215 protein-coding genes, 3 tRNA genes and 1 pseudogene (1 of these 219 cut by a window edge) are annotated in these 229,573 nt (G+C 67.7%); 113 read left to right on the top strand and 106 right to left on the bottom strand.

Annotated elements, in window-relative coordinates; translation table 11 throughout:
- A protein-coding gene (locus tag IEX71_RS06060) for a lactonase family protein (protein ID WP_188836095.1) crosses the window boundary here: on the bottom strand, positions 1-454 show its start. It extends 704 nt beyond the left edge of the window; the window shows 454 of its 1,158 coding nt (coding positions 1-454); the start codon lies at positions 452-454; its stop codon lies off the left edge, out of view.
- A gap of 131 nt (positions 455-585) precedes the next feature.
- Entirely contained in the window at positions 586-1,839 is a 1,254-nt protein-coding gene (locus IEX71_RS06055; RefSeq protein WP_229749514.1) for an MFS transporter, read from the bottom strand.
- A gap of 136 nt (positions 1,840-1,975) precedes the next feature.
- Here IEX71_RS06055 and IEX71_RS06050 point away from each other — a divergent pair, with 136 nt between their 5' ends.
- Positions 1,976-2,452 carry a hypothetical protein gene (locus tag IEX71_RS06050; RefSeq protein ID WP_188836094.1) on the top strand — a complete coding sequence of 159 codons (477 nt, stop codon included), beginning with the start codon at positions 1,976-1,978 and terminating at the stop codon, positions 2,450-2,452.
- A 10-nt stretch (positions 2,453-2,462) separates the two neighbouring features.
- Here IEX71_RS06050 and IEX71_RS06045 read toward each other — a convergent pair whose 3' ends face one another.
- Positions 2,463-2,822, bottom strand: a complete 360-nt coding sequence (locus IEX71_RS06045) for an ArsR/SmtB family transcription factor (protein WP_188836093.1) — start codon at positions 2,820-2,822, stop codon at positions 2,463-2,465.
- Between the two features lie 99 nt (positions 2,823-2,921).
- Between IEX71_RS06045 and arsM the strand changes: the two genes are divergently transcribed.
- The 3 genes from arsM (at position 2,922) to IEX71_RS06030 (ending at position 5,256) form a co-directional block, all read left to right on the top strand.
- Positions 2,922-3,734 carry an arsenite methyltransferase gene (gene arsM, locus IEX71_RS06040; protein ID WP_188836092.1) on the top strand — a complete coding sequence of 271 codons (813 nt, stop codon included), beginning with the start codon at positions 2,922-2,924 and terminating at the stop codon, positions 3,732-3,734.
- A gap of 77 nt (positions 3,735-3,811) precedes the next feature.
- Positions 3,812-4,861, top strand: coding sequence for an ACR3 family arsenite efflux transporter (gene arsB / locus IEX71_RS06035; protein ID WP_308420965.1), 1,050 nt, complete (start codon positions 3,812-3,814; stop codon positions 4,859-4,861).
- Positions 4,858-5,256 (top strand): arsenate reductase ArsC, encoded by a 399-nt coding sequence (locus IEX71_RS06030; RefSeq protein WP_188836091.1) that lies wholly within the window; start codon positions 4,858-4,860, stop codon positions 5,254-5,256. The genes arsB and IEX71_RS06030 overlap by 4 nt, the downstream gene beginning before the upstream one ends.
- Positions 5,257-5,786: 530 nt before the next feature.
- On the opposite strand, the gene IEX71_RS06025 is transcribed toward IEX71_RS06030, so the two are convergent.
- A complete protein-coding gene (locus IEX71_RS06025; RefSeq protein ID WP_188836090.1) occupies positions 5,787-6,383 on the bottom strand; it encodes a TetR/AcrR family transcriptional regulator in 597 nt (198 codons plus the stop codon).
- A 58-nt stretch (positions 6,384-6,441) separates the two neighbouring features.
- On the opposite strand from IEX71_RS06025, the gene IEX71_RS06020 reads away from it, so the two are divergent.
- The 5 genes from IEX71_RS06020 to IEX71_RS06000 all read left to right on the top strand — a co-directional run bounded on the left by IEX71_RS06020 (position 6,442) and on the right by IEX71_RS06000 (position 9,368).
- Positions 6,442-7,431 carry an ATP-binding cassette domain-containing protein gene (locus tag IEX71_RS06020; protein WP_188836089.1) on the top strand — a complete coding sequence of 330 codons (990 nt, stop codon included), beginning with the start codon at positions 6,442-6,444 and terminating at the stop codon, positions 7,429-7,431.
- Positions 7,428-8,219 carry an ABC transporter permease gene (locus IEX71_RS06015; protein ID WP_188836088.1) on the top strand — a complete coding sequence of 264 codons (792 nt, stop codon included), beginning with the start codon at positions 7,428-7,430 and terminating at the stop codon, positions 8,217-8,219. Before IEX71_RS06020 ends, IEX71_RS06015 begins: the two co-directional genes overlap by 4 nt.
- Positions 8,220-8,343: 124 nt before the next feature.
- A complete protein-coding gene (locus IEX71_RS06010) occupies positions 8,344-8,736 on the top strand; it encodes a VOC family protein (protein ID WP_188836087.1) in 393 nt (130 codons plus the stop codon).
- Positions 8,729-8,935: a sigma factor gene (locus tag IEX71_RS22805; protein ID WP_188836550.1), complete on the top strand. Its 207-nt coding sequence runs from the start codon at positions 8,729-8,731 to the stop codon at positions 8,933-8,935. The genes IEX71_RS06010 and IEX71_RS22805 overlap by 8 nt, the downstream gene beginning before the upstream one ends.
- A gap of 40 nt (positions 8,936-8,975) precedes the next feature.
- A complete protein-coding gene (locus IEX71_RS06000) occupies positions 8,976-9,368 on the top strand; it encodes a sigma-70 family RNA polymerase sigma factor family protein (RefSeq protein ID WP_188836086.1) in 393 nt (130 codons plus the stop codon).
- Here the strand turns inward: IEX71_RS06000 and IEX71_RS05995 are convergent.
- Entirely contained in the window at positions 9,348-10,127 is a 780-nt protein-coding gene (locus tag IEX71_RS05995; protein WP_229749512.1) for an alpha/beta hydrolase family protein, read from the bottom strand. The genes IEX71_RS06000 and IEX71_RS05995 overlap by 21 nt on opposite strands.
- Positions 10,128-10,319: 192 nt before the next feature.
- On the opposite strand from IEX71_RS05995, the gene IEX71_RS05990 reads away from it, so the two are divergent.
- The 3 genes from IEX71_RS05990 to IEX71_RS05980 all read left to right on the top strand — a co-directional run bounded on the left by IEX71_RS05990 (position 10,320) and on the right by IEX71_RS05980 (position 14,333).
- Positions 10,320-11,723: a glycoside hydrolase family 3 N-terminal domain-containing protein gene (locus IEX71_RS05990; RefSeq protein WP_188836085.1), complete on the top strand. Its 1,404-nt coding sequence runs from the start codon at positions 10,320-10,322 to the stop codon at positions 11,721-11,723.
- Between the two features lie 94 nt (positions 11,724-11,817).
- Positions 11,818-13,488, top strand: a complete 1,671-nt coding sequence (locus IEX71_RS05985; RefSeq protein ID WP_188836084.1) for a long-chain fatty acid--CoA ligase — start codon at positions 11,818-11,820, stop codon at positions 13,486-13,488.
- Between the two features lie 65 nt (positions 13,489-13,553).
- Entirely contained in the window at positions 13,554-14,333 is a 780-nt protein-coding gene (locus tag IEX71_RS05980) for a phosphotransferase family protein (protein WP_188836083.1), read from the top strand.
- A 37-nt stretch (positions 14,334-14,370) separates the two neighbouring features.
- On the opposite strand, the gene IEX71_RS05975 is transcribed toward IEX71_RS05980, so the two are convergent.
- Positions 14,371-15,609 carry a hypothetical protein gene (locus IEX71_RS05975; RefSeq protein ID WP_188836082.1) on the bottom strand — a complete coding sequence of 413 codons (1,239 nt, stop codon included), beginning with the start codon at positions 15,607-15,609 and terminating at the stop codon, positions 14,371-14,373.
- Positions 15,610-16,034: 425 nt separating this feature from the next.
- Here IEX71_RS05975 and IEX71_RS05970 point away from each other — a divergent pair, with 425 nt between their 5' ends.
- Positions 16,035-17,786 carry an HNH endonuclease signature motif containing protein gene (locus tag IEX71_RS05970; protein WP_188836081.1) on the top strand — a complete coding sequence of 584 codons (1,752 nt, stop codon included), beginning with the start codon at positions 16,035-16,037 and terminating at the stop codon, positions 17,784-17,786.
- A 45-nt stretch (positions 17,787-17,831) separates the two neighbouring features.
- On the opposite strand, the gene IEX71_RS05965 is transcribed toward IEX71_RS05970, so the two are convergent.
- Positions 17,832-18,302, bottom strand: a complete 471-nt coding sequence (locus IEX71_RS05965) for a nuclear transport factor 2 family protein (protein WP_188836080.1) — start codon at positions 18,300-18,302, stop codon at positions 17,832-17,834.
- A gap of 103 nt (positions 18,303-18,405) precedes the next feature.
- Between IEX71_RS05965 and IEX71_RS05960 the strand changes: the two genes are divergently transcribed.
- A complete protein-coding gene (locus IEX71_RS05960) occupies positions 18,406-18,987 on the top strand; it encodes a GNAT family N-acetyltransferase (RefSeq protein WP_229749511.1) in 582 nt (193 codons plus the stop codon).
- Between the two features lie 426 nt (positions 18,988-19,413).
- Here the strand turns inward: IEX71_RS05960 and IEX71_RS05955 are convergent, their stop codons facing one another.
- Genes IEX71_RS05955 through IEX71_RS05935 form a run of 5 tightly spaced genes read right to left on the bottom strand, consistent with a single transcriptional unit; the run spans position 19,414 to position 25,019 of the window.
- Positions 19,414-20,802, bottom strand: a complete 1,389-nt coding sequence (locus tag IEX71_RS05955) for an NAD(P)/FAD-dependent oxidoreductase (protein WP_188836078.1) — start codon at positions 20,800-20,802, stop codon at positions 19,414-19,416.
- A 10-nt stretch (positions 20,803-20,812) separates the two neighbouring features.
- Entirely contained in the window at positions 20,813-21,649 is an 837-nt protein-coding gene (locus IEX71_RS05950; protein ID WP_188836077.1) for an ABC transporter permease, read from the bottom strand.
- Entirely contained in the window at positions 21,646-22,548 is a 903-nt protein-coding gene (locus IEX71_RS05945; RefSeq protein WP_229749510.1) for an ABC transporter permease, read from the bottom strand. The genes IEX71_RS05950 and IEX71_RS05945 overlap by 4 nt, the downstream gene beginning before the upstream one ends.
- 37 nt (positions 22,549-22,585) lie before the next feature.
- Positions 22,586-23,848, bottom strand: coding sequence for a polyamine ABC transporter substrate-binding protein (locus tag IEX71_RS05940; RefSeq protein WP_188836076.1), 1,263 nt, complete (start codon positions 23,846-23,848; stop codon positions 22,586-22,588).
- Positions 23,835-25,019, bottom strand: coding sequence for an ABC transporter ATP-binding protein (locus tag IEX71_RS05935; protein ID WP_229749509.1), 1,185 nt, complete (start codon positions 25,017-25,019; stop codon positions 23,835-23,837). The genes IEX71_RS05940 and IEX71_RS05935 overlap by 14 nt, the downstream gene beginning before the upstream one ends.
- A 219-nt stretch (positions 25,020-25,238) precedes the next feature.
- Here IEX71_RS05935 and IEX71_RS05930 point away from each other — a divergent pair, with 219 nt between their 5' ends.
- Both IEX71_RS05930 and IEX71_RS05925 read left to right on the top strand, forming a co-directional pair.
- Positions 25,239-26,594 (top strand): NAD(P)/FAD-dependent oxidoreductase, encoded by a 1,356-nt coding sequence (locus tag IEX71_RS05930; protein WP_188836075.1) that lies wholly within the window; start codon positions 25,239-25,241, stop codon positions 26,592-26,594.
- A 20-nt stretch (positions 26,595-26,614) separates the two neighbouring features.
- A complete protein-coding gene (locus tag IEX71_RS05925; protein ID WP_229749508.1) occupies positions 26,615-28,306 on the top strand; it encodes an amidase in 1,692 nt (563 codons plus the stop codon).
- A 20-nt stretch (positions 28,307-28,326) separates the two neighbouring features.
- Here the strand turns inward: IEX71_RS05925 and IEX71_RS05920 are convergent, their stop codons facing one another.
- From IEX71_RS05920 to ilvA, 5 genes are all read right to left on the bottom strand, one after another.
- On the bottom strand, positions 28,327-28,548 hold the full coding sequence (locus IEX71_RS05920) for a hypothetical protein (RefSeq protein WP_188836073.1): 222 nt from the start codon (positions 28,546-28,548) through the stop codon (positions 28,327-28,329).
- 18 nt (positions 28,549-28,566) lie between these two features.
- Positions 28,567-28,851, bottom strand: a complete 285-nt coding sequence (locus IEX71_RS05915) for a hypothetical protein (protein ID WP_188836072.1) — start codon at positions 28,849-28,851, stop codon at positions 28,567-28,569.
- A gap of 272 nt (positions 28,852-29,123) precedes the next feature.
- Positions 29,124-29,633 carry a hypothetical protein gene (locus IEX71_RS05910; protein ID WP_188836071.1) on the bottom strand — a complete coding sequence of 170 codons (510 nt, stop codon included), beginning with the start codon at positions 29,631-29,633 and terminating at the stop codon, positions 29,124-29,126.
- Complete coding sequence (locus IEX71_RS05905) at positions 29,620-30,396, bottom strand: DUF1206 domain-containing protein (protein WP_188836546.1); 777 nt, start codon at positions 30,394-30,396, stop codon at positions 29,620-29,622. The genes IEX71_RS05910 and IEX71_RS05905 overlap by 14 nt, the downstream gene beginning before the upstream one ends.
- An 85-nt stretch (positions 30,397-30,481) precedes the next feature.
- The gene (gene ilvA, locus IEX71_RS05900) at positions 30,482-31,777 is read right to left on the bottom strand and encodes a threonine ammonia-lyase IlvA (protein WP_188836070.1); all 1,296 of its coding nucleotides are present in this window, start codon (positions 31,775-31,777) and stop codon (positions 30,482-30,484) included.
- 193 nt (positions 31,778-31,970) lie between these two features.
- Between ilvA and IEX71_RS05895 the strand changes: the two genes are divergently transcribed.
- Complete coding sequence (locus IEX71_RS05895; protein ID WP_188836069.1) at positions 31,971-32,789, top strand: SCO6745 family protein; 819 nt, start codon at positions 31,971-31,973, stop codon at positions 32,787-32,789.
- 18 nt (positions 32,790-32,807) lie between these two features.
- Here IEX71_RS05895 and IEX71_RS05890 read toward each other — a convergent pair whose 3' ends face one another.
- On the bottom strand, positions 32,808-33,260 hold the full coding sequence (locus IEX71_RS05890) for a winged helix-turn-helix transcriptional regulator (RefSeq protein WP_188836068.1): 453 nt from the start codon (positions 33,258-33,260) through the stop codon (positions 32,808-32,810).
- Between the two features lie 91 nt (positions 33,261-33,351).
- Between IEX71_RS05890 and IEX71_RS05885 the strand changes: the two genes are divergently transcribed.
- Together IEX71_RS05885 and IEX71_RS05880 are read left to right on the top strand one after the other, a co-directional pair.
- Complete coding sequence (locus tag IEX71_RS05885) at positions 33,352-33,909, top strand: dihydrofolate reductase family protein (RefSeq protein ID WP_188836067.1); 558 nt, start codon at positions 33,352-33,354, stop codon at positions 33,907-33,909.
- Positions 33,910-33,918: 9 nt separating this feature from the next.
- Positions 33,919-34,299 (top strand): pyridoxamine 5'-phosphate oxidase family protein, encoded by a 381-nt coding sequence (locus IEX71_RS05880; RefSeq protein WP_188836066.1) that lies wholly within the window; start codon positions 33,919-33,921, stop codon positions 34,297-34,299.
- A 15-nt stretch (positions 34,300-34,314) separates the two neighbouring features.
- On the opposite strand, the gene IEX71_RS05875 is transcribed toward IEX71_RS05880, so the two are convergent.
- A complete protein-coding gene (locus tag IEX71_RS05875) occupies positions 34,315-34,914 on the bottom strand; it encodes a histidine phosphatase family protein (RefSeq protein ID WP_188836065.1) in 600 nt (199 codons plus the stop codon).
- Between the two features lie 23 nt (positions 34,915-34,937).
- On the opposite strand from IEX71_RS05875, the gene IEX71_RS05870 reads away from it, so the two are divergent.
- Both IEX71_RS05870 and cobU read left to right on the top strand, forming a co-directional pair.
- Positions 34,938-35,489, top strand: a complete 552-nt coding sequence (locus tag IEX71_RS05870) for a 2'-5' RNA ligase family protein (RefSeq protein ID WP_229749507.1) — start codon at positions 34,938-34,940, stop codon at positions 35,487-35,489.
- A 10-nt stretch (positions 35,490-35,499) separates the two neighbouring features.
- A complete protein-coding gene (gene cobU, locus IEX71_RS05865) occupies positions 35,500-36,024 on the top strand; it encodes a bifunctional adenosylcobinamide kinase/adenosylcobinamide-phosphate guanylyltransferase (RefSeq protein ID WP_188836064.1) in 525 nt (174 codons plus the stop codon).
- Between the two features lie 4 nt (positions 36,025-36,028).
- Here cobU and IEX71_RS05860 read toward each other — a convergent pair whose 3' ends face one another.
- Together IEX71_RS05860 and cobT are read right to left on the bottom strand one after the other, a co-directional pair.
- On the bottom strand, positions 36,029-36,796 hold the full coding sequence (locus tag IEX71_RS05860; protein ID WP_188836063.1) for an adenosylcobinamide-GDP ribazoletransferase: 768 nt from the start codon (positions 36,794-36,796) through the stop codon (positions 36,029-36,031).
- Complete coding sequence (gene cobT, locus IEX71_RS05855; RefSeq protein ID WP_188836062.1) at positions 36,796-37,836, bottom strand: nicotinate-nucleotide--dimethylbenzimidazole phosphoribosyltransferase; 1,041 nt, start codon at positions 37,834-37,836, stop codon at positions 36,796-36,798. The genes IEX71_RS05860 and cobT overlap by 1 nt, the downstream gene beginning before the upstream one ends.
- A 123-nt stretch (positions 37,837-37,959) precedes the next feature.
- Here cobT and IEX71_RS05850 point away from each other — a divergent pair, with 123 nt between their 5' ends.
- Positions 37,960-38,667 carry an NAD-dependent epimerase/dehydratase family protein gene (locus IEX71_RS05850; protein ID WP_188836061.1) on the top strand — a complete coding sequence of 236 codons (708 nt, stop codon included), beginning with the start codon at positions 37,960-37,962 and terminating at the stop codon, positions 38,665-38,667.
- A gap of 15 nt (positions 38,668-38,682) precedes the next feature.
- Here the strand turns inward: IEX71_RS05850 and IEX71_RS05845 are convergent, their stop codons facing one another.
- The gene (locus tag IEX71_RS05845) at positions 38,683-39,168 is read right to left on the bottom strand and encodes a pyridoxamine 5'-phosphate oxidase family protein (RefSeq protein WP_188836060.1); all 486 of its coding nucleotides are present in this window, start codon (positions 39,166-39,168) and stop codon (positions 38,683-38,685) included.
- A gap of 145 nt (positions 39,169-39,313) precedes the next feature.
- Here IEX71_RS05845 and IEX71_RS05840 point away from each other — a divergent pair, with 145 nt between their 5' ends.
- From IEX71_RS05840 to IEX71_RS05830, 3 genes are all read left to right on the top strand, one after another.
- The gene (locus tag IEX71_RS05840; protein ID WP_188836059.1) at positions 39,314-39,982 is read left to right on the top strand and encodes an MBL fold metallo-hydrolase; all 669 of its coding nucleotides are present in this window, start codon (positions 39,314-39,316) and stop codon (positions 39,980-39,982) included.
- The gene (locus IEX71_RS05835; RefSeq protein WP_188836058.1) at positions 39,979-40,413 is read left to right on the top strand and encodes a MarR family winged helix-turn-helix transcriptional regulator; all 435 of its coding nucleotides are present in this window, start codon (positions 39,979-39,981) and stop codon (positions 40,411-40,413) included. The genes IEX71_RS05840 and IEX71_RS05835 overlap by 4 nt, the downstream gene beginning before the upstream one ends.
- Positions 40,414-40,552: 139 nt before the next feature.
- Positions 40,553-42,394, top strand: coding sequence for an AMP-dependent synthetase/ligase (locus IEX71_RS05830; protein WP_188836057.1), 1,842 nt, complete (start codon positions 40,553-40,555; stop codon positions 42,392-42,394).
- 20 nt (positions 42,395-42,414) lie between these two features.
- Here the strand turns inward: IEX71_RS05830 and IEX71_RS05825 are convergent, their stop codons facing one another.
- A complete protein-coding gene (locus tag IEX71_RS05825) occupies positions 42,415-43,551 on the bottom strand; it encodes a glycoside hydrolase family 3 N-terminal domain-containing protein (protein WP_188836056.1) in 1,137 nt (378 codons plus the stop codon).
- A gap of 204 nt (positions 43,552-43,755) precedes the next feature.
- Between IEX71_RS05825 and IEX71_RS05820 the strand changes: the two genes are divergently transcribed.
- Positions 43,756-44,934, top strand: coding sequence for a MarP family serine protease (locus tag IEX71_RS05820; protein ID WP_188836055.1), 1,179 nt, complete (start codon positions 43,756-43,758; stop codon positions 44,932-44,934).
- A 36-nt stretch (positions 44,935-44,970) separates the two neighbouring features.
- Here the strand turns inward: IEX71_RS05820 and IEX71_RS05815 are convergent, their stop codons facing one another.
- Genes IEX71_RS05815 through IEX71_RS05805 form a run of 3 tightly spaced genes read right to left on the bottom strand, consistent with a single transcriptional unit; the run spans position 44,971 to position 48,022 of the window.
- On the bottom strand, positions 44,971-45,825 hold the full coding sequence (locus IEX71_RS05815; RefSeq protein WP_188836054.1) for an SDR family oxidoreductase: 855 nt from the start codon (positions 45,823-45,825) through the stop codon (positions 44,971-44,973).
- On the bottom strand, positions 45,822-47,348 hold the full coding sequence (locus tag IEX71_RS05810) for a UbiD family decarboxylase (RefSeq protein WP_229749506.1): 1,527 nt from the start codon (positions 47,346-47,348) through the stop codon (positions 45,822-45,824). The genes IEX71_RS05815 and IEX71_RS05810 overlap by 4 nt, the downstream gene beginning before the upstream one ends.
- On the bottom strand, positions 47,342-48,022 hold the full coding sequence (locus tag IEX71_RS05805; protein WP_188836053.1) for a UbiX family flavin prenyltransferase: 681 nt from the start codon (positions 48,020-48,022) through the stop codon (positions 47,342-47,344). The genes IEX71_RS05810 and IEX71_RS05805 overlap by 7 nt, the downstream gene beginning before the upstream one ends.
- 50 nt (positions 48,023-48,072) lie before the next feature.
- Between IEX71_RS05805 and IEX71_RS05800 the strand changes: the two genes are divergently transcribed.
- The 3 genes from IEX71_RS05800 to IEX71_RS05790 all read left to right on the top strand — a co-directional run bounded on the left by IEX71_RS05800 (position 48,073) and on the right by IEX71_RS05790 (position 49,862).
- On the top strand, positions 48,073-48,681 hold the full coding sequence (locus tag IEX71_RS05800; RefSeq protein WP_188836052.1) for a TetR/AcrR family transcriptional regulator: 609 nt from the start codon (positions 48,073-48,075) through the stop codon (positions 48,679-48,681).
- Between the two features lie 41 nt (positions 48,682-48,722).
- Positions 48,723-49,193 (top strand): SRPBCC family protein, encoded by a 471-nt coding sequence (locus IEX71_RS05795; protein WP_188836051.1) that lies wholly within the window; start codon positions 48,723-48,725, stop codon positions 49,191-49,193.
- Between the two features lie 126 nt (positions 49,194-49,319).
- Positions 49,320-49,862 carry a DUF1203 domain-containing protein gene (locus IEX71_RS05790; protein WP_188836050.1) on the top strand — a complete coding sequence of 181 codons (543 nt, stop codon included), beginning with the start codon at positions 49,320-49,322 and terminating at the stop codon, positions 49,860-49,862.
- A gap of 60 nt (positions 49,863-49,922) precedes the next feature.
- On the opposite strand, the gene IEX71_RS05785 is transcribed toward IEX71_RS05790, so the two are convergent.
- Positions 49,923-51,101 (bottom strand): hypothetical protein, encoded by a 1,179-nt coding sequence (locus IEX71_RS05785; RefSeq protein WP_188836049.1) that lies wholly within the window; start codon positions 51,099-51,101, stop codon positions 49,923-49,925.
- 5 nt (positions 51,102-51,106) lie between these two features.
- On the bottom strand, positions 51,107-52,795 hold the full coding sequence (locus IEX71_RS05780) for a hypothetical protein (protein ID WP_188836048.1): 1,689 nt from the start codon (positions 52,793-52,795) through the stop codon (positions 51,107-51,109).
- 237 nt (positions 52,796-53,032) lie between these two features.
- On the opposite strand from IEX71_RS05780, the pseudogene IEX71_RS22455 reads away from it, so the two are divergent.
- Positions 53,033-53,566: pseudogene (locus tag IEX71_RS22455) on the top strand (ATP-binding protein); the annotation flags it as partial.
- A 1,845-nt stretch (positions 53,567-55,411) separates the two neighbouring features.
- Here IEX71_RS22455 and IEX71_RS05775 read toward each other — a convergent pair.
- On the bottom strand, positions 55,412-56,002 hold the full coding sequence (locus IEX71_RS05775; protein ID WP_229749588.1) for an NADPH-dependent F420 reductase: 591 nt from the start codon (positions 56,000-56,002) through the stop codon (positions 55,412-55,414).
- 117 nt (positions 56,003-56,119) lie between these two features.
- Between IEX71_RS05775 and IEX71_RS05770 the strand changes: the two genes are divergently transcribed.
- A complete protein-coding gene (locus tag IEX71_RS05770; protein ID WP_188836047.1) occupies positions 56,120-56,731 on the top strand; it encodes a TetR/AcrR family transcriptional regulator in 612 nt (203 codons plus the stop codon).
- Between the two features lie 128 nt (positions 56,732-56,859).
- On the opposite strand, the gene IEX71_RS05765 is transcribed toward IEX71_RS05770, so the two are convergent.
- A complete protein-coding gene (locus IEX71_RS05765) occupies positions 56,860-57,516 on the bottom strand; it encodes a flavin reductase family protein (protein WP_188836046.1) in 657 nt (218 codons plus the stop codon).
- A 29-nt stretch (positions 57,517-57,545) separates the two neighbouring features.
- Positions 57,546-58,955 (bottom strand): purine-cytosine permease family protein, encoded by a 1,410-nt coding sequence (locus tag IEX71_RS05760; protein WP_188836045.1) that lies wholly within the window; start codon positions 58,953-58,955, stop codon positions 57,546-57,548.
- A gap of 204 nt (positions 58,956-59,159) precedes the next feature.
- Here IEX71_RS05760 and IEX71_RS05755 point away from each other — a divergent pair, with 204 nt between their 5' ends.
- On the top strand, positions 59,160-59,801 hold the full coding sequence (locus IEX71_RS05755; protein ID WP_229749505.1) for a GntR family transcriptional regulator: 642 nt from the start codon (positions 59,160-59,162) through the stop codon (positions 59,799-59,801).
- A gap of 110 nt (positions 59,802-59,911) precedes the next feature.
- Here IEX71_RS05755 and IEX71_RS05750 read toward each other — a convergent pair whose 3' ends face one another.
- Positions 59,912-61,108 (bottom strand): M20 family metallopeptidase, encoded by a 1,197-nt coding sequence (locus IEX71_RS05750; protein ID WP_188836044.1) that lies wholly within the window; start codon positions 61,106-61,108, stop codon positions 59,912-59,914.
- An 81-nt stretch (positions 61,109-61,189) separates the two neighbouring features.
- Entirely contained in the window at positions 61,190-61,696 is a 507-nt protein-coding gene (locus IEX71_RS05745; protein ID WP_188836043.1) for a hypothetical protein, read from the bottom strand.
- 181 nt (positions 61,697-61,877) lie between these two features.
- On the opposite strand from IEX71_RS05745, the gene IEX71_RS05740 reads away from it, so the two are divergent.
- Positions 61,878-63,206 carry an NAD-binding protein gene (locus tag IEX71_RS05740; protein WP_188836042.1) on the top strand — a complete coding sequence of 443 codons (1,329 nt, stop codon included), beginning with the start codon at positions 61,878-61,880 and terminating at the stop codon, positions 63,204-63,206.
- Between the two features lie 155 nt (positions 63,207-63,361).
- On the top strand, positions 63,362-64,534 hold the full coding sequence (locus IEX71_RS22450; protein ID WP_229749504.1) for a peptidoglycan-binding domain-containing protein: 1,173 nt from the start codon (positions 63,362-63,364) through the stop codon (positions 64,532-64,534).
- Positions 64,535-64,547: 13 nt separating this feature from the next.
- On the opposite strand, the gene IEX71_RS05730 is transcribed toward IEX71_RS22450, so the two are convergent.
- Positions 64,548-65,708 (bottom strand): epoxide hydrolase family protein, encoded by a 1,161-nt coding sequence (locus IEX71_RS05730; protein WP_188836041.1) that lies wholly within the window; start codon positions 65,706-65,708, stop codon positions 64,548-64,550.
- Between the two features lie 116 nt (positions 65,709-65,824).
- On the opposite strand from IEX71_RS05730, the gene IEX71_RS05725 reads away from it, so the two are divergent.
- Positions 65,825-66,424: a TetR/AcrR family transcriptional regulator gene (locus IEX71_RS05725; protein ID WP_188836040.1), complete on the top strand. Its 600-nt coding sequence runs from the start codon at positions 65,825-65,827 to the stop codon at positions 66,422-66,424.
- A 28-nt stretch (positions 66,425-66,452) separates the two neighbouring features.
- Here IEX71_RS05725 and IEX71_RS05720 read toward each other — a convergent pair whose 3' ends face one another.
- Both IEX71_RS05720 and IEX71_RS05715 read right to left on the bottom strand, forming a co-directional pair.
- Positions 66,453-67,007, bottom strand: a complete 555-nt coding sequence (locus IEX71_RS05720) for a type 1 glutamine amidotransferase domain-containing protein (protein WP_188836039.1) — start codon at positions 67,005-67,007, stop codon at positions 66,453-66,455.
- A 143-nt stretch (positions 67,008-67,150) separates the two neighbouring features.
- Positions 67,151-67,567 carry a hypothetical protein gene (locus IEX71_RS05715; protein WP_188836038.1) on the bottom strand — a complete coding sequence of 139 codons (417 nt, stop codon included), beginning with the start codon at positions 67,565-67,567 and terminating at the stop codon, positions 67,151-67,153.
- 123 nt (positions 67,568-67,690) lie between these two features.
- Between IEX71_RS05715 and IEX71_RS05710 the strand changes: the two genes are divergently transcribed.
- From IEX71_RS05710 to IEX71_RS05695, 4 genes are all read left to right on the top strand, one after another.
- Positions 67,691-68,266: a winged helix-turn-helix domain-containing protein gene (locus tag IEX71_RS05710; protein WP_188836037.1), complete on the top strand. Its 576-nt coding sequence runs from the start codon at positions 67,691-67,693 to the stop codon at positions 68,264-68,266.
- Positions 68,263-68,826, top strand: a complete 564-nt coding sequence (locus tag IEX71_RS05705) for an SRPBCC family protein (RefSeq protein WP_188836036.1) — start codon at positions 68,263-68,265, stop codon at positions 68,824-68,826. Before IEX71_RS05710 ends, IEX71_RS05705 begins: the two co-directional genes overlap by 4 nt.
- On the top strand, positions 68,823-69,500 hold the full coding sequence (locus IEX71_RS05700; RefSeq protein ID WP_188836035.1) for an N-acyl homoserine lactonase family protein: 678 nt from the start codon (positions 68,823-68,825) through the stop codon (positions 69,498-69,500). Before IEX71_RS05705 ends, IEX71_RS05700 begins: the two co-directional genes overlap by 4 nt.
- A 341-nt stretch (positions 69,501-69,841) precedes the next feature.
- Positions 69,842-70,246 carry a DUF427 domain-containing protein gene (locus IEX71_RS05695; protein WP_188836034.1) on the top strand — a complete coding sequence of 135 codons (405 nt, stop codon included), beginning with the start codon at positions 69,842-69,844 and terminating at the stop codon, positions 70,244-70,246.
- Between the two features lie 609 nt (positions 70,247-70,855).
- Here the strand turns inward: IEX71_RS05695 and IEX71_RS05690 are convergent.
- Positions 70,856-71,293 (bottom strand): VOC family protein, encoded by a 438-nt coding sequence (locus tag IEX71_RS05690; RefSeq protein WP_188836033.1) that lies wholly within the window; start codon positions 71,291-71,293, stop codon positions 70,856-70,858.
- 539 nt (positions 71,294-71,832) lie between these two features.
- On the opposite strand from IEX71_RS05690, the gene IEX71_RS05685 reads away from it, so the two are divergent.
- On the top strand, positions 71,833-75,255 hold the full coding sequence (locus IEX71_RS05685; protein WP_188836032.1) for a P-loop NTPase: 3,423 nt from the start codon (positions 71,833-71,835) through the stop codon (positions 75,253-75,255).
- 197 nt (positions 75,256-75,452) lie between these two features.
- Here the strand turns inward: IEX71_RS05685 and IEX71_RS05680 are convergent, their stop codons facing one another.
- The 4 genes from IEX71_RS05680 to IEX71_RS05665 all read right to left on the bottom strand — a co-directional run bounded on the left by IEX71_RS05680 (position 75,453) and on the right by IEX71_RS05665 (position 82,082).
- Positions 75,453-76,475: a hypothetical protein gene (locus IEX71_RS05680; protein WP_188836031.1), complete on the bottom strand. Its 1,023-nt coding sequence runs from the start codon at positions 76,473-76,475 to the stop codon at positions 75,453-75,455.
- A gap of 342 nt (positions 76,476-76,817) precedes the next feature.
- On the bottom strand, positions 76,818-77,732 hold the full coding sequence (locus IEX71_RS05675) for a tyrosine-type recombinase/integrase (RefSeq protein ID WP_188836030.1): 915 nt from the start codon (positions 77,730-77,732) through the stop codon (positions 76,818-76,820).
- 329 nt (positions 77,733-78,061) lie between these two features.
- Positions 78,062-79,063 carry a hypothetical protein gene (locus IEX71_RS05670; protein WP_188836029.1) on the bottom strand — a complete coding sequence of 334 codons (1,002 nt, stop codon included), beginning with the start codon at positions 79,061-79,063 and terminating at the stop codon, positions 78,062-78,064.
- A gap of 397 nt (positions 79,064-79,460) precedes the next feature.
- Complete coding sequence (locus tag IEX71_RS05665) at positions 79,461-82,082, bottom strand: AAA family ATPase (protein ID WP_188836028.1); 2,622 nt, start codon at positions 82,080-82,082, stop codon at positions 79,461-79,463.
- Between the two features lie 571 nt (positions 82,083-82,653).
- Here IEX71_RS05665 and IEX71_RS05660 point away from each other — a divergent pair.
- The gene (locus IEX71_RS05660) at positions 82,654-83,049 is read left to right on the top strand and encodes a hypothetical protein (protein ID WP_188836027.1); all 396 of its coding nucleotides are present in this window, start codon (positions 82,654-82,656) and stop codon (positions 83,047-83,049) included.
- Between the two features lie 122 nt (positions 83,050-83,171).
- Here IEX71_RS05660 and dnaB read toward each other — a convergent pair whose 3' ends face one another.
- The 3 genes from dnaB to IEX71_RS05645 form a co-directional block, all read right to left on the bottom strand.
- Positions 83,172-84,545 carry a replicative DNA helicase gene (gene dnaB / locus IEX71_RS05655; protein WP_373284567.1) on the bottom strand — a complete coding sequence of 458 codons (1,374 nt, stop codon included), beginning with the start codon at positions 84,543-84,545 and terminating at the stop codon, positions 83,172-83,174.
- Positions 84,546-85,046: 501 nt separating this feature from the next.
- The gene (locus IEX71_RS05650) at positions 85,047-85,430 is read right to left on the bottom strand and encodes a hypothetical protein (RefSeq protein WP_188836026.1); all 384 of its coding nucleotides are present in this window, start codon (positions 85,428-85,430) and stop codon (positions 85,047-85,049) included.
- Positions 85,431-85,957: 527 nt separating this feature from the next.
- Positions 85,958-86,332, bottom strand: a complete 375-nt coding sequence (locus IEX71_RS05645; RefSeq protein ID WP_188836025.1) for a flagellar hook assembly protein FlgD — start codon at positions 86,330-86,332, stop codon at positions 85,958-85,960.
- Here IEX71_RS05645 and IEX71_RS05640 point away from each other — a divergent pair.
- Positions 86,331-86,624: a hypothetical protein gene (locus tag IEX71_RS05640; RefSeq protein WP_188836024.1), complete on the top strand. Its 294-nt coding sequence runs from the start codon at positions 86,331-86,333 to the stop codon at positions 86,622-86,624. The genes IEX71_RS05645 and IEX71_RS05640 overlap by 2 nt on opposite strands.
- A gap of 390 nt (positions 86,625-87,014) precedes the next feature.
- On the opposite strand, the gene IEX71_RS22720 is transcribed toward IEX71_RS05640, so the two are convergent.
- Both IEX71_RS22720 and IEX71_RS05630 read right to left on the bottom strand, forming a co-directional pair.
- Positions 87,015-88,079 (bottom strand): C40 family peptidase, encoded by a 1,065-nt coding sequence (locus IEX71_RS22720; RefSeq protein ID WP_188836023.1) that lies wholly within the window; start codon positions 88,077-88,079, stop codon positions 87,015-87,017.
- 588 nt (positions 88,080-88,667) lie between these two features.
- On the bottom strand, positions 88,668-89,438 hold the full coding sequence (locus IEX71_RS05630; protein WP_188836022.1) for a C40 family peptidase: 771 nt from the start codon (positions 89,436-89,438) through the stop codon (positions 88,668-88,670).
- A gap of 423 nt (positions 89,439-89,861) precedes the next feature.
- Between IEX71_RS05630 and IEX71_RS05625 the strand changes: the two genes are divergently transcribed.
- The gene (locus IEX71_RS05625) at positions 89,862-91,223 is read left to right on the top strand and encodes an MATE family efflux transporter (RefSeq protein ID WP_229749503.1); all 1,362 of its coding nucleotides are present in this window, start codon (positions 89,862-89,864) and stop codon (positions 91,221-91,223) included.
- Between the two features lie 116 nt (positions 91,224-91,339).
- On the opposite strand, the gene IEX71_RS05620 is transcribed toward IEX71_RS05625, so the two are convergent.
- The 8 genes from IEX71_RS05620 to IEX71_RS05580 all read right to left on the bottom strand — a co-directional run bounded on the left by IEX71_RS05620 (position 91,340) and on the right by IEX71_RS05580 (position 99,116).
- Positions 91,340-92,542 carry an RNA polymerase sigma factor gene (locus tag IEX71_RS05620; RefSeq protein ID WP_188836020.1) on the bottom strand — a complete coding sequence of 401 codons (1,203 nt, stop codon included), beginning with the start codon at positions 92,540-92,542 and terminating at the stop codon, positions 91,340-91,342.
- Positions 92,543-92,552: 10 nt separating this feature from the next.
- Positions 92,553-93,290: a YciI family protein gene (locus IEX71_RS22435; protein WP_229749502.1), complete on the bottom strand. Its 738-nt coding sequence runs from the start codon at positions 93,288-93,290 to the stop codon at positions 92,553-92,555.
- 183 nt (positions 93,291-93,473) lie between these two features.
- Complete coding sequence (gene rplI / locus IEX71_RS05605; protein ID WP_188836019.1) at positions 93,474-93,923, bottom strand: 50S ribosomal protein L9; 450 nt, start codon at positions 93,921-93,923, stop codon at positions 93,474-93,476.
- Between the two features lie 13 nt (positions 93,924-93,936).
- Positions 93,937-94,173, bottom strand: a complete 237-nt coding sequence (gene rpsR, locus IEX71_RS05600) for a 30S ribosomal protein S18 (protein WP_188836018.1) — start codon at positions 94,171-94,173, stop codon at positions 93,937-93,939.
- Between the two features lie 165 nt (positions 94,174-94,338).
- Complete coding sequence (locus tag IEX71_RS05595; RefSeq protein WP_188836017.1) at positions 94,339-94,917, bottom strand: single-stranded DNA-binding protein; 579 nt, start codon at positions 94,915-94,917, stop codon at positions 94,339-94,341.
- Between the two features lie 29 nt (positions 94,918-94,946).
- Positions 94,947-95,234 (bottom strand): 30S ribosomal protein S6, encoded by a 288-nt coding sequence (gene rpsF, locus IEX71_RS05590; protein ID WP_188836016.1) that lies wholly within the window; start codon positions 95,232-95,234, stop codon positions 94,947-94,949.
- Positions 95,235-95,399: 165 nt separating this feature from the next.
- A complete protein-coding gene (locus IEX71_RS05585; protein WP_188836015.1) occupies positions 95,400-96,758 on the bottom strand; it encodes a glycosyltransferase family protein in 1,359 nt (452 codons plus the stop codon).
- Between the two features lie 48 nt (positions 96,759-96,806).
- Positions 96,807-99,116, bottom strand: coding sequence for a transglycosylase domain-containing protein (locus IEX71_RS05580; protein ID WP_188836014.1), 2,310 nt, complete (start codon positions 99,114-99,116; stop codon positions 96,807-96,809).
- Between the two features lie 144 nt (positions 99,117-99,260).
- On the opposite strand from IEX71_RS05580, the gene IEX71_RS05575 reads away from it, so the two are divergent.
- The gene (locus IEX71_RS05575) at positions 99,261-99,920 is read left to right on the top strand and encodes a PadR family transcriptional regulator (protein WP_188836013.1); all 660 of its coding nucleotides are present in this window, start codon (positions 99,261-99,263) and stop codon (positions 99,918-99,920) included.
- A 3-nt stretch (positions 99,921-99,923) separates the two neighbouring features.
- Positions 99,924-101,015, top strand: a complete 1,092-nt coding sequence (locus tag IEX71_RS05570) for an inositol-3-phosphate synthase (RefSeq protein WP_188836012.1) — start codon at positions 99,924-99,926, stop codon at positions 101,013-101,015.
- 176 nt (positions 101,016-101,191) lie between these two features.
- Here the strand turns inward: IEX71_RS05570 and IEX71_RS05565 are convergent, their stop codons facing one another.
- Positions 101,192-102,127 carry an SDR family NAD(P)-dependent oxidoreductase gene (locus IEX71_RS05565; protein ID WP_188836011.1) on the bottom strand — a complete coding sequence of 312 codons (936 nt, stop codon included), beginning with the start codon at positions 102,125-102,127 and terminating at the stop codon, positions 101,192-101,194.
- Between the two features lie 188 nt (positions 102,128-102,315).
- Here IEX71_RS05565 and IEX71_RS05560 point away from each other — a divergent pair, with 188 nt between their 5' ends.
- Complete coding sequence (locus IEX71_RS05560) at positions 102,316-103,824, top strand: lipase family protein (protein WP_229749501.1); 1,509 nt, start codon at positions 102,316-102,318, stop codon at positions 103,822-103,824.
- Positions 103,825-103,838: 14 nt separating this feature from the next.
- On the opposite strand, the gene IEX71_RS05555 is transcribed toward IEX71_RS05560, so the two are convergent.
- From IEX71_RS05555 to IEX71_RS05540, 4 genes are all read right to left on the bottom strand, one after another.
- On the bottom strand, positions 103,839-104,324 hold the full coding sequence (locus IEX71_RS05555) for a hypothetical protein (RefSeq protein WP_188836009.1): 486 nt from the start codon (positions 104,322-104,324) through the stop codon (positions 103,839-103,841).
- A gap of 65 nt (positions 104,325-104,389) precedes the next feature.
- Positions 104,390-105,313: a helix-turn-helix domain-containing protein gene (locus tag IEX71_RS05550; protein WP_188836008.1), complete on the bottom strand. Its 924-nt coding sequence runs from the start codon at positions 105,311-105,313 to the stop codon at positions 104,390-104,392.
- 68 nt (positions 105,314-105,381) lie between these two features.
- Positions 105,382-106,179 (bottom strand): SGNH/GDSL hydrolase family protein, encoded by a 798-nt coding sequence (locus tag IEX71_RS05545; protein ID WP_188836007.1) that lies wholly within the window; start codon positions 106,177-106,179, stop codon positions 105,382-105,384.
- Positions 106,180-106,370: 191 nt separating this feature from the next.
- Entirely contained in the window at positions 106,371-107,072 is a 702-nt protein-coding gene (locus IEX71_RS05540) for a serine hydrolase domain-containing protein (RefSeq protein ID WP_188836006.1), read from the bottom strand.
- 330 nt (positions 107,073-107,402) lie between these two features.
- On the opposite strand from IEX71_RS05540, the gene IEX71_RS05535 reads away from it, so the two are divergent.
- Together IEX71_RS05535 and IEX71_RS05530 are read left to right on the top strand one after the other, a co-directional pair.
- Positions 107,403-107,804, top strand: a complete 402-nt coding sequence (locus IEX71_RS05535) for a RidA family protein (RefSeq protein WP_188836005.1) — start codon at positions 107,403-107,405, stop codon at positions 107,802-107,804.
- Positions 107,805-107,849: 45 nt separating this feature from the next.
- Complete coding sequence (locus IEX71_RS05530) at positions 107,850-108,752, top strand: NYN domain-containing protein (RefSeq protein ID WP_188836004.1); 903 nt, start codon at positions 107,850-107,852, stop codon at positions 108,750-108,752.
- Between the two features lie 174 nt (positions 108,753-108,926).
- Here the strand turns inward: IEX71_RS05530 and IEX71_RS05525 are convergent, their stop codons facing one another.
- From IEX71_RS05525 to IEX71_RS05510, 4 genes are all read right to left on the bottom strand, one after another.
- Positions 108,927-109,607: a hypothetical protein gene (locus tag IEX71_RS05525; protein WP_188836003.1), complete on the bottom strand. Its 681-nt coding sequence runs from the start codon at positions 109,605-109,607 to the stop codon at positions 108,927-108,929.
- A gap of 224 nt (positions 109,608-109,831) precedes the next feature.
- Positions 109,832-110,635 carry an ATP-binding cassette domain-containing protein gene (locus IEX71_RS05520; protein WP_229749500.1) on the bottom strand — a complete coding sequence of 268 codons (804 nt, stop codon included), beginning with the start codon at positions 110,633-110,635 and terminating at the stop codon, positions 109,832-109,834.
- Between the two features lie 62 nt (positions 110,636-110,697).
- Positions 110,698-111,774: an ABC transporter permease gene (locus IEX71_RS05515; RefSeq protein ID WP_188836001.1), complete on the bottom strand. Its 1,077-nt coding sequence runs from the start codon at positions 111,772-111,774 to the stop codon at positions 110,698-110,700.
- Complete coding sequence (locus IEX71_RS05510) at positions 111,774-112,766, bottom strand: substrate-binding domain-containing protein (RefSeq protein WP_229749499.1); 993 nt, start codon at positions 112,764-112,766, stop codon at positions 111,774-111,776. The genes IEX71_RS05515 and IEX71_RS05510 overlap by 1 nt, the downstream gene beginning before the upstream one ends.
- A 231-nt stretch (positions 112,767-112,997) precedes the next feature.
- Between IEX71_RS05510 and IEX71_RS05505 the strand changes: the two genes are divergently transcribed.
- Together IEX71_RS05505 and IEX71_RS05500 are read left to right on the top strand one after the other, a co-directional pair.
- Entirely contained in the window at positions 112,998-113,801 is an 804-nt protein-coding gene (locus IEX71_RS05505) for an aminotransferase class IV (protein ID WP_188836000.1), read from the top strand.
- Positions 113,786-115,816: a chorismate-binding protein gene (locus IEX71_RS05500; protein ID WP_188835999.1), complete on the top strand. Its 2,031-nt coding sequence runs from the start codon at positions 113,786-113,788 to the stop codon at positions 115,814-115,816. The genes IEX71_RS05505 and IEX71_RS05500 overlap by 16 nt, the downstream gene beginning before the upstream one ends.
- Positions 115,817-115,909: 93 nt before the next feature.
- Here IEX71_RS05500 and IEX71_RS05495 read toward each other — a convergent pair whose 3' ends face one another.
- Positions 115,910-116,608 (bottom strand): TetR/AcrR family transcriptional regulator, encoded by a 699-nt coding sequence (locus IEX71_RS05495; protein ID WP_188835998.1) that lies wholly within the window; start codon positions 116,606-116,608, stop codon positions 115,910-115,912.
- Between the two features lie 152 nt (positions 116,609-116,760).
- On the opposite strand from IEX71_RS05495, the gene IEX71_RS05490 reads away from it, so the two are divergent.
- The 5 genes from IEX71_RS05490 (at position 116,761) to IEX71_RS05470 (ending at position 123,170) form a co-directional block, all read left to right on the top strand.
- Positions 116,761-118,266 carry an MFS transporter gene (locus IEX71_RS05490; RefSeq protein ID WP_188835997.1) on the top strand — a complete coding sequence of 502 codons (1,506 nt, stop codon included), beginning with the start codon at positions 116,761-116,763 and terminating at the stop codon, positions 118,264-118,266.
- A gap of 482 nt (positions 118,267-118,748) precedes the next feature.
- Positions 118,749-119,528, top strand: coding sequence for an SDR family NAD(P)-dependent oxidoreductase (locus tag IEX71_RS05485; RefSeq protein WP_188835996.1), 780 nt, complete (start codon positions 118,749-118,751; stop codon positions 119,526-119,528).
- The gene (locus IEX71_RS05480) at positions 119,529-120,431 is read left to right on the top strand and encodes a DMT family transporter (protein ID WP_188835995.1); all 903 of its coding nucleotides are present in this window, start codon (positions 119,529-119,531) and stop codon (positions 120,429-120,431) included. It begins immediately after the preceding gene.
- A gap of 8 nt (positions 120,432-120,439) precedes the next feature.
- Positions 120,440-121,105 carry a DUF3159 domain-containing protein gene (locus IEX71_RS05475; protein ID WP_188835994.1) on the top strand — a complete coding sequence of 222 codons (666 nt, stop codon included), beginning with the start codon at positions 120,440-120,442 and terminating at the stop codon, positions 121,103-121,105.
- A 40-nt stretch (positions 121,106-121,145) separates the two neighbouring features.
- Positions 121,146-123,170 (top strand): bifunctional phosphatase PAP2/O-acyltransferase family protein, encoded by a 2,025-nt coding sequence (locus IEX71_RS05470; RefSeq protein ID WP_188835993.1) that lies wholly within the window; start codon positions 121,146-121,148, stop codon positions 123,168-123,170.
- Here the strand turns inward: IEX71_RS05470 and IEX71_RS05465 are convergent.
- Entirely contained in the window at positions 123,128-124,345 is a 1,218-nt protein-coding gene (locus IEX71_RS05465) for a PucR family transcriptional regulator (protein ID WP_188835992.1), read from the bottom strand. The two genes, IEX71_RS05470 and IEX71_RS05465, sit on opposite strands and share 43 nt — an antisense overlap.
- Positions 124,346-124,436: 91 nt before the next feature.
- Here IEX71_RS05465 and IEX71_RS05460 point away from each other — a divergent pair, with 91 nt between their 5' ends.
- Genes IEX71_RS05460 through IEX71_RS05430 form a run of 7 tightly spaced genes read left to right on the top strand, consistent with a single transcriptional unit; the run spans position 124,437 to position 134,981 of the window.
- Positions 124,437-125,297 carry a squalene/phytoene synthase family protein gene (locus IEX71_RS05460; RefSeq protein WP_188835991.1) on the top strand — a complete coding sequence of 287 codons (861 nt, stop codon included), beginning with the start codon at positions 124,437-124,439 and terminating at the stop codon, positions 125,295-125,297.
- Between the two features lie 7 nt (positions 125,298-125,304).
- On the top strand, positions 125,305-126,168 hold the full coding sequence (gene hpnD / locus IEX71_RS05455) for a presqualene diphosphate synthase HpnD (RefSeq protein ID WP_188836537.1): 864 nt from the start codon (positions 125,305-125,307) through the stop codon (positions 126,166-126,168).
- The gene (hpnE, locus tag IEX71_RS05450; RefSeq protein ID WP_188835990.1) at positions 126,165-128,624 is read left to right on the top strand and encodes a hydroxysqualene dehydroxylase HpnE; all 2,460 of its coding nucleotides are present in this window, start codon (positions 126,165-126,167) and stop codon (positions 128,622-128,624) included. The genes hpnD and hpnE overlap by 4 nt, the downstream gene beginning before the upstream one ends.
- A gap of 60 nt (positions 128,625-128,684) precedes the next feature.
- Positions 128,685-130,700, top strand: coding sequence for a squalene--hopene cyclase (gene shc / locus IEX71_RS05445; protein ID WP_188835989.1), 2,016 nt, complete (start codon positions 128,685-128,687; stop codon positions 130,698-130,700).
- A complete protein-coding gene (ispH, locus tag IEX71_RS05440; protein WP_188835988.1) occupies positions 130,697-132,163 on the top strand; it encodes a 4-hydroxy-3-methylbut-2-enyl diphosphate reductase in 1,467 nt (488 codons plus the stop codon). Before shc ends, ispH begins: the two co-directional genes overlap by 4 nt.
- 11 nt (positions 132,164-132,174) lie before the next feature.
- Positions 132,175-133,170, top strand: a complete 996-nt coding sequence (gene hpnH / locus IEX71_RS05435) for an adenosyl-hopene transferase HpnH (protein ID WP_188835987.1) — start codon at positions 132,175-132,177, stop codon at positions 133,168-133,170.
- Positions 133,074-134,981: a 1-deoxy-D-xylulose-5-phosphate synthase gene (locus IEX71_RS05430; RefSeq protein WP_229749498.1), complete on the top strand. Its 1,908-nt coding sequence runs from the start codon at positions 133,074-133,076 to the stop codon at positions 134,979-134,981. The genes hpnH and IEX71_RS05430 overlap by 97 nt, the downstream gene beginning before the upstream one ends.
- 153 nt (positions 134,982-135,134) lie before the next feature.
- Here the strand turns inward: IEX71_RS05430 and IEX71_RS05425 are convergent, their stop codons facing one another.
- Positions 135,135-136,667, bottom strand: a complete 1,533-nt coding sequence (locus IEX71_RS05425; RefSeq protein ID WP_268235924.1) for a CCA tRNA nucleotidyltransferase — start codon at positions 136,665-136,667, stop codon at positions 135,135-135,137.
- 71 nt (positions 136,668-136,738) lie between these two features.
- Between IEX71_RS05425 and IEX71_RS05420 the strand changes: the two genes are divergently transcribed.
- The 8 genes from IEX71_RS05420 to trxA all read left to right on the top strand — a co-directional run bounded on the left by IEX71_RS05420 (position 136,739) and on the right by trxA (position 146,449).
- Positions 136,739-137,221, top strand: coding sequence for an NUDIX hydrolase (locus IEX71_RS05420; protein WP_188835986.1), 483 nt, complete (start codon positions 136,739-136,741; stop codon positions 137,219-137,221).
- On the top strand, positions 137,172-139,685 hold the full coding sequence (locus IEX71_RS05415) for a DUF6049 family protein (protein WP_188835985.1): 2,514 nt from the start codon (positions 137,172-137,174) through the stop codon (positions 139,683-139,685). Before IEX71_RS05420 ends, IEX71_RS05415 begins: the two co-directional genes overlap by 50 nt.
- The gene (gene murJ, locus IEX71_RS05410; protein WP_188835984.1) at positions 139,678-141,525 is read left to right on the top strand and encodes a murein biosynthesis integral membrane protein MurJ; all 1,848 of its coding nucleotides are present in this window, start codon (positions 139,678-139,680) and stop codon (positions 141,523-141,525) included. Before IEX71_RS05415 ends, murJ begins: the two co-directional genes overlap by 8 nt.
- 204 nt (positions 141,526-141,729) lie before the next feature.
- Positions 141,730-143,514: a protein kinase family protein gene (locus tag IEX71_RS05405; RefSeq protein WP_188835983.1), complete on the top strand. Its 1,785-nt coding sequence runs from the start codon at positions 141,730-141,732 to the stop codon at positions 143,512-143,514.
- Entirely contained in the window at positions 143,511-144,068 is a 558-nt protein-coding gene (sigM, locus tag IEX71_RS05400) for an RNA polymerase sigma factor SigM (protein ID WP_188835982.1), read from the top strand. The genes IEX71_RS05405 and sigM overlap by 4 nt, the downstream gene beginning before the upstream one ends.
- Before the next feature lie 141 nt (positions 144,069-144,209).
- Complete coding sequence (locus IEX71_RS05395) at positions 144,210-144,917, top strand: RsmA family anti-sigma factor (protein WP_188835981.1); 708 nt, start codon at positions 144,210-144,212, stop codon at positions 144,915-144,917.
- A 166-nt stretch (positions 144,918-145,083) separates the two neighbouring features.
- Positions 145,084-146,061: a thioredoxin-disulfide reductase gene (trxB, locus tag IEX71_RS05390; protein WP_188835980.1), complete on the top strand. Its 978-nt coding sequence runs from the start codon at positions 145,084-145,086 to the stop codon at positions 146,059-146,061.
- Positions 146,062-146,119: 58 nt separating this feature from the next.
- The gene (trxA, locus tag IEX71_RS05385; protein ID WP_188835979.1) at positions 146,120-146,449 is read left to right on the top strand and encodes a thioredoxin; all 330 of its coding nucleotides are present in this window, start codon (positions 146,120-146,122) and stop codon (positions 146,447-146,449) included.
- A gap of 735 nt (positions 146,450-147,184) precedes the next feature.
- Here trxA and IEX71_RS05380 read toward each other — a convergent pair.
- The 8 genes from IEX71_RS05380 to rpmH all read right to left on the bottom strand — a co-directional run bounded on the left by IEX71_RS05380 (position 147,185) and on the right by rpmH (position 152,854).
- On the bottom strand, positions 147,185-148,297 hold the full coding sequence (locus IEX71_RS05380) for a ParB/RepB/Spo0J family partition protein (protein WP_188835978.1): 1,113 nt from the start codon (positions 148,295-148,297) through the stop codon (positions 147,185-147,187).
- Positions 148,294-149,373: a ParA family protein gene (locus IEX71_RS05375; protein ID WP_373284589.1), complete on the bottom strand. Its 1,080-nt coding sequence runs from the start codon at positions 149,371-149,373 to the stop codon at positions 148,294-148,296. Before IEX71_RS05375 ends, IEX71_RS05380 begins: the two co-directional genes overlap by 4 nt.
- 159 nt (positions 149,374-149,532) lie before the next feature.
- On the bottom strand, positions 149,533-150,297 hold the full coding sequence (rsmG, locus tag IEX71_RS05370) for a 16S rRNA (guanine(527)-N(7))-methyltransferase RsmG (RefSeq protein WP_229749497.1): 765 nt from the start codon (positions 150,295-150,297) through the stop codon (positions 149,533-149,535).
- A 10-nt stretch (positions 150,298-150,307) separates the two neighbouring features.
- Complete coding sequence (locus tag IEX71_RS05365; RefSeq protein WP_188835976.1) at positions 150,308-150,874, bottom strand: Jag family protein; 567 nt, start codon at positions 150,872-150,874, stop codon at positions 150,308-150,310.
- 117 nt (positions 150,875-150,991) lie between these two features.
- A complete protein-coding gene (yidC, locus tag IEX71_RS05360) occupies positions 150,992-151,987 on the bottom strand; it encodes a membrane protein insertase YidC (protein WP_229749496.1) in 996 nt (331 codons plus the stop codon).
- Between the two features lie 68 nt (positions 151,988-152,055).
- Positions 152,056-152,334, bottom strand: coding sequence for a membrane protein insertion efficiency factor YidD (gene yidD, locus IEX71_RS05355; protein ID WP_229749495.1), 279 nt, complete (start codon positions 152,332-152,334; stop codon positions 152,056-152,058).
- A gap of 4 nt (positions 152,335-152,338) precedes the next feature.
- On the bottom strand, positions 152,339-152,686 hold the full coding sequence (rnpA, locus tag IEX71_RS05350) for a ribonuclease P protein component (RefSeq protein ID WP_188835975.1): 348 nt from the start codon (positions 152,684-152,686) through the stop codon (positions 152,339-152,341).
- Between the two features lie 30 nt (positions 152,687-152,716).
- Positions 152,717-152,854, bottom strand: coding sequence for a 50S ribosomal protein L34 (gene rpmH / locus IEX71_RS05345; RefSeq protein ID WP_188835974.1), 138 nt, complete (start codon positions 152,852-152,854; stop codon positions 152,717-152,719).
- A 480-nt stretch (positions 152,855-153,334) separates the two neighbouring features.
- On the opposite strand from rpmH, the gene dnaA reads away from it, so the two are divergent.
- The 3 genes from dnaA (at position 153,335) to gnd (ending at position 157,663) form a co-directional block, all read left to right on the top strand.
- Positions 153,335-154,765, top strand: a complete 1,431-nt coding sequence (gene dnaA / locus IEX71_RS05340; RefSeq protein WP_373284563.1) for a chromosomal replication initiator protein DnaA — start codon at positions 153,335-153,337, stop codon at positions 154,763-154,765.
- 782 nt (positions 154,766-155,547) lie between these two features.
- Positions 155,548-156,678, top strand: a complete 1,131-nt coding sequence (gene dnaN, locus IEX71_RS05335; RefSeq protein ID WP_188835972.1) for a DNA polymerase III subunit beta — start codon at positions 155,548-155,550, stop codon at positions 156,676-156,678.
- Positions 156,679-156,715: 37 nt separating this feature from the next.
- Positions 156,716-157,663, top strand: a complete 948-nt coding sequence (gnd, locus tag IEX71_RS05330; protein WP_268235941.1) for a phosphogluconate dehydrogenase (NAD(+)-dependent, decarboxylating) — start codon at positions 156,716-156,718, stop codon at positions 157,661-157,663.
- Positions 157,664-157,675: 12 nt separating this feature from the next.
- On the opposite strand, the gene IEX71_RS05325 is transcribed toward gnd, so the two are convergent.
- Positions 157,676-158,485, bottom strand: a complete 810-nt coding sequence (locus IEX71_RS05325; RefSeq protein ID WP_188835970.1) for a DinB family protein — start codon at positions 158,483-158,485, stop codon at positions 157,676-157,678.
- 61 nt (positions 158,486-158,546) lie between these two features.
- Between IEX71_RS05325 and recF the strand changes: the two genes are divergently transcribed.
- The 10 genes from recF to IEX71_RS05280 all read left to right on the top strand — a co-directional run bounded on the left by recF (position 158,547) and on the right by IEX71_RS05280 (position 168,917).
- A complete protein-coding gene (gene recF, locus IEX71_RS05320) occupies positions 158,547-159,689 on the top strand; it encodes a DNA replication/repair protein RecF (protein WP_188835969.1) in 1,143 nt (380 codons plus the stop codon).
- Positions 159,686-160,261, top strand: coding sequence for a DciA family protein (locus IEX71_RS05315; RefSeq protein ID WP_308420955.1), 576 nt, complete (start codon positions 159,686-159,688; stop codon positions 160,259-160,261). Before recF ends, IEX71_RS05315 begins: the two co-directional genes overlap by 4 nt.
- 106 nt (positions 160,262-160,367) lie before the next feature.
- Positions 160,368-161,141, top strand: coding sequence for a hypothetical protein (locus IEX71_RS05310; protein WP_188835968.1), 774 nt, complete (start codon positions 160,368-160,370; stop codon positions 161,139-161,141).
- A 288-nt stretch (positions 161,142-161,429) separates the two neighbouring features.
- A complete protein-coding gene (gyrB, locus tag IEX71_RS05305) occupies positions 161,430-163,520 on the top strand; it encodes a DNA topoisomerase (ATP-hydrolyzing) subunit B (protein ID WP_188835967.1) in 2,091 nt (696 codons plus the stop codon).
- A 160-nt stretch (positions 163,521-163,680) separates the two neighbouring features.
- Complete coding sequence (gene gyrA, locus IEX71_RS05300) at positions 163,681-166,329, top strand: DNA gyrase subunit A (RefSeq protein WP_188835966.1); 2,649 nt, start codon at positions 163,681-163,683, stop codon at positions 166,327-166,329.
- Complete coding sequence (locus tag IEX71_RS05295; protein ID WP_188835965.1) at positions 166,326-166,931, top strand: DUF3566 domain-containing protein; 606 nt, start codon at positions 166,326-166,328, stop codon at positions 166,929-166,931. Before gyrA ends, IEX71_RS05295 begins: the two co-directional genes overlap by 4 nt.
- Before the next feature lie 115 nt (positions 166,932-167,046).
- Positions 167,047-167,123: transfer RNA gene (locus tag IEX71_RS05290), tRNA-Ile, on the top strand.
- Positions 167,124-167,153: 30 nt separating this feature from the next.
- Positions 167,154-167,288 (top strand): DLW-39 family protein, encoded by a 135-nt coding sequence (locus IEX71_RS22430; RefSeq protein WP_229749494.1) that lies wholly within the window; start codon positions 167,154-167,156, stop codon positions 167,286-167,288.
- 9 nt (positions 167,289-167,297) lie between these two features.
- Positions 167,298-167,373 (top strand) — tRNA-Ala (locus IEX71_RS05285).
- 224 nt (positions 167,374-167,597) lie between these two features.
- Positions 167,598-168,917: a lipase family protein gene (locus IEX71_RS05280; protein ID WP_188835964.1), complete on the top strand. Its 1,320-nt coding sequence runs from the start codon at positions 167,598-167,600 to the stop codon at positions 168,915-168,917.
- Between the two features lie 66 nt (positions 168,918-168,983).
- Here IEX71_RS05280 and IEX71_RS05275 read toward each other — a convergent pair whose 3' ends face one another.
- From IEX71_RS05275 to IEX71_RS05255, 5 genes are all read right to left on the bottom strand, one after another.
- Positions 168,984-170,015, bottom strand: coding sequence for a GH25 family lysozyme (locus tag IEX71_RS05275; RefSeq protein ID WP_188835963.1), 1,032 nt, complete (start codon positions 170,013-170,015; stop codon positions 168,984-168,986).
- A gap of 393 nt (positions 170,016-170,408) precedes the next feature.
- On the bottom strand, positions 170,409-170,708 hold the full coding sequence (locus IEX71_RS05270) for a GIY-YIG nuclease family protein (RefSeq protein WP_188835962.1): 300 nt from the start codon (positions 170,706-170,708) through the stop codon (positions 170,409-170,411).
- 648 nt (positions 170,709-171,356) lie between these two features.
- The gene (locus IEX71_RS05265) at positions 171,357-172,502 is read right to left on the bottom strand and encodes an alpha/beta hydrolase-fold protein (protein WP_188835961.1); all 1,146 of its coding nucleotides are present in this window, start codon (positions 172,500-172,502) and stop codon (positions 171,357-171,359) included.
- On the bottom strand, positions 172,495-173,520 hold the full coding sequence (locus IEX71_RS05260) for a Type 1 glutamine amidotransferase-like domain-containing protein (protein ID WP_188835960.1): 1,026 nt from the start codon (positions 173,518-173,520) through the stop codon (positions 172,495-172,497). Before IEX71_RS05260 ends, IEX71_RS05265 begins: the two co-directional genes overlap by 8 nt.
- Positions 173,517-174,731: an ATP-grasp domain-containing protein gene (locus IEX71_RS05255; RefSeq protein ID WP_188835959.1), complete on the bottom strand. Its 1,215-nt coding sequence runs from the start codon at positions 174,729-174,731 to the stop codon at positions 173,517-173,519. The genes IEX71_RS05260 and IEX71_RS05255 overlap by 4 nt, the downstream gene beginning before the upstream one ends.
- A 92-nt stretch (positions 174,732-174,823) precedes the next feature.
- Between IEX71_RS05255 and dinB the strand changes: the two genes are divergently transcribed.
- On the top strand, positions 174,824-176,044 hold the full coding sequence (dinB, locus tag IEX71_RS05250; RefSeq protein WP_188835958.1) for a DNA polymerase IV: 1,221 nt from the start codon (positions 174,824-174,826) through the stop codon (positions 176,042-176,044).
- Here dinB and IEX71_RS05245 read toward each other — a convergent pair.
- Together IEX71_RS05245 and IEX71_RS05240 are read right to left on the bottom strand one after the other, a co-directional pair.
- Positions 176,035-176,340 carry a Rossmann-fold NAD(P)-binding domain-containing protein gene (locus IEX71_RS05245; protein ID WP_188835957.1) on the bottom strand — a complete coding sequence of 102 codons (306 nt, stop codon included), beginning with the start codon at positions 176,338-176,340 and terminating at the stop codon, positions 176,035-176,037. The two genes, dinB and IEX71_RS05245, sit on opposite strands and share 10 nt — an antisense overlap.
- Positions 176,341-176,484: 144 nt before the next feature.
- The gene (locus IEX71_RS05240; protein WP_188835956.1) at positions 176,485-177,423 is read right to left on the bottom strand and encodes a hypothetical protein; all 939 of its coding nucleotides are present in this window, start codon (positions 177,421-177,423) and stop codon (positions 176,485-176,487) included.
- Between the two features lie 142 nt (positions 177,424-177,565).
- On the opposite strand from IEX71_RS05240, the gene IEX71_RS05235 reads away from it, so the two are divergent.
- A complete protein-coding gene (locus tag IEX71_RS05235) occupies positions 177,566-178,084 on the top strand; it encodes a peptidylprolyl isomerase (protein ID WP_188835955.1) in 519 nt (172 codons plus the stop codon).
- 21 nt (positions 178,085-178,105) lie between these two features.
- On the top strand, positions 178,106-178,972 hold the full coding sequence (locus tag IEX71_RS05230) for a rhomboid family intramembrane serine protease (RefSeq protein WP_188835954.1): 867 nt from the start codon (positions 178,106-178,108) through the stop codon (positions 178,970-178,972).
- 43 nt (positions 178,973-179,015) lie between these two features.
- Here IEX71_RS05230 and IEX71_RS05225 read toward each other — a convergent pair whose 3' ends face one another.
- The gene (locus IEX71_RS05225; protein ID WP_188835953.1) at positions 179,016-180,023 is read right to left on the bottom strand and encodes a LacI family DNA-binding transcriptional regulator; all 1,008 of its coding nucleotides are present in this window, start codon (positions 180,021-180,023) and stop codon (positions 179,016-179,018) included.
- Between the two features lie 217 nt (positions 180,024-180,240).
- On the opposite strand from IEX71_RS05225, the gene IEX71_RS05220 reads away from it, so the two are divergent.
- From IEX71_RS05220 to araA, 6 genes are read left to right on the top strand one after another with little or no spacing between them, the layout of a single operon-like run.
- The gene (locus IEX71_RS05220) at positions 180,241-181,368 is read left to right on the top strand and encodes a substrate-binding domain-containing protein (protein WP_188835952.1); all 1,128 of its coding nucleotides are present in this window, start codon (positions 180,241-180,243) and stop codon (positions 181,366-181,368) included.
- A 5-nt stretch (positions 181,369-181,373) separates the two neighbouring features.
- Positions 181,374-182,456, top strand: a complete 1,083-nt coding sequence (locus IEX71_RS05215; RefSeq protein WP_188835951.1) for an ABC transporter permease — start codon at positions 181,374-181,376, stop codon at positions 182,454-182,456.
- Between the two features lie 35 nt (positions 182,457-182,491).
- A complete protein-coding gene (locus IEX71_RS05210) occupies positions 182,492-183,286 on the top strand; it encodes an ATP-binding cassette domain-containing protein (protein WP_188836530.1) in 795 nt (264 codons plus the stop codon).
- 15 nt (positions 183,287-183,301) lie between these two features.
- The gene (locus IEX71_RS05205) at positions 183,302-184,942 is read left to right on the top strand and encodes a xylulokinase (protein ID WP_188835950.1); all 1,641 of its coding nucleotides are present in this window, start codon (positions 183,302-183,304) and stop codon (positions 184,940-184,942) included.
- The gene (locus IEX71_RS05200) at positions 184,942-185,709 is read left to right on the top strand and encodes an L-ribulose-5-phosphate 4-epimerase (protein WP_373284561.1); all 768 of its coding nucleotides are present in this window, start codon (positions 184,942-184,944) and stop codon (positions 185,707-185,709) included. Before IEX71_RS05205 ends, IEX71_RS05200 begins: the two co-directional genes overlap by 1 nt.
- The gene (gene araA / locus IEX71_RS05195) at positions 185,709-187,217 is read left to right on the top strand and encodes an L-arabinose isomerase (RefSeq protein WP_188835949.1); all 1,509 of its coding nucleotides are present in this window, start codon (positions 185,709-185,711) and stop codon (positions 187,215-187,217) included. Before IEX71_RS05200 ends, araA begins: the two co-directional genes overlap by 1 nt.
- A gap of 21 nt (positions 187,218-187,238) precedes the next feature.
- On the opposite strand, the gene IEX71_RS05190 is transcribed toward araA, so the two are convergent.
- Positions 187,239-187,916, bottom strand: coding sequence for a helix-turn-helix transcriptional regulator (locus IEX71_RS05190; protein ID WP_188835948.1), 678 nt, complete (start codon positions 187,914-187,916; stop codon positions 187,239-187,241).
- Between the two features lie 91 nt (positions 187,917-188,007).
- On the opposite strand from IEX71_RS05190, the gene IEX71_RS05185 reads away from it, so the two are divergent.
- The 4 genes from IEX71_RS05185 to IEX71_RS05170 are packed head-to-tail and all read left to right on the top strand — an operon-like array spanning position 188,008 to position 190,781.
- The gene (locus IEX71_RS05185; RefSeq protein ID WP_188835947.1) at positions 188,008-188,460 is read left to right on the top strand and encodes a hypothetical protein; all 453 of its coding nucleotides are present in this window, start codon (positions 188,008-188,010) and stop codon (positions 188,458-188,460) included.
- Positions 188,461-188,468: 8 nt separating this feature from the next.
- Positions 188,469-189,065, top strand: a complete 597-nt coding sequence (gene folE / locus IEX71_RS05180) for a GTP cyclohydrolase I FolE (RefSeq protein ID WP_188835946.1) — start codon at positions 188,469-188,471, stop codon at positions 189,063-189,065.
- 31 nt (positions 189,066-189,096) lie between these two features.
- Entirely contained in the window at positions 189,097-189,849 is a 753-nt protein-coding gene (locus tag IEX71_RS05175) for a dihydrofolate reductase family protein (protein ID WP_188835945.1), read from the top strand.
- Positions 189,846-190,781 carry a dihydropteroate synthase gene (locus IEX71_RS05170; protein ID WP_188835944.1) on the top strand — a complete coding sequence of 312 codons (936 nt, stop codon included), beginning with the start codon at positions 189,846-189,848 and terminating at the stop codon, positions 190,779-190,781. The genes IEX71_RS05175 and IEX71_RS05170 overlap by 4 nt, the downstream gene beginning before the upstream one ends.
- A 212-nt stretch (positions 190,782-190,993) precedes the next feature.
- Here the strand turns inward: IEX71_RS05170 and IEX71_RS05165 are convergent, their stop codons facing one another.
- The gene (locus IEX71_RS05165; RefSeq protein WP_188835943.1) at positions 190,994-191,344 is read right to left on the bottom strand and encodes a cell division protein CrgA; all 351 of its coding nucleotides are present in this window, start codon (positions 191,342-191,344) and stop codon (positions 190,994-190,996) included.
- Positions 191,345-191,436: 92 nt separating this feature from the next.
- On the opposite strand from IEX71_RS05165, the gene IEX71_RS05160 reads away from it, so the two are divergent.
- The gene (locus IEX71_RS05160; protein ID WP_188835942.1) at positions 191,437-192,174 is read left to right on the top strand and encodes a DUF881 domain-containing protein; all 738 of its coding nucleotides are present in this window, start codon (positions 191,437-191,439) and stop codon (positions 192,172-192,174) included.
- A 28-nt stretch (positions 192,175-192,202) separates the two neighbouring features.
- Positions 192,203-192,838, top strand: a complete 636-nt coding sequence (locus IEX71_RS05155; protein WP_188835941.1) for an aminodeoxychorismate/anthranilate synthase component II — start codon at positions 192,203-192,205, stop codon at positions 192,836-192,838.
- A gap of 26 nt (positions 192,839-192,864) precedes the next feature.
- Here the strand turns inward: IEX71_RS05155 and pknB are convergent, their stop codons facing one another.
- The 7 genes from pknB to IEX71_RS05120 all read right to left on the bottom strand — a co-directional run bounded on the left by pknB (position 192,865) and on the right by IEX71_RS05120 (position 201,757).
- Positions 192,865-194,799 (bottom strand): Stk1 family PASTA domain-containing Ser/Thr kinase, encoded by a 1,935-nt coding sequence (gene pknB, locus IEX71_RS05150; RefSeq protein ID WP_229749492.1) that lies wholly within the window; start codon positions 194,797-194,799, stop codon positions 192,865-192,867.
- On the bottom strand, positions 194,796-196,049 hold the full coding sequence (locus tag IEX71_RS05145; protein ID WP_188835940.1) for a serine/threonine-protein kinase: 1,254 nt from the start codon (positions 196,047-196,049) through the stop codon (positions 194,796-194,798). The genes pknB and IEX71_RS05145 overlap by 4 nt, the downstream gene beginning before the upstream one ends.
- A gap of 64 nt (positions 196,050-196,113) precedes the next feature.
- Complete coding sequence (locus IEX71_RS05140; protein ID WP_188835939.1) at positions 196,114-197,568, bottom strand: peptidoglycan D,D-transpeptidase FtsI family protein; 1,455 nt, start codon at positions 197,566-197,568, stop codon at positions 196,114-196,116.
- The gene (locus IEX71_RS05135) at positions 197,565-198,929 is read right to left on the bottom strand and encodes an FtsW/RodA/SpoVE family cell cycle protein (protein ID WP_188835938.1); all 1,365 of its coding nucleotides are present in this window, start codon (positions 198,927-198,929) and stop codon (positions 197,565-197,567) included. The genes IEX71_RS05140 and IEX71_RS05135 overlap by 4 nt, the downstream gene beginning before the upstream one ends.
- A gap of 122 nt (positions 198,930-199,051) precedes the next feature.
- A complete protein-coding gene (locus tag IEX71_RS05130) occupies positions 199,052-200,329 on the bottom strand; it encodes a PP2C family protein-serine/threonine phosphatase (RefSeq protein WP_188835937.1) in 1,278 nt (425 codons plus the stop codon).
- A gap of 7 nt (positions 200,330-200,336) precedes the next feature.
- Positions 200,337-200,807: an FHA domain-containing protein FhaB/FipA gene (locus tag IEX71_RS05125; protein ID WP_188835936.1), complete on the bottom strand. Its 471-nt coding sequence runs from the start codon at positions 200,805-200,807 to the stop codon at positions 200,337-200,339.
- Positions 200,804-201,757: an FHA domain-containing protein gene (locus IEX71_RS05120; RefSeq protein WP_188835935.1), complete on the bottom strand. Its 954-nt coding sequence runs from the start codon at positions 201,755-201,757 to the stop codon at positions 200,804-200,806. Before IEX71_RS05120 ends, IEX71_RS05125 begins: the two co-directional genes overlap by 4 nt.
- Before the next feature lie 223 nt (positions 201,758-201,980).
- On the opposite strand from IEX71_RS05120, the gene IEX71_RS05115 reads away from it, so the two are divergent.
- Positions 201,981-202,063, top strand: a tRNA-Leu gene (locus IEX71_RS05115).
- A gap of 141 nt (positions 202,064-202,204) precedes the next feature.
- Complete coding sequence (locus IEX71_RS05110) at positions 202,205-203,878, top strand: ribonuclease H-like domain-containing protein (RefSeq protein WP_188835934.1); 1,674 nt, start codon at positions 202,205-202,207, stop codon at positions 203,876-203,878.
- Positions 203,879-203,881: 3 nt separating this feature from the next.
- Here IEX71_RS05110 and IEX71_RS05105 read toward each other — a convergent pair whose 3' ends face one another.
- The 4 genes from IEX71_RS05105 to IEX71_RS05090 form a co-directional block, all read right to left on the bottom strand.
- Complete coding sequence (locus IEX71_RS05105) at positions 203,882-204,781, bottom strand: hydroxyquinol 1,2-dioxygenase (RefSeq protein WP_188835933.1); 900 nt, start codon at positions 204,779-204,781, stop codon at positions 203,882-203,884.
- Positions 204,778-205,836 carry a maleylacetate reductase gene (locus tag IEX71_RS05100; RefSeq protein ID WP_229749491.1) on the bottom strand — a complete coding sequence of 353 codons (1,059 nt, stop codon included), beginning with the start codon at positions 205,834-205,836 and terminating at the stop codon, positions 204,778-204,780. Before IEX71_RS05100 ends, IEX71_RS05105 begins: the two co-directional genes overlap by 4 nt.
- Positions 205,833-207,620: an FAD-dependent oxidoreductase gene (locus IEX71_RS05095; RefSeq protein ID WP_188835932.1), complete on the bottom strand. Its 1,788-nt coding sequence runs from the start codon at positions 207,618-207,620 to the stop codon at positions 205,833-205,835. The genes IEX71_RS05100 and IEX71_RS05095 overlap by 4 nt, the downstream gene beginning before the upstream one ends.
- A 115-nt stretch (positions 207,621-207,735) precedes the next feature.
- Entirely contained in the window at positions 207,736-208,668 is a 933-nt protein-coding gene (locus IEX71_RS05090; RefSeq protein ID WP_188835931.1) for a helix-turn-helix domain-containing protein, read from the bottom strand.
- Positions 208,669-208,754: 86 nt separating this feature from the next.
- On the opposite strand from IEX71_RS05090, the gene IEX71_RS05085 reads away from it, so the two are divergent.
- From IEX71_RS05085 to IEX71_RS05075, 3 genes are all read left to right on the top strand, one after another.
- Positions 208,755-209,297, top strand: a complete 543-nt coding sequence (locus IEX71_RS05085; protein ID WP_229749490.1) for a VOC family protein — start codon at positions 208,755-208,757, stop codon at positions 209,295-209,297.
- A 3-nt stretch (positions 209,298-209,300) separates the two neighbouring features.
- The gene (locus tag IEX71_RS05080; RefSeq protein ID WP_188835930.1) at positions 209,301-209,972 is read left to right on the top strand and encodes a PhzF family phenazine biosynthesis protein; all 672 of its coding nucleotides are present in this window, start codon (positions 209,301-209,303) and stop codon (positions 209,970-209,972) included.
- A gap of 67 nt (positions 209,973-210,039) precedes the next feature.
- On the top strand, positions 210,040-210,639 hold the full coding sequence (locus IEX71_RS05075) for a TetR/AcrR family transcriptional regulator (RefSeq protein ID WP_229749489.1): 600 nt from the start codon (positions 210,040-210,042) through the stop codon (positions 210,637-210,639).
- Positions 210,640-210,642: 3 nt separating this feature from the next.
- Here the strand turns inward: IEX71_RS05075 and IEX71_RS05070 are convergent, their stop codons facing one another.
- The 4 genes from IEX71_RS05070 to IEX71_RS05055 all read right to left on the bottom strand — a co-directional run bounded on the left by IEX71_RS05070 (position 210,643) and on the right by IEX71_RS05055 (position 214,464).
- Complete coding sequence (locus IEX71_RS05070; protein ID WP_188835929.1) at positions 210,643-211,563, bottom strand: NAD-dependent epimerase/dehydratase family protein; 921 nt, start codon at positions 211,561-211,563, stop codon at positions 210,643-210,645.
- Between the two features lie 99 nt (positions 211,564-211,662).
- Positions 211,663-212,694, bottom strand: a complete 1,032-nt coding sequence (gene dmpG / locus IEX71_RS05065) for a 4-hydroxy-2-oxovalerate aldolase (RefSeq protein ID WP_188835928.1) — start codon at positions 212,692-212,694, stop codon at positions 211,663-211,665.
- The gene (locus IEX71_RS05060) at positions 212,691-213,647 is read right to left on the bottom strand and encodes an acetaldehyde dehydrogenase (acetylating) (RefSeq protein WP_188835927.1); all 957 of its coding nucleotides are present in this window, start codon (positions 213,645-213,647) and stop codon (positions 212,691-212,693) included. Before IEX71_RS05060 ends, dmpG begins: the two co-directional genes overlap by 4 nt.
- Position 213,648: 1 nt before the next feature.
- Positions 213,649-214,464 carry a 2-keto-4-pentenoate hydratase gene (locus tag IEX71_RS05055; RefSeq protein ID WP_188835926.1) on the bottom strand — a complete coding sequence of 272 codons (816 nt, stop codon included), beginning with the start codon at positions 214,462-214,464 and terminating at the stop codon, positions 213,649-213,651.
- Between the two features lie 152 nt (positions 214,465-214,616).
- Here IEX71_RS05055 and IEX71_RS05050 point away from each other — a divergent pair, with 152 nt between their 5' ends.
- Positions 214,617-215,681: a hypothetical protein gene (locus tag IEX71_RS05050; RefSeq protein WP_188835925.1), complete on the top strand. Its 1,065-nt coding sequence runs from the start codon at positions 214,617-214,619 to the stop codon at positions 215,679-215,681.
- 126 nt (positions 215,682-215,807) lie between these two features.
- Complete coding sequence (locus IEX71_RS05045) at positions 215,808-216,854, top strand: hypothetical protein (protein ID WP_188835924.1); 1,047 nt, start codon at positions 215,808-215,810, stop codon at positions 216,852-216,854.
- Positions 216,855-216,857: 3 nt separating this feature from the next.
- Here the strand turns inward: IEX71_RS05045 and IEX71_RS05040 are convergent, their stop codons facing one another.
- Positions 216,858-217,898 carry a putative sugar O-methyltransferase gene (locus IEX71_RS05040; RefSeq protein WP_188835923.1) on the bottom strand — a complete coding sequence of 347 codons (1,041 nt, stop codon included), beginning with the start codon at positions 217,896-217,898 and terminating at the stop codon, positions 216,858-216,860.
- Between the two features lie 184 nt (positions 217,899-218,082).
- Between IEX71_RS05040 and IEX71_RS05035 the strand changes: the two genes are divergently transcribed.
- Positions 218,083-218,319: a DUF1059 domain-containing protein gene (locus IEX71_RS05035; protein ID WP_188835922.1), complete on the top strand. Its 237-nt coding sequence runs from the start codon at positions 218,083-218,085 to the stop codon at positions 218,317-218,319.
- A gap of 8 nt (positions 218,320-218,327) precedes the next feature.
- Here the strand turns inward: IEX71_RS05035 and IEX71_RS05030 are convergent, their stop codons facing one another.
- Entirely contained in the window at positions 218,328-218,927 is a 600-nt protein-coding gene (locus IEX71_RS05030) for a hypothetical protein (RefSeq protein WP_188835921.1), read from the bottom strand.
- A complete protein-coding gene (locus IEX71_RS05025; RefSeq protein WP_188835920.1) occupies positions 218,914-219,405 on the bottom strand; it encodes an RNA polymerase sigma factor in 492 nt (163 codons plus the stop codon). The genes IEX71_RS05030 and IEX71_RS05025 overlap by 14 nt, the downstream gene beginning before the upstream one ends.
- A 170-nt stretch (positions 219,406-219,575) precedes the next feature.
- On the opposite strand from IEX71_RS05025, the gene IEX71_RS05020 reads away from it, so the two are divergent.
- From IEX71_RS05020 to IEX71_RS04995, 6 genes are all read left to right on the top strand, one after another.
- The gene (locus IEX71_RS05020) at positions 219,576-221,168 is read left to right on the top strand and encodes an amino acid permease (RefSeq protein ID WP_188835919.1); all 1,593 of its coding nucleotides are present in this window, start codon (positions 219,576-219,578) and stop codon (positions 221,166-221,168) included.
- Positions 221,165-221,947 (top strand): FadR/GntR family transcriptional regulator, encoded by a 783-nt coding sequence (locus IEX71_RS05015; RefSeq protein ID WP_229749488.1) that lies wholly within the window; start codon positions 221,165-221,167, stop codon positions 221,945-221,947. Before IEX71_RS05020 ends, IEX71_RS05015 begins: the two co-directional genes overlap by 4 nt.
- A gap of 13 nt (positions 221,948-221,960) precedes the next feature.
- Positions 221,961-223,331, top strand: coding sequence for a glutamine synthetase family protein (locus IEX71_RS05010; RefSeq protein ID WP_188835918.1), 1,371 nt, complete (start codon positions 221,961-221,963; stop codon positions 223,329-223,331).
- A gap of 5 nt (positions 223,332-223,336) precedes the next feature.
- Complete coding sequence (locus IEX71_RS05005) at positions 223,337-224,701, top strand: aldehyde dehydrogenase family protein (protein ID WP_229749487.1); 1,365 nt, start codon at positions 223,337-223,339, stop codon at positions 224,699-224,701.
- Positions 224,702-224,889: 188 nt separating this feature from the next.
- A complete protein-coding gene (locus IEX71_RS05000) occupies positions 224,890-225,669 on the top strand; it encodes a 3-oxoacyl-ACP reductase (protein ID WP_188835917.1) in 780 nt (259 codons plus the stop codon).
- Positions 225,666-226,415, top strand: coding sequence for a gamma-glutamyl-gamma-aminobutyrate hydrolase family protein (locus tag IEX71_RS04995; protein WP_188835916.1), 750 nt, complete (start codon positions 225,666-225,668; stop codon positions 226,413-226,415). Before IEX71_RS05000 ends, IEX71_RS04995 begins: the two co-directional genes overlap by 4 nt.
- A 27-nt stretch (positions 226,416-226,442) precedes the next feature.
- Here the strand turns inward: IEX71_RS04995 and IEX71_RS04990 are convergent, their stop codons facing one another.
- A complete protein-coding gene (locus IEX71_RS04990) occupies positions 226,443-227,438 on the bottom strand; it encodes a sigma-70 family RNA polymerase sigma factor (protein WP_188835915.1) in 996 nt (331 codons plus the stop codon).
- A gap of 142 nt (positions 227,439-227,580) precedes the next feature.
- Between IEX71_RS04990 and IEX71_RS04985 the strand changes: the two genes are divergently transcribed.
- The gene (locus IEX71_RS04985) at positions 227,581-228,165 is read left to right on the top strand and encodes a dihydrofolate reductase family protein (protein WP_188835914.1); all 585 of its coding nucleotides are present in this window, start codon (positions 227,581-227,583) and stop codon (positions 228,163-228,165) included.
- Here the strand turns inward: IEX71_RS04985 and IEX71_RS04980 are convergent.
- Both IEX71_RS04980 and IEX71_RS04975 read right to left on the bottom strand, forming a co-directional pair.
- Entirely contained in the window at positions 228,156-228,728 is a 573-nt protein-coding gene (locus IEX71_RS04980) for a phosphotransferase-like protein (protein ID WP_188835913.1), read from the bottom strand. The genes IEX71_RS04985 and IEX71_RS04980 overlap by 10 nt on opposite strands.
- Before the next feature lie 411 nt (positions 228,729-229,139).
- Positions 229,140-229,573 (bottom strand): HNH endonuclease signature motif containing protein (locus tag IEX71_RS04975; RefSeq protein WP_188835912.1); only part of this gene is annotated, 434 nt, incomplete at its 5' end.

Raw genomic sequence — 229,573 nt, 5'->3', positions numbered from 1 at the left:
GCACGAAGACGAGATTGCCGTGCGCCGCGACACTGACCGGGAACCGCCCGCCCGTGGGGACGACCTGGCGACGTGCGAGGCGGTCACCAGAGACCCGGAACGACGTGAGGGTGTTGCTGCCCGCGTTGACGGCATACAGCGACCCGGACGATCGGTCGTAGGTGAGCGACCCCTGGCTGGCGAGGTGGTCGACGACCGAGCCGGACAGCACGCCGCCGACCCCTCCGGTGCGGTAGGACCCCGCCTGGGCCAGCCCACCGGAGGAGGTGCGGTCGTAGGCGACGATCGTGTTGCCGGCGAGATCGTCGTTCTGCACGAAAACGACTCCGCGGCTTGAGCTTTGGCCGTATGGCGCGCCGGTGTGGCCGGGTGTCGCGGTCGCCGGAGCGGCCGCGAGCACGCCGGTGACGGCGACGGTTCCGAAGGTGACCGCGAGCTTGGTGAGGGAGTTCATGACAGGTCCTTTTGCAGTCGGTGAACGAAGTGGTGACGCTGTCGTCTCGGGCGCGGGGATGATCCGTCGTGAGCGTCGACAACAGCTCCAGGAACAGTCGTACCGCCGGCCGGCTGCACCGCTTGTCGGGCTTACAGAACCGTTCGATTTCCGCGGGCGTCGTCTCCGCCCGCGAGGAATGCGAAGAACGCGAGCAGTGCGACGAGTTGGGCCACCGTCGTGAAGACGACGATCGCGGTGACCGACACGTCATACAGGGCACCGATCGCGGCGGATCCGGCGAGCCAGGCGACGCCGTACACCGCGGCGAAGATGCCGTAGCCGGAACCGCGCCGGCTCGGTGGGACGAGGTCGGCGACGGCGGCTTTCATGGTCGACTCGTGCACCCCCATCGCCGCACCCCAGACGAGGGCGCCGACCCACACCAGCGCTACGTCGGTGGAGAAGGACAACGCAGGCACGATCGCGGCCAGCATCGGCAGCACCACCAGTCCGCGGAGGCCGACGCGGTCGTAGATCCATCCGGATCCCAACGCGGCCACCGCGTCGACGCCCATGGCGGCCGCATAGATGATCGGGATCTCGTAGGTCGGCACGACGTGCCGCACCTGAAGGTGGAACGCCAGCACCGCGAACGTCGCATAGCCGAGCATCGTCAGCGCGGTGAAGGCGCTGTAGCCCCAGAAGCGAGCCGACAGCTGTGGCCGACCTCCTTGCTCCCCAACGTTTTTCGTTTCCTGGCCGTCGGCGGTCACCGTCTCGTACGCCTCCGGGTGCGGAGCACGCAGGCGGAGGACGGCGAGCACCACCAGGCTCGCAGCAGCCGGTATGGCGAGCACGGCGAAGCCGAGGCGGTATCCGGAGATGGCCACCATCGCGGCGACGACCAGTGGGCCGACGACGGCGCCGGCCTGGTCGAGCGCCTCCTGTATGGCGAAGGCCCGCCCACGGCCGATGCTGCTGCTGGCGGCGGCCAACATGGTGCCCTTGGCCGGACTCCTGACGGCCTTGCCGAAGCGTTCGCCGATGACCAGGATCACGACCTGCCAGAGCAGCTGCCCGACCGCGAGGAGCGGGACGGCGACCATCGTGATCGCGTAGCCGGCGATGGTGATCGGCCAGGGTCGTTGCGTCCGGTCGGTCAGGGGTCCGGACACCAGCCGGAAGAGCAGCGCCACGGCTTCCCCTGCTCCGGTGACGAGGCCGACGGCCGCGGCGCTCGCTCCGAAGGTGGCCAGGTAGGGCCCGACGACCGAACGCGCGCCCTCGTAGACGAAATCGCCCAGCCCGGCGACCACACCGAACCCGACGACGAAGCGCATCGGTGTCAGCTGGTTCGGGCCGGGCGTGCCGGCCGAGGCCGAGCCGTTCGCCGCACGTGTCACCCTTTCAGTGTTCACCGCTGCGCTGAGTGACTGGTGAACGTTCGATCCATCGCTTGTTCGCGGGCCCGCCAGTGCGATCAGGCCGTCGGGCCATCCCAGAGCGCTGACTGCGGCCGTCGATATCTACTCTGCAGAGGTGAAGAACTTGGTCAGCCCACCGACCGCCGAGCAGTGGCGTAGGGCCTCGCCGTTCGCCGCCATCGGCGCCGTGTGCATCGTGGGCGGCGGCCTCCTGGCGGCCGCGACCGCGCACGCACCCTCCGAGCACGCGACCTGGGCGGTCGCCTACCTCGTGCTGGTCTGCGGCATTGCGCAGATCGTGGTCGGCGTCGGCCAGGCGGCAGTGGTCCCGGCCGAGCGCGTGACGCGCACTCCATGGGCCGAGTTGTTGGCGTGGAACCTCGGCAACGCGGGCGTCATCGCCGGAACGGTCACCGACCAGCTGTGGCTCATGGTGCTGGGATCGGTGTTGCTCGCGATCTCCCTGGTGTTGTTCCTGTTCGCCGGCCGTGGAGCCGGACGGTCACTGCTGGTGATGGTTTACCGTGCCGTGCTCGCGATCGTGCTGGTCAGCATTCCCGTCGGCATCGCGCTGGCGATCGCGCGCGGTTGAGTGCGCCGCCTCATCGATCGAGGCTGATGGCTCCCCGCAGCGCGTCGAACGTCTCCCGCACCAGCCGGTAGTAGGCCCACTTCCCGCGCTGTTCACGGGTCACCAGGCCGGCGTCGACGAGCAGCTTCATGTGGTGGGACACGGTCGGCTGGCTCAGGCCCACCGGATCGGTCAGATCGCAGATGCACGCCTCGGCGTCGTCGGCCGCTGCGATGAGGGACACCAAACGCACCCGGGTCGGATCGCCCAGCGCCTTGAAGACCCGCGCCAGCTGCTGCGCCGACTCCTCGTCGAGCACGCCGCCCGTGAGTGGCGAACAGCACGAGGCGATCCCCGCGGAGGCGATCGGAAGCTGCGTCCTGGTGGTCATGGCAACTACTCTACGCTGATGCATTGACGAACGTCGATACGTGCGGCACGATGCTCATATCGAAGTTCTTCAATAGGTTCTTTCGCAGGAGGCAATGTCGTGACCGAACAGACCAATGAGCTCCAGGAGCAGGTCCGCTCCCGGTATGCCGCCGCGGCAACGGCCGTGACACGCGGCGACCGCGACGCCCTGGCAGTTGTTGATGCAGACCAATCCTGTTGCGCACCAAGTGAGAACAGCTCGTGCTGCGGTGGCACCGGTGAAGTCGACGACGCGTTCGGCGCGTCCCTCTACTCCTCGGACGAGCAGGGCGAACTGCCCGCCGAGGCCGTCGCCGCGTCCCTCGGCTGTGGCAACCCGATGATGGTTGCCGAGTTGCACGAAGGTGAGAAGGTGCTCGACCTCGGCTCGGGTGGTGGCATCGACGTGCTGCTGTCCGCGCGCCGCGTCGGGCCGACCGGGCACGCCTACGGCGTCGACATGACCGACGAGATGCTCGAGCTGGCCAACGCCAACAAGGCCAGGGCGGGAGTCACGAACGTGGACTTCCTCAAGGGCACCATCGAGGACGTTCCGCTGCCGGACGGCTCCGTCGACGTGGTCATCTCCAACTGCGTCATCAACCTGTCGACCGACAAGCCGGCCGTGCTGGCCGAGATGTTCCGCGTGCTCGCACCGGGAGGCCGCATCGGCGTCTCGGACGTCGTCGCCGAGGACCACCTGACACCGGCCGACCGTGCCGAGCGCGGGTCGTATGTCGGCTGCATCGCCGGCGCACTGTCCCGCTCCGAATACCTCGACGGCCTGGCGGCGGTCGGATTCGCCGACGCCGTAGTCGAATTCACCCACGAGGCCGCTCCGGGAATGCACTCCGCGCTCGTTCGCGCCGTCAAGCCGGTGCAGGGAGCCTGAGCGTGGCGGCCACCGACCTGCGCCATACATCCACATCCGCCGAGGAGGACAGCGCACCCGTGCTGGCGAAGCTGTCGATGCTCGACCGCTTCCTGCCCGTGTGGATCATCGCCGCCATGGTGCTGGGCATCGTGCTCGGCCGGGCGATCCCGTCCCTGGCGGGCCATCTGGATGCGGTGCAGGTCGGGTCGGTCAGCCTGCCGATCGCGATCGGCCTGCTGCTGATGATGTACCCGGTGCTGGCGAAGGTCCGCTACGACCGGCTGGACCGCGTCGCCGGTGACCGCCGCATGCTGGCGACATCGTTGGTCCTCAACTGGCTCATCGGCCCGGCGCTGATGTTCGCGCTGGCGTGGATCTTCCTACCCGACCTGCCCGCCTACCGGACCGGGCTGATCATCGTCGGGCTGGCGCGGTGCATCGCGATGGTGCTCATCTGGAACGACCTCGCCTGCGGTGACCGGCAGGCCGCCGCGGTGCTGGTCGCCATCAATGCGGTCTTCCAGATCCTTGCCTTCGGGGTCCTGGGTTGGTTCTACCTGCAGGTCCTGCCCGGCTGGCTCGGGTTGGACACCGTCGAGGCCGGCTTCTCCATCGGCACGATCGTGGTCTCCGTGCTGGTCTTCCTCGGCATACCGCTCGTCGCCGGTTTCCTCACCCGGACCTTCGGCGAGCGCGCCAAGGGCACCGACTGGTACGAGCAGCGGTTCCTGCCGAAGATCGGACCGGTGGCGCTCTACGGACTGCTCTTCACGATCGTCGTGCTCTTCGCCCTGCAGGGGCACACGATCACCACCCAACCGTGGAGCGTGGTCCGGATCGCCTTGCCGCTGTTGGGCTACTTCGCGCTGATGTTCGGCGTCAGCTTCGCCTGGGGACACCGTATGGGGCTCGGCTACGCCAAGACGGCGACCGTGGCGTTCACCGCCGCAGGCAACAACTTCGAGCTCGCGATCGCTGTGTGCATCGGCGTCTTCGGTGCGACGTCGGGGCAAGCTCTCGCCGGTGTCGTCGGCCCGCTCATCGAGGTTCCCGTCCTCGTCGCCCTGGTGTATGTCGCCCTCGCGATCCGGCGGCGCATCGCGCCGGCGACCAACACATCCGCCACCGCCCAGGAGGTCGCATGAGGCCGGCCGTTCTGTTCGTCTGCGTCCACAACGCCGGACGTTCCCAGATGGCAGCCGGCTGGCTGCGGCACCTCGCCGCGGACCGGATCGCGATCTACTCGGCCGGCACCGAGCCCGCCGATCAGCTCAACCCCGCCGCGATCACGGCGATGAGCGAGGTCGGGATCGACATCGCCACTGCCCGACCCCGGCTGCTCACAACGGATCTCGTCGAAGGTGTCGACGTCGTGGTCACCATGGGCTGCGGCGACACCTGCCCCTACTTCCCCGGCAAGCGCTACGTGGACTGGCCGCTCACCGACCCGGCCGGGCAACCGCTCGACGTCGTGCGGGAGGTACGCGACGAGATCCGCTCGTGTGTCGAGCATTTGATCGCTGAACTGCTCGAGCGCTGAGGCTCCACGCCGACGGCGAGGCGCGATGCCTCAGGCATGGGAGGTTCGGTCGTCATACGGTGCAGAGATGTGTCGGTGTTCCCCGGCTCGGTGATCGGGCAGCGGTGCGAGTTGCGGATCAACAGCGTCGTACACCTGAACTCCGAGCTGGAGCCGGACACGGTTGTCCCGATCGGTTGGATCGCCGCCGGTGGTCCGGCCAGGTGTCACCCGATGGCAGTGGCTCCGGCTGCGGTCCGGGCGGGTCCGGAAACGGTCCGGGCTCAGCCGGTGACGGTGGAGGGTCGGGCGGCTGCGGCTCCTGTGGGGTGGGCGGCTGCGGCGGCGCCGGTGCAGGCGTCGACGCAGCCGGCTCCGTTCGGTTGGTTCCGTAGTGCGTATCCATACCGTCCACCGTGCGCTGTTCGGCGGCGAATGTGAAGGGCAGCGCGTCGCGCCCAGGAGTGGTTCACCGCCCTCGAGACAGCCCGTGGTCGTCTCTGCGATCAGCGCGAGCCGGATCATCCTCACGAAGCGACGGCCGCGCCCGGTCAGCCCTGCGAGGCGGTGAGCACGGTGCGGAGTGCAGTCAGCCCACCGCGTATGTCGAGGCCCGGGTCCAGGAGGGCATGTAGCAACAGTCCGTCACCGACGGCGGCGAGCATGATTGCCACCCCTTCGGCGGAAAATGCCGGGGACAGCACTCCACGCGCTTGATCCGCCTGGACCAACGTCACCACCGCCTGCCGGTAGTCGGCCATCATCGCCTGCAGTCGCTCTCGCAGTCTGTCGTCCCGTTCCGCTTCACGCATCGCCTCGAACATCAACCGCGTGAGCACTGTGTTGTCCGCGAGTCCCTGCTCGAGTTCGACGGCAATGAAGTCGATCAGGTCGTCGATACCGCCGAGCGAGGCGAACTCCTCGAACGGCACCGCATTGCCGAACGCCGCCAGACACGCCTCGGTCAGCAATTCCTGCTTACCGCGGAAGTGGTAGCTGACTGCGCCGTGCGGCACCCCAGCCCGCTCTGCGACGGCGCGCGTCGTCACCCGGCCCCAGCCCAGCTCACCGATCAACTCTGCCGCCGCCGCGTTGAGCTTCTCGCGCGTTGCCTCGGACCCAGGGCCACGTCGGGAAGATTCAGGCATCACAATCCTTGTCCATTTGACTTGTCCATATGGACAAATGCTAGTTACAGTGATCCCCATGACCACTCGCAATGCCGATCTTGCCGTGCGTGCCCGCGGCCTGGCCAAGGCCTTCGGTGAGACGCGCGCCGTCGACGGAATCGATCTCGACATCCCGACAGGGAGCATTTGCGCCGTTCTGGGGCCGAACGGTGCAGGCAAGACGACCACCATCCGGATGCTCGCCACGCTGCTGCGCCCCGACGCGGGCACCGCCCTCGTGTTCGGACACGACGTGGCACACGATGCCCCCGCGGTGCGCCGACGCATCAGCCTGACCGGCCAGTTCGCGTCGGTCGACGAGGATCTGACCGCGCGGGAGAACCTCGTCATGATCGGCCGCCTCCACGGCTACTCCCCCGCGGCGGCGAAGACGCGCGCCGACGACCTGCTCGTGGGGTTCGAGCTCGACGCTGCCGCCGGGCGACTCGCGACTCAGCTCTCGGGCGGGATGCGGCGTCGTCTCGATATCGCCGCGAGCATCATCGTGCGACCTGAGCTTCTCTTCCTCGACGAGCCGACCACGGGACTGGATCCGCGCAGCCGGAGCCAGGTCTGGGACGTCGTGCGCCATATCGTCGCCAACGGGACGACGGTCCTGCTGACGACCCAGTACCTCGACGAAGCCGACCAGTTGGCGGACCGGATCGCGGTGATCAACCACGGCCGGGTCATCGCGTCGGGTACTCGCGAGGAGCTGAAGTCTGCTGTCGGCGCCGGTGGGATCCGACTGCGACTGGCAGATCCGTCTCAGCGCGACCGGGCCGAAGCCACGCTGACCGCCTCCCTGACGCCCCATGTCATGAAGGATGGCGATCCCGCCGCGCTGCGGGCACAGCTTCCGGCCGAGGACCTCGCAGCGTCAACCAATCTCGCCGTTCAGGTGCTCAACCAGCTTGCTCAGGAGGGCATCGCCGTGACCGACTTCACCTACGGTCAGCCCAGCCTCGACGAGGTCTTCTTCGCACTGACCGGCGAATCCACCGACCGATCGGAGGTGTCCGTATGACCGTCCTCGACGCCGAGGCTCCCGCACGACCGGCGGGCCCCGTCTCAGCCTCGCTCACCTACGCCCGGCGCTCCCTGCTGAAGATCAAGCACGTCCCCGAACAACTCGGCGACGTCATCGGCATCCCCATCCTCTTCACACTGCTGTTCACCTACCTGTTCGGCGGGGCGGTCTCCGGCTCCACGCACGACTACTTGCAGTACCTCCTGCCCGGCACGCTCGCCCTGGCGGTCGTGTTCGTGACCATCTACAGCGGCGTCACGCTCAATCGTGATCTCACCACCGGAGCGTTCGACCGCTTCCGATCCATGCCGAACTGGCGCCCGGCGCCGATCGTCGGTGCTCTGATCGGCGACGTCGGTCGCTACCTGCTCGCCGCCGGTCTCGTGCTCGGCCTCGGTTTCCTGATGGGCTATCGCGCGCACGGCGGCGTGCTCGGCGTGCTCTTCGCCGTCGGTCTGGTCGTCCTGTTCGCGTCAGCACTCTCCTGGGCCTGGACCACCCTCGGCCTGCTGCTGCGCACCCCCACAGCGGTGATGAACCTCGGCTTCGTGATCCTCTTTCCCGTGACCTTCGTCAGCAACGTTTTCGTCGCCCCCGACACGATGCCGGGGTGGCTGCGGAACGTCGCGGAGGCCAATCCGATCAGCCATCTGGTGACGGCCGCGCGAGACCTGATGGACGGTACGCCGGCAGGACACCAGGCCATTCTGGTGATCGGCACCGCCGCCGTGCTGATCGCCGTCTTCGCGCCGCTCACCACGCTGCTCTACCAACGCCGCGAATGACGCCCTCCGGCGCCGACGACTACTGCTTCGCTGTCGGCGAACGAACCGAGCCGACACCGATGAGTTTCGTGGGTGACGCGGGTCCTAGTTGGTGCCAGCATGTGATTTCTCCAGGAGGTGCACCATGCCAGTGACCAAGACCGCGCTCCGCGGGATCAGCCTCGTCTGTGTGACGACGCCCGACCAGGACAAGGCCGTGACGTTCTACGAATCGATCGGTTTCGAGAAGCGCACCGACGAGCCCTTCGGCGGTGGCTACCGGTGGATCGAGATGTACCCACCGGAGGGCGAGACAGGCATCGCGCTCGCGCCACCACCCGAGGGGTCGACGTTCGAGCCCGCGCAGACCGGCATCACGCTCACCACCGCCGACGTCGAGGCGGTGCACGCCGAGATGGTGGACAAGGGTGTCGACGTGGATGCGGAGGTCTCCCGGATGGGTGACCCCGTGCCGCCGATGTTCTGGTTCCGTGATCCGAGCGGACACAGCCTGATGGTGGTGGAACAACCTGAGTGAAAACCCTGACCAGGGCGTCGATTTCGCCGTTCTGGTCGAGTGTCACCGAGCTGAGCTCCACGCGCACTGCTACCGGATGCTCGGCTCGGTGTATGACGCCGACGACGCCGTCCAGGACACGCTGATCCGGCCCTGGCGCGGTGCCGCCGGACTGCGGGACGGCACCGCGGTGCACCGATGGCCGAATCCGTATGGATAGAGCCGTATCCGGACAGTTCGCTGCTTGGGAGATGTGTGACGTGGCGGCCTGCACCGCCCTGCTCACCGAGGACGCCAGCTTCGCGATGCCGCCGCTGTCGATCTGGTACGCACCGCGATTGATTGTGGAGACCTGGGCCCGCGAGTCGTCCCTGAGTGGCGAATGGCGTTGGAAGGTAACTCCTTCCAGCGCCAATGCGCAGCCCGCACTCGCGTTCTACGCCTGGGACGAGGCGACCGGGGCTCATCTGCCCTTCGCGCTCAACGTACTGACGCTGCGTGACGACCGGGTGTTCGATGTGACCGCCTTCATCGTCCGGTCGACCGATTCCCCGGATAACGAGTCGTACCAACGCTTTCCGCAGCAGCCGATGGATCAGCGCAGCCTGAGCGCGACCTACGGACGGTTCGGCCTACCCGACCGGCTCGACTGACGCCGCGGGGTGCGCCAGGTGTCGGGCGAAGAAGCGCGTGTCGACGCGCTCCATCGGCACGGTGAAGTGGCTACCCGGGAAGGCGTGCAACGTCTTGTCCTCCGAGGCGAATTCCTCGAAGAGAGCCAACCCCGACTCCCGGGTAATCTCCGGGTCGTCCAGCGGGAGCAGGAACTCCACCGGGATGGTCACGCTCCGCGCGGCGAGCGTGATTTCGTCATACACGAAGACGCCGCCGAAAATAGCTGCGGTGATGCGGGATTCGGCCACGACGAGCGGTATGCCGATGGCACTGGCCAGCGTCATACCGGAGTAGCCGACCGGCGCACTCCGGCCGATCTCCGGCAGTTGTTGGAGCGCGTCGATCGTCGCCCGCCATTCGGGCACCGCGCGCTCGGTGAGCGAGGCGTTGTATGCCGCGATGGTCGCGGCCATCGACCGACCGGCCGCTCGCTCGGCGAGCATCTCGTCGACCCAGCGCTGGTCCTCGGCGGACCGCGGCCGGTCTCCGTGTCCGGGGGCATCGATGGCTGCGACGGCGTGTCCGTCACGCAGCACGGCGTCCCGGGCTCGGGCGACCAGGCCGGTTGACCGCTTGTGCAGCCCGCCACCGTGACCCATCAGCACCAGCGGTGTGCCCGGTGACGCGTCCGCGGGTGACCAGAGCACACCGGGGACCTCGCCGATCGTGAAGTCGCGCTCGATGACCCCGTCAGTGGTGCGCTCTGCGGTGAAGAGTGAAGTGTTCATGGCGCTCATGGGCCGCACCTCCGTCTTGCCAGGTCACGAACCAGCGGAGCCTAGCAGCGCCGGGCTCGAGTTGCTGGTCATGAGTCAGGACGCTCACGCTCGGCGTCGTCCCAGCTCGCTCGCCCACCGACGAACGTCTTGACAACCGACCAGCCCGGATAGGCGTCCTACTGAGTGAGCACTCAGCGGAGGGGGCACATCATGAATATCGCGGGGAAGCGGCAACTGGTCCTGGGGGCGACATTCGCCATTGCCGCAGCAGGTATGGCGCTGGCGCCGGCCACACCGTCGCATGCGGCCACCCGGACCGCGACGACGCTGGCGAGCTGCCCGTCATACGCCGTCACCTACTACGGCAAGACCGGCAGCTGCGTGAAGCTGGCACAGCAATTGCTGATCAAACACGGCTACTCGGTGGGATCGTCGGGCGCCGACGGAGTCTTCGGCGCGGCGACCCTGAGCGCGGTCAAGCGCTTCCAGTCTGCGCGGCATCTCGACGCGACGGGTGTCGTCGACGACCTGACCTGGAAGGCCCTGCTCCGTTTCGGCGGGACCGGGTCCGCGTGCGTCACCAAGACCTACAACGAGATGACGGTGCCGCAGCGGTTGGGGCAACTGATCATGGTCGGTATGACGAGCGGCGGCCAGTCGACCGTCCACGGGCTCGTCTCCAATTACCACGTCGGCAACATCGTCTATCTCGGTGGCTGGAGCGGCGACGGGACAGTCGGCCGGACCTCGGACGGGTTGCAGCGGCTGACGAGCAACTCCGCCACCGACGGCGTGGCACAGCTCATCGGTGCCGACCAGGAGGGCGGCTACGTGCAGCAGCTCACCGGGGCCGGCTTCACCAAGCTTCCGACCGCGCTCACCCAGGGCACCTGGTCGTCGTCGCACCAGCAGAGCGTTGCGGCGACGGTCGGGCAACAACTGCGGGACGTCGGCGTCGGCGTCGACCTCGCGCCGGTCACCGACACGGTGCCGCAGTCCCTGGGCACGGGTAACGGTCCGATCGGCCACTACTACCGCGAATACGGATACACCCCGAGCGTCGTCTCGCGCGCAGTGACCAATGTCGTCCACGGCCTCAACTCGCGCGGCGCGATCGCGACCCTGAAGCACTTCCCCGGCATCGGTCGGATCGCCAACAACACGGACACCTCGAGCACCGGCATCACCGACAACACGATGACATCCACCGACGCCTACCTGACACCGTTCAAGTCGGGCATCAGCGCCGGCGCCGGCATGGTGATGGTCGGGCTGGCGTGGTACCCGAAGATCGACTCGGCCAACCAGGCACCGTTCTCGTCCAAGATCGTCACCACGATCCTGCGCGGCAACCTCGGCTTCCACGGCGTAGTGGTCAGTGATTCAATGAGCGCCGTTGCGGTGCAACACGTTCCGGTGGGCGACCGGGCCGTGCGGTTCATCGCAGCGGGCGGCGACATGGTGCTCACCGGCTCGCCCGGCGAAGTCCCGACGATGCTGTCCGCGATACGCGCACGCGTCCACGCCAGCTCGACCTTCGCGTGGCAGGTCAACCACGCCATACACCGGATCCTCACGCTGAAGGCGCAGCACGGCCTGCTCTTCTGCCGGTGAGCCGGGTCGCGACAGGTTGATCGGACGCATCTCGCCGACCGAAACATTTCGGGAGATCCTCCCGTCGGCGGCTCCCAAGTGACAGGCTGCGGCCATGAAGAGCACCATGCAGGAGACCCCACTTCTCATCTCCACCTTGCTGGAATTCGGCACCACCGCGTATGCCGACAGTGAGGTCATCACCTGGACCGAGGACGGCCCGCGTACGACGACGTATGGCGAGCTCGGCGAGATGTGCGCCCAATTGGCGCACGCGCTCCGTGGGCTGGGGATCGACGGCGACCAGCGGGTCGGGACGTTCATGTGGAACAACGCCGAGCACCTGGCGACATACCTCGCGGTGCCGTCGATGGGTGCGGTGCTGCACGCGCTCAACATCCGGCTCTTCCCCGAGCAACTGCTCTACGTGACCAACCACGGCGGCAGCGAGGTGGTCATCGTCGACGACACGCTCGCCGAGCCGTTCGGCAAGCTGTTGCCGCATCTGCGGAAGGTGCGCCACGTCATCGTCAACGGAGCTATCCCCGAGACGCTGCAGGCCACTCTCGCCGAGCACGCCGAGGTGCACGACTGGGCGACACTGCTGGCGGACCGACCCACGTCATACGAGTGGGTCTCGGACATGGACGAGAACGACGCCTCCTCGCTCTGCTACACCTCCGGCACGACCGGCAACCCCAAGGGGGTGGCCTATTCGCACCGGTCCAACTACCTGCATGCGCTCGCCGGGGCGGGCACCTTCCACTGGTCCGCTGCCGACCGGCTGCTCGTCGTCGTGCCGCTCTTCCACGCGAATGCGTGGGGATTCCCTTACATGGCAATGCTCTCCGGCTCTGGCCTGGTCATGCCGGGTCGCTACCTGCAGGCCGAGCCGTTGGCCACCATGATCAAGCAACTCAAGATCACCGGGGGCGCGGGCGTGCCGACGATCTGGGCCGACCTGTTGCGCTATCTCACCGAGCACGAAGGCGCCGACGCGTCGACGGTCCGCCGGCTCGTCGTCGGCGGGTCCGCGGCGCCGGAGTCGATGATGCGCCGCTACCAGGACGAACTCGGCATCGAGATCATCCATGCGTGGGGTATGACGGAGACGTCGCCGATGGGCTCTGTCGCCATACCTCCGCCCCGGCTGGACGAGGGCTCCGACGAATACTGGAGCGCCCGCGCGACGCAGGGCCGGCTGCTCGCCACCTTCGAGGGGCGCATCGTCGGACCGGACGGCGCGGTGCAGCCGACGGACGGCACCAGCGTCGGCGAGTTGGAGATCCGCGGGCCGTGGATCGCCGGCTCCTACCTCACCAATGAAGGGGACGCCCAGGCGGACATCGATGACCGCGCGTCACGCTTCAGCTCGGACGGCTGGTTCCGCACCGGCGACGTCGGCGCACTGACGGCCGACCGCTTCCTGCGGCTCACCGACCGCTCGAAGGACGTCATCAAATCGGGTGGGGAGTGGATCAGCTCGGTCGATCTGGAGAACAAGATCATGTCCCACCCCGACGTCGTCGAAGCCAGCGTGGTGAACATCCCCGACGAGAAGTGGGGCGAGCGACCCTTGGCCACCGTGGTCATCAAGGAGGGCTCGACCACGACTCCGGCCGATCTGCGAAAACATCTGGCGGACAACGTTGCTCACTGGCAGCTGCCTGAGCGCTGGGCGATCATCGACGAGGTGCCCAAGACCAGCGTCGGCAAGTTCGACAAGAAGCGGCTGCGCGAGCGGTATGCCGCCGGCGACCTGCAGGTGGAGCAGCCGAGCGACTGACGCGGCCCTCCCGTCGGGCGATAAGCCCTGGCAGCCGTGCCGTCGCCCCTGCCAGGGTGTCCTCCATGGACGAGATCGAGGTCGTCGTGGCGCACGCCGAGCGGGCGACCGTCCGGGTCGGCGACATCTTCCTGAAGATGGACGCCGATCAGTCACGCCTCGACAGGGAGATCGAGACGATGCGTATGGCGCCCGTCCCGACACCGCACATCTTGTGGCATCAGCCTCCGGTGCTCGCCCTGGCCGCGCTCGACGGTAGACCGCTCGGCCGGCTAGGCGAGCCGTCGACCGCATCGGCCGCGGCATGGGCGGCGGCGGGTGGCGCCATACGAGAACTGCACGATGCGACGCCACCATCCTGGCAGGGCGCGAGCGTCGACGGACTCGCTGCACGCCTGGACACCGAGTGCGCATGGTTGCTCGAAAATGCCGTCCTGCCAACCGATCTCGTCACCCGCAATCGCCGGATCGCCGAGACCGCGCTGCGGCCGTGGACCCCGGTCTTCATGCACGGCGATCTCCAGGTCGACCACGTCTTCGTCGAACAGATCACCGACGAGGTGACGGGCGTCCTCGACTGGTCCGAAGGCGCGCCCGGCGACGCGATGTACGACCTGGCAACGTTGGCCATCGGCCATCCGGAGCACCTCGACGACATCCTCGCCGGCTACGGCGCTGGTCATGGCGCCGATCATGGCGCCGATCATGGCGCCGACGTCGACCGCGGCGTTATCCGCGCGTGGTGGTCCTACCGCGGCCTCACGTCAGCGCGCTGGTTGCTCGAGCACGGCTTCGATCCCGACTCTCCTGGTTGCGAATTCGCGGTGTTGCGCGCGCAGATGTGAGGGCGGGTCCGCCGGGTGGCCGTTGGCGGGGTGGCGCTCAGCTGTCCTTGTCCCGCGCTCGCCGCCGCAAGCTGGGCTTGCCGATGCCGCCGGAGAGTTTGGTCGTCATCGTCCTGGCGCGATCAAAAGTCTCGTTACCGAGATTGCGGGCGGCGTCCAGTCCGTCCGCGCCAGACTCGAGCGCTTTGTGTCGCGCCTCGGTGGCGGCATCCAGCCAACGCCTGGCCTCCATCGACTCCCGAGCCTGCTCGATCCCGAGCCGACCGTGGAAGTCGACGACAGCGGTTGCCACCTCATTGGTCGACCTGACGACATCCCGCGAGGCGGTCGGGTGCATGAGGACCCTGGCGTTGGCAGCGCCGGCCGCAGCATCCATCCGGATCATTAAGCGCTCGGTGGTGCCGGAGATCCGCTCCACCCGGTTGAGCCGGGCAGCCCGCAGCGCGAGACGATAGCGATCCAGTTCGTCGGGCGAGGAATCGAGGACTCTATCGAGCTCGAGCACCGCGATCGCCTCTTGCAACTGATAGCAACGAGCCAATACCGCGAGCCAGTCCTGCACCGTGGATTGCGCTTCCTTGGTGGCGTCGGCGAGCTCACCGAATCGCTTCTCCCGCTCAAGCTTCTCAGCGACTGCGTCGAGCTGCCGCAAAGCGTATGCCTGGGTCCGTGCGATCGTCAGTGTCGTGGCCTGCGCCTTCGACCAGGTGACTTCTGAGACCCGGCCGACCTGGTCCCGAATGATCATTGCCTCCTCGATGACCAGGTCGACGCCGATCATGTCAGCGAGCACTGCATCCTTCTGCGCACGAAGGACGTCGTCGACCTTCTTGTCGATCGTCGCGAGATAGTCGGTGATTTCGTCCATCGTCTGCTGCATGGCGAGTTGCGCCATGATGCCGGCTGCCCCGGCCAACATGGCAGGATTGGTCAGCAGTGTGCCGGGGGCCTTCACGAACTCGACGAATCCCTTGACCTGACCGTTCTTTCCCTTCAGCACACCCGTGCTGTAGCCGCCCTTGCTCTCCCTCAAACCATGCTTGCGAACAAGCTTCGCGGACTCTTTCGTCAACTTGACCCAACGCCCCGAGTTTGCGGCGGCCTCGGAGCCCACGCTTGACACACCGCCGCCAACGCTGAGGATCCGGCTGAGTCGAGGTAGGCCCAGGTCCTTGGAAGAGAGTCCTTCCGCAGCGAGGAATCGATCGACAACCGCCGAATCGCCGATGACAGCCAAGCCGTCGCCGTCGCTGATCAACTGAATCTCGTCATCCATCGTTCGGTCTCCTGACGACTGGTTCGTGGTGCCTCACCGCTGACGGGGTATCGCAATGGCGCATGGGCGTGGTCTCGAAGTGTCTCAAGGCCGAAGGTGCTCCGCTCCCCGTTCGACGAAGTCTCTCTCGGGGTAGGGAACTACTGCCTAGAGTGCGCTGTTCGGACGCACCAGTCGCGAGGCGTCGATGCACTGAGGGTGCGTTGGTCTCGGTCGGCGCGCTCGGGTGTTTGCGTTGCGGAGAGGTCGGCGCGATGGGCGGCGTGCGACGCCGTTTTTCGCGCGCGGCTACAGCTTGGCGTATCTGATTCACGTCACGTGGCGTGGGATGGGCCGTTCGCTCGCAGGCATCGAAGCTTCGTATTTGCACCGAATTACACCACTCAAAACTCGACATCTTCATCGAACGCCTGTACGATATAGAAATGGAGGGGATCCGAGGTACCGACGCAGAGCCGACGGCCGCCTTCGAGCTGCTCGCTTCGGCGTTCCAGGACTCCCGCATCGATTCGACAACCCTGACCAAACAGGAACTCGTGGAGCAGGCAATCATCGCGCAGCGGACGCTCAATGCGGTGTGGGCGTTGCAGTCCGCTCGGCTCGCGCAAGCCGCGGCGATCGAGAAGGTCGCCTTCCCTGATGCCACCGCGCCTGAGGGTTTCCGGGAACACGAAGTGCGGCACGCCTTCGGCACACATCGAGACGAATTCATCGGTTCCGAGCTCGGACCTCAATTCGGGTGGACCTCCGGGCAAGCACTCAACCGAGTCGCTGAAGCGACTGATGCGATCATCCGCACCCCACGCCTGTTCGGCCATGTCGGCACCGGGGAGTTGGAGCCAGCCAAACTCACCAGCATTCACCGCGCACTCGGCCGGGTCGCCCGCGAGACCACCCAGGACGGCACCCCCGCAACCCTGGACCTGGCCCGGCAGGTCGAAACCGCGTTGCTGGGTGACCCCGACCATGCCAGCAGTGCGGCGGAGGCCGCCGCCGTCGAACAAGCCAACGTCGCCCTACTCGCCCGGCAATCCGCCCCGCGGGTGCAACACCGCACCCAACGGATCCTGCGCGCCCTGGACCCCATCACCGCTACCCAGGCCGCGACCCGGCGGCGCCGAGACCGGGTCGGAGTGTTCACCCACCCCGACGACGAACCCGGCCTCACCCACCTGCACGCGATCCTGCCGTCCGCGGTCGCCGCCAAGATCATGGCCGCCATCGACCAGCACGCCCGGGCGCTGCACTCCGACACCACCACCGACAAAACCCTGGCCGAATGCCGCGCCGACGCCATCGCCGACCTCATCCTCGGCAACACCACCATCACCACCCACCTGGTCATCCACCTCCCCATCCACACCGGCACCGCGGCCACTGCAGCAGCTTCGGGTACCGCTGCCCGGACCGCGGCCGCCGGTGGTGGACCCGGTTGGCCCGACGCGTTCGCGCACCCCGTCACCGGGACCACCGTCTTCCCCCACGGCCGCCCCACCACACCCACACCGGCAACAGGGCGACCGTGCGGTGTCAGAGTCCGCAGTCAGGACGAGATCGACCGGGAGTTCAACGAACTCCTCAAACACCAATACCCACCATGTGACGCGGATTTCGCCGACTGGGAACTCGACGACGAATACGCACCCACCGACCTCGACCCGCACGCCGACCTGCACACCCACCAACTGCGAGGAGCGCCACCATCCGCGACGACCACCCGCGGCGCACCACCACCATCAGAACCCCGCACACCGACTGCCCGGTTGGGTGATGCCACCGTGCCCGGCATCGGCACCATCCCAGCCGACGTCATCGAAACCATGACCCGCTCGTTCGGGATGACCATCACCCGTGCCCTGATCGACGCCGACACCGGCGTCACCCTGGAAACCTGCGAAACCCGCTACCGGCCCAGCACCCGCCTACAGCACTACGTCCAAACCCGCGACCGGCACTGCCGATTCCCCGGCTGCACCACCCCCGCCCACCGCTGCGACCTGGACCACGTCACCCCCTGGCCGCACGGCCCGACCGCCGCAACCAACCTGCAATGCCTGTGCCGCCACCACCACCGCACCAAACAAGCCCACGGCTGGACCGTCACCATGACGCCCGACGGTGCATGCACCTGGACCAGCCCCACCGGCCGCGACTACACCACCACACCCGGCGAATAACACCAGCCCCCAACACAATTCAAGTGCCGTGAGAGCTCGCGGCGGTCAGAGACCCAGATCGCTCAGACCGGGGTGGTCCTGCGGACGAGGGCCCGGCGCATCCCACCGATAGAGGCGGTCCGCCTCCGCGATCTGCAGGTCGTTGATGCTCGCGTGCCGGAACTGGCAACGCCCTTCATCGTCGAACTGCCACTGCTCGTTGCCATAGGAGCGATACCAGAGCCCGTCCTTGCCCATCGACTCCGACGCGAAGCGCACCGCGATCCGGTTGCCGCCGAACGCCCACAGCTGCTTGATCAGCCGGTAGTCGCGTTCGCGGTCCCACTTCTGGGTCAGGAACGCCACGATCTCGTCGTGCCCGTTCACCCAGGTCGTGCGGTTGCGCCAGCGGCTGTCCGGCGAATAGGCGGCCGCGACCTTCTCCGGATCGCGAGTGTTCCAAAGATCCTCTGCCTTGCGCACCTTCGCGATCGCGCCGTCGCGGTCGAACGGTGGGACAAGCCCGCTTGTTGCCATGTCGCATCTCCTTGCCGCCATACCGTCCACGAAACGTGGGCGCCTCCAGTATGACGACCCTGCTTGCGCGAGGATGAGCGGTGACCGCACGAGAGGAACGCGCATGAAAGTCACGACCACCACGCTCGAGATGCGTGACGCGCCATCGGCCCCCGCGCCGACACTTCCCGACGGCGTGCGACTGGACCGCGCGACCGACGTGTCACCCGAATATGCCCGATTCCTCTACGGATTGGTCGGTGGACCGTGGCACTGGACCGACCGGCTGGACTGGTCGCGCGAGCAGTGGCAGGGCGAATTGTCGGTGCCAGGGACCGAGTTCTGGATCCTGTATGGCGGTGGCGTGCCGCTGGGCTACCTGCACCTGCAACCCGTGCCGCAGAGTGATGGCCTACATGTGGAGATCCGCTACTTCGGACTGGCCGAACAGGCGATCGGGCGCGGACTCGGCGGCCGGCTGCTCGCGCACGGCATACAGGCCGCCTGGTCCGTTCCCGGGCGCACCGACGGCCTGCCGGATGTCAGCCGAGTCTGGGTGCACACCTGCTCCCTCGACGGCCCGGCCGCGCTGGCCAACTACCGGGCGCGGGGTTTCGTCGTGTGCGGTGTCGAGGAGACGGACGAGGACAAGCCGGGCGAGCCACTCGGCTCATGGGTGTCGACCGGCGGCCCGGAGACGAGCTGAGTCGAGCTCCGGCGAGGCCGGACGTCACGTCGTCGGGCAGCCGCACCCGACAGCGCGACCGTCCCGATCTGCGCCGCGCCCCTGCCGGACGTTGATGCCCAAATGGCGCCGAGGTAGACCGCGATCACCGATCGTGTTCGGTCAGTTGCCGATCGTGATGCCGGTGGTGCCACAGGTGAGCCGCAAGTGAGATCCGTCCAGCCGCCCGAGGATGCACGTATGTAGTTGTCCCGAAACGACTTCGGCGGCCGACCTTCACTACGTCGCTGTTCGTCGGTGACCTCAGGTACCGCTTGACCCATTGCTCCCCCGCCTCACAGTGCCGGCACCCCCTGCCACTCACACCACCAGGACGTCCACGACGTTGCACCGGTTGTCAGCAGATCCGAACTGCACTCAGATCGCCGAAAGACGGAACGCGAACGGTCAGGAATCGAAACCGAGCCCGACCTTGTCGAGTCCGCGCAGCCACAGGTTGCGCCGGCCGTCGTTCTCGTCGGCGTGGGCCAGTGACCGTCTGGTCGCCTCGATCCCGAGGAATGCCAACGGTTCCGGCGGGAACGGCAGCGGGCGGGACTGCACCAGCGGGGTCCGCGTGCGCTCGGTCTCGGCACCGTCCAGCAGGTCGAGCATCACCTGGGCGCCGAAGCGGCTCGCGCCGACCCCCAGACCGGTGTAGCCCAGCGCGTAAGCCACCCGGTGGTCGTATGCCGCTCCGTAGAAGGCACAGAATCTCGTGCAGGTGTCGATCGCTCCGCCCCAGCGGTGGCTGAAACCGATGCCGGCCAGCTGCGGGAACGTCGTGTCGAAATGCTCCGCGAGCGTGCGGAACGTCGCGGGCCGATCGTCATACTCGGCTTTGACCTGGCGGCCGAAGTGATAGACCGCGTCATACCCACCCCAGAGGATGCGGTTGTCGGCGGTCAGCCGGTAGTAATGGAACTGGTTGCCGCTGTCGCCGAAGCCCTGGCGGTGCTGCCAGCCGATGGCAGCCAGCTGCTCGTCGGTCAGTGGTTCGGTCATCAGCACGTGGTCGTAGACCGGGACGCAGTAGAGCCGCAGTCGGCGCAGCAGCGACGGAAAAACGTTGGTGGCCAAGGCGACCCGTCGGGCACGGACGGTGCCGTGATCGGTCCGCAGCTCGATGTGCTGCCCTTGCTTGTGCAGGTCACGGACCGGTGTCTGCTCCACGATGCGCACACCGAGTCGCTCGGCAACCTCGGCAAGACCCCAGGCGAGCTTCGCCGGGTCGAGCATCGCGACGCCGCGCTTGTCCCAGACACCGCCGAGAAAGGTGGGCGAGTCCAACTCGGCACGAACCTCCTGCTGGTCCAGGTGCACCGCATCGGTCACGTCCGCCGGATCGACCAGTTGGTACGCCTCGGTCGCGACGTCGACCTCGCCGGTGCGCTCGAAGTCGCAGTCGATCCGGTAGCGCGCGACCGTCTCCTCGATCTGGTCGAGGTTCGCCATACCGAGCCGGTCGAGCTCGATCTGGGCCGCCTCGCCGAACCGGCTGATCCCGTTGTCGTAACCGTGGGTGAGGCTGGCCGCGCAGAAGCCGCCGTTGCGACCGGACGCCGCCCAGGCCAGCCGACCACCCTCGAGCAGCAGCACGTCCCGGTCCGGGTCCGCCTCCTTGGCGAGCACCGCGGCCCACAGGCCGCTGAACCCGCCGCCGACCACCGCGAGATCACACGAGGTGTCCGCGTCGAGCGGCGGTCGGGCAGCCGGCCGGACGGCGTTGTCCAGCCAGTACGGCGTGCGTCGCGCCGCCCCGATCCGGGCGTCGATCCGACGGTCGAGCGTTGTCATCGCTGCGGATTCAGTCCTTCTTACGGCGCCCGGCCAGGATGCTGTAGCCGGCCAGGATCAACCCGAAGAGGAAGATCAGTGTGCCCATCACGTTGACCTGTGCGGGGATGCCGAGCCGCGAGGCGCCATACACCCACAGCGGGAAGGTCACCGTCTGGCCGGCGTTGAAGCTGGTGGTCACGAAGTCGTCGATCGACAGTGCGAAGGACAACAGCGCTCCGGCCAGGAGTCCCGGCATGATCATCGGCAAGGTGATCTTGCGGAACGCCACGACCGGTGTGGCACCCAGATCCATCGCCGCTTCCTTCAGCGATCCGTCCAGGCCGGCGACCCGTGCCTGCACGGTGACGGCCACGAAGGGGATGCAGAACATGATGTGCGCCAACAGGATCGTGGTGTAACCGCGCGGGATGTTGAGCGACAGGAACAACGACAACAGCGAGGTGCCCAGCACCAGCTCGGGGGTCGCGATCTGGGCGAAGACCACCAGCGACAGCGGGCCCTTGCCGCGAAAGCGATAGCGCCCCAGCGCCATACCGAGTGCACCGCCGACGGCGACGGACACGACCGTCGCGATCACCGCGATGGTGAGGGAGTTGATCAACGCATTCGTCAGGCCGTCGATCGCGAAGAGTTCCTTGTACCACTTGAGCGTGAAGCCCTGGAAGGTGATGTTGTAGCGGCCCTTGGTGTCGTTGAATCCGAAGAGGATCATCACGAAGATCGGCAGGCACAGGAAGAGCAGGACCGCCCACGTGTAGACGGGCAGGATGTAATAGGTCCACTTGCGCTTCGGCTTGCGTCGCGCGACCGGCGAGGTGGCGCGAGGTGCTTCAGTGGTCGTCATAGCGCCGCCGCCTCCATCACGTCCTTGGTGCCGAGTGCTCGCGCATAGATGAAGATGCCGATCAACAACGCACCCATCAACGTGAACGACAGCGCCGACGCGGCCGCATAGTCGTTGTTCGTCAGATAGAGCGTGTAGATGACATTGCCGATCATCGTCGTCTTCGCACCGCCCAGCAGCTGCGCATTGACGAAGTCAGAAGCGACCGGCACGAACGTCATGATCACGCCGGCGAAGATGCCGGGAATGGTGAGTGGGAAGACGATCCGCAGCAGTGCCTGCAGTTTGCTGGCATACAGATCGTTCGCCGCCTCCATCAACCGTGGATCCAGTCGCTCGATCGACACATAGAGCGGCAGCACCATGAACGGCAAGTAGTTGTAGGTCAATCCGCAGATCACCGCGACCGGAGTGGCCAGCAGGTGGAAGTCCGAGCCGACCAGGTGCAAATCCTTCAACGTGCCGAGGACGAAGCCGTTGTCAGCCAGGATGAACTGCCACTGCAACGTCCGTATGACGAACGACACGAAGAACGGCAACAGGATGATCAGCAGGTATGTCGACTTGTGCTTACCGCCCCGCATGGCGATCCAGTAGGCCATCGGATAGGCGAGCGTGATGGTGAGCGCGGTGACGATCAGCGCGTAGATGATCGACCGGATGAACTGGTCGTGGTAGAGGCTGATCGTGTGCCAGTAGGTCGACACGTGGAACGTCTGGGTGAAGCCGTCGATGAAGTTGCCGGTCATCAACGACAGCGACAACAGATAGATCATCGGTATGACGAAGAAGATCGCCAGCCACAGCCCACCGGGCAGGGCCAGCCAGTATGCCGTCAGCCGGCCCATCCGCCGGCGTGTCGACCCGACCTTGACCTCGTCGGACGTCGCGCTGGTCATCGCAGCATCCCGTCAGTCCGGAGGACACCGAAAACGGTCACGACTCGTAGACCGGCTCGAAGATCTGGTTCCATACCGGCACCTCCTCCGGCGTCAAAGTGGCATAGCGATAGAGCTTGGATTCCATTGCCTTGGTGGGGAACACCAAGGGGCTGTCGGCGATCTGCAGCAATGACTCCCGGTCGGCCTTCTTGGTGGCCGCCTTGGCGTCGTCGAGGATGTATTTGCGCGCCGTCGGCACCGGGGTGAAGTAGTTGACGTATTCGGCGATCATCGCGGCGATCTTGGGGTCGTAGGCGAAGTTGATCAGCTCCATCGCCGAGACCGGATTGCGCGAATAGCGTGGAATGCAGAGGTTGTCGGTCCACACGACCGCACCCTGCTCGGGGACGACGAACTTCAGGTCGAGGCCCGGCGTCGACGCATTCGCCTGGAAGATGTCACCGGACCAGGCCATGGTGATCCACAGGTCGCCCTTGGACAGCGGTGAGATGTAGTCCTGCTGGTAGTAGGCCCGCACGAAGCCTTCATCGCGTTGCTTGATGAGGCGGTCGGCCGCGCGCCGCCAGTCGTCCTCGGTCGACTTGGCCGGGTCGACGCCGATGCCGACGAGCCCGAAGTTCGGCAGGTCCTGGTTGTCGGCGAACATGCCGACCTTGCCCTTGAACGCCGGGTCGAAGAGGTCGTCGAAGCTGGTGATCGGACGCTTGACGTACTTCGGGTTGTAGGCGATCCCGGTGATGCCCGACTGCCAGGGCACGGTGTATTTGTTGCCGCGGTCGAAGGTCGGGTCCTTGGCGGTCTTGTCGGCATACTTGAAGAAGTTGGGCATTCGCGAATGATCAAGCGGGATCAAATAATTCAGCTCCCGCATCTGCGTCAGGTAGATGCCGTTGGTCAAGACCATCAGGTCGTAACCGGTGGCCTGGTGCGAGGCGAGCACCGGCCGGATGGTGCCGACGAAGGAATCCATGTCCTGGATGACTTCCTCGTACTTCACCTGGATGTCGGTGCGCTTGGTGAACTCCACCAGCGACGGGTGCACGGTCTTGCCCTTGACCTTGCCGACGTCGATGTAGAGCGGCCACTGCGCCCAGTCCAGCGACCTGCTCGCCTTCTTGTCCTTCCAGTAGTCGGCCGGTATGGCGCTGGCGCGTGCGCCGGGCACGGAGCACCCGGCCACCACGCCCGCGCCGGCCAGCAGCGCGGCCGCCTGCATCAGGTCACGGCGGCTGAACCGGCGCTGGGTCAGCCCGCGCAGGTTCGCCAGGCCGTCCGGACCGGGATCAACCGGCGTCATCGGCCGCACCTTCCTCGACGCTCGGCGAGTCGACCAGGTGCAGCGAGTGCTGCGGTCGCCAACTCAGCCAGACCTTGTCGCCGCGGACGGCGGTGGCGTCCGCGGTCGAGCCGTTCTGCTCCAGGACCGTCACGGTCTCACCGCCGTTGAGGCGCACCTCGTAGGTGTTGGACGTGCCGAGGTAGACCATCTCTTCGACGGTCCCCTGCACGCTGCACTCGCGGTCACCGGCGGGTGGTTCGTCGTGTGACAGGACGATCTTCTCCGGCCGGACGCTGATGGTGATGCGGTCACCGACGGCCGCGTCGTCGGTCGGCACCAGCACCCGCCCATCGGCGCCGGCGTCGATCAGCGCGACGCCGTCGTCATACCGGGTGACCTTGCCCTCCATGATGTTCGAGGTGCCGAGGAACCCTGCAACGAAGCGCGTCCTGGGCCGCTCGTAGAGCTCCTGCGGGTTGCCGACCTGCTCGATCAGCCCGGCGTTCATCACCACGATCCGGTCGCTCATCGTCAGCGCCTCACCCTGGTCGTGAGTGACGAACACGAACGTGATGCCGACCTCGCGCTGGATGCGCTTGAGCTCCACCTGCATCGCCTGCCGCAGCTTCAGGTCCAGCGCAGCCAGCGGCTCGTCGAGCAACAGTGCGCTCGGCCGGTTGACGAGGGCACGGGCGAGCGCGACGCGCTGCTGCTGACCACCGGACAGTTGCTGCGGCCGCCGCGAACCGCGCTCCCCGAGGCCGACGATCTCGAGCATCTCGCCGACGCGGGTGCGCACCTCCGCCTTGCCGATCCGCTTGCGCTCCAGGCCGAAGGCGACGTTCTGCTCGACGGTCATGTGCGGGAAGAGGGCGTAGCTCTGGAAGACGGTGTTGACGTCGCGTTTGTATGGCGGCACCCCCACCATGTTCTGACCGTGCAGCAGGATCTCGCCCGCCGTGGGCTCCTCGAACCCGGCGATCATCCGCAGCGTCGTGGTCTTGCCGCAGCCGGACGGTCCGAGCAGGCTGAAGAACTCTCCCTCGCCGATGGACAGGTCGAGTCGTTGCACGGCCTGGAACGTCTCGTTCTTGGCGACGAACGTCTTCTCGACGCCCCGCAGATTGATGGCTGCGGTGTCGACCATCGATGCGGTGTCGTGTTGCTGCTGATCGGCCTGACTTGTCATCCGTCGGCTCCCATCATGAAGTTCAATAAGCACGGCGGCTTGAGATGCGTCGGCGTGAAGCCACAGTGCTTCGATGGGGAGCAACCATAGCGGCGACCACGGTTCTCGTGAAGAGATACTGCAAAAATTACTGATCCGTGTCTCGAATGATGGTTTCGCGACGGAATTCGTTGTCAAAACGGTTGCCAACCGATGTCGCCATACGCCACGATCGTGCGTATGACGGCACGGCCCCTCTGGTGGGACGCCAGCACGCCGACGGACCGGCCTTCCCTGACCGACGACGCGACGGTCGACGTGTGCATCGTCGGCGCCGGCTTCACCGGGTTGTGGTCGGCCTACTACCTGTTGCGGAGCGACCCGTCGCTGTCGGTGCTGGTGGTCGAGGCCGAGCACGCCGGGTATGGCGCGAGTGGTCGCAACGGCGGCTGGGTGTCGGCGCTCTACCCGACGCCGCCGGAGGTCCTCGCCAAAGCGCACGGCGACGCTGCGGCGCGTGCGCAGTACGCCGCCCTGCGCGACAGCGTGGCGGAGGTGGGCCGCGTGGTCGACGCCGAAGCGATCAACTGCGGCTTCCGGCACGGCGGTACCGTCGTCGTCGCGCGCAGCCGTGCTCAGCTCACCCGGGCGAAGGAAGAGGTCGCGCACTCGGAGCACTGGAGCCTCGGCACATCCTTGCTCAAGCAGGACGCAGCGGTCGAAAGACTGTGCGCCACAGGCACTTTGGGCGCCACTTACAACCCGCACTGCGCGCGGGTGCAGCCACGCCGACTCGTCGACGGTGTCGCCGACGCGGTCGAGCGGCTGGGCGGGCGCATCGTCGAGCACACGCGCGTGACCTCCATCGAACCCGGTATGGCGCACACCACCGGTGGCCCGATCATCAGAGCGGGCAGCATCATTCGGGCGACGGAGGCCTGGTCCTCCCACCTGCCCGGGTCGACCCGTGCGGTGGCACCGGTCTACTCACTGATCGTCGCCACCGAACCGCTGGCCGCTGACTGGTGGAAGCGGATCGGGCTGGCGCGGGCCGAGACATTCAGCGAGCACCGACACGTCATCGTCTACGGCCAACGAACCTCCGACGACCGGCTGGTGTTCGGTGGTCGCGGGGCGCCATACCACTTCCGGTCGGGGATCCGGCCGGAGTTCGACGAGGATCCGAGGGTCTTCGAGACACTGAAATCGTCACTGCGGCAGATGTTTCCGGTGCTGGACGACGTGCGGTTCACCCATTCCTGGGGCGGCGCCCTCGGCATACCGCGCGACTGGCAGCCGAGCGTCGGCTACGACACGGCGACCGGCCTGGGCTGGTCCGGCGGGTATGTCGGGGACGGTGTCGCCCTGAGCAACCTCGGTGGGCGCACGGTCGCCGAGCTGGTCACCGGGCAGCGCACCGAGCTCTCGAAACTGCCCTGGGTGCAGCACAATTCGCGGCGTTGGGAGCCGGAGCCGCTCCGCTGGCTCGGCATCAACGCCGGACTGCAGGTGGCATCATGGGCCGACCGGGAGGAGCGAGTGACCCGCCGCCCCGCCACACTGGGCAGGGTGTTGTCGTTCCTCACCGGCCACTGAAGACCCACGTAGGAGATCCCGTGATCGATGTCGTCGAACGTTCCATCAGCGACCTACGCGCCGCGCTCGAGACGGGCGAGACGACGGCTGTCGAGCTGGTCGATGCCTACCTCGCACGGATCGCAGCCTACGACGGGCCGGACACGGCGACCGCGCTGAACGCCGTCATCGTGCCCAACCCCGAGGCACGGGCCGAGGCCGCTGAGTCGGACCGGCGGCGGGCGAGCGGCGAGACGCTGGGACCGCTGGACGGCATTCCCTACACGGCGAAGGACAGCTACCTCGTCAAAGGCCTGACGGCGGCGGCCGGCAGTCCGGCGTTCGCCGACCTGGTGGCGCAACGCGACGCGTTCACCATCGAGCGACTGCGCGGCAACGGCGCGATCTGTCTCGGCCTGACCAACATGCCGCCGATGGCGAACGGCGGCATGCAGCGCGGGCTCTACGGTCGCGCCGAGAGTCCCTACAACGCCGAGTTCCTCACTGCGCCCTACGCTTCCGGGTCCTCAAACGGCTCGGGCACCGCGACCTCGGCGAGCTTCGCGGCGTTCGGGCTGGGCGAGGAGACCTGGTCCAGCGGCCGCGGCCCGGCCTCCAACAACGGCCTGTGCGCCTACACCCCGTCACGTGGCGTGATCTCGGTCCGCGGCAACTGGCCGCTGGTCCCCACGATGGACGTCGTCGTGCCGCACACGCGGACCATGGCCGATCTGCTGGAGGTGCTGGACGTCATCGTCGCCGACGACGCGGACACCCGTGGGGATTTCTGGCGGGTGCAGCCGTGGGTGTCGATCCCGGCGTCGTCCGCGGTGCGTCCCCCGTCCTATCCCGCACTGCGAGAAGGGCTTTCGCTGTCCGGCATACGGCTCGGCATACCGCGGATGTACCTGAATGCCGACCCCGACGCCGGCACCGGGACGACGATCGGCGGGCCGACCGGCGAGCGCATCGAGACCCGCGCGTCGGTGATCGCCCTCTGGGAGGCGGCGCGTGCCGACCTGGAAGCGGCCGGCGCGGAAGTGGTCGAGGTGGACTTCCCTGCTGTGTCCAACTACGAGGGCGACCGGGCCGGTGCGCCGACGATCAGCACGAGGGGCTTCGTCAGCCCGGAGTTCCTCAGCGAGGAGATCAACGCCCTGTCGCCCTGGTCGTGGGAGGACTTCCTGGCCGCCAACGGCGACCCGGCGTTGTCCTCGCTCGCACCCGTCGACGGCGCCACGATCTTCCCGCAGCCGCCGGGTGCGCTGGACCGCTACACCGGCTTCCCCGACGACATCGCCACCTACCCGGACTGGGTGCGCACCCACCCAGGTGCCGGGCTGAACGACATGCCGACGCTGCCGGACGGGCTGGCCGGGCTGGAGCGCACCCGTCAAGCCGACCTGGAGGACTGGATGACCACGAACACCCTTGATGCTGTGGTGTTTCCGGCAGTCGCCGACGTCGGACCGGCAGACAGCGACGTCAACACCGCGTCGGCCGATCTCGCCTGGCGCAACGGCACCTGGGTGGCCAACGGCAACCTCGTCATCCGCCACCTCGGTATACCCACCGTCACGGTTCCGTTGGGCGTCATGGCCGACATCGGGATGCCGGTCGGTCTCACCTTCGCCGGTCGCGCGTATGACGACAACGCACTGCTGCGGGTGGCCGCCGGCTTCGAGGCACTCGGCTCACGGCGTATGGCGCCACCGCGTACGCCACCGCTGTGAGCGTCGCCCGGCCGGTTCGATCACGCGATACGGATCACCGTGTACCGGGTCCCGTTGTGGTTGAGGACTCCTGGCATGCTGCGTGTGCGTAGCGACAGCGCCAGCTCCGGTTCGGTCCGTCGGACGATCCGGGCGATCAGGCGCCATGCCTCGGCCGCGGTCGCGATCGGCTCGTCGGGTGCACTTGTTTGCCACCCGTTCGCCGCGGCCGGCCCGGTTATCTCGTAGACGAAGACGGCCATCTCTGTGTCACCCGTTGACTAGGGTCGCGGTTGGTCCTGGGTCGTCGTTATCGCTCGGCGCCACTGGTTCTGCCGGATGCGCAGTTGACGGACAAGGTCCTGCTCCTGCCGACGCAGCTGGGCGCGGCGGTAGTTCTGATTCGGCACGGTCTGATAGCCACCGGCCCGCAACTCGCCCAAAAGCCGAGCTCGCACGATCGTCAGTTGCGCCAGGAGTTCACGCACGCTCACGTCGCGCAGCGATGGCGCGGTTGCGACGGCCTCGTCGACGATCCGCTCGTCTTCGGCTTCGCCCTTTGCCATCTGGTCCTCCTTCAGGTGTGCGACTCGTCCGTGGTCTGGTTGCAGCAGGGCCGGACTGGCGCGGCAGCGACGAGCTGAACATCCCGACGATCGCACCCTCGGGGCTGGTCCGGCACACCCTTATGGAGGTTCAATGCGGAGGGGCTCAAGGAGCAGCTCGACGCTGCGGTTCGCTACCGCGACATGTAGCTGCCGGCCGATCCTCTGTCGGCGCAGGCGGATTCACCGCGCGGATGTACCCAGCTCGACCGAGGTTCGCCTCGACACCACCGTCACCGCGGTCGATGACTCGTCCGCCGTGCCGCCCGGGCGACGCGCCGGTCGTTGAACTCCTGGGCGTTGACGGCGATCCACAGGCATGCGCCGGCGACCGGGATTTCGACGATCGCGGCCAGCACTACGGCCTCCACCCGATCGGCGACGGTCGACGCGGTGACGACGTCGAACCACGCATCGATGAGCAGCGCCGCCGCTGTGACCGCCGCCAAAGTGGGCAGCCACCGGCCACCTCGTAGCGCCGCCACTGCCGTGCCGGCGAGCGCCAGGATGAGGCCGATGTCGAACCCCGTCCACGCGATGTCGTAGTTCGCAGCCACGGCATGTCCGGGCAGCGTCCACGCCAGATAGACGGTCCACGGGATGAGCAGGACGGCCCCGACGCCGAGGATCAGCGCGCTGACCCACATCACCCGGGGCAGCCCAGTGGTCGGCCGGCGGTCCGGGTCGTATGCCGCGGCGAGTGCGCGCTCCTCCGCCGGCGGCGGCTCCTCAGACCCGGCCAAAACGCACCCGCGCGAGCGAATAGACACCGAAGGCAGCCAGACCGAGGCCCATCAGGGTCAGCAGTAGCTGCCCGCCGGTCGCCCGCTGCAAGGCGGACAGCGCGCCGTCGAGACCCGACGCGTGCGAGGATCGGTGCTTCGCCGCGGCCACGACGAAGAGCACGCCGACGATGCCGAGCGCGATGCCCTTGGCGGCATACCCCACTCGCCCGCTCCAGGTGATCGCCGTGCCGGGATGCTCACGCAGCTCTTCCATGAACCGGGTCCGAATCCCCTTCTGAACGTGGTAGATCCCGACGCCGATGATCACCAGCCCGATGATCGCGACCAGCCAGCGACCGCCAGATTGCTTCATCACCGTCGCGGTGAAGTCGGTCGACGTCGACCTGCTCGAGCGACCCTTGCCCCTGGCGAAGGACAGCGCACTCCACCCCATCGTCAGATAGATCACCACCAGCGCACCGCTCTGGAACCGATCCTTCACCTCGGCGGCGATGAACACCCGCGCGAGTTGCCACAGCGCGAGCGCGACGAAACCCACCACGAAGACGATCAACAGCGCCTTCCCTGCGCCATTCTGCGCGAGCGTCGCCAACGCGCCTGACTGGTCCGGGTTCTTGCCCGACTTGTGGAAGGCGACCCGCAGCGCGAGATAGCCGATCAACAGGTGCAGCATTCCGCTGGCGACGAAACCGGCCCGGGCACCGACATCGAGCGTCCTGCTGTTCTTGACCTGACGGACGCCGTCCCGTGCGTCGTTCATGTTCACCGGGACAGACAACCACCCGCGCCACCGCGCCGCCGAATTTGTCCAGCCGCGAGCGCATCGAGCGGATCGATCGTGCTCCTCAGAGCAGGTAGCGCAACAGCGGGCTGTCCAGCGGGATCGGCTCGACCTCCAGCGGGGACTCCTCTGCGCGCTCGAGCAGGGCGTCATACGTCGACGGATCCCCGAGCTCGACCCCGACCATCGCCGGACCGAACTCGCGATTGTTGCGTTTGACGTATTCGAAGAACGTGATGTCGTCGTCCGGGCCGAGGATGTCCTCCAGGAAGCGGCGCAGCGCACCGGGCTCCTGCGGGAAGTCGACGAGGAGGTAGTGCTTGCGACCCTCGTGCACGAGTGCGCGCTCGATGACCTCGGCATACCGGCTGACGTCGTTGTTGCCACCGGACAGGATCGCGACCACCGTGGCGCCAGGGGTGATCCCCCGCCGGTCGAGGTCGGCCATCGCCATCGCACCGGAGGGCTCGGCGATGATGCCGTCGACCTGATAGAGCCGCAGCATCTCCTGACAGATCGCACCGGTCTCGACGCTCACGACCTCGACCTCGCCGCGGCGGATGATCTCGAACGGGTGGTCACCGACCTTGCGGACCGCGGTGCCGTCCGCGAAGGTGTCGATCTCGCCGAGATCCAACGGCTGACCCGCGTCCAGCGCCGCCCGCAGACTCGCGGCACCCACGGGCTCCACCGCGATCACGCGGCACTTGTCCGCTTCGTACTCGGCCGGCGCCTCGGCGAGCGCCAGCAGCGCCCCCGCCAGCAGGCCGCCCCCGCCGACGGGCACCAGGAGTATGTCGGGAGCGTGCCCCAGGTCCTGCAGGATCTCCCGGGTGACGGTGCCCTGGCCGGCGATCACCCGCGGGTCGTCGAACGCCGGCGCCAGGGTCGCACCGGTGCGTGACGCATCCAGGATCGCGGCCTTCGAGGCGTCGTCGTAGGTGTCACCGTGCAGGATCAGCCGGACGTGCTCGCCACCGAGCGACGCAACGCGGTCCCGCTTCTGTCGAGGAGTGTTGCGCGGCAAGTAGATTCGCGCGGTGACGCCCAGCTCCGCGCAGGCGAGCGCGACACCCTGCGCGTGGTTGCCGGCACTCGCGCAGACGATCCCGCGCTCGCGCTCCTGCTGGCTGAGTCCGCGGATCAGATTGACCGCGCCACGGATCTTGTAGGACCGCACCGGCTGCAGGTCTTCGCGCTTGAGCAGCACCTGCGCACCCACCAGCTCGCCGAGACGGGCGTTGGCCTGCAACAGCGTCCGCACCGCGAGGCCTTCGATGTCGGTCGCGGCCCGCGCGACGACACCGGCGTCGCCGGACTCCTCGGGCGCCCGAGGCTTGCGGTGTGCGGTGGCTGGCACGCAGTTCCTCCCCTTCGTCGACAACGACTTCTCAATCTACGCACTGGGGACAGATGTTGAGACGGTGTTCTCGCCGAGTGGACACACCGGAGGCTGAGCTCGATCGGCGGTGTCGTATTCCGGCAGTGTCGTTCGTGGACATGCTGAGTACGGCGCACGAGGCTGCCGTCACGACAACAGGAGCTGACGACCGATGACGCACCCACAGCACAAGATCCACCGGATGGCCGAGATCTGCGAGGCGATCGGCACGAGGACGTTCAGCCCGGTGGCGGACTCCGAGTTCCGCGCGGTCGGCATGCGCAACTACTGGGACGGCTACTTCGCCGGCCGCGCCGCACCATTGGGTATGGCGCCCGCGGAGGTCGTCGACGCGGTCTTCTACAACTTCGCTCCCGGCGAGGTCGCCCGGCACATCCCCTGGGTCTGGGGCAAGGTCACGCCGGAGGAGGCGATCGCCATACGGGAACGCGGCAGCGTCAACGCGATTCGGGCTGCGGTCGGCGAATTGGCCGACTCCCCCGACCTGCCGCACCTCGCCGACCTCGCCACCCGCGCCGCCGTCAGCGCACCCACCGAGGGTCGTGTCCTGTATGCCGGGCTCCGGGCGCTCGACATACCCGAGGAACCGGTGGCCAAGATGTGGCACGCGGCGACGCTGCTGCGCGAGCACCGCGGGGACGGGCACAACGCCGCCCTGGTCGCGCACGGCATCGGCGGCACCGAGGCGCACGTGCTCTACGCGGTCACACACGACATGCGTCCGGAGAAGTTCGGCCGGATCCACCACCTGCCGAAGGCTCAGCTGGACGCAGTCATCGGCGGCCTGCGCGACCGCGGATTCGTCGACGCCGCAGGTGGATGCACCGATTCAGGCCGCGAGACCCGGGAGCGGATCGAGGCCCTGACCGACGAGCTCGCCGCCCCGGCATACACCGTGCTGACCGCGGCCGAACTCGACGAACTCATCGACGGACTCACGCCGATCACCACCGCGCTGCAGGCCGACTGAGGTCAGGCGCTCCGTCGGTCAGCGAGCAGCGCCCGGCCCCGGGAGGACGTCCACATCGTCGGCGTGCATCGGCTCACCGCAGCTGCTGCAGCGCGGGTCGACCTCGGCGATCTGTCCGCACGCGTGGTGCCGGTAGAGCACCGGCGGTCCGGCCTCCCCGGAAAGCCAGTGGTCGCCCCACCGCACCATGGACATGAGCACGTCCAGCAGCTCGGTGCCCTTCTGCGTGAGGTGATATTCGAAGCGGGGGCGAGCGCCATACGGACGGCGTTCGAGGACGTCACACTCGACCAGGTGGTTCAGCCGCTCGGTGAGGACCTTGCGGGAGATGCCCAGATCGGCCTGCAGTTGATCGAACCTGCGGATGCCGACCCAGATGTCGCGCACGATCAGCGCCGACCACGGCTCCCCGATCACGCCCCAGGTCCGCGCGATCGAGCAGGCCATCTCACCGAACTGTGTGCGCTGCATCCACCAAATCTAGCATTAAGGGTTCCCTCAAGGAACTAAGTGCGGTAGCGTCCATGGAGTCTCTTCAAGGAACTCCGAAAGGAACCTCGTCATGAGCAAGGTCTTCGCAGCGCTGGCGGTCTCCGTCGACGGCTACATCACCGGCCGGGATGCCCGCCCGAGCCACGGTCTGGGCGACGGCGGCGTGCTGTTCGATTGGTATGGCGACCCCGGCAACTCCGCGGTCTACCAACAGCTCGTCGACGGCGTCGGAGCGGTAGTGACCGGACGCACGACATACGACGACTGCGAGGGGTTCGACGGCGGCAGCCCGCACCCCAGCGCCCCGATGGTCGTGGTCAGCCACCGGCCGCAACCGGAGGAGTATGCCGCCTCGGCACGCCAGGTCTTCACGACGTCGATCGAGGACGCCATCGCCCGGGCGAAGGAACTCGCGCGGGCCAAGGACGTCGGCATCCAGGGCGGCGTCACCGTGACGGCGGCACTGGAAGCCGGCCTCGTCGACGAGGTGATGCTGCATCAGGTGCCGGTCCTGCTCGGTGCCGGTCGCCGCTTCTTCGGGCCGCTCGCCGAGCAGGTCCCGCTCACCCTCGTCGACACCGTTCCGGGTGTCGGCGTCACCCACCTCCACTACCGGATCGCGAAGTAGGGACCGCCCATGCTCACCGACGACATACGTTCCATCCTGAACGGCACTCCGATCGCCCACCTGGCGACCACGCTGCCCGACGGCTCACCACACTCGGTCCCGCTGTGGATCGGCACGGTCGGCGATCGCGTCGCCATCCTGACCGGCCCCGACTCGCGCAAGGCACGCAACCTGCAGCGCGACCCCAGGGTCGCGATCTCGCTCACTCCGCCGGACGAGCCGTTCACGCCGGTGCTGCTGCGCGGGCGCGTGGTCGAGTGGCTGGACGGCGTCGAGGGCTGGACGGCGGTCGACCGGATCGCCCTGAAATACATCGGCGGCCCCTACGGTCGCGACGTCGAGCGCGTCGTCGCACTGATCGAGGTCGACCACCAGAAGATCGGGATGTGAGGGCCGGGCCCGACGTCACGAGCACCGCTGGGACGTATCGCTTCCCAACCAGGTGATCTCCCGGTCGATCCGAGCGACCGCACCGTTGGCGACCGCGACCCACGGCGCCTCGAGTGGCCCGTGCCCGGCGAAGTGCGCGAGCGCAGCCCGGATCGCGTCACCGTGGGAGACGACGACCACCACCGCGGTCCGGTCGATGTCGCCCATCGCGGCGGCCATCCGGGCATGCACGTCCGCCGGCGACTCCCCGCCGGCGATCGGCAGCATCGGGTCCGACCAGTCGTGTGCGTCTGCGGCGGACCAGGTTTCGTCATACGGGCGGCCCTGCAGATCGCCGAGGTGCTGCTCGCGCAGTCGCGCGTCGTGGACGATCGGCGCACCCGCGGAAGCCGCGATGATCTCGGCGGTCTCGACCGCACGGGTCAGATCGCTGGTGACGATCCGGCCGACCACCTCACCCGACGCGGCCAGGTCCGCGGTGATGAGTGCGGCGGCGCGGGTGGCCTGCTGCCGACCGAGCTCGGTGAGCCGCGGATGCGGGGTCTGCCCCTGCGTCAGCCGCCGGACGTTCCACTCGGATTGTCCGTGACGGACGAGGTAGAGCGGAGCAGTCACGCGGCCCTTTCTATCGTAGGCAGATGCCTTCAGCCGCGGACGACCCACTGATGGGCCACACCGTCCTCGCTGTCCCGGTGCCCGCCCTCGAAGAAGTGGTCCGGGAGCGCACCGCGTTCTACGACAGGTCGTTCGTGTCCGCCGATACCGGCTTCGCGCACGCGCACATCACCGTCCTCGGACCATGGGTGCCCGCGCCGACCGCCGACGACCGGACAGCCGTTGCCGAAATCGCCGCCACCACAACCTGTTTCGAGGTCAAACTCGCGCAGCTGCACGAGTTCCCCGATGGCCTCCTGCACCTACGCCCGGAGCCGGACGACGAGCTGCGCCTGCTGACGAGGCGGCTGGCCGCGGCGTTCCCTGCGCACCCGCCGTATGGCGGAGAGTTCAGCGACGTGGTGCCGCATCTGACGCTGGACCAGCGCTCGTCGACGGTCACCCCCGAGGCCGTTCACGCCCGGGTTGCGCACCTGCTGCCCGCCACGGTGCCGGTCGACCGGATCGACCTGCAATGGTGGGCCAACCACGACTGTCGCCTACTGCAGACGTTCCCGCTGCAGCGCGACATGTGAAGGGATCGACGTGAAGACACTGGTCACCGGCGGGGTCCGCTCCGGGAAATCGCGGCACGCCGAAGCGCTCGTGGCGGACCTGCCGTCCGTCACGTATGTCGCACCCGGACCCACCACCGCCGAGGATCCCGACCCCGACTGGGCCGCCCGCATCGCCGCACACCGGCAGCGACGCCCAGCGCGCTGGACGACTCTCGAGACACGTGATCTGACGGCGGCGCTGCGCACCGACGGCCCGGTGATCGTCGACTGCCTGGGCACCTGGCTGACCGCAGTCCTGGACGAGCGCGCGCTGTGGGACTCGCCCACCGAGGAGATCGCCGACGTCGTCAACGGCCTGGTCGAGGACGCCGCGGCCGTGCTGCGAACCCGGGATCAGGTCGTCCTGGTGACCAACGAGGTCGGCCTCGGCGTGGTGCCGGCGCATCGCTCCGGACGGCTTTTCCGCGACCTGCTCGGCGAGGTCAATCAGCGCCTCGGAGCAGCCTGCGACGAGGTGCACCTGGTCGTCGCGGGACGCGTGCTCGTGCTCTGACGAGCTAGGAAAGCCCGACGAGTATGGCGACGAGCGCCAGCTCCACGGCAGCGCCGAAGACGTCGCCGGTCACTCCGCCGAACCGGCGGACGGCCCGCGACACGATGACCCCGACGGCAACCAGCGCGAGCACCGCCGTGAAAACGCCACGCCACCAAGGGAATCCAGCCCAGGCACCGACCGCTGCGAGCACGACCGTCACGAGCAGCCAGCTGATGGCAGCGACCGACCGTGGAACGGTCTGGGTGAAGGTGCGGCCGAGTCCGTCCTCCCGCGCAGGACGCACTCCGCGCGCGCAGCAGATCACCAGCGCGGCACGCGAGACGCACACGGCGACGCCGCCGAGGATCGCGGCCTGCCACCAGTCGGCGCGGCCGAACAATGCAGCCAGTCCGGCCGTCTGCAGGCCGATGACCAGGACCGTGGCGGCCACCCCGGCCGGGCCGGAGGTGCCGGTCTTCATCACGGCGAGCGACCGCTCCGCGTCGAACGACGAGGCGAGTCCGTCCACCGTGTCCGACAGCCCGTCCAGATGGAAGGCGCGGTTGCCGAGCACCAGGGCTCCGACCGCGAGCAGCGCCGTGACCCACACCGACAGATCGAGCCAGTGGCCGAGCAGGCCGACGAGGGTGACCGCCGCCCCGAGCGGCACAGCCGCCAGCGGCGCGAGCACCATCGCCATACCGGCGACGCGACGGTCCACCTGCTCCGGCGGCGGCACCCGCACTGCGGTGAGCGTGCCCAGCGCGAGACGCCAGGCGTCGAGCAGCATCAGTTGCCGAGCTCGGCCAGGAGCGCGACGTCCCGTAACAGCGCCACCGCACTGCGCACCACGGGCACCGCGGCCACGGCGCCGGAGCCTTCGCCGAGGCGCAGGCCCAGGTCCAGCAGCGGTTGCATGCCGAGCTTGTCCAGCGCGAGCGACTGCGCGGGCTCGGTGGAGCGATGGCCGGCGGCATACCAGGCGGCCGCGCCCGGCTCGATCCGGTCGGCCGTGAGCGCGCAGGCGACGCTCATCAGCCCATCCAGGAGCACCGGCACGCCGTGCCGTGCCGCAGTGAGCAGGTATCCGGTGGTTGCGGCGAGGTCGGCGCTACCGAGTGCGGCGAGCGTCTGCACCGGGTCGTCGGTGCGAGCACCCGCGCGGGCCAGGGCGGCGTCGACGATCGCTGCCTTGCGCTGCAGCACGTCCTCGGTGACGCCGGTGCCTCGGCCGACCACTTCGGCGGCGGGCAGCCCCAGCGCGGCGGCGACCATCGCTGCGGCCGGCGTGGTGTTGCCGATGCCCATGTCACCGCTGATCAGCAGCTGCGCCCCGACCGCGATCTCCTCCCGCGCGACTGACGCACCGGCAGCGAGCGCCGCTTCGGTCTCCTCGGCGGTCAGCGCGTCCTCCAGATGGATCGCCCCGCTTCCGGCGCGGATCTTGTATGCCGTCAGCGCGGCGTGACTTTCGTCGTCGAGATCTGAAAAGCCCTCTGCGACACCGATATCGAGCACACGTACGGCGACACCGTGCGCCTGTGCCAAGGCGTTGACGCCGGCCTTGCCGGCCAAGAAGGTGCGCACCATGGCGCCGGTGATCGACGCCGGGAAGGCGGACACACCGTGCTCGGCGACGCCGTGGTCGCCGGCGAAGATGACCAGTCGGACCTTGTCGAGCGGCCGCGGTGGCACCTGTCCCTGACACGACGCGACCCAGACTGCGAGGTCACCGAGCCGGCCCAGTGCGCCCGGTGGCGTGGCGAGCGCGGCGAGGCGATCGGCGGCCTGCTGCTGGATACGGGCGGAGGGTGCGGCGACGGTGGGCATGCTGCATTCCTATCGAACGGCTCATCGTCACGACCACCCCGGCATACGTCCCGACGGCCACGGCCGAGCGGGCGAGGCGAAAGCGCAGCGACTCAGTGAGGTGCCCTGGCTACGCTCGACGGCATGGCAACTGAAGCCCGCACGGTGATCCTGACCGGCGCCGCCGGACGGATCGGGCGCGCCATCACGCCGATGCTGCCCACCGACTGGGACCTGCGCCGGACCGACCTGCGCGCCGAGGACGTGGTCACCACGCTCGACGTCACGGACCTGGACGCGTGCCGGAGCGCGTTCGCGGGAGCGGACGCGGTCGTGCATCTCGCCGCTGTGCCCGACCCGGAGGCCGACTGGGACTCGTTGCTGCCGGCGAACATCATCGGCGCGCACCACGTCGCGCAGGCGGCAGCCGAGTGCGAGGTGCGGCGGCTGGTTCTGGCCAGCAGTGTGCAGGCTGTCGCAGCCCGACCTGCGGGCCGCCAGTCCCGGGCGACCGATGCGCCCCGGCCGATGAATCTCTACGGAGCGACCAAGGCGTGGGCCGAGGCGCTGGGGTCGTGGGTCGCTGCCACGACGGCAGTGTCCGTCGTCGCGCTGCGCCTCGGCTACTTCTACGAGACGCAGCCTGGCCCGGGCACCCCGGACTACGACCTGTCCGCGTGGCTCAGCCCGCGCGACGCGGCTGATCTCATCCGAAACGCAGTGACCGCAGAGGGTTTCGACTTCTTCGTCGCCAACGGCATCTCCGCCAACCGCTACCCGACGATCGACCTCGACGACACGCTGCGCACGCTGGGCTATCGCCCGGTCGACGACGCGTGGCAGTCCCGCTGACGCCCAGCTCGCACCTCAGCGCGCACTCTGCTGCCCGACCAATTCGGCGACCGCTTGCGGGATGGTCGTCTCGAAGTCGAGCAGCTTGGCCCAATCGGGCGTCACGGTGATCACGACCATCTGCTGGTAGAGCGCGCGGACACCCGCCTCCCAGTCCGCCATCATCTCCGCCGGTATGCCGATGCGACTGGCTTCGATGTAGCCGTCCGGCACACCGTCCACCGTCTCGAGGGCGGCGGCACCCCGGATCAGGAGGATGCGTGGCGGCATACCTGCGGTGTCGATGGTGATGGCGACGCGCGGATTTGCCTGCAGCGCCTTCACTTTCGGAGCCTTCGGCGCGGTGTAGAGCTTGATCGTGCCGTCGGTCCACAGGAAGCCGATCGGTATGACGCGCGGGTCCCCGTCGAGACCGGTGTACGCGACGCGGGCGATCGCGCTCTGCAACAACTGCTGGCTGTAGTCCCGGCCGAGGATTTCGGCCAGCTCGGTGGCGTTCATGGTGTGCTCCTTGGGCTGGGGACGGTGCGTGTTGCACCGTCGACATACCAAGGGACGACCCCGGCGCCGCGATTTCGACATCGCCTCCTGATCTACCTCCGAGTTTCATACAACAATGTTGTATTGTTATCCACAACATTGTTGTATGACGAGGAGCCAAACCGTGCTGCTGACCAAACACTCCCACGCGTGTGTTCGCATCGACGCCGACGAAGTGTCGGTCGTGGTCGATCCCGGCGCGTTCACGCCCGAGGCGAAGGCGTCGCTCGAGACCGCGGACGTCGTGCTGGTCACGCACGACCACTTCGACCACGTCGACCTTCCGCTCGTGACCACCGCGATGGCGGACAGGCCCCGGCTGCAGGTCTTCGCCCCGGCTTCCGCGGCGAAGGCACTGCTCGATGCGGGTGCCGACGCCGCGCGGGTCCAGGTCGTGACCGGCGACGGGCGGCTCGACGTCGAGGGCGTCGAGGTGCGCGCGTTCACGGGAGCGCACGGCGCCATACACGAGGGTATCGAGGTGCCGGAGAACCTCGGCTACCTGATCGGCGCCCGGGTCTATCACCCGGGCGATTCGTATGCCGTGCCTGGCTTTTCGGTCGACACGCTGCTCGTGCCGACCAGTGGCCCGTGGACCAAGGTGGGCGACGCGATCGACTTCGTCACCGCCGTCGCTCCCCGGCGGACGGTGCCGATCCACGACGTCATGCTCAGTGAGATCGGCCGGCGTTCGATGACGAAGTTCCTCGGACCCGACGGGCTGACCCGGACCCCGTTGCACGACCTCGCACCGGGCGAAGAGCTCGAGCTGTGAGCCGCGCGCAGGACGCCGATCGCGAGCTGGCCGAACAACTCCGGACCGCCATCGGCCGGCTGGTGCGTGCCACTCGCGCGCAGACCGACACCCTCCCCCGCGCTCGAGCTGAGTTGCTCGGCCAACTCGACCGCGACGGGCCGCGAACGATCGCCCAGCTCGCGGCCGGCCGCAACGTGCGGCACCAGGCGATAAGCCGGGCGGTCAAGGACGTCGAGGCGCTCGGGCTGGTTGAGCGCCGACCCGACCCGAACGACGCCCGCGCCCAGCTCATCCGGATCACCGCGGCCGGCGCCATAGTGCTCACCCGAGACCGCGCAGCCCGCCGCGACCTGCTGGCCACGGCCATCGGCGAGCGCCTCGACGATGCGGAAAGGCGTGCGCTGCAACAGGTTCCACGCCTGCTGGCCAAGCTGTCCGCCGCTGATTGAGCGGCTCGCCCCTGCAACGGCCCGGTTCGTGGCGAACTGACGCACCTTTGTTTCCCCCTCAGTAAGGTGCCCCACCGCCTAACCTGACCGTCATGACTTTTCAGGCACCTGCTGCGTATGTCTTCGAGGTGCAGCGCCGATGACCGACAGCCAGAACATGTTCCGCCCCGCGACCGTCACCGAACTCGACGGCGGTCCGGAGGTCCGGACGTTCCCGCGCACCGGTCCACTCGCCGTCGACTGGATCGCGGAGGCACCCGACGCCGTGGTGCTCCGGCTGCCTCCCGACGGTGACACCTCGGCGCCGGCCGAGCGCTGGACCGAGGTCACCGCACGCGGTTTCCGCGACCGGATCCGTGTCCTGGCGCGTGGCCTGATCGGGCTCGGCCTGGACTCCGGCGACGTCGTGGCGATCATGTGCCGCACCCGGGCCGAGTGGACCCTGCTGTCGTGGGCGTGTGCGTATGTCGGGGTGGCCGTCGCACCGATCTACGACACGTCGTCCGCCATACAGGTGCAGTGGATCCTCACTGATTCCGGCGCGCGACTCTTCGTCGTCGAGACCCCGGAGCTGCGCAACGCCTCCCGCGTCGATCACCTCGCCGACGACATACGACCCGATGTGCTGGTCGTCGACGAAGGCGCCATGGAGCAGATCGAGCAGGCGGCCGCCTCGGTGGGCGAGGCGTCCCTGGACGCGCGGGCCGGCTCGGTCGCCGAGTCCGATCTGCACGGGATCGTCTACACGTCGGGTACGACGGGACGACCCAAGGGCTGCGAGATCACCCATGCCGCATTCTTCTGCAGCGCCGACGGGGCATACTCCGTCATCCGCGAGGCGGTCGACCGCGGCGACCAGCCGCGCACCGTGCTCATGCTGCCGCTGGCGCACATCTTCGGCCGCGTGCTCGAGACCGCAACGCTGCTGGCCCGGTACGTGCTGGTGCACGAGCCGGACATGACACACGTCGCGGCGGCGTTCACCATGCACCACCCCACCTACATCGGGTCGGTGCCCCGCATCTTCGAGAAGGTGTATGCCGCCGCCGCCGCGAGCGCCCAGGCGAAGGGGCCCCGGGCGGCGCGCATCTTCGCGGCCGCGGAGGAGACCGCCGTCGAGATGGCGGACACGACCTCACCGAGCCGGGGCCTGCGCTACAAGTACGGGCTCTACGACCGGCTGGTCTACCGCAAGCTGCGCGACGCCCTCGGCGGCGAGTGCCGCACGATCATCTCCGGTGGCAGCGCGCTGAGCCCGCACCTGAGCCTGTTCTTCAAGGGTGTCGGCTTCGAGATCCTCGAGGGCTACGGGCTGACCGAGGTCGGCATCACGAACGTCAACCCGCCGGGCGGCGCGAAGATCGGCACCGTCGGTCCGCCGATGCCGGGCGTGCGTATGACGCTCGGCCCGGACGGGGAGGTGCTCATCCAGGCACCGCAGGCGATGGTCGGTTACCGCGGCGATCCGGAGTCGACCCGGATGGCGTTGACCACCGATGGCTGGTGCCGCACCGGCGATCTCGGCCGATTCGACGGCGAGCACCTGCGGATCATCGGCCGGTCCGGGGAGCTCATCATCACCTCCGGTGGCACCAACGTCGCACCGGTCATGCTGGAGGAGAGCCTGGCCCAGCACCCCCTCATCGGGCAGGCGATGGTCGTCGGCAACGGCCGGCCGTTCGTCGCCGCGCTGCTCACGCTCGACCCCGACGGCGCCGCCTACTGGGCGCGCAACCACGGCATCTTCAACGGTGAAGAACTCACCTCCCACCCCGACGTGCTGGCCGCCATCGAGGAGCAGGTCGCGACCACCAACGAGCTGGTGTCCCGCGCCGAGTCGATCCGCGAATGGCGGCTGCTGCCGGTCGAGTGGACGGTCGAGTCCGGGGACCTGACACCGACGCTGAAGATGAAGCGCAACGTCATCACCGACCGGACAGCCGACACCATCAACGAGATGTATGGCGCGAGCCGCGCCTGACCCGGCCCGCGCACCCGGCCTCAGCCGAGGCTGTTCCGCAGCCGCTGGACCCGGGTCAGCGCGACCTTGAAGTGGCCGGGGTTGAGCCGGCCGCTCCGCAGCGCAGCGGCGACCGCGGTGACCGCGTCGGTGCCCTGGGCGACGTCGCGACCGGAGGCGAGCAACACGTCCATGCCCGCTTCGGCGGACAGCACGGAGCGTTCGCCGGTGTCGCCATACGGCTCGAGGGCGCCGGCCTCGAGTGCGTCGGTGATCGTCACGCCACGGAACTGCTGACGGCCGCGCAACTCCTCGCCGACGAAGATCTTGGACAGGCCGGCCGGGTAGTCCGGGTCGATCGCGGGGTATGTCGCCCACGAGGTCATCACCAGTTGGACGCCTGCCTCGATGACCGGCGTGAACGCGAACTCGTCCACGGCGCGGATCTCGGCCGCGGGCTGGGTCAGTGTGACGACGCCGAGGTCGGTGTTCTCGGCCCGCGTCGCCCAGCCGAGGCCGGGATAGTGCTTCGCGGTGGCGGCGACGCCGGTGGCCTGTTGGGCGCGCACAAAGGCGGCGCCGAGCGTTCCGCACACGGCCGGGTCGGAGCTGTAGGACCGCTCCCACTGGTCGTCGAAGTTGCCCTCCTCGCGGTAGACGTCCTCGACCGGTGCGAGATTGAGGTTCATGCCGACCGCCTTGAGCGCCTCGCCCGCGCCGGTGCCCGCCTTGGTCGCCTCGGCGAGCGGATCCGCGGACGCACCGATCTTCTTCTCCGACAGGATCGGCTCCTGACCACGCAGGCGCCGGATGTAGCCGCCTTCCTGGTCGGTCGTCAGCACCAGCGGCGTCGCGCTCGCCGGGCTCTGCGCGTGGGCGGCCTTCAGGTCGGCCACCACGTCGGCGATGTGCGAGAGGCTGGGGATGTTCTCGCCAAAGAAGATCAGCCCTCCGACCATGCCGTCCTTGATCAGCTGGAACATCTCGTCGGACGGGTCGGGACCCGGGTAGGAGAAGATCACCCGCTGGCCGACCTGCTGCTCGAGCGAGAGCTTGGCGAACCACGGCGGATCGGCCTGCGCGGGCTGCGTCGACGCGACGCCGAGGGCGAGACCGCTGCCGATCACCCCTCCCGCGCGTAGGACAGTGCGTCGGCTGACCGGAAACTGCGAACTCATCACGTGCCTCCTTCTCACCCGGGCGCTCGGGGCGCGTCCGGGTGTAAACGAGTCTCGCAGCATCTGATGCACTGACGTGCGGTTTACGGTCAATCGGCGGATCCCGTATGGCGACGCCGCCGAGCGAGGGCGATGTCACGGCCGTGCAGCTCCTCCGGGGAGAATGACCGACATGAGGCCACGACGGTGATCGGCGGAGCGACCGTGCTGGACGTGCTCCTGGTGCTGGCACTGATCGGGTATGCCATCGATCATTACCGACGCGGGCTCGTCGCGGGTGCACTGTCCCTGGCCGGGTTCCTCGCCGGCGGCGCCCTCGGTCTGTGGCTGCTGCCCGGCCTGCTGGAGAGCTGGTCGGCCACGGCATACAGCTCGCTGCGGCAAGGGCTCGTGCTCATCGTCGGGGTGCTGGGGTTGGCGGCGATCGGACAGGCGTTGGGTGCGCACGCCGGCTGGCGGTTGCGGTCGCTGCTGCGGGTTCCGCAGTTGCAGAAGGCGGACTCGGTGCTCGGCGCGGTCGCCGGCGTGGTCGTGGCCGCCATACTCGCGTGGTTCGTCGCCGGCTCTGTGCAGGGCGCGCTGCCCGCGGGGGCCTCGGAGGCGGTGGCGCAGTCGCGGGTCCTGCAGGGCGTCGACCGGGCGATGCCGGCCCAGGCCGACCGGTTCTTCGCCGGCGTGCGGCAGGCGGTCGACGACCGCGGCATGCCCGATCTGTATGCCGGGCCGATCGCTCCGGTGGACCCGCCGGGGACCGGAGTGGTGCGCGGACGCGGCGTCGCCCGCGCTGCCGACTCGATCGTGAAGGTGACCGGTGTCGCGGACAGCTGCGGACTCGCCCAGGAGGGCAGCGGCTGGGTCGCGGCGCCGCACCGGGTGGTCACCAACGCGCATGTCATCGCCGGCGTCGAGCACCCTCGGGTGCAGGTCGGTGGCACCGGACGCAGCTATCCGGCGACGCCGGTGGCGTTCTCGCAGGAGCGCGACATCGCCGTGCTGGCCGTGCCCGACCTGGACGCCCCTGCGCTGCCGGCCGGCGCCGAACTCACCCGCGGCGACGCAGCCGTTGTCGCGGGCTTCCCGCAGAACGGTCCCTACCGACTCGACCCGGCCAGGGTCAACTCGCGCCTGCATGCCCTGGGCACCGACATCTACGGACAGCCGGCCCCTCCGCGGGCGATCTATGCGATCACCGGTCGCGTGCAGCCGGGCAACTCCGGTGGCCCATTGCTCTCGGCGAGCGGGCAGGTCGTCGGCACGGTCTTCGCCAAGTCGGCGCGCGGAGCGCCCACCGGTTACGTGCTGACGCTGGACGAGAGTCGGCCGGTCGTCGCGCAGGCGACGCACGCCACCGCAGCGGTCCCGACCGGATCGTGCGTCGACTGAGCGGTTCGCGCGAAACTGCAGTCGTTCGAGGTTGATTCAGGTCGTGGCGACCGCGGTCGAGCGGTAGTGGTCGGCGAGTTGCCGTTGTCCCGTCGCCGGTGTGATGACGTCATGGGTCAGCACCGTCAGCGGGAACTCGACGACCCCGTAGGTGCGAAGCGGCGTCAGTCGTCGCAGTAGGGCCAGGCCCGACGTCAGGATCCAGGCGGGGATGTGCGTGATGCGCTCGGACGCACCGATTGCACGGAATGCCAGCTGCGCGATCTCCTCGTGGGTGAGCAGGTCCGGGCCACCGAGCTCGACCTCAGCTGCGCCGGCGCCGAGCGCATCGGCCGCCGCTGCGGCGACGTCGGCTCCACTGATGGGATTGATCCGGAAACCGCCGTCACCGAACAGGTAGACCCTCCCCTTGCGGGCCATCTCGAGGTAGACGTCGAAGTCGGAGAAGAAGCCATTCGGTCGGAGGATCGTGTATGGCGTCCCCGAGTCACGTAGCGCCTGCTCGAAAGCGCGCTTGGCGCGGACCAGCTGCAGCTTCTCCAGCGCCGGCGCCCCGGCGACGGACGTGTAGACGAACTTGTCGACGGCGGCCCGACCCGCTTCTTCCAGCAGGTTCCGGTTGGCCCCGTAGTCGACGTCCCACACGGTCTGCCGACCCGCCTTGCCCACCAGCCCTACGCAACTGACGACCGCGTCGACGCCGTCACAGCATCCGGCGAGCGCCCCGGGATCCGTGGCGTCGGCGGTGAAGACTTCGTCGACCGCATCGCGCACCGGATCGAACCTGTCGGGGTTGCGCACCAGTGCGCGCACGTGGTGCCCGCGATCGTTCAACTCTCGGACGATGTGCCCGCCCAGGTAACCGGTCGACCCGGCGACGAGCACCCTCATCGCACCTTCTCCATCACGTCGTTGCTCGTGGCGTAGCCGTAGTCCCGCCACGAGGTGAGCACCTTCTGCTGGATCTCGCGTGGCCAACCGTTCTCGAAGCTGCCCTTGACGGGCCGCCGGCCGTCCGGGAAGAGGTCGGCGAGCAGACAGTTGTAGATCACCTTGCCCGCCCGGAACGTGTGCTGTTCCTCGGGCGACAGGTAGACGGCAAGCTGGTCGCTCGGCGAGGTGGGGAAGTGGAACTCGCCGCGGTCAACGTCCGGGTGCGAGCGCGTCGCGAAGGCCCAGACGACCTGGTCCAGGTCGGTGATGTCGATGTCGTCCTCGACCACCAGGATCTTCGGCGCGTTGACTCCTGGTTTGCCGGCGAAGATGACCTCGGCGATGCGCTGGACCAGATCGTGCGAACCGAGTCCAGTGGTCTCGTGCCAGTCCTGGCGCACGGCGACCGAGAGCCAGTGCAGCGCAGCCTCGAAGTTGTACCAGGCCGAGGTCACCGGCAGCTCGGCCTGCCGGAGAAGGTGCAGGATCTCGGCGGCGCTGGTGGTGCCGATGATGGTGTGGTCCTCCTCCACGGGAGGCCCGGCCGTGACCGCCGGAAGGATGGCACTGTCGCGATACGTGATGGCCGAGACGGTGAACAGCTGTTTGGGCGACGCATCGGTCGCGTTGTAGCCCGGGAACTCGTTGAACGGACCTTCCATGACGGTCTTGTCGATGCTGATGTGTCCTTCGATCACGATCTCCGCCGTGGCCGGGACCGGGAGGTCGACGGTCTCCGCGGGGACGACCTCGATGCCTTCGCCGAAGAGGGCGCCGAGATAGTGGCTCTCGTCCGCGCCCTCGGGGAGCGGCATACCGCCCACCAGCGGCAGGCCGGGCTCCACCCCGATCGCCAGCGCGATCGGCATCGGCTCACCGATCGCGGTCCACTGGGACCGGATGATTCCCAGGTGCTGCGGCGCCGGGATCAGGCACGCGAGCGTGTCCTTGCCGGCGATCATCATGCGATTGATGGACCAGTTCGTCCAGGACCGGTCCGGGGTGCGCACGATGTTCATGCCGTAGGTCTGGATGTAGCGGCCGCCGTCGTTCCCGTGCAGGAATGGCGTGGGAAAGGCCAAGAGGTCGATGTCCTCACCGGTCATGATGTTCTGCTTGCAGGGCGCGTCGGCAGCGGCGATCTGGACCGGAGGTATGCCGGGGCGGGATCGCGCGTCGGCCAGTGCCTGCACGATCTGCTGGCCGGTCGAGTCGGCGGGCAGACCGACCGCCAGGGCGAGTCGTGCGAACCGATGACCAGATCCGCTGAGGGAGCCGGGGGCTCCGAGTACTCGGAATCCGCTCGACCGGTATCCGGTGATGTTGGTGAACAACGGTGCCGGGGCGCGCAGGTCGTAGGAGCGGCGGATGATCGCACCGATCTCGAGGTTCCAATCCACCTCGGCGTCGATGTGCTGTATGTCGTCGACGGCGTCCAGGTCGTCGACGAACTGTCGGAAACTCTTGATGTGCTTCAACATTGGGCCTTTCGAGTGAGATCGAGAGTTCGGATGTGGTTGCGTTCGTCGGAGGGGTCGTCACCCCAGCGCGGTATGCCGGGCACGTCGACCTCGAACAGGTCGAGAGCGCGGGCGACGGTATGACGGACGAGGTCGGCCACGCTCCGCGGGCGCTGGTAGAAGGCCGGCACGGGAGGCATGACGACGCCGCCCATTTCGGTGATCGCGGTCATGGCGCGCAGATGTGTCAGCGTCAGCGGCGTCTCGCGGACGAGCAGGACCAGGCGTCGTCGCTCCTTCAGCGTGACATCGGCCGATCGGGTGAGCGCGTTGTCGCCGAGACCGTGCGCGATCGCGGCGAGTGTCCGCACCGAGCACGGGGCGACGATCATGCCGTCGGTCCGGAACGACCCGGATGCGATCGCAGCGCCGACATCGGACGGCTTGTAGGTCACGTCCGCCAGCTGCCGCAGATCTCGGGCGGACAGGTCCGTCTCGTAGGCCCGGGTCTGCTGCGCGGCGGCCGTGATCACCAGGTGCGTCTCGATGCCTGCGGCACGTGCGAAGCGGAGGGCTTGCACGCCATACGCGATGCCGGTGGCGCCGCTGATCCCGATGATCAGTCGACGTCCCTCAGGCACTGCCGGCGTTGCTGCTGCTCGGTATTCCTCGCCGTTGAGGATGGGTTCTTTCATCACATCTCCATTCGTGGACCAGTCGGTCCACGAATTGGTACAGTAGCACCATGGCACGCACCCCGCAGCCCCTCGACCCGGCACGCGAGGAGGACCTGCTCGTCACGGCCGCGCGGCAGTTCGCGTCCGCGGGGTATGCCGGCACCTCGCTGAACAACGTCATCGTCGAGGCGGGCTGGGGAAAGAGCTCCTTCTACCACTACTTCTCCACCAAGCGCCGGTTGCACGATCACGTGGTGGACACCCTGGCCGCGCGCCTCACAGACGGCGTGCAGATACCCGACACGGTGCGACTCTCCGGCGCTGACTTCTGGGCTTCGATGGCCGACCTGCTCGACGGCTTCGTGCGAGCCGCACGGCTACATCCCGAGACGTCCTATCTCGGTGAGATGTTCCACGGCCCGATCAGCGACGACGACGGACGGCTGCAAGAACTGCGCGGTGATGTCGAGCACTGGCTCCGGCATGCGATCGTCCGTGGCCGGAAGGTCGGCGTCGTCCGCGACGACCTGCCCGAGCAACTTCTCATCGAGCTGACCCTCACCGTGCTGCAGACCCTCGACCGTTGGGCTGTTCGGCACAAGGTCGTCGCCGGAGGCGACCCGGAGTCACCGAACCTCTTCCTGCAGCTCGTTCGCGATCTCGTCGAGCGACGCTGATCACCAATGCCCAGTCGGCAGAACGGCAAGGAGCCACCGCAGTGAACGATGTACCCCTGCTCGAGGAGACCATCGAGATCGCAGCACCGTCCGACCGGGTCTGGGAGTTGATCCGTGACGTCCGGCGGCTTCAGGAGTGGAGTCCGCAGGTCGAGTCCACCCGGCTCTCCGACGGCCTGCAGGAGGTGCAGCTGGGAGCGCGGTTCACCAATGCCAATCGACACGGTGAGCTGACCTGGAAGACCCACGGCACCGTCGTGACCTTCGCCCCCGGACGCGCGATCGCCTTCCGGATCGAGGAAAACTGGGTGATCTGGTCGTTCGAACTCGAGCCCACGGATCGCCATACGGTGATCCTGACTCAGCGGCGTGCGGCCCCTGATGGCATCTCCGACTTCTCGCGGGACCTGACCGAGAAGTACCTGGGCGGGCAGGAGATCTTCACCGAGATCATGCGTGCCGGTATGAGGGACACCCTCGAGGGGATCAGCACCGCGGCGCTTGGTCAGTGACCGCCCACGGCGACGCCGTCGAGCGCAGCACCGCGATCAGCCCTCGGCAGGAGTATGACGTCGGCGCCCTGGCGCCATACGAACGAAGCACCTCACGTTTTCGGGGGGCTGCGGCGACTACCGGGCATGCAGACCACCCACGACCAGATCGTCACCAGTGACGCAGCCATCGAGTACCACGGACTCGACCCGCACGAACTCGCGCAGGTGTTGGACCGCGGCATCGACCAGGGCGGCAACCCCGTCGAGCCGTTCACCGACTACGACGGCGGCTGGCCGTTGCGCTGCTGCCTGGCCGACTCGTGTCCGGGAGACGTGATCGCGATCATCGCGTTCTCGCCGTTCTCCTGGCACGGTCCCTATCGGGAGACCGGACCGGTCGTGGTGCACGCCGCCGGGTGCCCTGGTCACGACGGCCGATTCCCCGTCCAGTTCGAGGGCCGCGACCAGGTGCTGCGCGCGTTCGGTGACGACGCCGGACGGGTGAACACCCAGGTGTACGACCGGCACCGCCTCGTCCGGGCAGGCGACGGTCTCGCTTCGGCGATCGATGCCATCCTGGCGGACCCTCGGGTGCGCGAGGTTCACGCGCACAACGTGATCTCACAGTGCTTCAGCTTCGCCGCAGCTGCGCCACGAGAGGGTATGGCGCCATACGTAAGGTGGTGATCCCTCGGCGCCGGTGTTCCGGATGTCGGCGTACCGGGCGCCCAGATCCGGGTTGCGGTGTCACGCGGCTGTCATGGTCCACGCGATCTTCAGCGGGATCGTGATCGTCTGGTCGTGCTGTTCCTTGCGAACGACTTTGCCGTGGTCGCGGCCCGTGGTCGAGGTCGGTTTCTCGTGCATCGTCAACATGTAGTCCCCAGGGGTGATGGTGCGCTGCAGGCTCAGTTTCATGCCACCCGTCCGGTCGCCTTCGCTCGCGTAGACCTGTCCGTCCCGGCTGAGTGTGGCGGTGACACCGCTGAGGCGCGGCAAGCGCGCCGAGCTCGAGACCGGACGGCGGACACACTTCCCCCGGTGACGCGAATGTGGCAGTGCGGGCTGGCAAACGGCGAGCTTGAAGTGCTCGTCCTGCGTGGGGTCGACTCCGGGTTCAGCGCCCACCGTGGTGGGACAGTATTTCGACAGCTCCGTCGGGGTCATCGGCTTCTTGATTCCGGAATACGCTACCTGCGCCATGCTGCTGGGCGTGCTGTCACTCTCATAGCCGGGGAACTTCATGTCGATGTTCTTGACCTGGATGAGGTTGATGCCTTGGGTGATGTAGACGCTTCCGTTGACGGCGGCCGAGAGCACTTCGGTCTGGACATACCCCTTGTACCCGGGCGGAACCGACACGACATCGGTCGCTTTCACCGTGGTCGCGAACCGACTCGACTGACCGGTGAATGCGGTGAACCCCACCGAGGTCTTCTCCAGGTCGAGGAAACCCAGCGACATCGTCAACGAGATCGACTCGGACAGGCTGGTCTGCTCGGCGCGCTCGTCGCTTACCCCGATGGCCACCTCTGCGGTCGGTGTCCCGTCCCCACGGTCGGCGCTGCAGTTGTAGAGCACGTCGCCGACGACGCGCGCGGGTCCATAGGCGGTCGTGATGGCCGTGTCGTCGTTCCATTGGCATTTGGTCCTGTCCAGCTTGCCGGTGGCCGGGTCAGTGCAGCCGGCGGTGATGGCTGCGGCCGCCTGGTCGGCATTCGTACCTGCGTCGATGACCTCGTCCGGCGTCGCCCTCGCCTGCTGCGGGTTCGAGACGGGTCGAAGTGTCCCGGACCCCTGCACCGCGGTCTGGCCTTGAGCCGGCGCCGCGATGGTGGCGAGGGATCCGAGTGCGATCACCGGGATGACTGCAAGAGCCGCGACGCCGGCCCCTCGCCTCGGCCGGTTGCTCGTCCGCACGGTCATCGTCCTCACCGTCCGAGCCGGGAGTCGACGCGATAGATCATGACTTTGTCACTCATCAGATGCCCCTTGGTGCCACTGAAATGGAAGACCGTCTGCACCGGGCGATGCGACGAATCCTTGCCGCGCAGAGTGCAATTGGTCGCTCCTGGATTGCTCCGGCAGACGATCCCCGAGTAGGCACGTCGCACCGCGCGCAGCGTGGAGCCGACACCGACGCCCTGGGCGGTTCGCCCGGGCCCGGAGTAGATCAGCGCACTGACCCGGTGGTCCGCCCCGAAGATGACAGCCAGGTCGTCATACACCCAGGTGCCACCGCGACCCGCCACCATGGCGCACTGGGGGTCGAGCACTCGACAGTCGTTGGCGACAGCACTGCGGTTGGACCGCGGGCTCTTGACCAGCGGTTGCCCCAGCAGCTTCGCATCACGGGGCAGACCGAGCATCTGCTTCCCGACGCCCTTGCCGGGCACGACCTTGGCTGCCTTGCCGACACCCGCCTTGCCGCTCGCCTTGGTGCCCGTCGGTGCCGAGCAGAAGGCCTTGGTCTCGGCCGCGGTCGACGGCCGGATCTCGGTGAGGGCGTTGTATGCCGGAGTCGCATCGTCCCTGGCGACCCCGCTTCGTGTCTGGGAGAAGTTGGTGAGCGTGAAGGTCGCCGGGCCGGAGGTGAGCTTCAACGTCCCGGTCACGGCGCCGATCGAGGGAGCGATCCAGATGAGTCCGGTGTTCTGCGGTGGCACATCGACTTTGCTGGTCCTGGTGAACGAATTCGTCTCGGTCCATTGATGTTGGGCCTCGAGCTTGATCGCGATCTTGGCACCGATGACCCCGAAGAGGGTGGTCTCTGTGTCGGCCGACACGCTCCCCCCGACGGTCAGGCTCGCCGACTGCGTCGACGTGTAGTCGAGGGACAAGCTGTCCGGGTTTCCGGTTGCCGCGCAGTTCAGTGCTTCACCCGCGACGCTGGGCGTACCCAAGGACCACTTGAACGGCTCGGTCTGGGTGAACGAGCAGTTCGGGGAAGGCTCGCCACAGATGCTGTCCAGCGCCTCGTCGAGACCGTGGCCGAGCGGCGTCCTGGCATCGAGCGTCCAGTCACCGGTGACCCCGATCGTCTGGTCGAGGACAGTGGGCAGGTTGTGGGTGTAGGTGAGCTGCGGGTCAATGGTCTGGGGGCCCGGGGCGCCGTCGGCATACGTCCACCCGGCGGGCGGCGGCGTGGTCGTGTTCCAGACGTCGACCGCCGGATAGATTTGGCCCTTGGGCTGCCAACAGCCCCAGTCCGAGTGCGAACGGGTCCCGTGGACCGACACGGTGAGGTATTCGGGCGGCCCGCCGAGCACGTCGGCCTTCCACGTCACCCACCCGTTGAGCTGGTTCACCCAGTCGTCGGGGCAGAAGGTTCCGCCGGAGAGGACGTCCGAGCCGTCCACGTCGTAGAGCGCGGCGCCTCCTGGCGGCACGGTGGCCGGCGTGGCGTTCCCGTACTCCGACCACCCGCCGACTGCGGTCAGCGTGTATGGCGTCACGTTGTAGAGCTTCGCCTGCAGCTGGCCGCTCGGTAGAACATCACCCGCGTGTGCCGGCGCCGGATCGGACAATCCTTGGAGCAGGGCGAACACCAGGGCCACCACCGCGATCATCGCCACCCGCGCTCGTGTCGAACGGTTGCGCCTACGGACCTTGGAACTCATCTGTCCCACTCCCTCACGTCGGCCAGGCCCCACGAGGATGCGAGCCAGTGGCTTTCTCATTGTTGGGCGCTCGTGGCCAGCCGGCACCCCAGGAGGGACCCCAGGACGGACCCGGGAAAATGCCCTTCGGGGGTCCCCGAAGTCATCTCTCGGGGTCCGTTGCAACATCGTCGACCGGAGCCGGCCGCTGTGGCACGCTGAGGAGATCCGCACTGGGCCCCGTCACTCCAGCGTGGAATGCGAGGGGCGTCCACGGTGTGGATGAGCGGAGGTGCACTGATCAGCACCATCGGCCGGGACGAGGGTCCCGATCCGGAGCGTCGATCGCCTGGCGTCACACAACGGCAGCCGATGCCATCCGGCCTGCACGGACGGGCCGACGAGTGGAGCGCACTCGCCCGCGCGCTTCAGCGAGCCGCCGTCGGACGGGCACAGGTGGTGCTGCTCGAAGGCGACGCCGGCATGGGAAAGTCGACCCTGCTCCAAGCCTTCGCCGAGACCGTCCAGACTCATGGGCGATCCAGCGTGTGCTGGCTGCGCTGCGACGAACGGGAGCAGAGCCTGGAGTTCGCGAGCGCAGAGGTGCTGATGGGCAACGGTGCTCTCGAGCAGCTTTCCGAGATCGAGGTGGGGCGACGGCTGCTGGCCCGGCTCAGCGAACTACAGGGGCGGTCCGGACCGGCGGTGGTCCTGGTGGACGACGCCCAATGGATTGATGCGGGCACCGCTCATGCCCTGCGGTTCGCGGTGCGCCGACTCAGCGCCGACCATGTCCTGGTCGTGCTGGCCCGACGCCCTGTTCCGGCCAGTCGGGCCGAGCCCTGGACCGGGGACCCACGGGACACCACCTCGCTGACTCTGTCTGCGTTCGACAGCCGGACGATCACGGCCTGGGTGCGCCGACTGCGTGGGTGGGATCTCACCGCGGCGGCGGCTGCTGCCCTCTGCCGGCGCAGTGGCGGCCAGCCGCTCATGGTGGCCGCGCTCGTGCACAGTGCCGCGAAACCAGGGGACCTCCAGGACGACCGCACGCTCGCGGCGAGCCTGGCGATGACCATCGAGCGGAGATTGCTGTCGGCATCCGCCGAGACCCGGAGACTGGTCGAGGCTGTCGCGACGATGGGCGAGGCTCGGGGACTTGTGGTGCTCGCACAGGTAGCACAGCTCGACGATCCAGGTAGTGCAGCGGAGGAGGCACTCACAGCCGGGCTGGTCCGCTACAGCGAGTCCGGTGGTCTGGTCTGCTTCCACTCGCTCGTTCGAGACGCCGTCTACTCCACTCTCACGGCAAAGCGACGACGAGCGCTCCACCGACGCGCAGCCGATGCGAGCACCGGCGACCGACGCCTCGATCACCTCGTCAAGGCAACGGACCGCGCCGATCCCGCACTGGTCGCTCAGCTGAGGGACGCAGCCGACGCAGCGCGGCGCGGCGAGGCCTTCGAACTCGCCGCCGACCACCGACTGCGTGCCCGCTCGGTCTGCGTCGACGCCGAGCAGAGTGACGTTCTGTTGCTCGAAGCGCTCATCGACCTGGTGAACGCGCAGCACCTCGTGCGGGCCGAATCACTGGAGCCGGAAGCACGCGGTTGCACACCGTGTGCACTGCGGAGCCTCGCGCTCGGACTCCTCGCCCGGGAGAAGGGTGATCCGGCGCGCGCTCAGCCGCTGCTTCGAGAGGCGGTGGAACTGGCCCGGGCCGACACTTCCGCGAGCCGGATCCCCCAGCTCGACACACGGGCGGCGCACGCTCTGGCGGCGCTGCTCACTCTGCTTGACGACGGGCCGGCGGCGTTGACCGTGCTGGCCACGGTGGACTCGTGCGACGATCCGGAACTGGCTACCGATCTGCTCACCACCACGGGAACCTCGCTGTGGCAGGCCGGCCGGATCGACGAGGCGACGACCTTGCTGACCGACCGGGCGCCGGCCGATCTCGCGACTCCGTGGGGAGCCGACCTGCTCGCGGTGCGAGGGATGCTGCGTCTCTACTCGGGCGATCTGCGAGCCGCCCTCGCGGACCTCGACACCCGGGTGCGACTCACTTCGGTATGGCGGCCGTCGACCTTCGAGAGCCGCGGGCACATCGTGCGCGCCCGCATTCGTAGCCTGCTCGGGGACTGGGACGGAGCGACAGTCGACACGGCCGCGGCCCGCGCGCTGGCCGAGCGGCGAGCCACCCCTTGGGGCCTCAGCATGGCGCACGCGATCAGCATCGACGTGCCGGCGTGGCGCGGTCAGTGGGCAGCCGCCGAGGCGCATCTTGACGCAGCCCGCGAGATCCTCACGAGCGTGCCCGAGCCTCGTGCCGTTGACTACGTCGTGTTCCACGAGGTGGTGCTCGCCAGCACCCGCTCCGACTACGAGGTCGTCGTCGAGCTCCTCGATCACCAGCCGCCCGAGTTCTTGGATCGGGCCGTTCGGATGGGCGTGCACCGGTCGGTCATGCAGACCTGGATCGATGCGTGCCTGGAGCTGGGCGACCGCCCGCGCGCACGGCGTGTGTTGGCGACCTACGAGTCGCAGTTGGCGGGGTCAGTCGGTGGGTCAACTGACACCGGCCGCCCCACCGGGGTTGGTGGGGCGGCCGGAGTCAGGACGAGGCGAGCTGTCGGTTCAGGCGGTGAACTCATCGACACCGAAAGCGAAGTCCCAGTGGTCCATCCCGTTGTTGGCGAGCGTCACCGTGAGCAGGCCCAAGCCTTCCAGCCAGTGCGCCATGTTCAGGCCGCCGACGTCCAGTGGCCGCAGTCCGATGCTCTCGATGAATGCCGCCACCTTCGCCTTCGCGTCGGCACCGTCGCCGGCGAGGAACACGTTGGGCTGCCCGGTCTCCAGGACGTTGCGGAAGATGGTGTTGAACGCCTTCACCACGCTGGCGCCGGCCGGGACGACCTTGGCCGCTTCCTGCGCGACCGAGGTCTCCGCACTGTTGGCGAGCCCGTCCAATGTCGCGTTGAAGGGGTTGCTGATGTCGACGACGACCTTGCCCGCGAGAGCCTCGCCATACTCGGTGACAACTGGGACGACGCTGGCATTCGGCAGAGCCGTTATGACAACGTCGCCGGCCGGTATGGCGCCCCACTTGCCCGCAGTCGCGCCGTCGCCGAGTGCAGTGGCCAGTGCTTCGACCTTGGACTGATCGCGACCCATGACCTCGACGGCGTTGCCGCCGGCCACTGCGCGTGCACCGATGGCGCGAGCCATGTTTCCCGTGCCGATGATGCTGATGGTGTTCATGAGCAGCTCCTCGTGAGATGTGTTGTTGCTTGCTCTCTCCTAAACGGGGGATACCCCGGTTAATATTCCGGCTAGTTTTGGAGCGTGAGTCTTCCCGTCGTACCGCTCGGCCGCCCGCGCCGCAGACGCGCGGACGCGGCACGCAACCGGGAGCACCTGATCGCCGTCGCTCGCGAGGTTCTGGCCGAAGGTGGCGCGACCGCGATCACGATGGACGGCCTCGCGGAACGCGCCGGTCTCGGCAAAGGGACGGTGTTCCGCGCGTTCGGCACGAGGGCGGGGATCTTCCGCGCGCTCCTCGAAGCCGACGAGATCGCCTTCCAGACCGAGGTCATCCAGGGCGAGCCACCGCTCGGACCGGGCGCGGACCCCGTGCAGCGACTGATCGCATACGGCCGGGCGCGCAGCACCTTCCTGATGGATCACCTCAAGGTCATGCAGGCCACCGTGGAACCGGGCGGCCAGATCTCTGCCTCCGGCGTCGAGTTCACCCAGGTCCACATCCGGATGCTGCTCGTGCAGGCCGACCTCGGGATCGCCGACGTGGACAACCTCGCCATCCAACTCGCGCTGGCTCTCGACGGGCCGCTGCTGCTCGCGTCATACAGCCCGCCGCCGGCCACCGCGAAGCGCGTCGGCTCGTTGGAAGACAGCTGGCAGACCCTCATCGAGCGCCTCAGCCGGCCGCTGGTTTAGCGGGCGGGTGTCCCGCCGTTGACGGGTGGACCTGCCGCCAGGCTGGGTTCAACCGAACCAGAGTCAGGATAGTGCCGCTGCCCGGCAGCGGAGCGCGAGCTGGTCAGCAGAGCCTGATGCAAACAGCGCTACCCTGCTGCGCCTTCGAGGCCGTCTGCAGCGGCGCCGCTCGCACCGGGGATCCGCATCTCGAACGTGTCCTTGACGACGGTGTAGTCGTAGTAGCCCATCCGGGCGATCGGCTGGATGCGGGAGATGTCCAGCTTGCCGTCCGGGGTGAGGACTTCGTCGGCGACGTGGATGCGCTCGACGCTGGCGAAGACGATGTCGATGGTCCCGACCGACGAGTTGCCGACCAGGCGGTGCGTCGACTGGTACTTGCACTCGAAGTGGCACGGGCTGTCCGCGACCATCGGCACGGGCGACAGGTCGGCTGCCGCGCGACGCAGGCCGGCGCGTTCGAACTCGCTCTCGTGCTCCGGCAGTGCCATGGCACTGACGTTCACCGCGTCCCGCAGCTCCCACGTCGCCATGTTCCACACGAACCACCCGGTCTCCTCGGCGTTGACGACAGTGTCCTTGCGTCGTCCGTCCGGGTACTGGTTCGCGGAGAACATCACCATCGGCGGGTCGAACGTGAGGTTCTGCCACTGGCTGTATGGCGCGAGGTTCTCCACCCCATCGGTGCTGATGCTCGAGAGCCAGCCGATCGGGCGCGGCACTGTGCAGGCCTTGAACGGCGAATACGGCAAGGGGTTCGGCTCGGTGGCAGGGCTGTATTTCATGGCGGAGTCCTCGAGTAGTAGGGGAAGGGTCAGTGCGCCGTGACGGACGCGGGTTCGGCGGGTGACGGGTCAGGCGTTGAGTGTTCGCGGCGGACGTCGGCAGACAGCACGTAGTACAAGCCACCGGCGATGAGCAGGCCGAGCACCCAGGCGACTTCGGCGCCGCCGAGCCAGTCGGCGATCGGCCCGACATACAGGCTGCTGTTCATGAACGGCACCTGGATCACCACGCCGAGCCCGTAGGCGATGAACGCCGCCTTGTTGATCCGGCCGTAGCTGCCGTTCGGGTCGAAGAGGTCCTGGATGCGGTACTGCTCGCGGCGCACCCAGTAGAAGTCCACGAGGTTGATCGCCGACCAGGGCGTCATGAAGTAGAGGAGGAAGAGCAGAAAGTTGGTGAATGACGTGAGGAACGTGTCGGTCGCGGCGAGTGCGATTGCGAGCGCTGCTGCGGAGATCAACGAGACATAGACCGTGCGGTGCTTCGGCCGCACCACCTTCTGTCCGGTCAGGCTGGTGACGATGGTGACGACGGACATGTAGCCGCCATACGCGCTGAGCGTGTCGCCGGTGAGCTTGCCGCAGATGACGGCAAGCAACACCAGCGCCCACAGGGCGCCGCCGAGGTCGCCGAGATACCCGACCTGGTCGTTCATGAACGCCGCGCCGCCGATCGCTGCGGCGAGCGCGCCGAGCAACATGGCCAGGGATCCGCCGACGACACTGCCGAGGAAGGTCCAACCGATCGTCTCCGCCTTCGGGGTGTCCGCGGGCAGGTAACGCGAGTAGTCGGCGATGTAGGGCCCGAAGGTGAGCTGCCAGGACGCGGCGAGTGAGATGCCGAGGATGAACGGCGCCGCGGCGAAGGCGTGGTGGCTGAACGCCGTTCCGGTGTGGGAGTCGAAGCCGATCCGGACGAAGAGCCCAACGAAGACGACACCGCTGAGCACCGCCGCCACGTGGGAGAACCGGTGGATGTGCCGGTAACCGAAGATCGCGAGGACCGTCGAGATGACCGCGAAGACGATCGCGCCGAGGTGCCGGGAGATGTGGAAGAGGTTGGCGAGCGCCTGCCCGCCGAGCACCAGACCGGTGGCGTAGAAACCGAGGAAGATCATCAGCGCGAGGACCAGCGGCAGGATCGCGCCGAGGTAGCCGAACTGCGCGCGGCTCTGGATCATCTGCGGCACACCGAGGCTGGGGCCCTGAGCCGAGTGCAATGAGGTGAAGAAGCCACCGGCGATGTTGCCGAGGATGATCGCCGGGATCGACCACAGCGCGGTGTTGCCGAGGACGACGAAGAGCGCGCCGGTGACCACTGCGGTGATGGAGGTGTTGGCCGCGAACCACACGAAGAAGAGGCTCTTCGCGGACCCGTGCCGCTCGTCGGCGGGGACGAAGTCGATGGATCGCTGTTCCAGGACTGCGGATGTGCTCATGCTGAACCTCGCAAGGGGTCGGGCGGCGGGGTGCCGCGGCCGAAGCAGGGAGTGAGCCACGTCACTGCGCTTCGCGGGACCAGTATGCAACCGATATACCGGTTGCACAATGGGTGAGGCAGAATTGTTTGCCGGCGGTATGACGGGACCCGTCCGAGCACACTCGGGCCGCGGCCTACCATCGGCGACATACGGAGGTGGGACGTGAGTGAAGGAAAGGCCGCCCAGGCCTACCGTGCGATCGAGCGGATGATCGTGTTCCAGGAGGTGGCCCCGGGGTCGCTGGCCTCCGAGTCACAGTTGATGGAGCGCACCGGCTTCGGTCGCACCCCGGTGCGCGAGGCGCTGCAGCTGTTGGCCCGCAACCGCATGGTCGAGATCCACCCCAACAAGGGCGTCCTCATCCCGTCCACGTCAGTGGAGGCGGAGCTGCGCATGCTGGAGTTGCGGCGAGTCCTCGAAGGTCTCGCCGTGCGCCTGGCAGCCGAGCGGGCGGGCGACGACGTCCGCGATCAGATGGCAGCGATGGTGGCACTGCTCGACAAGGACGCCTTCACCCTCGAGGCGTATGCCGACACAGTCAAGGACACCCATGAGTTGATCGTCGCCGGCGCGGGCAACGACTATCTGGCCGACGCGATCGCACCGCTGCAGGGCCTGTCCCGGCGCTTCTGGTTCACGCACGTCGTCGACCATGCGGCCGAGATCGCCACCGGGTCGACGCTGCACACGCGGATCCTGCAGGCCATCCTCGATCGGGACGCCGACACGGCAGAGACCGCCTCCCATGCCCTGAACGACTACCTCATCGACTTCTCCTACGCGACGCTGCGCGCCACGCGATGACGAGCTGATCGACCTCCACCTCCCGACGGCAAGTGACCTCTCGGGATCACGTGCGCGTGCAACGGCCGAGCTCAACGGCGTCCTGACCGACCACGGTCACCGGCCGACCGTCAGCCGCGCGAGCGCCCGAAGACGTGTCCTGGGAGTTCGGCGAAGAAGCGCGCCGCCCGCACGAGCTCGGACACCTGGACACGCTCGTTGGTCTGGTGGGCGAGATTCGGATCGCCCGGCCCGCACAGCAGGGTGGGGACGCCGGTGGGCGGTTGAAGGATCGATCCATCGGAGAAATAGCTCACCGTCGTCCGGGAAGCCGGTTCGTCACTCACCGAGCTGAGCGCGCGATCTGCAGCCGTGACGAGCGGGTGGTCCGGTGAAGTGCCGACCGCCGGGTAGTCACCGGTGACACGCAACTCGAGCTCGACCCCGTCACCGCGGTGGGCGCCGACGAGCTTTTCGAGGCGCTGCACGAGCTTCGCGTGGTCGACGTCGGGCGTCGTGCGCACGTCGACCTGGGCGACGCAGTGGTCGGGGACGATGTTGACGACCGATCCCCCTGTGATGGTGCCGATGCTGACGGTCGGACGGCCGAGCAGCGGGTGCTCGTCGACACCGAAGTCGAACTGTTCGACACGCTCCAGCAAGCGGATCAGGTGGCTGATCGCGTTGCTGCCCTGCTCGGGCATCGCCGCGTGCGCAGCGCGTCCATGCGCCGTCAGCTCGAGGAACAGCGCGCCCTTGTGAGCCGCCACGAGTTCCATGCCGGTGGGTTCGGCGATCACGAGTTGGCCGACCTCGTCCATCGCGCCCTGTTCGAGTGCAGCCCGTGCGCCGGCGCAGTCGACCTCCTCGCCGATCGTCGCCAGAAGCCGGACATCTCCGGGCGGCCGGACGGACCGTCGAGCGAGCAGCGCCACGCCATACAGCATCGCGGCGACGCCGCCCTTCATGTCGACCGCTCCCCGACCCCAGAGGACACCATCGGGATCGAGGTGGGCCTCGTGTGGGCCGTGGGTCCATGACTCCTCACCGAGCGGCACCGTGTCCAGGTGCCCGCAGTACATGAGGGCCGGCTCGCTGCCGTCGCCCGGCAACCGGATGTCGAGGTTGGCGCGGTTGTCCGACAGCGGCACGAGGTCTGCCTGCAGGCCCCATGCCCGGGCGCGCTCCAGCAGCAACTCTGCAGCCGCACGCTCGTTGCCGGGCGGGTTGATGGTGTCGATCCGGATGAGAGCCCGCGTGAGCTCGACGAGCTCGGCGGCTTCGTCCGCATCGAGTGTGGTGGGGGCTGTGGATTCGACATGAGACATGCAGCCAAGAGTCCTCTCGACGGGCATGCCGACAAAGAACCAAAGCAGGGCAAGTGGCCTCGGGCGAAGTCTCCCGACGGGTCAGTTGATGTACCCGATGTATCCGTCGGCGTGAACCACCGTGCGGGCGAACACGCGGTTCAGGCCGACGCCGTATGACGCTGAGGCCCACGCGAGGAGACCGAGCGAGCCGATCCACGGATACTGCGCCGTGACCAGTGACCGTGGGTCGAACGTCACTTTGCCGGTCGGGTGGTACGTCGTGGGGACGGTCACGACGGATGACCAGGCCTGGGTGACCGGGTTGTAGAGCGCCGCCGTGCCGGCCAGGGTCAGCGGGACAGCCGAACTCGCTCTACCGATCACCTTGCGCGCGGTGAAGCTGACAGGTGAAACCTTCGACTGGTTCATGGTCGCCCACCAGCCCAGGTCGCAGTAGTTCTGCGCGAACGCCGAGTATCCCTGTGGCCCCTGGTCGCCATCACTCACCGTGATGACGACATCGAAGTCGACCTCCGGTAGCGGGTTCGGCGGCAGCATGGTGGGCCGCTCGGCGAGCTGGGGTTCGGCGTGTTCGGCAATGGACATCGTGGTCCTCCTGGGTCGAGAGCCCGCCCTCCGCCGGGCGAGCACGTATGACGTAAGGAGCGCCGCCGGCCAGTTTTGATACGCGATGTCACCGCGCAGCCAGGGACGAAGTCGATCGCGTCGAGACGTTCGATCCCGCACGGAGCTCTGTATGTCGCCCCCATCCCTCTAACCTTTCAGCATGCCCGCGCAATCGGCCGGTCGCGTATTGGTCATCGGTGAACTCGAGGCCACCCGTCTCCTCTGCACGCTGCTGCGGGAAACGGGCGCCGAGGTGAGCCACCTGCTCGCACCACAGGGCCGCGAAGTGGTCGCGACGCTCGAGGGGCCGGCCGACGCGGTCGTCATCATCGTGCACTCCGACGTGCAGGCCTTGCGCTATGCGCTGCTGGCAGAGCACACCCAGCCGGGGGTGCGGATCGTCACGACCATCTTCGACGCCACGGTCGCCCGGCAACTGGTGCGCGTGGTGCCGAACTGCGTGGCGACCTCACCAGCCGACATCGCGGTGCCCGCCATCGTCGGAGCACTGCTCGACGATGACGCGGTAGCGTTGCGCGAAACCGCCACCGGCCCACGACTGGTGCGTCAGGTTGCACCTTCCGGGGACCTGACGGAGGCGCCCTGGCAGCCGACCCATCGCCGGTGGCGCGGGACGGCCGAGCAACTCATTCCGCGCTGGTATGGCGGATCGCCGGCCCTGATGTTGACCGGTCTGATCGGGCTGGGGCTGATCCTGGTGACCGACTGGATCCTCACGACCCTGGTGTTGCACGAGCCCGTCGTGTCCTCGTTGTACGAGTCGGCGCGCACGATCGCCGGGGTCGGTCCGGCCGATGCTCATACCGGTTCCGGTGACTCCTGGTACCTCGTCGTCAGCTCGATCTTCATGCTGGTCACCCTCGTCCTGACCGGAACCTTCGTCGCCGGACTCGTCGATTGGCTGATGTCCGCTCGCTCGGTGGGCGTGTTCGGCAAGCTCGCCATCCCTCGACGCAACCACGTCGTGGTCGCCGGGTTGGGGCAGGTGGGCCTGCGGGCGTGTCTGTCGCTGCAGCGACTCGGGGTGCCGGTGGTCGCCATCGAACGTGACCCGGACGCGGAGAACCTACGGCTGGCGCGCAACGCCGGAGTGCCCGTCCTCGTCGGCCACGCCGAAGATCGGGCCACTCTCGCCCGGGTCCGGGTCGAGCACGCCAGGGCCCTGGCCGCGCTTGGTTCGGACGAACTGGACAACATCGCCATTGCGATCACCGCACTGGCGGTCACTCCTGAGGTCCGCCTCGTGTTGCGCGCGGGCGAGGATCCGGTCGTGGCCGAGACGACCTCGTTGTTCCGGATCGGGCACGTGATCGACGTCTCCGCACAAACCGCGATGGCGGCCATGCTGCACGCGACCGGCCGGCACCCGACGCTGTCCTTCGGACACAGCGGTGTCGTTCATGCCCTCATCGAGGACGGTGAGCTCGAGTCGCGCCGTCCGGTCCGGTGCACCTGCGGTGCGGCGTAAGGAGTATGGCGCCGGCTTCCCGGGCGACGCCATACGTGTATCAAACGGGCCGGGCACCGCCTCCTCCTAAGTGCTCGTTCGACGCAGTGTCGAGCGATCCGGCCGACGTGGCCGGGGCGGAGCACTCCGCGCGCCGGCACACGAAGGGGACCAGCATGTCCGATCAGACGACCGCCACACCCGCGCGGATGCGCGGCGCCATACCCAGTCCACGGCACGTGCTCGCCGCGGCTCGCGCGTTCGCAGCGCCGGTCTCGGCGCCGCAGCAGTTCCTGACGGTGCCTGCGCAAATCTCCATGTGGGGCAACGACATTCACGGTGACTGCGTCACCGCGGAGGAGGCGTTCGCGAAGGCGTGCCACAGCCCGGAGATCTTCATCACCGACAGCGAGGTGATCGGCTGGGCCACCGGGCACGGGGTTCTGGAGGGCGCGTACCTGCCCGATGTCCTCGGCTGGATGCAGCACGACGGCTTCCGTCAGAACGGCAGCGTGTATGACGACGGCGTCCACGTGACCGTCGACTGGACCAACCCGGCCGCGCTGCACGGCGCCATAGCCCAGGGTCCGGTGAAACTCGGCGTCGCGGCAGATCAGCTGGACGACGCCTGGCTCAGCACGGGCGGCACGAGCGGGTGGTTCGCCACCGGTTTCCACCCCGATCCGAACGAGGACCACTGCGTGTCGCTGTGCGGCTACGGCTCCATCGGCTGGCTGGCCTCCCAGCTGCACGTGTCGGTGCCCGGTGGGGTCAACGGCAGCGCGCCGGGTTATGCGTTGTTCACCTGGAACACGATCGGCATCATCGACCAGCCGTCGATGGTCAACATCACGTCGGAGGCCTGGGTGCGCCAGCCCACGACGGTGATCGTCGGCCATCTGCAACCCTGGCCGGTGTTACGCAAGGGCGCGAACGGCCATCCGGTGCCGACGCTGCAGCACCTGCTCAACGCGCACGGCGCCCACCTCACGCCGGACGGCAGCTTCGGCGCACTGACCGAGGCTGCCGTCCGGAGCTACCAGCACGGCGCCGGGCTCACGGTCGACGGCATCGTGGGACCAGTCACCTGGTCGCACGTGATCATCACCTGCCGGTCGGGCAGCCACGGCGAGGCGGTCAAGGGCGTTCAGGTGGAGATCAACTTCCGCAACCTGTCCGGCAACCCGGCGACCTACCTCGCGGTCGACGGCCAGTACGGCCCGAAGACGGCGAGCGCGGTGCGCGGCTTCCAACAGGCCGTGCACCTCGAGGTCCCGACCATGTCGGTGGACGGCATCTGCGGCCCGATGACCTGGCAGGCGCTGGTGAGCGGGATGCTGTCGGGCTGAGTCGATGGCGCGGTCAGGAGCGCAGGCTTCTGAGGCCGGCGCGGAGTTCGTCGACCAGGATGGCGGGCTGCTCGAGGGCGGCGAAGTGACCTCCCTCGTCGGCCTCGCCGTAGTGGATCAGGTTGCTGTAGGCAGCTTCGATCCAACTGCGCGGCAGGCGGGGGATGTCGCGCGGGAACACGGTGACCGCGACCGGCAGCGTGAGCTTCGGGCCGGCGAGGGAGCCGGTGTAGTTCTCCCAGTAGATGCGGGCGGATGACGCCGCACTGTTGGTGAACCAGTAGAGCGAGATCGCGTCGAGCATGTCGTCGGTGTCGAGGGCGTCCTCGGCCAGTCCGTCGTTGTCGGTCTTGGATTGGAACTTCTCGTAGATCCACGCCGCCTGCCCGGCCGGGGAGTCCGCCAGGGCGACTCCGACGGTCTCCGGCTTGGTGGCCTGCAGATGGTTCGATCCGCCGAGCGCGCCGGTGTAGAGATCGAGCGTGTCGACGGCATCGCGCTCCTCCGGCGACAGGGTGTCGGGTAGTTGTGCGGGGAACGCGTACTGGCTGTTCAGATGTATGCCGAGCAGGCCTTCCGGCTGCATGACGCCGAGGGCGGTCGTCACGACCGACCCCCAGTCACCGCCGTGCGCGACCCACTTCTGATAGCCGAGCCGCTTCATCAGCTCCGCCCAGGCGGCCGCGATGCGTGCAACGGTCCACCCGCTCTCGGTCGGCTTCTCGGAGAAGCCGAATCCGGGCAGCGACGGAATGACGACGTCGAACGAGTCCTCGACGCTCCCGCCATACGCCACCGGGTCGGTGAGTGGGCCGATCAGCTTCAGGAATTCGACGATCGATCCTGGCCATCCGTGGGTGAGGATGAGCGGCATCGCGTTCGGATTCTTGGACTTGACGTGGATGAAGTGGATGTCGAGTCCATCGATCTCGGTCAGGAACTGCGGGAGTCGATTGAGCTCGGATTCGAAGCGACGCCAGTCATATTCGTGCTCCCAGTGGTTGATCAGCGACTTGGCGTTCTCGAGGCGGACGCCTTGGGACCAGTCGGGAACGGTCTCCCGATCCGGCCAACGGGTCCTGGCCAATCGTTGCTTCAGGTCGTCGAGCTCCGAGTCCGGGATCGCGACGGTGAACGGACGGACGAGTGGTGCTGCGGACGGTGCTGCGGTCATGGCCTTGTTCTCCTGAACTGCTGGCTCGCCGTGCAGCGATTTCGTTGCACTGTCATGTGCAATGCACACCATTGTGCAATCTATTCCGTTGCGCACCGTTGTGCAATCATCAGCGGGTGCAGACCGAATCCGCCCGCGCACTCGCCATGCGCGCCACCAGGGACCGCATCCTGGATGTCGCGCTCGAGGTGCTGGGGCGGAGCCCGGACGCGAGCATGGCCGACATCGCATCGGCGGCCGGCGTGGTTCGCCGTACCGTTTACGGCCACTTCCCCACCCGCGCCGACCTCGTGCGCAGCCTGACGAGGCGAGCGGTGGCCGAGATCTCCGCGGTGCTCGCGGAGGTCGACTCCTCCGATCGAGCGGCCGACGCGGTGTGGGCCGATTTCATCGCCCGCCTGTGGCCGGTGGCGCATCGCTACCAAGCGCTGCTGGCCCTTCGGCGCGGGGAGTATGGCGACGAGATCCACGCCCTGCTCGGACCGGTCGACCTCGTCCTTGCCGACCTCGTGCAGCGTGGGCAGGACAGCCGGGCGTTCGGACAGCACCTGCCGGCCGGCATCCTCAGCCAGCTCGCGTATGCCGCCGTCTTCTCCATCGCGGACAGCGACTTCGCGACAGACGCACTCGGCGTTCGGGCGGCCACCGTCACCAGCCTTCTCATGCTGGGAGTCCCGCGGTCGCGCGCGAAGAAGCTGGCGGACGACCGGTCCTGAGGCCGAGTCCGAACACGGGTCGACCCGGTCAGCCGTGCGCCAGCTCGTCGACGATCGCCTGGTCGAACGCGTCCAGATCGCCAGGGTTGCGCGAGGTGATCGCGACCCAGCCGTTGGCCGGGCACCGCTTGACCTGCTCGTCCACCCAGGTCGCGCCGGCGTTCTCCAGGTCGATCTTGACGCTCGTGTATGACGTCAGCGTCTTGCCCTCGGCGAGACCGGCGTCGATGAACGCCCACGGAGCGTGACAGACGGCGGCGATCGGTTTCCCGGCGCGGCTCATGGCCTGCAACAGCGCTTGCGCCTTCGCGTTGCCACGCAGAGTGTCGGCGTTCACCGTGCCGCCAGGCAGGACGAGGATGTCGAAATCGTCTGCGGACACGGCGTCGAGCGAGGTGTCTGGTTCGACGGTGGATGCCCAGTCCTTGTCACCGGTGACCGTCTGGATGGTGTCACCGCTGTCGGAGGCCACGGTCACGTCGATGCCGGCCTTCTTCAGGTCGTCGACGGGTCGTAGCAGTTCCGGCTCCTCGACACCGAAGTCGGTCACCAGGACGAGTGCCTTCTTGCCTTGCGCGGTCATGTATGTCGCTCCTCATCAGTCGTGGGCAGCACGGCGAAGCTCGCCGCGAGGGCTACTTCGTGCAGCACGCAGTGGGCGCACAACATTCCTGCAGCGTCCGGTCCGGTCGTGGACCGGACCGGCCATGGCGGCGAACTGGATCCTCAGCTGGCGGTGCGGCTTGTCAGCCCGTCGGCCACCAGCCCCAGCCCGATGCCGAGCATCCAGACGTCCTTGGCAACGGCGGTGCCCTGCGGGGTCGGCCACGGACTGCCGGGCTTGTGCATGCCGTCGGTGCGCAGGTACATGGTCAGCAGCGCGCCGGAGAACCCGGTCAGCGCAGCGCCCGCGATCTTGGGCGGGACGACCGGCGCGAGCAGCGTCGCGCCGAGCGCCAGCTCCCCGACCGAGAGCATCTTGAGGAACTGCGGTGCCTTCATGGACTTGAACACGGGATACACGCCCGACGCCATCCCGTGTATGCCGGCGGCCTGCTCTTCGTTCCCGTGCCACTTCTCCCAGCCGGAATGGAGGATGAAGGCGCCGGTCGCGAGGCGTGTGGGCAGGTTGCGCAGTCTCATCGGAACTCCTGTGGACGAGGGTCGCTGTCCTCTTCGACAGTACGCGCAGAATGACGGAAGCGGACTCTAGTCCGCTAGCCGATTGCCCTTGACAATTTTTTCTGTCAAGGGCATCGTCGAACCGTGGACGACATTCGCGTACTCAATGACGCCGGCGCGGTCGAAGCAGCGCTCGACCCGATTCGGACCTCGATTCTCGAGGCGCTGGTCGAGCCGGGATCAGCGGCCTCAGTTGCGGCGGCCGTCGGGCTGACCCGTCAGAAGGTGAATTACCACCTGAAGTCGCTGGAGGCGCACGGGCTGGTCGAGCCGGTCGGTGAACGCACCTGGGGCGGCATCACCGAGCGCTACGTGCAGCGCTCGGCACGACATCTCGTCGTCGCCCCCGACGTGCTCGAGGGCAGGGCGCCCGACCCGGCCGAGATCGCCGATCGTCTCTCGGCGGCATACCTGGTCGCCGTCAACGCCCGGGCCGTGTCCGAGGTCGGGTCGATCGCCGCCGACGCGGCGACCGGGACGCGGGTGCCGACGCTGACCGTCGACACGGTGATCGGGTTCAAATCCGCCGAGGATCGCGCCGCGTTCGCCGCCGAGCTGCAATCGGCACTCGCCGACCTGGCCGCCAGATATCACCACGACGACGGCCGGCCCCACCGGCTCACCGTGTCGTCATACCCCAAACCCAAGGAGAAGTCATGACCGAATCCGAGCGTTTCGAGCACCGCAGCGAGCACCGGCGAGAGTTGCCCACCAGTCCGGAGCAGGTGTGGGACGCCATCGCCACCGCCGACGGCATCTCGGCGTGGATGGTGCCGACCCAGCTGGACCCTCAGGTCGGCGGCGAAGTCTCCTTCGATCACGGCGGATTCCGCTCGACCGGCGTCGTCACCGCCTACACGCCGCATCAGTGTTTTGCGTATGACGAGCCGTGGCCGATGACCGATGAGATGCGTCAGTGGGTGGCCGACACCGCCGGGCACCAGGTCACCGATGAGGAGCTGGCGACGATCTCCCCGATAGCGACCGAGTTCCTGATCGAGTCGGCGGCGGGCGGCAGTTGCATCCTTCGCGTCGTCACCAGTTCCTTTGCGAATGGCGCGGATTGGGAGCACGAGTACTTCTCCGAAATGGTGGCCGGCTGGGGCACCATCCCGTTCGGCCCCGGCGAGCAGACGCCGTGGCTCGACAACCTCGCCCGGCACCTCGCGTCCGAGTCGCTCACCACGGTCGCAGGCGACGACGGGACCCGAGACCGATGAACGCCGGCAGCGCCGTCACCGTCACGCCGATTGTCGTTGCCGAGCTGCATGTCGAGGGCGAGGTGATGCCCGTGCGCGTGCACGTCATCGACCATCCGGACGGTCGGGTGCTGGTCGATACCGGTATGACGGAGCGCCACCCCGCGGTCGTGGCAGCCTTCGATCCGCGCCTTTATCCCTTGAGCGAGCAAGGCTTCGACCTCTCGGGCATCGACATCATCGTCAACACGCATCTGCACGCCGACCACTGCGGCGGCAACCACCTCTTTCCCGGACGTCCGATCTACGTCCAGCGCCGCGAGCTCGACGACGCCCGCAACGAGGACGACTACACGATCCGCGATTGGGTCGACGCGCCCGGCCTGCAGTACGTGCCGGTCGACGGAGAACTCGAGCTGCTTCCCGGGATCCGGCTCGTCCCGGCACCGGGCCACACGCCCGGTTCGCAGCTCGTAGTCATCGAGACCGGACGACGTCCGCTCGTCATCTGCGGCGACACCGCAGTGTGGTTCGGCGAGTTGGACGAGCCACGCACCGAAGGGCAACGGCTCATCCGCGAGCTCGAACCCGAGGAGGTCTGGCTGGCGCATGTGCGCGAGCCGTGGCGCCCCGACGCCGCCGACGCCCGCGACTCGACCGACGCCCAGGCCGGCCAAGGTTCATCGCCATCCTGAGGGATGTGGCAGCTGGACGCTGATTTCGCGATGTCCCGGTGATCGGAATCGTTACGTCCTCAGGGTTTCGAGTGCGTCCCCGCATGGTGCAGATCGTGGCCCACCGGCGCTGCAACTCGCGCCCTGGATCGTGGTCAGTCACCTGACCCCGTGCCGCGCTCGGCATCAGGTTTTCGGGTGCTGCACGTTCGCCAGGACACGAGTCGCACGCGCCCGTATGACGCGCGCGAGGGGAGCACCGATCGCGGTATGAGTAGTGCCTGTCTCGATCGCAGCTAAGAGGCCGCGGGCGTGGCGCCGTCACTGGGAACATCGAGTCGGGGCCAGCGGTTGACGCTGTCATGAACACTCCTGATGGGCGTGTCACCGCCCCCAATGGCGTCATCTCCATTGAGCCGATCGGTCGTACTGTTCGTGCGACGCTCGGTGGCGAGACCGTCGTGGACACCGCGGATGGCATCCGGCTGCTGGAGAAGGATCACGAACCGGTCTACTACTTCCCGTTGGCGGACATCCCCGCCCATTTTCTGCGGCCCAGCCAGACGCACACCGTGTGCCCGCGCAAGGGGCAAGCCGACTATTTCGACCTTGTCGTGGGTGACGCTGTCATTTCCGATGCGGTGTGGACCTACCCCGAGCACTATGACGACGCGCTGGACCTAGCGGGTTATGGGTCGATCTATTGGGATCGAATGGATGCGTGGTACGAGGACGGTAGGCAGATCACCGCACCGTCGCACGCCTGATTCGGGGACGATGGGGCGGTTGGTTCCTTGTCGTCTCCTCGTCTGCCTCCTACGGGTGAACCTGACGATGGGGCGAGCCGACGACGGCTCCGTAGTGCGTTCCGCGTGAGCGAAGTCTTCGACATCGTATGGCGCGTTCCAAGGCTCGCCATACGGTCTTGCTCGCCGCTCTCGTGCCGCGTTGGTCGCTTCCACGGCAGTTGCACTAGCGGCGGAGAGACTCACTTGGCTTCGGGCGGCGTCACCGGGTACTCGATTCCGAAGTGGCTAGCGACCACCGCCGTGGTCTCGCATCCCCAGTCAGCTTCCTGCACCATCGCTTCCCCCTCGATACCGCCGTCACACACGCCGCTGCCGGAGCCACAATCTCGATGGAGTGCCAGGACGCTACGGCGAACTGTCCCGTTCGCGCTCGCGATTCGCCAGCCGGCCAATAGCAACTCCCTCGCGGCGAAGTGACGAACATTTCCGCCGGCCCGAGCGTGAGTAGGGACTGACAGCGAAAGGCCGGGCATCCGTAGCGAGGGACAGCCGGGTCGAGTGTCCTACCGCCCCTAGGTCACTCCCACTCGATGCGAGGCGTCGTCGAGGTTTCTGCCTGGGACTGTGTCAGGCGCTGCCGAACATGGCCGCGAGTTGCGCCTCAATCTCCTCCACCGGAATCTCTCGCAACGGCTGGTCGAAGGCCCAACGGTGGCCCGACGGGTCCAGAACCTCCCCGGTCCGCACGCCCCAAAAGGCATCCTGCGCGGGTGAATGCACGGTCGCGCCGGCTGAGACCGCTCGGTCCATTGCGGCGTCAGCATCCTGAACGATGAAGCGGTAGGCGGCCACGGACGTGCCCGTGGACCGCGGAGTCGCCAACGACGTCCCGGGCACGGGGGCGGCCAGCGCCATCTGCAGTCCGTCCACAGTCAGCTCGGCGGTCGCGATGGAGCCGTCCGGGAGGTGAAGCATTCGTGTCACCTGCGCCCCCAACCCCCGCTTATAGAAGTCCACCGCAGCCGGCACGTCTTCGACAACGAGGTGGAGTGCGAAGTCAGTCATGGTCACGGCCAGACGTACGTTGGGTTGGGCCGGAGCTGGCCTCAGGACCGCCGCCGCGCGTCGAGGTCGACGACAGTGACGTGGACCAACTGGACCGCGTGGATACGCTTCGTGTGCTCATGAATTCACCGTGCCTTCGGATAGTGGTCCGAGCGTGCCACTTCAAGCGGACTTGAAGTCAAGGCACCAATCGCGACTCTTCTCCTCCCCGGGAATCGGACCCGTGTGCCAACCTCACTACGCTGCCGACTCTCTCGAGAAGCTGGCCTCCCAAAGCGATCGCACCGGCGATCAAGACAACCCCGTCTGTACGCCGACACGCGGCGGAGTGACGCGGCCCGAACTGTTGCGTTGTGCTCGGCGCCCGACCGTTCGCATTTTTGCAAGTTTGAGGACTTGGTGCTGTCAGCAGTGGCGTGACACACCAGAACATCGTCCACCCCTCACACCGACCGGCTGTGCGGTCCGACGCCGGGTGGGGTGTCGTGCGACGATCGGGCGCATGAATGAGCTAGGACGCGTTGCTGGTGGGAGGACGTTTGGCGTCGAATATTGAGGCGTTGGGTAAGCGCCTGAGTTTGGGCGCTGTCGCGGTCGTGGGTGCTGGCCTCTCGCTTGCTCAGCGCTATCCGGACACTGCTGGTCTGAATGCGTTGATGTGGGATGCCATCGACGCGGACCGTAAGGCGCGCGCACACCTGGCTGCCGATCTTGGGTTGGAGGACACCCCGGCGAAGGCCCTTGTCGGGGATGACGAGGCACGCTGGGCGCTGGGTTGGCAGACCATCGCCGGCTCTGGCGTTGCTCAGGCGCGGTTCCAGGCGGAGTTCACCGCGCTGGACGCTCAAAGGTCGGGCCAGCGCTCACAAGCTCATGAGGGCCTTGCACGCCTGATCCACGCGGGTGTCGTCGAGTGTGTGGTTTCGTTCAACTGGGATTCCGCGCTGGAGGCCGCGTATCTGCGTTTGTACGGCACTCGCATCCCGGACGACGTCCTCTACAAGCCGCACGGTGACGTCGCGAACCCCGATGCGGACTGGGTCCTCCCGCATGAAGATGGCGTCGTACCGGCTAGCGTGCTCAACCGGGTACAGCAACTGGTGCAGGAGCATCCGCGCACGCTTCTTGTTATCGGGTACTCCGAAAGTGATGAAGTTGTCGTTGAACAGCTCATCGCGCCGCTGGATGACCAATGGCGGGTTTCGCGGGTTGGGCCGAGGGTGTCAGGCGTCGATGATGTCATGGGGGATTCAGCGACGGTGCTAGGCAGGCTTGCCGAGCCGTACGCGAACGCGGAAGACGAGGCAGCTTGGCGGGTCGTCACATTCGATGCGAACCGGGGACTCGAACATGCCTTGTCGGGTGGACGACTGGCGGCAGCGGATGTCGCCGTCTGTCCCCCGCTGCAAGAGGTTCAACACGTGCAAGATGCGTTGGCTCAGAGCCATGCTGTCGTGCTGAACGGCGAGAGCGGCTCTGGAAAGTCCATCACCGCGTATCAGGTTGCGCAGCGTCTCGCCGCCGACGGAGTTGAAATATTGCAACTTCGCGACCGAGCCCGACGCGTGGCCGTTCGCCCGTGGCTTGAAGACCTGCGCCACTTCCCGCACCGCAAGCTGTTGTTCGTCGATGACGCTCAGGACCTGTCATCAGACACGGTGCGAGAGCTTGCCGAGGCGGCCTCGGCAGATCAGTTGGTCCTGATTGCCGGGGTCGACCATATTGCGGGCGGTGTCGCGACGGTCTCCGTGAGCGGAACGGGGGCCGTCGCAGTCCTGCAGCGGTACGTACTTGCGCACCGCGACGACCTTCTGGCGAAGGTGCAAGTGCTCGACGATTGGGTGGGTGACCACCTCGGCGACGAGCCATTCGAGGCACGGGTGGAAAGGGCCGCGAAGGAACCGACGGCCTGGCAATTCTTCTACATCCTCACAGGCGGGTGGCGGCGCACCTCCCGGTCAATGCAGGAGGTTCGCGCTTTCGACCGCGCCGACCTCTTGGCATGTGCGCTCGCGGTCGCGCAGATTGCTGGTGTCGACTCAGGGGTCACGGTCGATGAGCTCGTGCCATATGCGGTTGCACTGAACCGCGACCGCGCCTGGGTTGAGAAGGGCCTCGAGACACTTCAACGTCACCTCCTCGCAGTTGAGCACCAAGGTGTTTGGCGGTGCTCGCACCTACGGACTGCGTACGCGGTCCTGAGGTGGATGCTGCACCCGCCGCACTATGCAACGAAAGTCGCGGCAGAGAAGGTCGCGGTTCAACCCACCGCCTCAGCCACCGGCAACCGCAGCGAGACGAAGCCTCAGAGCGGGAGGCGAGCGAAGCACATGCCTCTTCCGGAGGTGTCCAAGGAGGTCGCGCTCGAAGACCGCAAAGACGCGGCAAGGCTTATCGGTGTCGCTGTTGATTCAACCTCGACGTCGCTGCGAGGTCTCGCTTGGCTCCTAGGGCGAGCTCATTCGACCGAGACTCGATGGGCATTGATCAGCTGCGGCGTCAGGACCGACGAGCACGACCGCCAGCTGGCTCTGCGCGCGTTGGAGACACCGCCCGGGCCCGAGGTGGCAATGGCCTCCCAGCTGTTGGAACAACTTGACGGACGTGACGCTCCGGTCATCGGCGCAACCGTTTGGGAGCACATTGATGTCATCGTTGCCTGGGTCAAGTCCGTAAGCCCAGAAACAGGATGGGCTGTCGGCTCGCTGGTGAACGTACTCATGAACGATGACAGCGGCCGCCTGGCTTCGGTGATGGGCGATGTTGATCCCGGCTCTCTTGCGTCACTCATCGTGCATGGCGGGTGGCCACACATCTACTCCACGACTCGGGCTGTCGACCGCATCGCACATGGCGGCGGCGGCGACCTCATTAAGGCAACCGGAGAAGCCCTCGATGAGGACGTCCTGAGCCGAATGCTCGACGAAGTGCCTGACCTCCGTTCGGCTGACGAGCTGTTCAAATGTCTGAGCGATCTCAATCCCGCCCTCGGCGTACGACTATTCGAGCTACACGCTGAGCGGCTCGCGGCGATGTTCTCGCCGGACCCACTCGCGGAGCACCACGCGCTGTTCCGCACCTTCGGATTCTTGCTCCAATACCTGCCAATGTTTCGGCGCACCAAGCAGCCCGCGACAGCGTGCCGCAGGGCCGCTCGAAAGTTCGTGCGTGCCCTCGACAACAGGGCCTTGATTGCTCAACTCGGGAGCCCGGCAGAGGACCTTCGCTGGCACAACTTCTGGGAGTTCATCTTGATGTACGCCGACGCCGATCCTCGAGGTTGGGCAAAGGTGGTGGGGGCGGTCGACCTGGAGGCGGTCGAAGCAGCGCTGGTGGAACAACTTCCGCGACCCGGTGAGAACGTGCTTTTCGTCCTCAACTCCATCGCCGATGTTCGACACCAGGACATCCTCGATATCTTGGAGCGCCACGAGAGCGAGTTCGGCGCTATCGACGAATTGCTCGTCTACACACACCCGGAACTCAGTGTCCGACTCTTGCGTGAAGGCCTGCCACTGAACCTTAGGCTAGAAGGTCAGGACTACGATGTTGCAGCGGAAATGCTCTCACTCGTTGGCGACGTGGACCCTGAGGTTGCACGCGAGGTGGCCGAAGCGAACATGCTGCCCTTCGCCGCCGGCCTTGCGAACAATCATCAGCAGACATTCGAAGACCTTCGACTGTGGGTCGCCGAATGTGACAGGTGGGCACCAACGCTGCTCGACGCGTCGCTCGCCACGCTGCCGCCAGGCGTCGTCGCGGGCTGGGCAGGGGCGTTGAAGGATCCCAAGGCGAAGAGAGATATTGGGCCGCTGATTGTCCGAGCCGCCCGATGTGAGGGGACTGCAGCGGCCGCAGAGGCCGTCGTCCTTATTCAACGGTTCACCAGTCTCAAAGGGCTAACCGGCACATCGAACGCGCCGGTACTAGCGCGGACATCGCCGCAGAAGCCGAGGTCCTGACTCCAACGACACGACGGCACATCGGCTGGAGTAAGAACCGCGCCATCAGTCCCCACCGGCTTCTCCGTCCGGACTCCCTGCCTTCAGGGGATGGTCGACGATGAGGTACATCACTCTGGGCGATTTGGACGCTACTTCTCGCGGCATCCTTGCTCGGTGCTGACGTGCAGTGAATCCCGGGCTCGGCGACGATCTACCTAGCCCTGATCGCGGGCCTCAATCAGCGCGTACGGGTCAAGTACCTCGTCGCTACGGAGCATGTGGACAAGAAGCGTTGTCGTGGTGGTGATGAGGGTAGGGTCGCTCGGATCCCACAGGGTTGCGAGGGACGGCCCGCCTAGGTGGTGCAGGATCGTGGGGTCGGATATCGATCTCAGTGCTTGGGCGACGCAGATTGCGAGATCGCGAGCAGCGAAAAGTTCGTCGTCGGCTAGGTCTACGGGGAGTGGTCGAAGCGTGAGTTGGCCGACGCCGGAGGCCGCGTCGAGGAAATCGCCAACGCCCTGTGGAAGTAAGGGCGGAACGTCTGCTGTCGCGGACTCGAGCATGCCGTCCATGCCAAGCGCCCTCATGAGATCAATCCAGAGCTCTACATCCGTGCCTGAGGTTTCACCCGGTTGGGTTGCTGCAAGGATTTGGAACAAGCACGTTGCGATCTGGAGCATGTCGGTCGTGCTCACAGGCTGACCGGACTTCTTTAGGTTTCGACGCAGCCGGCCGAAAGGCGATGGGTGTACGGCTAGAGCCAATTGAGCCAGTGCTTCTGCACGTTCAAACGTGTCGTCGAGTTCAAGTCCAGCATCAGCGGGTGAGGGGAACTGGCTCTGAGCTCTTCGGATCAGATCGTCGAGCCCTAGGCGGATGGAGTGGAGTCTCACTGTGATCGCCGCCCGAACCAGTTCGGGCCTGACAGGAAGGTGGTGCGCAAAGAGTATTAGAGCGAGATCCTGTTGGCTGCGACCACGCCGGGTGTGGCGAATCAGCACATCGATCGCGGCTTCGACCTCGACGAGCGTGGCCGCGGTGTATTGCTGTGGGCGTCGACCGGCACGCGCGCCCACGGGGCGATCTCCCACAGCGTCCGCATCGGGCAGGAGTCCGCCTAGCCGCCATCGACGCACCGTCCCGGGTGAGACGTCGAGGCCTCGAGTTGCTGCTCGGTCGGCGATCTCGACGTCGATGACCGCGACCGCCGAGCGCGAGCGCTTGGTAGAGGGCACACGATGACTCTAGACACACCGTCCGGGGCTTTCCCCCCAATGACGACTATCCAACCTCGGTTGGCGGCTTGCAAACATGAGTACAGACGCCAAGACAGGAGGTGACGATGATGAAGAAGAACGAGCTACAGCAGCTGACCGCGCTGTTTACGCTGTTTGGGACGATCGCGTGGGCAGTTTCGATGGTCAAGAGAGCAGCTCGATGAGGGAGCGCTCCGCTGCCGAACTCGGCCGGTCAGATCTGCGGACCGACCGATTTCGGACTCAGCGCCCAGCCGTCATCCCCGAAGAACGGCACAGCTTGCGTCACAGTGGGCGGATCCGGCGTTATCGAGTCGTCGATCAGACGCCGGCGACGTAGGCGGTGAGGAAGTGGACGCCGTGGCGGTCGAGGGTGCCGCGGGCACGGTCGTAGTGCTCGGTGGTGCGCGGGTCAGCGTGCCTGGCCAGGATCTGTGCGTCCCGTAACGGCACCCCGGCGTCCAAGGCGTTGGTGATCGCCGCGTGCCGCAGCGAGTGCGGGCTGATGTGCCGGGGAAATGCAGCGACCGTGGCGATGCGGGTGACCATCCGGTACACGTCGCGCCGGTCAACGGGTTTCCCGGAGAGTGGTCGCAGGATCAGAGGCCCGGTGGTGCGCTGGCCGCGGCAGGTCTCCAGGACCCGCAGCACCGGGACGGTCAGGGGCATGGTGGCGGGCTTGTTGCCTTTGCCGACCAGGTGCAGCACCCGGTACCCGCGGAGGGTGTCGGCGTAGTCCTCGATCCGGACGGCGGCGGCTTCGGATGCGCGTAAGGCGTTGATGCCCAGCAAATATGCGAGGGCGCCGTGGTGCACGGTGATGGTTTGGGCGATCTGTAGGAAGCGGATCAGCTCGAGCCGGTCGAGTCCTTGGGTGCGGGTTTCGTCGCGGTGAATCTTGGGCAGTCGGGCGTACACGGCCGGGTCGGAGCTGATGAGACCGTCGATGTGTGCGAACCGGAAGTATCCGCGTACGGCGTGCATCATCGTGTTGATCGAGGAGTCAATCAGGCCGCGTTCGCCGAGGCTGCGGATGTAGAGCTCGACGTGGGCTCGTTGGATACCGGTCAACGGATCCAGACCGTTGGTCTCGCACCAGGTGAACCATTCCCGTAGCTGGAAGTCGTAGAGCGTGTGCGTTCGCCCGGAGTACCGGGCCAGGAAGGAGACTGCCGCCAACTGGGCGGTCGACATCGTCGTCGGCTGGAACGGCAACACGATTGTGGTGGTGGACATGAGGTCACCTCGCGGCGACCAAGGGACTCAACCGGTGGCCGCTGGCCGCCAAGGCGGGGCCGGGCACTCGGACACCACCGACGCTACGTCCCTCAGACCGGCGACGGCACCCACGAATCTGGCGGCGGTGTGAGGCGGTGTGAGGCGGGTCGGCGAGTTGCCCGGTTCGCGGCAGCTCCCGACTGGCCGCAGCCTTCGCCCCGGCTCCAACTGGGTCGCTCAGGCTTGCCGGCGACGGGTGAAGTCGTGTGGTCGTCGACAGCCGTCTACTTGCGGATACCAAGTCTGGTGTCGGGACACCGCTGCGGCGTTCTGAGCAGGGAGCCGAATCAAGGGGTCGCGGCGTTGACGAGGATGTCGGTGAGGTCGGCGACGTCGTTGATAAGGACGGTGCCGTAGCGCTCGCCGACCTTGCCCTGCCGTAGGCGATGAGCCCACTGCTTCTCAGTCACGACGATGTCGCAGAACACCGCGGCGACCGGGAGAGCGACAATGTCGATGAAGTCGTTCAGCTCCCACGGCTGTTGGCTCTGGCGGTGCTTCGCGGACCGCATCACGTTGGTGACATACCGCGTCGGCAGGTCGTCGATGAACCGGACGAGCCCTCCTTCGCCGAGAGTCGTTGCGAACTGCTCGAACGTCATGCCGATGCGCTCAAGCGCCTCGGTAAGCGGCGGCTTGATGTCGCCGAGATCGGCGCCCCGGACCGCCAGGTCGACGAGGTCGCCGGTGAGACCCTTCTTCGCGATCTCGCCGGCAAGGATGTTCTCGAACTCGACGAAGCGCTTCGCGTGGTCGGAGTTGGCGAAATCGAATCCGAACTCGGCGAGGTCCTGCGGACCGGCGCGATGTAGCTCCTCCTCAATTGTCGAGTACAACCACTCCTCGAGCTGTGCGCGCATTGCCGGAGACATGGACGCGCCACCGTCGGGGAGCGTCGACAAGTCGAGCCCGGGCCAGTCCATAAGCTTCCCGGCGATGTGCCGCATGCCCAATCCGAACACCTGCTGCTGCCGTGGGTGAGTTGGCCTTCCAAACCACCGCAGCAGTGCCTCGTCGAGCTCCTGGTCGAGCAGTCCGAACGGGAGCGCCATGGTCTGGCCCCGGGAGAGTTCGCGCATGATGTCAACGACGTCGTTCCGGGAACGGCTGTCGCCGCGCTTACTGGTCTCCCAGTACCTGTACATGTCGAGCGGGAAGCACACTGCGCCCGATTCCACTGCTGCACTCGCCATGGTGAGCGCGTCGGCGAACCGGGCACCCTGGGGCTTTCCCGTCGCCGCGCGGGCAAGGTCAACCCACTTGTTCTGGTCGAGGTAGATGTGCAGCACGAAGACATGCTCCCCGCCGCGACCTGCGAGACCAAGCGGTTTCAGAAGGGCCGGTAACGCCGTCGAGGACCCATGTGGCTGGACTAATGGGCGCTTCCGCCGGAAAGACGCAGGTGCCGCGCGTCGAGCGGTGCTGGGTCTGGGTGCGGCGACTAGATCTCATGACTAGATGATCAACTCCAAGGGGATCGAGCGGCGCTCGGCGCCGCGCTCGCAAGGCGCAGGCGCGACGGCGGTCTGGTTGCACCATTGAGCGTCTGCAACGCCGCAAGCGTGGATGTCGAGCGTCGCGCAGTATGCGAGACCTTGGAGTTGATCTTCTAGTCGAGATCGCCACGAGATAATCGGGCGCTACTGACGCTCGTTCATACATGAGTGGCGAACGGACTTCGTGCAATCACACATTAGAGGTCAGCGACGCATCCAACTTCCTGGCGCGGCGAGCAAACGGCGTCCTGCCGCCTTCCAAGTGGTGGAGTGCGAGCTTGTTGAGGTCGTAGCGCTCAAGAGAACCGCATGCCTCAACCTCGCCTTTGCCGGCCGTGGCGCGCATCGTGATCAGTTGCTCCGAGTCGGCGCTCACCACCAGGCCAGGGCTGCGCGTTGCGAACATGTACTGCCGGGATCCTCTCAACTGCCGAAGGCGGTCGACGAGGTACTCCTCGATCCAGGGTGCGTGCAGGGCGTCCTCGGGTTGGTCAATGAGTACTGGGGTCTCCCCATCGGCGAGCAGGATGACCAGGATGGCGGTGCACTTCTGACCGTGCGATAGGTCCTCGATGTTGACGTAGTCTCGCCCCTCAGGCTTACGGAACTTGACTTTGAGAACGTCGGGCGTCGCGATGAGCTGAGCCTCCAACAACTGCTCCCATAGATCGCGGTCGTCGACCGTCGCCAGCAGACGGGCGAAGTCCACCGCCGTAACTCCGTCCGGTAGGTGACCAGCCTTCGCGGTGTCGCCAGTCCATAGGGCGCGGACGAAGTTGTACGGCCGGATGTTCTCGGCGATTAGGTCGAGCGCTTGCTCACGGACCCGTGAGCCAACCTTCAGCGCATCGAGCGCCTGGCGGAAGGAGGCGGTGTCTCCCTGCGCGGGGATGTCGATCTTCACGAAGCCGGACGTCTTGCGATTGAGATCGGCGACCCGATCTCGGCGGAGCGTGCGCCGATCGTCACGAGCCTGCTTGAGCTCGCCAAGCAGTGTCTCGCGCACATCACTGAGCCGGTTGTACGCGGGCTCTGCGTCGTTCTTCAGCGTCTGAGCGGCCGCCTCGGCTTTGCTGCGGTTCGTCTGCGCAGTTTCGAGCTCCCGCCGCAGCAGGGGAAGCGACGTTGACCCCGACTTCTCCAACGTCTCGTCGAGCTGCTTCTTGAACGCCTGGAACTCAGCATCCAACTCAGCTTTAACCTCGCCGACCGCGGTCTTGAGATCGACCAGGCTCTCAGCGACTAGCTTCTCGGCCGCGTCCACAGCGGACTTGAATGCGACCTGCGCAAGGCGGATCTTCTCGAACTGCGCATCATGCTCGGGCGTCATCTTGGCCGACGCTGGATCGGGCTCGCTGGGCCGGACGAAGGTGATGCCATCTACGGATTCGGCGAGCGTCGCGAGTGCCCCCTGTTCTGCCGTCCAACGCCCTTGTGACTTGACGAGGTCGTCATCGAAGAGCGCAGACAGTTCACGCTCGCGGTCCCTGAGGCTATTCGCGTCGGAGGCTTGTTCTGTGAGCGTCTGGACCTTGTCGCGGGCGGCGATCAGAGCTGTGCCGTTCGCACGGAGCTTCGATTCGCTCTCCGCGATTCGGGCATCAATCTCAGCGAGGTCGAGCTTGGCGTCAATTAGCCCCATGCGGCCTACGGGCTGCCTTGCGTACTCGAGGATCTCCCCCTGTGAGAAGGCGGAGACAGTCAGGAGCGCGGCGGGATCGTGGTCGACCCGGACCCACTCGTCGGCAATGTCCTGCTCGACCACGGGAGTGGACCCGATCGCGCTGAACATCCGCGACACCCGATATTGCGCCGTCGGCGTGCTGATCTCGACGGCAACGGTGGTGCCTTCGAGAAGAGCCGTCTCCAGCCGGCGGTCGACCTCGTCGCGGATCGTGTTGAAGAGGGCACCGTCGACCTGCTGGTCCAGAGCGAAGCGCAGCGCTTCAAGGACCAATGACTTGCCGGCGCCGGTGCCCCCCAAGAGGCAATTGAGGTCCGGGCTGAACTCCAACGCCGTCCCAGACAAGAAGCCACCGGAGATTGAAACCGAGTCGATCGTGGGGTGCGGCGCCGCGGTGGCCGGATCGGTAAGCGTGACGCGCAGATCGGGATCCTGCAGTGCATATCTGAGGCCACACAGATCCGGTCGCGCAGCCTTGATCCACGAGCGCCGGATCCCGATGCCAGCGGCGGCGTGGCGACTGAGCGCCGCATCGTAAGCGTCAGAACTCTGGATCAACGCCGGACGACGGGTCTCACCAAGCTTTGCGGCGACCTTGGCCGGCGTCCCGGCCAGCACGTACTCGAAGGCCGCGATGTTCGGATCAGCCAGAAGCTGGTTGACGTGCGTCTGCACAGGCTGAATAAGGATGCCACGGTCTTTGTCGATGTGGGCGGCGATAGCAATGCCGCCCTTGTCACGGATTTCGGATGCGCACTCGGCCATGCCCTTCGCCGAGACGACGTTGAGGTCGCCGAAACGGGAGCGCTCGATACCGAGTCGGATCAGTACGTCCTCGATGGTCGACGGGGCCGTGCCTTCCTCCCAGATACCGAGCAGATGCCCATCACTGGTGCTGAGCTCGAAGCCAGGGAGCACAACGAGGTCGCTGCCTTCGGCGGCCTCAGCCATCTGTCCGCACCACGCCGCCGTGTTGTGGTCGGTCACCGCGATCGCGTCCAGTCCAGCGTCGAGCGCCTTCCGCACGATGTCAACGGCAGTGCCGAAGTCCTCGTCGCGTGCGTCGCTCGATCCGGGCGTGTGCACGTGAAGGTCCACAACCCAGAACCGAGCCCAACTGCTCGTCATCTTTCCGCGGTCTCCCTGTATATCGTGAACTCCATGTCGCAGTCTTAGCGCAGAGGACCGACGTTAGGGGGGCGAGTTGCCGAAGTCTCCGACATTGCTCCTCAGAACCGCGCTCAGTCGTCGCCGAGTGCGGGAGTCCCGCTCCGCCCTGAAGCTCGTCGAGGCGGCGACGCACGACGGCCGGATCGACCCCGACATGCTTGGCTTCTACGCGGAGCTTCTCGGTCGCCATCTCCTCCTGGATTGCTGAGCAGGAGCGGTACCTCCGGCTGAAGAAACATCAGCTCGGCCCGCGCCGTGGTGCCCTGTTCCTGGTTCGATCAACAGAGTCGAGAGGTGGTTCACACCGCCTATGACGGGCACGTCGGGGATCTTCCGGACGAGCTCAAGCCGCTGTTGAAGCGCTCCATTCGTCTGAAGCCATGCACCACCGACCGCCACCAAGCAAGAAGCAGCCCACCCACCAAGAAGAAGCGGCGCTGGCTAGGCCAGTCAAGGGTAGGCACGGCGGTCAGCACAAGTTTCGTCTGGCCGCAGAGGGCGCGTCGGTCGTAGTCGGTAGGTTCGGTCGATGACCAAACAGCAACGTCTCCGCAACACAGCCGAGGGCCTGATGGCAGGTCTGGTTGCCAACGGGTTCCGGGGGCCGTTCAGGTACAGCCACCTCGACTGGGAGCTCCCCTTCTACCGGGCCTGGGCGAGGTGGGCGCCGCCACAGCGGAACCCGTCCACGTTCCCAGCGTTCGAGATCGGTGGACATGGAAGGACAAGTCAGGCACGCGAGCTGCTTTGGCAGTTGAAGCGCACGTCTCCTTTCCACGAGTACAACCGCGAGCTGTTGCCGGTCGCCCCCCGCGGTCTAACACCCGAGGAGTACCTCGAGATCTGGGTGACCGACGCGTTGCCGCAGGAGTGGATCGCGCTCGCAGCTCGCTTTCTGGCCGAACTCAAACCCGACGAAGCCTGAGGAGCGTCTCAATGCGCTCGGTGTTCGCTACCGCAGGAACTGGGAAGTGTCTCCGAGCGCGCGCAAGTGGGCGCCGTGCATGCCCCACTCTGGGCGGTAAGACGCCGCGCTTCTGCTGCTGTTTAGAAGTTCTGCGCCATATTCGTGAACCGTGAATAGTGCCCCTGGAACGCGACGGTGATCGTGTCGGTGGGGCCATTACGGTGCTTGGCCACAATCAGGTCGGCCTCACCTGCACGCTCGGACTCGCGGTCGTAGGAGTCCTCGCGGTGCAGCAGGATCACCATGTCGGCGTCCTGCTCGATCGAGCCGGACTCACGCAGATCGGACATCTGCGGACGCTTGTCGGTCCGCTGCTCGGGGCCACGGTTGAGCTGCGAGATCGCGATCACCGGCACGTTGATCTCCTTGGCCAGCAGCTTCAACGCACGAGAGAACTCCGACACCTCCTGCTGACGCGACTCGACGCGCTTGCCGGATGTCATCAGCTGCAAATAGTCGATGACTACCAACTTGAGGTCGTTGCGTTCCTTGAGTCGGCGACACTTGGAACGGATCTCCATCAGCGACATGTTCGGCGAATCATCAATGAACAGAGGAGCATCCGCGACCTTGCCCATCGTCGTCGCCAGCCGCGTCCAGTCCTCGTCGCGCATAGTGCCCTTGCGCATGTGCTGCAGCTGTATGCCGCCCTCCGCGGACAGCAGTCGCATGGAGATCTCGGTCTTGCTCATTTCCAGCGAGAAGACGGCGGACGCCATACCGGCCTTGATTGAGCACGCCCGTGCTATATCCAAGCCGATCGTTGACTTGCCAACAGCCGGCCTGGCCGCAATAACGATCATCTGACCGGGGTGCAGACCGTTGGTCAGCGCATCGAGATCGGTGAATCCCGTTGGTACACCGGTCATCTGACCGTTGGTACTGCTGGCGGCGTCGATCTCGTCCGCGGTCTCGGCGATGATCTCGCCGAGCCGGACGTAGTCCTCGGCCTCCTTGCCGGCGGTGACGCCGAAGACCTCGGCCTGGGCGGCGTTGATGACGTCGACGACGTCGCCGCCACCATCGGCATACCCCATCTGCACGATGCGAGTGCCGGCCGTGACCAGCCGGCGCAGCACGGCGCGCTCGGCGACGATCTCGGCGTAGTAGCCGGCGTTGGCGGCGGTCGGCACGCCCTGGATCAGCTCGTGCAGGTAGGCCTGCCCGCCGATGCGGCTCAGCTCGCCGCGCTTGGTCAGCTCGTCGGCGACGGTGATCGCGTCGGCCGGCTCACCGCGGCCGTAGAGGTCGATGACGGCTTCGTAGATCGACTCGTGCGCCGGACGGTAGAAGTCGCGTCCGTCGACCGACTCCGCTGCATCGGCGATGGCGTCCTTGGACAGCAACATGCTGCCGAGCACCGACTGCTCAGCCGGGACGTCTTGCGGCGGGACCATGCCGCCCCCGTGGCCACCCTCGTCGGTGTAGTCCGGAGGAAGTTCAGCAATCGCCACGCACGCTCTCCTTGCCACCGTTTTCGAACATGTGTCAACTGCACCACGAGAGTGTGACAGTGAGATCCAACTGGGTGCGTGACACGCGAAGAGGCCACGCTAGAACCCTTCCGCCGCCCCTGCAAACCCCCGCTCATATGTGCTCGGGACAACCTGTGGACAACGTGTGGACATGTGCCGTATGTCGTGTGCACGCCCTGGGGACAAGACTGTGGATATCTTCCCGCCCACCTGCCTTGTATGGCGCTGACCTGCGAAAACGTGCCTCCACGGCTGTGCACAAGAAAAATCTTTGGTGGATTTGTGGCGCGAGTTACCCACAGGACCGTTGGCGTGGGGAGTGGCCGAGGGTGCGGTTACCGCAGGTTCAGTAAAGGTTGCGCCAAGGGACGGTCTCGCGGGTGCCAGCAAGTCGGCCGCTAAGCCGCCAGCCTCGGCGCACATGTATGCGCAGCATGCGCTCAGCACCTGAACTTCGAGACGACTTGCAACCCCGGCGAGTTATCGCACGAGGCGGCCGGTCGCCTCGAGGACCTGGATCGGCTGGGCGGGACCCGTGATGGTCGCGCTCCCGGGCAGGTCGGTGAACTTTCCGCCGTCTACGGCGAACTGTCCGCCATAGACCGTCGTGACCGACGCTTTCACGGTGCCGCGTTGCTCATAGGTGTGCTTCACGTCGCCGTCCGGGTAGCCGCCACCGCGCGACTCCGTCGGACCGAGTGACGAGCCGTCGCCGAAGTGGAAGGTGTTCGACTTCAAGACCGGCTTGATCTGCACCTTGTGACCGAGCAGCGTCACGGTGCGAACCTCGTCCGGCCCATAACCTGGGCCGGAGAAGTCCGCAGTGAAGTAGTTGGGCAGGTTGACCAGGGTCCGGTTGCCCACCGGTTCCATCGTGGCCTTCGGCTTCACGAACGGCGTCTTGATAAATGCCGCCCGGATCATTGCTACTGTGAGTTCGGGTTTGGAGCTCGCGTTGGGCACCAGATTCGGCCAACAAGTCTCGCCAACTCTGTCCCATTTGCCCGGGCGCTTATTCGGCACCAGAAGTCGTCGGTACACGGTCACAAGGGGGCCGTCGGCATCCTTTACATTAATGCATGCCTTGAAAGTCCGCTCGCATCCGGCATCCTCCCCATCAGGGGCGTTATGCGGGCACGCGTGAACGTTCTGGTACTCGTATGGGACGAGTCTCTTTACCGTCTTCTTTCCCTTGGTTACCGTTGCTGGCCCCTTTTTTGGGAGACCGCTGGTGTCCGCTTTCGACATTCCGACTTCGGCGCCGTCACCCTTGGTCTTTCCGCAGCCTGATGCACGACAATAGGGAGCGCGCTGTGTTCCGTGAGCAGCAGGCAAGAGCGGTATGGTCGTGGCGACAACTACAGCAAGCCCAAACACGCAGCCTTTTGCATTCATGCTGTCATCACTCTTATCGCAGCCACACGCCAGCCGGCACTCCCCCAGTGAAGTTCAAAGACCATACCTTGGCCGGTCAGACGGTCATAGGATCGAACCACACTGCCCGTGGCATCCACAATGTTGACCGCCGGCTCGGTGATCATCACTTTAACCTTCGAACTTGAACTGTCCCAGTGGTATATTTCAGTTCCGTCAATAACCAATTCTTTACCCGCGAAATGCTGATTCTTTTCAACCAGTTCTTGCACAGTATTCTCATGGTTATCACAGGTTTTGCAGCCGTCGAGAGCTAGAGGTTCGAGCTCACCAACTTTCGGACGTTGCGCGGTTCGATTGACAACGGAATAGTAGTGTCGTGCGAACGCCATGGCGCCGGCCTTCGTGTGCTGTCTGGCCGGTTCGGGCACACCCGGAGCACCGGCTGCTGTGTCCTTGGTGGTCGGCTTCGCCTTGGTCGTCGGCGATGTCGCCGCGCTCGACGTCCTGGTCGTCTTCGTGGTCTGCGGCGGTGCCGGCTCGCCGGAGGCGATGCCTGGCTTGGAGTGCGTGGAGCCCGATGACGACGCGCCATCGCTCGATCCGCCTCCGCATCCGGATGCTGCCAGGACGGCAAGCAGTGTCGCAGTGGCGCCAACGGCACGTGAGCTGCGCATCGGGTGAATCCCTCCCCTGTGATGAACCTGAGTGCCCCGTGATTATGGGCGAGCCAGCACCGCGCTGGTGCGCCACGTTCTTAAAGTTTTGGTCAAGAAGCCGGTGTGCCCGGCATACCCGACCCCGGGATCATGCCAAATCTCATCGTCCGGACGCAGAAGTTATCCACAGGCGAGGGCTTGGGTGGGTGAGTGCGGACCTCGAGCCCCACCTCGCTGCGCTCTCCCCGGCCCGCGGCCGCCGCGGGGTCTCGATACGCTCCCCCGCTTCACTCCTCCGCTACTCAACCCGCATGACGCTCCTCGGCCACCACAGTCCGCCAGCGCCATACACAGAACGCGGCCACGGCCGCTCCGAGGAGTGACCGTGGCCGCGTGGACCGGAAGTGAGCCGGTGTCAGCGCAACGTGCCGTAGCCCGTCGGCGTCGTCCAGATGCTCTGCTTCTTGACCACGTCACCAGGCTTCGGTGCCGCGATCATCATGTTGTTCCCGAGATAGATGCCCACGTGGTACGCCGGCGAGCCGAAGAAGACCAGGTCGCCCGGCTGAGGGCTGTAGGTCCGCTTCATGTACGCCTGCTGCTGGCTGGCGGTACGGGGGATGTACATGCCCGCCTGCTTGTAGACGTATGACGTGAGCCCCGAGCAGTCGAAGCCCTGCGACGGGGACGAGCCGCCCCACACGTAGGGCACCCCCAGGTACTTCTCCGCGATGGAGACCACGGTCGACGTGCTGCCGCCGCTGGTGGGCGGCGGTGGCGTCGGTGTGGTGCCGCACGGGTAGCCGCCCAGCGCCTGCCAGGTCTGCGGGCCGACGATGCCGTCGACCGCCAGACCATGAGAGCTCTGGAAGGACTTCACGCGCGACAACGTGGCTGCGCCGAAGACGCCGTCCACCGCGATCCCGCCGAGCTTGCCCTGTGCACTCGACACGAGCGAGCCGGTGGAGCCGTAGCGGATGACGTTCACCTGGCACGACGGCGTCGTCGGTGGCGGCGGGGTCGGCGCCGAACCCGGGAAGCCACCCAGCGCCTGCCAGGTCCGCGGGCCGACGATGCCGTCGACCGCGAGACCGTGCGTGCGCTGGAAGGACTTCACCTTCGCCAACGTCTGTGTCCCGAAGATGCCGTCCACCGTCAGGCCGCCCAGCCGCTGCTGAGCCGTCTTGACGTAACTTCCTGTGGATCCGTAGCGAAGGTAAACCACGGTCGTGCTCGGCGACGCGGCGCGGACGCCGCTCGTCGAGGCCGACGCAGTGTTGCGCTGCCCCGATGCGCCCGTCGTACCGCTGCCAGGATCGGCATACGACGGAGCTGCCTGCACGAGGCTGGCGGCGGTGGCCGGAACGCTGAGCAGCGTGCCGGTCACCACCAGCCCCTTGCGGGAGGTGATCGCCGGGGCGACCTTGGCCGACAGGCCGGGCCGTGGTTTGCGATGTCTCGGAGTAGTAATCGTGGTCATGTGACCCTCTCGGTGCTCGTCCAGTCCAGAAACGCGCAAAGGGGATGCCACGCGTGCCGTGGCATCCCCCGATGTCGCCTTACTCCTTCCCCGAAGAAGGCGGTTGCACGAGCACTGACTATGCCGGGGCTCCGGAGTCTGTGAAAGACGCGAGTGTTGAGTACGGATGGGTGTATGAGTCCTATGTGACTCATGTGACTGGTGAGTATTTGCGGGGCTGGCGGAGCTGGAGTGGCCCAGTGTTGCAATTTCAACGAAACCGCGCCCGAATCACATGCGTGTAACACTAAAACAGCGAAATCGCTTCGAACGACACGCCGAAATGAAAGTTTTTACCGAGAATCTCAACATCTGAGACGTTATGAAGGGGGCCGGTCACGGCCCTCGCGCGGCGGTCGGACCGACCCGCACTCGCGCTGTCTGCCGCCATCCTGCCAGACGCCCGTCCGGCTCGTGCCCCAGCCGTCGATCCGTTGTGGCGCAGGCGCGCTCAGCGCCATACGCGAACGTGAGCGGACAGCGAGAAGCCCCGCCGGTCCGATGGACCGACAGGGCTTCTCCTCAGGTGTATGGCGCGCTGCGCGAGCCTCAGGCGCGACCGTAGTAAGGGCTGCCCCAGACACTCTGGACGCTGACCACGGTGCCGGGACGGCGAGCGGCGATCATCTTGCCGTCACCGATGTAGATGCCGGTGTGGTACGCCGGGGAACCCCAGAACATCAGGTCACCGGGGCGCGGGCTGGACACACGCGTGGTCGCAGCGGCCTGGGCCGACGCGGTCCGCGGGATGCTCTTGCCGGCCTGACGGTAGACGTACTGGGTGAAGCCCGAGCAGTCGAAGCCCGAGCGCGACGTGCCGCCGTAGCGGTATGGCGTGCCACGCAGGCCCATCGCGATCGACACGACGGAGGAGTTGTTCGACCGGGACACCGGGCTCGGCGCGGAGCCGTAGCCGCCGAGCGCGGTCCAGGTGTGGCGACCGACGATGCCGTCGGCGACCAGGCGGTGCGCGCGCTGGTACGACTTCACCTTGGCGCGGGTACGCGGACCGAAGATGCCGTCGACCGCGAGACCGCCGACCTTGCGCTGGACGACCTTCACCGCGGTGCCGCGGGAGCCGTACTGCACGGTGGGGCCGATGCGGACGGAGGTGGCGAGGTGACCGGCGGCCTGGACGTGTCCGGCGGCCTGGACGTGACCTGCCTGCGCCATACCGGCGCTCGGAGCGGCCGATGCGCTCTCCATGCCGGCCAGCGGGACGACACATGCGCCGGCGGCGGCGACGGCCACGCTGCGGCGACCGACCTTGTTCAGAACTTTCGGCTCACGCTTGAGGTGACGCGGGGAGTACGAACCCATGAGACAAGGGACCCTTCAAATGGACTGCAGTGACAAAGACGGGTGCGGGCGCCGTTGCCCCGGGACCAGTGCCCCACCCAGTTGTGCACCCGACTCCCCGAACCGCCGGTGGCACGGTCACCGACTATGACGTACCGGACGGCGTTCCCAAAGTCGTTCTGGAATATCTGTGGACAACCGTTCAGCCTCACGCGCGCGCCCCCGCGCGTCGGACCGCTCGTCGCGGCCGTGATCATTCCGTAATAATCCGCGGCATTCCGGGGTTTGTCGCCGACCGCCAGAACTCCGCGCAAAGACACAGGTGTCCCGTCCGTCCCATTCCTGGATGAGACGGCCAAGTCTCATATGACGAGACGTGAGTTACGCGGACGTCACGCTGTGTCGGACCGCGGACGCGTTCGTGCGCACCGTACGCTGAAGGGCGTGCCCGTCCGCCCCGCTTCGTCGTCCACCGTGGGGCAGCGGTCGACGCATCGGCAGATCCTGGCGCTGGCGGTCCCGGCGTTCCTCGCCCTGGTCGCCGAACCCCTCTTCCTGATGGCCGACTCGGCGATCGTCGGCCACCTCGGCACCGACCAGCTCGCCGGACTCGGTGTCGCGAGCGCCGCACTGCTGACCGCCGCCAACATCTACGTCTTCCTCGCCTACGGCACCACCGCGCTGGTCGCCCGCCGACTCGGCGCAGGACAGGACTCCGCCGCGGTCGGCGCGGGCGTCGACGGCATCTGGCTGTCGATCTTCCTCGGCGCCGCCACCGCCATCGTGGTCGCCGTCTTCGCCGGTCCCATCTGCGACGTCTTCGGCGCCTCACCGGCCGTGGCGGACGAGGCCACCATCTACCTGCGGATCAGCGCGTTCGGCATACCCGGCATGCTCGCGGTGCTCGCCGCGACCGGGGTGCTGCGCGGCTTCCAGGACACCCGCACGCCGCTGATCGGCGCCACCACCGGCTTCGCCGCGAACCTCTTGCTCAACATCCTCTTCGTGTATGGCGCGGGGCTCGGCATCGCCGGCTCCGCACTGGGCACGGTGATCGCTCAGTCCGCCCTTGCCGCAGGGCTGCTCATCGTCGTGCTGCGTCGCGCCCGCCGACTCGGGACCAGCCTGCGTCCGCATCCGGGCCGGGTGCTGGCCGCGGCCCGGTTCGGGGTGCCGCTGCTGGTTCGCACACTCGCGCTGCGCGCCGCGATGTTGGCCAGCACCTGGGCGGCGGCCGAGCTCGGCGACGTCCCGCTGGCCGCACACCAGGTCGCGATGACCGTCTTCGGCTTCCTCGCCTTCGCCCTCGACGCGCTGGCGATCGCCGCGCAGGCGCTCACCGGGCACACCCTCGGTGCGCGCGATCTGGACGGCACCCGGGACGCCACCCGGCTGATGCTCTGGTGGGGCTGGTGGATGGGCGTTGCGCTCGGCGCCGTCGTCGCCGCGACGCACACGGTGCTGCCGATCCTCTTCACCGGCGACCAGGCGGTCCGCGACGCGCTGTCGGTCGCCCTGCTGGTGGTTGCGGTCGGGCAGCCGATCGCGGGGCTGGTCTTCGTGCTCGACGGCGTCCTCATCGGAGCCGGCGACGGCCCGGCGCTGGCGTGGCTGCAGGTGGTCGTGCTGGCGGCATACCTGCCGTTGCTCTGGCTGGTGCACGTGCACGCCGACTCGTTGCGCGACGCCGGACCCGGCCACGCGCTGCTCATGCTGTGGCTGGCGTTCACCGGGTTCATGGTCTTCCGGCTGATCGGGCTCGGCATACGCACCCGGTCCGGGCGGTGGATGGTCACCGGCGCCTGAGCGGGCAGCGGCCGCGTGCAGAACCGGCAACGGTTGTCAGAACTGCACCACATTTCGCCCACCTCCCGCACCCAACCGGCGACCGTTGTCAGAACTGCACCACTTCCCCCGCGGTCTCATTCGGCGGTCAGTGCGGCGCGCCGCCGCGCGAGCAGCCGCCGCTCGGGCCCGGTCGGCGCGAGCCGGATCGCCTCGTCGAGTGCTGCGATCGCACCCGTGAGATCGCCGGTGCGGGCCGCCAGGTCCGCGCGGGTCGCGTGGAAGAGGTGGTAGCCGGCCAGCTCCGGCTCGAGCTGATCGACCATCCCGAGGGCGAGTTGCACGTCATACGCCTCGGCGATCGCGACCGCGCGGTTGAGCTCGACCACCGGTGTCGCCGGCAACAGTTCGTAGAGGCGCGCGATCGCGGCCCAGTCGGTCTGCGCGGCGGCCCGCGCACGGTCGTGCTCGAGCGCGATCCGGGCCTGCACCTCATATGCCCCGGGCGGGCCGGACAGGTCGGCGAGCAGTCCGCGCCCCTCGTCGACGGCCGCCCGGTCCCAGCGCGAACGGTCCTGCTCGGCCAACGGCACGATCTCGCCGTGCTCGGTGCGCGCGGACCGCCGTGCGTCGGTGAGCAACAGCAGCGCGAGCAGCCCGGTGACCTCCGGCTCGGGCATCATCCGGTGCAGCAACCGGGCCAACCGGATCGCCTCGGTGCTGAGATCGACCCGCAGGAGTTCGTCGCCCGAGGAGGCGGAGTAGCCCTCGTTGAAGAGCAGGTAGAGCACCGCGAGCACGCCGTCGATGCGCTCCGGCAGCAACTCGGCCGGCGGCACGCGGTAAGGGATCGCGGCCGCGCGGATCTTGGCCCGCGCACGGACCAGCCGCTTGTCCATCGTCGACTCGGTGACCAGGAACGCCCTCGCGATCTCCACCACGCTCAGACCACACAACGTCCGCAGCGTGAGCGCCACCCGACCCGGCATCGGCAGGGCCGGGTGCGCGCAGGTGAAGATCAGCCGTAGCCGCTCGTCGGGGAAGCCGCTCGGCGGCGCCGGCTCGTCATCGGACGTCGCGGCGATCAGCGCCAGCTTCGCCGCCTCCGTGCCGCGCCGCCGGAGCCGGTCGCGAACCGCGTTGCGGGCGACCGTGGTCAGCCAGGCGGCCGGAGTCGTCGGCACTCCGTTGCGCGGCCACACCTCGACCGCACGCGCGAACGCCTCCTGTGCCGCCTCCTCGGCAAGCTCCCAGTCACCGCACCACCCGATCAGCCCGGCGACCAGCCGCCCCCACTCCTCGGCGAAGACGGGGGCGACCAGGTCGTCGGGTCGGCTCACTGGCCGGTACTCACGCCGTCGCCGCACCGTCGCCGACCTGCGACGGGACCTCCGCGGCGCACCGGCGCAGGTCGATCAGGTCGCTACCGTGTGCGGTCGCGATCGCGACGGCCTCGTCGAGATCGGTGACCTCGAGGAGGTCGTAGCCGCCGATCTGCTCCTTCGTCTCCGCGAACGGCCCGTCGGTGATAGCCACCGCGCCGTCCACCCGGCGCACCGTCGTGGCGAACGCGGGCGGCTGCAGTTGCCAACCGTGCAGGCGTCGCTCTCCGGCATACGCGATCCAGTCGTCCATCGGGCGCGGCTCGTCACCGGGCCGTCCCTGCTCGGTGATCTCCGCATCGCCGGTCTGGTCCCAGCAGACCAGCATCAGATAGCGCTCGCGGTCGGCCCGCGGCTCGCGCGGGACCGGCGTCGGCATGCCGGGTATGACGGGGCGGATCTCGATGGCGCCGTTGCCGAGCGTCGGGTGTGCGCCGGCAACCGCGATCGCCTCATCGAGATCGGCCGCCTCGATCAGGTCGAACCCGGCCACCTGCTCCTTGGTCTCGGCGAAGGGGCCGTCCGACACGGACACGGTCGTGTCGGTGCGCCGCACCGCCGTGGGCGCGACGTCGCTGCGCAGCGGCGCGCCGGCCAGCAGGACGCCGCGATGGTCCATCTCGGCCACCCAGTCGTCCAACCGCTGCTCGGTGTCCTCCGGCCAGCTGCCGTCGGGCTCGATCACGTGGGTCAGGAAGTACTTCATCGATCCTCCTCGGTCGATCATCGCAGCACGGCGGGCGCCGTACTCATCCCGATGACGAACGAGAAGTCGCGTTGAGGACACCCTCGGACACCACATTCTTCGAATGGTTCCTCGAACGACGAGGAGCCGGCCACCCCGAACGGGATGACCGGCTCCAGACGTCAGCGACGTGCTGTCAGAGCGTCACTTGGCAGCGACGACGTCCAGCTTCAGCTTCGCCTCGACCTCGGGGTGCAGCTTGACGCTGACCTCGTGGTTGCCGAGGTTGCGGATCGGCTGTGCGATCTGCACGGTACGGCGGTCGATGTCGCCGGCACCGGCGGCCTTGACGGCCTCGGCGATCTCGGCGGTGGTCACGGCGCCGAAGAGGCGACCGCTCGCACCGGCGCGAGCCGACAGGGAGATGACGGACGACTCGAGGTTGCCCTTGAGCGACTGCGCGTGCTCCAGCGACTGCACCGCACGGTTGGCCCGTGCCTGCGTGATCGCGTCGACCTGCTTCTGGCCGCCCTTGGTCCACGGCGTGGCCAAGTGGCGGGGCAGCAGGTAGTTGCGGGCGTAGCCGTCCTTGACCTCGACCACGTCACCGGGAGCGCCGAGCGTGGCGACCTCGTGGGTCAGAATGATCTTCATAGCGTTACTTCTTTCAGCGTGCCGAGGACGAGTAGGGCAGCAGGGCCATCTCGCGGGCGTTCTTGACCGCGGTGGCGATGAGGCGCTGCTCCTGCACGGAGACACCGGTGACCCGACGGGCGCGGATCTTGCCACGGTCGCTGATGAACTTGCGCAGCAACGCGATGTCCTTGTAGTCGATCGACTCGACCTTGGCCAACTTCAGCGGGTTGGCCTTCTTCTTGGGCTTACGAATGACGGGCTTAGCCATCGTGGTGCTCTCCTTCGTTTTCGAGAGCCCGAGCCGAAACTCGGGATGGGGTTGATCTGTGTTGTATGGCGGTCTCGATACGGCACTCGCCTAGCGGCTCGCACCTACCCTTCGATACGTCCTCGGCTATCGCCTCGGACTACTCAGGGCAACGCTCGACCCGCTTTAGAAAGGCGGTTCGTCGTATGACGGGCCGGTGCTCCAACCGCCACCCTGCTGGCCGCCGGCAGGCTGCTGCGGGGCCGCCGGGGCCCCGCCCTGCTGACCGCCCTGGCCGCCGGTCGCCCACGGGTCGGACTGCTGTCCGCCGCCGAAGCCGCCTTGCTGGCCACCGGAGTTGCCGCCGAAACCGCCGCCCTGCTGGCCGCCGCCGCGCTGGGTCTTGTTGACCTTCGCGGTTGCGTATCGCAGGGACGGGCCGACCTCGTCGACGTCCAGCTCCATGGTGGTGCGCTTCTGACCGGTCTCCTTGTCGTCCCACGAGCGGGACTTCAAGCGACCGGAGACGATCACGCGTGCGCCACGGGTGAGCGACTCGGCGACGTTCTCCGCCGCCTCGCGCCATACCGAGCAGCGCATGAACAGCGTCTCGCCGTCCTTCCACTCATTGGTCTGCCGATCCATGTAGCGCGGCGTCGACGCAACGGTGAAGTTGGCGACGGCTGCCCCGGACGGCGTGAACCGCAACTCCGGGTCCTGGGTCAGGTTGCCGATGACTGTGATGACGGTGTCGCCTGCGGCCATGTCGGAACTCCCTTGCTAGATGTCGAGCGTCAGGCGTCCACGCGCAGCAGCTTGGTGCGCATGATCTGCTCGTTGAGCGACAGCTGGCGGTCGAGCTCCTTGGCGGTAGCCGACTCGGCGGTCATCGTCACAACGGCGTAGATGCCCTCGGACTTCTTCTTGATGTCGTAGGCAAGACGTCGACGACCCCAGATCTCGGTGTTGTCGATCTTGCCGCCTTCAGCGGTCACGACCTTGAGCAACTTGTCCAGCGTGGGCTGGACAACGCGCTCGTCGAGCTCGGGGTCGATGATGATCATCAATTCGTACTGACGCATGCGTTAACCCACCTCCTTCGGTCTCAAGCGGTCACGGTCTCTCCGTGACAGGAGGGTTGCAGCGTGGCCCGCACCCCCGGTCGTCACCGCTTCCGGTGCTGTCCGCGAGTATGCCGCCAGACCCCGACAGGGTCGATGGCAATGGGCCGGACGCGAGTTTATCCGTCAACCGGCGTCGGGCGTTAATCGGTGATTGACGTCGGGCACGACGCGGGCCGGGCCGGCGGCCTTCGGCGGGGAGTGCGGTGTGGCAGGGTCGCGTCGCAGGTCCTCCGACGACTCCCAGGATGCCCACGCGATGCCGACATACGCGATGACGCGGATCAGCAGGAAGAAGGAGTATGCCGCGCCCGGCATCGCCTTCGCGGTGTTGCTCGGACCGGCGATGTAGAGCCAGGTCATCACGAAGTAGGCGATCTCGGCGCCCGCCCACATCAAGTGCTCCCGCCAGCGCAGCGCGACTAGGGCCATCAACGGCAACACCCACATGCAGCTCTGCACCGACATCGACTTGCCGGTCAGCATGACGATCACCAGCATCGTCAGCGCCAGCGGCGCCATCTGCGTGCGTATGGCGGGCCGGCCACTCAGGTAGAGGCCGAGCAGGAACGCCACGACCCAGCCGAGCACCGCGATGATCGACAGTGACGCGGCGGGCAGCGGGTGGTGCGCGACCGTCAACAGGTAGGCGGGAGAACCGTATCCGGCGTCCTGGTCCCACCAGGCACGGTAGGGGTCCAGCGGGTCACCGCCCATGGCGTAGGCCAGGCCGAAGCACACGACGATCGCACCGGCGGCACCGGCGAGGCAGCGCAGGAGCGGACCGCGGGCGCCGTCCCGTAGCGCGATCAGCACGATGGCCCCGAGCAGCACCAGCGGATAGGTCCGCGCCATCACCGCCGCGCCCAGGAGGATGCCGGCGGCCACCGGATGCTTGCGGGCCCACAGCGCCATACCGACGGTGGCAAGGGCGACGCCGAACACGTCGAACGACACCAGCGCCGACGTGATCAGCACCGGGCTCAGCGCGACGTGCGCGGCCAGCCACGGGGTGTCGCGCACCATCGACGCGGTGGCCAGCGTGGTCAACGCGATCAGCAGCACGATGATCACGGTGCCGATCGCGAAGTAGACCTGTTGGGTGCCCAGCGCGCTACCGCCCGGCGTCAGTTGTTTGACGAACCAGTCGAGGATCGCGGTCAGCACCGGCTGGCTGTGTCCGGCGCCGCCGGCGGACCACGGCGTGCCGCCCTTCGGGCCACCGGAGCCGACCGGCAGGTCGGAGTAGCAGGCCCGCCACAACGCACCGGGCGAGCCCCAGCCGTCACGCACGCAGTGGTTCTTCTGCAGCACGCCGAGCGCGATCAACACCGATGCCAGCGCAGAAAGCATGGCGGCGGCATACGTCCAGCCACGGCGCCCGATCGCGGCGAACCGGCCGACCGGTCCGCCGATGATCCCGGTGGCGAGCGCGGCAGGTTCCTCCCGGCGACTGGGCGCGGTCAGGCGTGTGGGCGAAGGCACGAGCGCGAGCCTAACCCGCCGATCCGGCGCGAGTGCGCGATCCCCGAGTCACGGGGTTGGCTGCGGCTCCGACGACTCCGGCTGGCCCCCGTTGCCGACCGGCGGCGGCGTGATCGGCACGGACGGTCGCGTCGGGGTCGGGCGCGACGTCGGGCTCGGCGGCGGTGAGGTCGTCGTGGTGGTCGTCGTCGGGGACGGCTCCGTCGTCGTGGACGAGGTCGACGAGCTGGAGCTGCTGGACGAGGACGAGGAACTGGTGGTGCTGGTCGAGCTCGGTGTGGAGGACGTGGTGCTGGTCGGCGGCTGCGTCGTCGAGGTCACCGGTGGCGGCGAATAGGTGGTCGTCTGCTTGACGTCCTTGGTCTCTGGCAGCTTGGCGACCTTCTCGCCCTTGAGCGCGGCCCGCATGAAGTCCAGCCACACGGTGGCCGGGGTGTCGCCGCCGTAGAAGCTCTCGTTGTGGGTCGCCTTGTCGAGGCTGACGGTGCCGTTCCCGGCATACATGCCCACCGAGACCGTCAGCTGGTCCGGGGTGAAACCGGTGAACCATGCCGATTTGTAGTAGCTCGACGTGCCGGTCTTGCCGGCCGCGGGGCGATTCAGCTGCCCGGCGGTCTTGTGGGCGGTGCCCTCGGCGTCCTTCAGCGGTCCGGTCATGCCGTTGACCAGGTTGGCGGCGATGTCCTTGGAGATCGCCTGCTTGCTGTCGGGGTGCGCGTCGTAGCTGTAGTCACCGGCGACACTGCTGACCTTCTTGATGAAGTAAGGATCGGCCTTCTTGCCCTCGGCGCTGATCGTGTTGTAGGCGTTGGCCATGTCGATGACGCGCACGGCCGCACTACCCAGGACGTCGGTCGTGCTGGGGTTGTCCATGTCCGGAGAGTTGGCCGGTATGCCGAGCTGCTGCGCCGCGGCCAGTGTCTTGCCGGTGCCGAGCGCCTGGTTGAGCCGCACATAGGCGGTGTTGGACGACACCGCGAACGCGCGGTCCAGCGTGAGCATCCCGAACTGCTCGTGGTTGTCGTTGTAGACCTTGATCGACTTCCCGTTGGCACCCTGGACCTTCAACGGTGACGCCCCGCTGAACCTGGTCTGCAGCGTCATACCGTCCTGCAGCGCGGCGGCCAGCGCGAACGCCTTGAAGCTCGACCCGCCCTGCAGCTGCGCGCGGGTCGCCGAGTTGTAGGCGTTCTTGCTGATGTCCTCGCCGCCATACATCGCGACGACGGCGCCGTCCGGCTTCTCCGCGACCAGGCCCGTGTGCAATGCGTCGAGGCGAGCGGTCTGGGTCGGGATGTTCTTGTGCACCGCGGCTACGGCCGCCTTCTGGGAGCCCTTGTCGATCGTGGTGGTGATGCGCAACCCGCCGCGGTCGATGTCCTCCGGCTTGAGCTTGAGCTTCTTCTCCAGCTCGGCGCGCACGTCGGCCACGATGTAACCGCTCGGGCCCGAGACCTGCTGGGCGTGCGGGTCGTACTTCTTGAACTGCGGCATGTGCGCCTTCGCGCGCCGGGCCGCCGACAGCCAGCCCTCCTTGACCATGCCGTCGAGCACGTAGGTCATCCGCGCGTTGGCGCGGGTCTCGGCGGCCTTTCCGTACTGCGGGTCGTAGAGCCCCGGGGCGTTGATGACCGACGCGAGGAACGCGCCCTGGCTGGCGTCGAGCTCGTTGACGTCGACGCCGAAGTAGGCCTGCGAAGCGGCCTGTATGCCGTAGGCGCCGCGACCGAAGTAGATGTTGTTGAGGTAGGCCTCGAGGATGTCGTCCTTGGACAGCTTGCGGTCGACCTTGAGCGCGATCATGATCTCTTTGACCTTGCGCTTGGCCGAGCGGTCCTGGGTGAGGAAGTTGTTCTTGACGTATTGCTGGGTGATGGTCGAGCCGCCCTGCTCCTGCCCACCGGACAGTGTGCTCCATGCCGCGCGCAGCGTGCCGGTGACCGAGACGCCGGAGTTCTTGTAGAAGTCGCGGTCCTCGGCGGCCAGGAATTCGTAGCGGACGGTCTTGGGGACCTTGGCCAGCTTGACGTCCTCGCGGTTGACGGTGCTGAAGCGACCGAGCTCGGTCTTGCCGTCGCTGTAGTAGACGATCGACACCTGCTTGGAAGCGTCGGCGTGCGCCGCCGGGATGGGGGTGCGCAGGTAGATGACGACCAGGGCGATGAAGCCCAGCAGGCACAGGCCGAACAGGCCGAGCACCGTGCGCCAGAAGACCTTGAACGCCAGGCCGTGCTCCTTCTTGCGGCGTCGGCCGCGGCCCCCGGCAGCGGCTGCAGCGGATCGCCGGCTGCCGCGCGGTCCACGCTCGGCATTGCCCTCGGCGTCGCCGCGAGCGGCCCCATCCTGCTCATCTGTCACCGATGAAGGGTAACCGCCCGTGCGGACAACCCGGCAATTGCGCGGCAGCGACTCGCGGTTCTGGCCGATGTATCGAGTCGATACATCGAGTGCGGTATGCTCGCTCTCACACCCACCGGAACACGAGCTACAAGGAGGTCCCACATGTCACGTCGTGGCGCCATCCTCGAGCTCGCGATCCTGGGTCTGCTGCACGACCAGCCCCTGCACGGTTACGAGCTGCGCAAGCAGTTGTCGGGCGTGCTCGGTGCCTTCCGTGCAGTGTCGTTCGGCTCGCTCTACCCGTGCCTTCGCGGCCTGGTCGAGCGCGGCTGGATCAGTGAGCGCGCCTCCGGCAATCAGGACCGACAGGTCCCCGGGCTCGGCGGCAAGCGCGGCAAGATCACCTATGAGCTGACCGCGGAGGGCAAGGAGCAGTTCCAGACGCTCATGGCCCAAACGGGCCCTGCCTCGTGGGAGGACGAGAACTTCGACGTCCACTTCGCCTTCTTCGGCCGAGCCAGCAGCGATGTGCGATTGCGCATCCTGGAGGGTCGCCGGAGCCGGCTGGAGGAGCGCCTGGACGACTCGCGGGAGCAGTCCCGTCAACGTCGTGAGCGCACCGACAAATACACCGCCGAGTTGCACCGTCACGGCCTCGAGTCGACCGAGCGCGAAGTGCGCTGGTTGTCGGAGTTGATCGAGACGGAGCGTTCGGCATACCGCACCACCAATCCCGGCACGGCGGCGTCAGCCGGCCAGCCGGTCGATGGGGAGACACCGGAGCATGCCTCCGACCCCACCGAAGAATCCGACAAGGAGTAGGAAATGGGATCCATTCGCGTCGCCATCGTGGGCGTCGGCAACTGTGCGAGCTCGCTCGTGCAGGGCGTTGAGTACTACAAGGATGCGGCGGCCGACACGACTGTGCCGGGTCTGATGCACGTGAAGTTCGGCGAATACCACGTCAACGACGTCGAGTTCGTCGCCGCGTTCGACGTCGACGCCAAGAAGGTCGGCTTCGACCTCTCCGAGGCGATCACCGCCAGCGAGAACAACACCATCAAGATCGCGGACGTCCCGCCGACCGGTGTCACCGTGCAGCGCGGCACCACGCTCGACGGCATCGGCAAGTACTACGCGATGACGATCACCGAGGCCGACAGCGAGCCGGTCGACGTCGTCCAGACGCTCAAGGACGCCAAGGTCGACGTGCTCGTCTCGTACCTGCCGGTCGGCTCCGAGCAGGCGGACAAGTTCTACGCACAGTGCGCCATCGACGCGGGCGTCGCGTTCGTCAACGCCCTGCCGGTCTTCATCGCCTCCGACCCCGAGTGGGCCAAGAAGTTCGAGGACGCCGGTGTCCCGATCGTCGGTGACGACATCAAGAGCCAGGTCGGCGCGACCATCACCCACCGCGTCATGGCCCGTCTCTTCGAGGACCGCGGTGTCACGCTGGACCGCACCTACCAGCTCAACGTCGGCGGCAACATGGACTTCAAGAACATGCTCGAGCGCGAGCGCCTGGAGTCCAAGAAGGTCTCCAAGACCCAGGCCGTGACTTCCAACCTGAGCGGCCCGCTGGCCGGCATCAAGGACGGTCGCAACGTCCACATCGGCCCGTCGGACTACGTGCAGTGGCTCGACGACCGCAAGTGGGCCTACGTCCGCCTCGAGGGTCGCGCGTTCGGTGACGTTCCGCTGAACCTGGAGTACAAGCTCGAGGTCTGGGACTCCCCCAACTCCGCCGGCATCATCATCGACGCGATCCGCGCCGCGAAGATCGCCAAGGACCGTGGCATCGGCGGCCCGCTGCTGTCGGCCTCGTCCTACCTGATGAAGTCCCCGCCCGAGCAGCGCGAGGACAGCCTCGGCCGCGAGAAGCTCGAGGCGTTCATCGCGGGCACCGAGCAGCGCTGAGTCCATTGCTCTGACTCCTCGCAGAAACGGCAGTGCCCCGCAGACGAATTTCTTCGTTGCGGGGCACTGCCGTTCTCGCCGAGAGGACAGCGGAATATCGACAGGACAGGCGATCTGGCGGATTTCGGCCGAAATCGGGTGTCCTGTCGGTCATCGCCTGTCCTCTCGGCGAGAAGTCAGCCCTCGGGGTGTGGCGGGAGCGCGCGGCTCGGCTCGAAGCGACCGGCGTTGGGCTGCGGCTGCGTTCCGTCCAGATCGGTGACGCCATACGCGACGGCAAGTTCGCCCACGTCGACGACCTGACCGCTGAACCGCTGCACCTTCGGGTCGGTCGCGAGCGCGACCATCACCCGCGCGGCATACCGCGGTGACTCGGTGTTGCCGGCGAGCTCCTCCGCGGGGACCTTCGCCTCCATCAACTCGGTGCGCATCCAGCCCGGCGCGACCGCGATCGCCGGGATCCCCTTGGGCTGCAGGTGATAGCCGAGCGCGTAGACCAGCCGGTTCTTGGCGGCCTTGCTCGACTCGTAGGGCAGCCAGGCCGGCGGCTCGGGTGTGTGCCAGGTCGACGTCAGGATGAGCCCCTTGCCGGCCGGCGCCATCGCGAGCTTCAGGGTGAGCATCGAGGTGACGAAGTCCGAATACGCACCGCCGAGCAGCATCGCCCTGAACTGATCCAGCGGCTCGTCCCACACCTCCTCACCACCGGGTTGATCGTGGTGGTCGTGCCCGCCCCAGGCGTTGTTGACGAGTATGTCGATCCGTCCGTGCCGGTCGACGACGTCACGCACCAGGTCTTCGACCTGGACGGGATCGGTGTGGTCGCACCGATGCCACTCACCGTGCCCGCCCTGCGCCTCCACCTCGTCGACGGTCCGCTCGAGGGTGAGGTCGGCCGGTTCGTGGTGCGTCGGGGCCGACCGGGTGCTGCGGCCGGTGCACACGACATACGCTCCGGCTGCTGCGAATTCGATGGCGCAGGCCCGGCCGAGGCCGCGCGAGGCGCCGGCGATCAGCACGATCTGTCCGGCGAGCGGGCCACCATCTGCCGCCGCTTCCGCGTCCGCGGTCCGCGGGGTCGTCGAGTCTGCTGAGTCCGATGTGGTGTCCATGCACCAAGCGTGCCGCGGAACGCCGTCGGCCGACTTGATCGCTTTAGGCGACTTCGGGCCGGTCCGTAGGTGTCGTAGGGCTTGTCGTGGAAACCCCGGCGGCATGGCACCGGCGCTGCTACGTTCGATTTCGTTCATCGCCAGGAACGCGCTGCCACGCGCTTCCTCGAGGTTTGGGAGCCAGGGCCGTGAAACGAATCCTTGTCGGCACGTCACTCGCAGTGGTCACCGCCAGCACCGTCTTCGCCAGCGCCGGAGCTCCGGCGCGTGCGGCCACCACCGATCCGTTCTTCAGCTATTCCGGCAGCAAACCGCTGTCGTCATACAAACCGGGCGCGATCCTGAAGAGCCGGACCCTGAGCTATCCGATCAGCGGCAACAATGTCTCCGTCGTCCAGTTGCTCTACCGCTCGACCGACGCGCGTGGCCGCGCGAACGCAGCCGTCACGTCGATCTACAAACCGGCGAGTCCGAAGGCAGGAGCGGCGATCTCGTACGAGTCGGCATACGACTCGCTCAACCCCGAGGACGGCCCGTCGCGACTGGTCGCCGCCGGCAAGACCACCTACGAGACGCAACTGATCAGCATCTTCCTCAGCCAGGGTTACACAGTCATCGAACCCGATTCGCAAGGCCCCACAGCGGATTTCGCGGCCGGGCCGGAGTACGGCACCGTGTCGCTGGACTCCATCCGGGCCGCCACCCGCTCCAAGGACACCGGCCTCAACGCCAGCACCAAGGTCGGGCTGGCCGGCTACTCCGGCGGCGCGATCGGCGCCGACTGGGCCGCTGTGCTCGCCCCGACCTACGCGCCGGACGTCAACAAGAACCTGGTGGGAGCCTCCGAGGGCGGCCTGCTGGTCGCTCCGGCGCGGAACCTGCGGTATGTCGACGGCAGCAAGCAGTGGGCGGGGATCGCCCCGATGGCGCTCATCGGAGTCGCTCGCGCTTACGGCATCGACTTCGACCGATACCTGTCGCCATACGGCAAGAAACTGATGAACTCGATGCAGAACGCGATCATCGGTGACGTCGTGGGCCAGTACCCCGGCCTGACCTGGAAGCAGCTGGTAAAACCGGAGTACGCGAACCCCGACTCCATCAAGGAGTTCGTCAGGGTGGCCAACAAGCTCAACCTCGGCAGCCGGCCGACCCCGAGCATCCCGATGTCGATCGTGCAGGCGTCCGGCGCCGACGAGGAGGGCACGATCGGCGACAAGCCGGGGATCGGACCCGGGGACGGCGTGATGATCTCCGGCGACGTGCGGTCGCTGGCCCGGCAGTACTGCACGGCGAACAATGCGATCCAGTACCAGCAGGTCGACAACACCGGGCACACCGGCGCGGTCACCACCTGGGCGACCAGTGCCCTGGGCTGGCTCGCTGCAAGGTTCGCCGGCGCCCAAGCGCCGTCCAGCTGCGGCAACATCGCACCCGGCAACTCGCTCGCGCCGGAGAAGTACCAGCCGCCGACCAGGCCGACCAGTCCGCCGAGCGCCTCACCGACGAACCCACCGACGACGGCTCCCGCCGGTGGGTCGAGCACACCGATCTCGTCCGGGCCGGTCATCATCACCGACGGCGACTCCGGGCCGTCGTCCAACACGACGGTCGGCGCCGGGCTCGCTGCCGCGTTGCTCTTCGTCGGCGCCGGCAGTGCGGGCGCCGGGTGGCGCCTGCGTCGTCGCCGCGACTGACGGACTTCGTTCGACTAGCGCAACGCCTGCGCGATGCGCGCCGTCGCTGCCGTCACGTCCGCTTCGGTGGCGGGTGACTCGACCGTGTCGAGCAGGTGCGCCGGCCCCTCGTGCGCCGAGGTCTGCCACCACGGGATGAGCCAGACGTGGAAGTGCGGGTATGCCGCCATGGTCGACCACTGATAGACGCGGTCACAGCCCAGCCCGGCGCGCATCGCGGTGAGGACGGCGCCCAGCGACGGCACGAACGTGATGGCCTCGCGCGTGTCGAAACCGGACTGGTCCTGGACATGCCGCTTCGCTTCCAGCACCACGGTGCCGGCCGCGGCCATCCCGACCGGAGCTGCGCCGGCACGCCAGATGCCGTCGTCGAGCAGCCATCCGCCGGGCGGCGGATCGGTGCGTATGGCGTCCTGGCAGAACCAGCAGTCTCGGCCCGGTTCGGGGGATTCGGGGGCGGCGCCGGGTGCCGCTTCGATAACAGTCCGTGTCGTTTCCATGTCGATCAGCGTGCCGCGTTCGGACGCACTCGGCTTGATCGAGTTCGGCATCCTCGCCGATGCACTCAGCTCCGACCGGACGGCTCCTCGCCGAACCAGTACTTCGGGTCGCCATACCCGAGGTCGGTGATGCCGAAGGCCCGCAACCGATCGAGCGCGAGCAGCCGGTGGTGCGCCGAGAAGGTGAGCACGTGGGCGACCATCCCGGCATACGTGACGACTTGCGGTGGCTGGGAGAAGGCATCGACGAACGTTTCGTCCCAATGGTTTTCGGCATCCACGCTCGCCACGGACGACACGAACTCCGGCCCGATCCGCGCGACGCGACGCCGCATGGAGCTGACCGACTCGGCGTCCTCGACGGTGAAATCGTATTCGCGGTCGTTCATCGCAGCGAGCCACATCTCCATCTGCCCAATCAGCCGAGAAAGCAACCAGCGCAACGAATCTCCGTCGATGCCGTCGATCTGCATCGGCAGCTGCGCGTCGAGTTGCGCGCCGGTCAGTCGAGTCGCGCGCTCGACCAGTTCGCCGACCAGCCAGGCGTGATGCCGCACCGACTCCTGGGTGACATCCGTTGCGGCAGCAGCGGATCGCGCCGGTAGCCGCAGACCGGCCGGCGGATGGAAGTGCACGTCGTTGGGGCTGGCCAGCTGGAACTTGGTGGGCCGCTCCCGCCATCGCGACGGCGGCAGACCGTAGGCCCGGTCGAACGCGCGGGTGAACGCCGCGTTGGAGGAGAAGTCTGCCTCCTGTGCGATCTCCAGCAGGGTCCGCTCGGTCCGGATCATCCGGTATGCCGCTCGTTCCAACAGAATTCGCCGCCGGAACGCCGTCGGCGTCTCGCCCGCGATAGCGGTCACGATGCGCTCGAAGTGGAAGCGTGAGTAGTGCAGCCCCGCGGCGAGCTCGGCGGCCGGAGCCGTCAGCGAGTTCGGCGCGGCGGTCAGCAGTGCGACGAGGCGCTCGAACGCGTCGCCGTCCGTCATACCTCACACCTCCCGCACCGGGTCCCTCCTCGGGAGCCGCCGTACCGGAAGCCTAGCGAGTATGGCGCTCAGGCCTTGGCAGCGAAGACCGGCAAGTAGCCGTTGGCCTGACCTTCCGCCGTCGGGTGGTAGGACTCCTCGATGTCCAGGAAGTTCACCGAGTGCAGCCAACGGTCGCTGTCGCAGATCTCATGGCCGTCGAACGACGAGCGCACATCGCCATACGTGAACCCGGCCTGCGTCGCAGCGGTGCCGGTGATCGAGTCGATGAGGTCGATGCCGCTGTCGATGGCGGTGCGGGACTCCTGGCTGATGCCGACGCAGTCCTTGCTCAGGTCGTAGAAGTCCGGGTAGCCGAGGACGACCACGTGCGCGTTGGGCGCCTTGGACTTGATCGCGTTGTAGACGGTCGCCAGCTTGCCGGGCAGGTTGGCCTTCGCGTCGGCCTTGGCGGCGTTGACCTCGTTCACGCAGGTCGTGGTGCCGTCCAGGATGCAGTCCTGCATGATGCGGCTGAAACCGACGTCGTTGCCCCCGATGGTGATGCTGACGAGCGTGGTCGATGTGGACAGCGCGCCGAGCTGATTAGCAATGACGTCAGTGGTTTTCGCGCCCGAGCAGGCGAGCGAGGTGTATGACGAGGGGCTGTGCTGCTGCGCCCACAGTGCCGAGTAGGCGTTGGGGCTGCGATCACACGCACCGCTGCTGTCGATGTAGTCACCGGCCCCGACACCCGAGGAGTACGAATCGCCCAGCGCCGCGTAGGTGACGCCGCCGGCCGCTCGCGCCGACAGCGCCGGGACGAAGGAGAAGGCCAGCGCGGTGGCACCGACGCCGAGTTTCAGGGTGAGGGACGAGCGGGACATGAGGGCTCCTGTCAGGAAGTGGCAGAGGTGTGTGCCACCACCGGATCTTGGCCCTGTCCACGGCGCCCGCGGGGGTTTGGTTCCCTCGCCGGGCAAAGCTTTGCCGTCAGCTTGCCGAACCGATACCACGCCGATGGAAAACGTTTACAATCTGTGGCGTATCCCGTCATATTTGCCCTTCGGCAACTGCGCTACGCGGCGAAGGCGGCGATGGCCGCAGTCAGGTCGTCGCCGGTCACACCTTCTTGTAGGTCGCTGAGCACGCGAGCGATCGCCGGCAGCGCCGATGCGTCGTTCGCGAGCGCGACCGCTGCGAATTCGACGCGCGGCAGCAGCAGCATCGCCGTGCGGTATCCGCCGAGTCGGCCGGCCGGTGCGAGGACGAGTCGCTCGAGCGTGTCCTCGTAGCTGCACGATGCCAGCGCCGCCGTCACCGCGCCGGCGAGGAAGTAGTTGCCGTTGTAGTACTCCCAGCGGTCACCGGGTCTCCGGTCGCTGCCCGCTCGCACGACGAACTCGCAGACGGCCAGCAGGGCGTCGTCGCCCTCGCCCACGGCTGCCGCATCGGCAGCGGTGACCGCCGGCGTCAGCCCCGAGGTCTGGGCGAGCAGGTGTTCGACGGTGATGTCCCGGTCGGCGCTCCACCTGCTTTTCAGTGGAGGCATCAACTGCCGGACCGACGTGTGCAACGGCACTCCGGCGGCCGCCGCAGCACGCACGGTGGCGACCGCGGTGAACGTCTTGGTCAGGGACGCGATCCGGAAGATCGAGTGCTCGTCCACATCGCCGACACGTGCGAAGATGCGCTCACCGGCCCGACTGACGCCGACCACTGCTTTCGAAGCGGACAGGGCAATCTCGGACAGGTGAGGCAGCATCGCGAATTCCGGCACGACGCCGAGCTTTTCACAGGTTTGTGGCGATGGGTTTGTGGCCCGCGCGGGTTGTGGATCGGTTTGTGCCCGGCAGATGGTGCGCGCGGGACCCGCGCACCATCTGCAGGACGGAACGCCCACACTCGCCGCTCCGAGACTTACGACCAGTAGAACGTGCGGCCCGGCGCACCTCCTGCTGGCCCTCAACCGCCCGGCGTCACATCTGCGCGTCTGGGACCGGCACAAGGTGCGCGGCAGGACCGGCGCACGCTCTGCAGGTCCCGAGCCCGGCGAGTTGGCAGCGATATTCGTTCGATGAGTCCTGGCCTGCACGGATAGCGTCCCGGTATGTCCTCCGTGCAGCTCATCCGGTCAGCCGAACTGGCGCCTGCGCCATACGCGTATGCCGCAACGGCACCCGCCGGCAGCCGGCTGATCCACCTGGCCGGCGCCTGCCCGCTGCACCCTGACGGCACCACCGCGGCGGTCGGTGATGTCGGAGGGCAGGCGCGAATCTGCCTGGAAAACCTGGAGATCGCGCTCGCTGCTGCTGGCGCGCTGCTGACCGACGTGCTGAGCACTCGCGTCCTGGTGGCAACACACGACCGCGCCGAGCTGGTGGCCGCGTGGGACGTCGTCGCAGCGCATTTCGGTGCGCACGACGTGCCGAGCACGCTGATCGGCGTGGCGGTGCTCGGCTATCCCGATCAGCTGGTGGAGGTCGAGGCCGTCGCGGCGGTGGCCGAGTAGCGCCGCGGGCGGCATACGGCCTGGGTCCGCACTAGGGTCGAGTGCATGAGTGATGCACGGATCGCGGTCTACATCGACTTCGACAACATGGTGATCTCGCGCTATGACGCCGTGCACGGCTCCGGGCGGTGGCGCAAGGACGACGCCCGCGACCACACGCCCGCCGAGGAGGGCGAGGTCTCTCGTCGGCTCATCGAGGCCGAGGTCGATCTGGGTGCGATCATCGACTACGCGTCGTCCTTCGGGACCGTGGCGTTCACCAGGGCGTATGCCGACTGGTCGGTGCCGGCGAACGCGGCTTACAAGCGGCAGCTGATCGATCGGGCGGTCGACCTGGTGCAGCTTTTCGCGACGTCGGGGACGAAGAACGGTGCCGACATACGGCTGTCGATCGACGCGGTCGACGACCTCTTCCAGCACGCCGACATCACGCATGTCGTTGTGGTGGGCGGGGATTCGGATTACATCGCACTCGCGCAGCGGTGCAAGCAACTGGGCAGGTTCGTCGTCGGTATCGGCGTCACCGGCTCCACCAGTCGCGCCCTGGTGGCGGCGTGCGACGACTTCAGCTCGTATGGCGATCTGCCCGGCGTCTCCGACGATCCGGCGAGTGATGCTTCCACGGACGCCGACGAACCGGAGACGGACACTGCCACGAAACCCGTCGCCAGGAAGACCACCAAGGGTCGGACCACCAAGAAGGCGGCGAAGAGCAAGGAGCCGCCGGCCACCGCATTGTTGCGGCGCGCGATCCAGATCGGCGCGGAGAAGAGCGACGACGGCTGGCAGCACTCGTCCAGCCTGAAGAGCCAGATGCAACGGCTGGATTCGACCTTCAAGGAGAAGTCGCTCGGGTTCTCATCGTTCCGCGCCTTCGTGGAGAGTCACGACAAGCTGGTGGAGACCAAACTGCTGGACAACGGGCAGCTGGCCGTCCGGTTGCGGTGAAGACTTCCGAGTCCGATCCCTGGCCGCTCACGGCCTGACACTGGGTCGAGATATGTACGGTCTCGTGACCTCCGGGCGTCCACACGTCTCCCCAGGGTCGGGGTGCGCACGGTGCTTGCCGGCAAACACACGTATGGCGCGGCTCCCCCGAAGTGCCGCGCCATACTTCGTCGCTCAGATGGTGAGCTCCGAGTCCCCTCCGGGTCCGAACTTGTCCGTCAGGAAGCGGTGGTTGGCGAGCAACGCGTCACTGCCGAACCGGGCTGCGCGGTGCAGGTGCGCGGCGACCTCGTCCAGCAGCAGGTCGAGTTGCTCGACGATCAGCTGGTGGCCGGTCTTGCCGTCCAGCACCTCGGTGGTGTCGGCGGTACCCGGAGCGAGTGCCAAGTAGGACCGCAGTGCCTGGGGGCCGAAGTCGGTCTGGATCTGCTCGACCTCGAAGACCTGCGCGGCCGGCGCGCCGTGCTCGCGGAGGTAGGTGAGGGTGCTGACGCATTCGCGGTCGAGCCGCTGCGCGCGCTCACGGACGTCGGCCGGGATCCGAGCGGACGCGGCCAGCGTGGCGAGCGACTCGACGGGTGCCGGCTTGGTGAGGTCGACTCGCGGCGCCGGTGCGGCATACCGCTGCTGCCAGTGGGCCTGCTGTGCCGCGAGGTGCTCCTGCCGTCGCTGCAGGTGCTCACGCCGCCGGTCCAGCTTGGCCGAGCCACCACCGCAGCGGGACAGCCCACCGCCGAGGAAGATCGTCAGCAGCACCATCGGGAAGACCAGCCACTGGCCGACGACGCCGACCAGCACCCACCCAGCCGGGATCAGCAGCCACCACTGTGACCGGTGCAGTCGAATCGATGTCATCGTGCTCGCCTTCTTCGAAAGTGTCCTCCGCGATGACACTCACAGTAGGTCGGCGGCCGCGCGGGCACCTGTGCCGAATGTCATGACTCGACCCGTCGTTCGGTCATGGTCGGGGCAGCTCTGCTGATCCACCGAGTCGCACAGCAAACGCCGAGTGGCGCACCTGCAGGTGTGCCACTCGGCGTTAGGTGTGCCAGTGATGGAGGCGAGCGTGGTCGGCTCGCTCAGTCGGCCTCGTGCATCTCGTGCCGCAGCTCGGCCAACTCGTCGCCGCCGGCCATCTGCTCGGTCAGCTGCTCGACGGTGATCTCGTCGCGTGAGGCGTCCAGCGCCATCTGGCCGAGTTTGAGTATGACGAAGTGGTCGCCGACGAGGAACGCGTGGTGCGGGTTGTGCGTGATGAACACGACGCCCAGACCCGACTCCGCCGCGCGGGCAACGTATTTGAGCACCACGCCGGACTGCTTCACACCCAGCGCAGCGGTCGGCTCGTCCAGGATCAGCACCTTGGCACCGAAGTAGATGGCGCGCGCGATCGCCACGCACTGGCGCTGCCCGCCGCTGAGCGAGCCGACCGGGCGGTCCACGTCGGGCAGGTCGATGCCCATCTTGGCCAGCTCGTCGCGGGTGATCCGCTTCATCCGGTCGGCATCCAGCAGCCGCAGTGGACCCTTGCGAATCTCGTTGGCCAGGAAGAAGTTCCGCCATACGGACATCAGCGGAGCGAGTGCGAGGTCCTGGTAGACCGTCGCGATGCCGGCCTCGACCGCCTCACGGGGGCTGCCGAACTTCCGGGCCTTGCCGCTGACCAGCATCGTGCCCGAGGTGTGCTCGTGCAGGCCGGCCATGATCTTGATCAGCGTCGACTTGCCGGCGCCGTTGTCGCCGAGCACGCAGGTGACCTCGCCCGCCTGCACCGACAGGTCGATGCCGGTCAGGGCGCGAACCGTGCCGTAGGTCTTGCCCACACCCTCGAGGCGTATGACGGAATCGGTGGCATCATGCTCCGAGTCTGCTTCGGGTTCCACGTTTTTCGGCTCCTCGTGGTCTCGATACGCTCGTTCCTCGCTACTCGACCCGCGTGCGGCGCTCATCGGCGCTCCGCCTGTCGTCGTACCCACATATTGATCAGCGTCGCGAGCACCAGCATGATCCCGAGGAAGGTCTTCAGCCAGTCGACGTTCCAGCCGGCATACGTGATGCCGAGGTTGGTCATGCCGTAGATCAGTGCGCCGATCGAGGCGCCGATCACCGAGCCGAAACCGCCGGTGAGCAGACAGCCACCGACGACCGCGGCGATGATGTAGATGAACTCGTTGCCGACGCCCTGGTTGGACTGCACGGTCGCGAAGTTGAGCAGCGTGTGCATACCCAGCAACCACGCGGCGAAGCCGACGAAGAGGAAGAGCCCGATCTTGGTGCGCACCACCGGCACACCACTGGCACGGGCGGCCTCGGCGTCGCCGCCGGCCGCGAAGATCCAGTTGCCGGCGCGGGTGCGGGTCAGCACGACTGCGGCGACCACCGTGAGCAGGACCCAGAAGAGCACCGAGATGTTGATCGTGATGCCCTCGAACGAGTCGCTCTTGAAGAATGTGTGGCTGGAGGCGAAGACCGCGTGCGCGGAGTCGAATCCGGCCATGTCGTCGATCTTCGGCGACGTCACGTTGTCGTCGATCAGCCGAGGGACCGCGAGGTTGGCGCCCTGCAGCACGAAGTAGGTGCCCAGCGTGACCAGGAAGCTGGGCAACCGGGTGCGGTAGAGCAACCATCCGTTGGCGAATCCCACGGCCAGCGAGATCGCCAGCGCGAGCAGGATGCCGACCCAGACGTTGAAATTGAACTCCCAGGCGAGCATCGACGCCGCTAGCGCCGAGCTCGTCACCGCTACACCGGCGGACAGGTCGAACTCGCCGCCGATCATCAGCAGCGCCACCGGCACGGCCATGATGCCGATCGCCGAGGACTGGTAGAGGATCGTGCCGACGTTGGCCAGGCCGCGGAAGGCGGGCGCGACCGACAGGAAGAGCACGCAGATCGCGATCGCGCCGATCAACGCGCCGACCTCGGGCTTGCCGAGCAGCGCGGCGATCGGCGATCTCGGCGCCGTGCGGGTGTCGGTGGTCGTGTCGGGCCTTCGGTCCGGCGTCGTCGTCGCGCTGGACATCAGCGGGTGCCCTTGCTCGCGTATTCGGCGATCTTGTCCACGTTGCTCTTGTCGACGAACGCCGGGCCGGTGAGCGTCGGCTTGCCACCGCCGACGGTGTCGCCGTTGGTGCGGTAGAGCCACAGTGCGTCGATCGCGAGGTAGCCCTGCAGCCACGGTTGCTGGTCGACGGCGAACTGCACGGTGCCGGACTGGATGGCCTTGACGATGCCGGCGTTGGTGTCGAAGGTGCCGATCTTCGCCTTCGAGCCGGTGCCCTCGACCGCCTTGACGGCATTCAGGGAGACGTCGCCCTGCAGGCCGACGATCCAGTCGATCTGCTTGTCCTGCTGCAGTTTTGCGGTGATTGTGGAGCGCACCGACGGCAGGTCGGCGCCGTTGACGTAGACGACCTTGGTGCTGGGGACCTTCTCCTTGACACCCTTGCAACGGTCGTTGAGGCCGACGTTGCCCTGCTCGTGGATGATGCAGATCGGCCGCTTGGCGCCCGCTTCTTTGAGCCGCTGGCCGGCCGCCTCGCCGGCGACGAGCTCGTCCTGGCCGAAGAAGCCGATGAGGCCCATCGGACCCATCTGGTCGGTGCCGGAGTTGAGTCCGTCGACGGGTATGCCGGCCGCCTCGGCGTTCTTGACCGCCTTCTTCAGCGCATCCGGCTTGGCGAGGGTGACGGCGATGCCGCCGACCTTCTTGTCGACCGCGGCCTGCACCAGGCTCGCCTGCTTGGCGGCATCCGGGTCCGAGTAGTACTGCAGGTTGATGTTGTCCTTGTCCGCAGCGGCCTGTGCACCCTTGCGGACCATGTCCCAGAAGGTGTCGCCGGGCGCGGAGTGCGTGATCAGCGCGGCGGTGAACCGTGGCGTGTTGGCGTGGCCGCCCTTGCCGGCCTTCTGCTCGGTGGCGTTCTTGCCGCCGGTGCTGCTGCAGCCGGCCAGCGCCATCGCGCCGATCACCAGCACCGCAGCCAGCCGCGCCTGCGTACCGTTCGTCCTCACGAGTCCGCCTTCCGTGACATCCGGATCAGCCCCGGCATGTATCGAGTTGATATATCGAGGTGATGCTACTCGTTCCTGTGTGTTGTGCGTGAGTATGCCGAAAGATGGCGTCCGCACGGAGGACCCCACGCGGTCGATACACCTCCTCCGCCGCACTCCCCCGGCACTCGACCCACCGCGTTGCCGCGCTCCCCCGGAGCTCGACCAGCGAACGTGTGCTACTCATCTGGCATGACTTCCGCATCGCGGCCGGACTGCCCGCTGCTGACCGACCACACAGTGACCGAGCTCGCTCGGGCCGGGGAGATCGTGCTCGACTCGTGGCACCTGTATGACGGCGCCGGCATAGCGGTCGATCGGCACCGGTCGCGCTTCACCGCTCACTTGCAGGAAGTGTTCGGGGTCGACAAGGACGAGACGGTGGCGGCGTACGACCACGCGCTGGCCCACCTTCCGTCCGACGGCTCGTGGTTCCCGGGCTTCGTCTGGACCAGCAAGGGGCTCCGGTTGGTGCTCCGGCCGTTTCCCGTGGAACATCTGCGGAGCAGCACGACGCTGCTGCTCCAGGGGACTCTGGATGCTCGAAAACGTCCTGATATCAAGGGGATTGACTACTTGTCCCAGCTCTATGCGCACCGGCAGGCAACCGATGCCGGGTATGACGACCAGGTCCTCGCCACCGGCGACGGCTCGCTGACCGAGACCGTCTTCGCCACGCTGCTCATCGCGCAGGGCGGCGAGCTGATCGTCCCGGACGCGCCGCGGTTGGCCGGCATCACCCTGGAGGTACTGGGCGAACGAGCCGGCCGACCGGTCCGGCTCGACACCGTGACCCCGTCGCGACTGCTGGCTGCTCCTGCCGTCTTCACGCTGTCGTCGCTGCACGGTGTGCGGGTCGTCGAACGGGTGAATGACGCGTCATACCAACCGAACCCGGCGCTGCGGGATCGGCTGCAGGAGGTGCTCGACGAGGCACGTGGCCCGGTTGCCGACCTGCTGGGCGAGGGGACGCAACTACCGTGCGCGTCCTGCTGATCGACAACCACGACAGCTTCACGCACAACCTGTTGCAGTTGCTGCGTGAAGTCCCCGGCGTAAGCACGGACGTCGTACGCAACGACACCCCGCTGCCGCTCGGCTGGTCATCGTCGTTCGACGCCGCGGTGATCTCACCCGGGCCCGGCCATCCCGGCACACCGGCCGACGTCGGCACCTCACGGGAGGTGCTCGAACACAGCGAGCTGCCGGTGCTCGGCGTCTGCCTCGGGCACCAGCTGCTCGCGCTGTTGCACGGCGGAGTCGTCGCACGCTCTGCCCATCCGGTGCACGGTGAGGCATCCACCATCGAGCACCACGGCGACCCGTTGTTCGACGGCATACCAACGCGATTCACCGCTGTCCGTTATCACAGCCTCGAGGTCTCCTCGGTGCAGGAACCGGTCGTCCCATTGGCGTATGCCGCGGACGGCACCTTGATGGCGTTGCGGACGGCGGGCCGGCCGCGTTGGGGTGTGCAGTTCCACCCGGAGTCGATCGAGAGCAGCTTCGGGCCGACGTTGATCGGCAATTTCCTACGCCTCGCGGCGGCGGCCGATGATCGGCTCGGCCCACCGTCGCCGACCCGGCAGCGAGCCACTCACATCGGACGGCGGCTCTCGGTGGACCAGGTGCTGGAGCTCAGCGGGACCGAACCCGACGTCGTCGTCGACGGTGTCGCGACACGGCCGGGGACTACGTGCACCGTTGTGGGCTGGGCAGATCCGCGGTTGTCGCACCGGTTGATCGGGCGCTGTGGCGAGGGTGTCCAGGTCGTGCGGGGCGACACCGCGACGGAGGTGCCGACCGGCATCCTGGACACTCTGCAGCGTCGGCTGTCGCCTGCGGGACTGCAGCGAGTCGGCGACGACCCGGGTGTGACGCTCGGGTACGCCGGTTACTTCGGCTACGAGCTGGGGATCGAGTTGCTGGGCCTGGCACAGCCGCACCAGCACACTGCGAGCGACTGGCCGGACGCGTGGTGGCTGCTCGTCACTCGAGCGGTGGTGGTCGATGCCGAGAACCATTGCTATCTGGTCGGTCTGGACGATCCGGACGACCGCACGTCGGTCGACGGACTCGATCGGTGGCGCGCTGAGATGATCGATCGCCTGGAGCACGGTGCGCTGCCGGACGTCACACCGGCGGTGCCCGTTGGCGGCGCTCTCCCAGGACACGAACTCATCGCCCGCTCCGACTACCTCGAGTCGATCGCCGCCTGCCAGGAGGCGATCGCCCGGGGAGAGTCCTACGAGTTGTGCCTGACCCACCGGATCACCGGGTCGTTCGACGGCGACCCGCTGCGGCTCTTCGGGGCGCTGCGCGCCGGTGGCGCGGTGCCGTACGCGGCATACCTGCGCATCGGCGACGACCGGGTGATCGTGTCCGGGTCGCCGGAGCTGTTCCTCACCGTCGACGCCGCCGGCCACGCACGCAGTGCACCGATCAAGGGGACCCGTCCGGCGACGGGCGACCCGGCGGTCGATGCCGCGAGCGCCGCCGAGCTGGCCGGCGCTCGCAAGGACCGCGCCGAGAACCTGATGATCGTGGACCTGGTCCGCAACGACTTCAACCGGGTCGCGGTGCCCGGGAGCACGAGAGTCACGCAGCTGTATGGCGTTCGGCACTTCCCGACCGTCATACAACTGGTGAGCACGATCGAGTGCGAGCTCCCGGACGGCGCAGATGCGCTGGACCTGGTGCGTGTCGCGTTCCCGCCCGGGTCGATGACCGGCGCGCCCAAGGAACGCTCGGTGCAGCTGCTGGGCGGTCTCGAGGCGGAGCGGCGGGGCGTCTATTCGGGGTCGATCGGCCTGCTCGGACTGGACGGCGCCGCGACGCTCAACGTGGCCATCCGCACCGTGCAGCTGACCGGGGACCGCTTCGAGATCGGCGTGGGTGGCGCGGTCACGCAGTTGTCGGACCCGGACGCCGAGTGGCAGGAGACGCTGGACAAGGCGCAGTCGACGCTGCGAGCGATGGCGACATGCGGCGCTCGACCTGCGCGCAGGTGACCGGCAACGCCATGCAAACCGAACGATCAGCGGACGCCGGTGAGACGACGACCTAGACGGATGACGACGCCCGCGAGCGTGCGAGCAGCGGCGTCAGGCGTCTCGCGAGGAGTCGAGCCCAGACGAGTTCGGGGCTCCGAAACGCAGGCCGTCGTAGATGAGGTCGACGACAGCGAGTGAGGTCTCCTGGCCCTCCGGGGTGGACGAGGCCAGACACACGCCACCGAGGGCGCGGGTCAGCTCGGTCGCAGTCGCGTCGGGGCGTACGACGCCCGCGTCGATGGCGGGCTGCAGCACGCGTGCGGCGGACTCACGCATCCGGTTGCGGGCCGACTCGAAAGTCTCCGGGTTGCCCTGCATCATCGAGCGCAGCAGATTGATCAGGCCCATCTTGACCGCGTAGTAGCCGACGAAGCCGCGCATCCACTCGTGCAGCGCCTCGCCCGGCTCGAGTTCCTTGGGCAGGTCGTAGGAGCGCTGCTCCAACCCGGCGACCTGGTCGCCATACACCGCCAGGACCAGATCGCAACGGGTCGGGAAGTGGCGGTAGAGCGTGCCGATGCCGACGCCGGCGCGCTTGGCGATCTCGTCGAGCGGGGTGTCGACGTCCTCGGTGAACGCCGTGGTCGCGACATCGACCAGCTTCTGGCGGTTGCGTGCCGCATCGGCGCGCAGGGGCTTGCCGCACGCGCCCTGCGTCGCCGAATCCGCTGCGTTCGCAGGGGTTTGGGGGTCGCTGGATGCCGAAGTGGGCGTGCGTTTCGTCGCCGTTGCCGAGCCGCTTGTGGCCATGGTTCTCACACCTCACGGAATTTCCGGTTGCGAAACCGGAGGATTCCTCCGTATAGTTCTAAGCGGAGGTCAACTCCGCTTTCTATTCATGGTACGCCTCGCTCTCGCGAAGGACACATCTCGTGACCATTACTACCAAGTCTGGCCCCGCCGTGGGGCCGACACCAATCGACCGACCGGCCGCCCGCGGCGCCGGCCGCACCGGACTCGTGCTCACAGCGGTCCTGGTGACCCAACTGATGCTCGTGCTGGACGCCGCGATCGTGAACATCGCACTGCCCGACATCGGCACCGAACTCCACATGACGTCCACGTCCCTGTCGTGGATCGTCAACGCCTACACCCTTGCGTTCGGCGGCCTGCTACTGCTGGGCGCGCGCGCCGGCGACCTGCTCGGTCGTCGCGCCACCTTCCTGGCCGGTATGACGGTCTTCGTCCTCGCGTCGTTCGCCGGCGGTCTGGCACAGGACGAGGGACTACTGCTCGCCTCGCGCGCGCTCCAGGGTGCCGGTGCCGCCTTCGCCGCACCGTCCGCGCTGGCGATCCTGATGTCCCTCTACAAGCCCGGCGCGGAGCAGACGCGCGCCATCGGCTGGTACACCGTCGTCTCCGCCTCCGGAGCCGCCACCGGGCTGCTGGCCGGCGGCATCCTGACCTCGGTCGCCTCCTGGCGCTGGGTCTTCTTCGTCAACATCCCCATCGGTGTCGCGGTGCTCGCGGCCGGATTCCGCTCGCTGTCCCGCGACAAGGGAGTGCGCGGATCGGTGGACGTCACCGGTGCTCTCCTGGTGACGGTCGGAATGACCTCTGTCGTCTACGGATTCATTCGCGCGGCGTCCGACGGTTGGACCGAGAGCGGCACGCTCGCCGCGTTCGGCGTCGGCCTGGTGCTGCTCGCCGTCTTCATCGGCGTCGAGCTTCGTGCGACATCGCCGGTGATGCCGTTGCGGCTCTTCGCGGACCGCGACCGCGCCACGGCATACATCGCCCGGTTGATGCTGGTCGCCGGCTCGCTCGGCGCGTTCTTCTTCATGAGCCAGTTCATGCAGATCGTGCTGCGCTGGACACCGTGGCAGTCGGGTATGGCGTTCCTGCCGATCCCGGTCGTCATCTTCATCAGCTCGCAGCTCGTCGCGCGAGTGGTGGTCAAGCACTACTCGACCCGCACCATCGCCGCCGTCGGCACACTGCTGTCCGGCATCGGCCTGGTGATGATGTCGACGCTGACCGCCGACAGCACCTACGGCAACCTGCTGCCGTCGCTGCTGGTCTTCGCACTCGGCAACGGCATCGCCTTCGTCCCGCTGACGACCGCCGGGCTCTCCCGGGTCGACAAGTCGGACATCTCGGTGGCCTCCGGCCTGGTCAATGTCACCCAGCAGCTCGGCGGCGCCCTCGGGCTCGCCGTGCTGGTGACGATCTTCGCCACCGCCGGGAAGGACCCCGCCGTCGCACCGGGGGCGAACGATCACGCCATACACACCTTCGTGACCGGCGCCGACCGCGGCTTCCAGGTGGGCGGGCTGATGCTCTTCGTCGCGTTCGCCCTGGTGATGCTCGTCATGCGGCGTACGTCGCCCGGCGCGGGCCAGCGTGATGCCGCCAAGCCGGTGGAGCAGTTGCGCGACACCGAGGAGATCGCGCTCGAGGTCGGCTGACGCCGACACCTGGGCATGCGACGCGGGTCGGGATCGGGGGTCTCGACCCGCGTCGTTCTGTCTGCAGTCCTGTCCCGACCTCACGACCGTCGGCACTTCGGGACAGGTCCGACGCCCAAACACGTCCCGACCTGACGACCGTCGGCACTACGGGACAGGTCCGACGCCCAAACACGTCCCGACCTGACGACCGTCGGCACTACGGGACAGGTCCGACGCCCAAACACGTCCCGACCTGACGACCGTCGGCACTTCGGGACAGGTGGCCGCAGGAAACGCACGCCGGAAACCCGGTATCGCAAAGTCATAGCACTCGAATATGGTTGATGTCGTGGCGGATCGGCGCATTGCCGAGGACACGTGCCACCGGTCCGGGGGACGCGGCGGGGCACGCCGGTGGCGCACGCGCCTGAGCCGCGCATGAGAGCACTACACGAAGCTTTCCGCGCCTTCGTCGCTCCGATACTTCGTGGCGGCTTCGCATGAGACTCCACGGCACCATCGCACTCGTCACCGGCAGCAGCAGCGGGCTCGGTGCCGCGGTCGCGCGCGAGCTCACCGATCACGGTGTCCGCGTCGTCGTCCACGGACGCGACGCCGAGCGCACCCGAGCGGTCGCCGACGACCTCGGCGCGGCATACGTGTTGGGTGACCTGGCCGATCCCGAGCAGCACCAGGGCCTCGTCGACGAGGCAACCACCGCACACGGCCGCCTGGATCTGGTCGTGCACAACGCCGGCATCGGCTGGCAGGGCGGTTTCGACCGGATGCCGCCCGAGCGCATCCCCGAGCTCGTCGCGACCAACCTGACCGCGCCGATCTCGCTCTCCCGAGCAGTCCTGCCGCAACTGCTGGCCCGGGAGCGCGGTCACCTGTGCTTCGTCACCAGCATCGCCGGACGCACCGGCGTCGCCGGCGAGGCCGTGTATGCCGCCACGAAGGCCGCTCTCGACGCGTTCGCCGACTCTCTGCGGCTCGAGGCCGCCGGCACCGGGGTGGAGGTCAGCACCTTCATCCCCGGTGTGGTCGACACGGACTTCTTCCTCCACCGTGGGACGCCATACGCACGGCAGCGGCCACGGCCACGAGACGTGGAGACCGTTGCCCGACAGCTGGTCTCGCTGATCGCGTCCGGTCGACCGGAGCGGTTTGCCGACCCCGCGCTCCGGGTGGCACCGGTCGTGCGGTCGGTGTGGCCGGCGGCATACACGCGGCTGGCCGGGCGTTGGGGTGAGAAGGAGCGTCTAGGAGGAGGCGACTGAATGCTGTGGCTGGTGCTCCTGCTCGCCTGTGCGGCCGCGTTCGCGTTCGCACTGTCTGCGATGCTCGAGCAACGCGCGGCCTCCCAGGCGACGAGCGAGCACTCGCTGGCGACGGTGCACGGCTTCACCGCATTCGTCCGGGCGCTGGTCCGGCGCAAGCTGTGGCTGACCGGATTCGTCATCAACAACGTCGGCTTCCTCGTCCAGGCCGCGGCACTGCACCTCGGCAGCGTCGCCCTCGTGCAGCCGGTGATGGTCAGCCAGGTGCTCTTCGCCCTCCTGCTGACCGGCCTCGGCAGCCGGATGCGACCACGGGCCAAGGACTGGGGCTATGTCCTGTGCATCTGCGCCGGCCTCATCGTGTTGTTGTCGGTCAGCGGCGCTGCGCCGTTGCACGGCACCCCCAACCGCGGCCAGGTCATCTGGGTGCTGATCGCGATGGCGGCCTCGGTGGTGGCCCTGGTCGTCTTCGCGCGCGGGCAGAACGACGCGCGCGCCGCCAGCCTGCTGCTCGCCGTCGCGGCGGGCATGTGCTTCGCCGGCAACGCGGTCCTGACCAAGCTCACCACCGAGGACCTCTTCGGCCCCGGTGTCCTGCACACCGCGCTCGACTGGCCCGGCTACTGCCTCGCGGTCGTCACCGCGTCGGGCCTGCTGATCGAGCAGGCCGCATTCGCCAACGGCTCGCTGCCGTGGGCGGTGGCCGCGATGAGCATCACCAACCCGGTGATCAGCTACCTGGCCGGGATCTTCGGCTTCCACGTCACGGCCCCGCACAGTGCCGGCGCACTGGCCGCGGTATCGGTGACCGCGGTGCTGATCGGCATCGGCATCAGCGGGCTGGCGCACTCGCCACTGACTCGGAGCGAAACGCCGGGTCGCTCACAGGTGGCGGTGTCATAGTGTGATCCATGCCTTCGCGAGCGGCGGCGCAGCAAGGTGCCTGTGCGCTGATCATCGACCGGGAGTTCGTGCGCACCTCCGCGTTACGGGCGGGGCGCATGTTGCTCGAGGCGGTCGTCATACCCGCACTGCTGCTGTATGCCGCCCTGGCCACCGTCGGCCAGTTGTGGGGCCTGATCTCGGTCCTGGTGTGGTCCGGACTGATCGTCGCGGTGCGTCTGCGGACCCAGTCGTCGGTGCCGCGCACCCTGCTCATCGCGGTGCTGATGCTCGTCGGACGGACGACACTCTCGCTGGCGTTGTCCAGCGTCTACATCTACGTGCTGCAACCGATCGCCGGATCGCTGCTGATGGCGCTGATCTTCCTGGGCAGTGCCGCGATCGGGCGGCCCATCACCAAGCATCTGGCCCGCGACTTCATCGTGCTGCCGCAGATGCTGATGCACGACAAGCTGGCGCATCGGATGTTCACCCAGGTGTGCGTGCTGTGGGGTCTGTCCCGATTGATCGACGTCGGGATGAGCATGGGCTTCTTGCAACTCGGCGCCCGCGATGCGCTGCTGTCGCGCGGGGTCTTCAGCACCTCGCTGACCCTGTTCACCGTGGCGATCTGCATCGGCTGGGGCTGGAGCAGACTGCGACGTATGCCGGACTTCACCATCTCTTTCGCATAGGCCCGACGACTACTGGGCGGTCGTCTCTCGGGGGTGCCGGATGAGTGCGACACATCCCCAGGGACCGCGGCTGCACATCCAGCTGCCGTCGGTCCGTTGGCCGGCGGTGCCCCGGACACAGCGACCCCGGATCTCGAGGGAGCTGCTCGGTGGGCTCGCGCTCTTCGCGGTCTACCTGCTGGTCGACGCGCTGAACGTCCCCTCGCGCACCCCCACCGCGAAGGCGAACGCCGAGCGCGTCATACAACTGGAGCAGTGGCTGCATGTCGATGTCGAGGGTTGGCTGAACGGCTGGCTGGCCGGGCGTCCGGGGCTGATGACCGCGGCCAACTACGAATACGCGAGCACCTACATCGTGTCCGCCGGGCTGCTGTTGGTCCTCACCTACGTATGGGCGCCGGCGCTCTACCGGCAGGCGCGCACCTCGTTCGTGGTGCTCAACCTGCTCGCGTTCGCGTGCTTCGCGGTGCTGCCGCTGATGCCGCCGCGGATGATGCCCGGCTTCACCGACACCGTGTCGACCGGCGGGACGGTCGGGTCGTGGGGTTCGCCGATCGTCGCGGGCGCCAACCAGCTCGCCGCGATGCCGTCGCTGCACATGGCCTGGGCGCTGTGGGTCAGCGTCATGCTCGCCCGGACGTCGCGCCGGTTCGCGCTGCAGGTGGCGAGCGCCATACACGTGGCCGTGACGTTGTATGTCGTGCTCGCGACCGCGAACCACTACCTCCTGGATGCCGTCGGTGCGGCCGTCGTCGTGGTGGCTGCGGTGGCGATCACCGAGTGGTGGGATCGGCGGCATCCCGGTGTCGCGCTGCCGACCGCGGATGCGTTCTTCCTCGACGTCGAGACGCCCGGGCACGCCCAGAACGTCGGCGGTCTCGTGCTGTTGGGGTCGCCCGAGCCCACCTGCACCCGGGTGCGCGAGACCATTGCAGCGCAACTCGACGAGCTGCCGCACTTCACCGAGCAGTTGGCGACGGCCGAGGTGCACCGCTGGGTGCCGGCCGGGCCGATCGACTGGTCGCACCACCTGACCGAGTTGTCGCTGCCGGAGGGCTCCGGGCTTGCTGAGCTGGACGACCTCGTCGGTCAGCTCACGGCACAGGACCTGCCGCGCGACCGGCCACTGTGGCGAGCGTGGGTGATCCGGGGCGTCGGTGATCAGGCGGCGTTCTGCATCGTGATGCATCACTGCATGGCCGACGGGATCGGTGCGGTGGCGAAGCTGCTGAACCTGCTGGAGCCGCCCTACGAGCTGCCGATCCCTTCCCGTGACGGGCCGTCGGTTCTGCGGAGGGGCGCCGGCGTCATACAGGGGCTGGCGCAGTTGGCCACCGACGCCAAGCCCGCGGCGCAGCTGCCGACCGGTGGGACACGGCGGGGCTTCGCGACGTTCGAGGTGCCGCTGGATGCCGTCCGCGACGCCGCGCGGGGGCACCGCATGCGGGTCACCGAGTTGCTGCTTGCGGCGACCGGCGTCGCGCTCGCGCGGACCGACCCGGAGCTCGCGCGACAGTGCGCGCACCAATTGCGGGTGTCGGTCCCCGTGATGCTGCGGGCACCCGGCGCCGATGACGGCGGCAATCTCACCGGCGCGGTCATCGTCGACACCCCGGCGCGGGACGTCCCGGTCGACGCGCTGCGGGACGAGGTGCGCGAGCAGGCGGGCGCCATACGGACTCCGACGCGGGCCCTGGCCTCACGGTGGGTGATGGCCTCCGCGCTGCACGCCGCACCGCACGCCGGGCGACGGTGGTTCGCCCGAACGGTTTACGGCCCCAAGTATTTCCAGGCGATCGTGTCCAACATGCCCGGCCCGGACCGGCAGTTCACCCTGGCCGGCGCTCCGGTGAGCAGGGTGCACCCGATCCTGCCGCCGGCTCCCGGCATACCGCTGACGATCGGAGCGTTGAGCTGGAACGGCGCGCTCGGCATCACGGTCGTCACCGACGGCGCCATGCTGGATGCGCGGGCGTTCGCCGGTGCGCTCGGCGACCGGCTGGCGGAGCTACCCGCGTCCGCTCACTCGGGCGGCGCACCCCAGACCAGCGCGAGGAACAACTGAGCGCGCTGCGCCGGATCCTCCAGTGCGTCACCGAAGACTTCACGCAACTGGTCGAGGCGATAGCGCACCGTCTGCGGATGGATGTGCAGCTCCTCGGCGACCGCACGACGGGAGCCGAAGTTGCGCAGCCAACTGGTCAACGTCTCGACGAGTCGTTCACGCGTCGTCTCCGGAAGTCGGTCCAGGGGCGCGAGCACCCGAGACCGCAATGCGGCCAACAATTCCGGGTTGCGGTGCACCAGCAGGGTGTCGATGTGCTCCGGCACGAAGATCATCCGGGCCGGCAACGCTCCGGCGTCCTGCAACCGGCGCGCGCTACGGGCGACCCGCATGCTGCGGCGGACATCGGTGACCGGCACCGGTGGCCCGACGACGGCCGGCACGACGCCGAGGGCGCGCTGCAGGCGCGGCTCGATGCCAGTGACCCAAGGCACCAGCCAACCCATCACGTCTCCCACGTGCACGACCAGCCACTCCGGGTCCAAACGCGGCCGGGATGCCAGCGGTGGGTCGTCCTGGTCGCGCAACAGGACGAAGGCGAGTTGGTCGGGCACCACCCAGCCGGCCTGGTCGGCCGCGAGCAGGATGCCGTTGCGGTCCGGCATGGTCGACATCAACAGACCCGAGAGTTCACCGCGGGCGCGGTGCGACACCAGGCCGCGCTCGGACTGCTCGCGCACATATCCGTCGGTGGTCCGGGCCGAGATGTCGTGCGTGAGCATGAAGAGTGTCTCGGCGAGCCGGGAGAGGCGACGTGTGTCGAGCCCGACGTGCATGGCCTCCCGGGACAGGTGCTCCCAGGCGACCCGCGCTCCTGCCTGGTATGCCGTCAGGATGCCGTTCAGGTCACGGCCCTGCCGGAACTGCGCGCGCCCGACCTGATCGAACATCGCCACCAGCAGCGGATCCAGATCCGGTGCCGTCGCCGGATGAGCCATCGCGTCATCGGTGACGGTGGCGAGCAACCTGGGTACCACCTGATCGGCGGTGTCGGCCAACTCGGTGCCGCGGTCGGCGGCGAATTCCAGGCACGCCGGCCAGAGCACTTCGAGCTCCTGTGCGGCGGCCGCCATGATCTGCGGAAACCGTGCCTCCAGACGCGCCTGGAGGAGACGCAGCTCGGGCGACTGTGGCCCGGGCCCGTCAGCAACGCTCAGCGTGGACCCCATGTTCATCAGGTCTATCACTTGGTGACAAAAGCGCGCTCGTAGAACCACACATTTCGGTGCAGCGCCTGCCGATCGACCCGATGCAAGCTTGAGTCAAATGCTCGACGCACACTCCCTGCCCGGCGTCAGCACGCCGGAGGCGACTCCCAGCGCCGCATCCGAGAACTTCCCGGTTGCGTTGCGATTGCTGCCTGTTCGGCATCGGCGAGTGCTGCTCGCGGTCTATGACGTCGCTCGGCACATCGACCAACTGGGGGACGCCGCACCCGGCGACCGGGTGCGGGCACTGCGGGAGTTTCGGATCGACCTCCAGCGAGTACGGGACCACCTGACACCCCGCAGTCGGGTGTTGATCGAGCTTGCGCCATACGCGAGTGAATTCGACCTGCCGTTGCGGGCGTTCGACGACCTGATCGACGCGAACCTGATGGATCAGGACGTCACCCGCTACGCCGACCTCGACGCCCTCCTCGACTACTGCGCCTTGTCCGCGCACCCGATCGGCCGGCTGGTGCTGGCCGTCTTCGGACAGGCCACCCCCCGACGGATCGCCTGGAGCGACTCGGTCTGCGCGGCGCTGCAGATCCTCGAGCACTGCCAGGACGTGGTGGAGGACCACCGGGCCGGGAGGGTCTATCTCCCGCAGGACCAGTTATATGCCGCCGGACTGACCGACACCACCATGCTGCTGCCGGAAGGCCAGGCCGCGCTGCGCTCGGTGGTGCTGGCCCAAGTCGCCACCTGTCGCGAAATGCTTTCCGCCGGAAGGGAACTCGTCGGCGGGTTACGCGGTTGGGGCAGGGCCGCCGTCGCCGGGTACGTCGCCGGAGGACTCGCCACCGCCGATGCCCTCGAGCGTGCCGGTGGCGACGTGACCGGCGCCCACACCATCCGACCGCGACGAATAGACCTGCTACGTCACGGAATCCGGCTGCTGCTCACTTCGGGGAGGCACTGACGTGACGATGAATCCAGCGCTCGCGGAGGCCGAGCAGATCACCCGCACCGAGGCCCGCAACTTCTACTACGGCATCCGCCTCCTTCCCACGGCCAAGCGCCAGGGCCTCTGTGCGCTCTACGCACTCGCCCGGCGCATCGACGACATCGGCGACGACGAGGCGCCCCTGGAGAAGAAGCGGGCGTCGCTGGCGCTGGTCCGCAAGCAGCTGTCCGACCTCGACGCGGCCACCGACCCGGTGCTGGCCGCGGTCGCCGAGACGGCACGCCGCTTCCCGGTCCCGCTCGAGGCGTTCGACGAGTTGCTCGACGGCGTCGAGATGGACCTGCGCGGCGCCACCTACGAGACCTTCGACGACCTTCGCATCTACTGCCGCTGCGTCGCCGGCTCCGTCGGACGACTGTGTCTGTCCATCTTCGGCAACAACACATCGGGCACCGACCCCCGCGCCCCGCTCTTCGCCGACCAACTCGGAATCGCGTTGCAGCAGACCAACATCCTGCGCGACATCCGCGAGGATCTGCTGCTCGGCCGGGTCTACCTGCCCGGCGGCGAACTCGAGCGCTTCGGCGTTCACCTGCAACTCGACGACTCCGGGGCGTTGCACGATCCCGATGCTCGGCTGGCGGCATACATCAGCTTCGCGGCCGACCGGGCGCAGCGCTGGTACGACCTCGGGCTGCGCCTGCTGCCCCACCTCGATCACCGCAGTGCCGCCTGCTGCGCGGCGATGGCCGGCATCTACCACCACCTGCTGCTGCGCATCCGCGACAACCCGACCGCGGTCTACGAACGCCGAATGTCGTTGCCACCGCACGAAAAGGGCCGCGTCGCGCTGACCGCGCTGGCGAAGGCGGTGTTTCCGGTATGACGCAAGCACGACCGCGGACCGGGTGCGTCGTCGGCGGCGGCCTCTCCGGGATCACCGCGGCTCTGGACCTGGCCGACGCCGGAGTCCAGGTGACTCTGCTGGAGTCCCGCGCACGACTCGGCGGGCTGACGCACTCGTTCCGTCGCGGCGACATGTGGGTGGACGGCGGGCAGCACGCGTTCCTGCGCTGCTGCACGGCATACATCGGCCTGCTGGACCGGCTCGACGTCCGGGATCTCACCTATCTGCAGGACCGCCTCGACGTGCCGATCGCCAGCGAGAAGTCACCGGTCCGAACTCACCTGCGCCGCAACGATCTACCGGCGCCGCTGCATCTGAGCACCGCGCTGCTGCGGCACCGTTGGATGCCGCTGCGACAGCGCCTGCTCGTCGGCCGGATCGCGCTGGCACTCGGTCGGGTGGACCCCGCCGATCCCGAGGTGGACGCGCAATCCTTCGGTAGCTGGCTGCGCAAGCACGGTGCCGACGACCGGTCCATCGAAGTGCTGTGGGAGCTGATCGGCAAGGCGACGCTCAACGCCGACGCGGACCACTGCTCGCTGGCGCTGGCGGCCACGGTCTTCCAGCTGGGCATGCTCGCCGACAAGGGCGCCTCCGATCTCGGCTGGTCGCGAGTTCCGTTGCAGCAGTTGCACGGCGACGCCGCCGTGCGGGCGCTCGCCACCGTCGGCTGCAGGGTCGAGCTACGCAGCAAGGTCCTCGGCATCACGCCGTATGACGAGGGCATCGAGATACGGACACCGACCGACACGCAGCGGTATGACGCCGTCGTCCTGGCGCTGCCGCCGGCCGCCCTCGCTCGGATCATCGATCCGACCACTCTCGGGCTGCCCACCGATCTCGCCACCCGGCTCGGCGTCTCACCGATCCTCAATGTCCACGTCGTGCTGGACCGGCCGGTGCTCGACACCGAGTTCGTTGCGGCCATCGACAGCCCGTTGCAGTGGGTCTTCGACCGCACCGCCGCCGCCGGCCTCCCCGAGGGGCAGCGGCAGTACCTCGCGGTTTCGATCTCCGCCGCGGACGACCTGATCGGCCTGTCCACGGCACAGTTGCGCCAGTGGGCGCTGCCGCACCTGTGCAATCTCCTGCCAGGGATGGCGACGGCGAAGGTCATCGACTTCTTCGTCACCCGGGAGCCCGAGGCGACCTTCCGCGCGGCGCCGGGCAGTGCGCGGCTGCGCCCGGCCGCGGAGACCGCGACGCCGGGCATCGTGCTGGCCGGTGCGTGGACCGACACCGGTTGGCCGGCCACCATGGAAGGCGCTGTGCGCAGCGGGCATTCGGCGGCGGCAGCGGTGCTCGGGCAACGACGTGCTCAGTCTGAGGGGACGGAGGTCGACCGCAGTCAACATGAGGTGGCCGACGAACCAGGAACGAGTTTCTCGAGGCCATCACACCTTTCGAGACGCTCCTTCGTCGCTCCTCAAGGTGCTTCGGAGATCGTCCGAGCCCAGGAACTGACGCACGCTCTCGTCACGCCCGCGCTGCGCAAGGCGGTCGACACCCTGGACGGCAGGGAGCGGCTCGTCGTGGCCTACCACCTCGGTTTCGTTGATGTCCATGGCGATCCGGTCCGCGATGACGGCGGCAAGAAGCTGCGACCGATGCTTGCCCTGCTGGCCGCCCAAGCTGTCGGCGCCGATCCTGCCCAGGCGGTCAGCGGCGCGACGGCACTGGAGTTGCTGCACAACTTCTCCCTGGTGCACGACGACATCATGGATCGTGATCGCACCCGCAGGCACCGGGAGACGGTCTGGTCGGTCTGGGACGACGCGACGGCCATCCTCGCCGGTGACGCGCTGCAGTCGCTCGCCTTCGAGACCGTGCTGGCCGACCCGAGTCCGCACGCGGCCGAGGCGGGCAACCTGCTCGCGGTCACCACGCGAGAGCTGATCCGTGGCCAGGTGCTCGACATGGAATTCGAGCAACGTCAACAGGTTTCATTGTCCGAATGCCGCGCGATGGCTGCCGCGAAGACCGGCGCGCTGCTCGCCTGCAGTCTGGAGCTGCCCGCAGTCCTGACCGGAGCCTCCCGCGAGCAGCGGTCGGCGCTGACCGCATACGGCCGCGGTGTCGGCGTGGCGTTCCAACTGGTCGACGACCTGCTCGGCATCTGGGGCGACCCGGCAGTCACCGGCAAGTCGAACCACTCGGACCTGCGGGCCAAGAAGCACTCGCTGCCCATCACCTGGGCACTCGAGCAAGGTGACTCCGGGCTCGCCGACTGGTTCGCCGACGGCGACACCACTGACGACGAAGTCGCCCGGATCGCAACACAATTGGACCAATTCGGCGCCAGGCAGTGGTGTCGGGACAGTGCTGATGCGGCCATCGACAGAGCCGTCGCAGGACTGCACCGGGCCGGTCTCGACGAGACCGCCGTCGCCGGACTCACCGAGGTGGCGCACTACGTCGCCGGAAGGGACATGTGAGTGGACACCCCACGAAGTTCTCCCCCGCTGCGCTCCTCCGATACTTCGCGGGGACCCCGCATGACGCATCTCTCCACACCAGCCGCGACCGATCCCGCGGCCACCGCGCGGGAGACGCTCGACCGTGCCACCCGACGACTGCTCGACCTGCAGCTGCCCAGTGGCGCCTGGAAGGGTGAGCTGGAGACCAACGTGACCATGGACGCCGAGGACATGATGCTGCGTGTCTTCCTCGGCATCGACACCGCGGAGACCCGCGACCGGACCGCGCGCTGGATCCGCAGCCAGCAGCGTGCCGACGGCACCTGGGCCACCTTCGCCGGCGGACCCGGCGATCTGTCCACCACCGTCGAGGCCTGGATCGCACTACGTATGGCGGGCGACAAGCCCACCGCCGAGCACATGGTCGCCGCACGCGAATTCGTCCTGACGGCAGGCGGTCTGGAGCAGACCCGGGTCTTCACCCGGATCTGGTGTGCACTCTTCGGCTGGTGGGACTGGTCCGAGCTGCCCGCCATGCCGCCGGAGTTGATGTATCTGGGCAAGCACGTCCCGCTGAACATCTACGACTGGGGCTGCTGGGCCCGGCAGACCATCGTCCCGCTCACGGTGGTGTGCACGCTGCGTCCCAAGCGCCGGATGAAGTGGGACCTCGCCGAGCTGCTCACCGGCACCACCCCGAAGAGCCAGCGAGGCGGCGTGCCGGGCGCCTTCAACAAGCTCGACAAGGGATTGCACCTCTACCACCGGCACGCGATCGGACCGGTGCGCCGCAACGCCCTGCGCCGCGCTGCCGAATGGATCATCGCCCGGCAGGAGGCGGACGGCGGCTGGGGCGGCATACAACCGCCGTGGGTCTACTCGATCCTCGCGCTGCACGCGCTCGGTTACCCACTGGACCATCCGGTCCTGCGCGCCGGCATCGATGGACTCGAGGGTTTCGTCATCAGTGAGGACACGGCGGACGGTCCCGTACGCCGCCTGGAGGCCTGCCAATCCCCCGTCTGGGACACCGGTCTGGCGCTCAACGCACTGCTGGACGCCGGTGTCGATCCTCGCGATCCGGCCCTGCGGCGCGCCGCCGACTGGCTGATGGCGGAGCAGATCACCGTCCCCGGCGACTGGACGGAACAGCGGCCGAAGCTGCCACCCGGAGGCTGGGCCTTCGAATACGCCAACGACAACTACCCCGACACCGACGACAGCGCGATCATCGTGATGGGTCTGCGCCGAGTCATCACCACCCACGGTCCGGTCCAGGAGCAGGCCGTCTCCCGCGGAATCGCCTGGACCGCCGGGATGCAGTCCAAGGACGGCGGTTGGGGTGCTTTCGACGCCGACAACACCAGCGGTTGGCCGGCGCAGCTGCCGTTCTGCGACTTCGGCGCCGTGACCGACCCGCCGTCCGCGGACGTCACTGCACACGTGGTCGAAATGCTTGCCGCAGTGGGCCGTTCGCGTGGTGCCCGGTGCCAGCGCGGCGTGCAGTGGCTGTTGGACCACCAGGAGACCGACGGGTCCTGGTTCGGCCGCTGGGGCGCCAACCACGTCTACGGCACCGGCGCCGTCGTGCCGGCTCTGGTCGCGGCCGGCGTCTCGCCGAAGGCCGGATCCATCCGTGCAGCCGTGCGCTGGCTCGAGGCGCACCAGAACCCCGACGGCGGCTGGGGTGAGGATCTGCGTTCGTATGACGACCCGGCCTGGATCGGCCGTGGCGACTCGACACCGTCCCAGACCGCCTGGGCGTTGATGGCACTCGTTGCGGCCGGCGAACTCGGCACTTCCCTAACCCGTGGCGTCGACTACCTCGCCAACACCCAACAATCCGAGGGTGGTTGGGCCGAAGACCGATTCACCGGCACCGGGTTCCCGGGCGACTTCTACATCGCCTACCACCTCTACCGACTGATCTTCCCGGTCTGGGCGCTCGGTCGCGCAGTCCAGGCGCTGCACGGTGGCGACCGCGGAGACCCCACCCCACGAAGTTCTCGCCCGCTGCGCTCCTCCGATACTTCGCGGGGACCCCGGGTCCTTCTTGAGGTCTCGGAAGTGGCCACGAGAGAGTCGGACCAATGAGCGCCCAGGTCCTGACACCACTGCGCATCGAGCGCCTCGCCCTCGAGCGCGGAATGCGCACAGCGCCATACGTTTCCGGGCGCGGCCCGGACGGACATCCACGACGCACCGACGTGCCCACGGTGATCGCCGGCGTCGCCGGTGCCCTGGCGGCGCACGTCCGGCCCGGTGATCTGGTCGTCGCCGACCGGTTGCGCACCGGGGACGACGAGGTCGCCCTACCGTCGGCATCCCTGCTCGCCGGTGCGTTGCGTCGTGCCGGCCTGACGGTGCACGTCGGCACGATCGACAGCACCGACCGGGTCGTGACAGGCCCTCACCGCATGTCACTCGCCGCACGCGGTGGCCTCGCCGTCGACACCGAGTCCGGTTATTTGGCAACACAATTGGATCCCGAGCAACTTGCTGTCGTGCGTGCCGTCGTCGACACCGCGGACGACCCACTCGTGCATCCGGGCACGCTGCGCCGCGGCGTTGCGGCGCTGCGGTCATTGCGTCGTGCCGCACCGATGCTGCAGGAGTGGCTGGATGCGTGTGACCGCCGCACGATCCTGCGCGCCGAGCCGCAGTCCTTCTGCGCCGGTGTCGAGCGGGCCATCGAGATCGTCGAACGTGCGCTCGCCATACATGGTTCGCCCGTCTACGTACGCCGACAGATCGTACACAACACGCACGTCGTCGCCGATCTGGAGCGCCACGGCGCGGTCTTCGTGCAGGAGTTGGACGAGGTGCCGGAGGAGGCCACCGCGGTGCTCGCCGCACACGGTGTCGCGCCCTCGGTGCGCGCACAGGCCGCCGAACGCCGATTGAACGTCATCGACGCGACCTGTCCGCTCGTCGCCAAGGTGCACAGCGAAGTGCATCGCTTCACCAATGCCGGCCGCACGGTCTTCCTCATCGGCCACGCGGAGCACGAGGAGGTCGTCGGCACCCGTGGTGAAGCACCCGACAACGTCGTCGTGATCGAGACCATCGACGACGCGCACACGGTGGAAGTGCCTGACCCGACACATGTTTCGTACGTCATGCAGACCACGCTGTCGGTCGAGGAGGCCGACGAGATCGCCGGTGTCCTACGCACCCGGTTCCCGGCGCTGCAGGCACCCCGGCGGGACGACATCTGCTACGCCACCAGCAACCGGCAGCAGGCGATCCGGGAGGTCGCGGCCGCGAGCGACCTGGTCCTGGTGGTCGGCTCGGCCAACTCCTCCAACTCGATGCGACTGGTCGAGGTCGCCGAAGCCAACGGCGCCGAGGCGCACCTGGTGGAGGACGCTTCCGACATACACCTGCAGTGGCTGCGGGGTGCGCACACCATCGGCGTCAGTGCCGGGGCGTCCGCACCGGCGGCGCTCGTCGAAGAGCTCATCGCCGCCCTCGCTGCACTCGGCGAGCTCGACGTCACCCGACGCGGAGGCGTCACCGAGACCATGCATTTCTCCCTGCCACGAGAGGTTGTCTGACCATGCCGCACATGCCATTTCGCCAATCCGTTCGCCTCGGGCAATACCTCATGAAGCAGAAGCTCGCGGGACGCGAGAAGTATCCGCTGCTGGTCGAGCTCGAGCCGCTCTTCGCCTGCAACCTCAAGTGCGTCGGCTGCGGCAAGATCCAGGAGCCGGCCGCGATGCTCAAGCAGCGCATGCCGGTCGAGCAGGCCGTCGCAGCGATCGAGGAGTGCGGCGCGCCGATGGTCTCGATCGCGGGTGGCGAGCCGCTCATGCACCCGCAGATCCACGAGATCGTCCAGGAACTGCTGGACCGCAAGAAGATCGTCTTCATGTGCACCAACGCCCTGCTCATGGCTCGGCACATCGACAAGTTCACACCGCACCGCGACTTCGCCTGGATGGTGCACGTCGACGGCATGAAGGAGCGGCACGACGCGTCGGTCAGCCACGAGGGCGGCTTCGAGAAGGCGATCGAGGCGATCAAGCTGGCGCAGTCGCGAGGTTTCCGGGTGATGACCAACACCACTGTGTTCAACAGTGATTCGCCACAGGACGTCATCGACGTGCTCAACTACCTCAACGACGAGGTCAAGGTCGACAACATGCAGATCGCGCCGGGCTACGCCTACTGGAAGGCCCCCGACCAGGAGGGGTTCCTGGGTGTCGAGGAGACTCGTGAACTCTTCTCCAAAGCGTTCGGCGAGGGTCGCCGCAAGAAGTGGCGGCTCAACCACTCACCGCTGTTCCTCGACTTCCTCGAGGGCAAGGTCGACTACGAGTGCACGCCATGGGCGATCCCGTCATACAGCCTCAAGGGCTGGCAGCGACCCTGCTACCTGCTCGATGACGGCTACGTGTCGACCTACCAGGAGCTGATCGAGGACACCGACTGGGAGGCGTTCGGACGCGGCAAGGACGAGCGGTGCGCGAACTGTATGGCGCACTGCGGCTACGAACCCACCGCGGTGATCGCCACCACCAGCTCGCTGCGCGAGACCATCCGGGCGGCGGTGGCGTGATGACCGCGCCGGGCCTGCTGGAGCACATCACCTCCCCCGGTGACCTCAAGGTGCTGCCGGACTCGGCACTGCCTGAGCTTGCCGCGCAGATCCGGCGACGCCTGATCGACGTCGTGAGCCGCACCGGCGGACACCTCGGACCCAACCTCGGGGTGGTCGAACTCACCATCGCGCTGCACCGAACCTTCGACGCGCCACACGACGCGATCATCTGGGACACCGGCCACCAGAGCTACGTGCACAAGATGCTCACCGGTCGCGACGGCCGACTCGGCCAATTGCGCACTGCTGGAGGGCTTTCCGGCTACCCGTGTCGCACAGAGAGCGACTACGACATCGTCGAGAACTCCCACGCCTCAACGGCTCTGTCGTATGCCGACGGGCTGTCCCGCGGGTTCCAGCTGACCGGACGTGGCCGACGGGTGGTCGCCGTCGTCGGCGACGGCGCGCTCACCGGTGGTATGGCGTGGGAGGCGCTCAACAACCTCGGCGCGAGCGACCGGCCGGTGGTGATCGTGCTCAACGACAACGGCCGGTCCTACGACCCCACGGTCGGCGCGCTGTCCAGGCACCTGCGGCAGCTGCGCGAGGGAGCCGCCTGCTCGAATGTGCTGGTATCACTGGGGTTCGGCTACATCGGTCCGATCGACGGTCACGACTTCAAGGCGCTGCACCGGGCGTTCGGCCGAGCCCGCGACCAGGACGGCCCCGTCGTGGTGCACGTCGTTACCCGCAAGGGCAAGGGCTATCCCCCTGCGGAGCAGGACGAGGCCGACCGGATGCACAGTGTCAGCCCGGCACGCACTCCCACGGCCGTCGTTCCCGGGGACCGCAAACCGGCTCGATCCGAAGCCTGGACAAAGGTTTTCGGGGGTGAGTTGGCCGCCGTCGGCGAGGAACGCTCCGACATCGTCGCGGTCACCGCGGCGATGCGACTGCCGACCGGTCTCGGCCCCTTCGGTGAGCGCTTCCCGCACCGGATCATCGATGTGGGCATCGCCGAGCAGCATGCAGTCACCTGCGCGGCGGGCCTGGCGACGTCCGGCCTGCACCCGGTGGTCGCGATCTACTCGACCTTCCTCGGGCGAGCATTCGACCAGGTGCTGATGGATGTCGGATTGCACCGTCTGCCAGTCACTTTCGTGCTCGACCGGTCCGGCGTCACCGGCCCGGACGGCCCGTCGCACCACGGCATCTGGGACGTCTCGCTACTGCGCGGCGTGCCCGGGATCCGGATCGCCGCGCCGCGTGACGCCATCCGGCTCCGGGAGCTGCTGCGCGAAGCGCTGGCCCACGAGGATGGCCCGACGGTGCTGCGCTATCCCAAGGGCGACGCACCGCTGCCGGTCGGCGTGCACACCCGGGTCGGCCCCGTCGACCTGCTCACGGCGCACCGCCCGGACGCCCAGGTGCTGCTGGTCAGCAGCGGCGCACTGGCCACCGTCGCCGTAGAGAGCGCCGACCGACTGGCCTCGATGGGAGTCTCCGTCACCGTTGCCGACCCTCGCTGGATCCACCCCGTCGCACCTGAGTTGATGAGTCTGGTCGCCGACCACCGGGTGGTGATCACGTTGGAGGACAACGCCATCGGCGGCGGGCTGGGCGCCGCACTCTCCATGGCGGCACACCTCGAGGGGCTGTCGAGCCGCGTCATACCGCTGGGGTTGCCGGTGGAGTTCGTGCCGGTCGGCGAACGGGCGACGCTGCTGTCCGACTACGGCCTGGACGCCGACCACGTGGTCGACACCGTGCTGGCCGCACGCTGGCGCCGCGGGTCGAAGCACGCCGCCCCCACCCTCGTCGGCAGCTGAGCCCTACCCGCCGTTCTTGCCGAGAGGACAGCGGATTGCCGAGAGGACACCCAAAATGGCCCAAAACGCGCCCTAGAACGGGCACATCGCCTGTCCTCTCGATCGGTGCCTGTCCTCTCGGCCAAAGGGCGAAAAAGGGGGTCGGTCGGACGGTCAGCTGCCGTCCGGCTGGTCGGCCCACCAGCGCAGCAACTCCGCGCGGGCGGCGTCCTCACCGACCGGGCCGTTGTCGAGCCGGAATGCCAGCAGGTGCTTATAGGCCTCGCCCAGCACCGGGCCGGGCTTGATGCCGAGGGTCTCGGCGATCTGATTGCCGTTCAACTCCGGACGCACCGCGTCCAGCTCCTCCTGCTCGCGCAGCGCCGCGATGCGTATCTCGAGGCTGTCGTATGCCGCCGAGAGCGCCGCCGCCTTCCGGCGATTGCGGGTGGTGCAGTCGGACCGGGTGAGCAGGTGCAGCCGGGACAACAACGGCCCGGCATCGGTGATGTAACGGCGCACCGCGGAGTCGGTCCACGGAGAGTCGACATCGCCCGCACCACCACGAGAGGGCACACCCGGCCCGCCATACCCGTGGAAGCGCAGGTGCAGCTCGGTCAACCGGGCCACCTGCTTGATGGTGTCCTTGTCGAAGCGCAGCGCCCGCAGCCGCTTGCGCACCAGCTTCGCGCCGACCATCTCGTGATGATGGAACGAGACACCGCCGCCGCCCTCGAAACGTCGGGTCGCCGGCTTGCCGATGTCGTGCAGCAGCGCCGCCAGCCGCAGCACCAGGTCGGGCCCGGGCACCAGCTCCGGCTGCTCCAGCCCCGGGACGACCCGGTCGTTCTCCAGTGCCATCGCCTGCTCGAGCACGGTCAGCGAGTGCTCGTAGACGTCCTTGTGCCGGTGGTGCTCGTCGACCTCCAGCCGCAGGGCCGGCAGCTCGGGCAGCACGTGGTCGGCGATGCCGGTGTCGACCAGCAGGGTCAGCCCGGCCCGCGGGTCGGGCGCCAGCATCAGCTTGACCAACTCGTCGTGCACCCGCTCGGCGGAGATCATCTCGATCGACCCGGCCAGCTCGGTCATCGCGGCCTGCACGCGTGGGTCGACGGTGAAGCCCAGCTGCGCCGCGAAGCGCGCCGCCCGCATCATCCGCAGCGGGTCGTCGCCGAACGACACCTCCGGCGCGGACGGCGTCATCATCGTGCGCCCGGCGAGCGCGGCCATGCCGGCATACGGATCGACGAACTCCAGGTCGGGCAGCCGCAGTGCCATAGCGTTGACGGTGAAGTCGCGCCGCACCAGGTCGTCGGTCAACGAGTCGCCGAAGCTGACCACCGGCTTGCGGGTCCGCCGGTCATAGGCGTCCGCCCGGTATGTCGTCACCTCGACGATCGTGTCGCCACTGCGAGCGCCGATCGTGCCGAAGTCGCGGCCGATGTCCCAGGTGGTGTCGGCCCAGGGCTTCAGCAGCGCCTCGATCTGCTCCGGGCGCGCGGACGTCGTCAGGTCCAGGTCGGACGAGGCCCGGCCGAGGAACGCGTCGCGCACCGGACCGCCGACCAGCGCGAGCTCGTGGCCTGCGCCGGCGAAGAGCGATCCGAGCTCCTGCAGCATCGGCAGGACCGGCGCCAACTGCGCGACCGCGCGCCGCTGCAGCGCACCGTTGGTCGAGGATTCATCGGGTCGTGGGGGCGTCGGCACCACCACAGGGTAGGTGAGGGGAATGCCTCGATCCGCTGGGAGTCGCGACGAGCGCGGTTTAGAGTGTCGAGATGAGCCTCTATCCGCCGCGCGCCGACCGCCCCGTGCGGCGGCTGCCCGCTGTGGAGGAGACCTCGGCCGGAGGCGTCATCATCGACGTCGCGGGCGGTTTCGCCTGGATCGCGCTCATCGCACGCCACAATCGGGCCGGCCGGCTGGAGTGGTGTCTGCCCAAGGGGCACGTCGAGCCCGGCGAAACACTGGTCGAGACCGCGGTTCGCGAAGTCCAGGAGGAAACAGGCATCATCGGACGTGCCCTGGTGACCCTCGGCACGATCGACTATTGGTTCAGCACCCCGCAACTACGCATTCACAAGCGGGTCCATCACTACATGTTGGAGGCACTCGGTGGCGAGATCAGCATCGACGGCGACCCCGATCACGAGGCCGTCGACGCGCGCTGGTTCCGCCTGGACCGAGTGCAACGGAAGCTGACCTTCCCCAATGAGCGACGCATCGTCCAGACCGCCTGGCAGCACCTCGTCCCGGCATAGAGCAACGGGCACCGCCGCATTCCTCGCGCTGCTGCTCGGCCTGTTCTCCCTCAGTTTCACCCTCGGTGTGCCGCACGCGGCCGCCGACACCTCCAGCACGGCCCGCATCAGTCTGAACGCCAACACCCCGGCGGTCTCGTCGTCCGGCGAAGCGGTCACCGTCACCGGGACCATCACCAACACCGGCTCGGAGCCGATCGATCACCCGGTCGCCCACGTCTCGGTCGGGAGCCGACTGCTCGACACGCGGGCCACCGCCGAGCGATGGATGTCCGGCAAGCTCGACATCCCGCTCAACGAGATCGCCAGCAACGACGAGTCGACGTCACTCGGTGCCGGCAGCAGCACGTCGTTCGCGGTCGACATCCCGGGCAAGAAGCTGAAGTATCCCTACGGGCTCGCGTCGCTGCCGCTGACCGTGACGGTCACCGACGGCGCCTCGTCGGCCGCCTCCGCCATACGAGGTATGACGCGCAGCACCCTGCAGTTGCAGAACGGCACCGCGCGGTCGCCGTTGCAGGTGAGCATCGTCGTACCGCTGACACTGCCGGCCGACTCCGACCTCTTCGGACCCACCGGGGCAGCCCGCGCCGCCGCGTGGGAGCACGCCCTCGGTCCGGACTCGAAGGTGCAGCGCACGCTGGACGCGTTCCAGGGACAGCCGGTGATCTTCGCCGTCGACCCGGCGCTGATCGACCCACCGGCGCCCGCCGACGACAACGTGCCGTCCGCGACCGCGACCCCGTCGGGCAGCTCCTCGAGCTCGCCGTCGGGTTCCTCGAGCGGCGACGGCTCGGACGGTTCCTCCGGCAGCGGCTCCAGCACGCCGGACCCGACCAGCACCGCATCCGGCGACAGCACCGGGTCGACGTCGACGCCCGACGGGCAGACCTCGGACGGGCAGACCTCCGACGGGCAGACCTCCGACAGCGCCTCCGGTGGCGCCTCCGATGGCGCCTCCGATGGCGCCTCCGATGGCGCCTCGGACACGACGTCGAGCTCGTCGTCGTCACCGACCAGCACGGCCCCGCCCACCACACCGCAGGGCAAGGTCGCCGCGGCGGTCAACGGCTTCCGGGAACGGCTGACGTCGCTGGACGACGGTCAGTCCGTGTGGTGGCTGCCCTCGGACGATCCCGACCTGACGGCACTGCAGCAGCTGGGCGACTCCGGCAAGCAGCTGGCCTCCCGGGACTTCTCCCGCGACCTGCCCGACGGGCTCGAGCAGGTCGGCGACACCCGGGTGATCTGGCCGACCGGCGACCTGACCGGTGCGGCGGTGACGTCATACGCCAAGGACCTCGCGAAGCGCAGCAAGAACCCCGCGGTCGCGCTGCTGCCCGATCGGACGGTCGGCAGCAGCCAGACCGGCACCGCCACGCACCGCGTCGCCGGCACCTCAGGTGTCCTGACGTATGACGAGCAGCTGTCCCGTCTCTTCAGCAGCTCCACGACCTCTCCGGGCACGCAGACCGGCCGCCTGCTGACCCAATTGATGGCCCTCTACCTGCAGTCGCCGGGCACCCCGCGGTCGTTGGCACTGACGGCCCCGCGCAACGGCGGCGCCAACCCCGTGCAGCTGGCCGCCCAGGTGGGCGCGCTGCGGGAGGCGGGCTGGATGTCGCTGCGATCCGGCACGGAGACCACGGCTGCGCTGCGCAAGGCACCACGGACCACGTTGCTGAAGACTCCGCGCAAGGGTGATTCGACGCCGAAGACCCCGAAGCCCGCGGTCACCGCACCGGAGCTGGCCGAGCTGGCGGAGGCGCGCACCCGGCTCACCGGGCTGCGGAGCGTCCTGGTCGGCGGCGACGATGTCATACCACCGCGCATGCGAGGTCTGGACATCATCGGCTCGACCCGGTGGCGTGGTGCAAGCGCCAAGCTGGCGGCGGTGGCAGACCGCAACACCACCGCTGTCGGCGCCATGTTGCGCAAGTTGTCGATCCGGTCCTCGACGATCAACTTCTTCGCCGACTCCGGCGACATCAGCGTCACCGTCTCCAACGAGCTGAACCGTCCGGTCCGCGGGCTGCAGCTGCACCTGCAGCCGACCAAATACCTCATCCGGGTCACCGACTCCGTGGAGAAGGTCGACATCGACGCCGTGTCCCGCGCCACGGCGCACTTCCACATCGAAGCCGTCGGTGGCGGCACCGTCCCGATCGACGCCTTGTTGAGTGCGCCCAACGGCATCCCGCTGACCGATGCGGACTCGCCGTCGCAGCTGAAGATCAACGTTCACCCGACATCGGGGTGGATCATGTGGGTGCTGGGCGTGCTCGCCGGACTGATCCTCGCGATCGGCCTCTGGCGCGCCGTACGACGTGGTCCCCGGACCGCTTCCGAGCCGGGAGCCACCGACACGCCGACGCCGAACGACGCCATCGTCGACGCCGGCCAGAAGTCACCACACCAGACAGACGACGCCGAATACGACGACGAGGGCACCGCCGATGAATGACGAGAGCCGACCCAGTCTGGGTCAGCTGTACGCCGAGTCGGACCTGCGCTCCCGGGTGCCGCAGAACGCGCCGGACAACCAGGGCAGCCTGGGTTCGTTGTATGCCGCCTGGATGGGCGAGGACTCCGGCTATCTGCCGATGCCGGACCCGCAGGTCATCCAGGCCCGCAAGGACGCCATCGCGCGCGGGGAGGACCCGGACGCGCTGCCGCAGGCCGCCATACCGGCCGAGGGCCCCGCCGCCGAAGGTGGCATCGGGCGAGCCAGCGCCGTCATGGCACTGGGCACGCTCGCATCGCGAGCGTTGGGGTTCCTGCGCACGATCCTGCTCGCATCGCTCGTGGTCGGCGTTGCCGGAAACGTCTGGGACAGCGCCAACACGCTGCCGAACCAGATCTATCTGCTGCTGGCCGGCGGTGTGATCAACGCGGTGTTGGTACCGCAGATCACGAGGGCGCTCAAGCACGAGGACGGTGGTCAGGCTTATACGGACCGGGTGATCACGCTCGCGATGTCGATCCTGCTCGGCGCCACGGTCGTCTTCATGGTGGCGTCGCCGCTGATCTTCAAACTCGGCTTCCTCAGCGCTACCGGTGATACCTGGAAACTCGGTATTGCCTTCACTCTGTTGTGCATTCCGCAGTTGTTCTTCTATGGCCTCTACACACTGTTCGGGGAGATCCTCAACGCGCGCAGTAGGTTCGGCGCGCCGATGTGGTCGCCGGTCCTCGCGAACGTCTTCGCGATCGCCGGCATCGTCTGGCTGCTCATGCAGTACCCGAACCACCCGATCAACGACCCGTCCGACTGGACCACGTCGATGATCGTGGTGCTCGGTGGTTCCACAACCCTCGGCATCGTGGCGCAGGCGCTCGTGCTGATCGTCCCGCTGCGACGTTCCGGATACACCTGGAAACCGAACTTCTCGTTCCGCGGCGTCGGCCTGCGCAGCACCTCGACGGTCGCCGGTTGGGCCTTCGCCGCGGTGATCGTGCAGCAGATCGGCCTCTACCTGGTCAACAGCAACATCCTGACCGCCGTCCCGTCGGCCAAGCTCGCTCAGACCAACGCGTTCCTCTTCTTCATGCTGCCGCACTCGCTGGTCACGCTGAGCCTGATCACCGTCCTCTTCACCCGCATGTCACGGGCGGCGCACGAGGGCCGCACGTTGGCCGTCACCCAGGACTCCGAGCTGTCGCTGCGCCTATCCTCGGTCGCCACCATTCCGTCGACCATCGGAATGCTGGTGCTCGCCGGCCCGCTCACCGGCTTCTTCTACCCGAATGTCGCGACGGCCGTTGAGCGACAGTCGATCGCATTGCTGATCGGCCTGGTTCCGTTCACGGTGTGTGTCGTCGTCCAGCGCGCGTTCTTCGCCTACGAGGACGCCAGGACACCCTTCAAGATGCAGGTGTGGTGCACGCTCATCACTGCTGTGCTCGCATTGCCGTGCATGTTGTTGCCGGACCCGTGGATCGGCTTCGGTGTGAGTCTCGCCGGATCGATCGCCTACTTCGCCGAGGGTGCTCTCGGCTATCGCTGGCTGCGCAATCAGCAACTCCCACAACTCCGCATGGTCGGAGTCGCGCAGACCTGGACCAGGCTGGCGGTCGCTTCGCTGCTCGCGTTGGCCGCCGCGTTCGCCGTCCGCTTCCTACTCAGCGAGCTGATCGGGACGGACTCACGACCGACGAATTTCGTCATCCTCGTCGCGACCGCGGTCGTGTTCGCCGTCCTCTACGTCCTCTTCTCCCGCCGCCTGCACGTCAAGGAGGTCGAGGAACTCCTCGACGCGGTCGGCAGCAAACTCGGTGGCGCCCGGCGGTTGGTCGGTCGCTGACCACCCACCGGACGGAGCACCCCGGAGCATCTCACCGGAGCCCCACCACGACGGCTGATCGGTCATACTGGCGCGTGTCCTCGCGGGACCGCGTCCCCTGCCTCTTAGGATGTGGCCGGTGCGTGGACGCCGTCGGCGGCCACGGATCATCATCGGTGCCGCATCCTCGCGGCATACGAACGGCGAACAGGGAGCCTGGAGTCAGTGCAAGCCATCGGCGAAAACACCGTGTTGGCACAGCGCTACACGCTGACCCGGAAACTGGCCGGACGACCCGAACAACAGCTGTGGATCGGGACCGACTCCACCCTCGGGCGTGAGGTCACCGTCACCGTTTTCGAGGCGGACTCACCACACGCCGAGGCGGCGCTGGACAGCGCCCGCCGAGCCGCCGGTGTCGAGGACCGGCACCTGCCCCGCGTGCTCGACGTCGGCAGCGAGGACGGGGCGGCATACGTCATCACCGAAGCCCTGCACGGTGCCGAGTCGATAGCGGCCATGCTGCAGTTCGACCCGCTGCCCGCCGAAGAGGTCCGCCGGATGATCGGCGAGGCCGCCAGCGGACTCGGTGCCGCCTCCGCGCGCGGCCTACACCACCTGCAACTCACCCCGCACGACATCGTCACCTCACCGGACGGCGCGGTCTCGGTGCTCGGCCTGTCGACCGACGCCGCCCTCGCCGGCGCCGACGAGCTGTCGTCCGAGGAGGCCTCCCGCGCCGACACGGTCGCCCTCGTGCAGATCGCGTATGCCGGGCTGACCCGGCGCTGGCCCGGCGATGAGCCGGTCCCGGGTTTGCAGGACGTCAATCGCCGGGCCGACGGAGAGTTGCCCGCACCCAGTGAACTGGTCCCAGGCGTCCCCGGCGACCTGGACACGCTGTGCCGGACCACCCTGGGCGCCGACGAGGGCCCGCGCACACCCGGCGAGCTCGCGCGTCAGCTGGCGCCGTGGTCGTCCGAGCGGGTCACCACCTCCACCCGGCGTACGACGGGATCCGGCGGCGACACCGCCGCGACGCTGCGCGCTGTGCCCGGTGGGGACCGCCGTCCTTCCGCGGAGCCGACAGCGCCGGTCGCGGCACCCGTCGGCACCGATGGCCCCGACTCGTCGGAGCCGACCGGTTCTCCGGACTCCCCGGGCTCCGCAGAGGGCTCCGTGCCCGCCAAGGTCGCGCTGCCGAAGGCCTCCGTCGCCACGGCGACCGACGACGACACCGCCCAGCTGTCACGGTCGGACCTCGAGCAGGCCCGCGCACGGTCGGCCGGCGCACCGGTCACCCATGACACCGACGATGACGACTACGACCCGTCGTTCACCGAGCTGGAGCCACCGGTCCCGGGACTGGACGGCCACTTCGAGCCCGACCACCAGAGCAGTCGGCTCGCGCTGCTGCTCGTCGTGCTGCTCGTCGTCATCGCGGTGATCTTCGCCGCCATCGGCCTGCGGGGCATCGGCGGGTCGTCCGGCCCCGACGAGACCGCTTCGGCCGCCGCGTCCCGGTCCGCCAGCGCGTCCGCCTCCGACTCGAAGAGCAAGACGGTCAAACCGCAGCCGACCGCCAAGCCGCTGCAGATCCAGCGCACGACGTCATACGGCATCAACGGTGGGGACAACTCCGGGCAGGCCGCGAAGGCCACCGACGGTGACCAGGGCTCGGCCTGGACCTCCTACGACTACAACACCGCGGACGGTCGCGGCGGTGGCCAAGGCACCGGACTCCTGCTCGACCTCGGTAGCGTGAAGTCCGTGGACAGCCTGAAGATCGCCACGTCGGGCGGTCCGTCGACGATCGAGATCTTCGTCAGCGACAAGATCGAGCCGGTCAGCACGAGGGATCCGGAGACCACCCTCAAGGGCAAGGGCACCCAGACCGCCCACCTCGACGGTGTCGACGCCAAATACATCACCATCTGGGTCACCAAGCTCAGCAAGCAGGACAACGGCAAGTTCCAGGAGCAGATCAACGACGTCAAGGTGTACTCGTGACCGATCTTGCCGAGACCAGCGACCGCGAGTTGCTCGCGGCGCACTGCTCAGGGGATCCCGACGCGTTCGGGGAGCTCTTCCGGCGGCACAAGGACCGCATGTGGGCGGTGGCGCTGCGCACCACTCGCGACCCGGAGATCGCCGCCGACGCCGTCCAGGACGGCTTCATCTCCGCCTTCCGCAGGGCGGACTCGTTCCGTGGCGATGCCCAGGTCACCACCTGGCTGCACCGGATCATCGTCAACGCCTGCCTCGACCGGTTGCGCCGGATCAAGCCGACGTCGGAGTTGCCCGAATACGACCTGGCCGACCGGCACGACGTGCACGGCAGCACCGTCATACGCCTGGACGTACAGGAAGCACTCGGCAAGATCCCCGAGGGCCAACGGTTGGCGCTGACCCTCGTGGACATGCAGGGGCTGCCCGTCGCCGAAGCCGCCGAAGTGCTCGGTGTGGCCGAGGGAACCATCAAGTCTCGGTGCGCGCGCGGCCGCACGGCACTGGCCGAGCTCCTGCGCGACAAGCACGGAGACGGATACACCGGCGAGACCTGATGGTCGATGGAACCAACCGGTCCGCGTGCTCGTCGGACCCACGACTGATGTTGGACCCCTCACCGCCGAACTGCTTCCCCGCAGGACGGAACCACCGCCGTGCATTCGTCGTCTCAGCTACTGAACCGATTGGAGGAAGCCGTGACGACACCTCCCGATGACTTCGAGAACGACCCCACGGGCATGCGTGATCTGCTCCGTTCGCTGCCCGACCCCGGGCCGATGCCACAGGACGTCGCCGACCGGATCGCCGCTGCCCTGGCGGCAGAGCACGCGGGCCGCGCCGAGGACGACCGCAGCAACGTGACGCCGATGACGCGCACCGGACGCAGTTCCAAGCCCGCCGGCCGGCGCTGGATGCAGGCGGTCGGCGGTGTGGCCGCTGCTGCTGCGGTGGCCGCGGTCGCCGTCGTCGGCATCAACAGCCTGCAGCAGGACAACGCCCCAACATCGGCCGTGCCCTCCGGTGGCACCCACCGCTCCGTGAGCACCGACGAGTTGGCCGACCGCGTCCAGGTCGAGAGCACCGGCACGTCATACACCGGCGCCTCCTTCAACACCCAGGCGGCGAGTATGGCGACCGGCAGCAAGACCAGCCGGATCCCGGCGCAGGAGCTGCTCACGCAGTTCGGCGCACTGACCAAGCCACGCGCCATCATCGGCTGCGTGCGCACCGTCGGCGGATCGCTGCTCGACGACCCGTCCAGCATCAAGGTCGACCTCGCCACCTATGACGGCAAGCCAGCACTGATCGTGGTGGTGACCGACGACGGCAAGCGCACGGCGTTCGCGGTCTCCTCCAGCTGCAGCAAGGGCGACAAGCCCTACGCGGCACCGCGCTCGGTCTGAGCTGCCTCCGAACGCCGCGTGGGTCCAGCCCACGCGGCGTTCGTGTGTGCTGCGGCACACCGTGCAGGAGCAGCCGTATGGCGTGGAACATTCGCGACATACCATCTGTTGTGCTCTACGAGCCCGCCGTGAGCCGGGCTCCCAGTCGACCTCGAAGGACCCACCCGTGAGCGAGCCTCGCAACCTGATCATCATCGGTTCCGGCCCGGCCGGCTACACCGCCGCTGTGTATGCCGCCCGCGCCAACCTGCACCCGCTGGTCTTCGAAGGCTCCGTCACGGCCGGTGGCGCGCTGATGAACACCACCGACGTCGAGAACTACCCGGGCTTCGCCGACGGCATCATGGGCCCCGAGTTGATGATGCAGATGCGTGAGCAGGCCGAGCGGTTCGGCGCCGACCTGGTCCGCGACGACGTCACCGCTGTCGAGCTCACCGGCGACATCAAGCGCGTCACCGACGGTGAGGGCAATGTGCACGAGGCCCATGCCGTGATCCTCGCGATGGGTTCGGCATACCGCGAGCTGGGCCTGGAGGACGAGAAGCGACTGTCCGGGCACGGTGTCTCCTGGTGCGCCACCTGCGACGGCGCCTTCTTCCGTGACCAGAACATCATGGTCGTCGGCGGTGGCGACTCCGCCATCGAAGAGGCCACCTTCCTGACCCGCTTCGCCAAGCAGGTCACGGTCGTGCACCGCCGCGGCGAGTTGCGGGCGTCCAAGATCATGGCCGACCGGGCGCACTCCAACGACAAGATCGACTTCGCCTGGAACAGCCAGGTGACGGGCATCCACGGCGACCCCAAGGTCAGCTCGGTCACGCTGACCGACACCGAGACCGGCCAGACCCGCGACGTCGACACATCCGCCGTGTTCGTCGCCATCGGACACCTGCCCCGCAACGAGCTTGTCGTGGGTCAGGTGAACACTGACGACGAGGGATATGTGCTGGTCCAGCAGGGCACCACGGCCACCAATCTGCCAGGCGTCTTCGCCTGCGGCGACCTGGTCGACCACACCTACCGTCAGGCGATCACCGCGGCCGGCTCCGGTTGTGCCTCGGCACTCGACGCCGAGCGGTTCCTCGCCGCACGGGACGAGGCGGGCGCTCCGGCGACGGATGCTGCTCAGTCCGTCAGTGTCTGAATTACTCTAGTTACCAACGACTTTCGGCATACACACACAATTGAAAGGAGCATCCGAGATGGGTGCGAACACCAAGGAAACCTCCGACGCCACGTTCGAGGCCGACGTTCTCAAGAGCGACAAGCCGGTGCTCGTCGATTTCTGGGCGCCCTGGTGCGGACCGTGCAAGATGATCGCTCCGATCATCGACGAGATCGCCGCGGCCAACCTCGACAAGCTGACCGTCGTCAAGCTCAACACCGACGACAACCCGGCCACGTCCGCCAAGTACGGCATCACCGGCATCCCGACCCTGAACGTCTACCAGAACGGCGAGGTCGTCAAGAGCATCGTCGGCGTCATGCCGAAGCCGAAGCTCGTCAAGGAGCTCGAGCCCTTCATCGGCTGAGCTTCCCACCGCTTCACCGGCGGCGCTGCCCAATCCTGTTGGGTGGCGCCGCTTTTCGTTTGCGCGGTGTCTCTCTTGACCTTGTGCCTGGCTGGGTTCGGGGTGCTGCGCCCGCCGCGTCGCCGGTCTCACTCCGCTGCGTTCCGCTAGCGCTCCACTTCGCTGCATAGGCCCGGCGCCACGACGACCCCAGCACGCCCTTCGGTCGCCGAATCCTGTTGGCCTGCAAACACATTGGGCGACTCGCCCCGTCGTGAGTCGGCGGGCCTCGGGCGACGTACAGCAGCTGCCGACTCGGTGGGTCAGGGTCCTCGTGTCCATCGCCTATCGGACGGTCGGAGTCCTTGCCCGCACCTGAGTCTTGCGACGAGGAGTAGGTGCGGACCAGTATCCAACGACCACAAACGATTTCGCCCACCCACAAGACAACCCTCCGGGACACGATCGGGTGCGAGGGTCACGGGGAGACCCAGCGTCCGAGCTAGAGGCGACCAACAGATGCTGTCAACAAGCGACCAGATCTGGTGACGATCGGGGGCGGCGGGTGCGTCGTCGACCCGGGCCTATGCAGCGAAGTGGAGCGTTAGCGGAACGCAGCGGAGTGAGACCGGGGCGGCGGCGTAGCCGTCGCCCACCCAGGCAACCAAGGAAGTCAGGATTCACGTGAAACACGTTGATAGCCAACAGTTTTCAGAGGACCGGGCGTGACAGACCGCACTCGACCGGCCACCAAGATCAGGAGCGTTGGACGCCGAGCTGATCCATGATCCGGTTGAGGTCCTCGACACTGGCGAACTCGACGGTGAGCTTGCCGCGGCTCTTACCGAGCGAGATCTTCACGCGGGTGTCGAGCTGGTCCGACAGGTTGGAGGCGAGCGAGTCCAGCTGTGGGTGGTGCTGGCCGGCGCGCGGGGAGCGACGAGTCGCCTTCTCCTTGTCACCGCCGAGCGACACGATCTCCTCGGTGCTGCGTACGGACAGACCCTCGGCGACGATGCGTTGTGCCAAGCGTTCCATCGCAGCTGCGTCGGCCAGGCCGAGGAGCGCACGGGCATGGCCTGCGGACAGCACGCCGGCGGCGACGCGTCGCTGCACCAGTGCCGGTAGCTTCAGCAGGCGTAGCGTGTTGCTGATCTGCGGCCGCGAGCGGCCGATGCGGCCGGCGAGCTCTTCGTGCGTGCAGTCGAAGTCGTCCAGCAGCTGGCCGTAGGCGGCGGCCTCTTCGAGCGGGTTCAGTTGCGCACGGTGCAGGTTCTCCAGCAACGCGTCGCGCAGCATGTCGTCGTCATCGGTGCTGCGGATGATCGCTGGGATGGTGGCCCTGCCGGCACCCTTACTGGCGCGCAGCCGCCGCTCGCCCATGATGAGCTCGTACGTCACACCGGCTTCTGCAGCGTTGTCCGCAGGAAGGCGGCGGACCACGATGGGCTGCAGCACGCCGATCTCACGGATGCTGTGGACCAACTCGCCGAGCTCGTCCTCGTCGAACACAGTCCGTGGCTGGCGCGGATTCGGTCGGATCTGGTCCACCGGCAACTCGGCGAACGTCGCACCGGGAACTTCCTGCAGTTCGTCGGTGCCGTTATCAATGGCGGCAGCGTCGTCATCCAGAGCCGTGTCGGCCGTGTCCGATGTGGGACTGGCGGTGGAATCGTCGGGATCGGCCGCTGCGGGACCAGTCGTGTTTCCCGTGAAACGTTCCTCGGACTCGGCCGCTCGCGCTGCGGCAACCGTGGAGTTTCCGGGGAAGAAGACGTCAGACGGTCGAGGTGCCCCGGTCGTCGGCGCCGGTGCGGTCGGGATCAATGCGCCCAGGCCGCGCCCGAGTCCACGTCGTTTATCGCTCACTCGTCGATCTTAGTGCCTTGAGCGGCCAACTCTTTCGCTGCCTCCGAATACGACAACGCGCCGCTGCTCGAGGGGTCGTACGTGAGCACCGTCTGCCCGTGGCTCGGCGCTTCAGAGATGCGCACGGACCGTGGGATCGATGCCTTGAGCACCTGGTCGGCGAAGTGTGCGCGCACCTCGTCCGCAACCTGGGCGGACAGGCGGGTCCGGGCGTCATACATCGTGAGCAGGATGGTCGACACGTGCAGCCGTGGGTTCAGGTGGGCACGGATCAGCTCGATGTTCTTGAGCAGCTGACTCAATCCCTCCAGCGCGTAGTACTCGCACTGAATCGGGATGAACACCTCTTCGGCGGCGACGAACGCATTGACCGTCAGCAGCCCGAGGCTCGGCGGACAGTCGATGAGGATGAAGTCGAAGCGACCGGCGGCACCAGGCTCACGCTGGTATTGATCGATCGCACGCTTCAGTCGTGATTCACGTGCAACGAGCGACACCAGCTCCAACTCGGCACCGGCCAGGTCGATGGTTGCCGGTGCGCACCACAGGCCGGGGATGTCCGGGCATTCCTGCAGTACGCCGGCCAGCTCATCGTCCTCGACCACTACGTCGTAGACGCTGGGGACTTCGGCGTGGTGCGGTATGCCGAGCGCGGTGCTGGCATTGCCCTGCGGGTCGATGTCGATGACCAACACCTTGAGACCGAACTGCGCCAAGGCCGCCGCTATGTTCACCGTGGTCGTCGTCTTCCCGACTCCGCCCTTCTGGTTCGAGATCGTCAGAACCCGCGGCTGAGCCGGCGGCACCACCTTCCCCGCAGAAAGTTGTGCACGCCGTCGTGCCTGATCAGCGAGCTCATCAGCCAACGGTGAGGTCCTCGGTGTCTCGTCCACCAGAGGGAGATCGTCGGCCGCAGTCTCTGCGGCGGATGTTTCACGGGAAACAGCGCCGGTGTCGGTGACGGTTTCACGGGAAACGTCAGTCTCCCTCGGGGCTGACGCGGGCTCCGTCAGCGCGGTGGCCGCAGGGCTGGCCGGGACCGGCCGCAATGCACCGACCTGGACCGTCGGCTCAATGACTGCCGCATTGCGCCAGCCCACCGGCTCAGCTGTCTTGGGCGTGGCCGCGGTTCCTTGCCACCCCGTGGGCAGCGATGTAGTGCTCACCGTTCGCCTCTTCCGTTCGTCGTGTGCGTCGGCCGCCTGGAGCTTCCGGCTCGATCAGTCTGCCGTTCCTCAGCGACCAGTGCGACCGCGCCGCTTCTTCGCGGACTTCTTCCCGCCCTGGGCGGCGCCCTTGGCACCGCTCTTACTCAGTCGTTTGGGGGTGCCCACTGCCAGCCGGGCCACCGTCGTGGGCTCCGTCAGCACCTCTGCACCGCATTCGATCACATCGATGTCGGTGACGCCGATCGAAGCCAACAGATCTCGGCTCTGTGCGATCTCCTCAGCGACCGAGGAGCCCTTCATCGGCAGCCACCAGCCGCCCGGACGTACCAGCGGCACAGACCACACGGCCAGATTCTCCAATGCCGACACCGCACGTGACGTGACGACATCGGCCGGCGCGATCTCATCCCACAGCGCCTCAGCCCGTCCGCGCACGACCGTGACATTCGACAACTCGAGCTCTTCGACCACGTCGTCCAACCAACGAACACGCCGCAGCAACGGCTCAACGAGCGTGACCGAGAGGTCCGGTCGACGGATAGCGATCACCAGGCCCGGCAGCCCGGCGCCGCTGCCGACATCCACCACGGTGCTGTCCCTGGCGATCAGATCAGTGATGACCGCACAGTTCAGGACGTGACGCTCCCACAGACGAGGCGCCTCCCGCGGACCGATCAACCCGCGGATCACTCCCGATCCGGCGAGCAGCTCGGCATACGCGCGTGCCAATTCCAGGCGATCCCCGAAGATCACCGACGCCGCGGCTGGAGCCGCAGGCACGTCAGCGGTCTCCAGACCGCCCTGGTCGTGCTGCGGGGGATCGTGTTTCACGTGGAACGCCTCAGTCGTCGGCGGGTAGAACCACCACGAAGCGCCGTGGCTCGGCGCCCTCGGACTCCGAACGGAGCCCACCTGCGAGCACCGCGTCATGCACGACCTTGCGCTCGAACGCAGACATCGGGTCCAGCGCCACGCGTTGGCCGTCTTCCTTGACGGCAGCGATCGCATCCTCGGCAACCTTGACCAGTTCGGCCCGGCGGTCGGCGCGGAAGCCCGCGACGTCCAGCATCAGCCGGCTGCGGTTGCCGGTCTCGGCCTGCACCGCCAGCCGCGTCAATTCCTGCAGGGCGTCCAACACCTTGCCGTTCTGTCCGACCAGGCGACGCGGCACCCGACCGTCCTCGGAATCGACGATCGAGACGGACGCACGGTCTCCGTCCACGTCGACGTCGATGTCGCCGTCCAGGTCGGCGATGTCCAGCAATGTCTCGAGAAAGTCCGCCGCGATCTCCCCTTCGCGGTCGAGGTCCACGGCATTCCCGGACCCGGTCGGCACGGCTTCGTCCTGCTTCGAGTCGGCCAGCGCCTCAGCCGAGGATGGGGCGCCGTCGGTGCTCACGTCAGTCATTCTTACTCCCGGTGCATTGTGCTCGCGTTGATCTGGGGCGGCGGTCCGGGCCGCCAGGGCCGGAACCGCCAGCAGCGGCCGAGGCCACGGCCGCTGCGACGAAAAGATGGTGATGGGTCAGCGTTTCCGCTTCTTGTTGTTGCGTTTGGGTTGGACCCGTTGACCGCCGGATTTACCGGCCGTGCCGCCGTCAGCGGTGACCAGCCCGGGACTTCCAGGTGGCGTCTTGGACTTCGCCAACTCGACCGAGGGGTCGTCCGACGCGCCCTCGTCGTCCTTGTTGTGCAGGCCCGGAATGCTGAGCTTGGTGATCGGCTTGCCCTTGGCTGCACGGCGCTCTTCCAGCGCCTTCTCTGCCGCGGAGCCCGGCGCCGGCATACGACGAATCGTGTAGAACTGCTGGCCCATCGACCACAGGTTGGTGGTGACCCAGTAGAGCAGGATGCCGATGGGGAAGTTCGGGCCGGTGATGAAGAAGAACAGCGGCATTATGTACATGATGTACTTCTGCTGCTTCGCCATCGGATTGTCGAGGGCGGATGCCGGCATGTTCTTGCGCATCAGCTGGTGCTGAGTCGTGAACATCGTCAACGCCATTAGGACGATCAGCACCGCTGCCAGGATGCGCGTCGCGCCCACGTCCGACTGACCCGGGTGCAGGAATCCCGCGGACAGCTGCACACCGAAGAGGGTCGACTGCTCCGCCTGGTGGGCCGCAGACTGAGTCATCCAGCCGATCGGGTCGTGGTGACCACTGCCGATGTCCTTCAAGCGATCCAGCACCCGGAACAGCGCGAAGAAGAACGGTGACTGGATGAGCATCGGCATACAGGACGAGAAGGGGTTGGTGCCCGCCTTCTTGTAGAGCTCCATCGTCTCCTCAGTCATCTTCTGACGAGACTCGGCGTCCTTCTTGCCCTTGTATTTCTTCTGGATCTTCTGGATCTCGGGCTGGATCAACTGCATTCGCCGTGAGGACTTGATCTGCTTGACGAACAACGGGATCAGCATGATCCGCAGGACCAGCACCAGACCGACGATGGACAGCGCCCAGGTCCAGCCGTTGGCGGCCGGCAGACCGATGGCGGTGAAGATCTTGTGGAACCCGACCATGACGAAGGCGACGAACCATTCGAGTGGGTACAGGATCGTGTCGAAGAAGTCGTAGATGGCGCAGTCCTTCAGTTGAGCGGCGCCGGCGCAGGTGAGCCGGTGTCGTCCGCGGTGACAAGAGGCGGAACGTGGTCGACGCCGCCAGGGTTCCACGGGTGGCAGCGAGCCAACCGACGCAGCGTCAGCCAGCTTCCCTTGAAAACCCCGAACCGGGTCAACGCCGTGATCGCGTATGCCGAGCAGCACGGCGTGAACCGGCAGCTCGGGGGAAGCAGGGGTGAGATGAGGATCTGATAGAGCCGCACGACCCAGATCAGCGGCCGTGCGAGCATCCGCGTCAGCGACATGAGGTCACCGTCGCCGCTTGATCGCGGCACTCAGCAGACCGTCCAGGTCGTGTCGCAACTCGCTCGCTGCCGCGGTCCCGGCTGCAGGATTGGCGCGGACCACGACGTCGGTCTGATCCGGCAGCGATGGCAACAAGGCAGCCATCCGATGCCGCAGCACCCGCTTGGTGCGATTGCGGACAACGGCGTTGCCGACGGCTTTGGAGACCACCAGGCCGACCCGCTGGGACTCGGCCTCGGAGGTCGCCACTGTCACGACCAGTCGAGGACCTGCTGCCCGGCCCGAACGACGACTGCGCAACACTGCGGAGAAATCCGCACTGTCACGCAGTCGATGGTTCGTCGGCAGCACTGTTGCCCGGCTGACGCTGAGCCGAAATCCTCAGGCCGAGATCTTGGAGCGGCCCTTGGAGCGGCGCGCCGACAGGATCGAGCGGCCCGCTCGGGTGCGCATCCGCAGACGGAAACCGTGCACCTTGGCACGCTTACGGGTGTTGGGCTGGAAGGTACGCTTGCTCACTGTCGTCTCCGTCGGGATGTGCGGACCCAGGGTGGGCCCGATCGAGCGTCGGTCATTTGGGGTCTTCGTCGTGATCGGCGGTGTCTGGCCGACCACCTGCCGGAAGGAACCGTGCTGGTCCAGGCAGGCGTGAGCGAAGAAGGCTCCCGCTCACGATACGGGCCGCTGCTCCACAGGGTCAAACCGAGCACGACCGACGCCATCGAGTGCCCAAACCACTCAGCCAACGCCGCGGCCGTCCGGTCCGCCAGCCGCCACGCCGAGCACGGCGAAAATTCTTGGCTCTCCGGCTTGCCGGGCAGGCGTCCAAGTTGTTAGCGTCGGCGTCTTCCAGGTCGGGGTCCCGCGCTGTGCGGCCATGCCGCCCTCACTCATTCACAGCCTGTGGATAACTATGTGGATTAACGGCGTAGCATGTCTGTCGACGAGCCCGCTCGCACCGATTATCGGTACGCCAACTGTCAGGGAGGACACAGCGCTGTGAGCGAACCGGACATCGACCTCGCTCACGTTTGGCACGGTGCAATGCTGGGGATCGAGGACTCCGGGATCCCCGCACGTGACCGCGCTTACCTGCGACTGGCCCGGCTCGCCGGCCTCGTCGGCGACACCGCACTGCTGGCGGTTCCTTTTCCACAGACCAAGGTCTTCGTCGAGACCACGCTGAGCGAACCCATCTGCAAGGCGCTCGGTGAGCAGCTCGGCAGTGAGATTCGTCTCGCGGTCACGATCGACGAGAGTCTCCGCCCGGCCGAGGACGAGGTTGTCGAGACGCCCCGCCCGGCGATGCCCGAGCCGCAACCCGGCGCCGACGAGGACCTGTTCACCAATGCGGCCGCCCGCCAGCGGACACCGGTGACGACCGAGCCCGCCCAGGACGCCCGGCTCAATCCGAAATACACCTTCGACACGTTCGTCATCGGCGCCGGCAACCGGTTCGCCTGCGCCGCCGCCCAGGCGGTCGCCGAGACGCCGGCCCGGTCCTACAACCCGTTGTTCGTGTATGGCGACAGTGGTCTGGGCAAGACGCACCTGCTGCACGCCATCGGCAATTACGTGCGCAACTACTACCCGCACATGCGCGTGCGCTACGTGAACTCCGAGGAGTTCACCAACGATTTCATCAACTCGATCCGTGACGACAAGGCCTCGAGTTTCCAGAAGCGCTACCGCGACAACGTCGACGTGCTCCTCATCGACGACGTGCAGTTCCTGCAGGGCAAGGACGGCACGCAGGAGGAGTTCTTCCACACCTTCAACGCGCTGCACAACAGCGAGAAGCAGATCGTGCTGACCTCCGACCAGCCGCCGAAGATGCTCTCCGGCCTGGAGGACCGCATGCGGTCGCGCTTCGAATGGGGCCTGACCACCGATGTGAAGCCGCCGGACCTCGAGACGCGCATCGCCATCCTGCGCAAGAAGGCGGTCGCCGACTCGATGCAGATGCCCGATCAAGTGCTGAGCCTGATCGCGAGCAAGGTCCCCAGCAACATCCGCGAGCTCGAGGGTGCGCTGATCCGGGTGACGGCATACGCCTCGGTTTCCAACCAGCACGTCACCGAGGAGCTGGCCGGTCGAGTGCTCAAGGACCTGATGCCCAGCGCGAGCTCGGGGCAGATCAGTGCGACCGCGATCATGCGGCAGACCGCCAAGTACTTCGGGCTGTCGGTCGAAGAGCTGTGCGGGTCGTCGCGTTCGCGCACGCTGGTCAACGCCCGCCAGATCGCGATGTACCTGTGCCGTGAGCTGACCGACCTGTCCCTGCCGAAGATCGGCCAGCAGTTCGGCGGCCGCGATCACACCACGGTGATGCACGCCGACCGCAAGATCCGCCAGCTGATGGGTGAGCGAGCGCACCTCTACGAGCAGATCAGCGAGCTGACCACACAGATCCGTCGCGCCACCGCCTGACGCCGGTCCACCGATCGTCCACACCGCCCTCCACAGCTTCTGTGCAGGGCGGTGTTCTCGTATGCCGCGTGTTGTATGGCGCTCCCTCCGTCCCGCGCAGGCCGCCGATCGCGGCATTCCCGCCGGGTCCGAACGACACGGACCGCTCGGACGGGTGAAACCGGCCCCGCCAGCCATCCACACCCTGTGGATAAACATGTGGGCAGACGGTCCCCTGTGACGAATGTGACCACGCCGGATCCTCCACACCCACCGGTGGGCGAAGGCCTCAAACCTGTGCAAAACACCGGTGATCACACCCGCCGGCCTGCGGACGAACTGTGGACAACCGTCGTCATCCACCGAAGGCCGAAGTTGTCCACAGTCGCCGTCACCAGGTTGTGCACACCCCGCACGCACGGTATGCCGCGCTCAGCAACGGTTGTCCACAGTTTCCACAGGTGCTACTACTCCTACGTACGGGAGAGAGATGGCGTTTTCGCCATTGCCGACTGGGGATTTCGTGCCGCTGAGAAAGCCCTCCGGCATGTGACACCTCGATCGAGCCCACTGCTCCACCGGATGTCATCCCGGACACGTCCCTGATGCGACACCGCTGCTCGACAGACATGCCCCCGTGGTGGCGGGGCCGCCGTTCCGCCGACTAGTGTCATCCTGCGCACCGGCCTCGAGAGATGCCCCGGCCGACGGCGTGCACCACGCCGTATGGCGCACCGTCATACTTTGTCGGAAACTTCGAAGTTTGTTCTGAACAAGCCTCCCTGAACAAGGATGGTTAGTACGTGAAGCTCATCGTCGATCGCGATGTCCTGGCCGAAGCTGTGACCTGGGCCGTCCGCGGCCTGTCCAACCGGCCACCGGTGCCGGTGCTCGCGGGTGTGCTGCTCGATGCCAGCACCGACGGCCTCACCCTCAGTGCCTTCGACTACGAGGTGTCCGCGAAGGTGACCGTCGACGCACAGGTCGACGAGCCTGGCCAGGTGCTGGTCCTCGGGCGCCTGCTGGCCGAGATCTCCCGGTCGCTGCCGAACAAACCGGTCACCATCACCGCCGACGAGCACAAGGTCGAGCTGACCTGCGGGTCCAGCCGCTTCTCGCTGCAGCAGATGCCGACTGCCGACTACCCGACGCTGCCCACGTCTCCGGAGCCGACCGGATCGATCGCCGGTGACGTGTTCACCCAGGCGGTCTCCCAGGTGGCCATCGCAGCCGACCGCAGTGACACGCTGCCGATCCTCACCGGAGTGCGGCTGCACATCGAGGGCGACAAGATCAGCCTGCTCGCCACCGACCGCTACCGCCTCGCGCTGCGCGAGCTGACGTGGAACCCCACCGACACCGGTGCCGAGCAGACCGCGCTGATTCCCGCGCGCACGTTGCTGGACACGGCCAAGGCGCTCGGCGCCTCCGGCTCGGTCCAGGTCGCGCTCGGCTCGGCCGCCGGCGGCGACGGGCTGGTCGGCTTCGAGGCGGGCCAGCGTCGCGCGACGACCCGCCTGCTCGACGGCGAATACCCGAAGGTCTCCTCGATCTTCCCCAACAGCGTCGACTCCGTCGCGGTGATCGAGACCGCGGCGCTCACCGAGGCCGTCAAGCGCGTCTCGCTCGTCGCCGAGCGCAACACCCCAGTGCGGCTGCGGTTCTCCGAGGGCCAGGTCTCGATCGAGGCCGGCCAGGGCGACGACGCCCAGGCGTCCGAGGCCGTCGAAGCGACGCTCACCGGCCCGGAGATCGAGATCGCCTTCAATCCGCAGTTCCTGCTCGACGGACTCGGCGCCCTCGGCACCCAGTTCGCCCGTATGTCGTTCACCCAGCCCAAGAGCCCGGCGGTCCTGTCGGGTCAGGCCGAGGCCGACGGCGACGCGGACGAGTCCTACCGCTACGTCCTCATGCCGGTGCGCTTCGCGAACTGACCTTCCGGACGTTGGCCTGGCAGGGCCGGAGTAGCGTCTGGGGCGAACCACATCCACGAATGAAAGGCGCGGCATGCAACTCGGTTTGATCGGCCTGGGCAAGATGGGCGGCAACATGCGCGACCGCCTCAAGGCAGCCGGGCATGAGGTGGTCGGCTACGACACCAACCCCGAGGTCTCTGACGTCAAGGACCTGAAGGAACTCGTCAGCAAACTCGACGCGCCGCGCCACGTGTGGGTGATGGTGCCGGCCGGCAAGATCACCCAGTCGGTCATCGACGAGCTCGGCGGCTTGCTCGAAAAGGGCGATCTGATCCTCGACGGGGGCAACAGCAAGTTCACCGACGACGCCAAGCACGAGAAGGAACTCGCCGAGAAGGGCATCGAGTTCGCCGAGTGCGGTGTCTCCGGCGGTGTGTGGGGCAAGGAGAACGGCTACGCGCTGATGGCCGGCGGTTCCGACGCCAACATCGAGCGCATGATGCCGATCTTCGACGCCCTGCGGCCCGAAGGACCGCGCGACGAGAGCTTCTGCCACACCGGGGAGGTTGGTGCGGGCCACTACGTGAAGATGGTCCACAACGGCATCGAGTACGGCATGATGCAGGCGTATGCCGAGGGCTATGAGCTGCTCGAGGCCAAGGAGATCGTCAACGACGTCCCGGCCGCATTCAAGGCGTGGACCCGCGGCACCGTCGTGCGCTCCTGGCTGCAGGAGCTCATCTCCGCAGCTCTGGAGAAGGACGGGGACCTCTCCGAGATCGAAGGCTTCGTCAACGACTCCGGTGAAGGTCGCTGGACCGTGCAGGAGGCTGTCGAGTACGGCGTTCCGATGCCGGTCATCTCCGCCTCACTCTTCCAGCGGTTCTTCTCCCGTCAGGGCACCGACTCCCCTGCGATGAAGGCCGTCGCCGCCATGCGCAACGAGTTCGGCGGGCACGCCGTCACCAAGAAGGGTGAGAAGGGCGTCATCACCGACCATTAAGGCGCCGGTCTTTCAGTCGGGTCGCTCTTGCCGGTCGTGGAGTTCGGTGTTGGGTGGCTCCGTGTCGGTGGCGGCACGCGAGTCGATGACGTCGAGGTCGCGGACGGCGTAGCGCAGGTGCTCCCACTCCTCTTCGAGGATCGTGTGCAGGCACGACAGGGTGGTCTCGGGAAACTCGGGCTCCCAGGGGTTCTTGCGGGGCGTGCGCAGCTCCTCGGGCGACAGCTCGGCAAGGAAGTCGCGCACCATCGCCACGTGGTCGGCGCGCACCTCCAGCACCTCCTCGTATGACGGGGACGCCTGACCGAAGACCGACAGATCCCCACCGTCGGTGGCGTATTCGGCATGCGGCTGACCGAGCGGGTGGAACGGCTGCTCGACGCCGAGGATCGCCCGACGCAACCAGACGTCCGTCGCCATCACCAGATGCCGCAACGTCTGCGCGAAGGACCACTCGCCGTCGATCGACACGTCGACGGTGCCGGTCGGCATGGAGGCGACTCGGTCGACGGCACCGGCCCACGCGCCTTCGACGGCCGACCAGGCCGACCGCAACGTGTCGGGGTCGGCGGCGTGCCGCTGCTCGCGGCCGGGAAACCTGCGGTTGAGCTCCGAGTCGACGAAGGGCCGCACGTCGACGCCGTTGACCAGGAGTGGTTGATCGCCGTCGAACAACCAGGGCGCGTCGATCTCCGCACCGGACACGTCGACGGACCGCATCACGACTTCGGACAGGTCGGAGCGCACGAAACGGGCACCGCGCAGGCTGACGTCCGCGAACCTGGCATCGCGCAGATCGTCGGACGAACTGAAAGTGACCATGCCTCCACGATCCCACCGCGGGCCGACAACGGGAACTCTCACCGCAACTAGACTCGAGCGTGTGTTCGTGCGGCATCTGACTCTGATGGACTTCCGGTCCTATGAGTCCGCCGACCTCGAATTCACCGACGGTGTCAGCACTTTCGTCGGCCTCAACGGCCAGGGCAAGACCAACATCGTCGAGGCGATCGGCTACCTCGCCTCGCTGTCTTCGCACCGCGTCGCCCAGGATGCTCCGTTGGTGCGCGCCGGCGCGGAGCAGGCGATCGTGCGTGGCGCGGTCGTACGGGACGGACGCGAGCAACAGGTCGAGCTCGAGATCAACCCGGGCAAGGCCAACCGAGCCCGCCTCGGCAAGTCGCCGGTCACCCGGCCACGCGACGTCCTGGGTGCGCTGCGCACGGTGCTCTTCGCGCCCGAGGACCTGGCCCTGGTCAAAGGGGACCCCAGCGAGCGCCGCCGTTTCCTCGACGACCTGCTGGTGGCCCGCCAGCCGCGTTGGGCCGGCGCCCGCGGTGACTACGACAAGATCCTGAAACAGCGCAACGCTCTGCTCAAGACCGCGCGGACGGCGCCCGACCGTGCTGCGGCCCTGGCCACCCTCCCGGTCTGGGACAGCCACCTCGCCTCTGTCGGCGCCAACCTCATCTACGCCCGGCTGCGGCTGCTGCGCGACCTGCAGCCCTACCTGCGGCTGGCGTATGACGAGGTCAGTGCCGGCCAGTCGGACGCCCAGATCACCTACAAGAGCTCCTTGTATGACGAGCTCGCCGACCAGCTCGCCGCGGGAGAGGTCCCCGAGGTGGCCGAGCTGGAGGCCGGCTTCGCCAAGACCTTCGAGCAGCAGCACCGGGCCGAGGTGGAGCGCGGCCAGACCCTGGTCGGACCGCACCGCGATGAGATGGTGTTGCGGCTCGGCGCCCTACCCGCCAAGGGATACGCCAGCCACGGTGAGTCCTGGTCCTTCGCGCTCGGTCTGCGGATCGCCGCCTTCCAGTTGCTGCGGCACGACCTGGGCACCGACCCGGTGCTGGTGCTCGACGACGTCTTCGCCGAGCTGGACGCGGGCCGTCGGCGCCGGCTGGCGTTGATGGTCGCCGACTGCGAGCAGGTGCTCATCACCGCTGCGGTCGACGACGACGTGCCCGAGTCACTGACCGGCCAACAGTTCACCGTCACCATGGGCGAGGTGAGACGGGCGTGAGCGACACGGACGGCGTCGACCCCGGGGAAACCGAGCGGCCGGCCGATGACACGGACGGCACGGTCGACCAGGAAACCGCGATGGATGCCGTCCGCGACGCACTGCGTCGTGCTCGGATCTCCGCGCGGGAGAAGGGTTTTCGGCCCGGTGCGCCGGCCAGGCGCCGACCCCGTAAGGCTGGTGATCTGGGCACCGGCCGGGCCCGACCCGATGCTCGGGACCCGGCGATGATCGGTGACCAGCTCGACCGGTTGCTGGTCGACCGGGGCTGGCAGGTGGACGTCGCGGCCGGTTCGGTGATGGGTCGCTGGGACGAGATCGTCGGCGAGGCGGTCGCCGCGCACGCCCAGCCGGTGTCGTTCACCGACGGCGAGTTGACCGTCCGTGCCGACTCCACCGCGTGGACCACCCAGCTGCGGTTGTTGTCCTCGACGCTGCTGGGCAACTTCGAGAAGGCTGTGGGGCCGGATGTCGTGGAGTCGCTGCGGATCGTCGGGCCGAACGCACCGAGCTGGAAGAAGGGACCACGCACCGTCCGCGACGGACGTGGACCGCGGGACACCTATGGGTGAGAGAAAGGTCGCGGGCCCGGATCTGGGCGCGACACGGCCCGCGCACGTACAGTAGGTCGAGTTTTGTGACAAGCAGACGACTTCTACTGGCAGGAATTAGTACAACGTGAGTCATGACCAACCCGGTCAGGACGACCCGCGCGGCGGCCGGGACGAGTTCGACCACTTCTTCAGCGACCGTGGCAACGGGTCCGAGGCGACCGATCCCGACCAGATGGCTTGGGCCGACCCGGCATACACCGACAGCGACCGGACCCAGAGCACCCAGCACGCGCCCTACGTCCGCCCACCGCAGCCGCAGCGCGACGAATACGGGCCGGCCGACCACGGCGGTTACTACCCGCCCGAGGCCTACTACCAGGAGCCGCAGCAACGGCGCGGTGCGATGTGGGCGCCGGTCGCCGTCATTGTCGCCTCGCTGGCGATCGTGGTCGTCGTGATCGCGCTGATCCTGAACAACTCCAGCGGCAAGATGGCCCAGGGCGCGTTCACACCGACGCAGACGGTGACGCAGACCTCCACCGGTCAGTCGCCGTCGAAGGAGTCCTCCTCGCAGGGTCCGTCGTCCAGCAGCCCCAGCTCGTCATCGAAGAGCAGCTCGAGTTCGAGCTCGTCCAGCCCGAGCTACGCCACCGCGCTCCCCGGTGCGGCGGGCGCGTGTCCGGGCACGGATTCCTACGGCACCGGCCCGAAGACGTCCTGCACGTTCGCGGGCGTCGTCGCCACGCTCTACAACGCGAAGAAGAACGATGCCGGCCAGGCGTCGTTCCGGGCCAAGTCGCCGGCGACCCACGACAACTACAAGGTCAGCTGTCAGGCGGAGTCCTACGTCACCTGCACCACGGAGACCGGAGCGATCATCTACATCCTGCGCAAGTAGCTTCAGCACCCGGCTACGCACGCGTGAACGCGTCGTGAACGCGCTGATGGCCCCGGGCAGGTGTGGGGAATCGCGAAGCACTCGGATCGGCCCGCAAATTGCCGTTCACGGCACGGCAGACGTGGTTTTGCGACGGCGACAGGGTATGCTGGGACGTAGATTCTGAGCATGTGATATCGGCTTCCGCGGCTCGCCTCACGGCGAGCCGCAGGCGTGCCCGGCTCAGTTTCCTTCGCGTCCGTCCTTCCCGACGGATGTGCAGAACGTCGCCCGACCCCGAGGAGCACTGTGTCCGACACCGCTGCGCAGCAATCACCCGACGAGGACCAGCCGACGACACCGCCGGCGGGCGGCGACGACGGCGGCGCATCGACATACGGTGCCGAGGACATCCAGGTCCTCGAGGGACTCGAGGCGGTGCGCAAGCGACCCGGCATGTACATCGGCTCCACCGGCCCGCGCGGCCTGCACCATCTGGTCACCGAGATCGTCGACAACGCCGTGGACGAGGCGATGGCCGGGTATGGCGACCACATCGAGGTCACGATCCTGCCGGACGGCGCCGTCCGCGTGCGTGACCACGCCCGCGGCATACCTGTTGCGATCAACGAGGCGTACGGCGTCTCGACCGTCGAGCTGGTGCTGACCCAGTTGCACGCGGGTGGCAAGTTCGGCGGTGGCGGCTACAAGGTCTCCGGTGGTCTGCACGGTGTCGGGTCCTCGGTCGTCAACGCACTGTCGACCAAGCTCACGGCGGACGTCCGCCGCAACGGCAAGATCCACTACATGGAGTTCGACCACGGCGAGCCCCTCGCGCCGTTGTCGGTCATCGGCGAAACCGACAGGGACGACCACGGCACCACGATCACCTTCTGGGCCGACGGCGAGATCTTCGAGTCGGTCGACTACGACTTCGAGACGATCCGGGCGCGGTTCCAGCAGTACGCCTTCCTCAACAAGGGTCTGGCGATCACGCTGACCGACGAGCGGGTGCAGAAGGTCGACGAGGGCGCCGAGGAGGAGGCGCTCGCCGGAGCCACCGCGAAGGACGAGGTCGAGGACGAGTCCGGCAAGCCGCGCACTGTCACCTACCGCTACGACGACGGCCTGATCGACTACGTCAAGCACCTGAACTCCTCCAAGCGCAGCGAGCCGGTGCACGACGACATCATCGCGTTCGAGCACGAGGACCCCGATCGGCTGTTGTCGGTCGAGATCGCCATGCAGTGGACGACGGCATACAGCGAGTCGGTGCACACCTACGCCAACGCGATCAACACCCACGAGGGCGGCACCCACGAGGAGGGTTTCCGCACCGCGATGACCTCCCTGGTCAACACCTTCGCGCGCAACCAGAAGTTGCTGAAGGAGAAGGACGACAACCTCACCGGCGACGACATCCGCGAGGGGCTGACCGCGGTGGTGTCCGTCAAGCTGGGTGAGCCGCAGTTCGAGGGACAGACGAAGACCAAGCTCGGCAACTCCGAGGTCAAGGGCTTCGTGCAGAGCGCGGTGCGTGATGAGTTCGAGCACTGGCTGGCGCAGCACCCGCGCGAGGGTCAGGCGATCGTCCGCAAGTCGATCCAGTCGGCGGCCGCCCGGCTGGCGGCGCGCAAGGCACGCGAGGCGACCCGCCGCAAGGGCCTGCTGGACTCCGCGGCGATGCCCGGCAAGCTCAAGGACTGCCAGAGCAACGACCCGACCCTCTCCGAGGTGTTCATCGTCGAGGGCGACTCCGCCGGCGGCTCGGCGGTCCAGGGCCGCGACCCGTTCAACCAGGCGATCCTGCCGATCCGCGGCAAGATCCTGAATGTCGAGAAGGCCCGCATCGACAAGGTGCTGGCCAACAACGAGGTGCAGTCGCTCATCTCGGCGTTCGGCACCGGCTTCGGCGAGGACTTCGACATCGAGAAGGCCCGCTACCACAAGATCGTGCTGATGGCCGATGCCGACGTCGACGGCATGCACATCCGCACCCTGCTGCTGACGTTGCTCTTCCGCTTCATGCGACCGCTGATCGAGGCCGGTTACGTCTACCTGGCGCAGCCGCCGCTCTACCGCATCAAATGGAGCAACCGCGAGCACGAGTTCGCGTTCTCCGACAAGGAGCGCGACGGACTGCTGAAGATCGGCCAGGCCGCGGGCGGGCGACTGCCCAAGGAGAACCCCTACCAGCGCTACAAGGGTCTGGGCGAGATGAACTACCAGGAGCTGTGGGAGACCACCATGGACCCCGAGCACCGCACGCTGTTGCAGGTGACCCTGGACGACGCCGCAGCTGCCGACGAGATCTTCGCGGTGCTGATGGGCGAGGACGTCGAGAGCAGGCGCGGGTTCATCCAGCGCAACGCGAAAGACGTGAGGTTTCTGGACATCTAGCGCCTCGCTGGTCGAGTAGGGCGGAGCGCCAGCGGAGCCCGTATCGAGACCCGAGGCGGCGCACGTGGTCTCGATACACCTCCTCCGCTTCGCTCCCCCGGCACTCGACCGACGCGCCGTCATACACGAACTTGAATTGCATTGAGAATGAAGGAAACTCATGACTGACGACACCATGCCTCCCGGTGGCGACGAGCCGAGGTCCAACGTCGACCCGATCGACCTCAACACCGAGATGCAGCGCAGCTACATCGACTACGCGATGGCGGTCATCGTCAGCCGCGCGCTGCCGGACGTGCGTGACGGCATGAAGCCGGTGCACCGCCGCATCGTCTACGCGATGTTCGACGGTGGCTACCGCCCGGACCGCGGCTACAACAAGTGCAGCCGTGTCGTCGGTGACGTGATGGGTCAGTACCACCCGCACGGTGACAGCGCGATCTACGACGCGATGGTCCGCCTGGTGCAGCCGTGGTCGATGCGCTATCCGCTGGTCGACGGGCAGGGCAACTTCGGCTCGCCGGGCAACGACGGGGCCGCCGCGCCGCGATACACCGAGTGCCGGATGGCGCCGCTGGCGATGGAGCTGGTGCGCGACATCGAGAAGGAGACCGTCGACTTCGAGCCCAACTACGACGGCAAGACCATGCAGCCGACGGTGCTGCCGGCACGCTTCCCCAACCTGCTGGTCAACGGCGCCTCCGGTATCGCGGTCGGTATGGCGACACAGATCCCGCCGCACAACCTGCGCGAGGTCGCCGCGGGCGCCCAATACCTGCTCGAGCACCCGGAGATCTCCCGTGAGGAGTTGTTGGAGAAGCTCATCGAGATCATCCCGGGTCCGGACTTCCCGACCGGTGCGCTGATCCTGGGCAAGAAGGGCATCGAGGACGCCTACCGCACCGGCCGCGGGTCGATCGTGATGCGTGCGGTGGTCAACGTCGAGGAGATCCAGGGCCGCCAGTGCCTGGTGGTCACCGAGCTGCCCTACCAGGTCAACCCGGACGCGCTCGCCGAGAAGATCGCCACCCTGGTGCGCGACGGCCGCATCTCCGGCATCGCCGACCTGCGCGACGAGACGTCCGGCCGCACCGGCCAGCGCCTGGTCGTGGTGCTCAAGCGCGACGCGGTGGCCAAGGTCGTCCTCAACAACCTCTACAAGCACACGCAGCTGCAGCAGAGCTTCGGCGCCAACATGCTGGCGCTGGTCGACGGGGTGCCCCGCACGCTGCCGATCTCGGCATTCATCCGCTACTGGGTGGAGCACCAGGTCGAGGTCATCCAGCGCCGTACGACCTACCTGCTGCGTCGCGCCGAGGAGCAGATCCACATCCTGCGCGGTTACCTCAAGGCGCTGGACGCGCTGGACGAGGTCATCGCGCTGATCCGCCGCAGCCCGTCCGCGGAGGAGGCGCGCGGTGGGCTGATGGAGCTGCTCGGGGTCGACGAGATCCAGGCGGTCGCGATCCTCAACCTGCAGCTGCGCCGGCTGGCCGCCCTGGAGCGCCAGAAGATCACCGACGAGCACGACGAGCTGCAGCGCGCGATCGAGGACTACCAGGACATCCTGGCCAAGCCGGAGCGCCAGCGGCAGATCGTCAGCGACGAGCTGGCCGACATCGTCGACCGGTATGGCGATGACCGACGCACCCAGATCGTGCCCTTCGACGGCGACATGTCGATGGAGGACCTGATCCCCGAGGAAGACGTCGTCGTCACCATCACGCGCGGCGGTTACGCCAAGCGGACCAAGACCAACGAATACCGCTCGCAGCGACGGGGTGGCAAGGGCGTGCGCGGAGCCAACCTGCGTGGCGACGACGTGGTCGAGCACTTCTTCACCACGACGACGCACCGCTGGTTGCTGTTCTTCACCAACGCCGGCCGGGTCTACCGGGCCAAGGCCTACGAGCTGCCCGAGGGCAGCCGCGACTCCAAGGGCCAGCACGTCGCCAACCTGCTCGCCTTCCAGCCCGGCGAGCAGATCGCCCAGGTGATGGCGTTGCAGGACTACGACGCCGCGCCATACCTCCTGCTGGCGACCAAGCGTGGTCTGGTCAAGAAGACCAAGCTGACCGACTACGACTCGCCGCGCACCGGCGGGCTGATCGCGGTCAATCTGCGCGACGGCGACGAGCTCGTCGGCGCGGGCCTCGCCAGTTCCGACGACGACGTGCTGCTGGTCTCTCGCAAGGGGCAGTCGGTGCGGTTCAACGCGACCGACGACACGTTGCGACCGATGGGGCGCTCCACCTCGGGCGTGACCGGCATGAAGTTCCGCGACGGCGACGAGTTGCTGTCGATGAACATCGTTCCGGACGGCACGCAGCGCGACGACCTCTACCTCTTCGTCGTCTTCGAGAACGGCTTGGCCAAGCGCACCGACGTCGAGGACTACCCGGTCAAGGGTCGTGCCACTCTCGGCGTCAAGGTGGCCGCGATCTCCGACCGTGGCGGCGACCTGGTCGGTGCTCTCGTGGTCGAGCCCAGTGACGAGGTGCTCGTGGTGATGGAGAAGGGCAAGATCGTCCGCTCCCCCGTCGACGGCGTACGAGCCACCGGTCGATCCACCCAGGGCGTGCAGTTCGCGACCCCGGACAAGAAGGACTCGATCGTGGCTGTGGCGCGGAACGCCGAACGCGAAGTCGAAGAGGAACAGGCAGATGGCGTACCGTCGGGCGAGTCGCCGGACGAAGGCGACACGGACGCCGAGACCCCCGTCACTGACGAGTCGGTCGAGACGGACGAGCAGGCCGACAACGAACCTGACCGTGAGCAGACTCCGGACGAGCCGGGAGACGATGAGTGAGCACTGACGGATCCGACGCCGACAAGGGCGCCGGGACGACTGCGACCGACAGTGGCGCAGTCCGTCTTCCGGGCGCTGCAGCCGGTGGCAAGAAACGCGCCGCCCCTCCGCCGCCGCGACAGGGCGCCCGGCCGACACCGAAGGCTGGTGCGAAGGGCAGGCCCACCAGGCCGACCAGCCAGCAGCGTCGCCCAGCGCCCCGTGGCGCGGCCGCCGGCCGTCGGCCGGGTGGCCGCAGCACCCCGCGCCGGGTGCGGCTGACGCTGTCCCGGGTCGACCCGTGGTCGGTCATGAAGATCGCGTTCCTGCTGTCCGTGGCGATCGGCATCGCGATGGTCGTGATGATCGCGATGCTGTGGATCGTGTTGCAGGGCATGGGTGTCTGGGACAACGTCAACGAGTTGTTGCGGACGCTGGAGACCAGCGGCAAGACCTTCGACATCATGGACTACGTCGGCTTCGGTCGCGTCGTCTCGTTGTCGGTCGTGATCGCCGTGGTCGACGTGTTGCTGATGACCGCGCTGGCCACTCTCGGCGCGTTCCTCTACAACATCTGTTCGTCGTTGGTCGGCGGCGTGCAGATGACCCTCTCGGACGAATAGTCGAAGCTCTCGCCGGTCGAGGGCGTCTCCGGACCTCGTTTTGGATCTGCCCCCTCCGGTGAGATAGTCTCGTCCGGCGTCCACGGCATTCTGCCGCGGACGACGGACGGTGCACGGGCCTATAGCTCAGTCGGTTAGAGCGCTTCCCTGATAAGGAAGAGGTCACAGGTTCAAGTCCTGTTAGGCCCACCACCACGTCCCGCAGTCGATCGGAGCCCAAAGATGTTGAAGAAGCTCGCAGTGCTGCTCGGCCTCGCCGGGGTTGCCGTCGCCGTCAAGCAGAAGCTCGACCGGAAGAACGACGCCAAGGACCTCTGGGCCCAGGCCGCCGACAAGCCGGGCAACAGCTCCAACTGAACTGAACACGGGGACTTAGCTCAGCTGGTAGAGCACCGCCTTTGCAAGGCGGGGGTCAGGGGTTCGAGCCCCCTAGTCTCCACCATCCCCCCACTGATCCCGAGTCGCGTCGCGGCTCGGGATTTTGTATGCCGCGGCCGGCGGACCCACGGCTTCCCCTTATGCCGAGAGTGCGCCAGAGCGCACCTGCGGCATACCCGTGAACTGCGACGCTGCCCCAGCAGGCCCTTGCGGAACGAACTTACCTACCAGTAACTTGTCGCTCGCACTGTGATCCCCCTCACCCTCGCGACAAGGACGTCACTGACGATGCAACGCAAGCGAACCCTCGGAGCACTGGTCGCCGTCACGCTGGCGGCAGGCACGATCGGCGGTATGACGGCCGCCCCCGCGCACGCCGCCACCGCCGACTTCTTCACCTACCACGGCAGCAAGCCGCTTGCGTCATACCGACCAGGAGCGGTCCTGGACACCCGCACGATCGACTACCACGTGCTCGGCATCGCGGTCCCGCTGAAGGTCGAGCAGGTCCTCTACCGTTCGACCAACGCCGCAGGAGAGCCGATCGCCAACGCCACCTCGGTGATCATGCCGCCCGGCAAGACCAAGAGCGGCCAGGCGGTCTCCTACCAGTCGTTCTACGACTCGCTCAACGTCGCCGACAGCCCCTCGCGGGTGATCGCCGGCAACCAGCGGCTGCCCGGCGGCGGCATCGTCAACTTCGAGACGGCGCTCATCACCCCGATGCTGCTGCAGGGCTACCCGGTGGTGATGCCCGACACCGAGGGCCCGACGGCGGACTTCGCCGCGGGACCCGAATACGGCACCACGACACTGGATTCGGTCCGCGCGGTGAGCACCGCGACCGGCACCGGCATCAACACCAGCACGAAGTTCGCGTTGTTCGGCTACTCCGGTGGCGCGATCGGCACCAACTGGGCGGCGGCACTCGCCCCGTCATACGCACCGGACGTCAACGAGCGACTGGTCGGCGCGGCCGAGGGCGGCCTGCTGGTGGCACCGGCGCACAACCTGAAATACGTCTCGGGCACCCCGGTCTGGGCCGGCGTTGCGCCGATGGCCGTCGCCGGTGCCGCGCGCGCCTTCGGGCTCGACATGGCGCCCTACCTCAACGCCAAGGGCTCCCAGGTCATGCAGGACGTGCAGGACAAGTCCTTCCCGGAGGGGCTGCTGGCGAACCCGTTCATCACCTGGCAGCAGATGGTCAAGCCGGAGTACGCGAATCCCAACTCGGTGAAGCCGTTCGTCGACGCGGTCAACAAGCTCAACCTCGGGCAGCGCCCGTCGCCGACCGTGCCGATGTACATCGCGCAGGGCGCCGGCGGCTACTTCGAGGGCACGCCCGGCAACAAGCCCGGTATCGGCGCCGGTGACGGGGTGATGATCGCCGGTGACGTCCGCACCCTCGCTCGGCAGTACTGCGGCGACGGGACCACCGTGAAATACCAGCAGCTGGGCCTGCTGTCGCACGTCGGCACCGCACTTCCCTGGGCGGCCGCGACGATCGGCTGGGTCAACGACCGGTTCGCCGGGAAGGCCGCGCCGACCAGTTGCGGGTCGATCGCGAAGGGCAACTCCCTGGCGCCCGAGGTGTATGCCGGAAGCTGACACACCGGCACGCCATACGAACGCCCCCACCGGCTCCTGGGCCGATGGGGGCGTCGAGGTGTGCGGCTAGCTGTTGTTGGCGAACGCCTTCAGCGCGGTGAGCGACCCGTTGAACTTGTTCTGGTCGATGCCGTTCGAGATGCCGTACTGCCAGATCGTCTGCTTGGCCCAGCCGCCCGGCAGCGTGCCGACAGTGGTCGGGTGGGCGAACCACAGCGCACTGCTGTGGAAGGCCGTGCTGTTGCCCGTGCAGTCCTGCCACCAGGACCGGTTGGTGTAGATGACCGGTGTGCGACCCTCCTTCAGCTTGTACTCGGCGACGAACGCCTTGATCCAGCTGACCATCGCCGCATCGGTCTTGCCGTAGCAGGTGCCTTCGACGTCGAGCGCGCCCGGCAGGGTGTAGCCGTCGGCCCGCCACCCGCCGCCGTGACTGATGAAGAAGTCGGCCTGCGTCTTGCCGGACGCACCGGCCGGGTTCGCGAAGTGGTAGGCACCGCGGATGATGCCGGCGTTGCGCGAGCCGTTGTAGTTGCGCGAGAACGTCGGGTCGGTCCAGGTGCTGCCCTCGCTGGCCTTCGCGTAGGCGAAGCGGACGCCGGCGGCTTTCTGGCTCGCCCAGTCGATGGTCGAGTTGTTGTCGCTGACATCGATGCCGCGCACACTCGCCGGTGCAGCGCCGATGCGGTGGGAGGCGTTGTTGTTCTTGAGCGTCGCGTTGAGGTTGCCCTTCGTGCCGGCCGCGAAGTTCTGGCTCGCTCCGCCATACCCGGAGTTGTAGAAGACCGTGACCGTCTTGCCGGTGCGGTTCCACACCGACGCCGCGTTGTTCTTGACGCACAGGCCCTGGCCCGCGCCGGCGCTCTTGAAGTCGTAACAACTGGGCTGCGTTGCGCCGTAGTCGCTGATCGAGGTGGTGAAGTCGGAGACCGAACCGGCCTCGTAGGAGTTGTAGTAGAGGCAGAATTCGCCGGTCTCGCACACGCCGTTGCGGGCCGTGGCCGCGTGGGCGGGTGATGCCGCCAGCGCGCCGGCGCCGACGAGCATCGTGGGTGCGGCGATCAGTGTCGCTGCGAGCTTGAAGTACGTCCTGCGCATGGTGGTCTCCTCCATGGGTTCATCAGAAATAGAACTGGTGCGAATGTGGGCAACGTGGCTCGTCAGGCGCGCAGCGCCTGGCCAGCGAGGTTGCACGCAGCGCACGAGTCGGTGCTGTCAGGAGTCAGCGTCCTCAGCAGCGCTGCGAGACCACTGCGATGCCGCTGCGAGCCGACCGCAGTGGCGCCCTCCGGCGGGTCGAGTAGGGCGAGGAAGTATGGCTACGAGTCGAGAAGGGCGAGGAACGAGCCCGTATCGAGACCGCGTGCGAGGTTTCGATACGCCCTCCGCAAGCTCCGGGCTACTCAGGGCGGCGCTCAACTCGCGAGCTTTGCGGGTCGAGTAGTGCCTCGGAGGAGCGCAGCGGGGGAGGGCACGTATCGAGACCCCGGTTCAGTCTCTGGTCGACCGTTTCCAGTTGCGCTTCTTCGACAAGCCAGGCAGGAGATCGAAACGGCCAGCGATGAGTGCCTCGCGCTTCGCACGACTCCACCCTTGGACCTTCTTCTCAAGTTCGTACGCCTCCCTGATGTGTTCGGCCTCGCGGGACCACACCAGCTCTACCGGGAGACGCTTGCGCGTGTAGTCCCCGCCGGCACCGGTCGCGTGTTGCGCCATACGGAGATCAAGGTCCTTCGTGCTGCCGACGTAATAGGAGCCATCGCCGCAGCGGAGAATGTAGGTCCAGGGCATGACCAGATGATGGGTGACAGCACCGCCGTGCTGGAGCCGCCTCGGCCTTCGCTGTGCAGAACTGGCCGGCAGGTGCCGGGATGTGGATTCTGCGGACCCATTCGTGCTGGTTTCGATACGCCCTCCGCAGGCTCCGGGCTACTCAGGGCGGCGCTCAACCCGCGGGTTTTGCGGGTCGAGTAGGGCGAGGAACGAGCCCGTATCGAGACCGCGTGGGCTGGTTCCGATACGCCTCCTCCGCTGCGCTCCCCCGGCTACCCTTCGATACGCCCTCCGCAAGCTCCGGGCTACTCAGGGCGGCGCTCAACCCGCGGGAAGTCGGCGGTTTCGATACGCCCTCCGCAAGCTCCGGGCTACTCAGGGCGGCGCTCAACCCGCGGGTTTTGCGGGTCGAGTAGGGCGAGGAACGAGCCCGTATCGAGACCGCGTGGGCTGGTTTCGATACGCCTCCTCCGCTGCGCTCCCCCGGCTACCCTTCGATACGCCCTCCGCAGGCTCCGGGCTACTCAGGGCGGCGCTCAACCCGCGGGTTTTGCGGGTCGAGTAGGGCGAGGAACGAGCCCGTATCGAGACCGCGTGGGCTGGTTTCGATACGCCCTCCACAAGCTCCGGGCTACTCAGGGCGGCGCTCAACCCGCCAGGGGCACGTCACTCGTAGACGTACTTCTGCGGGCCGGGGTAGATCCACGACAGGCCGTCGCGCAGGCGGTCGCGCCAGTCCTCCCACGAGTGGCCGTCACGGGCTTCGACATACCGCACTCGCATGCCGGCCCGCTCGAAGACCGGCACCATCGAGCGGTTGGGCACGATGAGCGGCTCGTACGTTCCACATGAAACGAACATCCGGGCGGCGACCTTGGCCGGCTGGGCGCGGTAGCGGTTCATGAAGCGCACCACCGGGTCGAAGGCCTCGCCCCCGCCGTGGTCGTCGCCGATGTCGGTGAACACGAACGACCCGGACTGCAGCAGCAGCGACCCGAACAGGTCCGGATAGCGGTATGCCGTCGACAGGCTCGCCACCGCGCCGAAGGACGCACCCATCAGACAGCGCCCGGAAGGCTTTGCCAGCAAAGGGAATTCGTCCTCCAGGCGAGGCAGCAACTCCTTGGCGATGAAACGCGCGTGCTGCACCGAGTTGGCGTATTCCTTGGTGCGATCGCCCGGATTGCTGAAGACCACGACGGTCTCGGCCATGTCGAGCCGGTGGATCAGGTTGTCCAGCACCGTCTTCATCGCGGCGTAGTGCAGGTAGTCGTCGCCGTCGTGCACGATCAGCAGCGGGTAGGTGTGCGTCGTGCGGAAGCGTGCGGGCAGGTAGACCCGGCACTCGCTCTTGCGCCGCAGCGCGGCCGACTGCACGGTCAGATCGACGATCTCGCCCGGTCGCGCCTCCGGATCCGGGTGAACCCAGTCGGGCACTGAATACCCGGTCGCCTGACAGACCGACGACGAGCCCACCGGGCTGTTGGCCACGTGTGGGTTGAGCGGGTCGTTGCCCTCCTCGTGGTGATCGCCATGGCGGACCTCGAGCTGGTACTCCACCCGCGACCCCGCCGGCAACTCGAGTATGACGAACCACAGCGACGTGCCGGGCAGCCGCCGCATCGGCACCCGCTGCGGCTGACCGACGATCCGATGCCGGACCCACACCTCGTCGGCTTCGCCGCGGAAGAGGAAGGTGCACTTCTCGCCCTCGACGATCGGCACCGAGTGCTGCTGCAGGAATCGGTCGATGGCGTTGTCGTCCAACGGTTTACGTGCCCGCAACCGGTGGATCGCCAGTTGTCTAGCCATCGGTAACCCCACGAAGTTCTCCCCCGCTTCGCTCCTCCGATACTTCGTGGGGGCCCCGATCCATTCTGCCGACATTTCGCAGGGCGGCAAACGTGCTGACATTGCCGGACTCGTCCAGCACTGGCGCGGTCGCGGGCAGTCCGCCGTTCGGGGTCAGGTCGACCCGGGCTCCGGGATCCAGTGGCAGGCACACCGCCGGCGCAAAGCGTCGCACCATCAACGACATCCGTGCCGTGTCCTGCATTTGCAGACGTTGGTGCGGCGACGGCAACACCACGGCATCATGCAACAGACCGAGCCCGTCGTCATACACCTCGGGGGCGCGAGGCCCTCGAGATGCGTTGTCGTTGAAGAGAACAACGCGTTCGGTCAGCACCATCGCACCGGCCGACCAGGCGATGACCGGTAGCCGTTCGAGTCCCGCCGGCACCACGTTGAACAGGTGCAGCGCATCGAGCAGCTCACCCACGTGTCCGCCGGTGATGACGACCGCCTGCGCCTGGCCGAGCAGGTGCGCCACCTCCGCGCGGTGTGCCGCGATCAGCGGGTGCTCGTGCGGCCGAGTCGCCTGGTAGAACCCTGCGTTGATCTCGCGGACCCGCTCGAGGTGACGTCGGTCCAGCGAGCGCAGCACGTCCTCGGCATCGCTGAGCGCGAACCGCTTGGCTCGCTCGGAGCGTTCGGTCTGCGAGCGCAGCTCGGTCAGCGCCCGGGACGTATGGCGCACCCCGATCAGGTAGAGCTCCTGCAGGTCGGTCAGCTCGACCCCGCGGCGCCGGTGAGCAGCAGCGAAGTCCGGATCACGATCGAGCACGTCCTGGCGACGCGACCAGAGCGCGAGATTGGTGGCACGCCCGCCGAGGTGCTGGTCCAGCTCGTCGTCCGCCAGCTCACGCTCCTGCCAACCGGCGGTGATGGTGGCGAACGGACCGTCGAGCTGCAGGCCGGCGATGACCTTGTCGAGGCCCGGGCGACGCTGAGGACCCAGCAGCACCAACGGGTTCCGTGGCGGAGTCACCCCGCATGCACCCGCACCGTGTTGCCGACGTCGTCCAGCATGCCGCGCAGCACGTCGTAGTCCGGGTGCACCATGCGGACCCACGCGTTGGCCATGTAGCCGGCCTCGACGGGTTGGGTCGCGGAGCCGACCGGCAGGTGTGAGTCCAGGATCGACTCGCCGTACTTGGCGGTGATCTCGTCCCAGCCGCTGATCGACGTGATGGTGCCGTCGCGGTCGGGACGCAGGGCGATGATGCCCGCGGCCTTCGCCCGACTCGGGACGTGCCACACCTGGTGGTGCACGATCGCGTCCGCCCACGCGCGATAGATGTCGATGTCGTTGCCGGCGGCATACAGGTCCCAACAGCCGACGCCCGGCGGCCGCGCGCCGATCTCGCTGAAGCGCAGGCCTTTCGGGCTGACGAAGTACTCCATGTGGGTGGGCGCGGTGTGTATGCCGAGCACCTCGTTGACGCGCTCGCCAAGATCGCGCAGCTCCTGGTAGAACGGCGCCTCGTCGACGCGGTTAGTGGAGATGTACTGCGGGCTGACCCAGCGCGTCCGCATCGCCTCGAGCACGCCCGGGTAGTAGTGGCAGGCGAAGTCGAGACCGATGTGGCCGTCGACGCTGAGGGTGTCGTAGAACCCCTCGTGTCCCTCGACGAACTCCTCGATGGCGATCGACTCGGTGGCTCCGAATGTCGCTGCCACGTCGACCAATTCGGCGAAGCTGTCCACGCGAGTGGTGCCGGCAGCGCCGGCGCCGGCGCGGGGTTTGAGGATGACCGGGTAGCCGTGCTCGTCGACGAAGTCACGCAGGTCGTCGAGACTGTGCGCCGCCGCCGAGGCCGCCGTCGGAACACCGGCAGCGCGCAACGTCTCCTTCATCGCCGGCTTGTCGCGGCACAGCCAGGTGGTCCGCACGGAAGTGCCGGGTATGCCGGTCGCCTCGCGCACGATCGCAGCGGGCAGCAGGTGCGACTCGATGGTCGCCTCCAACCCGTCGATCCACGCGATCGACTGGAAGTGCTCGACCGCCATACGCAATTGATCGACGTCGGTGACCGAGCCGATCTGGTAGTAGTGATCGACCCAGGACTGGAGTTGCTCGTCCAGCCACTCCCACGGTGTCTCGCCGACCGCGAAGACGGTCGCTCCCACCTCGTGCAGCGCTCTGGCGAACTCGCGCTGATTGCGCGGGAAGTTCGGCTCGACGAAGACGATGTTCATGAGACGTCAGGCTAACGGCATTGCCGGGATCTACACCACGGCGAAGGACAGGAGCTGAGCGAGAGGTCCTTGTCAGCGGGCGGTGCGAACATGTGTTCGTGGCAGAGGGCGATTTCCTGCACGCTGATCTCGACTCGTTCTATGCCAGCGTCGCGCAGCGTGACGATCCCGCGCTGCGCGGAAAGCCGGTGGCGGTCGGCGGTGGCATCGTGCTTGCCGCCAGCTACGAGGCGAAGGCGATGGGCGTCCGCACCGCCATGTCGGGGCGCATCGCCCGTCGGCTGTGCCCCGGTCTGATCGAGGTGCCGGCGACGTTCACCGCATACGTCGAAGCCTCTCGCGCGGTCTTCGAGATCTTCCGCGACATCACCCCGATCGTGGAGGGCGTCTCGATCGACGAGGCGTTCCTGGACGTCGGCGGCCTGCGCCGGGTGAGCGGATCACCCTCGACGGTCGGCACGACCCTGCGGCGCCGGGTGAAGGAGGAGGTCGGCCTGCCGATCTCGGTCGGCATCGCGGGCAGCAAGTTTCTGGCCAAGGTCGCGAGCGCCGCGAGCAAACCGGACGGCCTGCTCAGCGTGCCGGTTGGCCAGGAGCTGGCGTTCCTGCATCCGTTGCCGATCGAGGCGCTCTGGGGTGTCGGCAAGGTGACCGGCGGCAAGCTGCACGAGCGGGGCATCGGCACCGTCGGGGCGCTCGCGGCCCTCGACGAGCAAGCGCTGATCGACATCGTCGGTCCGGGCAGCGGCCGCCATCTGCACGCGCTGGCGCACGGCCGGGACCCGCGACGGGTCGAGACCCGCAGCAGGCGCCGATCCATCGGAGCGCAGCGGGCGATCGGCCGCGGGCGCCATACCGGCGCAGAGCTGGACGCGACGCTGGTCAGCCTGGTCGACAAGGTCACCCGCCGCCTGCGGTCCGGCGAGCGCATCGGCCGGACCTTCGTGCTGCGACTGCGGTTCGACGACATGACGCGGGTGACCAGGTCGCGCACCGTGCGCAGCGCGACGGCCGGCACCGACGCCTGGCTGGTCGCCGGCCGTGCGCTGTTGGAGGAGGCGATGCCGATGATCGCCGACCGCGGTGTGACCCTCGTCGGCATCAGCATCACCGGGCTGGACGAAGCCGGTGACGAGCAACTGGAACTCCCCTTCGACACCGACTCCCCGACCGCGCAGCGCAGGCCGGACGCCAGGCTGGACGGAGCGCTCGACGCGGTCCGTGACCGGTTCGGCAGCTCCGCCGTGACCCGCGCGGTGCTGCTTGGGCGGGCCGAGGGTTTCAGCACCCCGCAGCTACCGGATCAGCCCTGACGGCCGCCCGGTTGCTCGGCCAGAGCGCCATACCACGCCAGGGTGGTGCGCAAGCCGTCCTCGAGCGGGGTCGGTCGCCGGCCGAAGATCTCCTCGAAGGCGCTGGAGACCATGTTCTGCGGGATGCGGTGCTGGTAGAACATCTCGGCATACTCCGCCATGAACTGCTCGTCGAAGACGGCGTTCGGAGTGGGTTCGGGCAGAACCTCGGCCCGCAGGGGCCGGCCGACCAGCGCCGCGACCAACTCGTGGATCCGGGTCGTGCTGACCGCCGGCGCGGTGGGTAGGTGCCACACGCGGCCGAGCGTCTCGGGGTTCGTCGTGGTGCCCAGATCGACGAGGCCGGCGGCGATGTCGGGTATGTAGGAGTAGCTGTGCGGCAGGCGCAGATACGCGGAAACCCCCGAATCACAAGGTGATTCGGGGGTTCCGGGGTGATGTCACTCCTGTGCTGCGTGGCGCCCTCGGCGTCCTCCGGAGACGGTCGAGTCGGCCTTCTTCTCCAGGTCGCCGACGGCGTCGTCCGAGGTGCTCACGACAGCGGTGTCCTCGGCCGCCCGGGCATCGATCCGCTCGACCTCCGGCAGCTTGGGTTCGGCCTTCGTGGCGCCCCCCTTCTTCCCGCTGACGATCAGGGCGACCGCGCCGGCGCCGGCGAGGAGGCCGAGGGTGATCAGCAGGCCGCCCTTCTTGCGGCGCTTCTTGACGACCTCGGGTGCGACGACGTCGACCGCGTCGCGGGCGCGCTGTGGGAGGGCGGCATACGCCGAGCCACCCGCGGAACCGGCAGCGGCGATCGCCTCGTGCACGCGTGGCATCCACTCCTCGTGGAACAACTGGCGGGCCTGCTCGGAGGTGAGACCGGCGGCCGCTCCCGTCGTCTCCTTGGCGCGGGCCACTCGCGGCGCCGCGCTGTCCGAGGCGTCCGACGCGGCCTTCTTGGCGCTCTTCGCCTGCTTCCGGGCCTGCTTCTTCGTCTGCTTCGCGGTCTCCTCGGCCTGCTTCTTGGCCTGCTTGACCTGCTTCTTCACGGTGGCCACCCGCGGGGCCGCGATCTCGGAGGCGTCGCCCGCGGCGTCCTTGGCCTTCTCCCTGGCCCTGGCGACGTGCGGTGCCGCAGTGTCGGAGGCCTCCGCGGCGGCTTCCTTGGCCTTCGCGACGTGCGGGGCGGCGGCCTCAGCGACGGTCTCCTTGGCCTTCGCGACATGCGGCGCTGCGGCCTCGGTGGCCTTGTCGGCCGCATCGGAGAGGTGACCGGTGACGTTCTCCACGACCGGGGCGATCTTGTCGCGGCCGGCTTCCGCGGCGTCGGTTGCCGCCGACAGCAACTCGGATGCCTTGTCCTTGGCCACGTCCTTGCGCGAGGTCTTGCTGTGCACTGGAGCCCTCCTAGGCGTTGGGGTTCGCTTCATCCTGCCAAGACAGCCCGGGCTGCGCCAATGTGGCCTACCGCCTGAGAACAATCAGGTCGGTCCGGGTGCACCCGTGAGTATGCCGCCTCGGGGATGCGAGACTGGGACCATGATCGCAACGCTGCAGACCAATCACGGCGACATCAAGGTCAACCTCTTCCCGAACGACGCCCCCAAGACCGTCGAGAACTTCGTCGGTCTCGCGCAGGGCTCGAAGGAATACCAGGATGACGCAGGTCGCACCAACCCCACACCGTTCTACGACGGCCTGACCTTCCACCGGATCATTCCGGGCTTCATGATCCAGGGCGGCTGCCCGCAAGGCATCGGCGTCGGTGGCCCCGGCTACGCATTCGACGACGAGATCTCCCCGGACAAGAACTTCTCCGCGCCATACGTGCTCGCGATGGCCAACGCCGGCAAGCGCGGCGGCCACGGCACCAACGGCTCGCAGTTCTTCATCACCGTCGGTGCGACAACCTGGTTGCAGGGCAAGCACACCATCTTCGGTGAGGTCGCCGACCAGGCCAGCCGTGACGTCGTCGACAAGATCGCCGCCGTGCAGACCGGCGCCCAGGACCGCCCGGTCGAGCCAGTGGTCATGGAGAAGGTCACCGTCGAGGGCTGATCGAGCAGCGACGCTGATCTCATGACGAACCACATGGGGGATCTCCCCACCTGCCCACGCCACCCGGACCGGGTGGCGTTGGTGTCGTGCCAGCGGTGCGGTCGTCCCACCTGCGCCGAGTGCCAGCGGCCGGCCGCCGTCGGCGTGCAGTGCGTCGACTGCGTCAAGGCGCAGCACAAGGAGAGCCGCTCCCTGGTGTCGATGTTCGGCGGCCGGATGGCGCAGGGTCGTCCGATCGTCACGATCACCCTCATCGCGATCTGCGTCATCGTCTGGGTCGGACAGCAGATCAACGACAAGGTCACCACCGACCTGCTCTATGCGCCGGTCCTGTCCGGACAGGACCCGTGGCGGTTCATCACGGCGGCCTTCGTGCACTCACCGTCGTCGATCTTCCACCTGCTGTTCAACATGTACGCGCTGTGGATCGTCGGGCAGTACCTCGAGCCGATGCTCGGTCGCATCCGGCTGCTGGCGCTCTACCTGATCTCCGCGTTCGGTGGATCGGTCGGTTACGAGCTGCTGGCCTCCACACCCAGCTCACCGACCGACTACCCGAGCGGTTGGGTGACTCCGACGGTCGGTGCGTCCGGCGCGGTCTTCGGGCTCTTCGTCGCGGTGGTGATCCTCAACCGGCACCTCGGCCTGAGCAGCGGACCGATGGTCGCGCTGATCGTGATCAACGGCGTCCTCGGCTTCATCGTGCCGGACGTGGCCTGGCAGTCGCACCTGGGCGGTGCGATCACCGGTGGCCTCTGCGCCGGCGCCATCACGTTGCTCGGCCGCAACAGGGCACAACTGCAGTGGGCGGCCTTGGCCGCGATCACCGTGTTGCTGGTCGTGGCGGCCTACGTCCGTTTCGAGTCGGTGCACCTGCCGACGGGCTGACGTCATACGACCGGGCCAGCATACGGGCGGGCACTGAAAACCGTTATGCCGGAGCGGAAGTGGAGTCCCGGACGACGAGTTTGGGGTGGATCGACCTGCCGTGCTTGGGGGTGCCGTCGAGCGCGGACAACAGGCTGTCGACGGCGCGGCGGCCGACCATGTGGAAGTCCTGCCGGATGGTGGTCAGCGGCGGCAGGTAGTGCGCCGCCTCCGGGGTGTCGTCGAAGCCGATGATCGACAGGTCCCGCGGCACCCGGCGTCCGTCGTCGTGGGCGGCGTGGATGAGGCCCAACGCCATCTGGTCGTTGGCACAGAACACGGCGGTGCAGCCGCTGTCGCGAAGGTGCTCGAACGCCCGATAGCCCGATTCGGCGGACCAATCACCCTCGGCGATCGCGACCGGTCCGCTGCCGACGTCGGCGAGCGCCTCCTCGAACCCGTGCCGGCGGGCGGTCGCCTCGGACCAGTCCCCCGGCCCGGAGACATGGGCCAGCCGGCGATGGCCCAGCCGCCACAGGTGCTCGGCTGCCAGCTTGCCGCCGACCCGGTTGTCCACGGACAGTCGTGGGTCGCCGCTGTCGCACTGGATCATCACGACCGGCACGGGGTTGTGCAGTTTTGCCACCGCCGCCGCGGCCCGGATCTGTGGGGCCACCGCGATGATGCCGTCGACGCCTTCGCGGATCAGGTGGTCCAACGCATCGCTGAACTCGGCCACCTCGACACGGCCGGGGCTGGCCAGCACCACCGAGTAGCCGCGGTCCCGGGCCGCCTCCTCCACCGCTGCGATCGTGCTAGCCGGTCCGTAGTGGGACGCGCTCGCGGTGAGCAGCACGCCGATGGTGTGACTGCGGCTGGTGGCCAGGGTGCGCGCGGCCCGGTTGGGCCGATAGTTCAGCTCGGCCATTGCGGCCAGCACTCGCTCCCGGGTCGCGGGGCGGATGTAGGGGTGGTCGTTGAGCACCCGGGAGACGGTCTGGTGGGAGACGCGGGCCAGCTTGGCCACGTCCCGGATGCTCGGACTGCTCTTCGCGCTGGCGTTCACCGTCACAACCTGGAGCCTATCGATCGACGTCACTTATAACGATTTGGTCACGGCCAGCAAGAATCCCAGAAGTCATATGTGACCGGTCACATTTGTGACTACCGTACCTGTCATCGAACGAGGCGCTCCCCCGGATCACGCAGCAATGCAGCGGTAATGGCCCCGCAGAGCGCACCAGGCAGCGAATACCCCCGCGTCGTGCGGGGCAGGCGAGGAGCAGATGATGGACAACTCGGAATTCGGTGAATTCGAGGATCAGGACCCGACGCCCTACGGCACATCACGCCGGCGGATGATCCGCAACGTCGGAGCGCTGGGCATCGGCATGCCGGCGCTGGCGGTCCTGCTGGACGCGTGCAGCAGCAGCGGTGGCGGTGGCAGCAGCGGCGGCGGATCGAAGGGCGGCGGGCCCTACCCGGGCCACAAGTCGTTCAAGTTCAACCTGGTCAACCACGTGACCACCAACTCCTTCTTCACCCCGACGCGGTATGGCGCACAGGACGCCTGCACGATCCTGGGCTGCAGCTACAGCTGGACGGGCTCGGCCAACTCGGTCGTGTCGGACATGGTCAATGCGATGAACAGCGCGATCACGGCCAAGGTCGACGGGATCGCCGTTCCGGTGATCGACAAGTCGGCCTTCACCTCGCCCACCGAGAAGGCGTTGGCGGCCGGGATCCCGGTCCTGTCCTACAACGCGAATCCGCCGGTGGGCAGCAAGACCCCGGTGTTGTCCTACATCGGCCAGGACCTGACGCAGGCCGGGGTGGAGGCGGGCAAGCGGATCCTGAAGCACGTCAAGGCCGGTGACACGGTCGCCTGCATGATCGCAACGCCGGGCACGGGCAACATCCAGCCGCGGGCGGACGGCGCCAAGGGCGTGCTCGAGGCCGCGGGCGTCAAGTTCGTGCAGGTCGCCACGGGTGCTGCCGAGAGTCAGGAACTCTCGGCGGTCGACGCGTGGTTCCAGGGTCACAAGGACGCCAAGTTCCTGTATGCCGTGGACGCCGGCAGCGGCATCGCCGTCGCCAAGGCGGTTGCGAAATACAAGTCCACCGGCGTCAAGGGCTCCGGTTGGGACGTCGGCACCCCGACGCTGCAGCAGGTCAAGGACGGCAACCTCGACTTCACGATCGACCAGCAGGCCTACCTGCAGGGGTTCCTGCCGATCGTGCAGTTGTTCCTCTACCACGTGTCCGGCGGCCTGGTCGCACCCGTCAACACCAACACCGGCCTGAAGTTCGTCACCAAGGACAACGTCGACCCCTACCTGAGCAGCAAGAACCGCTACGAGGGTTCGGCAAGCAAGAAACTCTCGCTCAAGGTTCCGTCGAGCATCCAGGCCGGCTGATGGTGGTGAGTGAATCCACCCACGTCGCACCACCTCCCGCGCCCGAGGCGAAGGAGGCACGTGCGACCGCAGTGAAGCGCCGCTTGTGGCTGCGGCGGCTGCTGCAGGGTCAGGAGCTGGTGATCGCGGTCATCGGTGTCGCGCTCGCGATCTTCTTCAGCATCTACTCCTCGGCCTTCAGCAGCCAGTCCAACGTCGCCACGCTGTCGACATACGTCGCGCCGATCATGATCTTCGGCATCGCCGAGGTCTTCGTGCTGACCCTCGGCGAGATCGACCTGTCGGTCGGCGAGGTCTACGTGCTGTCGCCGTTCCTGGTCGTCTATCTGCACGACGCCGGCCTCGGCGTGCTCGGCGGCATCGTCATCTCGCTGGTCGCCTGCGCCGCGATCGGCCTGATCAACGGACTGATCACGGTGCTGCTCAACGTGCCGTCCTTCATCACCACGTTGGGCACCGTCTTCGCACTGCAAGGCATTGTTCTGTTGTCCTCCAACGGGATTCAGATCAATCCTGCTGGCTCCGGAACGATCGCGAAGATCCTCGGCGGTTCGACATATTCACCGATCATCTGGGCCCTCGCGATCGCGGTCGTCGGCCACATCGTTTTCCGGCGTACGACGTTCGGACTGCACGTGACGGCGGTGGGCGGCAACCAGACCGCCTCCGGCGAAGCGGGTGTCCGGGTCGGCGCGGTCAAGATCTGGTGTTTCGTGCTGTGTTCGCTGCTCGGTGGCCTGATCGGCATCCTGGACGGCTATCGGATCGGCAGTCTGAACCCGGGCACCGACGGCCTGACGATGATGTTCTACGGCGTCGCCGCAGCGGTGATCGGCGGCACGGCGCTGACCGGTGGCCGCGGCACCATGATCGGCGCCGGTATCGGGGCGATCGTGCTCGGCGTGCTCGAGGACGGGTTCAACATCATCGGCATCAACGCGTTCGCCTATCAGTTGGTCCTCGGACTGGCGATCCTCGGCGCGATGATCCTCAACATCCAACTGGAACGCACCCGTTCGGGACGCGGCTCCGGATCACTCGCGCGGCTGATCACCCGGCTCGGCGGCCGACGCGCCACCTCCTCATGAACCGGCCGGACCTCTCGAAGGCAGATCAGGTGAGCATGGACGACAAGACCGACCCTCCGGCGGCCGAGGACGTGCTGCGCGTCGAGGGCATCACCAAGGCGTTCGGTCCGATCAAAGTCCTGCGCGGGGTCGATCTGCACCTGGCTCCGGGCGAGGTGCTCGGCGTGGTCGGATCCAACGGCGCCGGCAAGTCGACCCTGGTCAAGATCATCACCGGCTACCAGCCACCGGACCAGGGCCAGTTGTATGTCGAGGGCGAGCCCGTCGACCTGCACTCGGTGCAGGACGCCCGCAGTCACGGCATCGAGACGGTCTTCCAGGACCTGGCGCTGGTCGACGAGCTGTCGGTCTATCACAACCTGTTCCTCAACCGGGAGGTCACCAGCGGCGGTCGTTTCCGTTTCCTGAACAACCGCCGGATGCGTGCCGACGCGATGCGCTACCTGGAGGAGATCCAGGTCGACATTCCCTCCGTCGATCTGCCCGTGGAGAAGTTGTCCGGTGGCCAGCGGCAGGCGATCGCGGTGGCGCGGGCGACCCGTCGGGAGGACGTGAAGATCCTGCTGCTCGACGAGCCACTCGCCGCGATGGGTGCCAAGGAGGCCAAGCTGATCATCGACCTGGTCAAGAGCCTGGCCCGCAACCGCGGGGTGTCGATGCTGGTCATCGACCACAACTACACGCACATCTTCGAGCTGTGCGACCGGGTGAATGTCGTTGAGCAGGGCCGGATCACGCTCGACAAGCGCACCGCGGACACCTCGCTGGCCGAGCTGACCGAGTTCATGGTGTCGTCCTATCGGCAACAGGTCGAAGGGGCGTCGGCCTAGCCGCCCGGGACCGTGATGACGACACAGACGCACGGGTCGGTGCGCCGGGATCCGGCGACGCCTCCGGCATACCTCGGGATCGAGCTGGGCTCGACCCGCATCAAGGCCTGCCTGGCCGGAGCCGATCATCAACCGGTCGCCGTCGGAAGCCACGACTGGAGCAGCCGCCTGGTCGACGGCCGTTGGACCTATGTGCTGGACGAGCTCTGGGACGGGATGCGTGCCGCGGTCGCGGACCTGCGCGGGGCCCTTGCCGCGCAGGGCGCACCGGGACTGGAGTCGGTCCGCGCACTCGGCGTCTCGGCGATGATGCACGGCTACCTCGCCTTCGACGAGCACGACGAGTTGCTCGTGCCGTTCCGAACCTGGCGCAACACCTCGACCGGTGTCGCCGCCGCTGAGCTGAGCGAGCTGCTCGGCCGCAACATCCCGCTGCGCTGGTCGGTGGCCCACCTCTACCAGGCGGTCCTCGACGGGGAACCGCATGTCGCGCAGGTCCGCTCCGTCACCACCCTGGCGGGCTACGTGCACCGGCAGCTCACCGGCCGCGGGGTGCTCGGCGTCGGCGACGCGTCCGGCATGTTCCCCATCGACAGCCGCACGCACGACTACGACCACGACGCCCTGGCGCGCACCGACGAGCTGTTGGCGGCGCACGGTTTCGGCCGGAAATTGCGTGACCTGCTCCCCGCCGTCCAGGTGGCCGGGGCGCCGGCAGGGACACTGCACGCGGCCGGTGCCGCGCTGATGGACCCGTCCGGGAGCCTGCCGGCCGGCATACCGCTGTGTCCTCCCGAAGGGGACGCCGGCACCGGTATGACGGCGACCTGCGCCGTCGCGCCCCGCACCGGCAACGTGAGCGTGGGCACCAGCATCTTCGCCATGCTGGTGCTTGACCGGGAACCGGAGACGGCACACCCGGAGGTCGACATCGTGACGACGCCGGCCGGGGATCCGGTGGCGATGGTGCACTGCAACAACGGCGCCGCGGAGCTCGAGAACTGGGTGGCGGTGTTCCGGGAGTTCGGCGTGGCCGCAGGGTGTTCCGCCGATGCGGACACCGCCTTCGGTGTGCTGCTGCGGGCGGCCCTGGACGGGGCGCCGGATGCCGGCGGGATCCTCGCCTACCACTATCTGTCCGGCGAGCCGGTGGTCGGACTGGACGACGGCCGACCGTTGCTGACCCGCGCCGACGCGGGATCGCTCACCTTCGCCAACCTGGCGCGGTCCCTCGTGTATGGCGTGTTCGGCGCGCTCAGTCTCGGGATGCAGGTGCTGCTGCGCGACGGTGTCGTCATCGACACCGTCGTCGCGCACGGCGGACTCTTCCGGACCGAGGGCGTGGCTCAGCGCCTCCTCGCGGCCGCCCTCGGCGTCCCGGTCGGTGTGCGCGCGGGCGCATCCGAGGGCGGTGCCTGGGGCATCGCGCTCCTGGCGGCCTACCTCGACGCCGCAGTGGACCGGAGTCTCACGGAGTTCCTCGACTGCGAGGTGTTCGCCACGAGTGAGCTCGAAGTGGTCACACCCGACCCGGCGGACGTCCGGGGCTATTCCCAGTTCCTGGAACGGTATTCGGCCGGCCTCACGGTGGAACGCACCGCGGTCGACGCACTCGACCGCGCGGTCGCGGTCTCGGAAAGACAGGTGCAAGCGTGATGACGCAACAACGACCTCGGTCCCTCGAGGCGATGCCCACCGGCCTCGCGGACGCGGTCGCGGAGGCACGGGTGCAGGTCGCCGGGCTGCACGCGGAGTTGCCGAGATGGGGACTCGTCGTGTGGACGGCCGGCAACGTGTCGCAGCGCGTGGTGGCCGACCGCGAGCGCGGTCCCGGTCCGGACGACCTGCTGGTGATCAAGCCGTCGGGAGTCTCGTATGACGACCTGACGCCACGGTCGATGATCGTGTGCGACCTGCACGGCACGGTGGTGGACGGGGACGGGAGCCCCTCCTCGGACACCGCCGCGCACGCGTACGTCTACCGGGAGATGCCGCACGTGGGTGGTGTCGTGCACACGCACTCGACCTTCGCCACCGCCTGGTCGGCACGTGCCGAGCCGATCCCTTGTGTGCTGACGATGATGGCCGACGAGTTCGGCGGCCCGGTGCCGGTCGGACCGTTCGCCGTCATCGGGGACGACTCGATCGGCCGCGGGATCGTCGAGACCCTCCGCACCTCACGGTCGCCCGCCGTCCTCATGCAGAACCACGGCCCGTTCACGATCGGGGCCGACGCCCGAGCCGCCGTGAAGGCAGCGGTCATGCTCGAGGAGTGTGCCCGCACCGTCCATCTCGCCGGACAGCTGGGCGCCACGGTCCCCATCGCCGGGGACATGGTGGACGCACTCTACGAGCGCTACCAGCACGTCTACGGTCAGGCCGGCGGCGACGCGTCGCCACGCATCGGGAACGGCGACGCGTGATGCGAGATCCGTTCCAGGACAAGGAGATCTGGTTCCTGACCGGCAGCCAGGACCTCTATGGGGACGACGTACTGCGGCAGGTGATCGACCAGTCGACGGCTGTCGCGAAGCTCGTCGACGGGGCCGCGGACGTCCCGGTCCGAGTGGTCTGGAAACCGGTGCTGAAGGATGCCGACGCGATCCGGCGCACGGTACTGGAGGCTGAGGCGGACGACGGGTGCGTCGGGCTGATCGCCTGGATGCACACCTTCAGCCCGGCGAAGATGTGGATCCGCGGGCTCGAGCGACTGTCGCTGCCATTGCTGCAGCTGCACACGCAGGCCAACGTCGAGCTGCCCTGGTCGACGATCGACATGGATTTCATGAACCTCAACCAGGCCGCGCACGGGGACCGCGAGTTCGGGTATCTGCTCACCCGGATGGCGGTGCCGCGAAAGGTCGTGGTGGGTCACGCGTCGGACCCGCGGGTCCAGCGCGAAGTGGGAATGTGGGCGCGCGCCGCGACCGGACGCGCGGAGCTGCGCACGATGCGGCTGGCGCGCTTCGGCGACAACATGCGCAACGTCGCGGTCACCGAAGGTGACAAGACCGAGGCGGAGATCCTGCTCGGAGTGTCGGTCAACACCTGGGGTGTCACCGAGCTGGCCGACCGTGTGCGCGACGTGACCGAATCGGCGGTGGACACGCTCGTCGAGGAATGCCTGCACCGCTACGACCTGCAGGCAGAGCTGCGGCCGGGTGCTGAACGGCACGGCGGCCTGCGCTACGAGGCCCGGGTGGAAATCGCGCTGCGATCTTTCCTCGAAGATGGCGGGTTCGCCGCGTTCACAACCAATTTCGAGGACCTCGGTCCGCTGCGCCAGCTACCCGGACTGGCCGTCCAACGACTCATGGCCGACGGCTACGGGTTCGGTGCGGAGGGTGACTGGAAGACAGCGCTACTCGTGCGGACGGCCAAGGTCATGGGCTTCGGGCTTCCCGGCGGAGCCTCGCTGATGGAGGACTACACCTACGACTTCGCGGCGCCCGACGGACTGATCCTCGGTGCGCACATGCTCGAGGTGTGTCCCACCCTGACGACCGACCGGGCGCGGCTGGAGATCCACCCGCTCAGCATGGGCGACCGTGATGATCCGGTCCGGCTCGTCTTCGAGGCGGACCCCGGTCCGGGCGTCGTGGTCTCGATGAGCGATCTGCGGGACCGCTTCCGCCTGACCGCCAACGTCGTTGACGTGGTGCCCGCACCCCAGGACCTGCCACGCCTGCCGGTCGGTCACGCCGTGTGGTCCCCGCAGCCCGACCTGCCGACGGCGGCGCACGCCTGGTTGCTCGCCGGCGGGGCACACCACACGGTGCTGACCACCGCGCTGCCGATGGAGGTGTTCCACGACCTGGCGCGGATGCTGTCCACCGAGCTGGTCGTGATCGACGAGACGACGACGCCGACCCGGATGGAGCACGAGCTGCGCTGGAGCAGCGCTTACTACCGGCTGCTGGCCCGTCCCTGATCCTCTTCGTGAGTCACTGCATCAGGCGGTCCGCTCCGCGGCGGAAGCCCGGATCGTGACGCAACAGTGCCCCGGACGAGGCGCCAGTCGCGCGCACTCCGGGTCGTCGCCTCGGCCCGCGAGCAGGCCGCGCAACAGCGAGTGGTTGAGCCCGCAGACCAGCTCGACGTGCCGTTGCGCGAGATGGTGGAACGGGCAGTTGTGCAGATCGATCTCGTCGTCGACGAGCTCCGGCTCGTAGCCACGCGCCCGCAGGGTGGCCAGCAGATCGTCGTCCTCCGCAGCGGCCTTGCGTCCTTCCTGCTCGGCGGCGGCGAGCAGTGCCGTCTGCACTCCCCCGGACGCGTCGGCGGCCACGGCGTCGGCGAGCACACCGGCCAACACGTCATAGCTGCGAGGCGGCACCGTGACGGAGACCTCGTCCTGGGTGGTCTCGTAGAGCTTCGCGGGGCGTCCGGCGCCGGGCCCGCCCTGCCCGGCCGGCCGGGCGTAGCTGGTCGACAACAAGCCGGCCTCGACCAACCGATCCAGGTGGTATGCCGCCAGCGTGCGACTGATGCCCACGGCGTCAGCGGCGGTGTCTCGCCGGGCCGGCGTGTCCTGATCGGCGACGAACTCGTAAAGCCGGCGGCGCACCGGATCGGCCAGCGCGGCCAGCTCCGGAGTGGCATCCGGTGCCTGTTCGTCATACGACTTCATTACGATGCATTCTATCACCAGCGATACTTGACAAATATCCGAGCGACGGAGGATTCTAAAAAAGTAAACATTGTCGATAGAGGAGGCCGCCATGGCTACCCACACAGCGCACGTGTCGCTGCACGAACCGTCCAAGACCTGGGAGGCGTTGCGCGCGGAGCCGGCATACGGCGCGTTCTGGATCCTGCGTGTGGGGTTCGTGGTGTTGCCGCTGTGGATGGGCGTCGACAAATACTTCAACTCGCTCACCGACTGGCCCGCCTACCTGGCGCCGTGGATCGTGGACATCCTGCCGTTCTCGGCACAGACCGCGATGTATGTCGTCGGCGCCGTCGAGATCGTCGCCGCGCTCGCCGTCGCGGCCAAGCCCCGTTACGCCGCCTACGTGGTGGCGCTGTGGCTGGCCGGCATCATCATCAACCTGCTGACCTGGTCCGGCTTCTACGACGTGGCGTTGCGCGACTTCGGCCTGCTGGTCGCGGCGCTCGCGCTGGCGCTGCTGGCCCGCACCTACGACCGGCCGTTCCAGCGGACGGGCCGTTGATGAGCGCGATGAGCGCGCCGTCGGTCGCCCGGCTCGTCCCCGCGACCGATGTCATGGATGTGGCGGCGGCGGAGGACGCTGCCGCCGCCTTCCTGGTGGCGCTCGGCATCGAGCTCGACTCCGAGCACCTGCGGGCGACGCCGGGTCGGATGGCGCGGGCCTGGGCGGAGATGCTCACCCCGCGTCCGTTCGAGATGACGACCTTCCCGAACGAGGAGGCGTATGACGAGCTGGTGCTGGCGCGCGACATACCCTTCCGGTCGGTGTGCGAGCACCACCTGCTGCCGTTCACCGGCCGCGCCTGCGTCGCTTACCTGCCGGGCGACCGGATCCTCGGGCTGTCCAAGCTGGCGCGCGTCGTCGAGCACTTCGCATGCCGCCCGCAGACCCAGGAGCGGCTGACCAAACAGATCGCCGACCTACTGCAGGAGGAGTTGCAGCCGCGGGCCGTCGGTGTCGTCATGGCCGCCGAGCACTCCTGTATGACGCTGCGCGGCGTGCAGGCGACCGGCTCGAGCACGGTCACGTCGACCCTGCTGGGCAAACTGCGCAGCGATCCGCGCTCGCGTGCCGAGTTCATGTCATTGGCGGGTGTCACCGGGTGACGTTCACGTCTGCCGGGTAGGTTGCGGAGATATGTCTGAAGCCGGCCCGATCCATGGCCTTCTCCCGCCCACCGGCGAGGATCCGCTGACCGAGCAAGAAGTGCTGCAGGCCTACCCCTGGCCGCAGTCGCGGCACTGGGTCCGGGCGATGATGGTGACCACCCTCGACGGAGCCGCCACCGGCCCCGACTCGTTGAGCGGATCGGTCTCCTCGCCCGCCGACCAGCAGATCTTCAACGCGGTGCGACGCGACGCGGACGCGGTGCTGATCGGTGCGGGCACGCTGCGCGCCGAGCTATACACCCCGATGCGCGCCAAACCGAACGACACCGCTCGTCGGGAGGCGGCCGGACAACTGCCGGCGCCGGTCGTCGTGGTTGTCAGCGGCTCCCTCGACCTGCCGTGGGAGTTGCCGCTGTGGAGTGAGTCCAGCTGTCGCCCCTTGGTTCTCACCGGCACCGACGCCGATCCGGACAATCTGGCCATCGCTCGTGGGCACGCCGACGTCGTCGCCCTCGACGAGGCCACGCCGCAGGCGATCGTCGACACGCTCGTCGACCGGAAGCTGCCCCGGATCCTGTGCGAGGGCGGCCCCAAACTGCTGCGCGATCTGATCGCCGCCGACCTGGTCGACGAGGCCGACATCACCGTCAGCCCGGTCTTCGCCGGGAACGAGACGTCACCACAGACACCGTCGTTGTCGCACGTCGCCGAGTTCCGGCTGGCGAGTGTGCTGCACGGTGACGCGACCCTGATGATGCGCTATCTGGCGGAGGGCCGATGATCACGCTCGCCGCGCTGGCCGAACTCGCCGGCCGTTACCCGGACGACCTGGCCACACGGGTCGCGCCGCTGCAGATCGGCGACCGGATGGTCGACACCGATCAGCGGCCGACGCTGATGGGCGTGGTCAACCTGTCCCGCGACTCGTCATACCGGGACAGCATCGCGGTCAGCACCGACTCGGCCGTCCGCAAGGCCAAGGTGCAGTCGGCGGCCGGGGCCGACCTGATCGACGTGGGCGCCGAGTCCACCCGGGCGACCGCGGCCCGCGCCGACCTGGCCGAGCAGCAGGCGCTGCTGACCCCGGTGATCGAGCAACTCACCGCGGCCGGCATCGCGGTGTCCGTGGAGGCCTACCAGGAGCCGGTCGCCCGGGCGGGGCTGGCGGCCGGTGCCCGGGTCCTGAACCTGACCGGGTCCGACGACGACGACCGGATGTTCACCCTGGCCGCCGAACACGATGCGACCGTCGTGCTGTGTCACGTGCTCGGCCCGAACGCCCGCGCGCTGACCGAGGACGCCGTCGACACCGATCCGGTCCCGGGCATGCTCGACACGTTCGGCAGCCGCATCGAGCGCGCCCGGCAGCTGGGCGTCCCCAGCCTCGCTGTCGACCCGGGCCTCGGCTTCGGATTCCACCTGGACGACCAGCGCGTGCGGGCCCGGCACCAGGCGGCTGCGTTGCTGCACACCTTCCGGCTCCGTCGGCTCGGCGTGCCCGTGTGCCACGCGCTGCCGCACGCCTTCGACATCTTCGAGGACCAGTACCGCAGCGGTGAGGGCTTCTTCGCGGTGCTCGCGCACCTCGGCGGCACCGGTGTCTACCGCACCCACGAGGTCTCCCTGGTGCGCAGCGTGCTGGACGCGATGCGGTCGTTCGGCACCGGCGACGGCACCGGCCCTGCGGAAGACGGGCGTGGGCCGATCACCTGATCGAAGTTACACACATGTTGTTATCCACCGCTTGTGGATAACCATGTGGACAAAGCGCCGGGACATGCCTGCAGGGCGCACGGGATCACCTGTGCGCCCTGCAATTTCGGTGGTTTCGCCATACGGCGCGGTCATCGGTCGCCGATCTGAATGACACCCGTGTAGTTTTCCACCGGCCTGTGGACAACGCGGTGGATAACTCGCGCGCGGGTCTAGCGCCAGCGGGTCGTCATACCGAAACCGACGAGGATCAGCACGAATCCGATGGCCATGTTGCCCAGCCCGATGCCGGGGATCGGGTACTTCTCACCGGTCAGGTAGTAGACGACCAGCCAGAACAGCCCGACCACCATGAAGGTGCACAGCGTCGGCACCCACCAGCCGGGGCTCGGCGAGTCGATCGCCTGGCGCTCACGCTTCTCCTGGCGCTCGCGGTCCTCTTCCTTGCGGCGGAGGGCCTTCTCCTCCTTGGCTGCGGCGCGGTTCGCCGCCTTCTTCGCGGCAGAGTCCTCGTCGCCCGCCTGTGCGGCGTTGCGGTCGGCGTTGTTGTCGGACGTGCTCACGGCGTACTCCCAAAGGCGGAAATGTCAGAATCTGGTCAAGACTATTTCACCAGCCGTGTGCGCGGCGGGTGGAGACCCTCGAGGAGGACCGCATGTGGCGACCACGAAGCCGCTGGTCGTACGCCGTGCCGGCGATCGGCGTCGCAGCGGGGCTCCTCTTCGGTGTCAGCGCGAGCACCTCACAGGGCAGTGACCTGCGGCCGGGCACACGCGACCTGGTGCAGGTCGTCGAGGACGGCAACCGGCGGGTCGCCGGGCAGGCCGCCGACGTCGCCGCCCTGCAATCGGACGTCAAGCGCCTGGGCAAACGCGACTCGCCCGGCTCGTCGAAGCTGCGCACGGCACAGCGCACCGCCGACGACTACGCCGGCAACGCCGGGCTGACGAAGGCGACCGGCAAGGTCGTCACCGTCACCCTGAACGACTCCACCCGAGACCCCTCGACCCTGCCCGAGGGCGCCAACCTCGACTGGCTGGTCGTGCACCAGCAGGATGTCCAAGCCGTGGTCAACGCGCTCTGGGCCGGCGGCGCGACCGCCATGATGCTGATGGACCAACGGGTGATCTCCACCTCGGCGGTGCGTTGCGTCGGCAACACCCTGCTGCTGCAGGGGCGGGTCTATTCACCGCCGTTCGTCATCAAGGCGATGGGCGACCCGGCGAAGCTGCGCACGGCGCTCAACGACGACCCGACGGTCCAGAACTACCAGGCCTACGTGCCCCTGGCCGGTCTCGGGTATGACGTTCAGACCTCCGACAAGGAGACCTTCCCGGCATACCAGGGCGCCCTCGATCTGAAGTACGCGAAAGTCGGGAAAGTGAAGCAATGACGTTCAACAAGCACGAGCGGGAGCCGCAATGACGAGCATTCTGGTGATCGACAACTACGACAGCTTCGTCTTCACCATCGTCGGTTACCTCCAGCAGCTCGGCGCGGAGACGACCGTCGTGCGCAACGACGCGATCACGCCGGCCGAGGGCGCCGACTACGACGGCGTGCTGGTCTCACCCGGCCCCGGTACCCCCGAGGAGGCCGGCGTCTCCACCGCGATGATCGCGGCGTGCGCGCAGCGCGAGCAGCCGATGTTCGGGGTCTGCCTGGGCCACCAGGCCCTCGGCGTCGTGTATGGCGCCACGGTCGACCGCGCCCCGGAGCTGCTGCACGGCAAGACCTCCCGCATCGTGCACGAGGGCGCCGGCGTGCTCGACGGACTGCCGTCCCCGTTCACCGCGACGCGCTACCACTCGCTCGCGATCGAGTCCGGCACCGTGCCGGACGAGCTCGAGGTCACCGGCCGCACCGACTCCGGCGTCATCATGGCCGTGCAGCACCGGACGCTGCCGTTGCACGGCGTGCAGTTCCACCCCGAGTCCGTGCTGACCGAGGGCGGGCACCGGATGCTCGCCAACTGGCTCACACTGTGCGGTGTCCCGGACGCCGTCGAGCGGTCCGCCGGCCTCGCACCTCTGGTGCACACCGCGCCCGGCGCCTGAATCCCTCTTCGGTCAGCGCCGCCGGGTCACTGGTTGTCGCTCGGAAGCAACGGTTCAGTGATGCCCGGGAGCAACGGCTGCTTCGGGCGCGTGGGACTTCCCGTCCCCGGGTGGGTCGGCGACGGCTTCGACGTCGGCGACTCCGAGCTCGAGCTCGGGCTGGAACTCGAAGTGCTCGACGGTGAGCTGCTGTCGCTCGGCTCCGTCGTGTCCGGCGGTGGCGGCGGGGTGATCGTCACCGTCGTCTGGCTGGAGTAGACGCCGACCGACAACGTGACCGTGGAGTTGGCGTCGACCTTGTTGCCGCCGCCCGGCGACACCTTCTGCACCTTGCCACCCTGGTCCGGGTCGGACACGGGAACGCTCTTGACCTCCGGCTGCAGGTGCGCCTGCAACAGCGCGAGCTGAGCCTCGCCGCTCTCCTTGCCGACCAGGTCGGTGGGGACGTGCACCTTGCCGCTGCTGACGCTGAGCGTCACGCGCTGGCTGGGGTCGGCCATCGAGCCGATCGCCGGGTATGCCGAAACGACTTGGCCCGCAGGGTATTTGGTGTCGTCGACCTTCTGGTTGGCGACCGTGACCTTGGCGAATCCGTCGTTGGTCAACGTCTTTCTCGCCTCGGCGACGCTCTTGCCGGTCACGTCGGGAACCGACGTGAGACCTGGCCCGTCACTGACGTTGAGCAGGATCTGCGTCTTCGGATCGATCTTGGTGCCGCTGGTCGGATCGGTCCTGGCGACATACCCCTTGGTGACGTCGCTCTTGACCAGGTTGACCTTGTAGTTGTCGAAGCCGTGCTCGTGCAGGATCCGTTTGGCCGCTGCGACCTTCTGTTGCACCACATTGGGCACAGCCTCGGTGGTCGCGTCGCTCTTGCCGCCGTTCATCACGAGGTAGCCGATGCCGAGGATCGCCAGCAGCGCGATGATGCCCGCGACAACCCACAGCCCGGTCAGCCGGCGCTGCGGCTCACCGTCGTGGATCTCCCGGGTGTGGTCGCGGCGCCGCGGCTCCGGCGGTGGCGCCTGTGGCTCGCGGTCCATCACCGAGGGAGCGGTGGCAGCGGCAGCGCTGATGACAGCGGTCGCGCCGTCGCTCAGCGGAGCACCGGTGCGGGCGGCTTGCAGGTCGGCGCGGAAGTCGCCGGCGGTCTGATAGCGCTCGTCGCGGCCCTTGGCCAGCGAGTGCAGGGTGACTGCGTTCATCGCCTTCGGCACGGACGGCTCGTATGCCGACGGCGGTTTCGGTGGGTCGGTGATGTGCTGGTAGACCAGCGAGACCGGCTCGCCGACGAACGGTGTCCGACCGGTCAGCAGTTCGTAGAGCACGCACCCTGCGGAGTAGAGGTCGGAGCGCGCGTCGACGGTCTCGCCCTGTGCCTGCTCCGGTGACAGGTAGCGCGCGGTGCCGACCACAGCCTGCGCCGACGTCATCGTCGCGCCGTTGTCGGCCAGCGCACGCGCGATGCCGAAGTCCATCACCTTGACGCTGCCGCCCTTGGTCAGCATCACGTTGGCCGGTTTGATGTCACGGTGCACGATGCCCTTGTCGTGCGAATACTCCAGCGCCGACAGGATGCCCATCGTCACCCGGGCGGCCTCGTCGGAGGAGAGCTTGCCCTCCTCGTTGAGGATCTCGCGCAGGGTCTGCCCGTCGACATACTCCATGACGATGTAAGGGACGTCGATCTCGGCGCCACCGGTCTCGGTGAAGGTGTCCTCGCCGGAGTCGTAGACCGCGACGATCGAGTGGTGCGAGAGGCCGGCGGCGGAGTGCGCCTCGCGGCGGAACCGGGTCAGGAAAGTGCTGTCCCGGGCCAGGTCGGCGCGCAGGATCTTGATCGCGACGGTCCGGCCGAGGCGATTGTCGTGCCCGAGGTGCACCTCCGCCATACCGCCACGGCCGATGAGTTCACCGATCTCGTAGCGACCGCCGAGGATGCGCGGCAGTCCGTCGGTCACGATGAAGCCTCCGGGCTGTAGGTGACGATCGGGTTGTTGAACGGGCCGGTGTCGGGCGCGGCCGGGACCTTCGGGCCGCCGCCGCCCTGCGTGGCCAGTATGACGCCCACGACGACCGCGATGACGATCACCGCCAGGATGCCGCCGCCGATCAGCAGCAACCTGTTGCGCGAACCGCCGGCCGGTGTGACGGCCTGCCCGCCGGAGGTCGTGACCGGTTGCGGACCCGACTTCTGCTTGCGCTGCGCCCGCGACAGCTTTTGACCACCCGAGGTCTGCGGCTGACCGCCCGATGACACACCGGCCTGCGGTCCGGAGGTGCGGCCGGACTGCGGCCCGGAGACCGCACCCGACTGCGGACCCGAGGAGCCGCCGACGCCGTTGGCGCCGGTCATGCGCGGTGCGGTGGCCCAGATGTTCAGGCCCATCTGCTCACTGTCGGTGACGGCCTGGCGCAGTGCGCGGCCGTATTCCTGCGCGGAGTTCGGGCGGGCTTCCGGGTCCTTCTCCAGCGCCACGTGCACGACGGCACGGACCGGCGCCGGGACCTCCGTCGGCAGCGGCGGCGGCTGCTCATTGACGTGGGCCAGTGCAAGAGCGACGGCGCTCTCGGCATTGAACGGCCTTCTCCCGCCGAGCATTTCGTAGGTGACGACGGCCAGCGAGTAGACGTCGGTCAGCGCCGTCGTCTCCCGGCCCATCGCGGCCTCGGGCGCGAGGTACTGGGCGGTGCCCATCACCTCGCCGGTCTTGGTCATCGCAGCCGAGCCCACGGCGCGGGCGATGCCGAAGTCGGTCAGCTTCACCACGCCGTCCGGCGTGACGAGCATGTTGGCGGGCTTGACGTCCCGGTGGATCAGCCCGGCCCGGTGCGCGGCGTGCAGTGCCGCGGCGGCCTGGCCGATCAGGTTGGCGGTGTCCGCGGCCGAGATCGGTCCGCGCTCGTGCAGGATCGACGACAGCGGCTTGCCCGGGACGTACTCCATGACCAAGTAGGCGAGGTTGCTGTCCTCGCCGTAGTCGTAGACCTGCGCGATGTTGCCGTGCGCCAGCGCCGCCGACAGGCGGGCCTCGTTGCGGAAGCGCTCGGTGAAGCCCTCCTCGTCGGTCAGCCCCTCCTTGAGCAGTTTGATCGCCACGGTGCGGCCGAGGATCTCGTCACGGGCCTGCCACACCTCGCCCATGCCGCCGGCCGCAATGCGACTGGTCAGCCGGTAGCGACCTCCCATCAGGTCCCCAACTGCACTCATGCTGATCCCCTCATCCATCGGGTCGAAGCGTGTCGCCCGCTCGTGCGTGTGTCGCTGCGCTCGCTCATTTCCCGATCACCGCTTCCATCACCTGCTTGGCGATCGGTGCTGCCACCAGACCACCACTTGCTTCCTGTCCGGCTGTTCCGCCGTTCTCGACCAGGACGGCCACCGCCACCTTCGGGTTGTCAGCGGGTGCGAACCCGGTGAACCACACGTCGGCATTGCGGCCGGCGCCGTGCTCGGCGGTGCCCGTCTTACCCGCAACCTTGATGCCCGGGATGGCCGCATTGGTTCCCGTGCCCTCGCTCACCACGGACTCCATCATGTTCGTGAGGTCCTTGGCAGTGCCGTCCGAGATCGGGTTGGCGAACTCCTTGGCGTCGGTGGACTGGATGACGTCGAGGTTCTTGTCCCGCACCGACTGCACGAGGTATGGCGTCATCTCCTTGCCGCCGTTCGCGATGGCCGCACTGACCATGGCGATCTGCAGCGGGGTGGCGCGCACGTCGTACTGTCCGATCGCGGACTGCGCGAGCTGCGGCTTGTTCAGGTCGTTCGGGAAGACGCTCGGCGTGACCGGCATCGGGACCGACAACGACTTCCCGAAGCCGAACTTCGTCGCCATACTGCGGAGTTCGTCCTGGCCGAGCTTCATGCCGAGTGAGGCGAACGCCGTGTTGCAGCTGATCGTCAGCGCGCGTTTGAGGCTCACTTTGTCGTTGGCGCCGCAGTTGCCGGGGAAGTCGTTGGGCAGGTAGCTGTCGGTGCCGGGCAGCCGCAGCTTCGCCGGGCCGGGCAGTGTGGAACCGGTCTGGTAGCTGCCCGACTCGAGCGCCGCCGCCGCGGTGACCAGCTTGAAGGTCGAACCCGGCGGGTAGAGGTTGCCGTTGATCGTGCGGTTGAGCAGCGGCTGATCGGGATCCTTGGACAGCTGCGTGAACGACTGCTGCACCTGGTCCAGGTTGTGACTGGAAAGCTTGTTGGGGTCGTATGACGGGCTGGTGACCATCGCCAGGATCGCGCCGGTCTTCGGGTCGAGCGCGACCACCGCGCCCTTCTGGTTGCCGAGCGCCTTCCTGGCCGCCTCCTGCGCCTTGGCGTTGATCGTCAGTTGCACGCTGGCGCCCTGCGCGGACTGGCCGGTGACGATGTCGGTGAGCCGCCGGTAGAAGAGCTTGTCGGAGCTGCCGTTGAGGAAGTCACCCTCGGAACGCTCGATGCCGGTGCTGCCGTAGGTGAAGGAGAAGTAGCCGGTCACGTCGGCATACAGCGACTTGTGCGGGTAGGTGCGCAGCCACTTGTACTGGTCGTCGGTCTTGGTGGAGACCGCGGCGGCTGAGCCGCCGACCAGGATCGACCCGCGCTCCTTGCTGTATGACGCGAGCAGCGTGCGCCGGTTGCCGGGGCGGTCGTCGAGGCTGCGTGCCTGCACGAACTGGATCACCGTGGTGGCGACCAGTAGTGCGCAGAACATCGCGGCGACCACGAGGCCGAGGCGGCGGATCGGGGCGTTCATTTCACGTTCACAATCTGCGTGTCGTCGGTGCCGAGGTTCTCCGGGCGGCCTTCGTTCTCGGTGGTCGGCCGGCGGGCGTGGTCGCTGATCCGCAGCAGCAGGGCGACGATCACCCAGTTGGCCAGCAGCGATGAGCCTCCCGCGGACAGGAACGGTGTCGTCAGGCCGGTCAGCGGGATCACCCGGGTCACGCCGCCGACGACGACGAAGACCTGCAGCGCCATCGAGAAGGCGAGTCCAGTCGCCAGCAGCTTGCCGAAGCCGTCCCGGGAGGCGACACCGGCGCGCAGGCCGCGCTCGACGAGCAGGCCGTAGAGCACGAGGATCGCGCAGAGCCCGACCAGGCCGATCTCCTCACCGAAGGACGGGATGATGAAGTCGCTGTTGGCGAAGTAGGTCAGCTCCGGGTGCCCCTGGCCGAGGCCGGTGCCGAACATGCCACCGGCCGCCATACCCATCAGACCCTTGGCGATCTGGTCGGACATGCCCGGCTGGAAGGGATCCAGCCACAACGAGACCCGCTCCTGGAAATGCGCGAAGAGCAGGTAGGCGACATACGCACCCACGAGGAAGAGCCCGAGACCGATGATGATCCACGAGCGGCGCTCGGTCGCGACGTAGAGCATGCCGACGAAGAGGCCGAAGAACAGCAGCGAGGTGCCGAGGTCGGACTCGAAGACCAGCACACCGAGCGACGCGATCCAGGCGATGAGGATCGGGCCCATGTCCCTGGCGCGCGGCAGCGGCAGCCCGAGCACCCGCCGGCCCACCAGCGACAGCGCGTCACGGGTCTGCACGAGGTAGCTGGCGAAGAAGATCGTGATCAGGATCTTGGCGATCTCGCTGGGCTGGAAGGAGAAGCCGCCGACGGCGATCCAGACGCGAGAACCGTTGATGTTGCGACCGATTCCGGGGAGCAGCGGTGTCAGCAGGAGGACGAAGCCGGTCAGCCCGAAGATGAAGGTGTAGCGCCGCAGCCGACGGTGGTCAGGCACGAAGAAGAGCAGCGCGACGGCCGCGATGGCGGCGACGGCGGTCCACATCAGCTGCTTGGGTGCGGCGTCCGGCGAGCCGGGTGCGAGGTCGATGCGGTGGATCATCACCAGCCCGAGCCCGTTGAGCAGGGTGACGATCGGCAGCAGCACCGGGTCGGCGTATGACGCCTTCCAGCGCAGCACCAGGTGGAACGCGAAGGCCACCACGGCGAACCCGCCACCGAGGGTGAAGAAGTCGACCGGTAACGACTCGTTGACCGCCAGGCCGACGTTGGCGTAGGCCACCAGCACGATCGCGACAGCGACCACCAGCAACACCAGCTCGGTGTTGCGACGGGTCTTCGGTGCCGCGATCTTGGTCTTCACGCGGGGTCCTCGCGAAGTATTCGGAGGAGCGGGTCGGGGTCCCCGCGAAGTATCGGGGGAGCGAAGCGGAGGAGAACTTCGTGGGGTGACGGAGCGGAGGAGAAACTTCGTGGGGTGCTCATTCAGCAGCTGCTTCCGTCGGCCACCTGGGCCTGGCAGGCGACCATGTCCGAGCGGAGGTTCTCGACGATGCCGATCGCCGCCTCGCGGTCACCCGCGGTCATGCTCTTGGAGGAGACCTTGCTGCGGTCGTAGCTGGGCAGGTCGTCCACCCAGACGTCGCTGACGGTGTTGACCGAGTGCAGCCTGATCGGGCCGAGATTCTGCGAGATCCCTTGGTAGATGGTCACTTTGCCCTTGTGCTGGGCGATGTAGTACTGCCGCTGCGTTGCGGCATACCCGAAGACGCCGATGACGGCGAGCACCGCCAGCACGAGCAGGGCGACCAGTGTCCGCTTCAGCCAGGTGAAGCGGCGTGGACCTTCCTCGGCCAGCATCGGCGCGGCGTCGTCGTCCTCGTCGCCGTCGCTCGGAGCGGGTGCGTTGGCGGCGCGGCTGAGCGCGGCGGCCTTCGCGGCCGGGGACGTCGGCTCGTCCTGCTCGTCTGCCCCTATGTCGTGCGCCGCCGCAGCTCCGACGATCTGTGGCGTGGTCGTGTTGCTCGGACCGTCGGACTCTCCCATGACATCGGCGACGACGACCGTGACGTTGTCGCGGGTCGCGGCCTTCAGCGCGATCGCGATGAGAGCGTCCGCGATCTGCGCAGGGGTGCCGTCGCCGGTGATGATCTCCTCGATGGTGGAGCCCGCGACGTAGTCCGGCAGCCCGTCGGAGCACAGCAGCAGCCGGTCGCCGGGCTTGGCCTCCCGCAACGACAGGTCGGGCTCGTCGTCCTCGCGGCCGGTCAGCACCCGGGTCACCAGCGACCGCTGCGGGTGGTGCTCGGCCTCCTGCGCGGTGATGCGGCCGTCGTCCAGCAGGGTCTGCACGAAGCTGTGGTCCTTGGTGATCTGGCTGAAGACACCGTCGCGCACCAAATAGGCGCGGGAGTCGCCGATGTTGGCCAGTGCCAACATGTTTCCGCTGCGCAGGAAGGCGATGAGAGTGGTGCCCATGCCCTCCAGCTCGGGGTCCTCGTCCATCTCGTCGCGCAATCGCGCGTTGGCGTTGTGCACTGCGGTCGCGAGCCGGCGCAATGCCTCGTCGCTGCCGTAGGACTCGCCGTCCAGGCTGATGAGTTCGCTGACCACGGTCGAGCTGGCCATGTCGCCGGCTGCGTGGCCGCCCATGCCGTCGGCCAGCACGAGCAGGTCGGGTCCGGCATAGCCGGAGTCCTCGTTGCGGCTCTTGCTGCCGAGACCGATGTCGGTGCGAGCGGCATACCGCAGGGAGATCGACATGTGGCGGTTACTTCCTGACCTCGAGGACGGTCTGGCCGATGCGCACGCGGGAACCTTCGGACAGCGGCATGCCCTGACCGATGCGCTCGCCGCCGACGAAGGTGCCGTTGGTCGAGCCGAGGTCGTCGATCATCCAGCTGTCGCCGCCGGAGTAGATGCGGGCGTGGCGACCGCTGGCGAAGTCGTCGGAGAGCACCAGGGTGCACTCGGGGTTGCGGCCGATGAGGACGCCGTTCTCGGTCAGCGGCAGGCTGCCGCCGCGCATCGGCCCCTCGATGATCGCCAGCCGGGTCGGGCCGCGGCGGACCGGTTTGGCAGGCCGTGCGGGTGCTGCCGGAGCACCGCGCCGATCGGACGACTTGGACACCACGTGCGTGCCGTAGAGGTCGCCGCGCAGCACGCTGACGATGCTGAAGATGAACGCCCAGAGGAGCGCCAGCAATCCGAGCCGGATCGCCGTCAGAGTGAGTTCGCTCACCGGGTCCCGCCCAAATGCACGATCAGGTGCGTGCGTCCGATGGTGATGCGGTCGCCCTCGGTCAGGTGCAGCGAGTCGATCGGATCGCCGTTGACGAAGGTGCCGTTGGTCGAGCCGAGATCGCGGATGGTGATGACCTGGTGCGGTCCGTCGTAGGTGATGCGGATCTCGCTGTGCCGGCGGGAGACTCCCGGGTCGTCGAGCAGCACGTCGGCGTCGTCGTCGCGGCCGATGATCGTGATCGCGCCGAGCATCGGGTAGCGGTCGCCGTCGACGTCGAGCCACGGGCGCTCACGCAGCTTGCGCGGTGCCGCCGGAGACGGCCGGTAGTCGCTTTTGTTGGTCGGGGAGGGCGGCGCGCTGGGTTGCCCACCATTGCGGGTCGAGTAGGGCGAGCCGCTAGGCGAGCCCGTATCGAGACCAGGTGCTGGATCTCGATACGCTCCGCCGCTTCGCTCCCCCGCTACTCGATCCGCAGCGGGCGGCGGCTCGTGCCCCCTGGGCGCGCGCGGATCGTCGTGGTCGCGGGCCGGCGGCATACGCTCGGGCATCCGGCGCATGTTGGGCTGCACCTGGCGCGCGGTCGACGGGCGCAGCCGGAAGACGCCGGTCTCCAGGCTCTCGTCCTCACTGAACTGCACGCTGACCGGGCCGCCGGGCTGGTAGCGCTGGCTCTCGGCGTGCTCGGACGCAGTCGCGATCAGGTCGTCGGCGAGCTCGTCCTCGTGCTCGGTGACCAGGCCCTCGTAGTCGGTCGTGGACAGCTCGACCACGAAGAGGTTGGGCACGACGTGCCGCTTGCCCTTGCCGGCGCTGACCGCGCGGTCGTCCATCGCCCGGCGCATCGCACTGGCGATCTCGACGGGTTGCACCTCGGACCGGAACGCCTTGGCGAAGACGCCGTTGACGCCACGCTCGATGCTGCGTTCCAGTTTGTCGAAGATGCCCACGGTCGCCTCCTTGCTCCGGGTTGTGCGGGATCGCTTGTCGTGACGGCCGTGCCGCGCACGCCATGGTAACGGTGTGGCGTATGACGTCTCGGCATACGCGCTGGGATCCTTCTGAATCGACCGAAGCCCGGCACCGTCAATGGTGGCGCACGCCCTCGGGGTCGGAGAAGCCCGCCACGATTTGGCGTTCTGGCGCCGGACAGGGCAAACTGGTCCGGCACTCGCGCGAGTGGCGGAACGGCAGACGCGCTGGCTTCAGGTGCCAGTGTCCGAAAGGGCGTGGGGGTTCAAATCCCCCCTCGCGCACCCCTGGTCCCGAGTCGAGACATCCACGGATGTCACGGCTCGGGACTTTTTGTATGCCGGGCCGGCAGCGGCACTCAGCTGTCGGTGCCAGGGTCTTCAATGAAGGGAACAGCGGGCACCGCGTGACGGGAGGGCAGCAGGATGCGTGAAGTCCTCCTGGGCGGCTACCCCGCCAAGAAGTGCCCACGGGTTGTGCACAACGAGCACGCGCCCGGCTCGGTCGCGGTCGAGCTGCCGGTGCCGGCACACCTGCAGATCCTCTTCGACGCGGGCCGCGCGTTCCAGGACGAGGTCGTCGCCGCCCTGCGGGACGTATTGGACGACGGCACGTTCATCGATCCCGACGAGTCCTGGGCAGCGACGATCGACGCCACTGTGACTGCCATGCGTCGCGGTGATCCGGTGATCGTCGGCGGCCGGCTGCCCGACACGGGTGCGCGTCGGGGCGCTCCGGACCTGCTGGTGCGGGCGGGGACGGGAGCGACATACGTCCCCGTCGACATCAAGCACCATCACACCCTGAAGGCGTCCAAGACCAAGACGCTCACCTTCTCCGCGATCGACGCACCGATGCGGTGGGAGACCGCCGGCGGCGTGTGCGACCGCGGCGGTCACCGCCGCGACGACGTCATGCAGCTGGCGCACTACACGCGGATGCTGCAGGACCTCGGTTTCCACCCCGGCGACGAGTGGCTGTATGGCGGCATCCTCGGCACCGACTCCTACGACGGGCTGACTGCTCATGGGTGCGGCATCACCTGGTACGACCTCACCGAGGCCGGTGAGCAGACGTTCTCGGCGTCGGCGCAGTCCGGGCGCAGGATGCGTACTCCACTGGAGCGCTACGACCACGAGTTCGACTTCCGGGTCGAGGTCGCGCAGGCCGCCCGTGACGGTCGGGAGCTGGTGCGTCCGATCGGCACCGACGAGTGCTTCGACTGCGTGTGGGTGCGGCAGTGCGAGCAGGTCGTTGGCCCCGACGACGCCGGGTTCGCGCTGCGCCACGGTCGGCTGCGGACCCGTGAGTGGCAATACCTCGCATCGCGCGGTGTGACGACGCTGGCCGACCTGGCCGCACTGGAGCTCGACGCCGACCTGCTGGACGGCTTCGCTCGCAATGCCGCGAGCCGGCCGGGCGCCGGCGCGGCCGAGAAGGCGTTGCGTGCCGCCGTGACCAAGGCGGACCTGACGCTGCGAGGTGTCGACATCGAGCCGATCGACGGCGTCTGGCCCGCTGTTCCGACCGCGGATGTCGAGGTCGACTTCGACATCGAGTGGGATCGCACGGGCCGGATCTACCAACACGGCCTGCGGATTCGGCACGACGCGGACGAGACCACCGCGCGCTATGAGCCGGTCGTGTCCTTCGAGCCGTTGGACGACACGGGCGAGGCGGCGCTCGCGGAACAGGTCGCCCACCGGCTCGAGGAGCTGATCGCCGACGCCGAGCTGCGCGGGCGCACGCTGATGATCTTCCACTGGTCAGCGGTAGAGGTATCGCGCACGCGGAAGTTTCCCCGGCTGGCTGCCCTGTTGGAGGGCAGGACCGTCGACCTGCACGCGTGGGCCAGCAGCGCGTTCATCGCCCGAAAATCGTTCTCCATCAAGGATGTCGCGCCGATTTTCGGCTTCGAGTGGGGCGTCGACGACGCCGGCGGCTTCTCGTCGATGGACAAGATCGAGCACGCACGCGGCACCGGTCCCGACGCCGAAGCAGCCCGCACCTGGTGCCTGGACTACAACGAGTCCGACGTCGCTGCCCAGGCCGCGATCCGGGACGGGCTGCGAGCACGAGTGTCACGCCCGCCGGCTTGAGGCTCAGGCGCCCTCGGGAGCGAGCACGATGTCGAATCGCACCCGGCTCCAGGTGCCGTCGACAGCCCGCCCGTCCGGGGTCGGCGTGCCCTGGGGTTGCTGCTCGAAACTCTTGATCAGCGAGTCCTTGACGCCGAAGACGGTGTCCTCCTCCCCGATCGGGTCACCCTCGGGGAAGATGTGGGTGACCAGCGTGCGGTTGCCGTTGTGGCTGACCATGAAGTGCAGGTGTGCCGCGCGCAGCGGAGAGCGTCCGACGGCGGTGAGCAGCTGCCCGACCGGGCCGTCGTCCGGGATCGGGTATGGCGTGGGCGTCAACCCCCAGAACCGGTAGGACCCGTTGGGCTCGCTGAAGAGGTGTGCCCGGGCGGCCCGCTTGTCGGCGTCGTACTGCACGTCGTAGTGGCCTTCCTCGTCGGCCTCCCAGACCTCGATCTTCGCTCCCGCCAACGGGTTTCCGTCGGTGTCGGTGACCGTGCCCTCGACCCAGCACGGCTCGCCGGGCGCCCCGAAAGCCATGTCGCCGCCGACGTCGATCTCCGGCGATCCCTCGACGAAGAAGGGTCCGAAAACGGTTGCCTCGGTGGCGTTCTCATAGGCGGCGTTGTTCATGTTGATGGTCTGCATCGAAGCACCCAGCACATCGGACAGCAGGATGAACTCCTGCCGGACCTCGTCGGTGATGTGCCCCGCCCGGGTGAGGAAATCGATCGCAGCGGCCCATTCGTGCTCGGTCACGCGCACATCGCGCAGGAACGCGTGCAGGTGCCGGACGAGGGAGACCATCACCTCCTGCAGGCGTGCGTCGCTGCACGCGGCGAACGAGGAAACGACGTTGCGGACCAGCCGGTCCTCGACCTCCTGCTGCTCGGGACTCACCGGGGTTTTCGAGGTGGTGGTCATCCGAGGTCTCCTTCCCAGGCCGCGCGCAACAGCGCGGTCACGTTGTCTTCGGTGAGTGGTGTCGGGTTGTTCGCGGGTGCGGCGGCAAGGATCGGGTCCACGGCGCGGGGTATGCCGTCCTCGGGCATGCCGAAGTCCCGCAGGGCGCGGGGCGCATCCACGGCGGCACGCAACGCGGCCAGTCCGTCGACCGCGCTCGCTGTCCCGAATGCCGCCGCGATACGGGCTGCGGCTTCCGGCGCGTTCGGTGCGTTGACGGCCAGCACGTGCGGCAGCACGACCGCGTGCGTCTGCGCGTGCGGCAGGTTGAACATCCCGCCGAGCACGTGACAGATCTTGTGGTGCAGTCCCGACCCGGCGGACGCGAACGCCACTGCCGCGAGATACGCGCCGTAGAGGGTCTGCTCGACCCCGGCGACCGACGACCCGTCCCGAGCCACCGCCGGCAACCCCTCGGCGAGTCCGCGGATCGCCTCACCGGCCAGCGCCCGGTCGATCGGATCCGCCCGCGGACCCCACATCGCGTCCACGCCGTGCGCGAGCGCGTTCAGCCCGGAGGCCACCGCCAGCTCGGCGGGGAGCGACGTCAGGAGGGTGGCGTCATACACGATCGAACGCGGAAGGACCCGCGCGTCGACGCCCGTGGTCTTGGTCTCGCCCTCGGTCAGACCCCACACATCGGTGGCCTCCGAACCGGCATACGTGGTGGGTACGGCGACGATCGGCAGTCCGGTGGTCAGCGCGACCGCCTTGCCCAACCCGGTGGTCGACCCACCGCCGACGGTGACGATCGCGTCCACGCTCGCCGCGGCCGCGGCCGCCCGGGCCCGTTCGGCGACCGGCACCGGCACGTGCATCACGACCTCGTCGTGCCGCAGCGCCACCGGCAGGCCGGCCGCGATCGGGTCGGCCAGCGCCGCCTCCCGCTCCGAGGCGATCAGCATCACCCGTGACGCGTGCAACGCCTCGACCTCGGCAGCAACCGCCGCCGGAGCATCACCGGGCGCGAAAACCACACGCTGGCCCAATGTTTCGTGCGTGAACCGCATCGTCATGACCGCCCCAACAAGGTCCGGAGAGCGCCGCGCAAGTCGCCCGCCGGGTCGTCCGGCAGGGTCATCGCCCGCCACGCCACGTGCTTGTCCGGCCGCACCAGCAACGCACCGCTCTCCTGGACCTCCCGCAGCTTCGACCAGTCGTAGTAGAGGTCGGTGACCTCGTGGCCGGGTCCGATCACGACGGTCTCCAAGGGTATGCCGAACTCCGCCGCAACCGACTCTGCCGCAGTGGCCCAGTCCTCGCCGGCGACTCCGGTCAGCAGCGTCCAGCGGTCGTACGGCGCGAGGTCGAGCATCGCCCGCTTCTCCACGTTGTTGCCGACCCACGCGTGCGGCAGGTGCGCACCCGGCGACGTCGACATCCGGTGATAGAGGTCCGCGTCGGTAGTCGGAGCCGGCCGGGTGCCGTCGGAGACGATCGCGCCCGACTCGTAGAACTGGCCGAGCTCGACTCCGTGCGCGTTGAATTCGTAGTTCTTGGTGTCCATCGCCTTGACCAGTGCGGCCCGTTTCGCCGCACCCTCGGGGGTGTTCGCCTTGCGCTCCTCGATCGCCGCGGCCATGTCCTCGCCATCCAGGCCGACGACGCCCAACGCGTCGAAGATGTCGGCGAATTCGCGGGCGGAGGTGTTGGCGCGTGTCACGATCCGCTTGGCGACCGGCGCTCGCTCGGCCGAATATGACTCCAGCAGCGACGGATCCGCCTGCCCGCGCAGGACCGCGGCGATCTTCCAGGCCAGGTTGTAGGAGTCCTGCACCGACGTGTTGGAGCCCAGCCCGTTCGACGGCGGGTGACGATGTATGGCGTCACCGGCTGCAAAGACCCGCCCCTGCTGCAGATGGGTCGCGTACATCTCGTTCACGCCCCAGAGCGAGTAGCCGGTGATCTCCGGCTCGAGGTCCGGCATACCCAGCAGATCGCGCACTATCTTGGTGGCCGCCGCGTCGTCGAGGGTCGGCGGCTCCTCGGTGATGTCGTAGCCCCACACGATCAGCCACTCGTTCCACGGCCGGACCATTCGCACCAGGCCGGTGCCGATGCCGCCGACGTTGGAGCCGGGCTGGATCACCCAGTAGAGAACACTGGGCCGGTGGTCGACCAGCTGGGAGATGTCGGCCTTGAAGGTGATGTTCATCGACCCGGCGATGTCCATCTTCCCTTCGTAGGGCAGGTCGATGTCCGCAGCGACCATCGACCTGGCGCCGTCCGCGCCGATCAGGTAGCGCGACCGAATGGTGTACTCCTGACCGGTCAATCGGTCACGCACCCGAGTGGTGACGCCCTCCGCGTCCTGGGTGTGCGCCAGGTACTCGGTCGAGAAGCGGCTCTGGGTCCCGCGCACGGTCGCGTTCCTGACCAGGATCGGCTCCAGGTAGGTCTGCGGGATGTCGACGATCAGGCACGGGCTGGCCAGCTGGTAGTCGGCCTCGCGGTCCGGCCGCGTGCCCCAGGTGTGGATGCGACCGATCTCCTCTCCCGCGATCGAGGTGCAGAAGACCGTGTCACCGCACAGGTCGTGCGGTGTGGCATCGGCGAGCACCTGGTCCTCGATGCCCATGTCCCGGAAGATCTCCATCGACCGCTGGTTGGTGATGTGCGCTCGCGGTGTGTTCGCGGTCCAGCGGTACTTGGTGATCATGATGTTGTCGACACCGAGCGTGGACAGGAACAGTGCGGCAGATGCTCCTGCCGGGCCGGAGCCGACGATCAGGACGTCGGTGTCCACGACATCGGAGTCGGGCAGTTCCGTTGCGGCGAGGCCGTCGTCGAATGTGGGCATTCGTCATACCTTCCCGATCGTCCCCGGCGGTCCCCGGGGTCATCCGAAGTGTGCTGGGTCACAGTCGCCGCGAGCGACGGTCACGAGCAGGTATGGCGGAAAAGGGAACTTCCCGTCAGTCGTCCGCGCCGCGGCGGACAGCGCCGGCGGTGACACCGAACCGGCGTTGGAACGCCCGCGAGAAGTGCGGCATCGAGGCGAAACCCGCCGACCGCGCGGCCTGCGCGGTGGAGCCGGCCCGTCCGGCGGCAAGTAGCGTGCGCGCCAACTCAAGACGCCGACCCTGGATGAACTGCGGCACGGACAGCTCGACCGCCGCGAAGATCCGGGACAGCTGACGGTCGCTGATGCCGGCGGCTTCGGCGACGTGTCTCGCCGAGAGGTCCTGGTCGGTCAGGTGCTCCTCGATATAGGCACGGGCGGCCACCCGGTGCTGCACCTCGGGCGGGGTGCGGTCGCCGGCCGCCAGCACGCCGACGAGCTCGAGCGCGGCCAGCTCGTCGATGGGGACGGCAGCACCGGAGCGCGTGGCGCCGGCGACCGCCCGGGCCAGTGCCCGGGCTGCCGGGCTTTCCCGCAGGCTCAACAGCCGCAGCGCGCCGGGTACCTCCGCACCGAGGGTGCCGGCGAGCTCCGAGCGTGGCACCTTGATCGCGAATTCGCCGACGCCGTAGCGGAATTCGCGGCCGAACGGTTGGTCGGCGTTGCAGATCAGCAGCTCGCCGCGGCGGACCATCCGGCGGCGGCCGCCGCTGGTGAATGCCGCGTCGGCGCCGAGCCCCAGGTAGACCGCGATCGAGTCGGTGGGGCACCGCTCGACCAGGTCGGCGGACCGGGTGACCCGATGCGGACTACCGGTGACGGTGGCGATGTGCAGCCGCGGCAGGTCCAGGTTGGTCTCGGTCGCGCGGAACGGCCCGTCGGGCGTCGCGCACCGCACGGCGATCAGCGCTTCGGCGTTGTAGGCCTCCCAGCGTTCGACGCGGTCGTGGGGCAGGCCGGAGGCGACATACGAGCGGCTGCCCGGGATGCTCGGCTGCCTCGCCATGGCGGCCCCTTTCTGGTGTCGACCGCGTCCGAGCAGAGCGACCGCGGGTCACCGACGAGCTGGTGCTCGGACAACTATTGTCCATTGTGACGACGAAGGAGAACGTGATGTCCGGATCGGCATACAACGGCGGCGAGCGGGACGAGGTCGACCTCGATGCCCTGACCAAGGACCGCGAGCGCATCAAGCGCCGGTTCCTGGCGAGCGCACCGGCGGCGACGCGGGGGCGCGGCAACCATCACACGGCACAGATCAGCTCCGACGTCGAGCGCACCTGCGCGTTCTGGCAGGACCTGCTCGAGATGCCGCTGACCGAGATGTTCGAGAACCGCGACCTGCCTGGTTCGACGCACTTCTTCTTCGACGTCGGCGCGGGCAACCTGATCGCCTATTTCGACCTGCCGGGACTCCAGCTCGACGACTACCGGGAGGTGCTCGGCGGCCACCACCACATCGCGATCTCGGTGACCAAGGAGAACTGGGACTATCTGCGCGCCAAGCTGGACGACGCCGGCGTCGACTACCAGCTCGCGTCGCGGGACTCGATCTACTTCCGCGGCCCGGACGGCGAGCGCTTGGAGTTGCTGGCCAACAAGCTCGGTGAGATGTACGGCACGAAGGTGCTCTGACCCATGACGCAGGTGCACGTGCTGAAGGTCTTCGTCGGGCAGGACGGGCGCGGCGGCAACCCGCTGGGCGTCTTTCTCGACGCCGCGTCCTGGGATGCCGAGAAGCGGCAGCGGGTCGCCGCTGACCTGGGCTTCTCCGAAACCGTGTTCGTGCGCGACGCGGCGCGTGGCGAGCTCTGGATCCACACTCCGGCAATCGAATTGCCGCTCGCCGGCCATCCGCTGGTCGGCACGTCGTGGCTGTTGCGACGTGAGGGCTTCGAGGTTTCGGTGCTACGCCCGCCGGCCGGGGAGGTCCCGACATGGGTCGACGGCGACGACACCTGGATCAGTGCCCGACCCGAGTGGGCGCCCGAGTTCGACATGCGCGAGCTGCCCGCGACGAGTGACGTCGACGCACACCCGGGCGCCGGTCCGGACGAGCACCTGCACGTCTGGTCGTGGCAGGACGAGGCCGCCGGAGACGTGCGGGTGCGAGTCTTCCCCACCAAGATGGGCATCGCCGAGGACGAGGCGACCGGTGCCGCCGCGATCCGCTTCGGGGCGTTGGTGCGCCGACCGGTCACGATCCACCAGGGAGTCGCGTCCCGGATCGCCGTACGCCCGCACGACGACACAGTGGCGATCGGCGGTCGCGTCGAATACGTAGAGCGCAGAGACTATTCCGACGTCTGACGGTGCCCCGCCGCCGACATAGCGCATGGCCGTCGCCCGGCAAGTGGCCACTTGTTAGGGTCGGCGTGTGACGACCCGACGTGAGCGGATCCTGGCCGAAGGCATGCGCTTGTTCGGCGAGCGTGGGTATGCCGCGACGTCGATCGCCCAGATCGAGGAGGCCGCCGGGCTGGCTCCTGGGTCGGGCAGCCTCTACAAGCACTTCAAGTCCAAGGAGGAGCTGCTGAGCGCGGGGCTCGAGCAGTTGCTCTCCTCCCGCGGCGACACCCTCGCCCCGCTCGAGCAACGCCCGGCGGACAGGGGCGCGGCGCTCGACGCAGCCGCTCGTGCCGGGTTGCAGCGTATGGCGCAGGACCGCGACCTCAACCGCATCCTGTTCCGTGGGTTGGCAGCATTCCCAGAGCTGCTCGCGAAGTTCGGTGAAGAGGAGATCGCCCGCACCAGCCGCGACACCGCCGACTTCCTCGCCGGCCTCGCCGATGCCGACGGCACCGACGGCGGCACCGACTGGGAGGCGCTCGCGACCGTGCTGCAGGGAGCCACGGCGCACTACTGGCTGCTCGAGGATCTCTTCGGCGAGCACCCCACCGGCGTCTCTCCCGAACGCTTCCTCACCGCCCTCGTCGGTCTGGCCCGGGCGGGCATCGCCGCATCGCCGGAGGCCTGACTCTCACCGGGTGCGCGCGATGACCGCGGCGTCGTGCCGGACCGTCGGATGCGCCGGCGCCCAGTCCAACTCACGCCGTGCCTTCGCACTCGACACGTGCAGTGAGGTGTCCAGCGCCACCGCGCCGGCATACGGAGCGCCGAGCCGCAGGAGCCAGGCCGGCAGGACACGCGGCGCCGGTGCGCCATACGCCTTCGCGAGGGCGGTCATCACCGTCCGCCAGGACGCCGGCTCGTCGTCGACGATGTTGTATGCCGAGCCCGGAGAACCCTTTTCGAGTGCGGCAACGGTCGCGCTGACCGCGTCGTCGAGGTGGATCCAGGCGAGGTGACCACCGTCGCGAGGGACCGGGACTTTGCGGGCACGCAACAGCTGCGCCATGTCGTCTCCGCCGTAGAAGAGGCCGTAGCGCAGCGCCATACCGTCCAGGTCGTGGTGTTCCAGGACGAGTTGCTCGTTGACGCCCATCGCGCGCACGTGTGGCGCGGTGCGCCCTTTGACGGGACCACCGAAGGGTGCGTCCTCGGTCAGGACGTGCGGCCCGTGATCGGTGTATCCATACCCGAAGACGATGCTCTGCGTCACGAAACGCTTGGCACCATTGGCAATTGCCAACTCCAGCAGGTTGCGGGTGCCGATCGTCCGCAACGTGTTGGTCAGCGTCATACCGCTGTGCCGCACCGGTGGCTTGCGCAGTGCGGTCAGTTGGTGCACGACGGCGTCGAACGACACGCCGTCGGCCGCTCGGAGGAGCGCATCCCGGTCCAGCGCGTCCGCGATCACGGGGGTGACACCCCGCTCCGTCATACCGTCGGCACGTGCGGGGTCACGCGTGAGCGCCACCACCTCGTGGCCGGCAAGCTGCAGTGCGGTCGTGAGCGGGCGGCCGACGGCGCCGGTCGCTCCTGCCAGAAGTACTCGCATCCTGATCTCCCATCTCTAGAAAGTGATCACTTTCTTGAGCGTAGATCGGCCGACGCAACCCAGGCAAGTGTTTACTTGCCTGGGCTGGTGTCCGGTGCGTCACACGCCGACGTGGGCCGCCTGCAGGTCTGCCTGCATCTCCAGGGCGATGTCGATGATCATGTCTTCCTGGCCGCCGACGAGACGTCGTCGGCCGCACTCGGTGAGGATGTCGCGCACGTCGACGCCGTAGCGATGGGCGGCGAGCTCGGCGTGCCGCAGGAACGAGGAGTAGACCCCGGCATAGCCGAGCGTGAGGGTCTCGCGGTCGACGCGGACCGGGCGATCCTGCAGCGGCCGGACGATGTCGTCGGCGGCATCCTGCAACTTGAAAAGGTCGCAATTGTGTTGGAAATCAGACAGATTCGCGACCGCGATGAATGCTTCGATGGGACAGTTGCCCGCGCCGGCACCGTGTCCGGCCAGCGAGGCGTCGACGCGATACACGCCGTTCTCCACCGCCACCACCGAGTTGGCCACCGACAGTGACAGGTTCTCGTGGGCGTGTATGCCGATCTCGGTCGCCGGGTCGAGCACGTCGCGGTAGGCCCGCACCCGGTCGGCGACGTCGTTCATCGTGAGCCGACCGCCGGAGTCTGTGACGTAGACGCAGTGCGCGCCATATGACTCCATCAGCTTGGCCTGCTTGGCCAGTTCGTCAGCGGGCGCCATGTGCGACAGCATCAGGAAGCCCGACACGTCCATGCCGATCTCGCGGGCGGCCGCGATGTGTTGCGCGGAGATGTCCGCCTCGGTGCAGTGCGTGGCTACCCGCACCGAGCGCACGCCGAGCGCGTAAGCCTGCTTCAGCTCGTGGATCGTGCCGACGCCGGGCAGCAGCAGCGTGGTCAGCCGGGCACGCTGCAACACGTCGGCGGCCGCCTCGATCCACTCCCAGTCGGTGTTCGAGCCGGGGCCGTAGTTGACCGACGAACCGGCCAGCCCGTCGCCGTGCGCAACCTCGATCGCGTCCACACCGGCGTCGTCGAGCGAGGTCACGACGCGCTGCACGTCCGCCGGCGTCATCCGGTGCCGGACGGCGTGCATGCCGTCGCGCAGCGTCACGTCCTGGACGAAAATGGGAGTGCTCATCGAGTGACCTCCGGGGTGGCGAACTGCTGGGCCGCGATGCGCTCGGCCACCTGGATGCCCGCGGACGTCATGATGTCGAGGTTCCCGGCATACGCAGGGAGGTAGTGGGCGGCGCCCTCGACCTCGAGGAACACCGACACCTGATGGGTCGGGCGCTCGCCGCCGGTGAGCGTCTCGACCGGCTGGTCGTCGGGTATGGCGGTGATCTGCACCTGTTGCTTGAGCCGGTAGCCCGGGACGTATGCCGCCACGTCGGCGACCATCTTGTCGACGCTTGCCCGGATCTGCTCCAGGACGGTCTCGTCCGGCGCGGACACCAGACAGAAGACGGTGTCGCGCATGATCAACGGCGGCTCCGCGGGATTGAGGATGATGATCGCCTTGCCGCGGACCGCGCCGCCGACCTGCTCGATCGCGGCACTGGTGGTCTCGGTGAATTCGTCGATGTTCGCTCGGGTTCCGGGGCCGGCCGACTTGGAGGCGATGGACGCGACGATCTCGGCATACGCGACCGGCACGACGCGGGAGACAGCGGCGACGATCGGGATCGTTGCCTGCCCGCCGCAGGTGACCATGTTGACGTTCGGCGCGTCCAGGTGCTGTTCCTGGTTGACTGCGGGCACGACGTACGGGCCGATCGCCGCAGGAGTCAGATCGATCACCCGTTTCCCGTATGGCGCGAGCTTGGCCGCGTTGGCCTTGTGCGCTCCGGCAGAGGTGGCGTCGAAGACGATGTCGATTTCATCGAAGCCGGGCATTGCGATCAGCCCGTCAACGCCCTCCGCGGTGGTCGGCACACCCAGCCGCCCGGCGCGAGCCAGCCCGTCCGAAGCGGGATCGATGCCCACCATCGCGCCCATCTGCAGGTGCTCGGCGGTGCGCAGCACCTTGATCATCAGGTCGGTGCCGATGTTGCCGGAGCCGATGATCGCGACTTTGGTCTTCGTGCTCATCTCAGGCCTCCTCGGGGTTGCTGAAAGTGACGGACACCGAGCCCAGGCCGGTGATCTCGGCCGTTGCCACGGCGCCGGGGGCAACCGGGCGCATCGGACCGAGCGCGCCGGACAGGATGACCTGGCCCGCACGGAGCGGTTCGCCCAACTCGCGGGCCTGCCGGGCCAGCCACTGCACCGCGACCAGCGGATCGCCGACGCAGGCGGCGCCGTTGCCGGTGGAGGTCTGCTCGCCGGTGACCGTCATCGTCATCTCGACGTCGCGCGGTTCGAAGGCGTCGAGGGTCCGGTGCTGCGTGCCCAGCACGTACGCGCCGGCGGACGCGTTGTCGGCGACGGTGTCGCCGAACGTGATGTCCCAGTGCTGGATTCGGCTGCCGCAGATCTCGATGGCGGCGACGGCGTAGTCGATGGCTTCGCGCACCTGCGGCAGGTCGAGCTCGCCGTCGGCGAGGTCGTCCCTGAGGACGAACGCGACCTCTCCCTCGACCCGGGGCTGTATGACGGACGCGTGCTCGACGGTCGCGCCGGTCTCGTGCGCCATGTCCGAGAAGAGGATGCCGAAGTCGGGCTGGTCGACGCCGAGCTGCTGCTGCACGGCCACCGAGGTCAGCCCGATCTTGCGTCCGACCACGCGGGCGCCGCGCTGCACCCGCTCGGCGGCCAGTTGCGCCTGCACCGCGTATGCCGTGGCCACGTCGTCGCTGCCGATGAGGTCGCGCACCGGCGCGCAGGCGACGCCCGACTCGGCGGCGGCGCGCAGTCGCGTAGCGGCCGACTCGACCGCCGTGCGCTGGTCCTGGTTGGTCTGGGTCATGGGTTGCATGATCCGTGGCCTGGTGCGCCGGCCTCAAGGAAACAGTTCCAGTGACCGGAACGGTCGGACAACAAGCCGGTGGCATGCAACCGTGACCGTGCTGCCGGACGTCCATGTATGGCGAGCACGGGTATCGACGACAGGAGCGCCACGTGAGGCGAGCGATCGGCGTGGCCATGGCGACCATCGCGTTGGCCGGTCTGACCGGCTGCACCGGGTCCGCCGGATCGAGCGGTCCGACGGGTGGTTCGTCCTTCGGCTCAGAGACCAGCGCCATACACGGCACCACCCGGGTCGTGCCCGAGCTGACCCAGGGGCAGATCTGGGACCGCAGCGTGTGCAGCCGGCTCGATCCGCAACGGGTCGCCGAGGCATCGGCGACCGGTGTGGTCGGCTGGACGATACGGGCGACGAAAGCGCGCAAGCAGGTGACCAGCACGGTGGGCGCTCCGACGTTCGACTACTGCCGCATCGCGACGCGAGCGGAGCCACGGGCGGACTCGCGCCGGACACGCGGCACGTCGACGAAGGACGAGGGGTTCGGGGTCTACGTCGGGGTCTCCGCCTCGGTCTGGAGCGACACACGGTGGAAGGAATACCGATCGGCGGCCCTGCACAGTCGCCTGCCGGCGAGCCGCTACTCCGGTGGGGAGCTCGAGCACGCCGGCGGTCGGGAGGTGCTCGTCCAGCGCGGGCTGCCCGTGACACGTGCGCTCGTGCTCGTCGAGGACCGTGTCCTGTCCGTGCAGGTGCGCGGTCCGGTGTCGGGCACCACGCAGTTGCTCGCCGTGCTTCGACAGGTCCTACCGCAGCTGAAGGCACTGCCCGCGTCGCCTGTCACGGCTCGCAGCGCTGCTTGCGAGAAGGCCGACGTACGAGCCGAATCCGCGCTCGGTGGCTCGGCTGTCGTGCGACGGGACAGCGGTAGCGGGGACGAGCTCACCTGTGGCTGGGCAACACACGACGCATTCGTGCACGTTCATGCCAGGGGTGGCGTCGACTTCGCGCCGGCGCTGCGCCACGCGGCATCCGGGATGGGAGCGTCACCGGTGCACGGTGTCGGCGATGCAGCCGTCTACACCGCAGGGAAGAACGGCACGCCGCCCACGGTGCGCGTGGCCTCGAACCGGCACCTGATCTTCGTCGAGGGATCCGGCGGCAAGGTCAGCAAGGCGACGTTGACGGCCGTTGCCGCTGAGCTCCTCGGCAACTACTGAGGCCCCTGACTCGAACCGGCAACCCTGTGGACAGGTTTCGGCACGGATGCTGCCGTTTGTGCTCTACTGACGCCTCGGAGGAGCGACGAGCAACCGCACCGGCGTGCGGGACGAAGGGGAGAGTTCATGAAGCGTGCGATGACGGCTGCCGTTGCGGCACTTGCAGTTTCGGGTCTGGCGGCCTGCGGGTCGTCCGGCGGGTCGGCGGGGTCGACGCCGAGCGGAACGGTCGGTGCGCCACCTGCGTCGACCTCGTCCAGGTCGGCGGCGAGCCCGACGGCCCCGTCGACGACGGCCACAACGTCGTCTCCGGCGCCCACTCCGACCGCGACCGTGACGAGCGTCAGCGACACCTACAAGTGGACCCACAGCCTGTGCAGCAAGCTGGACGTCGGCGACGTCGCCAGGATCGTCAAAGGCGTTCCGAAGAAGCAGGCCAAGCTGGTGCACTCCGAGGTCGGATTCCTCACCACGGACAATTGCCAGTTCGATCTGATCACCTCGAGTGAATACGGCAACGCCGTCGACTACGGAGTGTCCGCCCGCACGTGGACCGTCGCGGACTGGCAGCGGCTGAAGAAGAATTCGCTGCGGGGCGACGACACCTTGAAGTCGGTGAAGCTCGGTGCCCATGGCGCGCTGGTCGACGACATGAGCGGCTGGGTCCTGGTCGGCAACCGCATCGTCACAGTGCTCGGTCCGTTCAAGGCGACGACCACGGCACGAGCGATTGCGCTGCTGAAACTGGCCATCCCCAAGGCTGCGGCCGTCAAGCCGTTGCCCGCGCTGCTCGGCCGGCCCGAGTGCGCCAAGGCCAATGCTGAGGCCGCTGCCGTGATCGGCGGACCAGCCACTGTCAGACGTGACGACATTTCCGAGGGCGGGCAGGGCGACAAGTGGCCAGCCTGCGGCTGGGCGACTCGTGGCGGGTCCGTCTCGTTGTTCGCTCAGTACACCGGTTCCCCCGCGATAGATCAGATCGATCGGCGGGTCAGGCAGGTCGAGGATGCGCAGCGGGTCAAGGGGCTCGGCGTCGCCGCGGTCTACTTCCCGTCCGCAGCCGAGTTGCACGTCGCGACCGAGAAGTACCTCGTCACCATCGACAGCTCCGGCACCCACACCGACAAGAAGCGGCTCGTGGCGCTGGCGAGAGCGGTCTTGTCCAACTACTGAGCGTCAATCCGCCTGCCGACGAAAGACATTCAGCTGCCCGGCGCCGCGCACGTATGGCGCGTCATAGCTCCCGACGAGCTCCAGCCCGCGGGTCGCGAACATCTCGATGATGTTCGCCGAGGTCACCGGCTCCAGCGCACCCCAGTCGCCGGGGTTCGCGGCGCGCGGTTTGCCGGCGCGGGAGTTGAGCGAGACGGCATACCGGATGCCCTTGGCGCACACCTGGTCGATGTAGTGATCGACCACGTCAGGCTCCATCTCCTGGAACGAGAAGGAGTTCACGAAGACCTCGAACTCCGCGTCGAGGTCCTCGATCCGGTAGTTGGGCAGCACACCGGACTGCGGCACGTGGATCGGACCGGGCGCCGAGGCCGCCTGGTCGTATGACGTCACCCGCTCCGCCCCCAGCAGCGACTCCAGGTAGTAGGTCGCGACGCTCAGCAGCGGCGGTATGTCGAGGTCGACGTAGCGGGCACCGGGATCCCGGGAGGTCACGATCTCGCCGAGGACGCCGAAACCACCGCCGAGTTCGAGGAAGCTGCGCGGCGGAGTGTCGACGTGACGGGAGAGCGCGGACAGGCAGAGCAGGTAGTTGGCGTAGGCGCGGCCGAAGCGGAAATCGGTGCCGCGCTCGGCGCCATACCGCTGCCAGGGTTTGCCGATGGTGCTCTCGCCGCCGGAGGCCAGATCGAACGGCCAGCGCTGCTGATCCCATCCGACGCACGCGACGTCGTAGTCGCGGCGTGCCTGCTGCGATCCGTTCAGCGCCTGCACGAAGTAGTGCTTCTTGGCCGTCGGCCGGATCTTGCGCACGACTGTCTCGTATGTCGCCGCCATCGTCGCGTCGGTCCAGCCGTCCCCGTAGTAGGGGTTGAACCACACCGCCGCCGACGGCCAGCTCTTGAACGTCTCGAGTCCGCGTCGCTCGAGATCCCCGAGCAGCGCGTCCACGCCCGGCCCCCAGAAGTTGGTCGGCCGGTATCGCTCCGGGGCGACCCGCAATTCGTCGAGAGTGCGGTTGGTGAGTTCGGCGTGGTCGGTCATATGTAGTGCGCCTTACATCGTCCGGGTGCAGAGACAGTCCGGCCATGGTGACGTGTCGCAGCGTCCGATCGCGCTGTGCCGAAGCAGAATCCGTCTGCTCTTCACTCGCCGTTCCGCAGGTGGTCACACTTGACGCACGGGCTGCGTCATACAGGTGCAAGCACACCGACGAAAGGAACGAACCATGAAGACGATGACCTGCCGCCAGTTCGGTGGACCCTGCGATCTCGAGCACCGCGGTGAGACCGCCGATGATGTGATCAAGGCACAGGACCAGCACCTGAAGGACGCCGAGAAGTCCGGCGACACAACGCATCTCGCCGCCCGTAAGGATATGAAGGGTCGCTGGATGCACCCGAAGAAGTCGATGGGGTGGTACCGCGAGATGAAGCAGACCTTCGCCGACCTACCGGAAAGCTGATCGAGCCACTAGTTCACGACGGTCAGCTTCAGCGGCTGGCGCGGCAGGCCCTCCGCAACGGCGGCCTGAGCGCCGGACGTCCGCGTCGTGAGTGTTGTCTTGCCGGCCGGCCAGTCGGCCGGGATGCGCACCGAGGCCCGGAACGTGCCGAGCGACCCGTGGGCTCGGACGGTGCGCAAAAGCACCGTCCGGCCGTGTCCGCGCAACGAGATCCCCACCGTCAGCGGGTGCGGCTCGGGGGCGTGGTTGGTGTCCTGGCAGCTGTCCAGGTAGAAGCGGCCGGTGACGGTCAGCGTCTGCCCGGCTCGCACTACAGCGGCGCCCGGGTGCTCGCGCTCTCCGGCCAGTTGCAGCTGCGGTCCGGCACACGATGCGGCGAACCCACCCGAGGAGCCGTTGTGGTCGGCCGCCCGGCGCGCCAGCACTCCGGCCACGGGTATGCCGACGCCGGCGACCACGACGGCAGCCGCCGCGACCAACACGGTGCGTCGGGTGTGTCGGGAGGGGCGTGCTCGCGTGGAGGGCCGAATCGCTTGTGGCGCACCGGCATCCACGTGTTCCCGCCATGCCTGGCCGGTGTCCCGGAGGCGGTCGTCAATCGTTGGCATACGAGTCTCCTAGTGCCTTCTCCAGCGCCATGCGAGCGTCGTGGAGTTGTGACTTGACCGTGCCGGGCGCGCATCCCAGCAACTCGGCGATGTCGGCGATCGGCAGGTCGACGAAGTAGTGCAGCACGACGGCCGCGCGCTGTCGCGCCGGAAGGCATGTGACAGCCCGAGTGAGATCGACTGCCGCCACTGATGATTCGGGTATGACGAGTGCCTCGGGATGCAGCTCCTGCCAGGCAGGTTGGGTTCGACGCCAGCGTTGCCTCGCGCGGTCGGCGACGATGGCCAGCAGCCATGCCTGCGCGCTGCCACGGGTGGGATCGAAAAGCTTCTGCTTGCGCCAGGCCCGCTCGGCCGCATCCTGCACCAGGTCGTCGGCGTGCTCCGGACCCACGAGCGTGTAGGCGAAGCGGCGCATGGCAGGGCGGCATACGGCCAAAGCCTGGGCGAGTTCCCCGCCGGACCGCTGCGATGCCACGGTCGCCTCCCTCCGTCGTGTGCTTGTCATGAGGTCTACTGCACGAGAGCGACATTCGGTTGGGTTCGCCGAGACATTGATTAAAGGTATGAAGTTCAACCATTGACCGATGAGAGTGACCTGCGCCACACTCTTGTGCGATCCCTTCCTACCCGCGAAAGAGGCAGCCGATGGCGCTGACCGATGAGTCTGAACTCGATGCAGATGCCCAGCGCCTCGCGGAGCTCGGCTACAAGCAGGACCTGAAGCGGAGCTGGTCGAGCTTCTCCAACTTCGCCATCTCCTTCTCGATCATCTCGATCCTGGCCGGCTGTTTCACCAACTACCAAGCAGGCTTCAACAACGGCGGCCCGATCTCGATCTCCTGGTCGTGGCCGATCCTGTCCGTCTGCATCCTGGTCATCGGCTTCACCATGGCGGAGTTGGTTTCGTCATACCCCACCTCGGGCGGAATCTACTGGTGGGCCTCGAAACTCGGCGGTGCGCGAGCGGGCTTCTATGCCGGTTGGCTCAACCTGATCGGCCTCATCGCAGTGACCGCGGCCGTCGCCTACGGCTGTGCGACGTTCATCGACCTGACGATCAGCACCTGGTCCAAGGGCTACGCGGGCGGCTACTCGCTGACGCGCGTCTTCGTCACCTTCGTGCTCGTTCTCGCGGTCATCGCGGCAGTGAACATCTTCAGCGGTCACCTGCTGGCCATCCTCAACAACATCTCCGTCTGGTGGCACGTCATCGGTGCGGCGGTGATCGTGGTGCTGCTCGTCGTGGTCCCCTCGCACCACCAGAGCTTCAGCTACGTCTTCACCGAGCGCTACAACAACTCCGGCTTCAGCGGGGGCAGCTCCTCGAGCTTCGGCTTCTTCTTCCTCATCCTCCCGCTCGGCTTCCTGCTCACGCAGTACACGATCACCGGATTCGACGCGTCGGTGCACCTGTCGGAGGAGACGCACTCGGCGTCCCACGGTGCGGCGAAGGGCATCTGGAAGTCGATCGCCTACTCGGCCGTCGGCGGCTACATCCTGCTGCTCGCGGTGACCTTCGCGATTCCGAACGTGAAGGGTGTTCCGGACAACGCCGGCGTCGGCGCGGGCGGTGTCGCCTACATCTTCACCAGCGCGCTCGGTGACACCAAGGGCGGTCTGGTCCTGTTCATCTCGGCGGCGGCGCAGGTCTTTTGCGCGACGTCCTGTATGACGTCGGCATCCCGCATGCTCTACGCCTTCAGTCGGGACCGCGCCGTTCCGGGCTCGCAACACTGGAGCCAGCTGTCCAAGAGCAGGGTCCCGGCCAAGGGAGTCGGCCTGGTCACCGCGGTCAGCGTGATCATCACCCTGCCTGCTCTGATCAAGGTGGACATCAACGGCGCCCCGATCCCGGTGGCGTTCTTCGCCGTCACTTCGATCGCGGTCATCGGGCTCTACCTCTCGTTCGCCATACCGATCTGGTTGCGGTGGCGGCACGGTGAGAACTTCGACCTCGGCTCCTGGAACAACGGCGCGAAGTACAAGTGGATGAACCTGCTGGCTGTCGCGGAGATCATCATCGTCTCGCTCTATCTCATGCTTCCGACGTCGCCCGCTGCGATCCCCGGACACACCGGATTCGCCTGGAAGTACGTCAATTACGCGCCGATAGTCACCCTTGGCGCACTGGCGTTGATCACCATCTGGTGGCAGGCCTCGGCGAAGAACTGGTTCAGGGGACCGATCCGGACCGTCGACGAGGCAACACCGGTCGAGGAAGGGACGGTCGCGGGTTGACCGCCGGAGATCCCGAGGAGCGGCAGGGGCGGGTCGAGCCCGGGCTGGAACCCGGCCTCGACCGGGCGATCCTGCGGCCCGTGCGGGCACATCACGCGTTCGAGGCCTGTGTCGAGCAACTGGCGATCGCCATTCGACTGGGCATCTACCCACCGGGCAGCATGCTCCCGCCGGAACGCGACCTGGCTGCGATGCTGTCGGTCTCCCGCGCGACCCTGCGGGAGGCGATCACCGCGCTGCGGTCCGCTGGTGTCGTGCAGACCCGGCGCGGCCGAGGCGGCGGCACGATCGTGCTGGACTCCGTGCCGGTCGACGAGAAGCATTCCGGCGTCAAGGAACTCGCCGGCCGCCAAGACGATCTGCGCGACGCGTTGGACTTCCGAGCGATCGTCGAGCCGGGCGCCGCCGGCCTCGCTGCGGCACGGTGTGAGCGCGATGAGGTCAGTGACAGCGAACGCCGAGCGTTGGAGACCGCACTTGCCGCCGTCGAGGATGCACCGGACGAAGCCATCCATCGGCGTGCGGACAGCATCCTGCACCTGACGATCGCCCGGCTGTCCGGCTCCGCGCGGTTGATCACCGCGGTCACCGACGCGCAGGACGACCTGCACACCCTGCTGCAGGCGATCCCGGTGCTGCCGCGCAACATCCGCCACTCCTCCAGCCAACACCGCTCGATCGTCGCCGCGATCCTCGCGGGCAACGAGTCACGCGCCAATCGCGTGATGTATCAGCACTGTTCGGACACCGCGGCGCTCCTGCGCGGTCTGCTCGGATAGCAAGGAAGGAACCATGCCGCTACGCAATGACCGCCATCTGACCCAGGACAACCTGCGTGAGCTGATCCTGGCGGGAGAGATCGACACCGTCGTCACTGCCTTCACCGACATGCAGGGACGCCTGCAGGGCAAGCGTTTCCACGCCCGGCATTTCCTCGACCACGTGGCGACCGATGGCACCGAGGGCTGCGACTACCTGCTCGCGGTGGACGTCGACATGAACACCGTCGAGGGCTACGCCACCAGCGGTTGGGACAAAGGGTATGGCGACATGGAGTTCGTCCTGGACTGGGACACGACTCGCCGGGTCGCGCACCAGCCGGGCACCGCGATGATCCAGTGCGACCTGATGTGGCCGGACCACCGACCCGTCGACGCATCTCCTCGCGGCATACTCCGACGACAGCTGGATCGCCTCGCCGAGCACGGCTGGAAGGCATACGCAGGAACGGAATTGGAGTTCATCGTCTTCGAGAACACCTACGAGGACGCGATCGAGCGCGACTACCACGGCCTGACGCCGGCCAACCGCTACAACGTCGACTACTCGCTGCTCGGCACCGCTCGCATCGAGCCGTTGCTGCGCGAGTTGCGCAACAGCCTCTACGAGTCCGGACTCAACGTCGAGTCCGCCAAGGGCGAGTGCAACTTCGGCCAGCACGAGATCGGCTTCCTGTATGACGAGGCGCTGGTGACCGCCGACAACCACGCGTTCTACAAGAACGCCGCCAAAGAGATCGCCGCCCGGCGCGGCGAGTCGCTGACGTTCATGGCGAAGTATGACGAGCGCGAAGGCTCCTCCTGCCACATCCACCTGTCGCTGCGAGGTGACGACGGCTCGCTGGTCTTCACCGACGACGACCGGCCCGGCGGGCGCAGTGAGCTCTACGAGCAGTTCATTGCCGGCGTCCTCGCGACGGCTGCTGACTTCACGCTGCTCTACGCCCCGAACATCAACTCCTACAAGCGTTTTGCCGACGGTACATTCGCCCCGACCACGATCGGTTGGGGCCAGGACAACCGCACCTGCGCCGTCCGGCTGGTCGGCCACGGAGCGGGAGCCCGGATGGAGAACCGTGTTCCCGGCGCCGACGTGAACCCCTACCTCGCGCTGGCGGCGATGATCGCCGGTGGCCTGCATGGGATCGAACAGGAGTTGACGCTGGAGGCCCCGGTGCAGGGCAATGCCTATCAGACCGACAAGCCAAGGGTGCCGGGCAACCTCGCAGCAGCACGTGACGCGTTTCGCTCCTCCGTCGCCGCACGCACGGCACTCGGCGACGACGTCGTCGATCACTACGCGCACATGGCCGAGGTCGAGGTCGCAGCATTCGGTGCTGCGGTCACCGACTGGGAACGCCGTCGTGGATTCGAAAGGTTGTAACGAGATTGAGCACTCACACCCTGACCAGCCCTGTCACCGGTGAGGCGTTCGCCGAGGTCGAGCTGCTCGACGTCGCGGCGACCGACGCGGCGATCGAGCACGCGCACGAAGCGTTCCGCAGCTGGCGTGCGGTGGCGCCCGGCGAACGCGCCCGGCTGCTGCGGGCGTTCGCAGCCGTCGTCGACGAGCACCTCGAGGAGCTGGCCCAGCTCGAGGTGAGCAACTCCGGCCACACCATCGGCAACGCCCGATGGGAAGCCGGCAACGTGCGCGACGTCCTCAACTACTACAGCGCCACACCGGAGCGGCTCTTCGGCCGGCAGATCCCGGCGGCGGGTGGCATCGACGTGACCTTCCGGCAACCGCTGGGAGTCGTCGGCATCATCGTGCCGTGGAACTTCCCGATGCCGATCGCCGGCTGGGGCCTCGCCCCGGCCCTCGCGTCCGGCAACACGGTCGTGCTCAAGCCTGCCGAGCTGACACCGTTGACCGCGATCCGGATCGGTGAGTTGGCGCTGGAAGCCGGCATCCCGGAGGGCGTGCTCACCGTGTTGCCCGGTGCCGGGAGCGTTGTGGGCGAACGGTTCGTCACTCACCCGCTGGTGCGCAAAGTCTGTTTCACCGGCTCGACCACGGTCGGCAAGAGGGTGATGGCGGGCTGCGCCGAGCAGGTCAAGCGCGTCACGCTCGAACTCGGCGGCAAGAACTCCAACATCGTCTTCGCCGACGCCGACGTGTCCGCGGCGGCCGCCGCGGCGCCATACGGAGTATTCGACAACGCCGGCCAGGACTGCTGCGCCAGGTCCCGGATCCTCGTGCAGCGTTCTGTGTATGACGAATTCATGTCTCACCTCGAGCCGGCCGTGCGTGGCGTCAAGGTGCTCGACCCGAGCGATGAGCGCTCCGAGATGGGCCCGTTGGTGTCGGCCGCGCATCGCGACAAGGTGCAGTCGTATGTCGACGGCGCGCACGTCGTCATACAGGGTGACGTGCCGGACCTCGGTGGCTTCTGGCTGCCGGCGATGGTCGCCGAGGCCAGGTCGACTGACGAACCTGCCTGGCAGGAGGAGGTTTTCGGTCCCTTGGTGTCGGTCATGACCTTCGAGGACGAGGAGGAGGCGGTCGCACTGGCCAATCGGACCGACTATGGCCTGTCTGGGTCGATCTACACCCGCGACCTCGGCCGGGCGTTGCGCGTGTCGCAGGGAGTCGATGCAGGCAACCTGTCGGTCAACTCGCACTCCGCGGTGCGCTACTGGACGCCGTTCGGCGGCTTCAAGCAGTCCGGCTTGGGCCGCGAGCTCGGCCCCGACGCCCCGGATGGCTTCACCGAGGTCAAGAACGTCTTCTTCGCGGCACCGCCGGAGTGACCAGTCCCGAGCACCCCGGGGGGACACGTTCCCACCGATCCACCACCACTCTCGCCGAGAGGACAGCGAATTCCCGAGAGGACAGGAGAAATGCGTCGAAACCGGTCAGTTCGCCTGTCCTGTCAGTACAACCCCTGTCCTCTCGATGAGTTCACCACCACACGCGGAAAATTTGAGGAGTTGCAGACATGACAGGACGCATTGACGGCAAGGTTGCCGTGGTCACGGGCGGCTGCTCGGGCATCGGGCTGGCCACGGTTCAGCGCTTCGTGGCCGAGGGCGCCAAGGTCGTCATCGGTGACATCGCCGACGACGCGGGCGCGAAGGTGGTCGCGGATCTGGGCGGCGCGGACGTCGCTACCTACATGCACGTCGATGTCACCGACAAGGACGAGGTCGACGCGCTCTTCAAGACCGCGAAGGACACCTACGGCTCGGTCGACATCGCCTTCAACAACGCCGGGATCAGCCCGCCCGAGGACGACTCGATCCTGGACACCGATCTCGATGCATGGCGCAAGGTGCAGGAGGTCAACCTCACCTCGGTCTATCTGTGTTGCAAGGCCGCGCTCCCCTACATGCTCGAGCAGAAGTCCGGATCCATCATCAACACAGCGTCTTTCGTCGCGGTGATGGGGTCGGCAACATCGCAGATCTCCTACTCCGCCTCCAAGGGCGGTGTGCTGACGATGTCCCGCGAGCTGGGCGTGCAGTTCGCCCGGGAAGGGGTGCGGGTCAACGCGCTCTGCCCCGGCCCGGTCAACACTCCACTGCTGAAAGAACTCTTCGCCTCCGACCCCGAGCGGGCGGCGCGCCGCCTGGTGCACGTGCCGATGGGTCGCTTCGGTGAGCCGGAGGAGATGGCCAGCGCCGTGCTCTTCCTCGCCTCGGACGACTCGAGTTTCATCACCGCCAACACCTTCCTGGTGGACGGCGGCCTGTCGGGTGCGTACGTGACCCCGCTGTGAATGAGCTTCCACTGATCGGCATCAGCACCTATCGCGACGAAGCGTCCTGGGGATTGTGGCACCAGGTTGCCGACATACAGTTCGCGCAGTATGCCGACGCGGTCGTCGAATGCACCGCAGTGCCAGTGCTACTCACGCCTGCACCGGCGCACGGTGATGACCTCGCGGCAGCCGCCACGGCTGTCGTGGCCCGTCTGGACGGGTTGATCATCGCCGGCGGTGCCGACATCGATCCCGAGCGGTATGGCGCAACGCCGCACCCGACGACCGGCGGCATTCGTCCGGATCGGGACGCGTGGGAGCTGGCGTTGCTGGACGCGGCCGACACGCACGGCCTGCCGACACTGGGCATCTGCCGAGGCATGCAACTGATGGCGGTCCATGCGGGCGGGACGCTGCAGCAACACACCCCGGACGAGGTCGGCCACACCGGTCACTCCCCCGGTGGCGAGGTCTTCGGCACCACCGAGGTGAGTCTCGAGCGGACCTCGCGGCTCGCGGCGGTCCAAGGTGACACGGTCCAAGGCCCGTGCCATCACCACCAGTCGGTGGCGACACATCCCGGCTTCGAGGTCACCGGTCGTGCGGCGGACGGCAGCATCGAAGCGATGGAACGCATTGTGCCCGAGTCGGATCCAGTCCCTAACCGTTTCTGCTTGGGCGTTCAGTGGCACCCGGAGATGGGCCCGGACCACGCGCCGATCGCTGCGCTGGTGCACGCTGCCCGAGACGCCCCGGTCGAGTAGCAGCGCGCGACGTCGGGTCGGGCGTGGTCAGCTGTGCCACACCTCCGGGAGGCCGAAGTCCGCGAGCACTTCGGGTCCGAAACGGATGAGCGCGGCGATCCGCTCACCGGCCGACTCCACGGCGATCAGACCGCTGCCGTGCCGGGAGCCGTCGGGAAGCTGGACATACAGACCGAACGCCGGCTGTCCGTTGGCGCGTGTGGGCTTCAGTGCGAAGGTGCGCCCGAGAACGGCCAGGCGCAAGAAGCGCGCCACCGCCTCGCGGCCGACATACTCCTGCGGCATGGGCGGCATCGACATGAAGACGTCGTCGGACAACAGAGCCACCAACTCGTCGACGTCCGAGGCCTCGTAGGCCGCCACGAACCGTTCGAGCAATGCCTGTTCGGCCTCCGATCCGGCAGCCGGCGGTGGGTCCGCACGTGATGGTCGGCGCGTTGCGAGACCGGCTCGGGCCCGCTTGAGTGCGCTGGTGACCGACTCGACCGTGGTGTCGAGCATCGTGGCCACCTCGGTGGCACGGAAGCCCAGCACGTCACGCAGCACGAGGACGGCCGTCTGACGTGGCGGAAGCAACTGCAGCGCGGTGACGAACGCCAGCGAAATCGACTCGTGCTGCTCGTAACTCGCCTCCGGTCCGGGCGGCACGTCGACGGCGCCGTCGAGCAGGGTGTCCGGCAACGGCTCGAGCCAGGGCACTTCGCCATACCGGCTGGGCTCGGGTGGCTCGAACGCCGTGACGTCCCAGCTCGTGGCCGGCCTGCGCTTCGCGGACCGCAGCGCGTTCAGGCAGCGGTTGGTGCAGATCCGATAGAGCCAAGTGCGGATCGACGCCCGCTCCTCGTATGCCGAGAGGCCTCGCCACGCCGCAAGTAGCGACTCCTGCAGCACATCCTCGGCATCGTGCACCGACCCGAGCATCCGATAGCAGTGCACCTGCAGCTCGTGCCGGTGCGGCTCGGTGAGCGCACGGAACGCCTCCTCGTCACCGGCTCTCGCCTGCGCGATCAGATCCTGCGCCACTGCTCCTCCTTGGGCACTCTCGACAGGTAGACACCGCCCGAGCCACGAACTGGGCGCTGCGCACCGCCCGATGTGCCGGGTCTGTGGTGTCCGTACCAGTGAAGCACCGCTTCGTTACGGACAATCCGAAGGAGAACAGATCATGGCCAAGCTTGTGTTGAGCGAGAACGTTTGCCTGGATGGCGCCATACAGGACGCAGTGGGCATGGACGGGTATGACCGCGGTGGCTGGTTCACCGAGATGGGCGCGGACGACTACGAGGCGTGGGCGAAGGTGGAGTATGACGAGGCGCTGGGCGCTGACGCGTTGCTGATGGGCCGCCGTACCGACGGCTTCTTCGCCGCCGCTGGTTGGAACACGCGTGAAGGTGCCTGGGCCGACCGGCTCCGCGTTCTCCCCAAGTACGTGGTGTCGTCAACGATCGGTGAAACCGAGTGGGCCGGCGGGACCGTGCTCCGCGGCGATGTGGTCGCGGAGGTCGTCAAGCTGAAGGAGCGGTATGAGCGCGACATCGTGGTCTATGGCAGCGCGCAGCTCGCGCGCACACTGATCGACGAGGGTCTGGTCGATCAGGTGCGGCTGACCGTTCACCCGTTCGTGTTGGGTGACGGCGAGCACTTCCTCGACGGAATCGCTGCCCGCACACCGCTACAGGTGGTCAGCACCACCGCGATCGGGACGAACCTGACGTACCTCGTGTATGACGTGACGCGTGCTCAGGAGTAGTCGAGCTCGGTCAGGATACGGGCGGCGGACCGGGCGGGTGAGAGCTCGTCGGTGTCGATGACGAGGTCCCATTGATCGCCGACGGCGACATCGACGTGCCCGCGGGCGTTGCCCAGCACCCGGCCCTGGGTTCGGCCACGCTCCCGCTCCTCCAGCACAGGAAGCGACGCCGTCAGGTGAACCCAGAAAGTCGATCGTGCCCGCAACTCACGTCGCCATGCCGGCACGATCGCATCGTCGATCGGCATCTCGTCGAGGATCACGTTGTTGCCAGTGGCCAGAAGGGCATTCACCGCGGCGCGCATCCCGGTGAGTAGCTTGGCGCCGTCGTCGCCGTAGTGGATCCGCGCACGAGGCGAACCGTCGGGATCGGTGGTCTTCGCCACCCAGAATCCCGGTCCGGGCTGCCTCGGATGGTCGCGCCATTCGTAGGGGAACATCGAGAAGAAGTGGTCAACGCCGACGTGCAGGTGCGGTTCCGGCAGTGCCCGTTGCAGCTCTTCCGAGATCGACGTCTTGCCGACGCTCGACACGCCGACCAGGACGATGGCTCGACCGCTCATGTCCGTAGTGTTGCAGGCACCCTCTCCGCCGCGGATCGCCCCGTCGCGACATACGGGGTCAGCGTTCGAACGCGAGCCGACCACTGAGGCCGATCATCGCGATGCCGCCACCGGTCTTGAGGTGGCGGACGCGGCTGGGCCGGCGTTGGAACCAGGTGCGTAGTGCTCCAGCAGCGCAGACCCACAGTGTTTCGATCCCACGACCATGCTCAGGTTGACCGGCATGTCAGTGACGGTGACCGGACGGAGTGACGTTCGAGACCTGCACCGTGTTGGCAGGGGTGTCTAGCCGATCGACCGGATGCACGACATCAGCTGGCCCGAAGCGATCGATCTGTGTTGCCTGCATTCCGCCACCATGCAAGGTGAAGTGCACTTCAAGTCAAGGGAGCGCCGTCGTGGAGTTCATGGTCAGGCTGCTGCGGTTTGGTGGCCGGGCATCAGCCCAGGTGTGAGATCCCAGCGCACGCGGTCGGGTTGTATTTCGGCGGTGTAGCCCTTGCGGTGCACGGTCTGGTGGTGCCGGCCGCAGAGCATGGCCGAATTGGTGAGGGAGGTTTCGCCGCCGGCCCACCACGGCCGGACATGGTGCACTTCGCAGAAACCCGGTGGCCGGTCACAACCGGGGAACGTGCACCCGCCGTCGCGCAGGATGACCGCGGCCCGGATTGCTCTGGTGGCCAGGCGTTCTCGCCGTCCGACGTCCAACGGTGCGCTGGGTCCGCCGAGCACTGCGGGGATCAGGTCCGCGGTGCACGCGAACCTTCGTGCCGCACCCGCGTCGACCGTGTCACCGGTGGTCGTGGCCGCCGCGCCGAGGCCTTGGGTCAGGGTTTCCAGGCCCA

The organism is Flexivirga endophytica (assembly GCF_014640635.1).
In the GTDB taxonomy this organism is placed as follows: Bacteria; Actinomycetota; Actinomycetes; order Actinomycetales; family Dermatophilaceae; genus Flexivirga; species Flexivirga endophytica.
Note: the sequence above shows the minus strand (reverse complement) of the source record. Positions and strands in the feature narration are given on the sequence as shown.

Excerpts from the sequence above, each read along its gene's own strand:
- IEX71_RS05550 (WP_188836008.1), bottom strand. The coding sequence starts at position 105,313 with ATGACGGACGGCGACGCGTTCGAGCGCCTCGTCGCACTGCTGACCGCC.
- dmpG (WP_188835928.1), bottom strand. The coding sequence starts at position 212,694 with ATGAGCACTCCCATTTTCGTCCAGGACGTGACGCTGCGCGACGGCATG.
- IEX71_RS22430 (WP_229749494.1), top strand. The coding sequence starts at position 167,154 with ATGTTGAAGAAGCTCGCAGTGCTGCTCGGCCTCGCCGGGGTTGCCGTC.
- IEX71_RS05675 (WP_188836030.1), bottom strand. The coding sequence starts at position 77,732 with ATGTCCACCACCACAATCGTGTTGCCGTTCCAGCCGACGACGATGTCG.
- IEX71_RS05280 (WP_188835964.1), top strand. The coding sequence starts at position 167,598 with ATGCAACGCAAGCGAACCCTCGGAGCACTGGTCGCCGTCACGCTGGCG.
- IEX71_RS05960 (WP_229749511.1), top strand. The coding sequence starts at position 18,406 with ATGAAAGTCACGACCACCACGCTCGAGATGCGTGACGCGCCATCGGCC.
- IEX71_RS05070 (WP_188835929.1), bottom strand. The coding sequence starts at position 211,563 with ATGCGAGTACTTCTGGCAGGAGCGACCGGCGCCGTCGGCCGCCCGCTC.
- araA (WP_188835949.1), top strand. The coding sequence starts at position 185,709 with ATGCGAGATCCGTTCCAGGACAAGGAGATCTGGTTCCTGACCGGCAGC.
- IEX71_RS05545 (WP_188836007.1), bottom strand. The coding sequence starts at position 106,179 with ATGTCCCGCTCGTCCCTCACCCTGAAACTCGGCGTCGGTGCCACCGCG.
- IEX71_RS05035 (WP_188835922.1), top strand. The coding sequence starts at position 218,083 with ATGAAGACGATGACCTGCCGCCAGTTCGGTGGACCCTGCGATCTCGAG.
- IEX71_RS05220 (WP_188835952.1), top strand. The coding sequence starts at position 180,241 with ATGGACAACTCGGAATTCGGTGAATTCGAGGATCAGGACCCGACGCCC.
- IEX71_RS05040 (WP_188835923.1), bottom strand. The coding sequence starts at position 217,898 with ATGACCGACCACGCCGAACTCACCAACCGCACTCTCGACGAATTGCGG.
- IEX71_RS05185 (WP_188835947.1), top strand. The coding sequence starts at position 188,008 with ATGGCTACCCACACAGCGCACGTGTCGCTGCACGAACCGTCCAAGACC.
- IEX71_RS05415 (WP_188835985.1), top strand. The coding sequence starts at position 137,172 with ATGAGCGACGCATCGTCCAGACCGCCTGGCAGCACCTCGTCCCGGCAT.
- IEX71_RS05255 (WP_188835959.1), bottom strand. The coding sequence starts at position 174,731 with ATGAACATCGTCTTCGTCGAGCCGAACTTCCCGCGCAATCAGCGCGAG.
- IEX71_RS04980 (WP_188835913.1), bottom strand. The coding sequence starts at position 228,728 with ATGAGCGGTCGAGCCATCGTCCTGGTCGGCGTGTCGAGCGTCGGCAAG.
- IEX71_RS05170 (WP_188835944.1), top strand. The coding sequence starts at position 189,846 with ATGATCACGCTCGCCGCGCTGGCCGAACTCGCCGGCCGTTACCCGGAC.
- IEX71_RS05460 (WP_188835991.1), top strand. The coding sequence starts at position 124,437 with ATGCTCGACGCACACTCCCTGCCCGGCGTCAGCACGCCGGAGGCGACT.
- IEX71_RS05705 (WP_188836036.1), top strand. The coding sequence starts at position 68,263 with ATGACCGAATCCGAGCGTTTCGAGCACCGCAGCGAGCACCGGCGAGAG.
- IEX71_RS06025 (WP_188836090.1), bottom strand. The coding sequence starts at position 6,383 with ATGCCTGAATCTTCCCGACGTGGCCCTGGGTCCGAGGCAACGCGCGAG.
- IEX71_RS05045 (WP_188835924.1), top strand. The coding sequence starts at position 215,808 with ATGAAGCGTGCGATGACGGCTGCCGTTGCGGCACTTGCAGTTTCGGGT.
- IEX71_RS05920 (WP_188836073.1), bottom strand. The coding sequence starts at position 28,548 with ATGGCCGTCTTCGTCTACGAGATAACCGGGCCGGCCGCGGCGAACGGG.
- IEX71_RS05785 (WP_188836049.1), bottom strand. The coding sequence starts at position 51,101 with ATGACCGTGCGGACGAGCAACCGGCCGAGGCGAGGGGCCGGCGTCGCG.
- IEX71_RS05420 (WP_188835986.1), top strand. The coding sequence starts at position 136,739 with ATGAGCCTCTATCCGCCGCGCGCCGACCGCCCCGTGCGGCGGCTGCCC.
- IEX71_RS05760 (WP_188836045.1), bottom strand. The coding sequence starts at position 58,955 with ATGAGCACATCCGCAGTCCTGGAACAGCGATCCATCGACTTCGTCCCC.
- IEX71_RS05645 (WP_188836025.1), bottom strand. The coding sequence starts at position 86,332 with ATGGCGTTCGCACGACACTACTATTCCGTTGTCAATCGAACCGCGCAA.
- IEX71_RS05840 (WP_188836059.1), top strand. The coding sequence starts at position 39,314 with ATGACGAGGAGCCAAACCGTGCTGCTGACCAAACACTCCCACGCGTGT.
- IEX71_RS05090 (WP_188835931.1), bottom strand. The coding sequence starts at position 208,668 with ATGGCGAGGCAGCCGAGCATCCCGGGCAGCCGCTCGTATGTCGCCTCC.
- IEX71_RS05595 (WP_188836017.1), bottom strand. The coding sequence starts at position 94,917 with ATGGCCGCAGGCGACACCGTCATCACAGTCATCGGCAACCTGACCCAG.
- IEX71_RS05495 (WP_188835998.1), bottom strand. The coding sequence starts at position 116,608 with ATGGCCACAAGCGGCTCGGCAACGGCGACGAAACGCACGCCCACTTCG.
- IEX71_RS05480 (WP_188835995.1), top strand. The coding sequence starts at position 119,529 with ATGCTGTGGCTGGTGCTCCTGCTCGCCTGTGCGGCCGCGTTCGCGTTC.
- IEX71_RS05805 (WP_188836053.1), bottom strand. The coding sequence starts at position 48,022 with ATGAAAGAACCCATCCTCAACGGCGAGGAATACCGAGCAGCAGCAACG.
- IEX71_RS06045 (WP_188836093.1), bottom strand. The coding sequence starts at position 2,822 with ATGACCACCAGGACGCAGCTTCCGATCGCCTCCGCGGGGATCGCCTCG.
- IEX71_RS05870 (WP_229749507.1), top strand. The coding sequence starts at position 34,938 with ATGCCTTCAGCCGCGGACGACCCACTGATGGGCCACACCGTCCTCGCT.
- rpsF (WP_188836016.1), bottom strand. The coding sequence starts at position 95,234 with ATGCGTCAGTACGAATTGATGATCATCATCGACCCCGAGCTCGACGAG.
- IEX71_RS05955 (WP_188836078.1), bottom strand. The coding sequence starts at position 20,802 with ATGACAACGCTCGACCGTCGGATCGACGCCCGGATCGGGGCGGCGCGA.
- IEX71_RS05665 (WP_188836028.1), bottom strand. The coding sequence starts at position 82,082 with ATGACGAGCAGTTGGGCTCGGTTCTGGGTTGTGGACCTTCACGTGCAC.
- IEX71_RS04985 (WP_188835914.1), top strand. The coding sequence starts at position 227,581 with ATGGCCAAGCTTGTGTTGAGCGAGAACGTTTGCCTGGATGGCGCCATA.
- IEX71_RS05105 (WP_188835933.1), bottom strand. The coding sequence starts at position 204,781 with ATGACCACCACCTCGAAAACCCCGGTGAGTCCCGAGCAGCAGGAGGTC.
- IEX71_RS05000 (WP_188835917.1), top strand. The coding sequence starts at position 224,890 with ATGACAGGACGCATTGACGGCAAGGTTGCCGTGGTCACGGGCGGCTGC.
- IEX71_RS06020 (WP_188836089.1), top strand. The coding sequence starts at position 6,442 with ATGACCACTCGCAATGCCGATCTTGCCGTGCGTGCCCGCGGCCTGGCC.
- IEX71_RS05915 (WP_188836072.1), bottom strand. The coding sequence starts at position 28,851 with ATGGCAAAGGGCGAAGCCGAAGACGAGCGGATCGTCGACGAGGCCGTC.
- yidD (WP_229749495.1), bottom strand. The coding sequence starts at position 152,334 with ATGTCGCTGACGCGGATGCTCGCACGGCCGCTGATCTGGGTCGTGCGG.
- IEX71_RS05895 (WP_188836069.1), top strand. The coding sequence starts at position 31,971 with ATGACGCACCCACAGCACAAGATCCACCGGATGGCCGAGATCTGCGAG.
- IEX71_RS05365 (WP_188835976.1), bottom strand. The coding sequence starts at position 150,874 with ATGACTGACGTGAGCACCGACGGCGCCCCATCCTCGGCTGAGGCGCTG.
- IEX71_RS05080 (WP_188835930.1), top strand. The coding sequence starts at position 209,301 with ATGACGCAGGTGCACGTGCTGAAGGTCTTCGTCGGGCAGGACGGGCGC.
- murJ (WP_188835984.1), top strand. The coding sequence starts at position 139,678 with ATGAATGACGAGAGCCGACCCAGTCTGGGTCAGCTGTACGCCGAGTCG.
- IEX71_RS05885 (WP_188836067.1), top strand. The coding sequence starts at position 33,352 with ATGAGCAAGGTCTTCGCAGCGCTGGCGGTCTCCGTCGACGGCTACATC.
- IEX71_RS05950 (WP_188836077.1), bottom strand. The coding sequence starts at position 21,649 with ATGACGACCACTGAAGCACCTCGCGCCACCTCGCCGGTCGCGCGACGC.
- IEX71_RS05945 (WP_229749510.1), bottom strand. The coding sequence starts at position 22,548 with ATGACCAGCGCGACGTCCGACGAGGTCAAGGTCGGGTCGACACGCCGG.
- IEX71_RS05130 (WP_188835937.1), bottom strand. The coding sequence starts at position 200,329 with ATGTCGATCTCCCTGCGGTATGCCGCTCGCACCGACATCGGTCTCGGC.
- IEX71_RS05935 (WP_229749509.1), bottom strand. The coding sequence starts at position 25,019 with ATGACAAGTCAGGCCGATCAGCAGCAACACGACACCGCATCGATGGTC.
- IEX71_RS05660 (WP_188836027.1), top strand. The coding sequence starts at position 82,654 with ATGACCAAACAGCAACGTCTCCGCAACACAGCCGAGGGCCTGATGGCA.
- rplI (WP_188836019.1), bottom strand. The coding sequence starts at position 93,923 with ATGAAGATCATTCTGACCCACGAGGTCGCCACGCTCGGCGCTCCCGGT.
- IEX71_RS05230 (WP_188835954.1), top strand. The coding sequence starts at position 178,106 with ATGACGAACCACATGGGGGATCTCCCCACCTGCCCACGCCACCCGGAC.
- IEX71_RS05205 (WP_188835950.1), top strand. The coding sequence starts at position 183,302 with ATGACGACACAGACGCACGGGTCGGTGCGCCGGGATCCGGCGACGCCT.
- IEX71_RS05190 (WP_188835948.1), bottom strand. The coding sequence starts at position 187,916 with ATGAAGTCGTATGACGAACAGGCACCGGATGCCACTCCGGAGCTGGCC.
- IEX71_RS05715 (WP_188836038.1), bottom strand. The coding sequence starts at position 67,567 with ATGAGACTGCGCAACCTGCCCACACGCCTCGCGACCGGCGCCTTCATC.
- IEX71_RS05940 (WP_188836076.1), bottom strand. The coding sequence starts at position 23,848 with ATGACGCCGGTTGATCCCGGTCCGGACGGCCTGGCGAACCTGCGCGGG.
- IEX71_RS05145 (WP_188835940.1), bottom strand. The coding sequence starts at position 196,049 with ATGAGTGCAGTTGGGGACCTGATGGGAGGTCGCTACCGGCTGACCAGT.
- IEX71_RS05640 (WP_188836024.1), top strand. The coding sequence starts at position 86,331 with ATGGCGCCGGCCTTCGTGTGCTGTCTGGCCGGTTCGGGCACACCCGGA.
- IEX71_RS06030 (WP_188836091.1), top strand. The coding sequence starts at position 4,858 with ATGAGGCCGGCCGTTCTGTTCGTCTGCGTCCACAACGCCGGACGTTCC.
- IEX71_RS05985 (WP_188836084.1), top strand. The coding sequence starts at position 11,818 with ATGAAGAGCACCATGCAGGAGACCCCACTTCTCATCTCCACCTTGCTG.
- IEX71_RS05720 (WP_188836039.1), bottom strand. The coding sequence starts at position 67,007 with ATGACCGCGCAAGGCAAGAAGGCACTCGTCCTGGTGACCGACTTCGGT.
- IEX71_RS05235 (WP_188835955.1), top strand. The coding sequence starts at position 177,566 with ATGATCGCAACGCTGCAGACCAATCACGGCGACATCAAGGTCAACCTC.
- IEX71_RS05055 (WP_188835926.1), bottom strand. The coding sequence starts at position 214,464 with ATGACCCAGACCAACCAGGACCAGCGCACGGCGGTCGAGTCGGCCGCT.
- IEX71_RS05465 (WP_188835992.1), bottom strand. The coding sequence starts at position 124,345 with ATGAACATGGGGTCCACGCTGAGCGTTGCTGACGGGCCCGGGCCACAG.
- IEX71_RS05765 (WP_188836046.1), bottom strand. The coding sequence starts at position 57,516 with ATGAAATACAGCCCTGCCACCGAGCCGAACCCCTTGCCGTATTCGCCG.
- IEX71_RS05505 (WP_188836000.1), top strand. The coding sequence starts at position 112,998 with ATGACTTCCGCATCGCGGCCGGACTGCCCGCTGCTGACCGACCACACA.
- IEX71_RS05325 (WP_188835970.1), bottom strand. The coding sequence starts at position 158,485 with ATGGTCACTTTCAGTTCGTCCGACGATCTGCGCGATGCCAGGTTCGCG.
- IEX71_RS05825 (WP_188836056.1), bottom strand. The coding sequence starts at position 43,551 with ATGAGTTCGCAGTTTCCGGTCAGCCGACGCACTGTCCTACGCGCGGGA.
- IEX71_RS05265 (WP_188835961.1), bottom strand. The coding sequence starts at position 172,502 with ATGGCTAGACAACTGGCGATCCACCGGTTGCGGGCACGTAAACCGTTG.
- IEX71_RS05630 (WP_188836022.1), bottom strand. The coding sequence starts at position 89,438 with ATGGGTTCGTACTCCCCGCGTCACCTCAAGCGTGAGCCGAAAGTTCTG.
- IEX71_RS06015 (WP_188836088.1), top strand. The coding sequence starts at position 7,428 with ATGACCGTCCTCGACGCCGAGGCTCCCGCACGACCGGCGGGCCCCGTC.
- IEX71_RS05110 (WP_188835934.1), top strand. The coding sequence starts at position 202,205 with ATGCGTGAAGTCCTCCTGGGCGGCTACCCCGCCAAGAAGTGCCCACGG.
- IEX71_RS05140 (WP_188835939.1), bottom strand. The coding sequence starts at position 197,568 with ATGAACGCCCCGATCCGCCGCCTCGGCCTCGTGGTCGCCGCGATGTTC.
- IEX71_RS05275 (WP_188835963.1), bottom strand. The coding sequence starts at position 170,015 with ATGCGCAGGACGTACTTCAAGCTCGCAGCGACACTGATCGCCGCACCC.
- IEX71_RS05100 (WP_229749491.1), bottom strand. The coding sequence starts at position 205,836 with ATGACGATGCGGTTCACGCACGAAACATTGGGCCAGCGTGTGGTTTTC.
- IEX71_RS05775 (WP_229749588.1), bottom strand. The coding sequence starts at position 56,002 with ATGGCTCGCGCCATCGGTGCACGCGCAGTGGCCGGCGGCAACGCCGTC.
- IEX71_RS05515 (WP_188836001.1), bottom strand. The coding sequence starts at position 111,774 with ATGTCCAGCGCGACGACGACGCCGGACCGAAGGCCCGACACGACCACC.
- IEX71_RS05555 (WP_188836009.1), bottom strand. The coding sequence starts at position 104,324 with ATGGAAACGACACGGACTGTTATCGAAGCGGCACCCGGCGCCGCCCCC.
- IEX71_RS05970 (WP_188836081.1), top strand. The coding sequence starts at position 16,035 with ATGGAGGGGATCCGAGGTACCGACGCAGAGCCGACGGCCGCCTTCGAG.
- IEX71_RS05575 (WP_188836013.1), top strand. The coding sequence starts at position 99,261 with ATGTCACGTCGTGGCGCCATCCTCGAGCTCGCGATCCTGGGTCTGCTG.
- IEX71_RS05160 (WP_188835942.1), top strand. The coding sequence starts at position 191,437 with ATGTGGCGACCACGAAGCCGCTGGTCGTACGCCGTGCCGGCGATCGGC.
- arsB (WP_308420965.1), top strand. The coding sequence starts at position 3,812 with ATGCTCGACCGCTTCCTGCCCGTGTGGATCATCGCCGCCATGGTGCTG.
- IEX71_RS05810 (WP_229749506.1), bottom strand. The coding sequence starts at position 47,348 with ATGTTGAAGCACATCAAGAGTTTCCGACAGTTCGTCGACGACCTGGAC.
- IEX71_RS05095 (WP_188835932.1), bottom strand. The coding sequence starts at position 207,620 with ATGCCCACATTCGACGACGGCCTCGCCGCAACGGAACTGCCCGACTCC.
- shc (WP_188835989.1), top strand. The coding sequence starts at position 128,685 with ATGACGCATCTCTCCACACCAGCCGCGACCGATCCCGCGGCCACCGCG.
- hpnE (WP_188835990.1), top strand. The coding sequence starts at position 126,165 with ATGACGCAAGCACGACCGCGGACCGGGTGCGTCGTCGGCGGCGGCCTC.
- hpnH (WP_188835987.1), top strand. The coding sequence starts at position 132,175 with ATGCCATTTCGCCAATCCGTTCGCCTCGGGCAATACCTCATGAAGCAG.
- cobT (WP_188836062.1), bottom strand. The coding sequence starts at position 37,836 with ATGCCCACCGTCGCCGCACCCTCCGCCCGTATCCAGCAGCAGGCCGCC.
- IEX71_RS05830 (WP_188836057.1), top strand. The coding sequence starts at position 40,553 with ATGACCGACAGCCAGAACATGTTCCGCCCCGCGACCGTCACCGAACTC.
- yidC (WP_229749496.1), bottom strand. The coding sequence starts at position 151,987 with ATGGTCGGGTTCCACAAGATCTTCACCGCCATCGGTCTGCCGGCCGCC.
- IEX71_RS05475 (WP_188835994.1), top strand. The coding sequence starts at position 120,440 with ATGCCTTCGCGAGCGGCGGCGCAGCAAGGTGCCTGTGCGCTGATCATC.
- IEX71_RS05780 (WP_188836048.1), bottom strand. The coding sequence starts at position 52,795 with ATGAGTTCCAAGGTCCGTAGGCGCAACCGTTCGACACGAGCGCGGGTG.
- IEX71_RS05990 (WP_188836085.1), top strand. The coding sequence starts at position 10,320 with ATGAATATCGCGGGGAAGCGGCAACTGGTCCTGGGGGCGACATTCGCC.
- IEX71_RS05790 (WP_188836050.1), top strand. The coding sequence starts at position 49,320 with ATGCAGACCACCCACGACCAGATCGTCACCAGTGACGCAGCCATCGAG.
- IEX71_RS05980 (WP_188836083.1), top strand. The coding sequence starts at position 13,554 with ATGGACGAGATCGAGGTCGTCGTGGCGCACGCCGAGCGGGCGACCGTC.
- IEX71_RS05930 (WP_188836075.1), top strand. The coding sequence starts at position 25,239 with ATGACGGCACGGCCCCTCTGGTGGGACGCCAGCACGCCGACGGACCGG.
- IEX71_RS22450 (WP_229749504.1), top strand. The coding sequence starts at position 63,362 with ATGTCCGATCAGACGACCGCCACACCCGCGCGGATGCGCGGCGCCATA.
- IEX71_RS05815 (WP_188836054.1), bottom strand. The coding sequence starts at position 45,825 with ATGAGGGTGCTCGTCGCCGGGTCGACCGGTTACCTGGGCGGGCACATC.
- IEX71_RS05860 (WP_188836063.1), bottom strand. The coding sequence starts at position 36,796 with ATGCTGCTCGACGCCTGGCGTCTCGCGCTGGGCACGCTCACCGCAGTG.
- IEX71_RS05750 (WP_188836044.1), bottom strand. The coding sequence starts at position 61,108 with ATGTCTCATGTCGAATCCACAGCCCCCACCACACTCGATGCGGACGAA.
- IEX71_RS05470 (WP_188835993.1), top strand. The coding sequence starts at position 121,146 with ATGAGTGCGACACATCCCCAGGGACCGCGGCTGCACATCCAGCTGCCG.
- IEX71_RS05155 (WP_188835941.1), top strand. The coding sequence starts at position 192,203 with ATGACGAGCATTCTGGTGATCGACAACTACGACAGCTTCGTCTTCACC.
- IEX71_RS05175 (WP_188835945.1), top strand. The coding sequence starts at position 189,097 with ATGTCTGAAGCCGGCCCGATCCATGGCCTTCTCCCGCCCACCGGCGAG.
- IEX71_RS22720 (WP_188836023.1), bottom strand. The coding sequence starts at position 88,079 with ATGACCACGATTACTACTCCGAGACATCGCAAACCACGGCCCGGCCTG.
- IEX71_RS05905 (WP_188836546.1), bottom strand. The coding sequence starts at position 30,396 with ATGAACGACGCACGGGACGGCGTCCGTCAGGTCAAGAACAGCAGGACG.
- IEX71_RS05845 (WP_188836060.1), bottom strand. The coding sequence starts at position 39,168 with ATGAACGCCACCGAGCTGGCCGAAATCCTCGGCCGGGACTACAGCCAG.
- folE (WP_188835946.1), top strand. The coding sequence starts at position 188,469 with ATGAGCGCGCCGTCGGTCGCCCGGCTCGTCCCCGCGACCGATGTCATG.
- IEX71_RS05200 (WP_373284561.1), top strand. The coding sequence starts at position 184,942 with ATGACGCAACAACGACCTCGGTCCCTCGAGGCGATGCCCACCGGCCTC.
- IEX71_RS05535 (WP_188836005.1), top strand. The coding sequence starts at position 107,403 with ATGTCCTCCGTGCAGCTCATCCGGTCAGCCGAACTGGCGCCTGCGCCA.
- IEX71_RS05695 (WP_188836034.1), top strand. The coding sequence starts at position 69,842 with ATGAACACTCCTGATGGGCGTGTCACCGCCCCCAATGGCGTCATCTCC.
- IEX71_RS06010 (WP_188836087.1), top strand. The coding sequence starts at position 8,344 with ATGCCAGTGACCAAGACCGCGCTCCGCGGGATCAGCCTCGTCTGTGTG.
- IEX71_RS05965 (WP_188836080.1), bottom strand. The coding sequence starts at position 18,302 with ATGGCAACAAGCGGGCTTGTCCCACCGTTCGACCGCGACGGCGCGATC.
- IEX71_RS05010 (WP_188835918.1), top strand. The coding sequence starts at position 221,961 with ATGCCGCTACGCAATGACCGCCATCTGACCCAGGACAACCTGCGTGAG.
- IEX71_RS05270 (WP_188835962.1), bottom strand. The coding sequence starts at position 170,708 with ATGCCCTGGACCTACATTCTCCGCTGCGGCGATGGCTCCTATTACGTC.
- IEX71_RS05880 (WP_188836066.1), top strand. The coding sequence starts at position 33,919 with ATGCTCACCGACGACATACGTTCCATCCTGAACGGCACTCCGATCGCC.
- hpnD (WP_188836537.1), top strand. The coding sequence starts at position 125,305 with ATGAATCCAGCGCTCGCGGAGGCCGAGCAGATCACCCGCACCGAGGCC.
- IEX71_RS05690 (WP_188836033.1), bottom strand. The coding sequence starts at position 71,293 with ATGACTGACTTCGCACTCCACCTCGTTGTCGAAGACGTGCCGGCTGCG.
- IEX71_RS05210 (WP_188836530.1), top strand. The coding sequence starts at position 182,492 with ATGGACGACAAGACCGACCCTCCGGCGGCCGAGGACGTGCTGCGCGTC.
- IEX71_RS05740 (WP_188836042.1), top strand. The coding sequence starts at position 61,878 with ATGCCCGCGCAATCGGCCGGTCGCGTATTGGTCATCGGTGAACTCGAG.
- IEX71_RS05485 (WP_188835996.1), top strand. The coding sequence starts at position 118,749 with ATGAGACTCCACGGCACCATCGCACTCGTCACCGGCAGCAGCAGCGGG.
- ispH (WP_188835988.1), top strand. The coding sequence starts at position 130,697 with ATGAGCGCCCAGGTCCTGACACCACTGCGCATCGAGCGCCTCGCCCTC.
- rpsR (WP_188836018.1), bottom strand. The coding sequence starts at position 94,173 with ATGGCTAAGCCCGTCATTCGTAAGCCCAAGAAGAAGGCCAACCCGCTG.
- IEX71_RS05890 (WP_188836068.1), bottom strand. The coding sequence starts at position 33,260 with ATGCAGCGCACACAGTTCGGTGAGATGGCCTGCTCGATCGCGCGGACC.
- IEX71_RS05700 (WP_188836035.1), top strand. The coding sequence starts at position 68,823 with ATGAACGCCGGCAGCGCCGTCACCGTCACGCCGATTGTCGTTGCCGAG.
- IEX71_RS05850 (WP_188836061.1), top strand. The coding sequence starts at position 37,960 with ATGGCAACTGAAGCCCGCACGGTGATCCTGACCGGCGCCGCCGGACGG.
- IEX71_RS05030 (WP_188835921.1), bottom strand. The coding sequence starts at position 218,927 with ATGCCAACGATTGACGACCGCCTCCGGGACACCGGCCAGGCATGGCGG.
- IEX71_RS05570 (WP_188836012.1), top strand. The coding sequence starts at position 99,924 with ATGGGATCCATTCGCGTCGCCATCGTGGGCGTCGGCAACTGTGCGAGC.
- IEX71_RS05020 (WP_188835919.1), top strand. The coding sequence starts at position 219,576 with ATGGCGCTGACCGATGAGTCTGAACTCGATGCAGATGCCCAGCGCCTC.
- IEX71_RS05730 (WP_188836041.1), bottom strand. The coding sequence starts at position 65,708 with ATGACCGCAGCACCGTCCGCAGCACCACTCGTCCGTCCGTTCACCGTC.
- IEX71_RS05745 (WP_188836043.1), bottom strand. The coding sequence starts at position 61,696 with ATGTCCATTGCCGAACACGCCGAACCCCAGCTCGCCGAGCGGCCCACC.
- IEX71_RS05800 (WP_188836052.1), top strand. The coding sequence starts at position 48,073 with ATGGCACGCACCCCGCAGCCCCTCGACCCGGCACGCGAGGAGGACCTG.
- IEX71_RS05060 (WP_188835927.1), bottom strand. The coding sequence starts at position 213,647 with ATGAGCACGAAGACCAAAGTCGCGATCATCGGCTCCGGCAACATCGGC.
- IEX71_RS05995 (WP_229749512.1), bottom strand. The coding sequence starts at position 10,127 with ATGAGCGCCATGAACACTTCACTCTTCACCGCAGAGCGCACCACTGAC.
- gyrA (WP_188835966.1), top strand. The coding sequence starts at position 163,681 with ATGACTGACGACACCATGCCTCCCGGTGGCGACGAGCCGAGGTCCAAC.
- IEX71_RS05525 (WP_188836003.1), bottom strand. The coding sequence starts at position 109,607 with ATGACATCGATTCGACTGCACCGGTCACAGTGGTGGCTGCTGATCCCG.
- IEX71_RS22435 (WP_229749502.1), bottom strand. The coding sequence starts at position 93,290 with ATGAAGTACTTCCTGACCCACGTGATCGAGCCCGACGGCAGCTGGCCG.
- IEX71_RS05565 (WP_188836011.1), bottom strand. The coding sequence starts at position 102,127 with ATGGACACCACATCGGACTCAGCAGACTCGACGACCCCGCGGACCGCG.
- IEX71_RS05975 (WP_188836082.1), bottom strand. The coding sequence starts at position 15,609 with ATGGATGACGAGATTCAGTTGATCAGCGACGGCGACGGCTTGGCTGTC.
- IEX71_RS05530 (WP_188836004.1), top strand. The coding sequence starts at position 107,850 with ATGAGTGATGCACGGATCGCGGTCTACATCGACTTCGACAACATGGTG.
- trxA (WP_188835979.1), top strand. The coding sequence starts at position 146,120 with ATGGGTGCGAACACCAAGGAAACCTCCGACGCCACGTTCGAGGCCGAC.